Consider the following 228970-nt stretch of genomic DNA (forward strand, 5'->3'; position numbering starts at 1 on the left):
GTTGTAACCGAAGGCGAAGGCGGAGCCGTCGGAGCGCAGCAGCACTGTGTGAAATACACCGGCGGCGACCTGGGTGTAGGTGAGCCCGGCCGGCAACGCCGGGATGTTGAGCTGACCGAGCCCGTTGTCGCCGATGGCGACGGCGATCCCGTCGGAGCGCAACAGCACTGTATGGAAAGCGCCGGCGGCGCCCTGCGTGTAGCTGACCCCGGCCGGTAACGCCGGGATGTTGAGCACCCCATAGCTGTTCGCACCGACGCTGGTTGCATTGTTGGCGGTGCCGATGGTCAAGCTGGTTGTGGCGCTGGCATTCTGAGTGTCGGTGACGGTTATGGTGATCGGCACCTGGGCGCCGGGGTGGGCGCTGGCCCAGGCGGGGTCGGCCACGACTCGGATGGCGCCACCCGGAAGTTGGGTCACCGTGAGCGGGATGGTGGCATCGGCGCTCGTGATCGTGGTCGTCAATGTGTCGCCGTCGACGTCGCTGGCGCTGACCGACACCACCCAGGTATTGCCGACTCCGGGAGCGGACGTTGCCTGTTGGATCAATGGGGGTGCGTCGTTGACCGGGGTGATGGTGATGGTGACGGTGGCTGCGTAGCTGGTGGCGCCGATGTTGTCGTTGACGCGGTAGGTGAAGCTGTCGGTGGTCACCTCTGTCCCGTCGGAAACGTAGGTGACGGTGCCATCGGGGTTGACGGTGACGCTTCCGGCAGTGGGCTGTCCGGTGATGACGACCGTGGCCGCGTCGATGGTGCCGTCGGCGTCGGTGTCGTTGGCGATGACCGTGATGGTGGCGGTGGCGCCTTCGGCGACGGTTGCCGTGTCGTTGGTAGCCACCGGGTGAGCGTTGAAAGGGGTTGCGGTAGTGGAGGAGAACAACATCGTGAGGTCTTGACCGACTGCGACCTTGGTGTACGTGACGCCGTTCGGCAGCGTCGGGATGGCGCCCTGCCCGGCGAAGGCGCTGCCGATGGTCACCGCAGTACCATCGGAGCGCAGCAGAACCGTGTGGTCCTGACCGGCTGCCACTTCGGTGTAGGTGACGCCTGCGGGCAGCGCCGGGATGTTGGTCTGCCCTAATCGGTTGTCGCCGATGGCCACGGCGGTGCCGTCGGAGCGCAATAGCACGGTTTGATCGTTACCGGCCGCCACCTGCTTGTAGGTGACGCCTGCGGGCAGCGCCGGGATGTTGGTCTGGCCGTTCGAGTTGAGGCCGAAGGCGACGGCGATGCCGTCGGAGCGCAGCAACACCGTGTGGTTCAAGCCTGCGTCTGCCTGGATGTAGGTGACCCCGGCGGGTAGCTCGGGGACGTTGTTCTGCCCGTAGGCATTGGCGCCGACGACGACGGCGGTGCCGTCCGAGCGCAGCAAGACCGTATTCCGGGCGCCGGCGACCACCTGCGTGTAGGTCACACCGGGCGGCAGCTCGGGGATGTTGGTCTGCCCGAATTCGTTGTTGCCGAATGCCACCACGGTGCCGTCGGAGCGCAGCAATGCAGTGTAAGTTTGGCCGGCGGCCACCTGCGTGTAGGTGACCCCGTCCGGCAGCGCAGGGATATTGTTCTGCCCGTAGGAATTGAGGCCGACGGCGACGGCGGTGCCGTCCGAGCGCAGCAGCACTGTGTGAACGTACCCGGCGGCGCCCTGAATGTAGGTGACGCCGGCCGGAAGCGCCGGGATGTCGGCCTGCCCGAAATCGTTTCGGCCGACGGCGGTCACGTTGTTGGCGGTGCCGATGATCAAGCTGGTTGTGGCGCTTACGTTTTGAGCGTCGGCGACGGTTACGGTGACCGGCAGCTGGGCTCCGGGGTGGGCGGCTGCCCAGGTGGGGTCGGCCACGACTTGAATGCGGCCGTCGGGGAGTTGAGTCACTATGAGCGGGATGCTGGCATCGGCGCTGGTGACTGTGGTTGTCAATGTGTCGCCGTCGATGTCGTTGCTGCCGTTGACCGACACCACCCACGTGTTGCCGACTCCGGGCGTGGAGGTGACCTGTCCGAGGACCGGGGCATCGTTCACCGGGTTGACACTGATGTTGATGGTGGTGGTGGAGGTGTGGCCGCCGCCGTAGAACAGACCCTCGGTGCCGTGGACGTGCCAGGGGCTGGCTTCATCGGAGACGGTGTAGGTGAACGAATCGGTGCCGGTGTAGTTGGCGGTCGGGGTGTAGGTGAACGCGCCGGTGGTGGGGTTGAGCACCACGGTGCCGTGGGTGGGTTGGGTGTAATCGGTGACGGTGAGCACGTCGCCGCCGGGCAGGCCGGCGACCGCGGTGCTCAGGTCGGGGTCGGTGTCGTTGGCCAGCACCGCGATGTTCACGGGGGTGTCTTCAGAGGTGGTGACCGCGTCGACCACCGCGGTGGGGGATTGGTTGAAGAGGCTGCGTTGCAGTTCGCGTTGTACCCAGCCCAGCACGATGAACAGCATCATCGGCGGGGCGGGGGTGGTCGGGCCGGGGGAGAAAATCGAGTTCAGCAGGGTGGTGATGGCGGTGTTGAAAATATTGCCCAGCACTTCTGAGGCTCCCAGCAGCGCTTCAGAGAGGTTGGCCGGCTGAGCGGTCAGCGGCGCTGGGGCTGGGGTGCCGGGCGCGGCTGCGGCGGCGATGAACATCTGCGGTGTGGCGGCGGGGTCATCGAGGGTCAACGTGGTCATCGTGCGTGCGCTGGGTTGCCCGTCGCTGAACTGTTCGGCGTCGGCGTCGGTGTCGCTGTCCTGGTCGGTGGGGCCGTTGAGGTCGTGGATCAGGGCGGGGGTGGTGGTGTCGGCGGGTGCGAGGTATCCGGTCGGCGGCTCGGTGAGCACCGGCGGGTCGGGTGTCACGACTGTGGTGTCGGTGACTGCGGCCGGTGTGGGGGTCGCGGTCAGCGGCGTGGTGCTCTCTGGCGTGTGCACCACCGGGGTCGGGGTGGTGACATCCTGCTCGGCGCTCTCCTCGTCGAGATCGGAGTCCTCGTCCAGATCGGAGTCCTCGTCGAGATCAGAGTCTTCGTCCTCATCGGAGTCTTCGTCCAGATCGGATAGGTGTGCGCCGCCGATGTTGGCGTCGGCATCTGATTTCGGCGTATCGGTATCGGCTTCGTCGTCGGACGGATTGTCGGCCTCGTCGTCGGACGGCTTGTCGGACGGTTTGTCGGAGTCATCAGAGTTGTCGCCGGTGGTCTGCGAACCCTCCTCGGCCCATGCCACCGCCGGAGTGCCGATGCCGTATCCGGTGGCCGCCGCCGCCCCGACACCTAGCGCCACCGCCAACGCACCCACCCGGCCGATGTGAATCGCATAACCCATGTCTGCATCCCCGATGACCCAGACGTCGCCGCGAAACCGGGGTCGGTGAAGTTTCGGTCGGTGCCAGCCCGATCGCGCCGCTCAAAGAGTGACAGCAAATTGACTGCGCCGTCAAACCCTAGCGGAAACCAGCATGGTATGTGTCTTTTTTTGCGACCGATTCCCGGTGCCGCCGCAATCGCGCCGTCCCTGCTCGGCCGCACGAAGAGCAAACCGAACCTGCCTAGGCGCCGTCCTCATGCTCGCGACAGTGCCAATCAAGGACGGTGCGGCATCATGCCCACAGATAATGGAAAGAAACCGGGCGAGGCCTTGCGTCTGGCCCGCGTCGTTTGTGGAGCTGCCGGGAATCGAACCAGACGCTGAAAACACGATGCTGGGCGAACGCCTCAGATCACCGCCAAACGACGCAAACTGACTCGAAGCTACCTTCGATGACGCAGTTTGTGTTGATGGCATAACACATCCTCGACCCACTCCGGCGCATCAGATATTCAACCTCGTCGCCCGCCCGATCCGGTCACCCGGACAACATCCCGATGACCGGAAGGCGACCGTCGGTGAATGCGTCTCGCCCCTTAGCGTCAAGAGATCACCGCCGCCTCGAGGTGCTACACCACTGCGCGGCTGGAACGCCTCAAGCTAGGAGGAGTGTCGTCATTCCCAGGGAGCTTCGTCTGATCGACGGCCGCCGGCAATCGGTTGAACCGATGACCGACCAGGTGGCAATCAACAGGGAAGCGCTTCCGGCGGTGCCGTCGAAACGGGGACCCCGACGTGAGCGCATCGTCGCCTCGGCACTCGCGCTCGCCGCTGAGGGCTACGACGCCGTCCACATGCGAACGGTTGCCGAACACGCGAAGGTAGCGACCGAAACGGTGTACCAGCACTTCACGTCGAAGGACGACCTGCTGGTTGCGGCGCTCGATCGTTGGCTGACCACCTTCGAACCGGCATCCGAGTCTGGATCGCAAGCAGTCACCGATCCGTCACGTCAGCTGTCCCACGTGCTGGAGGTCCTCACCCGGCGGCTGTGGGGTAACCCGCTCTGCGCGGATGCGTTGATGCGCGCGTACCTGTTGTCCGAAAATTCAGCAGGATCAAACGTGGATCAGGTTCGCGACACCTTGACGCGCATCTTCATCTCGGCCATCAGCCCTCGTCCGACACCGGCGGAACAGACCGAGATCGCCGGCCTGGTTGCCGACGTATGGGTATCGAACATGCTCGCCTTGGTCCAGGGCCGCGCGACGACGGCCGAGGCAAGGCAACGCCTACAACGAATCGCTAGGGCGCTCATCCCATTTGACAACGGCGACGCCTCTCGTCCTAGCCGGTTTCGCCGATAGGTCAGCTAGGTGGTCGCCCGCGCCGCCCAGCACGATGTGATGACAGCGATACGGCCACTCACCCGGTAAGTCACTACGTGCTGGTCATCGAGCATCGAGTCATCGTGGACCGTCGCGCGCACGACGGCAGACACGGCGTCCGCTGACCGGACGTCGCCTACCTCACATCAGCGGCCGATGAAAGGCTTGAGCCATGACCACCGATTTCGAGATCCCTCTTCAGGAAGTGTCGACGCCGACCGGAACGCTGCGCTACTACGACACCGGTGCCGGCTCGCCGCTGTTGTTCTTGCACGGTTCTGGGCCGGGCGTCACCGGTTGGCGCAACTTCCGCGGCGTCCTTCCCGCATTCAGTAGCGACTTTCGTTGCCTCGTACTCGAATTCCCCGGCTTCGGCGTGAGCGATGACCAGGGCGGTCATCCGATGGTCAGCGCACAGGGTGTCGTCGCGCCCTTCCTCGACGCGCTCGGAGTGGACCACGTCGACATCGTGGGCAACTCGATGGGCGGCGGGGTTGGCATCAACTTCGCCATGCACCATCCGGACCGCGTTCGGCGCCTGGTCACGATCGGCGGTATCGGGACGAACGTCTTCAGCCCCGGCCCCAGTGAGGGCATCAGGCTGCTGCAGGAGTTCACCGAGGACCCCACCCGGCAGCGGCTCGTCGACTGGTTGCATTCAATGGTGTACGACCCCGAATTGGTGACCGACGAGCTGATCGAGGAGCGCTGGCAACTGGCGACCGATCCTGACACGCTCGCCGCAGCGCGACGGATGTACGGGAAGGCGGCGTTCGCCCAGATGATGGCATTCATGCGCAGTTCCGATGTGCCGTTGCCGTGGGCGCAGATGCACAAGGTGGCGGCGCCGACGCTGCTGACGTGGGGCCGTGACGACCGGGTCAGCCCACTGGACATGGCGCTGATCCCGATGCGCACCATCCCGAACGCCGAACTGCATGTGTTCCCGAATTGCGGCCACTGGGCGATGATCGAGGCGAAGGCGGCGTTCGAGGCCACGGTCCGGTCGTTCCTGCTGCGCGAATAGCGTTCCGGACGGGAGGCGGACTCAGTTGGACTTCAGCAGAGCGAATCCTTTGTAACCGGCGTCGGCGACCTCCGCGCAGATGTCAAGGTAGACACCGAATCCGCCGATGAACAGCATGAACACCCGCGGCTTGCCGGGCACATTGGCACCCATGTACCAGGAGTTGGCCTTGGTGAACAGCGTCGCCTCGGCGCGGCGCGCCAGCTCTGCGCCCCACTCGTCGACGGCTTCCTTCGTCGCCTCGATGGCCGCGTAGCCGTGATCGTCGAGGTAGCGGATGCAGTCCGCGATCCAGTTCACATGTGCTTCGGCGTGCAAGACCATGTTGGCCAGCACGGCCGGGGCCCCTGGTCCGGAGACGACGAACAGGTTCGGGTAGCCGTCCACTCCGAGCCCGAGGTATGTGCGTGGCCCGTCGCGCCAGTCGTCATTGAGCGTTTCACCGCCGCGCCCGACGATCTGCATCTTTCCCAATGCTCCGGTCATCGCGTCGAAACCGGTTGCCAGCACGATGGTGTCGATGTCGTAGTGCGCGTCGGAGGTGTTGATCCCATCCGCGTCGATCGAGGTGATCGGGGTTCTGCGGACGCTGACCAGCTCCACGTTGGGGCGGTTGAAGGTTCGGAAATAATTGGTATCGGTGCAGATGCGTTTGGTGCCGATCGGGTGATCAGAGGGGATGAGCAGCTCGGCGACGTCGGGGTCGTCGATGACGGCTCTGATCTTCTCCTCGTAGAACTTGCGAGCTTCCTCGTTGGCCCTCGGATCGATCATCTGATCCCGGAACGTCTTGGAGAACAGGACCCCGCCGAGTTGCCAGCGCTTCTCGAACGCGGCCCTGCGCTCTTCGTCGGACGCCTCCATGGTGAGCTTCGGGTGCGCGATGTGCGGAGAGCCGCCGCCGCTCCGCCAGGAGAGCCGGCGCCGTTCGGCGTAGGTGGCCTTGATACGGGCGACGTCCTCGGCGCGGAGCGGGCGATTACCGGCCGGCACGCTGTAGTTGGGCGTCCGCTGGAACACGTAAAGCTGTTCGGCTTGATCGGCGATGATCGGAATCGATTGCACTCCTGATGATCCGGTGCCGATCACCGCCACTCGCCGACCGGTGAAGTCGACGCCTTCGTGCGGCCAGTCGGCGGTGTGGTAGATCCTGCCGCCGAAGGTGTCCAGTCCGTCGAACTGCGGAGTGAGCGCCGCCGACAGCGGGCCGGTGGCCATGAGACAGAACCGGGCGCAGACCACAGCGCCGGTGTCCGTCGTGACCGTCCAGCGCAGCGAGTCCTCGTCGAGGACGGCCGAGGCGACCCTGGTGTTGAACGTGATGCCTCGGCGCAGATCCAGCTTGTCGGCGACCCAGTTGATGTAGCGCAGGATTTCGGCCTGGGTCGCGTACTTCTCGGTCCACGTCCACGCCTGCTGGAGGTCCTCGGAGAACGAGTAGCAGTAGTCGACGCTTTCGACGTCACATCGCGCACCGGGATAGCGGTTGTAATACCAGGTGCCGCCGACGTCGGGCGCCGCCTCGAACACCCGAACGGTCAGACCCTGTTCCCTCAGCTTGTGGAGTGCGTAGAGGCCGGCGAAGCCGGCGCCGACGACCACGGCATCGACGGCTTCGGGCAGCAAGTCAGCGGAGGTGTCCACGAGGCCGAAGGTAGGCGTCCCGCACACGCGGAGGGTGAGCCCGTCCCGGTCACCGGACGTCGCGACCACGGCCTCCCAACCATCGGACTCGGAAGTGCGCGCACCGCGGCAACAGCCAGCACCATCACCATTGTGTCTTCGCCACCCCCGTCCCGCGGCGTCAAGCTCACCGTGACCGATGTCGTCGAAGAGAGCCACGATGCCCGCTCCCTGATCTTCGCCGTCGCGGAACACGAACAGCACCGGCTGAATTACCGGCCCGGCCAATTCCTGACGCTACGGGTACCCGGCCAGGGCAGTGCGTCGGTGGCCCGCTGCTATTCGCTGTCGAGTTCACCGCACACCGATCAGGTGCCCAAGGTGACGATCAAGCGGGTTGACGGCGGTTACGGATCGAATTGGTTGTGCGACAACGTCAATCCAGGGGACGTCATCGAGGCGCTGCCCCCTTCTGGGGTCTTCACGCCGGCGGACCTCGACGCCGATCTGCTGCTGTGGGCGGGCGGCAGCGGTATCACCCCGGTGATCTCGATACTGAAATCGGCGCTGGCTGAGGGCACCGGCCGGGTGACGCTGATCTATGCCAACCGCGACGAGCGTTCGGTCATCTTCGCCGAAGAGTTGGCTGACCTCGCGATCCGCCATACCGACCGGTTGACGGTGGTGCACTGGCTGGAATCCGTGCAGGGGTTGCCGCAGCAGCCGCAACTCACCGGCCTCGCGCGCCGTCTCGGAAACGCCGAGTCCTACATCTGCGGCCCCACGCCGTTCATGGCCGCCGCTGCGGCCGCGCTCACGAACGCCGGTGTCCCGCGCAGCGCCGTGCACACCGAGGTCTTCCAGTCGCTGACCGGCGATCCCTTCGCGATCGAAGAACCACCGGTCGTCGCCCCCGCCGTCGATCGTGAGGCGGTCACCGTCCGGGTCGGCCTCGACGGACAGCAGCACACGTTGCGTTGGCCTGCCAGGTCGACCCTGGTGGAGGCGATGTTGGCAGCGAATATCGATGTGCCGTACTCGTGCCGGGAGGGCCAGTGCGGCTCCTGCGCCGCGACTCTGCTCCGCGGCGAGGTCGACATGCCGGCCAGTGACATCCTCGAGTCCGACGACGTCGAGGCCGGAACCATCCTCGGCTGCCAGGCGCGGCCGGTGTCACACGACATACACGTCGAATTCTGACGCGCCGTCCATTCACCGGGATCAGCCCACACGACGGTGCCCTTCGCGGTAGACCATCCAAGACAGCCTCACGAGAGAAGGACACCTCATGACCGAGCGGGTAATCGACCGGGTGATGGAACTGGCCGACCAGTTCAAAGAGCAGGCCGTCGAGGCCGAGAAGCTCGGCCAGCTGTCGGATGCCACCGTCAAGAACATGAAGGCGGCCGGATCGATCCGCCTGCTCCAGCCGGCCGAACACGCCGGGTTCGAGGTGCACCCCCGCGAGTTCGCCGAGACCGTGATGGCCACCGCGGCGCTCGACCCGGCGGCGGGGTGGGTCAACGGCGTGGTCGGCGTGCACCCCTACCAGCTCGCCTACGCAGATCCTCGGGTCGCACAGGAAGTCTGGGCCACCGATGTCGACACCTGGATCGCCTCACCCTATGCCCCACAGGGGGTGGCCAAGCCGGTCGACGGCGGCTACGTGTTCAACGGCCGCTGGCAGTTCAGCTCCGGCACCGACGCGTGCGACTGGATCATCCTCGGCGCGATGGTCGGTGACGCCGACGGCAAACCGGTGATGCCGCCGCAGATCCTGCACATGATCCTGCCGCGTAGCGACTACGAGATCGTCGACGACTCCTGGGACGTGGTCGGTCTGCGCGGCACGGGGTCGAAGGACGTCATTGTTCGCGATGCGTTCGTACCGGCATACCGCACGATGGACGGCCTGAAGGTGATGGACGGCACCGCGCAGATCGAAGCCGGCATGACGAAGACGCTCTACAAGATGCCGTGGTCGACGATGTTCCCGCTGGGGATCAGTGCCGCCACCATCGGCATCTGCGAGGGTGCGCTGGCGGCGCACCTGGACTACCAGCGCGAACGTGTTGGCGCCAACGGCACCGCGATCAAGGACGACCCCTACGTCATGTTCGCCATCGGCGACGCTGCAGCCGAGATCGAGGCATCCCGCCAGGCGCTGCTGGCCAACGTCGACCGCATCTACGACATGGTCGACGCAGGCAAGGAAGTCAGCTTCGCCGACCGTGCGGCTGTGCGGCGCAGCCAGGTGAAGGCGGTCTGGCGGGCAGTCGCCGCGGTCGACCAGATCTTCTCCCGCTCGGGCGGCAACGCACTGCGGATGGACAAGCCGCTGCAGCGGTACTGGCGCGACGCGCACGCCGGCGTCGCCCATGCCATCCATGTCCCCGGAACCATCTACCACGCCTCGGCGCTGAGCTCCCTCGGGGTCGACCCGCAGGGGCCGCTGCGGGCGATGATCTGACCTGTAGGACACGACATGACAGCACTCAAGAGCCTCGGATACGTCACCGTTCAGACCGCCGACATCGATCGCTGGCGCCACTTCGCCTTCCAGGTGCTGGGTTTCGCAGAAGGACGCGGTTCCAACGAGTCGGCGCTGTATCTGCGGATGGACGAGCGAGCAGCGCGCATCATCGTCACCCCGGGAGACACCGACCGCATCATGACCGTCGGCTGGGAGGTGCGCGACCGCGCCGGCCTGGAGGACGTCAAAGCTGCCCTCGACGGCGCGGGCGTGCCCTTCAAACAGTTGCCGCTGGACGAGGCCGACGCACGCCGCGTCGAAGAGGTCATCGCCTTCGACGACCCGGCCGGCACCGCGATCGAGGTCTTCCACGGACCGGTCCTCGACCACAGTCCGGTGATCACGCCGTTCGGGGCACGGTTCGTCACCGGAGCACAGGGGCTGGGGCATGTGGTCATGCCCGCACTGGACGCCAACGGCCTGTTCGAGTTCTACACCGGTGTACTCGGGTTCCGGTCCCGCGGCGCGTTCCGAGTGCCGGTGCCACCGGAGTACGGGCCGGTGCGTGTGCGCTTCCTCGGCATCAACGAGCGCCACCACAGCCTGGCGATCTGTCCGGCGACAACCCTTCGCGATCCCGGTCTGGTCCACCTCATGGTCGAGGTCGACAGCCTCGACACGGTCGGGCAGGCGCTGGATCGCGTCGGCGCCGACGGGTATCAATTGTCGTCGACGCTCGGCCGGCACACCAACGACAAGATGGTGTCCTTCTATGTCCGGGCACCGGGCGACTGGGACATCGAATTCGGCACCGACGGCATGCGCGTCGACGAAACCTACTACACTGCAGAGGAAATCACCGCTGACAGCTACTGGGGCCACCAGTGGGTGAGCGACCTGCCGGCAGCGATGCGGCCATGACGCCCGACGCCGACGTCAGCCCGGTCTGGGCGTCCACGATCAGCCATTGGGATCATGAGGCGGACGTGGTGATCGCCGGTTTCGGCATCGCCGGCGCCGCCGCAGCGGTTGAGGCCGCCCGAGCGGGCGCGGATGTGCTCGTGCTCGAACGGACCGGCTCCTGGGGCGGGGCGGCCGCCATGGCCGGCGGCTTCATCTACCTCGGTGGCGGGACGGCGCTGCAAAAGGCCTGCGGCTTCGACGATTCCGTCGAGAACATGGCGGCGTTCCTGAACGCGGCGATGGGTCCCGGCGCCGACGGCCGCCGCATCGCCGACTACTGCGAAAGCAGCGTCGCCCACTTCGACTGGCTCGTCGAAAGCGGTGTGCCGTTCAAGGCCGAGTTCTTCGGTGAGCCGGGCTGGGAGCCGATGGGCGACCAGGGTCTGATGTACAGCGGCGGGGAGAACTCCTACCCGTTCAACACCATCGCCACACCGGCACCCCGCGGACACGTCCCACAGATGTCGGACAAGAAGCAGGGCGAGGCCAGCGCCGGCTACATGCTGATGAAGCCGCTGGTCGAGACCGCCACCGCGGCCGGGGCCAGGGCGCTCTACGACGTGCGGGTGCAAACCCTGGTGGTCGAAGCCGACGGCCGGGTTGCTGGAATCCGTGCCCGGCAGTACGGCACCGAGGTGACGATCCGCGCGCGCCGTGGCGTGGTGCTGGCCACTGGCAGCTTCGCCTACAACGACGCGATGGTGGCGCAGTACGCCCCGCGCATCGCCGGACGTCCGGCGGCGTCGATCGAACAGCACGACGGTCAGGCGATCCGGATGGCGCAGGCGCTCGGCGCCGACCTCGCCCACATGGACGCCACCGAGGTCGCGATCTTCATCGACCCGCAGCAGTTGGTCCGCGGTGTCCTCGTCAACGAACGCGGCCAGCGCTACGTCGCCGAGGACACCTACCCGGGCCGGGTGGGCCAACTGACGCTGTACCACCAGAACAACACCGCGTACCTGATCATCGACGGCGACGCCCAGGAAGAGGCGATGGCATCGCTGTCCCCACAGTTGATGATGCGTCCGCCGACGTGGGTGTGCGAGACCGTTGTCCAACTCGAAGCCGAGATCGGGTTGGCGCCCGGATCACTTCAGGCCACGATCGCCGCCTACAACGACGGGGCAGTGCGCGGCGAGGATCCGCTGCTGCACAAGAAGCCGCAGTGGCTGCGCCCGGTCGGCTCGCCGGTCGGGGCGATCGATCTGCGGGAGAGCACCGGCGGATTCACCCTGGGCGGCCTGCAGACTTCGCTGGACGGCGAGGTGCTGCACGTCAGCGGAGAGCCCATCCCCGGCCTGTTAGCCGCCGGGCGCTCGACCGCGGGCCTTGCCGCGTGGGGTTACGCCAGCGGCATCTCGCTGGGCGACGGCAGCTTCTACGGGCGACGCGCCGGCCGTCGCGCTGCCAAAGGCTGACCGCCACCCAGCCGGAATCAACCGTGGCGTCGCCCTCGTGAGCCGGGCAGACGACCGGTTGACCGGCGCTGCCTCCTGATGGCCTCTCTCATATCGACACTCTTTGTGTGACACGGCCCACTCTGATGTGGTACAAACAGGCATATTCCTATTAGGCATATGTGCTTGCACATTCAGCGAGGAGATGTCATGACTGCAGCCCCCGTCACCCAGGAATCCACCACGCCCAGCGCGGTCATCGATCGGGTGTCGTTGGTGCTCGACGCGTTCGACGGCCCGGGCAGACTGACGCTGGCTCAGATCGTCCGTCGCACCGGGTTGCCCCGATCGTCGGCGCACCGCATGCTCGAGCGCCTCGTACAGCTGCGGTGGCTGCGCCGCAGCGGTCGTGACTACGAACTCGGAATGCGGCTGGTCGAACTCGGCTCGCTGGCCGTTCACCAGGACCGGCTGCACCGCGCCGCCGCCCCCCTGCTGCACGACCTGCACCGCGCCACCGGCCTGGTCGTGCACCTGGCGGTGTTGGACGGCGCCGACGTGGTGTACCTCGAGAAGATCGGCGATCGCATGGCCGCCGCACTACCCAGCCGTGTCGGCGGCCGCCAGGCGGCGCACTGCACCGCGATCGGCAAGGCGATGCTGGCGTACAACGCCGACGCAAGCGACGAGGTCGACCTGTCGAATCGGCGCACCCGGTACTCCATCGGAAGCGCCGCCCAACTCGCCGGCGATCTGGCCAAGGTCCGGGCGCACGGGGTCGCCTTCGACCGGGAAGAGGCGCTGAGCGGATTCGGCTGTGTCGCAGCGCCGATCGGGGCCCCCGGTGACGCCGTCGCTGCACTGTCGGTGTGCGGGCCGATGAGCCGAATGGCTTTCGACCAGCGCCTCGCCGCACCGGTGCGGATGACCGCCATGGGCATCTGGCGCAACGTGGAAGGCGGGCCGCAGCGCGTCGCTCCCACGCTGCAGCAGGTGCGCCCGCTGCGCGGCGGGCCTGCGCACCGTCCGCTGCACGAGTCGGCCGCCCTGCAGCTCGCATGACGCTCGACTCGCAAATCGCCGAGATCATCGACACTCTCGACAGCGGATTCCCGGCCGTCGAGACGATGACCGGTGAACAGGCGCGCGCCATCATCCGATCGCGTTTCGTCGCACCGGCCCAACCGGAACCGGTCGGCAGTGCCACGGATCGCATCGTCGACGGTCCAGGTGGCGCCATTGCGGTTCGGGCGTACCACCCGGCCGAAGCCGCGGCCGGATTGCTACCGGGCCTCGTCTACGCCCATGGTGGCGGATTCGTGTTCTGCGACCTCGACAGCCACGACGGGCTGTGCCGCGACCTGGCCAACCGACTCGGCGCGGTGGTGGTGTCGGTCGACTACCGCCTCGCACCCGAGCATCCGTGGCCGGCGGCGGCGGACGACGTCTACGCCGTCACCCGGTGGATCACCGACAACTGCATCGAACTCGGCGTCGATACCGGCCGCATCGCGGTGGGCGGCGACAGCGCCGGCGGCAACCTCGCCACGGTGACCGCCCTGATGTCTCGCGACCGCGGGGGACCTGCACTCTGCGCCCAGCTGCTGATCTATCCGATGATCACGCCCGACTTCACTACGGAGTCCTACCAGCGCTACGGGAGCGGCTTCTACAATCCCGAGTCCGCGCTGCGCTGGTACTGGGACCAGTACGTGCCCGACGAGGCGGACCGCACCGACCCCTACGCCTCCCCGTTGCACGCCGATCTGCACGGGCTGCCGCCGGCGGTGGTCGTGATCGCGGGACACGATCCGCTGCGCGACGAGGGTCTGGCCTACGGCGCAGCGCTCACCGCGGCCGGAGTGCCGACCGTGGTGGAGACGTTCGAAGGCGGCATTCACGGGTTCATGACAATGCCCAGGTTCACGATCGCTCAGACGGCGCGGGCTCGATTGTGCGAGCAGGCAGCGAGTCTCATGGCGGGAGTAGCGGCGCGTGGGTGACGGTGCGGTGTACGTCGTCGACCGCGTGGTCACCCGGCCGGGGTGCGCACGGCGCTTCGTCGACGCCTACCTCGCCGGATATGGACCGGGTGCCCGCAGCCGCGGTATGACGCTGGAGCATGTGTTGGTCAGTCCCCCCATCTGGTTCGAGGACCATCCGAATACGGTCACCGCGACGTGGTCACTGCCCAGCGCGCAGGCGTGGTGGGAGATGACGTGGCAGGGCCGCCCGGATCCGGCGATCGGTGAATGGTGGGAGAGCATCGGCGATCTGATTCTCGAGCGCAGCCGCAGCGTGGCCGCCGCCGCCGCTGACGTGGACGCCCTCTGCGATGTCTAGCGTCATCCGGCTGGTCGAGACAGCCGACGAAACGCAGCGGGACCGGTTGCTCGACCAACTGCGCGGCTGCGCCCGCGGAATCGGCGCCCAACGGGCACTCGTGCAGCCGACGCTGCCGGGTGTGCGGAACGGCGGAGACATCCTCGTCCACCTCAGATTCCCCGGTTCCGACGCCCGCGCGGAGGGAATCGCCGCGATCGACGTACTGCTCGGCGACCCGGCGGTACGGCACTACAACGGCGCCAGCTACGACGGTGTCCCCGTCGCGAGTGCCGATGGAACCGGCACCGTGTACCGCACGCTGCTGCTGCGGGTGCGCCCCGGCACCGACGACATGGTCGTCCAGCAATTCGAAGACGACCTACGCCTGCTCCCACGCTACGTCCGCACCATCCAGTCATGGCAACTCAGCCGCGTCGAGGAGGCCGTTGGAGCCTCGCCGTGGACGCACGTGTTCGAGCAGGAATTCACCGACCTCGACGGCTTGATGGGCCCCTACCTGATGCACCCCGTCCACTGGGCACGTGTCGATCGCTGGTTCGACCCGGAGTGCCCGGAAGCGATTGTCAGGGAACGCGTCTGCCACAGCTTCTGCCGGAACGTCGAGAACTGAATCTATGTGCGGCGCTGTCGCGATCAGACCCCGGCCGGGAGGATGTTCGGATTCGCCGTCGCCGGCGGCTCCAACGGGGGCAGTAGACCCGTCCCGTCGAGGGTGTGCACCGGCAAATGCTGCGACCACGGGTAATGCAGGCTGAATGCGACCAGTCCGGTGCGTTCCGCCGCCGGCAGGTGGCTCATGGCCAGCACCGTCTCCGCCAGGTACTCGACGGGCTCGGTCGGGAAGGTTTCGGGAATGAGGTCGGATGCACCCGGCGTGCGCACGGCCGTCGACGGGCCGACGCAGTTGACGGCGATGTTGTCGTCGACCAGTTCGGCCGCCAGGCCCTGGGCGAAGCGGTGAAGTGCCGCTTTCAGCGAGGCGTACACCACGTCGCCAGAACTCTTGTTGTACTCGCGGAACGGCCGCACCGGCGCCATGCCGGTGACCGAGCCGATGTTGATGATCCACCCGCCACCACGGCGGCGCATGTGCGGAATCGCGGCCTGCGACAGGATGAAGGGCGTGCGAAGGTAGTGCTCGACAGTGCGGTCGAACGTGTCCGTCGCCATCTTCTCGATGACCGAGTAGTCGGCATAGCCGGCATTGTTGACCAGGATGTCGAGTCGACCGGTGTGTTCGATGACGTTCGGTATCAGTGCTTCTCGCTGCACGGTGTCTTCGAGGTCGGCCGCCAAGCCGATGGCCGTGCCACCTGCCGCCTCGATGAGCGCAATCGTCTCGCCGATCGTCCCGGGCAGCGCCGTCGCCCCTCCCCCGCGCACCGAGGGTGACGGCGTGTAGGAACGCGCGGTCACCACGACCGTGGCGCCCTCGGCGGCCAGTCGCTGGGCAATGGCGCGTCCGATCCCGCGGCTGCTGCCCGTGACCAGCGCCGTCTTACCCCGTAGCAGGTGCGCCACCTGATGCTCCTTGTTGACCGTGCAATACGAAATGCTCCTCGATCGGCGCCCGGTGCTGATGCCAGACGTCGACCAGACGCCACGGAGTGGACACGACCACCCGTCCCGAGCCCGACCGGTAGTAGGTGTGCGCGTTAGGGGTGTGGCACCACACTGTGCGCGACATGGCGTCGTCGATCTGCGCCACGTAGTCGTCGTAGGCCTGCTGCGTCACTTCCATCGTCGTCGCGCCGCGCAGGGCCATCAATTGAAGGCACTCCACGATGTAGTGCGCGAGCACCTCCATCGAGAAGTTCGCGCCGGCACCATGGCCCGGGCTGTAGTTGGGCGCCGAGGTGATGAACAGGTTCGGAAAGCCGGGCACGGTGCCGCCGCGGTACGCGCGAGGACTGTCGCCCCACTCGTCACGCAGCGTGCGCCCGTCGCGTCCGCGGATGTCCACTGTCGACAGGAAGTCGAGGTGATAGCCCGTGGCGTAGATGATCACATCGAGGTCGATCTGTCGACCGTCCTGCGTGACGATTCCTTCTGCGTTGACCGCGGCGGGCTCACTGGCCTCCACGTCGACGTGATCGCGAGTCAGCGCGGCATAGTAGCCGCCCGGATCGCGGATGATGCGCTTGCCGTACGGCGCGAAATCCGGCGTGACCTTCTTCGCCAGTTCTGTTCCCTCACCGAACATCCGGTTGATGTACTCCGTGCACATCTGCAACAGCACGTCGTTCGCCGGAGAGATCGACAGATGCTCGGCGGCCCACTCCGGGTCTCGCAGGATCACGGGATGATTGTTGTCCGCGGTACCCCAGTACGACTTCAGGCGATGCCAGTTGGCGTAGTACGGCAGGTGTCGTCCGAGAAAACGACGGAACTCCGGGACGTCGTCGGAGAGCCGTTTGCGCGGTGCCACCCAGTGCGGCTGCCGCTGGAACACGGTCAGATGGTCGACCTGATGGACACAGGCATCGACGATCTGCACCGCTGTGCAACCGGCCCCGATGATCGCCACCCGCTTGCCGGTCAGGTCCAAGGTCGAATCCCACCGCGCGGAGTGCACGCTGACACCGGCGAAACTCTCGCGGCCGGGAAGGTCCGGCCAGCGAGGTCGATTCAGGTAGCCCGCAGCGGTGATGACCACGCGGGCGTGACTCACCTCGCGGTGACCATCGCGAGTCACCGAGTGGATCTCCCACTGCCGGCGGTCCTCGTCCCACCACAGCGCCTCGACTTCGGTACCGAACCGCGTGTGCTCGCGGAGCCCGTGCCGGTCGGCAAGTGATACGAGATAGCCCTGGTATTCCGCGCCCTGCGGGTAGTAGTTCGACCAGTCCGGGTTGACCTCGCGTGACAGCGAGTAGTACGCCGACGGGGTGTCCACCCCGATGCCCGGATAGGTGGTCGTCAACCAGGTACCGCCGACTTCATCGTTGCGGTCGAAGATGTCGTAGGTCACGCCCGCATCCGCGGCGGCGAGCGCGGTCACGATGCCGGCGATACCAGCCCCGATGATGGCGACCGTTGTGGTGGCCGGAATCGGCACATCACGGGGAAGCGTCGGTTGTGACAGCTGGAAGCCGCCCTGCTCGAGCAGCAGCGGCACGAACTCGTCGTCGACTTCCGAACCGAGGGCCAGCGGGAGCAGTCGGGTGAAGAGCACCTCGTCGACGGGCACCGGTGCCGCTTGAGCTTCGACGGCGCTCACCAGAGCCGCCACGATCGCCTCCATGGTGTCGGAGTCGGTGACACCCCTCTTCTCCGGAGGGTCGGGTTCGTGCGAGATCTTCGGCGCGAAGCGGTCGAGCACCGACGCGTCATCGGTCATCTGTGCCAGCACCGCCACCAGTACGCCCGGATCCGCCTGCCGCAGGTGGGTCCTCAGCGCCTCGAGGTCGACCTGGGAGGCGTCGTGCGTCGTCGGGGTTGCGGCGTCAATCGTCACGTCACCGAGTATCGAACCGCTGACCGGTGACGGCACCGGCTGTGCCTACTGAGCGGGACAGCGATCGGTGAGCGGGCGTGATCCGTGTTTGGCTGCCCTCATGCAAGGCGACCCCGACACCGACAGCCTGGTCGCACGGGCTCGCAGCCACGCACTCGGTGACATCCCGCGGCGGTCGGCCCGCCGGCAACCCGACAAGACCGCGATCATCGACGGCGAGGTCACACTGACGTTCGCAGAGTTCGATCGGTTCGTCGACCGCACCGCAGCAGCGCTGCGCGACAACGGTTTCGATGTCGGTGACCGGATTGCGCTACTGTCCCACAACTGCTGGCAGTACGCCGTGCTGACGTTCGCCACCGCACGTGCGGGCGTGGTGCTGGTGCCGGTGAACTTCATGCTCACGGCCGAGGAGATCGCCTACGTGCTCGGCCACAGCCACGTCACCGGCTTCATCGTCGAGGCCGAACTGACGCCCATCGCCGAGGACGCCATGCGGCGCGGCGGCGCGGTCACCACCACGGTGGCGCTGACCCCCGACGGGGCCACCCCGCCGCCGGGATGGCAGGACTTCGCCACGTGGCTCGACACCGACAGCCCGGCCCCGCGCCCGCATATCGACGACGAGCAGCTAATGCGCCTGATGTACACCAGCGGCACCGAATCGCGGCCCAAGGCGGTGATGCACACCAGTCGCAGCCTGATGTGGCAGTACGTCAGCACCATCCTGGCCGGAGCCATGTCCGGTAGCGACGTCGAGATCCACTCCCTGCCGCTGTACCACTGCGCGCAGTTGGACAACTTCCTGGCCACCGACATCTACCTGGGAGCCACCAGCATCATCCTGGCACTCCCTGATCCCGAGACGGTTCTGCGCACCATCGAGCGGTACCGGGTGACGAACTACTTTGCGCCTCCGACGGTGTGGATCAGCCTGCTGCGCTGTCCGGTCTTCGATCAGGTCGACCTGTCCAGTCTGCGCAAGGGCTACTACGGTGCGTCGGCGATGCCGACGGAGATCCTCGCCGAGATGCGGGAACGCCTCCCCGACCTGCGGCTGTGGAACTTCTACGGACAGACCGAGATGGCGCCGCTGGCCTCGGCGCTCGGCCCCGACGAGCAGGACACGCACGCCGGCTCCGCCGGGCGCCCGGTGCTCAACGTGGAGACCACCATCCTCGACGCCGCTGACTCGCCGGTGCCCACCGGCGTCATCGGCGAGATCGCCCACCGCAGCCCCCATCTCATGCTCGGCTATCTCGACGACCCGGCCAAGACGGCGGAAGCCTTCCGTGCCGGCTGGTTCCACTCCGGTGACCTCGGCTACTACGACGAGCACGGGCTTCTCCACGTCGTCGACCGCAAGAAGGACATGATCAAGACGGGCGGGGAGAACGTGGCCAGTCGTGAGGTCGAAGAAGTCCTCTATCGCCATAACGGAATACAAGAGGTTGCGGTCTTCGGGTTGGCTCACCCGGTATGGGTGGAAGCCGTTGTCGCCGCGGTGGTGCTGCGCGAGGGGGCCGACCTCACCGAACACGACGTGATCGCGCACTGCCGAGCGCACCTGGCCGGGTTCAAGGCTCCCAAGCAGGTGTTCTTCGTCGAGGCACTGCCGAAGAACCCCAGCGGCAAGCTGCTCAAGCGCGATCTGCGCCGGCGGTTCAGCCTCGAGCACAGCCGCTGAGAACGATGCCGGATTGTGGAACCTCATCGCCGGCTGATGGTGTTCCGCTCACCGGTCACGCCCCTGTTTCCGATTCCTCGAGGAGGCTTGACTGGTCGGCATGAGCAACGACATCACCCTGGCTGAACTCCAGGACTTCGTCTCCGGCTACTGGTACGCCTACGACGAAGCGCTGTACGACGACATGGCGGCCGCGAAAGCCGACGACATCCGCTTCATCACCCGCAGCGATTCCGGGGCCAGCCCGTTCGAGGAGCTGATGTCGCCCGAGCTGCACGGCCGCGACGCGGTGATGGAGTGGCTCACCGACCATCGCCGCCAGAGCCCCTACCCGCTGCGCCACCACGCCACCAACATCCACCGCACGGGCACCCACGATGGCACCGCCCGTGCCCGCTTCTACATCTTCGTCAACCAGATCACGAATTTCGTGCCGTTCGCGGTGTCCAGCGGCGTCGCCAACGTCGCGGTGCGCCGCGGCGCGAGTGGCCTCGAGTTCACCGAGATGGAAATGGTCCTCGACACGACGAATTCGGTGCTGCTGGCGGAGATGTCCGCCGACGCCAGCGCGGGCGCCTGAGCGGCGTGGACGCCCGCGAGACCTTCTCCGGCGGTGTCGCCGTCATCACCGGCGCCGGTGCCGGCATCGGCGCCGGGCTTGCCCGTCACGCTGCCCAGCTCGGCATGACGGTGGTCCTGGCCGACATCGACGGCGACGCCATCGCCGCGCTGGGCGACGAACTGACCGCGCAGGGCGTACATGCACTTGCTGTCGTCTGCGATGTCACTGATTTCGACGCGGTGCAGGAACTCGCCGACCGGACCTACCGGGACGCCGGGCCGGTCCGTCTGCTTGTCAACAACGCCGGTGTCGAACAGTTCGGATTCCTGTGGGACACCCCGGTCGCCAATTGGCAGCGGCTCGTCGACATCAACATCTCAGGCGTCTTCAACGGCATACGCGCGTTCCTGCCGCACATGATCGCCGCCGGATCTCCGGCGTGGGTGTGGAATCTGTCCTCGATCGGCGGTGTCGCTGTGGTGCCGCTGCAGGCGCCCTACATCATGAGCAAGCACGCGGTGCTGGCCCTCACCGAATGCCTCGCGTTGGAGACGCAATTGGCGGGGCACGATCACATCCACGTACAGGCGGTGTTGCCGGGTGCGGTGGTGTCGAACATCTTCGAGTCCGCCCGCGGCGTCGCCGACGGCGACATCGAGGCTGCCGAAGCACAACGCAGCGCCATGCTCGACATCAAAGCCGCGGCGATGGATGCCGTCGCGGCGGCCGAGGTGGTCTTCGAGCAATCCGCCGAGGGGCGTTTCTATCTGCTCACCCAGCCGGAGTACGTCGGGTCGGCAATGGCCGAGCGCGCCGACGTGCTCACCTCGCAGCGCGCACCGGTACTGAAGACCAAGCAGCGCTTCGACTCCGCGAAGCACTGACGGGATGTCCAAGTACGCCTTGGATCCCGACGCCGCCACGCGCGTCGCGGCGTTCGGAGTGATCCCCCCTATGCGGCAGCGGGGCCTGACCGAGGTACGCCGGACCATCGAGTCGGCGCCACATCCTGATGTGATGCCGGAGATGTCCAGTGTCGAGGACCGGGTCGCGCCGGGTCCGGCTGGGCCCATTCCGCTGAGGATCTACCGCCCCACGGGCGACGCCGACGCTCCCGTGCTCGTCTACTTCCACGGCGGCGGCATGGTGCTCGGCTCCAACCACTCCTTCGAACCTCTCGCTCGGGCCTTGGCCGCGGCCAGTGGGGCGACGGTCGTGTCCGTTGACTACCGACTCGCGCCCGAGGCCCCGGCGCCGGCGCAGTTCGACGACGCCTACGCCGCCACCGCACACGTCGCCGCCAATGCGGAGTCACTACGCGTCGACGCCGATCGGCTCGCCGTGATCGGGGACAGCGCCGGCGGCTCATTGGCGGCGGCGGTGTCGCTGGCCGCACGCGACCGTGACGGGCCATCTATCCGGTGCCAGGTGCTGATGTACCCGGGCCTCGACCGCGACATGATGTGTTCGTCGATCGTGAGCATGCCCGACGCACCGATGTTGACCCGCGATGACATCGACTACATGCACGAGCTCGCCGACAGTGGCGTGACCACGCCGCCTGACCCTTACCGGTTCCCGGCAATTGCCACCGAGCTGGTCGGACTTCCGCCGGCGATTGTGGTGACCGCGGCCTGCGATCCGATTCGGGATTGGGGAGAGCGGTATGCGGTGCGCCTTCGAGATGCAGGTGTGCAGACGACACTGACCCGCTATCCCGGCGTCTATCACGGGTTCCTGATGCGTTCGGACGCCACCGCCAGAGGCCGGCTCGCGATCGCCGAGACTGGAGCTTTGATTCGCGCGAAGTTCGCTCACCCCCTGTCGGTCTGAGCCGGTGTTCACCTCCCGATCACCGGACAGTTGGGCTCACCGGAAGCCGTTACCGCCCCAGTATTGACAGATCGGCGGCAATGCCGAGCGTCCGAAGAACAAGAGGAGACCCGATGCTGACTGATGATCGGCGCATGGATCTGTCCGATGTACTGCGACCCGCTTCGCCGCCGCGGGAGATCGACGACGTCTACTCCGACGACCAGCGGGAGCGTCTGCTCGACGTGGTGCGGACCCAGGGACCGTGGAAGCTGATCATCGCGCAGCATTTCGCGTCGGCCGACGAACTCATGGCCACCATGAGTGGTGCATTCCCGGAGGGTTTCGAGCCGTCACTCGACCTGTTCCTCACCCCGACGTTCCGTGGCTACCTGGCGAACTATGGCGCCGTGCTCTACCCGGAACTGCACGATTGCTTCTACAACGAGACGTTCCTGAACCAGGCCAAGAGCTACTGGAACGCCCAATACGCCAAGCCCGAGCTGATGCTCTTCAACATCAACGGCCCGTGCGCCAACCGCGACCCCGGCCACCTGGACTCCCCCAGCTTTCGCGGTGTGCGCCACGAGAACGCACCGACGTGGCTCTGCAGTGTGATGGGGAAATCTGGTTTGTTCCAGGACTATTTGATCAAGATGGCACAGGTGATCACCTGGTTCTCACTAGACGAGAGCAGCGGGTTCACCTATTGGCCCGACGGTCCACTCAAGGCCCCGCAGCGTCTGCTGCCGCCGGTCTACAACCGTGGAGTGGTCGTGCAGAACGAGATGATGGTGCACCGCGGTGAAGCCAACGGCCCGCTACAGCAGCAGGTCCCGGCCGGTCTCGCATTCGATACGGTCTTCACCGGGGACTCGAACGACCGCGACCAATGGTTGTTGAAGAACGGCGACGATGTGATCGCGCGGCACCACACCGACGAACTACGCTTCCTGGTCCACTGGTCGGCCGAGGTGTTCTCCGACTTCGACGAGCTCAAGAAGAACATGGACCACTCCGACGACCTGACCACCGACCGCGCGATCGGCATGATGGTCGACGACCTGCGCGCCAAGGGCATCAAACTGGACGTGCCCGGTGAGCCGCTGCACGACCCGCAGTTCATCGGTGCGCTGAACGCCGCTTACGACCTCGGTGGACCGGCGATCTATCCCGACGAGGCGCCGCTGTCGGCGTTCCAGATGGCCTGACCGATGGACCGGTTCATGGATCGCCGCGTCATCGTCACCGGTGCGGGATCGGGCATCGGTCAGGCGACCGTCGCTCGTCTGCTCGACGAGGGAGCGACCGTCGTCGCCTTCGACATCTCGGAGTACGGCTTGGCGCAGACAGTGTCTGCCGCCGCCGACGCCGGCACCGACAAACGGCTGACCACTGCGGTTCTCGACATCTCGGACGAGCAGTCAGTGACCTCCTCGGTCGGCTTCGCGATCGACGATCTGGGCGGACTGGACGTCCTCGTCAACGCGGCGGCGATACAACGGTGCGCCCACACCCACGAGCACACGCTCGACGACTGGAACGCCACCTTGGCGGTGAATCTGACCGGCACCTTCCTGATGACCCGCCAGGCACTACCGGCGCTGTGCGAATCCGGCCGAGGCGTGGTCGTGAACTTCACGTCCACCTCGGCATCCTTCGCTCACCCGTATATGGCGGCCTACGCGGCCAGCAAAGGCGGGATCCTGGCGTTCACGCACTGCCTCGCGCTCGAATACGCGAAGCAGGGATTGCGCGCGGTCAACATCCAGCCCGGCGGCGTGTCCACGGCGCTGGCACTGAGCACCCTGGACAAGATGCCCGAGGGCTACGACCTCGGCCTGTGGGCCAAGCAGACACCGATTTTGCCGCAGGACGACGGCGGCATCCTGGGCGAGCCCGCCAAGGTCGCCTCCGTCATCGCGATGGTGGCCTCCGAAGACGGAGCGTTCATCACCGGCACCGAGATCCGCATCGACGGCGGCGCCCACGCCTGAACGTCAGCGGACGATCACCTCGCTCGGTGTCCGGGGCGCTCCCAACATCTCTCGGTGTGACGGCGGAGTTCGTCCTTCCTCGTCCGTCACTCCATAGCGCTGCGCCAGCTCGGCACTGATCAGGGTATGGCCGCTGAGTGCCGCCCGGTCCGGGTCGCGGAAGAGGGCATCGACGACGTAGCCGGTGAACTCCGGTGTTTCCGCATGCTGCGCGAATGCCTGCAGCCCGTCGTCGTTGTCACCGAATGCTTGTCGCATCTTATCGGTCAGTAGGATTCCCATCCAGGCAGACACGACATCGACCGGAGTACCGCGGAAGTCGACTGCCATGTCGGCCGCCATCTTGTCTATCCCGGCTTTCTGGGCGCCGTACGCCGGGCCGTGCATGTAGCAGACGGCGCCCGGAGATGACGTGAACACGACGAGTCCCGCACTGCTGCGCAGCAGCAGCGGCGCTGCACACCACGACGCGACGTACGCCGACCGCAAGCCCACATCGAGAATGTCCCCCAGTTCGATTGGCTTCTCCCAAAACGGCTTCGGGCCTGTCAACGCGTCGTGCACCGCAGCGGCGTTGTTGACCAGCAGGTCGAGCCGGCCGTTTTCCCGCTCGACCCGTGCGAACAGCTGGGCGACCGCGGCGTCGTCACGATGGTCGAGCGGTACCGCGATCACCTCGTCGCCGGTCTCGACCACGGTTCGGCCGGTCGCGTACACCCGCCATCCGCAGTTCGACAGGGCCCGCGCGATTCCACGCCCGGCCCCGCGGCTGGCGCCCGTCACCACTGCGACGGGTGCGTCAGAAGAGTGAGTCACACAGCGAGGTTAAGGCGCGACCGGCGCCTCGTCGACAATCTGCAATCGGCCTCCGCGCACCGCTTCCACGATCGAATGGGTCAGCTCGGAGCAGGAGAGAAATACTGGGGGGCGACCGTGTGCAGCCAGCTCCTCGGCGGCACGGCGCTGCGGACATGTCCGCACCGCCGCGGCGTTCCACTGCACACTCGTCTGCTCCCAGGTGCTCTTGCGCGCCAACACGCCCGCCCCGCAGGCCCGGCAGGTCACCGGAACCATCGGCGCGTCGTCCAGCCGGTTGTCCGGCCGAATGCTCATCCGGCGCTTGACGCCGAGACTCCGGCCGCCAGGTTGTCCTCGACGACCTTCATCCACTCCTCCCGGGGGCGGGTGGTGTCGATCTCGTACTCGAAGCGGTCGACCATGTCCGGGGTGACATCTGCGGCGTCGACATAGAACTGCTCGTACCAACGGCGCAGCTGGTAGACCGGACCGTCCTCTTCGCACAGCAGCGGGTTGTCGATGCGCGCCTTGTTCTTCCAGATGTCGACATCCTGCTCGAAGCCCATCTTCACGAAATCTCCAAGGCCGATCGCGGTCTGCATCGCCAGTTCGTCGGTCAACGCCTCCGACTTCTTCACGATGATGCCGTACTGCAGCACGAACGATTCGGCGTCGATGGGATAGTGGCAGTTGATCAGAACTGTGCGGTGATCGATGTTCTCGTAGTGGTAGGTGAGGTCATCGATCATGAAAGAGGGACCGTAATACCCTGCTACCGAGGTGGTGCCGAGCATCTTCGGCCCCTCGAGTGGCTGCATATCGGGCCGGCCGGCACTGTTCATGTACTGGATCGCCACGTGACCTTCGAACACGTTCTTGAAATGCGTGGGCAGCGATCCGTGGATGTAGAAGAAGTGCGCCATGTCGACCACGTTGTCGATGACTTCACGGCAATTGGTGTCGACCACGGTGGTGTACCAGTGCCAGTCGGTCCACTCGTCGCTGGTGGCTCCTTCGATCCGCGGGATCGTCACGCCCTCCGGCGGCGGTTTGCGCTCAGGATCGTTCCACACGAACAGCATTCCGTCCTGCTCGAGTGTCGTCCACGTCGCCGTGCGCGCCAGTCGCGGAGCCCGTTTGCTGTACGGCACCTTCTTGCAGCGACCGTCGCCACCCCAGCGCCAATCGTGGAAGGGGCAGGCGATCTCGTCGCCCTTGACCTGCCCCTGGCTCAGGTCCCCGCCCATGTGCCGGCAGTACGCATCGAGCACGTTGATCTTGCCGTCACCGCCACGGAACACCACCAACTTGTTACCGAAGGCGCTGACCGAATGGGGTTGGCCATCACCGAATTCAGTCGTCAGACCGAGGCAGTGCCATCCACGGGCGAAGCGTGTCGGCGCCGCGTCGGCTTCGATGTGCCGCACCTCGACATCGGGCTGTAGCGTCATGGATCCGTTCTACCGCGGTTGGAGGCAGCGAGAAACCTGCTGTTCCGCTCATCAGGACAGGCAATGCCCTCCTCCGCCCGAGCCACCTAACGTCGGTTCGTGACCACTGCGCCGCACAGCACCATCCCGACGGGCCTGCCCGTCAACGACACCATCGTCGACCTGTTGGTGGTTGGGTCGGGCACCGGTATGGCTGCGGCCCTGGCCGCAAGGGATCACGGGCTGTCGGTGCTGATCATCGAGAAGTCCGGATACATCGGCGGGTCGACGGCGCGTTCCGGTGGAGCCCTCTGGCTGCCCGCCAGCCAGGTGATCAGCGGCGACGGTGGCGGCGACACCCAGCAGCGGGCGCGGACCTATCTCGACGCCGCGGTGAACGGCACCGCGCCCTCGTCGCGTTCCACCGCATTCCTCGCACACGTCGACTCGACCATCGACCTGCTGCGCCGCACCACACCTATGCGCTTCTTCTGGGCGAAGGACTACTCCGACTATCACCCCGAGCTTCCGGGCGGCAGCGCGGCGGGTCGAACCTGTGAGTGCCGACCGCTGGACACCGCGGTGCTCGGCGAGCATCGCGCGCGACTGCGTCCCGGGGTCATGGAGGTCAAGATCCCCATGCCGACCACCGGTGCGGACTACCGATGGCTGAACTTGATGTCACGGGTTCCGCGCAAAGGTGTGCCGGTGGTGATCAAGCGGCTCGGCCAGGGCCTCGGAGGCCTGCTGTTGGGCCGGCGGTACGCCGCCGGCGGTCAAGCGCTGGCGGCGGGACTGTTCGCCGGGGTGTTGCGGGCCGGCATCCCGGTTTGGACCACGACGTCGCTGCAGCGCCTCACCACCGATGACGGCGGCCAGGTGACGGGTGCGGTGGTCGACCATTGCGGACGGGAAGTCGCCGTGACGGCGCGTCGCGGCGTCGTGCTGGCGGCCGGCGGATTCGACCACCGCATGGACATGCGCTGGAAGTTTCAGTCCGAGTCGCTGGGTGAACATGCCAGCCTAGGCGCGGAGAGCAACACCGGCGATGCGATCCGCGTCGCTCAAGATGTGGGCGCTGCAATCGATCTGATGGACCAGTCATGGTGGTTCCCCGCCGTGGCGGCCTTGCCCGACGCCGATCCGAAGGTGATGCTGGCAGAGCGGTCACTCCCCGGATCACTCATCGTCGACCAGACCGGCAGCCGGTTCGTCAACGAGGCCACCGACTACATGTCCTTCGGACAGTGTGTGCTCGATCGCGAGCGCGCCGGCAATCCGGTCGATTCCATGTGGATCGTATTCGACCAGCAGTACCGCAACAGTTATGTCTTCGCGGCGGAACTGTTTCCTCGCATGGCCGTTCCGCAATCGTGGTACGACGCCGGCATCGCGCACCGCGCGGACGATCTCGGCGAACTCGGCCGCAGGATGGGGGTGCCGTCCGCCGACTTCCTCACCACCATCGCGCGATTCAACGAGATGGCCTGCGCCGGTCAGGATTCAGACTTCGGACGCGGTCGCAGCGCCTATGACCGCTACTACGGAGATCTCACGGTGACGCCCAATCCGAATCTGCGCGCGCTCGACCGCGGGCCGTTCTACGCGGTGAAGATGGTGCTCAGCGACCTCGGCACCTGTGGCGGCCTACGCGCCGACGAACGCGCCCGGGTGCTGCGCGAGGACGGCACCGCGATTCCCGGTCTCTACGCGATCGGCAACACGGCCGCCAACGCGTTCGGGACGACGTACCCGGGCGCAGGCGCGACGATTGCACAAGGACTGGTGTACGGGTACATCGCCGCCCGAGACGCCGCACAACACCAGACGTAGAGCGGCCGATGCATCAGAGACGCACCAGCGTGAACAGGCGGACTACTCCGGCTCTTCGGCCTGCACTCTGCGCTCGATCTCGTACCAGTAGTCGCGCAGCAGGGGCGGCGTCCCGTTGTCGCTAGCGGGTTGCGCCTTCGCGAAGGCTTCCTCGGCCTCGTCGAGGTCCTTGATCACTTTGAGCGCCAGTTCCCGCTCGGCGGCGTAATAGCGCTCGGCCCACTGCAGCGCCACACGTCCGTACGCCCAGGCGGGTTCGACCTCGGCCCACTTCGCCTCGACGGCGGCTTCGCGCTGCATCCGGTCAGCGAACGCCACGTGCTCCTGCATGATCTCTTTGAGTCGGGCCGGATTGGTCAGGTGCCCGAACATCACTCTCAGCAGAGGATTGTGCTTGAGCTGCGGCGGGTCGACAGGCCCTTTTTCGGCCCATTCCCGCAACGCAGCCGACCCCGCTTCGGTGATCTTGTAGAGCCGCTTGCTACGTGCACCGCCGTCGTTCTCGACCCGCGAGGTGAGCAGATCCTGCTCTTCGAGCTTCTTGAGTTCGGTGTAGATCTGGCTGTAGGCCGGGCTACCGTAGAAGAACCGCAAGCTCCACTCGGTCCACTTCTTGATGTCGTAACCCGACAGCTCGTCCTCATACGACAGCACCCCGAGCAGGGCCCAGCCTGTCGCGGTCACCTTCGGCCTGTCGGCACTCGAGGGCATTTGTCCAGGCTAACAACTCCCGGTCGCAGCGGTCGTCGCGTCATCCGCTGATCGGGAGCGCCACTTGCCAGTGCGTTGTGGTCCGCCGACAGTTGAGGTACTCCAAACCCGGCCAGGATGGTGATGACGATCAGCGAGACCACTCAGACGAGCGTCGAGGACTACTCTCCCGATCCCGCGGTGATGCGGCGGGTGGTGAGCCACTTCTGCACCGGCGTCGCCGTGGTGACCGCCCTTCGAGCTCATCCGCAGCGTGACCCCTTGCTGTTCTTCCGGGGCGGCTTCGGCGGGTTCGCAGGACGCGTGGAGGCGGCGGGCTCCGGCGATGCCTGACGACGCCTTCGATGATGAGGTGGATGTCGTCGTCGTGGGGTCGGGCGGCGGGGTCGCGGGCGCATACACCGCGGCGCGCGAAGGCCTGTCGGTCGCCCTGGTCGAGGCGACTGATCAATTCGGCGGCACCACCGCGTATTCCGGCGGTGGGGGCATGTGGTTCCCGGGCAATCCGGTGATCCAGCGAGCAGGCGTCGACGACAGCCCGCAGCAGGCGCTCGATTACTTCCACGCCGTGGTCGGCGATCGAACCCCGTACGCACTGCAGCAGACCTATGTGGTGGGCGGGTCGAGGCTCATCGAATATCTCGAGCGCGACGAGCGTTTTGCGTTCGCCGAACTGCCGTGGCCGGACTACTACGGATCGGTGCCGGGTGCACGCGCCGACGGGCGGCGGCACATCGTGCCGGTACCGGTGTCGGCGTCGGCACTCGGAACTCTGGCCGAGGTCATCCGTGGTCCGCTCGACACCGAACGTCTGGGCCATCCGGCGCCGCCGATGCTCACCGGGGGGCGGGCGCTCATCGGCCGGTTTCTGTGGGCGCTCAGCCGGTTCCCTCAGGCACGAACGCATCTGAATTCGCCCCTCATCGAGTTGATCACCACGGGCTACGGCGCCGTGATCGGGGCCGTCGTGGACCGCGGTGGCGAAGAAGTCAGGATCGGCGCGCGGCGGGGAGTGCTCCTGGCGGCAGGCGGCTTCGAACAGAACCCTCGGTTGCGCCGGTACTGGGGTGTGCCGGGACGCGCCAATGACAGCATGGGGTGTCCCGGCAACACCGGCGCCGCGCATCAGGCGGCGATCCGCATGGGCGCCGACACCGACTTGATGGACCAGGCCTGGTGGTCGCCGGGATTGACCCATCCCGACGGCCGCTCCGCCTTCGCCCTCTGGTTCACCGGCGGCATCTTCGTCGACCGGACCGGTGAGCGATTCGTCAACGAGTCCGCTCCCTATGACCGGCTCGGTCGTGCGGTGCTGGCTCAGATGGATGCTCGGGGCACGGCGTTGCCGTTCTGGATGATCTACGACGACCGTGAGGGCGAGACGCCGCCGGTGAAGGCGACCAACGTCTCGATGGTGGACCCCGCGCACTATCGGTCGGCCGGTTTGTGGCACACAGCCGAGAACCTCGGCGACCTGGCGGCCCTGATCGACGTGCCGGCCGAAGCGCTGTGCGCCACCGTCGCCCGTTACAACGCACTGGTCGCCAGTGGCCGCGACACCGACTTCGGGCGCGGCGACGAGCCCTACGACCGAGCGTTCTCCGGCGGTGAGCTGCCCCTGGTTCCGATCGAGAAGCCGCCCTTCCACGCCGCGGTCTTCGGGCTGTCCGACCTCGGCACCAAGGGCGGTCTGCGGACCGACACCAACGCACGGGTACTCGACACGTCCGGTGCGCCGATCCCCGGGCTCTACGCGGCAGGCAACACCATGGCGGCGGTCAGCGGCACCACCTATCCGGGCGGCGGCAATCCGATCGGCGCGTCGCTGTTGTTCAGCCACCTCGCCGCTCTCGACATGGCCGGCCGGGCATCGCGGTGACAACCAACGGCCAACTCGGCGAACACGACCCGCTGACGGAGTCGGTACGGGTGCTGATCGACAGGGTCATCCGCACCAAGGTCGACACGGCTACGCAAGAGGCCGCCCGAGCGCATGTGGCTGCCGCTGTGAGCCTGCTCGAGGAACGGATGATGCCGGCTTCGTTCGGCGTGCACGCACTAGCGACCCACGGACCCACGACAGCGGGCAATGTGGTGATCGGCGAACGCAATGCCATCGCTCCCCCGCTCATCGTCGAGCGCGACGGCACCGGCCAGGTCAGTGCCGACGTCGACCTGGGTGCCGCGTATGAGGGGCCGGTCGGCCACGTGCACGGCGGTGTCTGCTCACTGCTCCTCGACCACGTGCTCGGCGCCACCGCCCACCGGCGGGGACGTCCCGCCTACACCGGCACGCTGCAACTGCGTTACCTCCGCCCGACTCCGCTGGGTCGGCTCCGGGTGGAGGCGTGGGTCGAGCACGAGCAGGGACGCAAGACCTATGCGCGGGGCCGCATCCTGTGCGATGGCGACGCCACGGTCGACGCGCAGGGCATTTTCATCCGGCCCCGAGACGTCGACGCCGGTTGACGAAGAGCAGCGGCGACGGTTACGACGACGTGACGTCTGTTGGGGCGAAATAGCTACGCAGCGAGGTTATTTCGCCAGAAGCGTTGAATGTCATCGTGTCGATCGGCTGGAGGGACATCCGGGTGTCGCCCACCTTGAAGTTGATGGTGAAGTCGAACGCCGCTTCCTGCCCGACTATCCGTAGCAATCCCAGTTCCGTTTGGCGGTCCATCGCCTCCAGGGCGGAGAAGAACTGGTGGATCTCCTGTCGGCCGGTGCGAACCTCGCTACCGACCGGATCCTCCACTGTCGCGTCTTCGGCGAACAGTTCGAGGAGTTCGTCGGCGCTGCCCGTCGCGAGCAGGCCGACGTAGCGTCGAATCGTACCGGCCATTTCGTTGGTGTCGTTCGATGACAACGTCATTCACTCTTCTCTATCGGTGTCTCCGGCGAAATCACAGAACGGGCAGGCGCGAGAACTCGGCCTTCACCTCTGGTAGCTCGCCATCTCAACTCAACGTGATGACGACCTTGTCGGCCGCGCCTGGCGTGGCAACACACTGCAACGCCCCCTGCAGGTCAGCGAGGTCGAATGTGTGGCTGATGATCACCTGGTACTTCTCCCAGTTGTCGACGATGTCCTTCGTCACCTCGAAGATCTCACTGGGATAGCCCATGGAACCGATGATCGTCAGTTCGTTGGCCATGACGTTCATGAAGTCCATGCTGATGGGCTCTTTGTGGACGGCCACCACTCCGAGCGTGGCTCCGCGCTTCGCCACGGCCAGCGCTGTCTCGACCGCAGCAGGCACCCCGGCGGCGTCCAGGAACACGTCGGTGCCAGACCTGTTGGGCCACATCGACTCGCCTGGGCCGTGCAGATCGATCAGTCGCGCGGTGACGTCCTCCTCCCTGGAGTTGATGACAGCGTCAGCACCGATCTTCAATGCCTTCTCCAGCCGGGACGGCAGGATGTCGGCCACCACCACGTGTTTGACTCCTCGCGCTTTCAAGGCAATCGTGATACCCAGGCCGATGGGGCCGGCCCCCAGAACCAACACCTGGTCGCTCTGCCGAGGCGCTACCTGGTTGACGGCGTGAAGTGCCACCGCCATGGGTTCGTTGAGCGCCGCGACCTCGTACGGAATGTGGTCGGGTACGACCTCGAGGCTCCGGCCGCGCACGGCGTCCTTGATGTGCAGGAAGTCGGCCAATGCACCGGTCGAACCGCCGTTGCCGATGATGTCGTCGGGTATCGCCATTGGATTGATGACGACGCGGTCACCAACAGCTATCCCGCTCACATTCCTGCCGACTTCCACTACCTCACCGGCCGGTTCGTGACCGATCGGCATACACCCTTGTCGCGGAGGCAATCCGCCGATGGCGATGTAGAGCGTGTCGCTGCCGCAGATCCCGCACGCTCGAATCCGCACCAGGACGTCATCCGGTCCCACCGATGGTGTCGGCACCTCTTTCACTTCGGTTTCATCAGGGGCGGTGACAAAGGCTGCTCGCACTGTGGGGATTCCATTTCGTCGATGTCGTTGACTCGGTCTCGCAAGTCAGTGGGGTCAAGCTCAGAGAACGCTGTAGCCGCCGTCGACGACCAGCGTGGAACCCGTGCTGTAGCAGGCGTTTGCACTACAGAGGTACAGGATCGGGCTGGCGATCTCTCCCGGGTCGGCGAACCGACCGAGCGGGATGTGGTCGATTTGTTGCTGCTTGATCTCCGGTACGTAGTCCATCGGCGCTGTCATGGGGGTAGCGACGAGGCCAGGAACGATGGCATTGACGCGGATTCCGTCGGCTGCCCATTTCACGGCGAGGTTCCGAGTCAGGGCGAGCATTCCCGCCTTCCCCGAGCCGTATCCCGGTACCACCGGCACAGCCCTCAACGCCGCCATGGAGCCGAACATGATCACGCTGGCCCCGCCGCGCGCCTTCGACGCCTTCAGCGCACCGTGCAAACGCTCGGTCAGTCGAAACGGCGCCAGCAGATTGACGGCGACCGATGCGGTGAAACCTTCCGCAGTCGACTCGTCGAGACCACCCGGAAAGTTGGCTCCGGCGTTGTTGATGAGTATGTCCAACTCCGTGAACGAATCTGCGAGCGCCTCGACACCGTCGGAGTCGGTCAGCGCCAACTGCCGATACTCCAATCCGGACAGATCGACGTCGTAGTCCTGCGGTCCTGTTCTGGTGCCGGTGATCGTGACTCGTGCGCCGCTGTCACGAAGAAGCGATGCCGTCGCATGGCCGATGCCACTCGTGCCGCCGGTGACCAGGGCGGTCGTATCGGCGAAGTCGAAGAGTACGCGGTTGTTCATGACAGTTCCTTGATCTGCTCGCGAAGCCAGGCGGCTTCCCAGAAGTTGGTGCTGGCCTGCAGCAGATCTTCATGTGCGGTGATCAGAATCTGTTTGGCCTCGTTGTTGCCGGGTTCGGCTCTGTTGACGATCTCGGCCAGCTGGATGGCCCGCACCGGATTCCCGGCGCCCAGGTGCTGGCGCGCCCTTTCGAGAATCGGCTCTGCGCCGGCAAGTTCGAGCAGATCCGCCTCCATCCCGTCCGGGCCTTCGGCGTAGAGCTCGGCGGTGGAGCGGTGGTGGAACCAGCCGGCGTAGTTCTCCCAGATTGCGCGCACGTCCCACCGGACCATGCCGTAGCCCTGGCCGACCTCCAGTTCGGGCGGCAGAACCACCTCGCGCATCAGCGTGTGAACATCCTTGCCGGCGTTCATCCCTTCGACTGTCTGGTCGTGTATTGACATCACGGCGTCGCGCAGTCGGGTCAGCTCCCATTCGATCCGGTCCTTTCCGACGATCGGGCCGAAGTGTCCGGTGAGCAACGTCTCCGCGCCCAGCGCGCGCACCCGGTCGATCGACTCCACCACCGTCAATGCATCCCGGTAGCGGTCGCCGCGCACGGTCACCAAATTGGGAATATGCCCGAACAGCGCTCCGAACACGTTGCCGCACAGGCAGACGCCTTCTTCGGGAAGCCAGACGACCAGGCTGTCGAACGTCTCGCCACCGGGCGTGGCATATAACTCCAAGCGGCGGCCGCCCAGTTCGATGACATGCATGACCTCGACGATGACTGTCGGGGCCGGGACGCTCTGCGGTGGCGGCGGGCCGAATCGTTGCGTCGTTCTCGTGATCGTGTCCATCACCTTGTCGATCCAGGCGAAGGCGGAGTTCCTGGCCCGGAATGCCGCGAGCAGGTCGTTGTCGCGCTGCCATGTCTTCCAGTCCGCCTGGGCCACGATCTGACTGTCGGGGTCGGCGACCGAGCCGATACCGCCGACATGGTCGACGTGGCCCTGCGTCAGGATGACGTAGCGGATCGGCGCAGTGTCTACGGCGTCATAGTTCGCGCGGTGCACCGGACCTTCGAAGCCCATCCCCGTGTTCAGCACGATCCGGCCCTCGCTGGTCGTCAGCATGTACGAGTTCGACAGACCGGGAGACAACCAGATGCCTGGGCTCACCTCCTCCGCGGGCGCACCGGCACCGACGATGTCATCGCCTCCTGGGCGGCTCAGGTAGGCAGGTTCGTAGACGGTCATACTTCCTCCTTCACGTGGAAGCGGTCGAAGTAGAAGCCGAATCGCGATCGGACTTCCTCCGGGGACCGACCGAAGTGGCCCTTCAGGTCATACTGCAGCCGGCCGTGCTTACCGCGCGGGTTGTCGTCGAGGTAGCCGCGGAATGCGGCGAGTGTCTCCGCAGTCAACTCGGTGCCGTTGTAGGCGTACAACGTCTCCAGAATCGACATCTCGTTCCCGTTGAGTTGGTGGAAGGGGATGTCCATGCTGCGGTCGGGCGCCACGAGTTCCCGGTCCCGCACACACGCGCGCAGTAGCCGCTCGACCCGGTCAATCCAGTAATCAACGAGTCCTTCGGGGTCGATTTCTCTGCGGCGGAGTCGATCTCCGTACGCCAGCATGGTGACCGCGGACTGGATGACCGCTACCGGATCCCGGTGGGTGAACGCGACGGTGGCATCGGGGAAGGTTCGCATCAGCGGCCCGAGTTGCTCACAGTGCTGCGGCGACTTGAGCACCCACTGGCGTGGCCCCCGCAGGAACGTCAGCGCCTTGAGCGTCGTGCGCAGATAGGCGTAATGCTCATCCTGGTTCAACCCGAGGTAATAGTCCCGCCATTGCGGCACCCGGGCGTGCCACTCCAGCACATAGCTCGCGAAGTCGAGGTCCAGCACCTCGACCTCTTCCTCGATCGCCTGGGGGAAGCGGTCGTGCATGGCCTGTATCAGCGGCGTCATCGACTTTGACGCTTCGTGCTCGGCGGCACATCGTACGAACCGAGGATCGACGCCGTTGACGTCCGGGCCCTCGCCGTGGAGCGGGAACGGCTCCTGACTCTCCCAGTACGGCAGGGCCCGCCGCCGGGTATCGGATGCGATCAAGTTGACCAGATGCGTTGTGCCCGAACGTGGCAGCCCGACGACGATGATCGGTTTCTCGATTTCGATGTCGTGGATCTCGGGATGGCGACGGAGCAGGTCGGTCAGCAGCAACCGCTGCGACAGCAGGCGCACGATGCGATTGCGCAGGATCAGACGGTTGAGGTTGGTATTGCCGCTGTCGGCTTCGACCGCCCCGGCGTATGCGTCGAGCCGTGCCCGAAAGTCTGCGGTCCCAAAATTCTCCAACCCTGTTTTCTGGACTGCTTGACCGATCAACCCGGCTGGATCCAGGTCGACTGACAGTCGCTCGAGTTGGTCGATGACATCTCTTTGTGTCGCTGTGAGCACCGGGTTCGTCAAGTCCTCGATTGCTAGTGCACCGTCCGGCATGGGGCCCTTCCCGAGGTCATGACGAATATTCGTTGTACCATCCGAATATATGAACGCCAACCTAGGACTGTCCGGGACACCCGGTCAAGACCCGTCGCCGCCGACTCGGCGCGTCGTCGCCGTGGTCGAATTGCTGGCAACGGCCGAGGTGACACCGTTGACGCTGGCCGAAATATGCCGTGAACTGCGAATCAGTCGATCCACCGGGCACGCCATCCTGACCACACTGTGCTCGTGCGACTGGGTGCTGCGTGACCCGGTGAGTGGGAGATACGCGTTGGGTGCCGCCCTCTCGGCGATGTACCGACACGTGCCGACGACGTCACGATTGCTGCGCGAGCCGCTGCGAATGCTGTGTTCTGCGATCGGTGTACCGGCATGCGTCTCCGAGCTCAAGGACGGCGCCATTTCCGTGATCGAGTCAGCCTCACCGAACACCACCCGCCCGCCGGTGCAGGCTGGGGTGACACTGCCCTTCGTTGCCCCGTTCGGACGCGAGTTCGTGGCGTGGGCGCCGACGGCGGACCGAGAGCGCTGGTTGGAAGCCGCGGGCCCCGTCAACGACGTATACCGGGCGCGAATGCCCAAGATCCTCAACGAGATCCACAAGCGTGGCTACGGCATCGAACGGCTCAGCGACCCGCTCCTCAAGGTGTTCGGGGCACTTCTGGCCGTTGAAGACGGCAATGCGCCGGACCCCGTAGCGGTGCGCCTGGCGGGCGCGGTCGCCGATCTGACGATCGTGGACTTCCTGCCCGGCGAGTTGGCTGAGATCGAGGAGTGTCCACTCGCGACGATCTCAGCCCCGATCTTCGATGGTGAGGGCAACGTTGTGATGACGGTCTCCGCGCAGCCATACACGAAGCTCACCCTTCAGGAAGTACGCGGCATCGGTGCGAGCCTCGTCGAGTTCGCCGGGCAGGCCGGTTCCCTGCTCGCACCTGCTGCCTTTCAGTACTTCGATGGGAAGCGCTGACGTCGTGCTGCCAGTTCTCAGATTCAACTTCGCAAACCCCAACGGCGAGCCCGCAACTCAGCGTGAAATGATCCTGGCTGCAATCGAGATGGCAACGTGGGGTGACACGCGGGGCGTGGCCGCAGTGAGCGTTGACGAGCACCACTTGACCAGTCACGCGTGGAGTTCCAACCCGGTCATGGCGGCCGCGTTGTTCCTACAGAACACCACCAACATGATCGTGAGCATCGACTGCGCTCTCGGTCCGCTGTGGAATCCGCTGCGCCTGGCCGAGGACATTCGCTTCGTCGACTCGATGAGCGCCGGAAGGCTGCTCACCACGGTGGGATTGGGATATCGGTCGGTGGAATACCAAGGATTCGGTGTTGACTTCCACCGTCGGGCGGCCCTCATGGACCGCCTACTCGAGAAGATGCTCGCGGCGTGGTCTGCAGATGCCTTCGTCGATGATCGGCAGGGCTCCCGTATCGGCGCCGGCACGTGGTCGCAACCGCATCCGCCCCTGTACGTGGGCGGCGGTGTCCGGGCTACCGCGCGACGCGCGGTGCGCTTCAACTTGGGGCTGAGCCTGCCGGCACATCTGCCCGAGCTGGGACAGTACTACCTGGATCTGTGCCAGCGAGAGGGTCTCGAGCCGAATCTGATCATGCCCACCGCGATCAACCGGGGAATGATCTTCCTACACGAGGAACCAGAGAAGGCGTGGGCCGAACTCGGTGAGCACATCCTCTGGGAGGCGGTGACTTACGGGGGATGGGTCGATGGTGCACCGCTGTCGTCAATGCACCTTCCCGGCGTCCTGACGCTCGACGAGGTAAGGGCCTCTGGCCGGTACCGATTCCTCACACCCGATGAACTTGTCGCCGAGGCGAGAGATTGCCCTGACTATGGCCCGATGGTGTTTCACCCTCTGGTCGGCGGTATGCCGATCGACGAGGCATGGAAGTCGGTGCAGCTGTTCACCGACGTGGTGATCCCGCAGCTCAGATAAACAGGCGCGACGACTGAGGTCTCATCACGCACTGGTTCTCTTGGGTCGCCCCTTACCTCGGGGCAAGCCTCACCTATCCAATTGACTGAAAACTGTGGCTCCCACAGGGATATCAGGCGACACTGCAGCCTTCATACGATCTCCAGCAACCGGCTCACCTTCAGGGCCGAGACAAGGAGAATCCCATGACCTCCACGATCGTGACTCGAATCGGTCTCGGCGTTGCCGCAGCCGCTTTCATGACGGGCATCGCGCTCGGGGCAAGCCCCCTTGCCAGCGCACTTCCCGAGGGCACCATCAAGTCCGAATGCAAGTCCGCGGGAGGCACGTACGGGACGGGCGTCGGACCCGACGGCAACAGGTACTCGGATTGCAGCTACACAGACATCCGTGGCGGGCTGCACGTCGACCATTACAAGAACGGTAAGTACACGGGCACGTCCGAGTAGGGCGAAATCGCGATCAGTCGAACTCCACCGACCGGGCCGATACTCCTACGGTGGGGAAGCTCTCCCTAGGCGAAAGCCCTATCCATGCGAGGTCGAGGAACGTCACGGCAATCCGGCCGCGACTGAGGGGTCGTACCCCGGCACGGACGAGGTGTAGCCGGGCAACTGCTTATACCCCGGCGTCTGGGGGCCATACGCCGGGGTCTGCGCGTAGTACCCCGGCGGCATGTGATCAGTGCCTTGCGGCGGAGACGCATAAACCGGCGCCGGCGAAGCATATGGAGGCGTGGGTCCAAAACCCGTCGGCGGTCCGAAGCCGGATACCGATGGGGCCATCCCAGCCAACAGTTTGGACGCAGCGAAACTCGCGGCCTGCGCGGTGTACGCGGGGACGTAGCCGTCGGTGTGCCCGCTCCATGCGTTGCCCGGGCCTGCGTGACAGATCGGATCGGCTGGGTGGCAGAAGTCGATCGCCTTGCCGGTGAACATTGCGGACTGGGAAGGCAGCTTGGTGGCTGCGCGGTTGGCGACGTTCCCGAAGGTGGCGACCGCCACGATGTTGTCCGCCATCGAAGACGGGAGCGCATCGCCCCATGCGATGCCGACGATGGGATTACCTGCGACGATGTTGACGACGTTCGCGCCCTGCGAATAGCCACCCAACACGATCTTGGTGTCGGGGCACGAGGCCACCACGGACTTGATGTGCTTGATCACGTCCTTGGCGCCGTCGCCGCTGCCCAGCTGCAGCTTGCCCGCGTCATAGTTCACCGCGTAGGTCGTGATGTCCATGCCAACGGCCTGCTCCCGCAGTGAGTCGACGAAGGCATCGCCGACGACGCCGATTCCTTCGGGCTCGTCGGTGCCTCTGGCAAACACGACTTCGGCGTCGGCGCAGTCGGCGGCGGACGCAAGCGGTACGGCGCTCGGACTCCACGCCTGAACGGCGGCGATGACCAGCGCAACCGCGCCACGCCCGACCCAGCGGCCCACCAATCGCGCATTCGTCGCCCGCGAGCTACGCCCGCAACGAGGTGGCATACATGGAATCTACCCTTAGCCAGGAGATACGCAGCATTCGTGCGGGATCGAGGGTTTTCAGCGAATGTGACCGCGGCCCGTCGCGGTGGACAGACGGCGAGAACCTTGACACAAAACCAGGCCAGGGCTTCCGCCCTGGCCTGGTTCCTTGTGGAGCTGCCGGGAATCGAACCCGGGTCCTACGGCACTTCCTCGAGGCTTCTCCGTGCGCAGTTCGCTATGCCTCTACTCGGATCTCCTGATCACGCGAACAAGTCAGGATGACGATCCCAGTCGCTGTTTGATGTCCCCACGGGTTCCGCGACCGAACCCGTGGGTGGGTCCCTCTAGCTGATGCCAGGGTCCGGGCCGAGGGCGCTCCCGGTCTGACAGACACACCGTCGCTTAGGCAGCGAGGGCGTAGTCGCGCTGATTGGTATCGGCGCTTAATTGGTTGCAACGACGCTTACGGTGGTCAATTGCCTGCACCGGCACGCTTCCCTTGATTCGATGCGCGAAGTCGAAACCGTTCAGCCCCTCGCACACCCGCCGAACATCGGCAGGAAAATCAATGGTACGCCCACATCAACGAGCGTTTCCACTCGATTGTTCCGTGTCGCGGCGCGCACCCTCGGCAGTCCGCGAGGGCGCGCAGACGCCGACGATCTACGGCGTGTCGGCCGACAGACCCGCACGCTCGCGGGATGTGATGGAGGAGTCGAGCTCGGCGGTGATCTCGTCGATCAGCATCGCCCGGCCGAACAGATGGCCCTGCGCCATCCGGCAACCCGCCCGGAACACGACGTCGGATTGTCCCTGCGACTCGATGCCCTCGGCGATCACCTGCAGACCGAGCGCGTCGGCCAGCCCGACCACCGAGCGGTACACCGCCAGATTGCCGTCGTGCTCGGCGCCGACGGCGAGGCTGCGGTCGAGCTTGAGGATCTGCACGGGCAGCGCGTGCAGGTAGGTCAGCGAGTTGAACCCCGCGCCGAAGTCGTCGAGGGCCACCCGGACGCCGCTCGCCGTCAACCGCCTGATCGCGGCGGCGCCTGCGGCGAGGTCGACGATCGGAACCGTCTCGGTGATCTCCAGCACCAGGCGGCCGGGCGCCACGCCATGACGGCCGAGCGTGCGGTTCACCTGCTGCTCGAAAGCCCGGTTGCCCAGCCGCGCCGCGCCGATGTTGACATGGATGTCGAGGTCCAGTCCGGCGACCTGGACCTGCCGGCAGGCCAGATCGAGCACCAGGGTGTCGAGCGCGGCGCCCAGCCCGGCGCCCTCGGCCGCCGCGACGAACGTCTCCGGGGGGATCTGCATACCGTTCGGCGCCGCCCATCGAGCGAGGGCCTCGACGGCGACGACTCTGCCGTACGGCAGATCCACCACCGGTTGGTAGGCGAGGCTGAACCCCTTCGGCGAGTCGCCCTTCGCCCGCCGCAGCGCGGTCGGGAAGTCGACGGATACCCCCGATGACGGCTGGTAGACCACGGCGGTGTCCTTGCCGAGCCGCTTGCCCGCGTACATCGAGATGTCCGCCTGCCGGAGCAGGTCGTCCGAGGTCGGACGCGGTTCCTCGGACCCCGGCCGAACCAGTCCCATGCTGGCGCGCACCCGCACCGACGAACCGTGCACGGCGAACGGATCACGCAGCGCCACCCGAAGCCGGTCCGCGACCACCTCCGGCGCCTCGTGTTCGTCGTCGATCAGTATCGCGAACTCGTCGCCGCCGATGCGGGCCAGCGTGTCCGTGTCGCCGACGCACCCCTTGAGGCGTTCGCCGACGGCCCGGAGCAGCTCATCGCCCGCGGCGTGGCCGAACCGGTCGTTGACCTCCTTGAAGTCGTCGAGGTCGACGAAGATCAGCACGAATCCGCCGTCGGTCAACGCCGCGTCGAGCCGCTGCGCGAACAGCACCCGGTTGGGCAATCCCGTCAGCGGGTCGTGGTGCACCTGATGGGCGAGCCGGCGCTGCGCCTCGTACAGGCGACGGGTCAGCTGCCGCTGCGCACGCATCGTCGCCACCTGTCGTGCGGTGACCAGCAGGACGATCACCACTCCGAGACACACCACCGCCGTGCTGAGGTTGCGCCCGATCAGCACGTGGTAGGCCGCGAGCACGACGATCCCCAGGAAGCCGAGGTAGGGCACGACCGCCCGGACCCAGTCCATCGCATCCTGGGCGCGGTCGCTCGACGGTTGCGGCTGCAGATCGAGGACGGCGAACAAGATCGTCAGCGGCCCGAGGATGCCACCGATGCCGCCCCACAGGTCCCAGTTGTCCGCGCCGACGGAGCGGAAATACGCCACTAGTCTGTCCGACGCCGCGATCATCACGACCCCGCCGGCGAGCAGGAGATAGTTTGCGCGGTAGGGACGGTTGCGCTGGAAGGCCATCGCCATCAGGACGGCGAGCACGACCACCACCAGCTCCAGCGCCGAGTACGCGAGCACGATGGCGGCGGTGTGCGACCGGGGGGCTGCGTCGCCGGTCAGCGCACCGCTGCCGGCGATGGTGACGAGAAACGTGAAGGACACTGCCGCGACCAACCCGTCAAGGGCCGCTATGAGCGGCGGATTACCTGCCCGCCCGTCCTTGGCGCTGCGCAGCCCACCGGCACGGGCCAGCATGATCATCGCGGCCAGGGACAGCACGGGCGGCAGGAAATAGGCGACCACCGCGGCCGTCGGCGCGGCCTCACCGCGCTCGTCTGCGCCACTGAACTGCCAGATCAGCTCGCCGACGAGCCAGCTGACCATGGCGCCGATGACCAGCAACCGCCACCAGCGCGCGACGCCGTCGACACGGCGAGCGACCACCACCGCACACACCATTGCACTGGCGCCGACCGCCGATTGGAGCGCGACGCCGACCCAGCGGGCGGCCTGGTCACCGTAGGGAGCGGGCGCGTTCACCGACGCCAGCGCCAGGACGCCGGCGAACAACATGAGGCGAAGATGGTGGGCCCTGACCGCGACCGCCCCCTCCCTGACGCAGGCCACAAAACCTATTCCGCCATGATGGCCTACCTGGCGCGGCGCCGTTCCACAACGCAGCTACCTGAAACGGCGACTGATGGAAATTCTCAGCCGCCGGCGATCATCGCCACCGCGGCGAGTGCCGCCACCATGCCCACTATTTGCCACCGGGTGACCCGTTCCCGCAGCACCACGATGGCCAGCACCATCGTTGCGGCCGGGTACAGCGACATCAACACCCCGGCGAGCGACAGCAGCGAAGCCTGCAGAGCCAACAGCATCGCCACGTTGGCACCGGTGTCGAGCACACCCGCCAGCAACGCCAGCCGCAGCGGAGTGCCGGTCGGAGCCTGCAGGTTGCCGCTCACCACCGCGATCACCAGCACCAGCACCGTCGCCGTCACCCGGGCGAACACCAGCGGCCACAGCCCTGCCTCTGCGGGCGCCTGATCGATCAGCACGAAGTTCAGGCCGAATGCGATGCCGGAGCCGAGTGTCAGCCAGGCGACCTTCGGGGTGAACGGCAGCGCCGCCGCGTCGGGCGAGGCCGACTGCCGGCTGACAAGCACCACGGCCACCAGCGCGAGGCCGACACCCGCGGTCGCGACGAGGCCGGGCCGCTCCCCCAGCGCCAGGCCGACACCGACCGGCACACCCGCGACCACTACCGCCGTCAGCGGTGAGACCACCGAGATCGGGCCCGAACCGAGCGCGGCATAGAACCACCACACCCCGAACGCCTGCGACACCCCGCACAGCGCGCCCCAGATCACCGCGCCGCGGGAGATGTCACCGCCCACGACGAACGCGAGCCCCGCCAACAGGACCATCGCGACGGGGTAGGAAATCAGCACCACCCGTAGTGCCGCGACACGGCGGGAGGCGATGCCGCCGACGAAGTCACTGACCCCGTAGGCGAGACCCGATGCCAGCGCGAAAGACGGACCCTCGAGCGGCCCGCTCAGGGCATGCCCTTGGCGCGCCGGCCCAGTTCGCGCACGACCTCACGGGCGGCGTCGCGCTTGGCGATGTCCTGCCGCTTGTCGTGAGCCTGCTTGCCGCGTGCCAGCGCCAGCTCGACCTTCACCTTGCCCTCGGTGAAGTACAGCGACAGCGGCACCAGCGTGAGATTGCCGTCGCGGATCTTGCCGATCAACGTGTCGATCTGGCTGCGGTGCAACAGCAGCTTGCGGTTGCGCCGCGGCGTGTGGTTGGTCCAGCTGCCGTGGTGATATTCCGGGATGTGCAGGTTGCGCAGCCAGATCTCGCCGTCGTCGACAGTGGCGAACGCGTCGGCCAGCGACGCGGTGCCGTCGCGCAGGCTCTTGACCTCGGTACCCATCAGAGCGACCCCGGCCTCATAGGTCTCCAGGATCGAATAGTTGTGCCGCGCACGCCGGTTCGTGGCGACCACCTTGTTGTTGGATTTCTCCGCCTGCTGAGCCTTTTTGGCCATCGCTACCTCCGCACGTACAGGCGCAGCGTGACGTAGGCGGTGATCCCCGACATGGTCAGGCCGAGGCCCAGCATCCACGGCGCGCAGTAGTAGACGACGTCCTTGAAGTCGACCTTGGCGATGAGATTCGCTTGGTAGAACTGGTCGAGCGCGTCCTCGAGGAACAGCGCGCGCACCAGGATGAGCCCGACGATGGCGAGGACCACGCCGATGAATGCCGCCAGCATGGCCTCCACGAGGAAGGGCAGCTGCGTGTACCAGCGGGTGGCGCCGACCAGTCGCATGATGCCGATCTCGGTGCGCCGCGTGTAGGCGGCGACCTGCACCATGTTCGCGATCAGCAGCACCGCGCCGACGGCCTGCACCAACGCGATCGCGAACGCGGCGTTGCTGATGCCGTCGAGGACGGCGAACAGCCGGTCGATCAGGTCCTTCTGGTTCAGCACGTTGAGCACGCCGGGCTGGCCCACCATCGACTCGTCGAAGCCCTGATGCTCCTCCGGGTTGGCGAGCTTGACGACGAACGACGCGGGGAACGCGTCTCTGCCTGCGACCTCTTTGTACTGCGGGAACTTCTTGATCGCGTCGTCGTAGGCCTGATCGCGGTTGAGGAAGCGCACCGACGCGACGTCGTCGCGCTCCTCGATCTTCGCCCTCAGCGCCCGGCACGGGTCGGCGTCGCAGCTCGGATCGCCCGCCGACACCTCCGGCGTCAGGAACACCTGGCTCTCGACCCGGTCGAGGTAGATCTCCCGGGACTGGTCGGCGAGCCGGATCACCAGCAGGCCGCCGCCGAACAGGCCGATCGAGATCGCCGTGGTGAGGATCATCGCCACCGTCATGGTGACGTTGCGACGCAGGCCGGTGAGGACCTCGTTGATGAGGAAGCCGAAGCGCACTTAGCGGTCCATTCCGTAGACGCCGCGCTCTTCGTCGCGAATCAGGCGGCCGAGTTCGAGCTCGATGACGCGCTGGCGCATCGAGTCGACGATGTGGTGGTCGTGGGTGGCCATCAGCACCGTCGTGCCCGTGCGGTTGATCCGCTCGAGCAGGTCCATGATGTCCTTGCTGGTGTCCGGGTCCAGGTTTCCGGTGGGCTCGTCGGCCAGCAGCACCAGCGGCCGGTTCACGAAAGCGCGGGCGATCGCCACCCGCTGCTGTTCGCCACCGGAGAGCTCGTTGGGAAGCCGATTCGCCTTGCCCGACAACCCGACCATCTCGAGCACATCGGGCACGACACGGTTGATGACGTCGCCGCGCTTGCCGATGACCTCGAGCGCGAACGCCACGTTCTCGAACACCGTCTTCTGCTGCAGCAGCCGGAAGTCCTGGAAGACGCAGCCGAGCACCTGCCGCAACCCGGGGATGTGGCGGCCGGGCAGCTTGTTGACGTGGAACTTCGACACCCGGATGTCACCGGTCGACGGCGACTCCTCGGCGAGCAGCAGCCGCATGAACGTCGACTTGCCCGAACCCGACGGCCCGATCAGGAAGACGAACTCACCCTTGTCGATCTTGAGAGAGACATTGTCCAGAGCCGGACGGGCCGAGGACTTGTACTGCTTGCTCACGCGGTCGAGGGTGATCATCACGGCACGCCAGTGTAGCGGTGCGGCCTGTCCGGCCGGACTACCGCGGCGGCGCAGGCGTCGTCGGCGCCGGTCCCGGCCCCTCCAGCGGTGCGGTCGCCGTCGGCGTGGTGGGCGGGAATGACTGCACGGTCTGCGTCTGCGGGGGCAGCGGCCCGAGGCCGTCGGGGTCGACGACCGTGGTCTGCGGCGTCGTCGAGGTCGGCGTCGTGGTGGTGGCGCTCGGGTCGGTGGTGGTCGTCTCGGTCGGGGCGGTGGTCGTGGTAGTGGTGGTCGTGGTGGTCCGGCGCGTGGTGGTGGGTTCCTGCACCTGGGTGCGCGGTACCCAGGTGTACTCAGGATCGGGTACGAAACCCGGCGGCACGACCGCGGCGGGCGGCGGCGCCGGCTCCGGCTCGAAGCTCTGCTGCACCCAGGTCAGCGCGAAGAACGCGAGCAGCAGGGCTGCTGTCGAGGTGCGCACCCGGCCCCCGAAGAGGTATCCCGGCCAGCCCTGACCGACCTTCCGCGCGGCTGCGCGGGGACGCAGCACCGCGCGGAAGAACTCGGCCGGCTTCACTTCTTCTGCTCCGCGGGGCCCTGGCTCTCTTCGGCACTGCCTGCCGTGGCGGGGTGCACGATCGCGCCGACGGTCGGCGTCGCGCCGCCGTCACCCGGAGTCACGACACCCGCGCGTCGTAGCGCGGCGATCACCAGGACCCGGAGCCGCCTGCCGACCTCGAACTGCTTGCCCGGCAGTGTGCGGGCCACCATCCGCAGGTTCACCGTGTCGAGCTCGATGCTCTCCACCCCCATCAGCTGCGGTGCGTCGAGCACCAACTGGCGCAGACCCTCGTCCTCCATCGCCTTCTGCGCCACCTCGTGCAGCAGGTCGTTGACCTTGTTCAGATCGGCCGACGCCGGCACCGGCACGTCGATCACCGCGCGTGCCCAGTCCTTGGACAGGTTCACCGTCTTGACGATCTGGCCGTTGGGGATGGTGAGCATCTCGCCCTCGGCGGACCGCATCTTCGTGACGCGCAGCGTCACGTCCTCGACGGTGCCCTCGGCAGGCATCGCGATACCGGCGACCGTCAGCGCGACGAGGTCACCGAAGCCGTACTGCTTCTCCGTGATGATGAAGAAGCCGGCCAGCAGATCCTGGACTATCCGCTGGGCGCCGAAACCCAGCGCGGCGCCGAGCACCGCCGCGGGGGCGACCAGAGACCCGACCGGGATCGCCAGCGCATCGGTGATCTCGACCGCGACCACCACGAACAGGATCGCGATGGACACCCAGGAGATCACCGAGGCGACAGCCTGGCGGTGTTTGGCGCTCTCCGAGCGCACCAGCTGGTCGCTCTCCTGATACTCGGCGTCGATGCGCCGGCTGATGCGCTGTGCGACCCAGTTGATGAAGCGCGCGGCCAGCAGTCCTGCTATCAGCAGCAGCGCGATGTGGATGCCGTTGGTGAGGATCCACCGACCGATATCGCCCTGCCAGAAGCCGGACCAGCGTTCTGACATCGACACTGCGAGTAGCGAGTTAATCGTCATCTTTCCTGTTGCGCCAGCGGATTCCCGCCTCCAGGAACCCGTCGATGTCGCCGTCGAGCACGGTGGCCGGATTGCCCACCTCGAAGTCGGTGCGCAGATCCTTCACCATCTGGTACGGGTGCAGCACGTAGGAGCGCATCTGGTTGCCCCACGAACTTCCGCCGTCGCCCTTCAGCGCGTCCATCTCAGCACGTTCCTCGCGGCGTTTGCGTTCCAGCAGTTTCGCCTGGAGCACGCGCATCGCCGAAATCTTGTTCTGCAGCTGCGATTTCTCGTTCTGGCAGGTGACGACGATACCGGTCGGAATGTGGGTGAGTCGAACCGCGGAATCCGTCGTGTTGACCGACTGCCCGCCGGGACCGCTCGAGCGGTAGACGTCGACACGCACGTCGCCTTCCGGGATGTCGATGTGGTCGGTGGTCTCGGTGACGGGCAGCACCTCGACCTCGGCGAAGGACGTCTGACGGCGGCCCTGGTTGTCGAACGGGCTGATCCGCACCAGTCGGTGGGTGCCCTGTTCGACCGACAGCGTCCCGTACGCGAACGGTGCGTGCACGGCGAACGTGGCGCTCTTGATGCCGGCCTCCTCGGCGTAGGAGGTGTCGAACACCTCGACGCCGTAGGAGTGCTGTTCGGCCCAGCGGATGTACATCCGCATCAGCATCTCGGCCCAGTCGGCGGCGTCGACGCCGCCCGCACCGGACCTGATGGTCACCAGGGCCTCACGTTCGTCGTACTCGCCGGACAGCAGCGTGCGGACCTCCATCGCCTCGATGTCCTCGCGCAGCTTGACGCGCTCGGCATCGGCCTCGACCTCGGCCGCGGAACCGGTGGCGCCCGCTTCCTCGGCAGCCAGCTCGTAGAGCACCGGCAGGTCGTCGAGGCGCTGTCGCAGCTCCTCGACCCGGCGCAGTTCGTTCTGGGCGTGTGACAGCTCGCTGGTCACCTGCTGGGCATGGGTCTGGTCGTCCCACAGCGTGGGGTCGGACGCCTCGTTCTCGAGCTTGTCGATCCGGGCACGCAGACCGTCGATGTCGAGCACCCGCTCCACGGTGGTGAGCGTGGTGTCGAGGGCAGCGAGGTCGGCTTGACGGTCGGGATCCACGAAAGTCGAGGGTACCGGTCAGCGGGCCGATTCCCGCCTGCCGCCCGCCGGGTTCCGCCCCGCCGTCCGCCGCACCGGTTCTCCGCGACTTCCCGCGACGCGGCGGGTCACCCGGCTAGCATCGGTGGCGGTTACCAGCCCGGCCGCGCCGTGACAGCCCCTCGCGGGTGACCGGGCAAGCGACAGAAGGCTGCCCATGCAGAAGCGCCCCTATCACGTGGCGATCGTCGGCTCCGGTCCATCCGGTTACTTCGCCGCGGCGTCACTGCTCAAAGCCGCCGACACCGAGGACTCCCCCGATGTGCGGGTCGACATGCTCGAGATGCTGCCGACGCCGTGGGGGCTGGTCCGCTCCGGCGTCGCGCCGGATCACCCGAAGATCAAGTCGATCAGCGCCCAGTTCGACAAGACCTCCGGCGATCCGCGGTTCCGTTTCTTCGGCAACATCGCCGTCGGCGAGCACGTGCAGGCCGCCGAGCTGACCGAGCGTTACGACGCCGTGGTCTACGCCGTCGGCGCCCAGTCCGACCGGTCACTCGGGATTCCCGGTGAGGACATCCCCGGAAGCGTCGCCGCGGTGGATTTCGTCGGCTGGTACAACGCCCACCCGCACTTCGAGCAGATGGGCCCCGACCTGTCGACGGGACGCGCGATCGTCGTGGGCAACGGCAACGTCGCCCTCGACGTGGCCCGCATCCTGGTCACCGACCCCGACGTGCTCGCCAACACCGACATCGCCGACCACGCGCTGGACTCGCTGCACGCACGCGGTGTCGAGGAGGTCGTCGTCATCGGCAGGCGCGGGCCGCTGCAGGCCACGTTCACCACGCTGGAACTGCGCGAGCTCGGCGCGCTCGAGGGTCTCGGCGACGTGGACGTCATCGTCGACCCGGCCGATTTCGCCGGCATCACCGACGAGGACCTCGAAGCCGCGGGCAAGACCGTCAAACAGAACATCAAGGTGCTGCGCGGCTACGCCGAGCGCGAGCCCGCCGGAGCCAAACGACGCATCGTGTTCCGGTTCGCCACCTCCCCGATCGAGATCAAGGGCGGTGAGCACGTCGAGTCGATCGTGCTCGGGAGAAACGAGCTGGTCGAGGAGAACGGCCGCATCGTGGCCAGAGACACCGGTGAGCGCGAGGAACTGCCCGCCCAGCTGGTGGTGCGGGCGGTGGGCTACCGCGGGGTGGCCACCCCGGGCCTGCCGTTCGACGAGAAGACCGGCACCATCCCGCACACCGACGGCCGCGTCGACGGCAGGCGCAACGAGTACGTCGTCGGCTGGATCAAGCGCGGGCCGTCCGGCGTCATCGGCAGCAACAAGAAGGACTCACAGGCGACGGTCGACACGCTGCTCGCCGACCTGTCCGGTGCACAGCTCGCCGACGTCGACGAAGACCACTCCGAGCAACTGGTCGAGTGGCTGCTCTCGCGGCAGCCGAAGCTGGTCACCGACGACCACTGGCGGCTGATCGACGAGCACGAGCGCACGACGGGCGAGTCGGCGGGCCGGCCGCGCAGGAAGCTCACCAGCGTGGCCGAACTGTTGCGCATCGGCCACGGCTGAGCATCAGGAGTAGGTCTGCGGCGGGGGCGGTGGCGGCACCTCGTCCGAGCCGAAGCCCCACTTGTCCGGGTTCTTCGTCGAGTACACCACCGGGATGAGCTGCCCCATGGTGGGCCACTGCTCGACGTCGACCACCATCCGCTGGTAGACGACGTGTTCGTTGACCGTGGGCCCGTTGATCACGCCGGTGATCGTGACGAACTGCTCGCCCGGCACGTCCGGGCGCGGGCTGACACCCGTCACCAGCAGCGTGCCCTGGGCCAATTCACCCTTCATCCCGCGCCGCCGCATGATCATCGGCCCGATCAACAACGCGAGCGCACCGACCATGAGCAACAGGATTCCGAATTCCCACACCCGGCCATGGTAGGACTGCTGCCATGACGGCGGCTCCTCCTGACGATCTGACGCTGGCGCTGCGGCTCGCCGATCAGGCGGACGCGGTGACCGTCGAGCGCTTCGGCGCGATGGATCTGCGCGTCGACACCAAACCGGACCTGACACCGGTGACCGACGCCGACCGCTCCGTGGAGGCGGCCCTGCGCGACACGTTGACCGCCGAGCGGCCGGGTGACGCGGTGCTCGGCGAGGAGTTCGGCGGTTCGGCGGTCTTCGCGGGACGGCAGTGGGTGATCGACCCGATCGACGGCACGAAGAACTTCGTCCGCGGCGTGCCGGTGTGGGCGACGCTGATCGCGCTGCTGCATGACGGTGTGCCGGTCGTCGGCGTGGTGAGCGCACCGGCACTGCAGCGCCGATGGTGGGCGGGCGCGGGCGTCGGCGCCCACGTGTCGGTGGCGGGCGGGCCGGCTCGCCGGTTGTCGGTGTCGTCGGTCGGTGACGTCGAGTCCGCCAGCCTGTCGTTCTCCAGCCTGTCCGGCTGGGCCGACCTCGGTGTGCGCGACCGGTTCATCGCGCTGACCGACGCCGTGTGGCGGGTGCGCGGATACGGCGACTTCTTCTCCTACTGCCTGCTCGCGGAGGGCGCCGTCGACATCGCGGCCGAACCCGAGGTGTCGCTGTGGGATCTGGCCGCCCTCGACGTGCTCGTCCGTGAGGCGGGCGGCGCGTTCACCGGCCTCGACGGCACCGCCGGACCGCATGCGGGAAGTGCGGTGGCCACCAACGGCCTGCTGCACGGCGCGGTGCTGGCGGCGCTGCGCGGCTGACCGTCGCCGAGTGTGCAACGTCGGCGATTTTCGGGCCGGATTCTCGCCGTGGGTTCACACTCGGCGCATTGCTCCGCCGTTCACAGATCGAGCACCACCGGCTCTTCGGGTTGTGCACAGCAGATGAGGATGTTGCCCTCGGCCGCTGGCTCGAGGGGTTCGGGGTCGTAGCGGACCGCTCCGGACAGCAGCGCCGTCTCGCAGTTGTGACACACGCCGGTGCGGCACGACCACCGGGTCGGGACGTCGCACGCTTCGGCGAATTCGAGCAGGCTGGTGCTCGGCGGACCCCACGGCGCTGATACGCCGCTGCGGGCGAACTGGACGGCCGGCCCGGGTCCTGGCGGTCCCGCAGGCACGTGCGGACGACGCGCCGCGGCCGCGGCGATCCCCGGGGTGAGCGCCGCTGTGGCGCCGAATATCTCGGTGTGAACGCGTGCGGATCCGAGGCCGCGGGCGACGAGGTCGGCGCCCAGCTCCGCCATGAAGGTCGCCGGCCCGCAGAGATACGCGTCGGCGTCGTGGGGCAGATCGAGCCGACTGACCGCCTCGGAGGAGAGTCGGCCGTGGACGTCGTAGTCGACGCCGACCCGGTCATCGGATGTGGGGCTGCTGAAGAACACCCGGGACTGACTGCCGGGCAACTGCTCGAGCAATGCGCGGCTCTCCCGCGCGAACGGATGCTCGCTTCCGTTGCGGGCTCCGTGCAACCACCAGACTCGCCGCGTCGACTGTGCGCTCACGAGCGAGTGCAGCATGGAGAGCACCGGGGTGGCGCCCACTCCGGCCGACAGCAGGATCACCGGGCTGGTGCCGCCTGCGAGGACGAAGGTCCCCCGTGGTGCGGCCACGTCCAGCAGATCGCCGGTCGCGACGTGTGCGTGCAGGTGAGCGCTCGCGACGCCGCGCGGCTCGCGTTTGACACTGATCCGGTACTCGGCGGAACCGGGTCGGTTCGACAGTGAGTAGTTGCGGATCACCGGGCCGTCCGGGGTGGACATCCGCACCGTGATCGACTGGCCGGCAGACCATTCCGGTAATGGAGATCCGTCGGGGTCGGCGACCGTGATGGAGCGGACGTGCGTGCTCTCGTCGTGCACCGCCGTGACCTCCAGCGGCCGGAACCCCGCCCACGCCGGTGGCGGATTGCCCCCGGTCGCCGTCAGCCCGGCATTGCCCGCTCCCCCACCCTGTTCGGCCAGGCTCTGCAGGGACGCTTTCCAGCCGGGGCTGAGCGCGGGGATGCGCAGGGCGCGGTGCAGGTCGTCACGAGGATGGCCCGGCAGGTACAGCAGTGCGTCGATCTCGGCCACCGTGAGGCGCTCGGGCCCGGAGCTGATCTTGACGATCTCCTGACCGGCCTCCACTTCACCCTCGGTGATCACCCGGCAGTAGAAGCCAGGCCGGCGGTGTGACACCAGCAGCGCGGCCATCCTCGGCTCGCCGATGCGCAGACCGGCCCGGTAGCAGGTGACCCGCGGTTGGGTGACCTCGAAGACCGCATCGCCGATCCGGTACCGGTCCCCGATACACACCTCGTCGTCGGGCAGCCCGTCGACGGTGAGGTTCTCGCCGAGCGTCCCAGGCGGGAGGTCGTCTCGGTGGAACTCCTCGGCCCAGTGCCGGTACGAATCCCGTTGGTAGACCAGCACTGCCCGGTTCTCGCCGCCGTGCCCGCCGAGGTCCCCCTGGCCGTCCCCGTCGATGTTGAGCCGCCGGACCATGCGCGGACCGGTGACCGGGTGTTTCCAGGCGCCGGTGTACACGGTCCGGTCGTTCCAGGTGATGTTCCTGGGCAGACCGACGTTCACCGATATCAACGTCGCCATGGTGCACACTCTCGGCCATCAACCGCCCCACGTCAGCACAACGCCTTAACATCGGGCGGTGGGGCTGAGGTACATCGATCCGGGCCGCCCGGCGACGCGGCCGATTCGTCTGATGGTTCGCTTCGGCCGATCGCGGCCGGGGCAGCTGTTCGCCCGTCACGTGGCGGCGCGGACGGACGTCGTGCTAGCTCGGGCGTCGCGGGGCCGGCTGAACTCGGGAATGTTCAGCGTGCCGTCGGCGACCCTGACGACGACGGGCGCCAAGACCGGACTGCAGCGCAGGGTGCAGATCGCCTACTTCCACGACGGCGGCGACGTCATCGCCATCGCCTCCAATTTCGGCGGTGATCGCCACCCGGCCTGGTACCGGAATCTCGTCGTGCATCCGCGGTGCACGCTCGGCGGAGAGCGGTTCACCGCCCGTGAGGTGACCGACCCGGAGGAGTACGACCGCCTCTTCGGAGTGGCGGAGCGGTACTACGGCGGTTACGCCGACTACCGGGTCAAGACGGCGCTGACCGGCCGTCGGATTCCGATCCTCCGATTCGAGAGACGAGTCGAGAACGACTGAGCGGCAGCATTTTCAGGAGGCGAGCCTGCCTGCGTGCCGGTGGGTGATGAGGCCGGTCCGATGCAACCAGCGGATCGTATCGGCGAAACTGCACCTGACGTCCCGCAGTGCGAAGCCGGGTGAGCCGATCTTCTCGGCAGCGGTGTCCGGCCACGCCGTCGCGAGTTCCATCGTCTCCGCCGACAGCGGCAGGTGCATCGGCACCCGGTCGGCGGCGCGTCCGAGTGCGCGCAGGAAGGCGCCGTTGAGGCGCAGTCGTCGGACCCGGCGTCCGGTGAGATCGTCGAGGAGCGTGATGAGTTCGGGCCAGCGCAGGAAGTGGCCGTTGACGACGTGGCGTCCCGGCCGGGCGCCGGCAGCCGACGCGCTGATGAGGGCGGCGAGGTCACGGACATCGATCACTTCATAACCCGAGGTGGTGTCGGGCACGAGCTGTGACAGGAAGCCGCGAATCGCACGGTTGCCCTCCGAGAGGCCGGGATCGTCCGGACCGATGACCCCGGGCGGGTACAGGGTCGAAACGGGCGCGCCACCGTCCTGCAGGGTCCGTACGTAGTTGTCACCCGCGGCCTTGGATCGGGTGTAGGCACCGCGCGCCACTGGGGGGACGGATCGCGCGTCGATCGGCGCTCCCGGCGTGAACAGCGCTGTCTGACTGGACAAATACACAACCGCGTCAATACCCCGGTGCACCGCTCCCCCGATGACCAATTCGGTCGAACGCACGTTGACGGTGTGCATCGCCTCGCCCCGGCGGGACCGCGGCGACACATCCGTCGCGACGACGGCCGCACAGTGCACCACCGCATCGACGCCGCTCAGCGCCGCGGCCACGGCGGCCGGGTCGGTGACATCGCCGACGATCAGTTCACCGAAACCGCCTGTGAGGTGGAGTTCCTCGGCCTTCGCGCGGTCGCGGACCAGCAGTCGCACGTCGTGCCCGTCTCCCCGCAGCGCGCGGACGGTGTGCGACCCGACGAATCCCGTGCCGCCGGTCACCAGGCAGAGCATCAGCGGCGCCGGTGCGCTTCGTCGAGGCGGTGCGGCAGGCACGCGGCACAGGGGAACACCTGAGTCGCCGTCACATCGACCATGATGACACCTCACGTCCCACCGGAGTCGTATTCGCCGAATGTGCTTGTCCGTCAATTGATTGGCTCACGTAGGCTGCCGATGCGATGCGTTGCGGTGGCACCGCGGGGATGTGCGGTCGTCTCCGGCCGCCGCTCGATGTGGCTCTACGGGAGGGAACCTCGATGGCTCAGCCGGACGTCGTCTTCGACCCGTTCTCGGCCGACTACTTCGCAGACCCGCACAACGTCTACCGGCGGCTGCGCGACGAGGCGCCGGTGTACTACAGCGCAGAGCACGACTTCTACGCCCTCACCCGGCACAGCGACGTCGCGGCGGCGTATCGGGACTTCCGGACGTTCTCCTCGACCGGGGGCATCGACCTGGCGATGGTGAAATCCGGCGAGCCGCCGCCCAGTTCCATCCTCTTCATGGACCCACCCGAACACCGACGGATGCGGGGGCTGCTCGCCAAGGCATTCACCCCGAGCGCCGTACGGCAGCAGCGCTCGACGGTGACCGACCTGGTCCAGAAGTACCTCGCGGCAGCGGATCCCCGCCACTTCGATGTCGTGCAGGATTTCGCGGCACTGTTCCCCGTCGAGGTGATCACCAGGATCACCGGCGTGCCCGAACAATTCAGCCAGCAGGTGCGGCTGTGGATCGACGAGGCGCTGCACCACGAGCCGGGGCAGCTCGAGCGCACCGAGACGAGCATGGCCGGCTTCGTCAACGTCGCGATGTTCTACCTCAACCTCGTTCAGCAGCGGCGCACGGAACCTCACCGGGACGACATGATCGGCACTCTGATCGCCGCCGAGGTCGAGCGGGACAACGGCGACCTGAGCAGCCTCGACGACCTGGAGATCGCCGGCTTCGTCACTCTGCTGGGCGGGGCGGGTGCGGAGACGGTGACCAAGCTGCTGGGCAACGCCATCGCGGTGTTCGCCGACCATCCGGATCAGTGGCGCATGCTCGCCGAGGACCGGAGCAAGATCGGATCGGCCGTGGAGGAGGTGCTCAGGTACGACGGGCCCGTGCAGCACAACCTCAGACGCACGACGCGGGACACCACCCTGCACGGAGTGACCATTCCGGCGGGAAAGCCGGTACTCCTCTGCGGCGCCTCGGCGAACCGCGACCCGAGGGCGTTCACCGATCCCGACACCTTCGACATCCACCGAGATCACTCCGAGGCGCAGCAACTCGGACTCGGATTCGGCGTGCACATCTGTCTGGGCGCCGCCCTCGCCCGAATGGAGACCACGATCGCGCTGAACCATCTGCTCGACTTCATGCCCCGCTTCGATGTGCGGTGGGACAAGGCCAGTCGCGTCAGCTCACCGAACATGACGGGGTGGTCGCATCTGCCGGTCGCGGTGCATCCCTGACCGTGCAGTGATGTTTCACCACCTCTGACCGCACGCGGGAAGGACTCGATGCTCGACGCCATCGCCCGGGCAGTGATCGCCGCACCCAAGCGGGTGCTCGCGATCGCCGTCGGGCTGATGGCGATCGCCGGCGTCCTCGGCGCGCCTGTCGGCTCGATGCTGTCGGTCGTCGGATTCAGTGACCCCGGCGCGGAATCCAGCCGCGCCAACCGGATACTCGTCGACGAACTCGGCCAGGGTTACGTGCCGCTCTACCTCCTCGTCGAAGCGCCCGGGCCGGTCACGGCACCGCAGGCACGAGCGGTGATCGACGGCATGGCCCACGATCTGCGCGCCGCCGACGAGGTGGCCCGGGTCAATTCGCCCTTCGAGGTGCCCGATCCCGTCGCGGCCGGACTCGTCAGCCGAGACGGACGTTCGGCACTCCTCGTCGCGTTCCTCGAAGGAGACGAAAGCGAAGGACTCGCCAACGCACCGGCCGTCCAGGAGCGGTTCGCCGGGGACCACGGCCCCGGGATCAGCGTGTCGGTGGGCGGACCGGGCGCCGTGTCCGCGCAGATCGCCGAACAGAGCCGCAGCGACCTGACGCTCAGCGAGGCAATCGTGCTGCCCCTGAGCTTCCTGGTGCTGATCTGGGTCTTCGGCGGTGTGATCGCCGCACTGATCCCGCTCGCCGTCGGGGCATTCGCGATCGTCGGAACCACGGCAGTGCTCCGCGGACTGGCCGAGATCACCGAGGTGTCGGTCTTCGCGATGAATCTCGCGGTGGCACTGGGACTCGCGCTCTCCATCGACTACTCCCTGCTCCTGGTGAGCCGCTACCGGGAGGAGATCGCTGCCGGGCTCGAGCCGCCCGACGCTGTCCGGCGAACGTTGCGCACCGCAGGCCGAACCGTCGTCTTCTCCGCGGTCACCGTGGCGCTCGGGCTGGCGACCATGGCCGCATTCCCGATGAGTTTCCTGCGATCGTTCGCCTACGGGGCGGTGTCGGTGGTGGCGCTGGCGGCGGCGGCCGCGCTGGTGTTGGCGCCCGCGGCCATCCTGTTGACCGCCGGCCGGATCGGCAGGGCGGGACGTCGCGCTCCGCTCACCGAGAGCCGTTGGTACTCCTTGGCGCTGGCGGTCATGCGCCGGCCGGTGGTGGCGGCCGCGGCGACGGTGATCCCGTTGATTCTCGTCGGCCTACCGTTTCTCGGCGTCGAGTTCGGCTTCCCCGACGATCGCATCCTGCCGACGTCGACCGAAGCGCGTCAGGTCGGTGACCGGATCCGCGCCGATTTCACCCAGGAGGCCGGAGCGGCGACCGCCATCGTGATCACCGGCGTCGACCGCGTCGAGGCGGGAGCGCTCGACACCTACGCTGCAGAACTGTCCCGGGTGCCGGGCGTCGCCGTGGTGTCGGCACCCAGGGCGATGTATGCCCACGGGTCACCGGTGGCACCACCCCTCGCTGCGGCCGTCGAGCAGGGCGACGTCGCGCTGATCACCGTCAGTGCCCCGGCTCCGCCGTACTCCGCCGAATCGAAGGCGGTGCTGGAGGAGCTGCGGGCGGTGCCCAAGCCGGTGGGACCAGGTGTCCTGTTCACCGGTGCCGAGCAGTCCAACCACGATGCCGTGCAGTCGATCGAGTCGAAGTTGCCGCTCATGCTGGCACTCATCGCTGTGGTGATGTTCGTGCTGTTGTTCGCCCTGAGTGGCAGCCTGGTGATACCGCTGAAGGCGTTGTTGCTCAATGTGTTGTCGTTGTCGGCGACCTTCGGGGCGATGGTGTGGATCTTCCAGGACGGACACCTGGGCGGCCTCGGAACGACGGCAACGGGCACACTCCAAGCCAACATGCCGGTGCTGATGTTCTGCATCACCTTCGGCCTCTCGATGGACTACGAGGTGTTCCTCATCTCCCGTATTCGGGAGTTCTGGCTGGCATCCGATCGATCGGACGCCGCGAACACCGAGGCGGTCGCGCTGGGGCTCGCGAGCACCGGACGTATCGTCACCGCCGCAGCGTTGATCATGGCGATCACGTTCGCCGGCCTCATCGCGTCGAAGGTGGCGATGCTGCGCTTCTTCGGACTGGGACTGACCGTCGCGGTGCTGGTGGACGCCACGGTGATCAGGTCGGTGCTGCTGCCGTCGGTGATGGTGCTCCTCGGCCGGTGGAACTGGTGGGCGCCAGCGCCATTGGCCCGTCTACACGGGAGACTCGCCCAGTCCGGGCAGAATCTCATTCTTCACAGTGACTCGGGGGTTTCGACGTGACCGTTCAACGACTCAGCGGCTTCGACACCAGCCTCTTGCGACTCGAGACCGCCGCCGAGCCCATGACGATCTCGGTGCTCCTGGAGCTGGACACCTCGACCATGCCGCGCGGATACCGCTTCGGCACGTTCCGCGAGGACCTGCTCGGACACATCGGCGCGGTGCCCGAGTTCCGGACGATGCTCTCCGACCGCCGAACGGACCTGGGCAACCCATTGTGGGTGCAGGACCGCGACTTCGACGTCGACCGGCATCTGCACCGCGTCGAACTGCCCGCGCCGGCCGGACGTCACGAATTGTCCGCACTCGTCTCACAGCTCGTCGCCGCACCGCTGGACCGGACCCGGCCACTGTGGGAGATGTGGGTCATCGAGGGCCTTTCGGCCACTGCTCTCGGCACCGACGGGCGCATCGCGGTGCTGACGAAGATCCACCACAGCATGCTGGACGGGTCCGGTAGCCGCGATCTGTTCTCCCGGCTGCTCGGCACGGACCCTGATCCTTCGCCGGCCGCGCCGGTGCCCGACGCGGCTTCCCCGAATCGGAGGGTGATCGCCTGGGACGGCTGGGTGCGGATCGGCCGTCGCCTGCGGCACTTCGTCACGGCGGTGTTGCCGGCGAGTACGACGGCTGCGCTGAAGGTGATCCGCCGGGCCGCAACCGGCCGCGGCACCACCGGCGTACTCAGCGCTCCGCGAACGCCGTTCAACGGCGACATCACCGCCGAGCGCGCCGTCGCCTACACCGGGCTCAGCCTCGATGACGTCAAGACCGTGAAGAACGCGTTCGGGGTGAAGGTCAATGACGTTGTGCTCGCGGTGGTGTCGGGCGCGATCCGCCGCTACCTGCTCGACCGCGACGCCCTTCCCGAGGAGGCACTGGTCGCCATGATCCCGATCGGGGTCGTCGACGAATCGGACCTGTCGGGCGCCAACAACATGTCGGTGATGTTCTCCAGCCTGCACACTCACGTGGATGATCCGGTGCAGCGACTCCTGGCGGTCGCCGGGGCGACCGCCCGGGCCAAAGCAGCCAGCGCCGACATCGTCGGCACCCTGGTGCGGGACTGGGCCGAGTGCGCCCCCGGGCTGATGGGTGCGGTGACGTGGCTCTACGCCCGCTCGGGGCTCAGCGCCCGCAGACCGTGGTTCAATCTGTCGCTGTCGAACGTCATCGGTGCGTTGGAGCAGTCCTACCTTCTCGGGGCGACGGTGCGGCGGATCTACCCGCTCGGGCCGGTGCTGAACGGAGTAGGGCTGAACGTCTCGGTGGGCACCTACTACGGGCACTTCGACGTGGGCCTGGTGGCGTGCGCCGACCTGCTGCCCGACGTCTGGGAACTGGCCGACGGCCTCCCGGTGGCACTCGCGGAATTACTCGACGCCGCAGGGGAATTGACCTTCAAGAGCTCCTAGAGCCGCGGCGCCGTCGAAGTCAGGCCGAAACGGCAGCGCTCGACACGGAACCGGCGCGGGCCTCGGCGAGGATCTCGTCGTAATCCCATCGCGTCGGCTTGGGCATCCCGATCGGGGTCCACTTCGTGAACCACCATCCGTTCGGATGAGCCTCCGCAGCAGGCGCGATGCCCAGCTGTGCCCGCACCTCGTCGAGGGGCTTGTCGAGCAGCTCTTCCCATGGTGCCGCCACGATGAGGTCGGCCCGGCTCCCCCGCTCGAGTGCCTCCCGGTAGACGCGCACCTTGTGTCGCATAGAGGCACCGGGAATGGTGATCGCCATCAGGTAGCCCAGCTTCTTGAGCGGCCCCGCGGGTTCCATCTGGCCGCAGTGCAATCCGATGGTGGCGACCTCGCCGGCCATGTCGGGCCCGTAACCGCCGAGTACGTGGTGGATGTCGTGCAGCGCGGTGGTTCGCACCATCAGGTAGTAGAAATCCTCGGACCAGTTGTACTTCTCGGCCAGCGGACGAATGACCTTGTTCTCCTGGAACACCCCGGCGTCGAGACGGTTGGACCGCAGAAAGGTGCGGTATGCGTGACCCACTGTCCCGGGCGGCAATGACGCGAGGTACTCGTCGTCGCGGAGGACCGCCAGCAGGTCGGGCTTGTCCCGCAGCAGGATCCGGCCGGTGGGGTGCGAGCGCACCTGGTAGTACGACCGCGCGTACTGGGCCGCCTCCATCGCCAGATAGGCGACGTACACCTGGTCGATGTGGTGACCGGTCAGAATGAATCCGCGCCAGCATTTCAGGACGGTCAGCCAGCTCTTCTGATCCGGAACGATCCCGTCGGGATTCGAATACTCGGCCGCTCGCTCCGCGGACTCCGTCGACGACATCGAACACCCCTCCCCACATCGGTGATGTTCACTGACCCTACAGCGATGACCAGTCCCCGCCAAGGTTTTGTCGGCTACGGCCCGAAGCCGTATTTAATAGCCACACTGGTCAATTCGCATTCGGCGAACCGGCGTGGCAGGTCACGCCCACAGCGCGGCATCCGCGGTGGAAAGAGCTTCGGCCGCGTTGTCGGTGACCCGCTCACCCGGGGTGAACACCACCGGGATGCGCCGGTATCCCCGGGTGACCGAATTCCCGTGGAACGTCGCAGTGGCGCCCGGGGCGAGCGAGAGGTCGGGCATCCGCCGCAGCGCCTGCTCGACACCGATGCGGAACTCCAGCCGCGCGAGATTGGAGCCGAGGCAGCGGTGAACGCCTGCGCCGAAGCCGAGGTGCCGGTTCGCGGTCCGGTCCAGCACGCACCGCTGCGGCTCGGGGAAGGCGTCGTCGTCGCGGTTGGCCGACGCGTAGTTCACCACGACCGACTCACCGGGATGGAAGGTGTGCCCGCTGACTTCGACTTCCTTCGCGACGGTCCGGGGGATGCCGTGGATCGAGCCGGCGAATCGGAGGAACTCCTCGATCGCCTTCGGCATCAGGTCGGGTTCACCGATCAGGCGATCGCGATCGTCGGGATGCGTTGCGAGGTAATGGAATGCGAAGGACATCGCGTTGGCCGTCGTCTCCAACCCGGCCTGCACCAGCAACATGGCGTTGGAGACGACGTCCTCGAAACGCAGCCTCTCGCCGTCGATCTCCGCCCGAAGGAGAACGTCGATCATGTCGTCCCTCGGTGACTGCGTGCTGCGCAGCGACACCGCATCGTGGATGTGCTGGTAGAGCCCGCCCCACGCCGTCATGCGGTCCTGCTCGGTCTCACCGTTCAGGGCGCGGTCGGCGAGCTGTATGCACAGCGGGACATCGTCGACGGGCATACCGAGCAGGTATTTGAAGAAAACGATCCCGGGTTGCCGCCAGGCGACCTGCGCCAGGTCGCCCTCTCCCTCCTCGATGAAGCCGTCGATCAGCAGATCGGTTTCGGCGCGGATCTGGGGGCTGAGCGCCTTCATCCGCGCAGGCGAGAAGTAGGGGTTGAGGACCCGGCGGAACTCCTGCTGCCGTGGCGGATCGAGGGTGATGACGAGATCGCCGGCGAGTTGCTCGGCACCCTCCGGGGTCGGATTGCTGGAGAAGTGCTCCCAGTCCTGCAGGATCTGGTGACATTCGCGGTAACGCACGGCGACCCACGCCCCGTCTGGCGACGTGCTGAGGAACGGTGTGTCGGTGTGGACGAACGGGCCGTCGCGTCGCATGACGGCATACACCTCGTAGAGAAATCCGTCATCCTGGAAGTCCTCGTGCCGGAGGTCCCAGTCGGCGGCATGCGATTCGGGCGGCTTCGGCACCTGAGCGACTCCTGCCTGTATCCGTCGGACGACAGTCGTCCGACGCCTTCGGCCGGAACGGCGAGGTCGCGTCCGACTTTCACTGACTATAGTCATCGAGGGCACTGCGGTGGAAGGCCTCGCTCATCAGGCAAGCGATTGCCGCACAGCCATCTCGCCCGCCGTCCGGAACTCACGCGTGATGACCACGGTCAGCGAAGCGCCGGCTCCCGTCGACCTGTGACGTTCGCGACAGAATGCGCGTACCTTACTCTGGAGTAAGATACGGTCCAGATACCGCCCGACGAAGTGAGGCTGTCGCATGACCAACACCCTGCCGTCCAAGCACGGCTCCGAGCCGAAGCGTCCGCGGCGCTCCGGGCGCGAGAGCGCCATCGGCATGCAACGCCCCAAGCGGACGGCGACGTCTGTGGGATTGGCGCTGGTCACACCCCTCGTCGGCCAGGAGTTCCTGGACCGGCACGGGCTTCGCGACCCGCTCAACCGCGGTCTGCGCTACGGCGTGAGGACGGCGTTCTCCGCCCTCGGCGCCTCCACCCGCCAGTTCAACCGCGTGCAGGGTCTCGGTAAACCGCCGACGCGACTGAAGCCGAGCGGCGCCGACTATTTCGACCTGACGCCCGACGACGACCAGAAGATGATCGTCGAGACGGTCGCGGAGTTCGCCGAGGAGATCCTCCGCCCCGCCGCTTACGACGCCGATGCCGCCGCGGCGTACCCGGCAGATCTCATCGCCAGGGCCGCTGAACTCGGCATCACCGCCGTCAATGTGCCCGAGGACTTCGACGGCATCGCCGAGCACCGCAGCACCATCACCAACGCCCTCGTCGCCGAAGCCCTCGCGTACGGCGACATGGGGCTGGCGCTGCCGATCCTGGCCCCCGGTGGCGTCGCGTCGGCTCTGACGCACTGGGGCAGCGCCGACCAGCAGGCCACCTACCTCAAGGAGTTCGCCGGCGAGAAGGTCCCGCAGGCGTGCGTCGCGATCGCCGAGCCGCACGCGCTGTTCGATCCGACCGCGTTGCGGACCACTGCCGTGCGCACTCCGAGCGGCTACCGGTTGACCGGGGTGAAATCCCTGGTCCCTGCCGCGGCCGACTCAGAGCTGTTCGTCATCGGCGCTCAACTCAACGGCAAGCCCGCCCTGTTCCTCGTCGAGTCCGCTTCCGAGGGACTGACCGTCAAGGCCGACCCGAGCATGGGCATCCGCGCCGCCGCACTCGGCCGTGTCGAACTCGACAACGTCGCGGTTCCGCTGAGCAACCGGCTCGGCGAGGACCAGGCCACCGACGCGGACTACTCGGAGGCGATCGCACTGGCCCGACTGGGTTGGGCCGCACTGGCCGTCGGCACGTGTCATGCCGTCCTCGACTACGTCGTGCCCTACGTCAAGGAACGTGAGGCCTTCGGCGAGCCGATCGCGCACCGTCAGTCGGTGGCCTTCATGTGCGCGAACATCGCCATCGAACTCGACGGGCTGCGGCTCATCACCTGGCGCGGCGCCGCGCGCGCGGAACAGGGCCTGTCCTTCGCCCGCGAGGCGGCCCTGGCCAAGAAGTTCGGCACCGACAAGGGAATGCAGATCGGTCTGGACGGCGTCCAGCTGCTGGGCGGTCACGGATTCACCAAGGAGCATCCGGTGGAACGTTGGTACCGCGATCTGCGCGCGCTCGGCGTCGCCGAGGGCGTCGTCGTCCTGTAACGGCAAGCACCTAGAAACCAGGAACGGAAACCCAGTCATGGCAATCAATCTGGAAATGCCGAAGAAGTTGCAGGCCGTGATCGACATGGCGCACGAAGGCGCCGCCGAGATGCTGCGGCCCATCTCACGCAAGTACGACCTCGCCGAGCACGCCTACCCGGTGGAACTGGACACCCTCGCGGATCTGTTCGAGGGGATCTCCGAGGCCAACACCATCTCGTTCGCCGGCGCCGAGGCGTTCCGCGATTCGAGCGGTGGCCCCAAGCAGAACGTCAACGGCGGGAACATGTCCGCCCTGGTGAACGCGCTGGAGGTGAGCTGGGGCGACGTGGCATTACTGCTGTCGGTGCCACGTCAAGGCCTGGGTAACGCCGCCATCTCCTCGGTGGCAACACCCGAACAGCTGGAAAAGCTGGGCAAGGATGTGTGGGCCGCGATGGCGATCACCGAGCCCGGCTTCGGATCCGACTCGGCGGCGGTGACCACCACCGCGGTGCTCGACGGCGACGAGTACGTGATCAACGGCGAGAAGATCTATGTCACCGCGGGATCCCGCGCCACCCACATCGTGGTGTGGGCGACCCTGGACAAGTCGCTGGGCCGGGCGGCGATCAAGTCGTTCATCGTGCCGCGCGAACATCCGGGTGTCACCGTCGAGCGACTCGAGCACAAACTCGGCATCAAGGCTTCCGACACCGCCGCCATCCGTTTCGAGAATGCCCGGGTGCCGAAGGAGAACCTGCTCGGCGACCACGAGATCCACGTCGACAAGGGTTTCGCCGGGGTGATGGAGACCTTCGACAACACCCGCCCGATCGTGGCCGCGATGGCCGTCGGGATCGCCCGCGCCGCCCTGGAGGATCTGCGCAAGATCCTCACCGACGCCGGGATCGAGATCTCCTACGACAAGCCCGCCCACGCGCAAAGCGCAGCGGCCGCCGAGTTCCTGCGGATGGAGGCCGACTGGGAGGCGGGCTACCTGCTGACCGTGCGGTCCGCGTGGCAGGCCGACAACGCCATCCCGAACTCCAAAGAGGCGTCGATGGGCAAGGCCAAGTCCGCCCGGGTAGCCAGCGACATCACCCTCAAGGCCGTCGAGATGGCCGGGACCACCGGCTATTCAGAGGAGACGCTACTTGAGAAGTGGGCCCGCGACAGCAAGATCCTCGACATCTTCGAGGGCACCCAGCAGATCCAGCAGCTGGTCGTGGCGCGCCGGCTGCTCGGGTTGTCCTCCGCCGAGCTCAAGTAGTCGCCGAAGCTCAGAAGCCGCCGGCGACCGCGACGCGGGTGCGCCCGGTGACGCCGCCGCCGACGATGGTGCGCAGCGTCTTCGGCGCGTCGAGAATCGACACATCGGTGGTGATCGCGTCGAGGTGGGCCGGCTTCAGGTCGCCTTCGATCGACCGCCAGAGTTCGCGGCGCCGCTCGATCGGCAGCTGGACCGAGTCGATTCCCGCCAGGGTGACGCCGCGCAGGATGAACGGCAGCACCGTGGTCGGGAGCTCCGGTGACCGCGCGAGACCGGACACCGCCGCCACGCCGCCGTAGTTCAGGACGCTGAGCGCATAGGCCAGGGTGTCCCCGCCGACGCTGTCGACGACGGCGGCGTAGCTGGACCTGCCCAGCGGGCGCACCTTCTCGCCCTCGGCGGGCAGCCGGCCGATCACCTGGTAGGCGCCCAGCCCCATCAGGTAGTCGTGCGCCTCCGCCTTTCCCGTCGAGGCGATCACCTCGTAACCCAGCCCGGCCAGCAGGTCGACACTGATGCTGCCAACGCCTCCGGTGGCGCCTGTCACCAGGATCGGCCCGTCTTGGGGACGGATGCCGTTGATGCGCAAGACGTCCACGCTCATCGCGGCGGTGAACCCGGCGGTGCCGATCGCCGCCGCCTCGGCGGTGCTGAGCGCCTCCAGCTTGACGAGGTAGTCCGCCGGGTGGCGAGCCCGGTCGGCGTAGCCGCCGTGTCGGCCGGTGCCGATGTCGTAGCCGTGCGCGACCACCCGGTCGCCCGGCGCGAAACCGTCGGCCGAGCTCGCCACCACGGTCCCGGCGGCGTCGATGCCGGGAATCAGCGGATAGGAGCGGGCCACGCCGCCCTTGGGGGTGACGGCCAACGCGTCTTTGTAATTCACGCCGGAGTATTCGACGGCGATCGTGACCTCACCGTCGGGCAGGAAGCTTTCGTCGACCACTTCCGGGTTCAGGGTGATCGATCCGTCGGAGTCCTGGTGCGCCACGAGGGCGTTGACTGCGGTCATGTCGCCATCGTAGAGACGCGAAACCCCCGCGACGCGCGAGGCGTGGCGGGGGTTCCGCGATCTCTTCGTTCGGTCAGCCGATCAGCACCCGCTGAAGGTCGGGCTTCATCTGCTGCAGCTGCTGGCCCCAGTACATCCAGGTGTGGGTGCCGCTCGGCGGGAAGTTGAACACGCCGTTCTGGCCGCCCGCGGCGATGTACCGCTCCTGGAAACTGATGTTGGTGCGCAGCGTCAGACTCTCCAGGAATTCCTGCGGCAGGCCGCCGCCGCCCAACTCGCCGGGCTTGCCGCTGCCGCAGTAGACCCAGATGCGGGTGCCGTTCGCGACGATCCTGTCGATGTTGACCGTCGGGTCGTTGCGCCGCCACGCCTCGCTGCCGCCCGGGCCCCACATCGGTTCGGACTTGTAGCCACCGGCGTCGCCCATCGCCAGGCCGACCAGGAACGGCCACTGGCCCTCGGACAGGTTCAGGAAGCCCGACAGCGACGCGGCGTAGATGAACTGCTGCGGGTGGTAGGCCGACAGGATCAGCGAGGCGGATCCCGCCATGGAGAGACCGACCGCGGCACTACCGGTGGGCTTGACGTCCCGGTTGGCCGCCAGCCAGTTCGGCAGCTCGGAGGTCAGGAAGGTCTCCCACTTGTAGGTCTGGCAACCGGCCTTGCCGCACGCCGGCTGGTACCAGTCGGTGTAGAAGCTCGACTGTCCACCCACCGGGAGCACCAGCGACAGACCCGAATCGAGGTACCACTCGAACGCCTGGGTCTCGATGTCCCAGCCGTTGAAGTCTTCGCGGGCGCGCAGTCCGTCGAGCAGATAGACGATGGGCGATCCGGCGCCACCGCTCTGGAACTGCACCTTGATGTCGCGGCCCATCGACGGTGACGGAACCATCAGGTATTCGACGGGCAGGCCCGGACGGGAGAACGCCCCGGCGATCGCCGAGCCGCCCGTGAAGCCGATCACGCCGGGGAGCAGCGCCGCGACGGCGGCGGTCACCGCGAAGCGGCGGGCCCAACGGTTACGAAACTTGTCAACGAAGGTCATAGAGAGGAGTCCATCCATCTACCGGTTACCGCGTCATTCGCCACTAGCCCGCGATCACAGATCGCACAGACGGCACCACAGCGGTTTCTTCACTGCGCTGCCGCGCGCCCGCCCGGGCTGACCGTGAAAACGGCAGCAGAACGGACCGAAGCATTCAGTTGTCGCGCCCTGAGTAAAACATGAGGGTCAAGCTGAGAAAACCCCGTGAACAGGCTGAGCCGTCCTCCGGGCGTCCCGGGCGAGACGCCACCCGCCCGCAGGCAGAGCCGTCCCCGAACCGCCTACCAGGGCGAACACCGGTAAGTCACCGATTCAGCCGTCGCGAAACCATCCCTGCCGCGGATCTCGCACGTCGGCCTTTCCGTTGTGCGGACCCGACGTGCTGTCCGGGCACGTGATCGTCGATCGTCTGACCGAAGTGCTTGTCCCCGCAGAACACGACCCGGCTGCGCCCCTGCAGGCGAGAATGCATCGAGGGCTGTTGAAAATCGATGCACAGCCCTGTGTGCAGTCTCGCCTGCAGGGGCGAGGCACGTCAGTACCAGCAGCGCCCGGTCATCGTGCGCGGCTACCCGCCCGCGACTGCGCGCGGACATCAACCGCCAATGGCAGATGCCGGTATCGTTCGGGCCGCCGTCGACAACGCCGAGTGCATGTCGGCCCACCAGGAGGAGACGACGATGGCCGAATTGCGCGACGGCGTCACCCGCGGGTTCCAGAAATACCTGGCCAATCCGCTGATGCGGCTGGTGCCGATCCAGACGCTGCTCGAGACCACCGGCCGCAGATCCGCCCCGGCGAACCCCGCTGGGCGGCAGGAGAATCGGCGACGCCTTCTGGTTCGTCTCGGAATTCGGCGAGAAGTCGCAGTACATCCGCAACATCCAGGCCGACCCGCGGGTGCGGGTGCGGCTGCGGGGCAGGTGGCACTCGGGCACCGCGCACCTAATGCCGGACGACGACGCCCGCGCCCGGTTGCGTGAGCTCCCGCAGTTCAACAGCTTTGGAGTGCGCACCTTCGGCACCAGCCTGCTCACCGTGCGCGTCGACCTCGACGGGTGAGGATCGCCGGCACGTAGGATCCGGACATGGCGGCCCGAACCAGGACGACCACGGCGACGCAGCGCGAGCACTTCGTGGACTTCATGTTGCGGCCGTGAGCCGCCCGGTCATTCGCGGCGCGCCAATGCGGCCAGATGGTCGAGCGAGTTCTGCAGGTGCTCAATCTTGAACGGCGGGAACTCGATGTGCTCGCGCAGGCTCGGCGGCACCGCGGACCAGTCGTAGGTCAGTGTCACCCGGGTGCGGGCGGCGTGCTCGGCGGCCAGGTCATAGCGCCAGATCCAGCCACCGAACTCGAGATCCCCTCCGTCCGAGAGCTGTTGGCCCGGTTCCCAGGCGATCGCGTGCGGACGGTCGAAGTGCACCACCTTGTTCGCCATCTCGTAGTGACCGTCGGGATGGTTCCCGTGGAACATGGCGATCCGGAAGATCTGGCCGGCCTCGGTGAGCACGCGCCCGTCGAGCGACTCGCGCACCCACCCGGTGCCGTCGATCGCGGCGTGCTGCGCGGGATCGGCCAGGATCGAGAAGACGGTGTCGGCGGAGGCGTCGACGGTCGTGGTGGCGGTCATGACGTCGTTCGGCATGGTTGTGACCCTTTCTCGGCGGCTGTCACGAGAACGACCCGGAACGTGCTCCGAACTCATCGGGGACCCTTGCACCGGACCGAAGATGAAAGTAACGTCAGTTTCAGTTTCATGAACCCCACGTCATCGGAGCCGCTGATGGAATCGTTCGTCCACCTGCACAGAGGCAAGACGCCGCGCCGCCCGCACGCGGACCTCGACGGCCAGAAGGACGACGAACTCGGTCGCGGTGGCTTCACCGGACGCACCGCCAACCTCTATCGACGCAACGATCCCACCGCGTTCCGCGCCGCGGGCCCACTGCGTCCCCTCGACGTCCTCGGCGACCAGCTCAAGCCGTCGGACGCGACCGACGCCGCAGGGGCGCCGCTGCTGATGTTCTCGAACGCCGACTGCCAGGTACTGCTGTCGCGGCGCGCCGAGGAGATGCCCTACTTCGCGCGGTACATCGACGGCGACCTGCTGACCTTCGTGCACAAGGGGTCCGGCCTGCTGGAAACGGAGTTCGGGCCGCTGCGCTACCGCGAAGGCGACTGGGTCTACATCCCGAAGGCGTGCAGCTGGCGCCAGGTCCCCGATCACACAGGGGACGGACCTGCCGAGTCGATGTGGCTGATGATCCAGGCCACCGAGGACTTCCGGGTACCGCCCGCCGGCTCGTTGGGCAGGCACTTCCCGTTCGACCCGTCACTGATCGTCGTTCCCGAACCGGCGCCCATCGAAGACGGTGTCGGCCCCCACACCGACGGCGAGTACGAGGTGCGGCTCTTTCACGAGGGCGGGCCGACCAGCCTGTACTACCGACACCATCCGCTCGACGTCGAAGGGTGGCGGGGTGACAACTTCCCCTTCACCTTCAACATCGCCGACTACAACGTCATCACCTCCGACAGCGTGCACCTGCCCCCGACGGTGCATCTGTTCATGCAGGCGACCGGTGTCTACGTGATGAACTTCCTGCCCAAACCCGCCGAATCCGTGCCCGGCACCGAACGCACCCCCTGGTATCACCGCAACGTCGACTTCGACGAGATCGCGTTCTTCCACAGCGGATCGCTCTACGGCATCCCGATGCCGCGAGGGCTGATCTCCCATGCGCCGCAGGGCGTCCATCACGGCGCCCCGGAGAAGGCTCGTGAACGAGCCCGCAGGAAGTTCGACGAGTACAGCCGGGTCGACTGGTCGGTGATCGCCGTCGACACCAGGCGCAGGCTCGTCCCGTCGGCCGAGATCCTCGCCAACGACCTCGGGCAGCACGCATGAGCGCCGAAGCCGTGGCGCCGGTCAGGCACGAGTACGACCGGGTCCCGTATCTCGTTGCTTACCAGAACACTTCGGGCGTTCGCGATGTCTACGGCGGTGTCGCCGAACTCGTCGTGCTGGAGAGTCATCTACTCCGGCCGAAGACCCCGTCCGATACCGTGCTGGTGTTCATGCACCCCATCGGCGGTGGCGCCTACCTCCCGATGATGAACGCGCTGGCCCGCGCCGGGCACCATGTCATCTACTGCAACAGCCGCTTTCGCGGCACCGACTCCGCGCTGTTGATGGAGAAGGTGGTCGAGGACCTCGGCGAGTGCATCAAGGACGCCAAGAACCGGCTCGGCTACCAGAAGGTGGTGCTGGCCGGCTGGAGCGGTGGCGGCTCCCTGTCGGCGTTCTATCAGCAGCAGGCCCAGCATCCCACCGTGACGGCGAGCCCGTCCGGCGACGGACCCGACCTGACGAAGCTGGGTCTCATCCCGGCCGACGGCATCATGCTGCTGGCCGCCCACATCAGCCGGCACGGCACGCTGACCGAGTGGCTCGACGCCTCGATCCTCGACGAGTCCGACCCGACCAGACGCGACCCCGAACTGGACCTCTACAACCCCGACAACCCGAACCAGCCGCCGTACACGCAGGCGTTCCTGGAGCGCTACCGGCAGGCGCAGATCGACCGCAACCGGCGCATCACGAAGTGGGTCAAGGACAAACTGGCCGATCTGAAGGCCGCAGGCCGCGCGGACGACGAGTTCGCCTTCGTCGTGCACGGCACGATGGCCGACCCCCGTTGGCTCGACCCGGCCGTCGACCCGAACGAACGCGCGGCGGGCACCTGCTACCTGGGCGACCCGCAAGTGGTCAACAACGGCCCGGTCGGGCTGGCCCGGTTCTGCACCCTGCGCAGCTGGCTGTCGCAGTGGAGCTACGACGACGCCAACGGCGACGCGGTCTCCGCCGGGCCGGACATCGCGGTGCCCGCGCTGGTGATCGGCAATCTCGCCGACGACGCCTGCACGCCCAGCCACACCCGCAGGCTCTTCGAGGCGCTCGGGCACCCCGATAAGGAGATGCACGAGATCCCCGGCGCCAACCACTACTACGCCGGTCCCGACCAACGCCCTCAATTGCGCCAGGCGGTGAGTATCGTGACGGACTGGCTGATCCGCCACGAATTCGCGAGGGCGCAATGACACCTACCGGCGGGCGAGAAGCCGATCCGGGGCAGACTCCGACCGGTGCGCTGGACGGCGTCCGCGTCATCGAGGTGGGCACGTTGATCTCCGGTCCGTTCGCCGGCCGGCTGCTCGGCGACATGGGCGCCGAGGTCGTCAAGATCGAACCGCCCGGCGCGCCCGACCCGCTGCGCACCTGGGGACAGGCCGAACTCGACGGCAGGCACTTCTTCTGGACGGTGCACGCCAGGAACAAGAAGGCGATCACCCTCGACCTGCGCACTCCCCGCGGCCGCGAGCTGTTCCTCGACCTCGTCGAGCGCTCCGATGTGATCGTGGAGAACTTCCGCCCCGGGACGCTGGAGAAGTGGGACCTGGGCTACGAGGTGCTGCGCGGGCGCAACAAGGGCATCATCCTGGTCCGGGTCTCCGGCTACGGGCAGACCGGACCCGACGCGCACCGCGCGGGATACGCCTCGGTCGCCGAGGCGGCCAGCGGACTGCGCCATCTCAACGGCTTCCCCGGCGGCCCGCCGCCCCGGCTCGCGCTCTCGATCGGCGACAGTCTCGCCGGCATGTTCGCCGCCCAGGGCGCGCTGGCGGCGCTCTACCGTCGCTCGGTCACCGGCGAAGGCCAGATCGTCGACACCGCGCTCACCGAATCCTGTCTGGCCGTGCAGGAATCGACGATCCCGGACTACGACGTCGGCGGTGTCGTGCGCGGACCTTCGGGCACACGGCTGGAGGGCATCGCGCCGTCGAACATCTACAAGACCGCCGACGGCAGCTGGGTGGTGATCGCGGCCAACCAGGACACCGTCTTCCGGAGGCTGTGCCTGGCGATGGACCGCGCGGAGCTCGCCACCGACGACCGGTTCGCCGACCATGTGGCCCGCGGACGCAACCAGGACGAACTCGACAAGATCATCGGCGACTGGGCGGCGGAGCGGGAACCCGGCGACATCATCGACGTGCTGTCGGTCGCCGGGGTGATCGCCGGGCCCATCAACACTGTCGCCGAGGTGGTCGTCGACCCGCAGTTGCGATCCCGCGGCATGATCGCCGAACACTATGACGAGCGGATCGAGCGCACGGTCCTCGGACCCGGCATCGTGCCGAAGCTCTCCGAATCGCCGGGAAGCATCCGCAGTGCGGGCCCATCGCGACCTGGCCGGCACAACGAGGAGATCTACCAGGATCTGCTCGGCCTGACCGCCGGGCAACTCGACGAACTGCGGGCGGAGGGAGTGCTGTGACCGGGCTGCCGGACAGGGTCGACATCCGGGAGGTGTCGCTGCGTGACGGGCTGCAGATCGAGGCGCCGATCCCGTTGTCGGCCAAACTCGAGCTGCTCGAGGCCGTCGTCGCGACCGGCGTCCGCGAGATCGAGGCGACGGCCTTCGTGTCACCGTCGAAGGTGCCCGCACTGGCCGACGCCGCCGAGCTGGCCGCCGAACTCGACCGGTTCCGGGCCGAGCACGACGTCGAGTTCTCCGCCCTGGTGGCGGGTCCCGGCGGGGCAAAGCGCGCCATCGCCGCGGGCATGGGGTCGATCGAGTACGTCGTGTCCGCGGCCGACGGCCACAGCCAGGCCAACGTGGGGCGGTCGACGGCCGAGTCCACCGACCTGATCGCCGACATCACCCGCATCGCCCACGACGGCGGCGCCACCATCGAGGTGATCATCGCCACCGCGTGGGACTGTCCCTTCGACGGCCCAACCGACACGCGCCGCGTCATCGACATCGCCGCAGCGGCCACCGAACTCGGCGCCGACCGGCTGGCGATCGCCGACACGATCGGCACCACGACACCGAAGCGGGTCGCGGACCTGGTCGCCGCGGTCCGCCCGGCCGCCGGCGACGTTCCTCTGGGCGCGCACTTCCACAACACCCGGGGCGCGGGCCTGGCCAGTGCGTACGCCGCCGTCACCGCCGGGATCACCCGGCTCGACGCCTCGGTCGGAGGGCTGGGCGGCTGCCCGTTCGCCCCTGGCGCCAGCGGCAACATCGCCACCGAGGATCTCGTCTACCTGCTGCGCGACAGCGGTATCGAGGTGGATGTCGACCTGCAGGCGGCCATCGCCGCCGCCGACGTGGCGCGCCGGGTCGTCGGCCACGATCTGCCGAGCGCGCTGCTGCGCGCCGGCGACCGGATCCTGCGCTGACCGTGGCCACCGACTCGCTCACCGCCAAAGGCCGCCAGACGCGTGGGGCGATCGAGACGGCAGCACGGAAGCTGTTCGCCGAACGCGGTTTCCACGGCACCACGCTGGCCGACATCACCGCGGCGGCGGGCAAGTCACCCGCGGTGTTCTACCGCTACTACCGCGATAAGGAAGACCTGCTGGTCGCGCTGGCGGAGTCCTTCCTGCACGACGTCGTGGTGCCGTCCGGGCTCACCGTTCACCTGCCCGAGTCGGCCGACGACACCGCGTTCTTCTCGGCAGTCGTCACCGGCTACTGGAACATGTTCAAGCAGAACATCGGCATCATGATCGCGGTCAATCAGCTCGCCGACACCAGGCCGCGATTCGCCGACGTGCAGAACGAGTTTCGGCGCTTCGGCATCGACATGGTCTCCGCGACCGTGCGACGCGCGCAGGAGCAGGGCTACGCCGCCGACCTGACACCGGATCACACCGGGGCGGCGATCGCGCTGCTGTTCGAGAACTTCACGGCGGTGTTCCTGCGGCCCAACGGCCTCGGGCTGCAGATCGGCGACGCCGAGGCGATCACCACGCTGTCGACGATCTGGAAGAAGACACTGTACGGGTACTGAGCGCACCAGAGAGGAATCAGAGTGGATTTCGCACTGCCGCAACACCTTCCCGCGCTACTGGAGGAGATGGACGCGTTCGTCGAGGCGGAGATCAAACCGCTGGAGCGCGAACACATCCAATACTTCGACCACCGCCGGGAGTACGCGCGCACGGACTGGGACAACGGTGGGATTCCGCGCCGCGAGTGGGAGGACCTGCTCGACGAGATGCGGCGACGCGCCGACGCGGCGGGCTGGCTGCGCTACGGGCTGCCGTCCCGGTTCGGTGGTCGCGACGGCACCAACATCGACATGGCGGTGATCCGGGAACATCTGGCGCACAAGGGCCTCGGTCTGCACAACGACCTGCAGGACGAGTCCTCGATCGTGGGCAACTTCCCCCAGGTCATCATGATGGAACGGTTCGGCACCGAGGCGCAGAAGGCAGACTGGATCGAGGCCATGCTGACCGGTGAGCGGTCGATGGCCTTCGGACTGACCGAGCCCAAGCACGGCTCCGACGCCACCTGGCTGGAGACCCGCGCCGTGCCCGACGGCGACGGCTGGGTGATCAACGGCAACAAGCGGTGGAACACCGGGGTGCACCGCGCCACTCACGACCTGATCTTCGCCCGCACGTCCGGGGAACCCGGCCAGGCCCGCGGCATCACGGCGTTCCTGGTGCCGACCGACTCCCCCGGCTTCACCGTGCCGTACTACTGGTGGACGTTCAACATGCCCACCGACCACGGCGAGGTCGAACTGAAGGACGTCCGCGTGCCTGCCGACGCGGTGCTCGGCGAGGTGGACCGGGGCCTGGAGGTGGGCCAGACGTTCCTGCACGAGAACCGGATCCGGCAGGCCGCGAGCAGCCTCGGCGCCGCACAGCACTGCATCGACCGCGCGGTCGCCTACGCCAACTCCCGCAACGTGTTCGGTAAACCGCTGGCCGTCAACCAGGCCGTGCAGTGGCCACTGGTCGAGCTTCAGACCGAGGCGCAGATGGTGCGGCTGCTGGTGTACTACGCCGCGACCGAACTGGATCGCAGCCACCACATGGAGGTCTCGGACAAGGTGTCGATGGCCAACTACCGGGCGAACCGGCTGGTGTGCGAGGCCGCCGACCGGGCCATGCAGGTGCACGGCGGCGTCGGCTACAGCCGCCACGAGCCGTTCGAGCACATCTACCGCCACCACCGGCGCTACCGCATCACCGAGGGCGCGGAGGAGATCCAGATCCGGCGGGTGGCGCAGCGGCTCTTCGGATTCGGCAAGCGCTGACATGGCGGGCGGCGACGTCACCACCGATCTGGCCGACGCACTCGTCACGGTGCTGCGGCCGGTGCTCGGCGACACGGTGACGGTGCGCGACCTGCACCGCCTCACCGGCGGCGCCAGCCGCACCACCTGGTCGTTCGACGCGGTCACCGACCGGCCGCAGGCGCTGATCCTGCGCACCGGGCCGCCCGACGAGGTACACGCGGGCATGGAACTGGAGGCCAGGGCGCAGCAGCGCGCGGCTGCCGTCGGCGCACCGGTGCCTCACATCCTCGCCGCGGACAATTCGGTTGCCGCGCTGGGCAATCCGTATCTGATCTGCGGGGCCATCGCGGGTGAGACCATCGTGCGGCGGATCTTCCGCGGCCTCGACGACACCGGCCGCGACCGGCTGCTGAGGCAGTGCGCGCAGGCGCTGGCCGCGATCCATCGCGCAGACCCCGACGGCATCGGCCTGACGCCGGCCGACCCGCTGGCCGAATGGCGTGACCGGCTCGACGAGATGGGCGATACCACCGCGACGTTCGAGTGGGCGTTCCGCTGGCTCGAGGCCAACCGGCCGCCGCCGACGCCACCCCGGCTGGTGCACGGCGACTTCCGGATGGGCAACCTGATCGTCGACGACCACGGGCTGGCCGCCGTGCTGGACTGGGAACTCGTCCACATCGGCGAGGTGCACGAGGATATTGCCTGGTTCTGCATCCGGGCCTGGCGGTTCGGCGCGCCGGAGCACCTCGGCGCGGGCGGACTGGGCAGCGTCGAGACGTTCCTGTCGGAGTACGAGGCCGCGGGCGGAGCTCCGATCGACCGGGGGGCCTTCCGGTGGTGGCTGGCGGTGGCGACACTGCGCTGGGGTGTGATCTGCCGCTTCCAGGCCGAGCGGCATCTCAGCGGACAGACCAGGTCGGTCGAACTCGCCGCCATCGGCAGGCGTGTCTGCGAGACGGAGTGGGATCTGCTGGAACTGCTCGAGGGAAGGGGTCCGCGGTGATGCCCGACGCGCCGCTGCACGGCCGACCGACCGCCGCCGAACTCGTCGCCGCCGTCGCGGAATTCCTCGAGCACGACGTGCGCGCGGCCACCGAGGGGCAGGTCAACTTCCACGCCCGGGTGGCGGCGAACGTGCTGCGCACCGTCGAACGCGAACTGCTCGATCCGTCGGCGGCCGACGTCACCGCAGCGGTGCGCGACCTCGGCTACGACGACGAACCGCACCTGGCCGCAGGCATCCGGGCAGGAGAGGTCGACGACCGGCCCGCCGAGCTGCTGGCCGCGCTGCGGGTGCTCGTGCGGCACCGCCTCACCATCGCCCATCCCGGCTACGACGCGACGTGACGCACGGTGGCCAGCCAGGCCGGCTCCTCGACCCGGGTGCCCACCGGCACGCCGTACGCCTCGCTCTGCGCCTGGCCGACCACGCCGTGGTAGGTCGCGGTGTCCAGCGCCTCGAGTGTCCAGCCGCCGGCGAATGCGCCACGGATGTCGACCTCGCTGACCTGCGGCCCGAACCCGCGACCGGCATCCGACAGAGCGAGCACGTGCACCAGCCCGTCGGGACGGCACGCCCGGTGCAACGCGGCGACGTAGCGGGCGCGGTCGGCCACGTCGAACACGTGGAAGAGTGCGCTGTCGACGATGGTGTCGTACTGCTGCCGCCCGTCGAGTTCCAGCGCATCGGCCACCTCGAACCGGGCGCTCACGCCCCTGGCCGCGGCGTTGTCACCGGCCGTACGCACCGCATGGGGCGAGAAGTCGATCCCGATCACGTCGTAGCCGAGGCCGGCCAGCAGGATCGTGTGCTCACCGGCGCCGCACCCGGCGTCGAGGACCTGCCCCCGGATGAGTCCCCGTCGTTCCAGCTCGACGACCGCGGGCTGCGGGCCGTCGATCACCCACGGCGGGGTCCCCGACCGGTAGGCGTCGTCGAACACGGACCTGGTGGGTGTCACGTCGGGCATTGCCTGGCCTCCTCTGATGCGGAATCCTGCTTGTGACTGCAGTGTGAAACCTCAAGAATCATTGAGGTCAAGTCCCCACGACGAGGAGGTCGCCATGGCACCGGCGCCGCTGCGGGCTGCCGCCGACGTGGCCGACCGGCTCTTCACGGCGATCGAAGCCGGGGACGCCGCCGCCGTCGAACGACTCTGGGCCGGCGACGTGCTGGTCTGGCACGCCGGCGACCGGCAGGACAACGACCGGGCGCGCGCGCTGCGGGTGATCGGATGGTTCATCAGCCGGACCACGGAACGCCGCTATGAGATTCTCGACCGCACACTGTTCGACGGCGGCTTCGTCCAGCAGCACCTGCTCCACGCCGCCGGAACGGACGGCGCCACCATCGCGATGCGCGTCTGCATCGTGATCAAAGTGAACGACGGCGGGCTGATCACCCGGATCGACGAGTACTTCGATCCGGCCGAGATGGCGCCGCTGCTCGATCAGCAACCACGGAGGTGATCATGGCCAGCCTGGCAGAACTGCTCGCCAGCCGGCAGGCGGTGGGCGTGTGGACCCTGGAGCCGGACCGGTCCCGGATCGGTTTCAGCAATCGGACGTTCTGGGGCGCCGCGAAGGTGAAGGGATCGTTCAGCGACTTCAGCGGCGACGGGCAGATCACCGAATCGGGCGCGGTGTTCGGCAGGGTCGACGTGCGCGCGGCCTCACTGAGCACCGGTATCGGTAAACGCGACACGCACCTGCGGTCCGACGAGTTCTTCGACGTCGAGGCCCACCCCGAGATCAGCGTGGTCGTGACGGCCGCCGAACCACGCGACACCGACCGTGCCGAACTGCGCGCCGAACTGCGCATCAAGGGGGTCACCCGGCCGATCGAGCTGCCTGCCGTCGTGCGGGTGCTCGACGACGGCGCGATCCGGATCTCCGGTGAGACCACCATCGACCGCACGGAGTTCGGGGTCGACGGCAACCTGATCGGGATGATGGGACCCAAGTCCGGCGTGTCAGCTGATCTGGTGTTCCGCCGAGCCACCGCGTGACGGCCCAAACACGCGGCAACGCTTTCTGATTCGCCGACCCCACTGCCGGCGTCGGCAGAATCGGTAGCATCTCGCGCATGGCTGAGCCGTCCCGCCCGCTGCGGATCCTGGTGTACAGCGACAATCCGCGCACCCGTGAGGCCGTGCAGCTGGCGCTGGGCCGGCGGATCCACCCGGAACTGCCCGAACTGTCCTACGTCGACGTCGCGACCGGGCCCATGGTGATCAAGCACATGGACGCCGGCGGGTTCGACCTGGTGATCCTCGACGGCGAGGCCAGTCCGACCGGCGGCCTGGGCATCGCCAAGCAGCTCAAGGACGAGATCGACGACTGTCCGCCCGTCCTGGTGCTCACCGGGCGTCCGGACGACGCCTGGCTGGCCAACTGGTCGCGGGCCGAGGCCGCGGTCCCCCATCCCATCGACCCGATCCGGCTCGGTGACGCGGTGGTCTCGCTGTTGCGCACACCGGTGCAGTGAACCGCCACCGACCGGACATCAAAAGAATTGGCGCTCTTGGCCCTTGAGCGCGGAGACATGAGCGCTGCGGCGCGCCCACCCATTGGATACCGATACTAACCAAAACGTGTGGCGCGGATCGCAAACATGGCTAGGCTGTGGGTTAGCTCACATCGACAGCCACGAGGGAGCGCTTGCGCGGTATGGATTTGTACACACCGATCCTGGTCTTGGGTGCGATCGCGGCCGCCTTCGCGGTGGTATCGGTGGTGATCTCCATGGTCATCGGCCCGAGCAGGTACAACCGGGCCAAGCTCGAGGCCTATGAGTGCGGCATCGAACCGCTGGCGCCGCCGTTCGAGCCCCGGGACGTCGGCCTGCACAAAGGCGGGTCGCGGTCGGCGACCGTCCAGCGGATCCCGATCAGGTACTACCTGACCGCGATGTTGTTCATCGTCTTCGACATCGAGATCGTGTTCCTCTACCCGTGGGCGGTGGCCTTCGACAGTCTGGGATTGTTCGCGCTGGTCGAGATGCTGCTGTTCATGCTCACCGTCTTCGTGGCCTATGCCTACGTATGGCGGCGGGGAGGCCTGAATTGGGACTAGAAGAACGGCTGCCGGGCGGGATCCTGCTGTCCACCGTCGAGAAGGTCGCCGGCTACGTCCGCAAGGGCTCGCTGTGGCCCGCCACGTTCGGCCTGGCGTGCTGCGCCATCGAGATGATGTCGACCGCCGGCCCGCGGTTCGACATCTCCCGCTTCGGGATGGAACGGTTCTCGGCGACGCCGCGACAGGCCGACCTGATGATCGTCGCGGGCCGGGTCAGCCAGAAGATGGCGCCGGTGCTGCGGCAGATCTACGACCAGATGGCCGAACCCAAGTGGGTGCTGGCCATGGGGGTGTGCGCCTCGTCCGGCGGGATGTTCAACAACTACGCGGTGGTCCAGGGCGTCGACCACGTGGTGCCTGTGGACATCTACCTGCCCGGCTGCCCACCGCGTCCGGAGATGCTGCTGCACGCAATCCTCAAGTTGCACGACAAAATTCAGCAGATGCCGCTCGGCGTCAACCGCGAAGAGGCGATCCGTGCGGCCGAAGAGGCCGCCCTGGCGGTGACTCCGACCATCGAGCTCAAGGGGTTGCTGCGGTGAGCGACGCCAATGGCAACGGGCACGGCAACGGTGCCGCCAATGGTGACGGCGCCGCCACGCCGGAGGTGATCGGCGTGCGCCGAGGCATGTTCGGCGCCAAGGGCACCGGCGACACATCGGGCTACGGACGGCTGGTGCGCCCGGTGGCCCTTCCCGGTGGCAGCCCCCGCCCCTACGGCGGCTACTTCGACGACGTCGTCGACACCCTCACCGCCGTCCTCGGTGAGGACGCGTACGCCGAGGCGGTCGAGCGGGTGGTGGTGTATCGCGACGAGCTGACGCTCGAGGTGCGGCGCGAGCATCTGCCTGCGGTGGCGCGTGCGTTGCGTGACGATGCCGCACTGCGTTTCGAGTTGTGCCTCGGGGTCAGCGGCGTGCACTACCCCGATGACGCCGGGCGCGAACTGCACGCGGTGTATCCGCTGATGTCGATCACCCACAATCGGCGCATCCGGCTGGAGGTGGCCGCCCCCGACGCCGATGCCCACATCCCTTCGCTTTTCGGCACATACCCGACGACCGACTGGCACGAACGCGAGACGTACGACTTCTTCGGCATCGTCTTCGACGGCCACCCCTCGCTGACTCGTATCGAGATGCCCGACGACTGGGTGGGACATCCGCAGCGCAAGGACTATCCGTTGGGCGGTATTCCCGTGGAGTACCACGGCGCCGAGATCCCCCCGCCCGACGAGCGGAGGGCCTACCACTGATGCCCACGACCCCGAACCCGCCCACCGACGGCGGTGGTTCCGCGGCAGGCACCGACACCGTCGTCGTCGTCGGCGGCGAGGACTGGGACCAGGTGGTGGCCGCCGCGGCGAAGGCGCAGTCGGGCGAGCGCATCGTGGTGAACATGGGCCCACAGCATCCGTCCACCCACGGCGTGCTGCGACTCATCCTCGAGATCGAGGGCGAGACGATCATCTCGGCGCGGTGCGGCATCGGCTATCTGCACACCGGGATCGAGAAGAACCTCGAGTACCGCAACTGGACACAGGGCGTCACGTTCGTCACCCGGATGGATTACCTGTCACCGTTCTTCAACGAGACCGCGTACTGCCTGGGTGTCGAGAAGCTGCTCGACGTCACCGATGCGGTGCCCGAGCGCGCCAGCGTGATCCGCGTGATGCTGATGGAGCTCAACCGCATCTCGTCGCACCTGGTGGCGCTGGCCACGGGCGGCATGGAACTTGGTGCGATGAGCGCCATGTTCTACGGCTTCCGGGAGCGCGAACAGATCCTCTCGGTGTTCGAGCTGATCACCGGGCTGCGGATGAACCACGCCTACATCCGGCCGGGCGGGCTGGCGGCCGACCTGCCCGACGACGCCGTGCCCAGGATCCGGGATCTGCTCGACCTGCTGCCCGGACGGCTGCGGGATCTCGAGGACCTGCTCAACGAGAACTACATCTGGAAGGCCCGCACACAGGGCATCGGCTACCTCGACCTGGCCGGCTGCATGGCGCTGGGCATCACCGGGCCGGTACTGCGGTCCACCGGGCTGCCGCACGACCTGCGCAGGGCCCAACCGTACTGCGGTTACGAGAACTACGAATTCGACGTGATCACCGACGACGGCTGCGACGCGTACGGCCGCTACCTGATCCGGGTCAAGGAGATGCGCGAGTCGATCAAGATCGCCGAACAGTGCCTGGACAAGCTGCGGCCGGGTCCGGTGATGATCACCGACAAGAAGCTGGCCTGGCCCGCCGACCTGAAGCTCGGGCCCGACGGGCTGGGCAACTCGCCCGAGCACATCGCGAAGATCATGGGCCACTCGATGGAAGGGCTGATCCACCACTTCAAGCTCGTCACCGAAGGCATCCGGGTACCGGCAGGCCAGGTGTACTCGGCGGTGGAGTCACCGCGGGGCGAGCTCGGGGTGCACATGGTGTCCGACGGCGGAACACGGCCCTACCGGGTGCACTACCGCGATCCGTCGTTCACGAACCTGCAAGCGGTGGCGGCGATGTGCGAGGGCGGCATGGTGGCCGACGCGATCTCGGCCGTCGCCTCGATCGATCCGGTGATGGGCGGTGTGGACAGATGACGGTCTTCCTGGAACTCGGTCAACGTCCCGACGAAGCGGGTCCGCCCATCCACGGAGCCTCGTCCTACCCGCCCGACGTGGCGGAGAGGCTGACCGCGGACGCGACCGCGATCGTCGCGAAGTATCCGCAGTCCCGCTCGGCGCTGCTGCCGCTGCTGCACCTGGTGCAGGCCGAGGACGGCTACCTGACCCCTGCCGGCATCGCGTTCTGCGCGGCGCACATCGGCCTGACCGCCGCCGAGGTCACCGCCGTCGCCACGTTCTACTCGATGTACCGGCGCAATCCCACCGGCGACTTCCTCGTCGGCGTCTGCACCAACACCCTCTGCGCGATCATGGGCGGCGACGCGATCCTGGAGGCGCTGCAGGATCATCTGGACATCCACGCCGGTGAGACCACCGGGGACGGTCGCGTCACCCTGGAGCACATCGAGTGCAACGCGGCCTGCGACTACGCGCCAGTGGTGATGGTCAACTGGGAGTTCTTCGACAACCAGACCCCGTCGTCGGCACGCGACATGGTGGACGGGTTGCGGTCGGGCACACCGCCCGAGCCGACGCGTGGCGCGCCGCTGTGCACATTCCGCGAAACCGCCCGCACGCTCGCCGGACTCGGGGAACCGCGGGCCGCCGCGGGAGCGGCAGGCGCCGCCACCCTCGCCGGTCTGCACGTCGCGCACGAGCACGCCATGACGGCGCCCGCGCCGACCGCCGCCGAGGGCCGGCCACCCACCGGCGCCGCCGGATCCGCCGCGCCGGACTCCGTCGAGACCACCCGCGACGAACCAGCACCCGCGCCGTCGGCCACCGTGCCCGCCGAATCCGGTACCGCCGAAACCACGCCCCGCGCAACGGAGTCCGACGCATGACCGGGCTGACGCCGGTGCTGAGCCGGTTCTGGGACGAGCCGCAGCCGTGGTCGATGGAGACCTACCGCCGCCACGACGGATACCGCGCGCTGGACCGCGCGCTGAGCATGGCGCCCGACGACGTGATCGCGCTGGTGAAGGACTCCGGGCTGCGCGGGCGCGGCGGAGCAGGCTTCCCGACCGGCACCAAGTGGTCGTTCATCCCGCAGGACGACACCGGCGCCGGCGCCAAACCGCACTACCTGGTGATCAACGCCGACGAGTCGGAACCCGGCACGTGCAAAGACATCCCGCTGATGATGACCACGCCGCACTTCCTGGTCGAGGGGGCGATCATCGCCGCCTACGCCATCCGTGCCCACCACGCGTTCATCTACGTACGCGGCGAGGTGGTGCCGGTGCTGCGCCGCCTACAGGCCGCCGTCGCCGAGGCCTACGCCGCCGGATACCTCGGCAGCGACATCGGCGGCTCCGGCTACGACCTCGAACTGATCGTGCACGCCGGCGCGGGCGCCTACATCTGCGGCGAGGAGACCGCGCTGCTGGACTCGCTGGAAGGCCGCCGCGGCCAGCCCCGGTTGCGCCCGCCGTTCCCCGCGGTGGCCGGCCTGTATGCCTGCCCCACGGTGGTCAACAACGTCGAGTCGATCGCCAGCGTCCCGCCGATCCTGCTCAACGGCATCGACTGGTTCCGCTCGATGGGTTCGGAGAAGTCCCCGGGCTTCACGCTGTACTCGCTGTCCGGCCACGTGACCAGGCCCGGACAGTACGAGGCCCCGCTGGGCATCACCCTGCGTGAACTGCTCGACTATGCGGGCGGTGTGCGGGCGGGGCACACGCTCAAGTTCTGGACTCCCGGCGGGTCGTCGACGCCGCTGCTCACCGACGAACACCTCGACGTGCCATTGGATTACGAGGGTGTGGCGAAGGCCGGTTCGATGCTCGGCACCAAGGCGCTGCAGATCTTCGACGAGACCACCTGCGTGGTGCGCGCGGTGCGGCGCTGGACGGAGTTCTACGCCCACGAATCCTGCGGCAAATGTACGCCGTGCCGCGAGGGCACCTACTGGCTGACCCAGATCTACGCCCGGCTGGAGAGCGGGCAGGCGGGTGCCGAGGACGTCGACAAGCTGCTCGACATCTCCGACGCCATCCTCGGGAAGTCGTTCTGCGCGTTGGGGGACGGCGCGGCCAGTCCGATCATCTCGTCCATCAAGTACTTCCGCGACGAGTACCTGGCGCACCTCGACCCGGCCTCACCTGGGTGCCCGTTCGATCCGCACGCCTCCACACTGCTGGCCGCCGAGGGGGTGGGAGTATGACGCAGACCGCCGAACCCGGCACCGAGGTGCCGCCGGTCGAGATGGTCACGCTGACGATCGACGGCGCCGAGGTGAGCGTGCCCAAGGGCACGCTGGTGATCCGGGCGGCCGAGCTGATGGGCATCCAGATCCCGCGATTCTGCGACCACCCACTGCTCGATCCCGTCGGCGCCTGCCGGCAGTGCCTGGTCGAGGTGGAGGGCCAGCGCAAGCCGATGGCGTCGTGCACCACCACGGTGAGTCCGGACATGGTGGTGAGCACGCAGTTCAGTTCCGAGGTCGCCGACAAGGCGCAGCGCGGGGTGATGGAACTGCTGCTGATCAACCACCCGCTGGACTGCCCGGTCTGCGACAAGGGTGGCGAATGCCCGCTGCAGAACCAGGCGATGTCCAACGGCCGCGCCGAGACGCGGTTCACCGACGTCAAACGCACCTTCCCCAAACCCATCAACATCTCCGCCCAGGTGCTGCTGGACCGGGAGCGCTGCGTGCTGTGCGCCCGTTGCACCCGGTTCTCCGAGCAGATCGCCGGCGACCCGTTCATCGACCTGCTGGAACGCGGTGCGCTGCAACAGGTCGGCATCGCTCCCGGCGAACCGTTCGCCTCCTACTTCTCGGGCAACACCGTGCAGATCTGTCCGGTCGGCGCGCTCACCGGCACCGCATACCGGTTCCGGGCACGTCCGTTCGACCTGGTGTCCACGCCGAGCGTATGTGAGCACTGTGCCTCCGGTTGTGCGCAGCGCACCGACCACCGGCGCGGAAAGGTGTTGCGCCGGTTGGCCGGTGACGATCCCGAGGTCAACGAGGAGTGGAACTGCGACAAGGGCAGGTGGGCCTTCACCTACACCGGCCTCGGCGACCGCATCACCACACCGCTGCTCCGCGACCCCGATGGCACGCTGCGGCCTGCGTCATGGTCCGAGGCGCTGGGTGTGGCCGGGGCCGGGTTGGGCCGGGCGACCGGCGCGACGGGCGTGCTCGTCGGCGGCCGCGTCACCGCCGAGGACGCCTACGCCTACACGAAGTTCGCGCGGATGGTGCTCGACACCAACGACATCGACTTCCGCGCCCGGCCGCACAGCGACGAGGAAGCCCGCTTCCTGGCCGCCCACGTGGCCGGGGCGCCGCGCACCGTGCGGTATGCAGACGTCGAGAACGCGCCCGCCGTCCTGCTCGCCGGCCTCGAGCCCGAGGAGGAGTCGCCGATCGTCTACCTGCGGCTGCGCAAGGCGGCTCGCAAGCACGGTCTGCAGGTCCTCTCGATCGCCCCGTACGCGACACGCGCGCTCACCAAGATGTCCGGCCGGCTGATCCGGACCGTCCCGGGTGCCGAGGCCGCCGCCCTCGACGGGTTGACCGACGAACCGCTGCTGCGGATGCCCGGAGCGCTGATCCTGGTCGGCGAGCGCCTGGCGACGGCGCCCGGGGCGCTGTCCGCGGCGACCAGGCTGGCCTCGGCCACCGGGGCGCGGCTGGCGTGGATTCCGCGGCGGGCCGGCGAACGCGGCGCCGTCGAGGCGGGCGCGCTGCCCAACCTGCTCCCCGGCGGGCGTCCGGTCGACGACCCGCAGGCGCGGGCACAGACGGCGGCGGCATGGAACGTCTCGGCACTGCCCGCCGCGACCGGACGCGACACCGCGGCGATCCTCGATGCGGCGGGCGCCGGCGATCTGGGCGCCGTCCTCGTCGGCGGCGTCGAGGTGGCCGACCTGCCCGACCCGGACGCCGCCATGGCGGCTCTGCGCGCCGCACCGTTCGTGGTGAGTCTCGAACTGCGCGAGAGCGCGGTCACCGCGATCGCCGACGTGGTCTTCCCCGTGGCCCCGGTCGTGGAGAAGTCGGGGTCGTTCGTCAACTGGGAAGGGCGGCAACGTCCGTTCCCCGCCGCGCTGCCGACCAACGCGAACGCCGACCGCAGGGTGCTGCACATCCTCGCCGACGAGATGGGTGTGGACCTCGGACTGCCCACGGCGGAGGCCGCCGCGGAAGAGATGGCGCAACTCGGCCTGTGGGCCGGCGCGCGGCCGGCCGGACCGGACGCGACAGCGCTGCCCTCCCCCGCGCCGGAAGCGGGGCAGGCGGTGCTGGCCAGCTGGCGCATGCTGCTCGACGCGGGCCGTCTGCAGGACGGGGAACCGCACCTGGCCGGCACCGCACGCCCAGCAGTGGTCCGGATGTCGGCCGCGACCGCCGCCGAGATCGGCTGCGCCGAGGGCGATCCGGTGCTCGTGGGCACCGACCGCGGCGACGTCGTGCTGCCGCTGGCCGTCACCGACATGGACGACCGGGTGGTGTGGCTGCCGGCGAACTCCCCCGGCGCCGCAATGCATCAGCGCCTCGGAGTCGGCGCCGGTGCCGTGGTGACGATCGGCCGGGCCACCTGATGATCCACCCCGACCCGACCCTGTTCGGCCACGACCCGTGGTGGCTGATCCTCGCCAAGGCGGTCGGCGTCTTCGTCTTCCTCCTGCTGACGGTCCTGGCGGCGATCCTCATCGAACGCAAGGTGCTCGGCCGCATGCAGATGCGCTTCGGGCCCAACCGGGTCGGACCGAAGGGCCTGCTGCAGTCGCTCGCCGACGGCATCAAGCTGGCGCTCAAGGAGGGCCTCACCCCGGCCGGGGTGGACAAGCCCATCTACCTGCTCGCCCCGGTGATCGCGACGGTGCCCGCATTCCTCGCCTTCGCCGTGATCCCGATGGGCGGAGCGGTGTCGGTGTTCGGCCACCGCACCGCCCTGCAACTGACCGACCTGGCCGTCGCGGTGCTCTACATCCTCGCCGTCACCTCGATCGGCGTGTACGGGATCGTGCTGGCCGGCTGGGCATCCGGGTCCACCTACCCGCTTCTGGGCGGACTGCGATCGAGCGCCCAGGTGGTGTCCTACGAGATCGCGATGGCGCTGTCGTTCGCGGCGGTGTTCCTCTACGCGGGCACCATGTCCACCTCCGGCATCGTCGCCGCCCAAAACCGCACCTGGTTCGTGTTCCTGCTGCTGCCTTCGTTTCTCGTCTATGTCACCTCGATGGTCGGCGAGACGAACCGGGCGCCGTTCGACCTGCCCGAGGCCGAGGGCGAACTGGTCGGCGGGTTCCACACCGAGTACTCGTCGCTGAAGTTCGCCATGTTCATGCTCGCCGAGTACGTCAACATGACGACGGTCTCCGCGCTGGCCACCACGATGTTCCTCGGCGGCTGGCACGCCCCGTGGCCGATCAGCATCTGGGACGGCGCCAACACCGGCTGGTGGCCGCTGCTCTGGTTCACCGCCAAGGTGTGGGCCTTCCTGTTCCTCTACATCTGGCTGCGAGGCACGCTGCCGCGACTGCGCTACGACCAGTTCATGGCCATCGGCTGGAAGGTGCTCATCCCGGTGTCGCTGGCCTGGATCATGGTGGTGGCCACGGCTCACAGCCTGCGGGTGCACGGCGAAGGAGCGTGGGCGACGGCCCTGCTCATCGGCGGCACGATCGCCACCCTGCTGCTCGCCAGGGCGCTGTGGCGGGCGCAGCGGCCCGGCACCGAACGATCCGTCGCCGACCCGGTCGCGGGCCCGGATTCGTTCCCGGTGCCGCCGTTGCCCCACGAGCGTGCCGCAGCGACGGTCCAGTCCACACCCAAGGAGAAGACCGATGCCTAAGCTCTGGGACGCCGTCGCCGGATTCGCGGTCACCTTCACCACGATGTTCAAGAAGCCGATCACCGAGGAGTATCCGGAGAAGCCCGGTCCGGTCGCCCCGCGGTACCACGGCCGCCACCAGCTCAACCGGTACACCGACGGCCTCGAGAAGTGCATCGGCTGCGAGCTGTGCGCATGGGCCTGCCCCGCCGACGCCATCTACGTGGAGGGCGCGGACAACACCGAGGCCGAACGGTTCTCGCCGGGTGAGCGGTACGGCCGGGTGTACCAGATCAACTACCTGCGGTGCATCGGGTGCGGCCTGTGCATCGAGGCGTGCCCCACCCGGGCGCTGACGATGACCAACGAGTACGAGATGGCCGACGACAACCGCGCCGATCTGATCTGGGGCAAGGACAAGCTGCTGGCGCCGATGCAGCCCGGGATGACGCCGCCGCCGCACGAGATGGCTCCCGGCGCCACCGACGACGACTACTACCTCGGCCGGATCGCGCCCGTCCCGGAGATCACCACGTGACCGATGCCGTGATGCTGCTCGCCGCTGAGGGCGCCACCCGCACCACCACCACCGAGGCCGTCATGTTCTGGGTGCTCGGCACGATCGCGGTGATCGGCGCGGTCGGGGTGGTGGCCGCACCGAAAGCCGTCTACTCCGCGGTGTCGCTGGCAGGCACGATGATCGTGCTGGCCATGCTCTACATCGCCCAGGACGCGCTGTTCCTCGGTGTCGTGCAGGTGGTGGTCTACACCGGCGCGGTGATGATGCTGTTCCTGTTCGTGCTGATGCTGATCGGCGTCGACCTGTCCGAGTCGCTGGTGGAAACGCTTCGCGGACAACGGGTCGCGGCGATCGCGGTCGGACTCGGCTTCGGCATCCTGCTCATCGCAGGCATCGGCAGCGTGTCAACCACCGGGTTCACCGGACGCACCGACTCGTCGGGCCGATCCGCAGGCTCCTTGGCCGAAGCCAACGCGGGCGGCAACGTCGAGGGGCTGGCCGCCCTCATCTTCACCCGCTACCTGTGGGCCTTCGAACTGACCGGCGCGCTGCTCATCACCGCGGCGCTGGGCGCCATGGTGCTGGCCCACCGCGAGCGCTTCGAGCACCGAAAGACCCAGCGCGAGCTGGCCATCGAACGCTTCCAGACCGGCGGGCACGCGACGCCGATGCCCAACCCCGGCGTCTACGCGCGGCACAACGCCGTCGACATGCCGGGCCGGCTGCCGGACGGCTCGGCCTCCGAATCGTCGGTCAGCGCGATCCTGCAGCGGCGCCCGGTGCCCACGATGGACGACGCACCGGTCGACGGCAACGGCCGGAACGGTCACGCCAACGGCAGGAACGGTCGTCGATGAACCCCGACAACTACCTGTACCTGTCGGCGCTGCTGTTCACGATCGGCGCATCCGGAGTGCTGTTGCGCCGCAACGCCATCGTCATGTTCATGTGCGTGGAGCTGATGCTCAACGCGGCGAACCTCGCGTTCGTCGCGTTCTCCCGGATGCACGGCCACCTCGACGGCCAGGTGGTGGCGTTCTTCACCATGGTGGTCGCGGCCTGTGAGGTGGTGATCGGCCTGGCGATCATCATGACCATCTTCCGCTCCCGCCGCTCGGCCTCGGTCGACGACGCCAGTCTGCTGAAGAACTAGGCCCGACATGACGCTTCCGGTGTGGCTGCTCATCGCCCTCCCGTTGGCGGGCGCCGCGGTCCTGTTGCTGTCCGGCCGACGCACCGACCGGTGGGGACACCTACTGGGTTGCGCGGCGTCGATCGCATCCTTCGCCGTCGGCGCCGTGTTGTTCGCCGACATGGTCGGCCGGGGGGCCGAGGACCGCGCAGTGGTCGAGACGCTGTACTCCTGGGTGCCCGTCGCCGGCCTGCAGGTCGACTTCGGGCTGCAGCTCGATCAGCTGTCGATGTGTTTCGTGCTGCTGATCACCGGCGTCGGCTCGTTGATCCACGTCTACTCCATCGGCTACATGGCCGAGGATCCGCAACGGCGGCGGTTCTTCGCGTACCTGAACCTGTTCCTGGCCGCCATGCTGCTGCTGGTGCTCGCCGACAACTACCTCGGGCTCTACATGGGCTGGGAGGGCGTCGGTCTGGCGTCGTATCTGCTCATCGGATTCTGGTCGCACAAGCCCTCGGCGGCCGCCGCGGCCAAGAAGGCGTTCGTGGTCAACCGGGTCGGCGACATGGGCCTCGCGATCGCGCTGATGATCATGTTCGCCACCGTCGGCTCGGTCTCGTTCGCGACGGTGTTCGCCGGCGCCGAGGAACTCGGTGACGGCGTGCTCACCGCCGTAGGGCTGATGCTGCTGCTCGGCGCGTGCGGCAAGTCCGCCCAGGTGCCGCTGCAGTCGTGGCTCGGTGACGCCATGGAGGGCCCCACCCCGGTGTCGGCGCTGATCCACGCCGCCACCATGGTCACCGCGGGCGTGTACCTGATCGTGCGGTCCGGACCCATCTTCGACCTCGCCCCCACCGCACAACTCGGCGTGGTGATCGTCGGCGCGGTCACCCTGCTCTTCGGCGCGATCATCGGCTGCGCGAAGGACGACATCAAGAAGGCGCTCGCCGCGTCGACGATGAGCCAGATCGGCTACATGGTGCTCGCCGCCGGACTCGGTCCCGCCGGGTACGCGTTCGCGATCATGCATCTGCTCACCCACGGCTTCTTCAAGGCCGGGCTGTTCCTGGGCGCCGGTTCGGTGATGCACGCCATGGACGACGAGGTGGACATGCGCCGCTACGGCGGGCTGCGCACCGCCTTGCCCATCACCTTCGCGACGTTCGGGCTGGGATACCTGGCCATCATCGGGATCCCGCCGCTGGCCGGGTTCTTCTCCAAGGACGGCATCATCGAGGCCGCGCTCGGTGCGGGCGGCGCCAAGGGCATCATCCTGGGTGGCACGGCGATCCTCGGCGCAGGAATCACCGCGTTCTACATGACCCGGGTGATGCTGATGACGTTCTTCGGTGAGCGGCGGTGGGCGGCCCACGTCCATCCGCACGAGGCGCCGAAGGTGATGACGTGGCCGATGATCCTGCTCGCGATCGGTTCGGTGGGCTCCGGCGCACTGTTCGCGATCGGCGGCACGCTCGAACACTGGCTGGAACCCGTCGTGGGCAGCCACGAAATCCATCACGTGGCACCGGTGTGGGTGGTCACCACGATCATCCTCGGCGTGGTGGCCGTCGGTATCGCGGTGGCCGTGCGCGCCTACGGCACCCGGCCGGTGCCCGCGGAAGCGCCTGCCGGATCGGCTCTCACCGTGGCGGCCCGGCGTGATCTCTACGGCGACGCCGTCAACGAGGCGGTGTTCATGCGCGGTGGACAGGTGGTGACCCGGGCGATGGTCGACGTCGACGACAAGGGCGTCGACGGCGCCGCCACCGGATTGGCCGCTGGGGTCGGCAGGACCTCGGATGCACTGCGGCAGTGGCAGACCGGCTTCGCGCGATCGTATGCGCTGTCGATGCTCGCCGGCGCGGCCCTGGTGATCGGCATGATCATGGCGGTGCGGGTCTGGTGAGCGCCTTTCCGTGGCTGAGCGCGCTGTGGGCGGTGCCGATCCTGGGCGCGGGCGCCGTCATGCTGGTGCCTGCTACCCGGCGGACGCTGGCCAAGTGGGTGGCGCTGGCCGTCGCGGTGGCCGTGCTGGTGTTGACCGCCGTGATCGCGGTCCGCTTCGATCCGGCCGGCGCGCAATATCAGTTCGTCGAATCACGCCGGTGGATCCCGTCGTTCGGCACCGGATACATCCTCGGCGTCGACGGCATCGCGCTGGCCCTCGTGGTGCTGACCGCGATCCTGGTGCCGCTGCTGGTCGTCGCCGGGTGGAACGACGCAGGAGTGCAGGGCCGCTCGGTCCACACCTACCTCGCGTTGACCCTGGCCGTCGAGGGCATGGTCGTCATGTCCCTGGTCTCGCTCGACGTACTGCTGTTCTACGTGTTCTTCGAGGCGATGCTGATCCCGATGTACTTCCTGATCGGCGGCTTCGGCGGCGAGAACCGCTCCGGGGCGGCGGTGCGGTTCCTGCTGTACAACCTCTTCGGCGGGCTGATCATGCTGGCCGCGGTGATCGGTCTCTACGTGGCGACGGCGGGCAGCGACGCCTTCGACGCGGGCACGTTCGACTTCCGCGCCATCGTCGCCGCGGTGTCATCCGGTGAATTCGCCCCCAGCCCTGCCGTAGCGAACCTGCTGTTCCTCGGGTTCATGTTCGCGTTCGCCGTCAAGGCGCCCCTGTGGCCGTTGCACCGCTGGTTGCCCGACGCGGCGGTGCAGGCCACGCCGGCCAGTGCGGTGCTGATGATGGCCGTGATGGACAAGGTCGGCACCTTCGGGATGCTGCGCTACTGCCTGCAGTTGTTCCCGGACGCGTCGACGCTGTTCCGGCCCGTGGTGATCACTCTGGCGGTGATCGGCATCGTCTACGGTGCGATCCTGGCGATCGGTCAGACCGACGTCATGCGGTTGATCGCCTACACGTCGATCTCCCACTTCGGCTTCATCATCCTCGGCATCTTCGTGATGACCAGTCAGGGTCAGTCGGGGTCGACGCTGTACATGGTGAACCACGGCATCTCCACCGCGGCGCTGTTCCTCATCGCGGGATTCCTGGTGTCGCGGCGCGGTTCCCGCCTGATCGACGCCTACGGCGGTGTGCAGAAGGTGGCGCCCGTGCTGGCGGGCACCTTCCTGGTGTCCGGGCTGGCCACGCTGTCGCTGCCCGGCCTGGCCCCGTTCATCAGTGAATTCCTGGTACTGATAGGCACGTTCACGCGATATCCGGTGCTCGCGGTGATCGCCGCGACCGCGCTGGTGCTGTCGGCGGTCTACATCCTGTGGATGTACCAGCGGATGATGACCGGTCCGGTGCCCGACGACCTGGCCGACGACGCCCACCGGATCCGCGACCTGGTGCCCCGCGAACTCGTCGTCGTCGCACCTCTGATCGCACTGCTGCTGCTGCTCGGCGTCTACCCGAAACCCGCGCTGGACGTGATCAACCCGGCGGTCGAGCACACGCTGACCACGATCGACCAACGCGATCCGGCTCCGAGCGTCGCCGTCTCGACCGAAGCCGAAGGGGGTCGCTGACATGCCAACGCCGAGCGTCGAATACGGCCTGCTGTCGCCCATGCTGATCGTGCTCGGCGCGGCCGTTCTCGGCGTTCTCCTCGAGGCGTTCCTGCCTCGGCGCAGCCGCTACGGCGCCCAGGTCGCGCTGGCCCTCGGTGCCCTCGTCGCGGCACTCGTCGCGGTGGTCGTGCTGGCGCGCAGGCACACCGAGAGCCGGGCGGTGATGGGCGCCGTCGTGGTGGACGCCCCCGCGCTGTTCCTGCAGGGCACCGTACTGCTGGTGGCCCTGCTGGGCGTCCTGCTCATCGCCGAGCGCCGGATCCCCGGTCGCACCGAAACCGGCGAGGCGACAGGCGGACTCGACTCCTTCACGCCGCAGGCGTCGGCGATCACCGGGAGCGTCGCCGAGCAACTGGCCACCAAGGCGGGGGTGATTCAGACCGAGGTCTTCCCGCTGACGATGTTCGCCGTCGGCGGCATGCTGCTGTTTCCGGCTGCCGACGACCTGCTCACCATGTTCATCGCGCTGGAGGTGCTGTCACTGCCGCTGTACCTGCTGTGCGGACTGGCGCGGCGGCGACGGCAGCTGTCGCAGGAAGCCGCGTTGAAGTACTTCCTGCTGGGCGCCTTCTCCTCGGCGTTCTTCCTCTACGGCGCGGCCATGCTGTACGGCTACGCCGGCACGCTGGAACTGCGCGGCATCGCCACCGTCGTTTCCGAAGGAACCGGACCGACATCGCTCGCGCTGATCGGCACTGGGCTGCTGCTGGTCGGCGTGTTGTTCAAGGTCGGTGCGGTGCCGTTCCACTCGTGGATCCCCGACGTGTACCAGGGCGCGCCGACCCCGGTGACCGCGTTCATGGCGGCGGCCACCAAGATCGCGGCATTCGGGGCGATGCTGCGCATCTTCTACGTCGCACTGCCCGAATTGCGGGACGACTGGCGGCCGGTGCTGTGGGCGATCGCCATCCTCACCATGGTGGTCGGCACGGTCACCGCCGTCACGCAGATCGATGTCAAGAGGATGCTGGCCTACTCGGCCGTCGCGCATTCGGGTTTCATCCTGACCGGCGTGATCGCCGAGAACCGGGCTGGTCTGTCCTCGACGCTGTTCTACCTGTTCGCCTACGGATTCAGCACGCTCGGCGCGTTCGCGGTGGTGGGCCTGGTGCGCGACGCCGACGGTGAGGAGGAGACGGCGATGGCCCGCTGGGCCGGGCTGGGACGGCGGTATCCGCTTGTCGGAGTGGTGTTCTCGCTGTTCCTGCTTGCCTTCGCCGGCATCCCGCTCACCAGTGGATTCGTCAGCAAGTTCGCCGTGTTCAAGGCGGCGGGCGAGGGTGGCGCGATCCCGCTGGTGACCGTCGGCGTGGTCGCCAGCGCCATCGCCGCGTACTTCTACGTCCGGGTCATCGTCTTGATGTTCTTCACCGAACCGCCCGACGACGCACCGGAGGTGGTGGTGCCCAGCGGCCTGACGACGGCGGCGGTGACCGTCACAGCCGCCGTCACCCTCGCCCTCGGCGCACTGCCGCAGCCCCTGCTCGATCTGGCCGACAGCGCCGACCAGTTCCTGCGCTGAGAAGATGGCGCCATGACCGACGTCGACACGCTCGTGCTGGTCCTCGACCATGGCCCGGTCCGGCTGATCACCATGAACCGGCCGCAGGCCCGCAATGCGCTCAGCCGCAATCTGATTCGCCGGCTGTACACGGCGCTGACCGATGCCGACGCCGATCCGTCGGTGCACGCGGTCGTGCTGACCGGCGCCGATCCGGCGTTCTGCGCCGGCGTCGATCTGAAAGAGGCACACCAGATCGGCACTGCCTACTTCGAGGAGTTTGGTGAGCACAGCTGCATCGATGCCACCGGCCGGATGCGGACACCGATCATCGGGGCGGTCAACGGCGCAGTCTTCACCGGCGGCCTGGAGATGGCGCTGGGCTGCGACTTCCTGATCGCCTCGGAGCGCGCGGTGTTCGCCGACACCCACGCCCGCGTCGGCATCCTGCCCGGCGGAGGGATGACCGCCCGACTTCCGCACGTCGTCGGCGCCGCCATGGCGCGTCGGCTGTCGATGACCGGTGAGGTGGTCGACGCCGCCCGCGCCGAACGGATCGGCCTCGTCACCGAGGTCGTCGCGCACGACCGCCTCGTCGAACGAGCCCTCGAACTGGCGCACCAGATCGCGGAGGTACCGGCGCAGACGATGGCCGGGCTCAAGGAGATCTACGCGCGCGGCCAGGAGCCGGTCCTCTCCCCCGCGCTGGCGGCCGAGCAGGAGATCGCGGCTGCGCAGACCCGGGACTTCGCGGACCTCGGTGAGCGGTTCAGCCAGGTGAGCGCGCGCAACAAGGGGCAGATCGCCGGGGAATAGCCCGCCGCCGGCCGCGGTTGTGGCGACGCATGACCACACTTTCGGGCAAGACCGCGCTGGTGACCGGCGCGTCGCGAGGGATCGGGCGCGCGATCGCGCGCCGGCTGGCCGCCGACGGGGCCGTCGTCGCCGTGCATTACGGCAGCAACGACGCCGCGGCCGCGGAGACCGTCGACGCGATCCGCGCCGCAGGTGGCGAGGCTTTCGCCGTCAGAGCAGAACTCGGCGTCGACAACGACGTCGACACCTTGTTCGCCGGTCTCGAGGAGGGACTCGACGGCCGTTCGCTCGACATCCTCGTCAACAACGCCGCCATCGCCACCGCGGACGCCACCATCGACAAGGCGACGCCCGAGCAGTTCGAGCGGGAGTTCGCGATCAACGTCCGCGCGCCGTTCTTCATCACCCAGCGAGCCCTCCCGCTGCTGCGCGACGGCGGCCGGATCATCAACGTCTCCTCCGGCGTCACATGGTTCGCGACGCCGCAGATCGTGTACTCCATGACCAAGGGCGCGCTGAACGTCCTCGGCCGGTCACTGGCCAACACGCTCGGCGAGCGCGGCATCACGGTGAACAACGTGGCACCCGGGGTCACCGACACCGACATGAACTCGTGGCTGCACGAGAGTGACGACGCGCAGCAGGGATTCACGAACATCACGGCGCTCGACCGGATCGGCAAGGCCGAAGAGATCGCCGACGCCGTTGCGTTCTTCGCGTCGCCCGACAGCCGCTGGGTGACGGGCCAGACCCTCGACGTCAACGGCGGGCTGTTCCTCGGCCCGAGGGAGAAGCTGCTGCCGAGCTAGTCGTCAGCGCCCTGGGCGACCACGCCGCGCGCCACGATGGCCGTGGTCTGGTCGACCCAGGTGTCGTCGAGTGGCTGACCGGGAACCAGCAGCAGCCGCAGCATGGTGGCGCCACCGATGATCTCGACGAGCCGGTCGGGATCGACGTCGTCGTGCACCCCTCCGCGGCGCACCGCGTCGGCGAGTCGGATGTGCACCGCGGCGAACACCCCGGCGAACCGTCCCATCACCCGGGCGTTCAGTTCGGCGTCAGCGGACATGTCAGCGATCAGGCCGGGCAGCGCCGCGCGCACTACCGGTGTGGTGAACACGTCGCGGGTGGCTTCGATCATCGCGCGGACGTCGGCGGCGATGTCGCCGGCGGGCGCCGTCAGCGCGGTCGGCGCCGCCGGGAACGCCGCTTCGTGCACCAGTTCGGCCTTGCTGGACCACCGGCGGTAGAGCGCGGTCTTGGTGGTGCCGGCGCGCTGCGCCACCGCTGCCATGGTCAGGTTCGAATAGCCGATTTCCACAAGCAGATCCGCGGTCGCGCGCAGTATGGCAGCGTCAATGCGCGGATCCCGGGGCCGCCCGGCGCCCGGGGTCTTGTCAAGCGAAACAGGGTCTGCTTTCATAACGCTACCCACCGTATCGTAATTGCGGCCACAGGAAGGGTCTCATGCCCACAGAACCGGCTGTCGAAGACGTCGGCCGTCTGCAGCGCTCCGGCCGCGACACAAGCACGCTGCCCGATGTCTTGTCCCAGTGGCTGGCCACCGTGCTGCCCGGCGGGGTCGCGCCACAGGTCACCGTCGAGAGCGGCATCGATGCGAACGGAATGTCCTCGGAGACAATCGTCCTCACTGTCCGACGGGACGACGACGGGTCTGCCGTCGAGGAGCGGTTCGTCGCGCGGGTCGCGCCGTCGGCGGAGGACGTGCCGGTCTTCGACTCCTACCGCCTGGACCACCAGTTCGAGGTGATCCGGTTGGTCGGCGAGTCGACCGACATCCCCGTGCCGCAGGTGCGCTGGCTGGAACCGACGGGGTCGGTGCTCGGCACCCCGTTCTTCCTGATGGACCATGTCGAGGGCATCGTGCCGCCCGACGTGATGCCCTACACGTTCGGCGGGAACTGGTTCTTCGACGCGCCGGCCGAGAAGCAACGCGAACTGCAGAACCGCACCATCGAGGTGCTGGCGAAGCTGCACGCCGTGCCACAGCCGGAACAGACCTTCGGCTTCCTGGCCGAGAAGGCGCCGCAGCGGAATGCGTTGCGCCGCAACCTGGACTGGCTGACGTCGTGGTACGCGTTCGCCGTTCCCGACATCGGCCGCTCCGAGCTGATCGAGCGGGCGCTGGCGTGGCTGGAGGAACACTGGCCGACCGAGGTCGCCGACGCCGACCCGGTGCTGGTGTGGGGGGACGCGCGGATCGGCAACGTCCTCTACGAAGATTTCCGGCCCGTCGCCGTGCTGGACTGGGAGATGGCCACGCTCGGTCCGCGGGAGATGGATCTCGCGTGGATGATATTCGCGCACATGGTGTTCCAGGAGCTCACCGGCCTCGCCGGGCTACCGGGGATGCCGGACTTCATGCGCGAGGCCGACGTCAAGGCCACCTACACCGAGCTGACCGGCGTGCCCGTCGGCGACCTGCAGTGGTTCTACGTGTACTCGGCCGTGATCTGGGCGTGCGTCTTCATGCGGACCAGTGCGCGGCGGGTGCGCTTCGGCGAGATCGAGGCGCCCCAGGATGTGGAATCGCTGTTCTACCACGGCGCCCTGCTGCGCCGGCTGATCGGAGACGACGCCTGATGCTCGGACCCATGGACGAATTCCCGGTTCACCAGATCCCGCAGCCGATCGCCTGGCCGGGCTCGTCGGACCGCAACTTCTACGACCGGTCCTACTTCAACGCCCATGACCGCACCGGCGACATCTTCGTGATCACCGGGATCGGGTATTACCCGAATCTCGGCGTGAAGGACGCCTTCATGTTGGTACGGCGCGGTGACACGCAGACCGCGGTGCACCTGTCCGACGGCGTCGACCAGGACCGGCTGAACCAGCACGTCGGCGGCTACCGGGTGGAGGTCGACGAACCGCTGCAGCGGCTGCGGGTCGTGCTCGACGAGACCGAGGGCATCGCGGCCGACCTGACCTGGAACGGACTGTTCCCCGTCGTACAGGAGCAGCGGCACCTGCTGCGCACCGGCCACCGGGTGACCCTGGACGCGCAGCGGTTCGCGCAGGTCGGCACCTGGAGCGGGCACCTCGTCGTCGATGGCGAGGAGATCCCCGTCGATCCTGCCCGCTGGATCGGGACACGGGACCGGTCGTGGGGCATCCGACCCATCGGCGAGGCAGAGCCTGCGGGCCGGCCGGCTGATCCGCCGTTCGAGGGCATGTGGTGGTTGTACGTGCCGATGGCATTCGAGGACTTCGCGATCGTGCTGATCATCCAGGAGGAACCGACCGGCTTCCGGTCGCTGAACGACTGCACCCGCATCTGGCGCGACGGCAGGGTCGAGCAGCTGGGCTGGCCGCGGGTGAAGATCCACTACACGTCCGGAACCCGGATCCCCTACGGCGCGACGATCGAGGCCACCACCCCTGACGGTGCGCCGGTGGTACTCGAGGTGGAGTCGAAGCTGGCGGTGCCGATCCACATCGGCGGCGGCTACGGCGGCGACTCTGACTGGATCCACGGAATGTGGAAGGGCGACAAGTTCACCGAGCGGCTGACCTATGACATGACCGACCCGGCGGTGTCGGGGCGGGCGATGTTCGGCGTCATCGATCACGTCGGGCGGGCCTCGTGCAGTGCCGGCGGACAGACCGTCGAAGGGTGGGGCCTGTTCGAGCACGGGGCACTCGGCCGGCACGACCCGTCGGGCTTCGCGGACTGGCTGACCCTGGCGCCCTAGCGGAACCGGCGGTGCAGCGACTGCTTCGATACGCCGAGGATCCGGGCGATGTCCCCCCACGAGTAGCCCGCGGTGCGCGCCGCGCGGATTGCTTCGTCGTAGTTCTCGCGCGCGCGGTCGAGGTCGTCGCGAGCTGAATGGAGGCCGCGTCGGCATGCGCCCGACATGATCTCGGCGATGACCGGGTCGGGTTCCTCGATAGCCGGCCGGTCGTCGCGTGCGCCGCATTCGAGTTCCTCGAGGGTGCGGCGGCGCATCTCCTCGAGGTCAGGGTGGTCGGCCCACCATGGTCGGGGCGTCTCCGCGATGCCGCGTCCGTCGGGTGCCATGGGCGCAGTATGCAGATGAGCACCGACAGGTGCGGCGCCGATTTCGACAGGATCCACCGATCCGCGCTCGTCAACAAAAGTTGACGCACGCAGGTGCACACACCACCCGCGGGGGCGCTGATTTCGACAACCCCACCCACCCGCGTCCGTCAACAAAAGTTGACGTGCGCACGTGCACACCCGCCCGCGGGCGGGTGTGCACGTGCGCTCAGGCGGTCTGGCTGACCGGCGCGGACACCTTGCCGAACACCATCGACTCCTCGATGCGGTCGAAGCGGTGGTCGATGACGTCGAGGAAGTAGTTGTGCCGGACGTGCCACGGCCGCCTGGTGCCCGACCGCGGCAATGCGTGCGGGGCCCGCTTGATGTAGCCGGACTGCAGGTCGAACGTCGGCTTCTCCTTCATCTGCTGTCCGCCCAGATGCGGATATGCGTGGGTGTACCCGTGAGAGTCCATGTAGGCCAACAGCTTTGCCACTGCCTTGGCGGTCATGTCGGCGCGCAGCGTCCACGACGCGTTGGTGTAGCCGATGCACCAGGCCATGTTCGGAACGTCCTCGAGCAGGTACTCCTTGTAGACGAACCGGTCGGTCGGTTTGATCTCGTTGCCGTCGATGCTGACCGTGATGCCACCGAGCGCCTGCAGCTGCAGTCCCGTTGCGGTGACGATGATGTCGGCGTCGAGGTGGCCGCCGGACTTCAGCGCGATGCCCGTGGCGTCGATATGGTCGATGTGGTCGGTGACCACCTCGGCGCGCCCGTCGCTGATGTGCTCGAACAGATCGTGGTCGAGCACCAGGCACATCCGTTGATCCCACGGGTTGTAGCGGGGATTGAAGTGCACGTCGACCTCGTAGTCCGGCGGCAGCGCCGCCACCGTGCGGTTGCGGATCAACTTGCGCCCGAACTTCGGCGCCTTGCGGAACATGAAGTAGGTGAGCACGTGGAACACCGCGTTGCGCACCCGGACCACGGGATGAGCCAGCTTCGGGGGCAACAACTTCCGGATGAAGTCCACCATCGGATCGATGCGCGCCATCGACATCATGTACGTCGGTGACCGCTGCAGCATGGTGACGTGCGCGGCGTCCTTGGCCAGTGCCGGAATCAAACTGATCGCGGTGGCGCCACTGCCGATCACCACCACCCGCTTGCCCGAGTAGTCGAGTGTCTCCGGCCAGAACTGCGGGTGCACCACCTCGCCGCCGAACTGCTCGACGCCCGGGAAATCCGGAGCGTAGGGCTCGTCGTAGTTGTAGTAGCCGGTCCCGCAGAACAGGAAGCGGCCCCGGTACTGCCTCTCCTCGCTCCCGTCGGGCCCCTCGTGCACGGCGGTGACCGTCCAGGTGTCGGTGCCGGAGTCCCAGTCGGCCGAGCGGACGTGGGTGTTGAACCGGATGTGCCGGTCGATGCCGTTGTTGCGCGCCGCATCGGTCAGGTAGTCGCGGATGTCGGCGCCCTCGGCGACGTTCTCGGGCCGCCGCCACGGCTCGTAGGGGAAGCTCAGGGTGAAGATGTCACTGTCGGATCGGATACCGGGATAACGGAAGAGGTCCCAGGTGCCGCCGATGCGCGCCCGTCGCTCCAGCACCGTGTACGTCAGCTGGGGATTCTTCTCGTGAATCCGGTAGGCCGCGCCGATCCCGGAGATGCCTGCCCCGATGATGATGACGTCCGAGTATTCGGCCGCGTGTGCCATCCCGATGAACCTCCCTTGGTCCGCTCGGGTACCACGATAGGACTCAGCTCTTGAGCTCGTCGACGATCCGGGCCAACGCGTCGATCTCGATCGGTCCCGGCTGGTAGAGACAGATCCGCTCGGACACCCCCGCCACCCGGCCGCGGATGTGCGCGGCCACCTCGGTCGGCGTGCCGCACGCCGCGATCGTGTGCAGCACCTCGTCGTCGATCAGCGAGCCCATCTCCTGCCAGCGGCCCTGCTTGGACAGCGCATGCAGGTCCGGCTGCAGATCGCCCCAGCCGTGCACCTCGAGCACCGGGCGGTACGCCGGGGTCGACCCGTAGAACGCCAGCAGTCTGCGGGCGGCGGCGTGGTCGGGGTTGTCGTCGCCGAGGACCGACACGATGATCTCGGGCACCACGGCGAACTCGTCGAGTTTGCGGCCAGCGGCCGACAGTCCCTCACGCACGGCCGGCAGCGTGGCCTCCTCGAGGTACCGCCGCGACCCGAACGGCATCACCAGCAGACCGTCGGCGACCTCGGCGGTGGCCCTGGTCAGCCGTGGTCCCAGCGCGCCGACGTAGATGGGCGGTGGTCCAAAGGGGTTGGCGCGCGGGGTGAATGTCGGCGTCATCAAGGTGTGCCGGTAGAACTCCCCGCGGAAGTCCAGCCGCTCCCCCGTCGACCAGGTCTGGAAGATCGCGCGCAGCGCCGCGACCAGTTCGGTCATCCGGGCAACCGGACGGTCGAAGTCGGCGCCGAACCGCTTCTCGATCTGAGTACGGATCTGGGTGCCGAGGCCGAGCGTGAACCGGCCCTCGCTGAGCAACTGGTGATCGATGGCCTGGTGGGCGAGATGGATCGGGTTGCGCGGAAACGCGATCGCCACGTTCGTCATCAACTGCAGGCCGCCGACCGTCGAGGCGAGCGTCAGCGGCGCGAACACGTCGTGCGGCCCCTCGAAGGTGAACACGCCCGCCGCCCCGGCCTCGCGCAGTGCCTGCGCCCGGTCGATCGCGTCCGTCGGGCCGAACAACGCCGTCATGACCTCCACGGCGTGAGAGCCTAGTCCGATGACCATGCCAGCCGAGGCGGATGTCGTCGTGGTGGGCGCGGGTTTCGCCGGATTGTCGGCCGCCCGCGAGTTGACACGGCTCGGGCGCGAGGTGGTGGTGCTCGAGGGTCGCGACCGCGTCGGCGGCCGCTCGTCGACCACCACGATCGCCGGCATCCCGGTGGACCTGGGCGCGACGTTCGTCGGGCCCACCCAGGACGCGGTCACCGCCCTGGCCGCGGAGCTCGGTTGTCCGACGGTACGCACCCACAGTCGCGGCAAGAACCTCATCCGCTGGCGCGGCAAGGTCCGGTCCTATCGGAGCACGGTCCCGCGGCTGTCGATCATCGAACTGGTCGACGTGTCGCGGATCCAGTGGCGATTCGAGCGGTTGTGCCGGCAGGTGAAGGTGGCCGAGCCGTGGGCGTCGCCCGCGGCGCACCACCTCGACGAACAGACCCTCGAGAGCTGGCTGCGCTCAGTGCACGCCAGCGCGTCGACCCGCGACCTGATGGCCATCATGGCGCGGGTGACGTGGGGCTGCGAGCCCGACGAGGTGTCGATGCTGCACGCCGTGCGCTACGTCAAGGCCGCGGGCGGGATCGGGCGGATGCTCGACGTCGAGGGCGGCGCACAACAGGAGCGGTTCCCGGCGGGGACGCAGGAGATCGCGCTGCGGATGGCCGAACAGCTGGGCGCCCGCGTCCTGCTGAGCACGCCGGTGCTACGCATCGACCGCCACGACGACGGCACGGTCAGCGTGCACGCCGGGTCCGGCGCCTCGACGACGGCGAAGGCGGTCGTCGTCGCTGTCGCGCCCGCGCACCGGGACGCCATCACCTTCGAGCCGGCCCTGCCCGAGGGGTATCGCGAGTTGGCCGCGCACTGGCCGCAGGGCCGGTTGAGCAAGGCGTACGCCGCCTACGAGACGCCGTTCTGGCGGGCCGGCGGCTGTTCGGGCGAGGCGCTGTCCGACGAGGGCCCGGTGTTCATCACCTTCGACGTCAGTCCCGGCGACGGGCCAGACGCGGACGGCCCCGGCATCCTGCTGGGCTTCACCGATGCCCGCACCTTCGACGCCCTGCCGCCGCAGGATCGCCGCCAGGAGGCGCTGGACGGTTTCGCGGCACTCTTCGGCGAACCGGCGCTGTCGCCGATCGACTACGTCGACCACTGTTGGGGCGCCGAGGATTTCGCGCCCGGCGGGCCCACCGCTGCCGTGCCGCCGGGGTCGTGGACCGCCTACGGTCCCACGCTGCGCCTGCCGGTCGGGCCGATCCACTGGGCAGGCACCGAGACCGCCGACGAGTGGACCGGCTTCCTCGACGGCGCGGTGCGGTCGGGACTGCGCGCGGCGGCCGAGGTACACGCCGCCCTCGGCTAGGAGGTGGCGCGGCGGTCGGCCGCCGAGGACTCCAACAGCTCGCGCAGGTGGCGGTTGACCTCTTCGGGGCGCTCGAGGATCGCGCAGTGCCCGCCGCTCAGTTCGACGAACGCCGCGAGGTTGGGGGCGTGCTCGGCGATGCGCCGCGACGATGTGATGGGCAGCAGCCGGTCCTTCGCGCTGCCGATGACCAGGGTGGGCACCGTCAGGTTCTGCAGACCGATGTGATCCCGGCCCATCGCGTCGACGAGGATGCGAGCCCAGCCGCCCCGGCCCGCGGGCGGGGTGTTCACGAACAGTTCGTAGATGAAGTCGGCGACCGACGGGTCGGCGTCCCGCCCGACCGCGAGCGTCGAGACGAAACGCCGGCTCGACCGTTCCGCGGCGCGCAGCGCCGGGACCGCACCGAAGGTCTTGAGCAGCGTGCCGCCCGCACGGACCCGCGCCGCCGACAACCGCTCCGGCACCGGCAGGAACTTCACGTCGCGCAGCAGATCGCCGGTCGTGGTGTTGATCAACGCCGCGCCGCGGACACGTTGCGTCACCCGCTGCGGATACCGCTCCGCCCATGACGTGATGGCGATGCCCCCCATCGAGTGGCCGGCGACGACGGCCCGCTCGTCGGCGGACACGGTGGCGGCAAGCACGACGTCGAGGTCGGCGGCCAGATAATCCAGGCTGTAGTTGCCTCGCCGCGCGGGCACACCGCTGCGGCCGTGCCCGCGGTGGTCGAACGCGATCACGCGGTAGTCGCGGGCCAGGTCGGCGATCTGGTACGCCCACACTGGTATGGCGCAGGTGATGCCGTGAGCCAGCACGATCGGCGGCGCGTCGTTCGGGCCGAACACCTCGGTGTGGATGCGGACACCGTCGATCGACCGGACCGGCACGATGCGGCCGGTCGGGAGCGATCTCGCGGCGGCGAATCCTCCACTGCCCCTGCGGTCACGCCGTGCCATGGTTCGCTCCGATCGCCGCCGGCAACGCTGCCGGAACTGCCAGATTAACTCCCGGTGACCAGAACCGGCTTGACGACCCGGCCGGATTTCGCCGCCGCCCAGCCGTCGCCGAAGTCGTCGAACCGGTACCGCGTCACCACCTTCTCCAGCGGGAGCTCACCGCTCCGGACGAGGCCGGCCAGCCGCGGGATGAACGTGTGCGGCTCGCTGTCGCCCTCGACGACGCCGCGCACGGTCAGGCCGCTGCCCATGATCAGCCCGACGGGCAGCGCCGCGGTCGGCGCGCCGAGACCCACGATGGCCAGCGTTCCGCGTGCCCGCAGCGCCGTCAGCGCCCCGGCCAGCACGTCGGGGATCGCGGTGGTGTCCACCGCGGCGTGCGCACCGCCGCCGGTCAGCTCGACGATCTGAGCGGTGGCATCCGCGGACGTGGGGTCGACGGTGGCCGTCGCGCCCAACTCCGCGGCGAGGTCGCGGCGCCCGGCCACCGGGTCCACCGCCACGATCACGCCGCACCCGGCGATCCTGGCGCCCATCACCGCCGACAACCCGACCGCACCGACGCCGTAGACCACGATGGTGTCCCCGCGCTGCGGCGCGATGGTGTTGAGCACGGTGCCCACGCCGGTCTGCACGCTGCAGCCCAGTGGTGCGGCCAGCGCGGGGTCCAGGTCGTCGTCGACCGGCACGGTGTTGCGGCCGGAGGCCAGGGCGTAGGTGGCCAGACTCGACTGGCCGAAGAAGCCGCCGGTGATCGCCTCGTCGCCCAGGTGCAGCGCGTCGCGTCCGCCGCGCATGTTGAGGTCGGTGGAGCGCCTGCAGTACGCCGGACGGCCCTCGACGCAGTTCGGGCACTCGCCGCAACTGGCGAAGGTCAGCACCACCCGGCGGCCGACGGCCACACCGGCGGCGGGCCCGGCCGCCTCGACGGTGCCCGCCCCCTCATGGCCGAAGACCATCGGCAGCCGCCGCTGCGGCCAGCGGGCCGCCACACTGATGTCGGTGTGGCAGATGCCGACGGCGTCGATGCGCACCAGCACCTCGTCCCCGACGGGCGGGCGGATCCGGATCCCGGTCAATTCCGGGTCGGCCCCGGCGTCGAGCAGCACCGCGGCACGGGCATCGATCACCCGGGAAGGTTAAATGTTCTTCGTCGACGACAGGAAGGCGGCCATGCGCGCGATCCAGATAGCCCGGCTCGACGGTCCGCAGGCGGCGGAGGTCGTCGACATCGACGAACCCGGTGCCGACGGCGCGGTCCTCATCGACGTGCATGCCGCCGGGGTGGCGTTTCCCGACGCGCTCCTCAGCCGCGGCCGCTACCAGTACAAGCCCGACCTGCCCTTCGTTCCCGGCGCGGAGATCGCCGGGGTGGTGCGCAGCGCACCGGCCGATTCCGGTGTCGCCGCGGGCGACCGGGTGGCGGGCCTGACCATGCTGTCCGGCGGGATGGCCCAGGTGGTGGCGCTGCCCCCGGAGCGGGTGTTCACCCTGCCCGACAACGTGTCCTTCGAGGCCGGCGCCGGCCTGCTGTTCAACGACCTGACCGTGCACTTCGCCCTGCGCACCCGGGGTCGCCTCGCCGAGGGCGAAACCGTGCTGGTGCACGGCGCCGCAGGCGGCATCGGCACCTCGACGCTGCGGCTGGCGCCGGCGTTGGGCGCGTCCCGCACGATCGCGGTGGTGAGCACCGAGGACAAGGCCGACATCGCCCGCGCGGCCGGGGCGTCGGACGTCGTCCTCGCCGATGGCTTCAAGGACGCGGTCAAAGAGCTCACCGGAGGCCGCGGCGTGGACGTGGTGGTCGATCCGGTCGGCGGCGACCGGTTCACCGACTCCCTGCGCTCGCTGGGGGTGGGCGGCCGGCTGCTGGTGGTCGGCTTCACCGGCGGCGACATCCCGACGGTGAAGGTGAACCGCCTGCTGCTCAACAACGTCGATGTGGTCGGCGCGGGCTGGGGCGCATGGACGTTCTCCCACCCGGACTACATCCGGCAGCAGTGGGCCGAACTGGAGCCGCTGCTGGCGTCGGGCGAGGTCTCCGCGCCTGCACCGGAGGTCTACCCGCTCGAGCGGGCCGCCGACGCCATCGCCGCGCTGGAGAACCGGACCGCGAGGGGCAAGGTCGTCGTCGCGCTGCGCTGAGCGGGCACCGACCTCGCGGGAAAGCCTCGCTCGCTGAACGCCCGCCATACACTCGGAGCACAGCGGCAGTCTGCTCAACGAGGAGCGTAGAACCATGACCCTGATCGACGCGGAGCCGACGGCCCGCACCAGCTTCGATGACGACGTCGAGGCCACCCAGCGGTATTTCGACAGCCCCCGGTTCGAGGGCATCATCCGGCTCTACACGGCGCGGCAGGTGGTCGAACAGCGCGGCACCATCCCGGCCGACTATCCGGTGGCCCGGGAGGCCGCCGCCGCCTTCTACCCGCGGCTGCGCGAACTGTTCTCCGAACACAAGAGCATCACCACCTTCGGCCCCTACTCGCCGGGGCAGGCCGTGACGATGAAGCGGATCGGCATCGAAGGCATCTACCTCGGCGGGTGGGCGACCTCGGCGAAGGGGTCACTGAGTGAGGATCCCGGACCAGACCTGGCGAGCTACCCGCTCAGCCAGGTGCCCGACGAGGCCGCCGGCCTGGTGCGCGCCCTGCTCACCGCCGACCGCAATCAGCAGTACCTGCGCCTGCGAATGAGCGAGGAACAGCGCGCGACGACGCCGGCGGTCGACTACCGGCCGTTCATCATCGCCGACGCCGACACCGGGCACGGCGGTGATCCGCACGTGCGCAACCTGATTCGCCGCTTCGTCGAGTCCGGTGTGCCCGGCTACCACATCGAGGATCAGCGTCCCGGCACCAAGAAGTGCGGCCACCAGGGCGGCAAGGTGCTGGTGCCCTCGGACGAACAGATCAAGCGCCTCAACGCCGCCCGCTTCCAGCTCGACATCATGGGCGTGCCCGGCATCATCGTGGCGCGCACCGACGCCGAGGCGGCCAACCTGATCGACAGCCGCGCCGACGAGCGTGACCAGCCGTTCCTGCTCGGGGTCACCAACGTGAACGTGCCCCCGTACAAGGCGTGCTTCCTCGCGATGATGCGCCACTTCTACGACAGCGGCGTGAAGGAGATCAACGGCCACCTGCTGTACGCCATCGCCGACGGAGAGTATGCGGCTGCGCACGCGTGGCTCGACCGCCAGGGCATCCTCGCCGCGATCGATCAGGCCGCCGCGGATTGGACGGACGGCGACCCCGCCAACGAGAAGCTCTACGACGCCATCGAGTCGAAGCTTGTCGACGCCTGGCAGGTCGATGCCGGCGTGATGACCTACGGCGAGGCGGTCGCCGAGCTCATCCAGTTCCGGGAAGGCGAGGATGACGGGCTGGACATGTCCGTCGCCGACTGGCGCGCATTCGCCGAGCGGGCCTCGCTCTACACGGCCACCGAGAAGGCCCGCGAACTCGGCCTCGTCGCGACGTGGGACCCCGAGCTGGCCAAGACGCCCGAAGGCTACTACCAGATCCGCGGCGGCATCCCCTACGCGATTGCGAAATCGCTTGCCGCGGCGCCCTTCGCCGACATCCTGTGGATGGAGACCAAGACCGCCGACCTCGCCGATGCCAAGAAGTTCGCGGAGGCGATCCACGCCCAGTTCCCCGACAAGATGCTGGCCTACAACCTGTCACCCTCGTTCAACTGGGACACCACCGGCATGAGCGACGACGAGATGCGGGTGTTCCCTGAGGAACTCGGCAAGATGGGGTTCGTCTTCAACTTCATGACCTACGGCGGCCATCAGATCGACGGCGTCGCCGCCGAGGAGTTCGCCACCGCACTCCGCCAGGACGGCATGCTGTCGCTCGCCCGCCTGCAGCGCAAGCTGCGGCTGGTGGAGTCGCCGTACCGTACGCCGCAGACGCTGGTAGGCGGCCCGCGCAGCGACGCCGCGCTCGCCGCCTCCTCGGGCCGCACGGCGACCACGAAGTCGATGGGTGAAGGCTCCACGCAGAGTCAGCATCTGGTGCAGACCGAGGTGCCGAAGAAGCTGCTCGAGGAATGGCTCGCGCTGTGGGGCGAGCACTACAAGCTCGACGAGACCCTGCGCGTCAAACTTCGGCCCCGCCGCGCCGGCGGAGAGGTGCTCGAGCTCGGCATCTACGGCGACGGTGAGGACAAGCTCGCCGACGTGCTCGTCGACCCCATCAAGGATCGGCACGGACGTAGCATCCTGACCATCCGCGACCAGAACACCTACGCCGAGAAGCTGCGGCAGAAGCGCCTGATGACGCTCATCCACCTGTGGCTGGTGCACCGGTTCAAGGCCGACGCCTTCTACTACGTGACGCCGACCGAGGACAACGTGTACCAGACGGAGAAGATGAAGTCGCACGGCATCTTCAGCGACGTGCACGAGGACGTCGGCGAGATCATCGTCGCCGAGGTGAATCACCCGCGCATCGACGAGCTGCTGGCGTCCGACCGCGAGGCACTGCAGCGGCTGATCCGCAAGGAGGACTAGTCCGGCCCCGGTTCAGTCAGCTTCGCAGCCGCGGCCCGGCGAGACGCCGGCATGGATTCCCCCGATGAGCCGGGGAATGAAAGTGCGGCGCCGCTGAGTTGTCCGTGGCAGCGGAGACTGCCGAGGGCGAGGAGGAACAGGTGACGTCAACGCCGCCCGCCCTCGAGAACCTGCAGTTCCTCGCCGTCGACCAGGACGACCCCCTCGCCTCACCGCTGCTCGACGAGCTCAGCGCGGAGTACTTCGGCCGGTACGGCGACGCCCTCGACGCCGAGTACCGCGACCTGCGTGCCTACCCCGCGGCCGAGTTCGCGCCGCCGAACGGCCTGCTCATCGTGGCCGTCGCCGGCGGCGTCGCGGTAGCCGGTGGCGCCTACCGGCGGTTCGACCCATCGACGGCGGAGCTCAAGCGGATCTGGACGGCGTCGACTCACCGTCGGCGCGGTCTGAGCAAGCTCGTGGTGGCGGAGCTGGAACGGCTCGCGACACAGCGCGGATACGCCCGCGTCTACCTCACCACTGGACCGCGACAACCCGAGGCGGTCGCGCTCTACCTCTCGATGGGGTACCGCCCGCTCTACGACGTGTCCCAACCCGCCGACGTCATCGGCATTCATCAGTTCGAGAAGCTGCTGCTCCCGGGACCGCAGCAAATAGGAGTTCTGTCATGACCACCACCACAAGCGCGTCGTTCCGGACTGAGTGGAACGACTGGCACGCCGAACGCGAACACTACTACCGCGATCCGCTCGGCTGGGTGAGCATCACCGGGTTGCACTGGCTCACTGAGGATTTCGAGACCGTGGCCGATCTGCCAGGTCGTTGGCGCGCCGACGCCGACGCAGTGTACGTCGACGGCATCGACGGCACCGAGCGGCTGGAGCCCGTCGAGGGCGCGCCGGGACTGCTGGTCGACGACGGCGACCGGCGCATCGAGGTCATCCGTCGGACCGGATCGGTGGCGCTGCGGGTACACGATCCGCGGTCGCCGCACCTGGCGGAATTCTCCGGGATCCCCGCCTACGAGCCGGACGAACGCTGGCGCGTGACGGGAACCTTCACGCCGTTCCCACATCCGGAGACGGTGACGACGGGCGCGGTGGTGGCGGGACTCGAGCATCATCACTCGGCCGTTGGCACCATTGATTTCGACATCGCCGGGACCGCAGCGCGTTTGATCGCATTCGCCCGCCCGGACGGGTCGCTGCACCTGCTGTTCACCGACGCCACCAGCGGAGTGACCACCTACCCGGGCGCGCGGGCGCTGGCGGTGGCGGCACCGGACGATGCGGGGCAGGTGGTGCTCGACTTCAACCGGGCGGCAAATCTGCCGTGCTCGTTCACCGACTTCGCGACGTGCCCGGTGGCACCGCCGGAAAACAGACTGGCTGTCGCGGTCGAGGCCGGCGAGAAAGACCCGCGGCCCTAGAGGTCAGCCCGGAGCGCTCGATCGCTGGGTTGGCAGCGAAAAAACCTGTGTCACAGTGGTTTCTGCTGTCACACGGCCGGGGAATTCTGTCGGACCCTCGTACTAGTGTTCGAGGCATGGACAGGGAGCAGGTGGTGGCAGCGTTGGAGGCGTGGGATGCCGCGCGTGCCGCGTTCGCCGCCCTGCCCCTCGACAATCTCTCCGCCGCGGACCTTCACGCGGTGTATGAGCACCGCGTACGCGCGCACCGCCAGGACGCGGGCCTCGACCACACGGTGCTGGCCCAACTGAAGCAGCAGTTCCGTCCCGAGGTGTACGGCAACACCAGCCTGCGTGATGTGTTGGCCCAGCGGCTGCATCTGGACACTGCCGATGTGTCGCGACGCCTTGCCGCGGCTGAGACGTTGGGGCCGCGGTGGACGTTCACGGGGGAACGCCTCGACCCGCAGTGGGAGCACACCGCCGCCGCGTTGTGTTCGGGCGCAATCGATCCCGCGCACGTCGAGGTGATCCGTAAATGCCTCAAGAAGATGCCCGGCTGGGTGGACGCGACGACCCGGGCCGATGCCGAACGCGACCTCGCCAGCTGGGCTCAACGGATGCCGCCGCAGGATCTCGAGGTGGCCGCGGACTACCTGCTCAACGCGATCGACCCCGACGGCGCCGAACCCGATCACGATGAGCAGCAGCACCGCCGCAACCTGGTCATCGGTGAGCAACAGCCCAACGGCATGACGCCGATCAAAGGTGACCTCGACCCGGAGACCGCTGCGCTGTTGGACGTGATCATCGCCAAGTACGGCTCCCCTGGTCAGAATCTGCCTGAGGACCCGGGTGCCGGGGAGACAGTCCCGCGGGAGGTCTTCGGGATCGCTGACCCGCGTACCCGCCGGCAGCGCCAACATGACGCGCTGAAGACCGCGTTGCGTGACGTCGCCGCCTCAGGAACGCTGGGTCAGGTCAACGGGGTGCCGGCCACCATCGTGGCCACCATCACCGTCAAGGATCTCGAGTCCCGGGTGGGGTACGCCGATACCGCGAGCGGCCGCAAGCTTCCGATCCGGGATCTGATCGGCCTGGCCGGGCAGTCGCAGCATTATCTGGCGGTGTTCGACGACCACACCGAGGAAGTCCTGTACTTCGGGCGGGCGCGGCGGTGTGCGTCGACGGCGCAGCGGTTGGCGTTGTTCGCCCGCGACAAGGGTTGCACCCGACCCGGCTGTGCCCGCCCGGCGTTCGACTGCCAGGTCCATCACGCTCAACAGGACTGGCGCGAAGGCGGTTTGACGAACACCACCGACATGGCGCTGGCCTGCGCACCGGACAATCACCTCATCGAGAACACCGACTGGACCACCCGCCGGCGTCACGGCCGCACCGAATGGATTCCCCCACCCACCCTCGACACCGGCCAAACCCGCGTCAACAACCACCACCACCCCCGCCGCTACCTCAAAGACCACTCTGACGACAATGGCGAGGCGGACTAGCTGAAATCACTGCCCAGTCGGGTCACACCTCCATCCGCGACCCGACGAGTACCGTGCGATCCCACGGCAATCGGAAGTAGCCCGCGGCATCGGCGGTGATGAGGGACGTGGCGATGAACAGCCGCTTGCGCCACGGCGCCATCGTGGGCTCGTCGCCCGCCGACAGGTCGAGCTTCGACAGGAAGTAAGACGCCCTGTCCAGGTCGATGCGCCCCTCCGTCTGCGACGGATCCAGTAATCGCAGCGCGGCGGGCACGTCGGGTCGTTCCATGTACCCGTACCTTGCCGTGACATGGAGGATTCCGTCGTCGGCGTGCCCGAGGTCGTTGATCACCATGCGGTCGCTGTCCGAGACCCTGGGCACCGGTTGGGTTTCGAGTGCCAGCACCACGACATGTTGGTGCAGGACATGGTTGTGCTCGACGTTCGCACGCAACGCCAGTGGAGCGCTGTCGTCGCCGCGGTTGAGGAACACGGCGGTTCCCGGGATGCGCGACAGCGGCGGTTGCTGATCGGCACACTGGTCGACGAAGTCGCGCAACGGCCCTTCGATCTCGGCTCGCTTCTCGGTGACCAGTCGACGTCCGCGTTGCCAGGTGGTCATCACTGTGAACGCGGCGAAAGCGATGAGCAGCGGCAGCCACGAACCGTGCAACAGCTTCGTCAGATTGGCTGCCAGGAAGAGGAAGTCGACCGTGAGCAGCACTCCGCCACCGATGAGCACCAGCCACAGCGGCACCTTCCACCGCGAGTGTGCGTAGTAGAGGAACAGTGTTGTGACGATGGTGATCGTGCCCGTGACCGCCATGCCGAAGGCGTACGCCAGCGCCGACGAACTCCGGAAGGCGAACACCAGGGTCAGCACCGCCACGAGCAGCAGCGTGTTGATGAAAGGCACGTATACCTGACCGATCACCGACGCGGACGTGTGCGCGATACGCAACCGCGGCAGGTATCCCAGTTGCATCGCCTGCGACGCGACCGAGAACGCGCCGGTGATCACGGCCTGGGAGGCGATGACCGTCGCCATGGTCGCCAGCAACACCAGGGGAAGCAGCGCCCAGGACGGCGTCAGCAGGAAGAACGGTGCACGCACCGCTTCGGGGTCACCTAGCAGCAGCGCACCCTGACCGAGATAGTTCAGAGTGCATGCAGGCAACACGACACCCAGCCAGCCGATGGTGATCGCGCGGCGGCCGAAGTGCCCCATGTCGGCGTAAAGGGCTTCGGCGCCGGTGACGGCCAGGACGATGGCGGCCAGCGAGAAGAAGGCGATGTGGAAGTGGCCCACCAGGAATTCGACCGCATACGTCGGCGACAGCGCCTTCAGGATCTGCGGATGGGTGGCGATGCCGCGGACGCCGCACGCGCCGATCACCGTGAACCACACGATCATCACCGGACCGAAGAACCGGCCGATCGCGGCCGCCCCCCGACTCTGTACGGCGAACAGGCCGATGATGATCACAGCGGTGATCGGCACCACGAAGTCCTCGAAGTCCGGTGTGAGGACCTTGAGACCCTCCACCGCGGACAGCACCGAGATTGCGGGGGTGATCATGCTGTCGCCGAAAAACAGTGAGGCGCCGAATATCCCGAGTGCCGCCAGCATCAGGGCGGTGCGCTTGCCCTGACGCTGGCCCCATTTCCGGAGCAGCGTGATCAGCGCCATGATGCCGCCCTCACCGTGGTTGTCGGCGCGCATCACCAGCGTGATGTAGGTGAGGGTGACGATGAGCATGACCGACCAGAAGATCGTCGAGACGACGCCGTAGACGTTGGTGTCGTCCAGCGGGACCGGATGCGGATCGGTCGGGTCGAAAACCGTCTGCAGCGTGTAGATGGGGCTGGTGCCGATGTCTCCGAACACCACACCCAGTGCGGTCAGCACCACGACCGGTCGCGCCGACGGGCAGTGGGCCGCGTCGTCCTCCGCCACATCGGACAAGCGCTGCGCCATCGTGCGACCCCCTCTGCAGCCCGGCAGCGGCCGCCGGCGAACCCGTCCCGACATTATGTGCGGCGACGGGCGTCCCCCGCCCGTGAACCGAAGGACGGGCCTGGCGGGATGACCCTCGACGTCGAACGTGTGTTCTAATGGCTCGGACCGCGAGCCTGCGCACTGCGGGTGATGACTAGAAGGAGTTCGCCGTGACGTTGACCGTAGACACTCTGGCAGAAGATGCGTTGCCGGCAGCGTCGGACACTCCCGAGGTCCTGGTCGCTGCTGAGACTCCTGCCGGGAAGCCCGAGAAGGCGCCGGCCAAGAAGGCGACGAGGAAATCCAAGACGCTCGAGCTCACCCTCACCGTCACCGGTACCGCCGACGGCGAATGGAGCGCGGAACTCAAGCGGGGCAGCAGCTACCTGGTGCGTGACCTCGCCGTCGCGGCTGCCGCGGTCTCTCGCGCCGCGAGGGAACTGCACGACGATCTCTCCGCCCCGATCGACGAGGTCATCGAGGAGGCGCGTACCCAGCAGGCTGCCAGGGTCGCCGCCCTCGAGGCCGAACTCGAGGCCGCCCGAAAGGTTCTCGCCGACCTGGACTGAGGTGTCGCGGCACCTGCCGGTCGTGATGCAATCGAGTCGGACGCCGGAAGCGCGGCTGTTCTCGTCATACAGGACGCGGCAGTCGCACAGGGATGGAGGACGATGTGGAGACCTGGGATGCGCTGCGTGCCCGACGCAACGTCAGGACCTACCGGCCGGACCCGGTGCCCGAGGAGGCGCTGCGGCGCATCGCCGAGGCCGGGTGGCGGTCACCGTCGGCGAGGAATCGTCAGCCGTGGGAGTTCGTGGTCGTCACCGACCCTGCGACGCTGCAGGAGTTGTCGACGGTGTGGCAGGGTGCGGGTCACATCGCGTCGGCGCCCGCGGCCATCGCGCTCGTCGCTCCGGTGCCGCCGGAGGAGCGTCGCAAGACCCTCGACCAGTACGACCTCGGGCAGGCGACGATGGCGATGATGCTCGCGGCGACCGATCTCGGCATCGGCACCGGACATTCCTCGGTCGGCGATCAAGAGAAAGCCCGCGCCATCCTGGGTGTGCCCGAGGATCGCATCGTCGCGTATCTGCTCGGCATCGGATATCCCGCCGACCGCCCGCTGGCGCCGATCACCACGCCGGACCGCCGCCCCTTCGACGACGTCGTCCGCCACGGCCGCTGGTGACATGCCGGTAGGGAGCCCTTACGCTCCTGCGTACGGACTCAGCCAGAAGTCTCCGCATTCATGGTTGAATTCGGATAGAACCGCCGCAGATGCGGTGACCTGAATCCGACCAGTGGGTGACGCCGTGCCGGCAATGAAGATCAAGGACGCCGCGGTGATCCTCGGCGTCAGCGACGACACCGTCCGCCGCTGGATCGACAGCGGCAGCCTCGCGGCGCACAAGGACGAAGCGGGCCGCAAGGTCATCGACGGCAAGATCCTGGCCGAATTCGCCCGCGAACACGCCACGCCGCCACCGGACCCACTCGGCGTCGGCAGTTCGGCCCGCAACCGGTTCGTCGGACTCGTCACCAAGGTGACCGCCGACCAGGTGATGTCCGAGGTGCAGATGCAGTGCGGGGCGTTCACAGTGGTCTCCTTGATGAGCACCGAGTCGGCCCGACAGCTCGGCCTCGAACCCGGCGTGCTCGCCGTCGCGGTGGTCAAGGCCACCAACGTGATCGTCGAGACTCCCGGCGGTGCCTCGTGAGGTCGATCGTCGGCGCCGCCGCGACCCTGGCCATTGCGGCGCTCGTCGCGGCATGTTCGTCGTCGTCGACCGACTCGTCCTCCACCAGCGACGGCGCAGGCGCGCCGATCACCGTCTTCGCCGCGGCATCGTTGAAGGCGACATTCACCGAGCTCGGCGCACGGTTCGAACAGGACAATCCTGGCGCCACAGTCACATTCAATTTCGCCGGCTCCTCCGACCTGGTCACCCAACTGACGCAGGGCGCGCCCGCCGACGTCTTCGCCTCCGCCGACGTGAACAACATGACCAAAGCGGTCGACGCAGGCCTGGTGGCCGGTGAACCGGTCAACTTCGCCACCAACACCCTGACCATCGTCACACAACCCGGGAATCCCCTGCAGATCAAGACATTCGCCGATCTGGCGAAGCGGGGGACGCAAGTGGTGGTGTGCGCACCGCAGGTGCCCTGCGGCTCGGCCACCGAGAAGGTAGAGCGGGCCACCGGCGTCACCCTGACACCGGCGAGCGAGGAGTCCGCCGTGACCGACGTACTCGGCAAGGTCACCTCCGGCCAGGCCGACGCGGGTCTGGTGTACGTCACCGATGCCGTCGGCGCGCGCGACGACGTCACCGCGATCCCGTTTCCCGAAGCCGGCGACGCACTGAACACCTATCCGATCACCGTCCTCGAAGACTCACCGAATCCGGTTGCGGCACGGGCGTTCGTCGACCTCGTCACGGGCCCGGTGGGCCAGGAAGCCCTGGCGGCAGCGGGCTTCGCCGCACCGTGACCACCCCGCGGCGGACGAGCGGGCTGATCCAGGTCGGCCTGCCGGCCTGGGTCTACCTCCCCGCCGCGGCGGGAGCGCTCTTCGTCATCGTGCCGCTGGTGGCCATCCTGCTGCAGATCGACTGGGCCCACTTCATTCCGCTCATCACGTCGGAATCCTCACGTGCCGCACTCCTGCTGAGCCTGCAGACCGCGATGGCGAGCACCGCCGTGTGCGTGCTGCTCGGCATTCCGATGGCGCTCGTCCTGGCCCGCGGCAACTTCCCGGGACAATCCGTGCTGCGCGCGCTGGTGCTGCTTCCGCTCGTGCTGCCACCCGTGGTGGGCGGCATCGCGCTGTTGTACACGTTCGGTAGGCAGGGGCTGCTCGGCCACCAACTCGACCTGCTGGGCATCCGGATCGCCTTCTCCACCTCCGCGGTGGTGCTCGCCCAGTCGTTCGTCTCACTGCCTTTCCTGGTCGTCAGCCTCGAGGGTGCGCTGCGTTCAGCGGGAACGGGCTATGAACACATCGCCGCCACGCTCGGCGCCCGGCCCACCACGGTGCTGCGGACCGTGACGATGCCGCTCGTGCTGCCCGGGCTGGTGTCGGGTGCCGTGCTCGCCTTCGCGCGTTCGCTCGGCGAGTTCGGCGCCACGCTCACCTTCGCCGGCTCGCTGCAGGGCGTGACCCGGACCCTGCCACTGGAGATCTACCTGCAGCGCGAAACCGACGCCGACGCCGCCGTCGCGCTGTCGCTGCTGCTCATCGTCGTCGCCGCGGTGATCGTCATCGCCTCAGCGGGCCGCCGACTGACGGGCCGGCTGTGAGCAGCGTGCGCGTGGATGCGCGCCTGACACGACGCGGCGTCGACCTCGACCTGGACCTCGACGACGGCGAGGTGCTGGCGGTGCTCGGCCCCAACGGCGTCGGCAAGTCCACCCTGCTGCTGATGATCGCAGGCCTGCTGCGGCCCGACGACGGACGGATCGAGCTGGACGGCACCGTCGTCACCGACACCCGCACAGGCACTTTCGTCCCGGCTCATTCGCGCAACGTCGCGATGCTCACCCAGCAGGCACTGTTGTTCCCGCATCTGAGCGTCGAAGGCAACGTCGCCTACGGGCCGCGTTGCGGCGGGCAGTCCCGGTTGGCGGCGCGGGCCACGGCCCACCGCTGGCTCGACGCCGTCGGCGCCACCGATCTCGCCGCACGCAAACCCGCCCAGCTCTCGGGCGGGCAGGCGCAGCGCGTCGCCATCGCCCGCGCGCTGGCCGCCGAACCACGGCTACTGCTGCTCGACGAACCGCTGGCGGCGCTCGACGTCGCTGCCGCGCCGGCGTTGCGCCGACTGCTGCGCGAGATGCTGCGCGACGCAGGTCGTACCGCGATCATCGTCACCCACGACGTGCTCGACGCGTTGGCCGTCGCCGACAGGATCGTCGTCATCGAGAACGGCCGGGTGGTGGAATCCGGCCCGGCCCGTCGAGTGCTCAGCGCACCCCGCAGCGTCTTCGCGGCCAGGATCGCGGGGATGAACCTCGTCCCGGGCGTCGTCACCGAACCCGGGGTGATCCGCACATCATGGGGCGCCGCCGTGCACGGGACCGGCGACGTCGAACCGGGCGCCGGCGCCATCGCACTCTTCCGGCCCGGTGCGGTCGCCGTCCACCTCGAACCGCCGCACGGCAGCCCGCGCAACGTGATCGCCGTGAAGATCGCCGAAGTCGACATCCACGGCACCACCGTGCGGATCAGAGGCGCCGAACAACCCGACGGAAGCACCGGGCTGGCCGCCGACATCACCGCGGCCGCGGCGACCGATCTCGACGTCGAGCCCGGCAAGACGGTGCACTTCGTGGTCAAAGCACAAGAGGTGCAACTGCATCCGGCGTTACCGCGGCCCTACTCCTCGCCCAGGTAGGCCTTCAGACACCGGTCGGCCAAACCACGCGCCGTCGGGCCGTCCGCACCATTGCCGACGTGCGCGGTGTACCAGTCCCCACTCGACAGCCGCAGGAAGCGGCGGCCGTCGTCAGTGGCCAGCCACTGCTGTCCGAAGGCCGGATCGATGGACTCCCCACTGGCCAGATGCAACGTCAGGCCCAGCAGCATCGAGTCCCAGCCGATACCGACCGCGCCGGGCCCGAATTCACGCCAGTTGTCGTCGTCGGCATCGATGATGTGCTCGAGCACAACCCGAGCCCGGCCGGGGCCGTCACCGGTGACACGGACGTCGATCCAGCTGACGTTGTCGCCGTATTCCCAGGTGGCCGTGAAGTTCTCCGGAGGGTCGCAGGTGAGGATCTTGCCGCCGGCATGACCCTCGAACTGGTAGGTGCCGCCGACGGCTAGGTCGCCGGATATCGGCAGGAACCACCGCGGGATCCGTTCGATGTTCGTCACCGCGTCCCACAGGTCGGCCTGGTCGGTGTCGTAGGACTGGCTGATGGTCAGGATGCGGGCCTCCCCCGCGTCGTGCACTGTGTCACCGACGGTGCGCCGCACGGCACTGATCTGGTGATCGACGTCAATCATGATGTGTTTCCTCGTCGTTGTCGTTTACCTCGTGCGATCTCGGTCGCCAAGGCATCCAGGCGTGGAGCCCAGAATCGCCGGAACGTGTCGAGCCATTCGTCGACGTCGCGCAGCGCTGCGCCGTTCACGGCGTAGAGGCGGCGCTGGCCTTCCGGTCGTACCGTCGTGAAGCCGTTGTCCCGCAGCACTTTCAGGTGCTGCGACACCGCCGGCTGGGTGATGTGGAACTCGCCCCGGATGACCGCACCGATGTCACCCGCCGGCATCTCACCGTCGGCGAGCAGTTCGAGAATGCGGCGACGCACCGGGTCTCCGAGAACGTCGAACGCGTGCACAATCCGACGATAAAGCCGCCGCTTATATAAGTCAAGGCTGAACTAGCGCCGCGCCGACCACCTTGCCGAAGGTCGCCATACGCAATTCGCCCATGGAATGACTTTTGTACTGATTTCGTTATCAAAGTTTGTCCCACTTGTCACATGGGTAACTTCAGTAACAGCGGACGGGACATCTGCTCCGCTGTCAACGGCGAGAAAGAGTCGAATGGATCATCGCGATGAACACAATCCTCTACTTCAGCACCCGCGGCACCGTATTTGAGACCCGTGCCTACACCAGGGCCGACATCGAACGCCTCGTCCACGACCAGGGCCTGCACAGCCTGACCAGTGCCGACCGGCAATTCGACTTCTGGTTCAGTCCGTCGGCGAGCCGGTGCCAGCGCCGCGTCAACCGCAGTGCCACCGAGCTGTTCCTGGCGACCACCGATTTCACGGCCAAGACCGTCCCCCTGCTGCGGGGTTCCGTGGTCGTGGCGACTCACGACGCCGACAGTGACCTCGACGGCCTCAGCTGGGAGCAGCTGGACCTCCTTATCGACCGCAACCGCCACGTGAGCCGGCGCGACGAACGAGTGCTCGGCCGGCGGATACAGCGCGAGCTGCGTGCCGAGCGACGGACCATCGAGACGCCGCAGGTCGCCGGCGTCAGTTGCGCGAGACCGCGCACCCTCGTGCAGCGCTGACGACCTCTCGTCACGCCGTCGCGGCGCGGATGGAAAAGTGGCCACGATGAGCGCGAACAAACCCGACCTGGTGCTCCTGCACGGCGTCACCATGTCCGCCGCGGCCTGGCAGGACGTGACACCGCTGCTCGACGCCGACTTCGAGGTTCACACACCCACCGCCGCCGGCCATCGCGGAGGTCCCGCGGCACGCCGTCGCCCCGCCACCATCGCCGACACCGTCGACGCGGCGGAACGCTACCTCGACGAGCGCGGACTCGACCGCCCGCACATCGCGGGCAATTCGATGGGCGGCTGGATGGCCGTCGAACTCGCGCGCAGAGGGCGGGCGGCGAGTGTGTGCGCCCTCTCGCCGGCAGGCTTCTGGACCGTGGGTCAGCGCTCGCACTCCGCGTCGACCGCACGCGTCCGGCGCACGGTCACGATGAGCCGGATACCGCGGCCACTGTCGTCGGTCACCCTGCGGTCGGGTCTCGCGCGCCGGCTTGCGTTCCGCGACATCGCCTCTCGCGGGGACCGGCTCTCCCACGGGCAAGCCATCGCCGCGATCGAGGACGTGCTCGGCTGCGCGGTCGCGACCGACCTGCTCGGCACCCCGGAAGCCGTCGCGTCCCTCGACCCGCTGCCGTGCCCGGTGACGCTGGCATGGGGCGAACGCGACAAGGTGTTCCCCGTCGACGTCAACGGCGTGATCGCACGGGAACGCCTGCCTCAGGCGAGGTTCGTGGTGCTTCCGGGCGTGGGACACGTGCCGATGATCGACGATCCCGGCCTGGTCGCCGAAACCGTTCGGGCGAGCACAGGTTGAGGCGTTGGCACCGCAACGCAGCGTGACCCCGGAGGCACTGGGGGCATGGGTGATCAAGTGCAATCCGCACAGGACTCCCGTGGAATCCATGCGCGCGTCGGGCCACGCCCACCCGGCCTGGTGCGTGGCCGGCAACTATCGTTCGACACTCATCCGGCCGAATCAGCGCGTGCTGTTCTGGGTGTCGGCGCACCCTCAGCGAGGGATATGGGGCGCCGGCCGGGTCACCGGGGACGTGTCGGCCGAGGATGGGCAACTGCTTGTGCCGGTGCACATTCCGCTGTTCAGCCTGCCGCTCACCGTCGACGAACTGTCCGTGGTGCCCGGCCTGCGCTCGATGGAGGTGTTCCGGTCGCCACAGCAGGCGAACCCGTCCTGGGTGAGCGTGGCAGAACTGGCGCTGCTCGAACCCCTGCTGCGGGCCCGGTGACGAAAAGCTCAGACCCGCTCGAGTTTCAGCGATCCGCCCCGCCGTGACCCGAACGCACGAGTGCGTCGCCGGGCCGTAGGAAGCCGGGCTGCTGCAACGTGCGGATCGCACGCACCGTCCCCATCGGGATGACCCGCTTGAAGAAGGCGCCGGCGTCGAACGTGCCGCGAACCTCCTTCACATACGTCCTCGGCAGACCGAACCGGATGAGGCCCTGGCTGACGTCGATGAGATCGGCGCGGCGGACGGCCTCGACGAGCGGCGCGTGCGGCCGCGGTGGGCCGTACGGCCGCACCCGGTGGTGCTCGGCCACGATCACCGCCAGTTCGTCGGACCACGGTTCACGGCCGGTCCGGTGCAGCCACGCGTCCTGCGCCTCGATCGAGGGCACCAGGTAGGCCAGGGTGTCGAATGCGGCGAGGTCATGGAATGCCGCGGCGATCGCCAGCTTGTCGTCGCGGTCGTTCTCATCGGGGGTCAGCGCTCGGGCGAAGTTGATCACGCGGTAGACGTGCGCCTTGTAGGCGTCGAAGCCCTCGTCGTCACCGCGTGCGACGTGGCGGTGCGACTCGAGGATCTCCTCGGCCAGCGGGGAACTGCGGAGGATGTCCGGGGCCGTCATTGCAGTTCCTTGGCGCCGGCATCGGCCTGCCGCCGCAGCAACAGCATCGAGGTGACGCTGATGACGGCGAGCACGTCGATGTAGCCGGCCACCGACCAACTGGTATGGGTGGCCGCGAGCAGCGACGCCGTCACGAACGGAGCGAGGCCACCGCCGAACACGGTCCCCACCTGGTACCCCAGCGATGCCCCGGAGTAGCGCACCTCGGTCGGGAACAACTCCGAGTAGAGCGCCACCTGCGGCCCGAACATCATCGAGTGCCCGACGAAACACACGACGAGCGCGAACAGCAACAGCCACAGGTTGGCCGTGTCGATGAGGGCGAACATCGGCCACGCCCAGATCGCGACTCCGAGCGCTCCGATGAGGAAAAGCCGTGGCCTGCCGTACCGATCGCTGAGGTGGGCGAAGTACGGGATGAAGAACAGCGGGCAGGCGCACGCGGCGAGGATGACGCCCAGTACAGCTTCCCGGCGGAGTTCAAGTGTCTGGACGCCATAGTTCAGCATGCCGGACACGATGATGAACACGACGGCGTTCGGCAGGACGAACGCTCCGCCGGCGAGCAAGATCGTTCGCCAGTGGTCCCTCACGACGCTGACGACAGGCGCGGAGTCGGGGCGAGTCGCGGCGGCCGGGCGGACGGCACGCTCGGCCTCGAGACGGCGGAACATCGGGGTGTCCTCGATCGCGCGGTGGATGTAGAGGCCGATCCCCACCATGACGATGCCACTCAGGAAGGGAATGCGCCATCCCCACGACATCATCTGCTGGTCTGTGAAGGCAAGCGACAGAACGAAATAGCTCGACAGTCCGCCGATGAGTCCCAGTTGAGCCCCGATTTGCACGAAGCTGCCGAAGAACCCCCGACGTCCGGCAGGAGAACCCTCCGTCAGCAACAGGGACGCACCGCCCCACTGGCCGCCGAGTGCGAAGCCCTGCAGGATCCGCATGGCGACCAGAACCGCCGGTGCCGCCCAGCCGATCGCGGCCGCGGTGGGCAGCAGGCCGATGACGAACGTGCTCACGCCCATCAGGAGGTTCGACGCGACGAGAACGGGTTTGCGGCCATACCGGTCGCCGAAGTGCCCGGCGACCGCACCGCCGAGAGGACGGGCCACGAAGCCGACGGCGAAGGTCGCGAATGAGGCGAGAGTGCCTGCCGTACCGCTCAATTCCGAGAAGAACAGCGGGCCGAGAAAGATCGCCGAGGCCGTCGCGAAGACGAAGAAGTCGAAATACTCGACGGCCTGGGCGAGCACGGCGACCGTGATCACCCGCCGCGGCGGCCCGGAGCTTTCGCTGCGCGCGGCGCGAGCCGGGTCCGGATCCGCCTGCGCTGTATCGGTCATCTTCGTCAGCCGCCGCTAGGTTTCCACCGGTGTGGGTTCAGGCTTCTTGCGAATCGCGACGATCCCGCCGCCGATCACCAGAACCATGCCGAGGACGACGAACACCGTCGGCGCCCGGTCCCACAGCACCCAGTCGATCAGTGCCGTGAACACGATGACCGTGTAGATGAACGGACCCACTTTCACCGCCGAGGCGTAGCGGTAGGCCAGCACGATGAACACCTGGCCGACGAGCAAGGTCAACCCGATACCGATCAGGTAAATCGACGCCTTCGCCCCGAAAGGTTCCCAGTCGCCCAGCGCGAACGGCGCCACCAGCAGGGTGGAGAACAGGAAGTAGTAGAACAGGATCCTGGGCGCCGGCTCGGTCGTCCCCAGCCAGCCGACGGTCATCAGCGCGACCGCGAGGAAGAACGCACCGGCCAGCGCGTAGACGACGCCGACGTTGAAATCCTGGTGATGGGGCTGCAATACGAACACCACGCCGACGAAGCCGATCGCGGCACCGACCCATGTCGCCCTCGACACGCGTTGGCGCCGAACAGCCCAGGCGATCACCGGCATCCACAGTGGCGCACTGAAGGTGAGCAGGATCGCGTTCGTCAGGGGCATCAGCGTGATGGCGACGAAGAGCGCGTACCAGGCTGCCGTTCCGGTCACCGCGCGGAGCACGTGCAGGCCGATCTTGCGGGTGCGCAGCGAGGCCCAGCCGCGACGGAGGGTGACCGGGACGATGAACAGGAGACAGATCAGGTTCTGGAAAAGCAGGATCACGGCGGTCGAGGTGAGATCCTCGGTGGCTCTCACCAGAGCGCTCATCACCGCAGTGCAGAAGAACGACAGTGAGCTCAGCGCGGCCCCGAATGCCAGGTTCTCCGGCATGCTTCCTGCGCCGGTACCGGACACCTGGGCCGACGTCATGCCATCATCACGCCGACGAGGTGGCCGATGCCGAACGTGATGGCCATAGCCAACCCGCCGCCCACGGTCACGCGCAGTATCGGGCGCAACGGCTTCGCGCCGCCGAGCCGGGCCGCCACCCAGCCGGTGGCCGCCAGCGCCAGCAGCACCACGACGGCGGTGACGGGGACACGGGCCGTTGGTGGCGGAATGAGGATGGCGAGAAACGGCAGCAGGGCGCCGACGGTGAACGACGCCGCGGACGAGAACGCCGCCAGCCACGGATTGGTCAAGTTCTCCGGATCGATGCGCAACTCGACCTCCGCGTGCGCGGCGAGCGGGTCGAAGGCGGTCAGCTCGGCGGCGGCCTGACGCGCCGTCTGCGGGGACAGCCCCCGTGCCTCGTACAGCCCGACCAGTTCGTCCATTTCGGCGTCCGGCTGCTGTTGCAGTTCCTGTTCTTCACGGTCGAGCATCGCCTGTTCGGTGTCGCGGGCAGTGCTGACAGACACGTACTCGCCGACCGCCATCGACAGCGCCCCGGCCACCAGCCCGGCAAGGCCTGCGGTGAACAGCGGTCCGCGGTCGGCGGAGGCCGCGGCGACCCCGACGACGATCCCCGCCGTCGAGACGATGCCGTCGTTGGCCCCCAGGACTGCCGCGCGCAGCCAGTTGAGCTTGTCCGCGACCGACCCGTGATGCGGCTTCGCCTTGCCCGGCGTGGGGGCGCGCCCCGCCCCGTCAGCTGTCATAGGTTGAGGCTAATCCGGCCGTTGACGCTGACGACGATTTCCCGCAAAGCGACTTCACGCTCCGACAGGGAGGTTTAACCTCCGAGCTAACCACCCAAGGATCACATGTCGCGGATATTTCTCAGCCATTCGAGTCTCGACGCGCGCGAGGCATTGGCTCTGAAGCGCTGGCTGGTGGGCCAGGAGCCTCCGCTGGCGACCGACATCTTCCTCGACATCGACCCTGAAGTGGGGCTGCGGCCGGGAGAGCGGTGGAAGGACAGACTGCAGCAGGCCAGCGCCAGATGTGAGGCCGTGGTCTGCCTGCTGTCCGCCAATTGGGAAGCGTCCCACGAGTGCAAGACCGAGTACCGCGTCGCGGAGAATCTGAACAAGCAGATCCTGTGTGCCCGGATCGAGCCTTCGGTCGGGGACGACCTCACCTCGGAGTGGCAGCGGTGCGACCTCTTCGGCGAGAGCGACATGACCTCCATCGACGTCGGCAGCGGACCGCCGGTGTTGTTCGCCACCAATGGCCTGTACCGGTTGCGCGACGCCATCCGCGGGACCGGCATCAGCGCGAATTCCTTCGTATGGCCTCCACCTGATGACGTGAACCGGGCCCCGTACCGCGGCTGGGAGCCGTTCGAACAGGTCGACGCGGCGGTGTTCTTCGGCCGCGATGCGCCGATCGTGAGGGGGCTCGACGAGCTCCGCGGCATGAGGCTGGCCGAAACCAAGTCGCTGTTCGTGATTCTGGGGCCCTCCGGTGCGGGCAAATCCTCGTTCCTGCGCGCGGGTCTGCTGCCGCGCCTGGCACGCGAGGACCGTCGTTTCACTCTGCTCGGCACCGTGCGGCCCGGTCGGAAGGCGCTCACCGGGGCCACCGGACTGGCAGCGGCCATCTGGCACGCCCGGGACAGGATGGGCATGTCGACACCCAGTCTCGGCGACATCAAGACCGCGTGCACCGACGACATCGAGCGCCTCCGAGAATTGCTGCTCGACATCCAGCAGGCAGCGGCCGACCGGTTGCCCGATCCGGTTCGTGGCGACGAAAGGGCGGCCGCTCCGACATTGATCCTGCCCCTGGACCAGGCCGAGGAGTTGTTCTCCGCTGACGCCGGAGCGCAGGGTGCAGAGCTGCTGGGGCTGATCAGGCGCCTGACGACTCGGACCGACATTCGGCCCCTGAGCCTGATCGTGGTGGCGACCATCCGGACCGACCGGTTCGAGGTCATGCAGACCCACCCTGAATTGGCCGGTTTCGAGTCGAGGGTCTTCGACGACCTGAAGCCGATGCCGCCCACCCAGTTCAAGGAAGTGATCACGGGTCCGGCTGCGCGCGCTCGCGAAGGAGGACGCCGCCTCGCGATCTCGCCCGCCCTGGTGGAGACGCTTCTCGTCGATGCCGCCGAGGGTGCCGACACTCTGCCGATGCTGTCGTTGACGCTGGCGCGCCTGTACGCCGACTACGGCTCGACCGGCGAACTGACGGTCGAACAGTACGAGGCGATGGGCGGGATGCGCCGCGTCGTCCAGACCGAGATCGACGAGGTGCTGGCCACCGATCCCGACGAACGGACCAGGCAACTCGGTTGTCTGCGGAACGCTTTCATTCCCTGGCTGGCCACGGTGAACCCGAAGAACGACCAGCCGCTGCGGCGGATGGCCCGCTACGACGACCTACCGGAGGACAGCAGACCACTGATCGACCGGCTGGTCGCCAAACGTCTGCTGGTCAAGGACCGGCGCGAAGGCCAAGCGGTGGTGGAGGTCGCCTTGGAAAGCCTTCTGCGCCAGTGGGACGAGCTGGCGGAGTGGCTTCGCGAGCAGCGGCACGAACTGCAGGTCGCCGACGACGTCGAGCGTGCCGACACAGCGTGGAAGGCCAACAACAGGGATGCGGCGTGGCTCCTCGCCGGAAGCCGTCTCACAGATGCCGAAACCGTGGTGAGTTCCCCCACCTTCACGCAACGCATGCAGCCGGTGCGCGAGTACCTCGACGCTTCCCGTCAGAGCGAGAACGAACGGGTGGCCGCGGAGGAGGAACGCCGACACGCCGAACTGCGTAATGCGCAGGAACGGCAAGCGGAAGCCGAGGCGCACACGAACGATCTCCGCAAGCGATCGCGCATCCTTCGTGCCGTTCTCGTCATGACAGTGGTGGTCGCCGTGGTCGCCGCCGGCGGGCTCGTCTACGCCATGGCCGCCCGGAGCGAGGCCCAGGACCGGTTCCGACAGGCCACCGGCGTTCGGCTGGCCGCCGAGGCGGACGGCATGTTCGAGGGCAGCAGGCCGGGTGGTGACGCCAGGGCGCTGTACGAGATACTCGCCGCGAATGCGATCTCCCCGAACATGTTCCAGCAGGAGATGTATTCGGCCGAGGTCAAGACCTTCGACACCCTCAAGATCATCGAGACATCGGGCGGCTCCAATGTCGCATCCAGTCACGGCGCCGCCTTCAGCCCATCCGGCCAGCGCTTCGTCTCGGCCGGCGAAAGCGGAACCCTGCGCCTGTGGGACGTCCAGACCGGACAGCAGGTGGGAGCCGACCTGACCGGACACAGCAAGTGGGTCAAAGACGCTGTGTTCAGTCCCGACGGCCGTCGGCTCGTGTCGGTGAGTGACGATCACACTGTCCGGGTCTGGAACGCGGAGACCGGACAGCCGATCGGCCGGCCGATAACGGGCCATGAAAAGGAAGTGTGGGCGGTGGCGTTCAGCCCCGACGGACTCGTCATCGCCTCCGGCAGCGCCGACAACACCGTGCGGTTGTGGAACGCGAACACCGGGCAGCCGATCGGCCAGATACTGCGTCACCCGGCCGAGATCCTGTGTGTGGAGTTCAGCCCCGACGGACGGCGGATCGTCACCGGTGGTTACGACGGGACCGTACGGATGTGGGATGTCGACACCGGCCGGCAGATCGGTTCGGCGCAGAAAGTCCACGAGGACGACGTGTCGGAGATCATGGATGTGGCCTTCAGCCCCGACGGGCGCCGAATCGCCTCGGCGGCTGCCGACGGCGATGTGCAGATCTGGAATGCCGACACGATGCGACCGATCGGCGGCCCTCTGATCGGGCACGGGACCCGCGTGGTCAGCGTGGCTTTCAGTCCTGACGGCCGGCGGCTCGCGGACGGAGGTGCTGACGGTGCGGTGCGGCTGTGGGACCTCGACAGCGGGCGGGTGCTGGGCGCTCCGATGCTCGGCCACAAGAGCGCGGTGTGGACACTCTCCTTCAACCCCGAGGGAACACGCCTGCTGTCCGGATCGCAGGACGGGACGATACGGCTGTGGGATGTCGGCATCCGGCGGCCGCTCATCGGCCATGTCGGACCTGTGACGAGCGTGGCGGTGAGCCCCGACGGGCTGCGCATCGCTTCGACCGGGGATGACGGCACGTTGCGATTGTGGGACGCCAAGAACGGCCATGCGGTCGGCGAACCGCGAAGGGCCGGCGCAGAGGCGTTGACCACCGTCGTCTATCGCCCTGATGGGCGCCGCCTGGCCACCGCCGGCGTCGACGGCATGGTGCGGATGTGGGACGCCGGCGCAGGGGCGCCCGTCGGCGCGCCGATCGATCCGAGGCAGGGGCCACTGACCACCCTCGCGTTCAGTCCGGATGGGCGCCGGCTGGTCGTCGGCGGCGGAGACAGCATCCGGCTGTGGGACGTCGAATCCAACAAGCCCATCGGTGAGCCGTGGGCACACGGCGACGTGGTGCACAGCGTCGCATTCAGCCCGGATGGAAAGCGGGTCGCCTCCGGCGGTCTGGGCACCGGGTATGACGGCGCGGTGCAGCTGTGGGACGTCGACACCGGCCGACCGACAGGCACGACCCCGATCGGCGGCGAGGACGTCGTCGTGTGGGCGGTCGCCTACCGCCCTGACGGACGCCGCCTCGCGGCCGGGGGTGCCGACGGCGTCATCCAGAGGTTGGATGCCGGCACGCTCGACAAGGTCGGCGAGCCACTCCAGGCCCATGAGGACACCGTCGTCGCATTGGCGTACAGCCCGGACGGTCGCACGCTGGCATCCGCCAGTCGCGACGAGACGATCCGCCTGTGGGACGTCGAGTCGGGTGAGCAGACAGCCGATGCGTTGACCGGCCACACCGATGATGTGAACAGCCTGACGTACACCCCCGACGGCCGGATGATCGTCTCGGGCAGCACGGACGGGACAGTGCGGGTCTGGCCGGCGACGTCGACTCCGAACAGCCTGTGCACCATGCTCAGTGAGAACATGAGCCGAAAGCAGTGGGACGAGTGGGTGTCGCCGGACATCGACTACGTCCAGGTCTGCCCGGACCTGCCGGTCCCGGCCGACTAGGGAGCTACCGGCCGTCGCTGACCAGCGTCGGCTGCACGACATGCTCCGGGCAGTCGGCGGACCGGACGGCCTTGAGATCGACCAGAGCGAGTGCGTCAGGAATCTGACGCACCGCATCGCGGTCGAGATCGGCGATGTCATCCGGGAGTTCGTCGAAGGGTACGAGATACGGCGTGGTCTTCTGCTCGACGTCTTTGGGGCCCGGACGCCAGCCCGACTCCAGGCGCTCGGTGACCCAGCGCTTGTGCTCCGCGACCGCGAGCATCTCGAACTCCGCCTCGGTGAATTCGAATGCCGGGGCGCCCATGTCATGCAGCGGTGCGATGCTGCATCCGATGCTGCGCAACTTGACCGGCATGTCGCGGGCTTGAGCCCGGTTGGACTCCCTGCGCGACTCGTCGAGCGCCGACCAGGGCGGCGCGTCCTTGCCTGCGGCGAGTTGCCCGGTGCGCCAACGATCGTGAATGGCGATGGCGACCCGCTCGTACGACCCGCCTGCGACGAACTCGGCCGTGCACGTTCGCTCCAGCGCGGGGAACACATTGACGTGCGTCAACTCGCCACTGGCGGTGGCATCGGTGATCAGTCGGGCCACTCCGTCCGTGCGTGACAACACGACGATCATCGGAACCGTCGGACCGACGTCATGGCGCAGCCTCAGCATGGCCTCGATCGCGTCTTCGTCTCGGTAGGCGCTCACGTAGGCACGCGTGACAGGGGGTGCGCCGGCCTCGGCACGCATCGCGTCGAGTCGGTCCAGATCACGCACCGACATCGTCGATTCGATGAACCGGCACGTCGATTCGAGTGCGGGATACCGGTCGAGCAGCCCCTGAATGCGGTCCCGGGCCTGATCGTCGACGACCGTGACCCACAGCGGCGTGTCGTCCTTGCGGTCCGAATACCAGCTCCACGCGGCGTGTTTCACCAGCCACGTGCCCACCGCGTCGAGGCGGCTGACGAGGATGTGCGGCCGGTCGCACTCCCCCACTGCGATCGGGAACTCGTCGAGGCACAGCTGCGCGCTGATCTCTTCGAGGTTGAAGAAGTCGAGCGACGACGGCGAACCGGCGGACAGGTTCGCCTCCTGTACGCGCAACAACCGGCACAGCTCGGGATTGTCGATCCTCGCCAGGCATCGCAGTGGACCCCGCCGTCGACCCGTGACGAGTCGCCGCGCGACGGCGACGATCTCGGTGTTCACCGAGTCGTCCGGGCAGACCGCGAGAAGGCGGGCCGCGCGCTCCACCCCGGCCTCGCGCAACGTGGCTTCCAGTCGCGCGTCGCCCAGGATGACGGGGCTGCGCCAGCTCCGGGAAACCTCCAGCTGCGGATTCGCCGGGTCCAGCTCGACGACGACGACCCGATAGCCGGCCCGCCGCAGGCGGTCCACGAACAGAGTGCCGACATAGCCCTGTCCGCAGACGACGACGTGGCCCCGCATCAGCGGGATGCGGAGCTGTTGCACTCGGTCGCGGAACAGCAGGGCCAGCCCGCTCAGTGCGGCGTACCCGGACACGAGCGGCGCGAGGATCCGGGCGATCTCGAGCGTCACCGGTAACGCCGTCGCGCCGGGCGATCCCCCGAGGAAGAGCTTGAAGGTGTTGTAGGCGATGTCGGTTGCCACGGGAGGATGCTTGGCGGACCCCTCGACGTACAGTTCGGTGAGGTGGTCCGAGTAACCCACCCAGCCGAGCACGAACGCCACGAGCGCAGCGAATCCCAGCCAGGCCCAGCGGAAGTCGGCGAAGACGCGTTTGACCGAGCGCGGGCGGACCATGCAGGGATCCCTACGCCGACGTCACGTCGTCAATGCGCGATCCACTTCGGGGCGACGCCATTGGGCGAGCGTATCCGACCACCTGTCGTCGCCATGGGCAATCGCCGAGCATCGGTGCGATCGACGGCGGACTCGAGGCGCTACGGCTCGCTGCGGAGCAGGACGATCGCGTTGTGGACGCCCGATTCGAGTAATTCGTCCGAGAGCTTCCTGTCGGAGACGGCGCGTGCGAGTTGCATGGTGGCGACGAGGATGGTGAGCAGACCCAACGCCTTGGTCCGCGCCGCGGTCGGGTCGCCAGGAGACAGGTGCGCCGCCATCACGTCGACGATGGATTGCATGCCCGTGGTGTAGGACTCGCGCACGGTGTCGCCGCAGCGGCCGATCTCCTCCAGCAGGGCCGCGTTCGGACAGCCGGTGGCGGGGTCGTCGCGGTGTTGCGGCGACAGGTATTGACGGACGAACTCCTCCACTGCCGCGCCGCCCTCTGGCAATGCTGCGAGGACAGCACGTTGGGCCGCCAGCTGGTCGCCGATCACGGTGCCGACGAGGTCGTCCTTGGACTCGAAGTGTGCGTAGAACGCACCGTTGGTCAGCCCCGCGTCGGCCATCAGCGCCGCGACGCCAGAGCCGTCGATGCCGTCCTGCTTGAAGCGGCGGCCCGCGGTGTCGATGATCCGCCGACGGGTGCGCGTCTTGTGCTCGCTGTCGTATCTGGCCACCCCAGCCACCTCCATCGTCACATGTGCGCTGTTTGCACATCCTACCCCATTGGCTTACAGTCATAATATTACAGTCATAAGCCAACGGAACCGGTGACGGGAAGACGATCGATGAACGCTCCGCGCGACCCACAGGCCCTGCACACGACGACGTCGTGGAGGGAGACGCCCAATCGGACCGTGGACGTCGGCGGCGTCCGATTCGCGTACCGCGAACTGGGCACGGGCTCGGAAATTCCGGTGGTGTTCCTGCACCATCTGACCGCTGTCCTCGACGACTGGGACCCGCGCGTCATCGACGGCATCGCCGCCCATCACCGCGTCATCGCCTTCGACAATCGCGGAGTCGGCGCCACCGAGGGGTCGGTGCCCCCGAGCGTCGAGCAGATGGCCGCCGACGCGATCGCCTTCATCCGCGCCCTGGGTCTGGAGAAGGTCGACCTGTTCGGCTTCTCACTCGGCGGCGGCGTCGCTCAGATGGTCGCCCTGCAGGCGCCCGAACTCGTCCGCCGGATGATCCTGGCCGGCACCGGACCGCGCGGCGGCGGCGGAATCGACAAGATGGCCACGATCGTCGGCGGCGCCTACCTGAAGGCAGCGCTCACCCGAAGCGACCCGAGGAACTTCCTGTTCTTCCCGCGCACGTCCGAGGGCAGGCGCGCCGCATCGGAGTACCTGGGCCGGCTCGGAGAACGGACGACGAACCGCGACGAGAAGATATCGATGCAGGCCCGCCTCGCACAGATCCAGGCGATCCGGCGTGCAGGCCAGAGCGCACCGGACGACCTGTCCCTCATCACGCATCCCGTTCTGGTCGCCAACGGTGACGACGACCTCATGGTGGCAAGCAGCCACTCGGCCGACATGGCACGACGACTTCCCAACGCGCAACTGAAGATCTATCCCCGATCCGGACACGGTGGAGTGTTCCAACACCACCAGACCTTCGTCGCGGACGCACTGCAATTCCTCGCCGACTGACCACCACTCGACATCATCAGGAGAATCGCATGACATCACTGAAGGACCAGACCGTGCTCGTCACCGGCGCCAACCGCGGCATGGGGCGCGAATACGTCACGCAGCTACTCGAGCGAGGTGTCGCCAAGGTGTACGCCGCCGCGCGCAACCCGGGGCAGATCGACATCACCGACCCGCGCGTGATCGCGCTGCGACTGGACGTCACCGACCCGGCCTCCGTCGCCGCGGCGGCCGACGCTGCGCCCGATGTGAGCGTCCTGATCAACAACGCCGGCATCGTGCGCGGCGCTTCGGTGCTGGCGCACGACAACGCCGATCTGCGAGATGAGTTGGAGACGAACCTGTTCGGACCCCTCGCCATGGCGTCCGCATTCGCCGATCGCATCGCGGAAAGGGGTGGAGCCATCGTGAACGTCGCGTCGGTCCTCGCGTGGCTGCCCGTCGGAGCGAGCTACGGAGTGTCGAAGGCAGCATTGGCGAGCGCAACGGACGCGATGCGTATCGAGCTCACGTCGCGCGGCGTGCAGGTGCTCGGCGTGTACGTCGGCCTGGTGGACACCGACATGGCGTCCTTCTCCGACAGTCCGAAATCGGAACCGGCCGACGTGGTCCGCCAGGTGCTCGACGGCATCGAGTCCGGCGCCGCCGAAGTGCTCGCCGACGAATTGAGCCGCCAGGTGCGTTCCCAATTGCACCTGCCGGTTCTCGACCGCGCCGTGGGTTGAGAAGGACGGCCACCTCGAGGAAGCGAACAGAGATGAAGGCATTCGTCGTCACCAGGTACGGCCCGGATGGCCTGCGCCTCGGTGAGGTGACCCACCCGCAGGTGGGTCCCCGCGACGTGCTGGTGAAAGTGAGTGCGGCCGGCGTCAATCCGCTCGACAAGATGGTGCGTGAAGGCGAATTCAAGCAGCTCCTCCGTTACAAGACCCCGTTCGTCCTCGGCCACGACCTCGCCGGGTCCGTGGTCGAGGTCGGCGCGGATGTAAGAGGTTTCGCGGTCGGTGACGAGGTGTACGCGCGGCCACGCGATCTGCGGATCGGGGGCTTCGCCGAGTACATCTCGACCGACCAGGATGACGTCGCCCACAAGCCGACGTCGCTGAGCCTGCACGAGGCGGCGGCTGTCCCGTTGGTGGCGTTGGCCGCCTGGCAGATCCTGGTGGACACCGCGCGCATCCGGCCCGGACAGAAGGTGCTCGTCCACGCCGGCGCCGGAGGGCTCGGCTCCACCGTCATCCAGCTCGCGAAGCATCTCGGGGCGCACGTCGCCACGACCGCAAGCCCCAAGAACGAAGAACTCGTTCGTGGACTGGGCGCCGACGTCGTCGTCGACTACACCAGGCAGGACTTCGCCGAGGTCCTCTCCGGATACGACCTCGTGGTGGACTCACTCGGCGGAGAGAACCTCTTGAAGTCGCTGACTGTCCTCAAGCCGGGCGGTGTCGCGATCGGCGTCACCGGCCCACCGGACGCCGGCTTCGCGCGCCAGCTCGGCGCCCCGAAACCCGTCGAGTGGCTGATGTCGTGGCTCAGCCGCAAGGTGCGCAAGGCCGCGAAAGACCGCGGCGTGCGGTACCACTTCTTCTTCATGCATGCCAGCGGTGGCCAGCTCGCCACCCTGGCCAAGCTCTATGACGAAGGCCATCTGCGGCCGGTCATCGATCGGACGTTCCCGTTCGAGCAGACCGTCGAGGCGCTCTCGTACGTCGAAGCCGGAAAGGTCAAGGCCGGCAAAGTGATCGTGACGCTGGACTGAGGGCCGCTAGCGGTCGCGGCTGGAAGCGGCCGCGATCTGAGACGGCATCTTCAGGTCGGACTGTCCGCCGTCGACGAACAGTTCGGTGCCGGTGATGAAGCTGCTCTGGTCTGAGGCCAGGAAGAGCACTGCGGCGGCGAGTTCCTCGGGTCGGCCCACGCGGCCCATCGGGATCCTGGCCGCTTCGCCGTCGAGAAGCTGCTGTCCCTGTCCGGCCGGAGCCAGTCCCGTGAGTCCGGGGGTTTCGATCGGGCCGGGAATGACGGTGTTGACCCGGATACCGCGGGGGATCAGTTCAGTTGCCCAGGTCCGCCCGAACGAGCGGATCGCTGCCTTGGTCGCGGCATAGATGCTGAATGCCGGTGTTCCGTTGTACGCCGCGGTGGATCCGGTCAGCACGATCGATGCACCTGGGTTGAGCAGCGGCAGCATCGCTTGCACCGTGAACAGGGTCCCACCCACGTTGGTGAGGAACACCGAGCTGAACTGCTCGACGGAGATCTCCCCGAGCGGGGTGAACTCTCCACCGCCCGCGTTGGCGAACAGAACGTCGAGGCCGCGTCCACGAGCCGCAATGGCTTCGGCGACCGTGGCCAGGTCGTCGACGCTGGACACGTCGGCGCGGATGCCCGTTGCGCCGTCACCGATGGTCGCTACCGCGGCGTTGATCGTCTCCTGATTGCGGCCGGTGAGAAAAACATGGGCGCCCTCGGCCGCCAGGCGCTGAGCGGTGGCCAGCCCGATGCCGGAGTTTCCTCCGGTCACCAGAGCCGTCTTCCCTTCGAGCTGACGCCCCGTGGAAGTTGTCGCTGGCTGCGGGGTCACAGGTGCGGAGCTGGTCATGGCGACTCTCTTTCGATGGGGACGCCCGAGTTGGGGCGTCGAACTCATCGTGCGGGGCGCGTACCGGCCAATAAAGGGCCGGTCCGCCAACACACTGATCGACCAGGGCGATCAATGCGCTGCTGACCCGACCAGCACGCATTACCCTCTGGACGCATGGAGCTGCGGCAGCTCGAAGCGTTCGTCGCAGTGGCCACCGAGCTTCACTTCGGGCGTGCGGCCGAGCGACTGCGCATGGGTCAACCGACGCTCAGTGACCTGATCCGCCGGCTGGAACGCGAACTCGGCGCTCCGCTGCTGACTCGTACCACCCGCAAGGTCGCCTTGACGGGCGCCGGACAGGAACTTCTCGGCAGGGCCAAGGTCATCCTCGACGAAGTCGCCGCCGCCGCGGCCGCAGTACGGCGCACCGCCCAGGGCGACAGCGGCACGGTCCGGGTGGCGATCACTCCCCCGGTTGCGCCAGTGCTGGCCCCGCACCTGCTCGGTGCCGCAGGTGAGCACCTGCCCGACGTCACTGTGGCCGTGCAACGGATGTGGCTGCCCGATCTCACCAGGGCAATCGCCGAGGGCACCACCGACGTGGCGATCACCTGCGCCCGACTACCCGACGCACCAGGAGTGGTGAACACGGTCTTCTGCAGTGAGCCCCTCCTGGTGGGCTTGCGCCCGGACCACCACCTCGCCGGCAGGGCCGAGGTGACGCTCGACGATCTGGCACAGAAGCGACTCGCGATGCCCAGTGACAGCCTGTTCCCCGCGCTGGCCCTGGCCCTGCGTCAAGCCCTGGACTCGGCGGGTGTGTCCCCGCCGGTGGTGACCCTCGAGGCCACCGACCTGTCGGCATCAGGCTGGGCGAACCAGCCCGAGGCGACGTGGGTACTGCTCCCCGCGTCGTTGGGCACGCCGCCGGAAACCATAGTCCGCCCGGTGATTCCGGCACTGCGGGTTCCCTACACGCTGCAGTGGAGCCCGGAACGAACCCAGACCGCCGCGGTCGCCCGCTTCGTCCGACTGGCCCTGGCGATGGCCGTTCCACCGGGATGGCACCTCGAGTCCGGGCATCTGCGCCACCGCGGCTGACGTGCCCGCAGGCCGCCTTCGCCCGCAAGCGCTCGTGTTGATTCGCGGCCGTCATTGATCGGCCCAGCCGATCAGTGCCTGAACGGATTGGCCCTTTTTCCGCACCGGCACAGGGCGCACGCTTCGAAGCGACATCCTCACCAGTGCGCAGGAGAACCTCGTGACCACGGCTTCGATGACCCGCACGGCCCCCTCGGACGCCGCTGCCGTCCGAACCGCGTGGGCCGCCCTGATCCTCACCGGTGCGGTCGGCGGGGTGCTCTCGGGGTTGTTCGCGGTCGGCGGCGCCATCGTGATGGTGCCGCTGTTGGTGTGGCGGGCGGGTATGGATCAACGCCGAGCCGCCGCCACCTCGCTGGTGGCGATCATCCCCACGGCGGTGGTCAGTTCGGCGACCTACTTGGTCCATGTCGACGTCGACATCGCCGCCGTGGCGTTGATCTCGCTGGGCGCCATCGGCGGCGCCGTCATCGGTAGCCGCCTCCTGCGCCGGCTGCCGTTGACATGGCTGCGATGGATGTTCATCGCGTTCCTCCTCCTCGTCGCTGCCCGCATGCTGATCGCCGACCCCGAACCCGCTCACGCACTGGCTTTTTCGCCTCTGGTCGCCATCGGCTATCTGGGTCTCGGCATCCTCACCGGCATCGCATCAGGCTTGTTCGGCATCGGTGGCGCCATCATCTCCGTGCCCGTGCTGGGATCGGTGTTCGCTCTGGGCGACGCAGTCGCCAAGGGCACTGCGCTGCTGGTCAGTATTCCGACCAGCCTCGCCGGCACCATCAGCAACCGCAGCGGCAGCGATTCCGTCGACGTCCGCGCCGGGCTGATCCTCGGTGTGACCGCGGCTGCGACATCGGTGCCCGCGGTGTACGTGGCTGTCGCACTCCCTCCCGGAGTATCTGCGGTGTCGTTCGCCGTGCTGCTGATCGCGATCGCCATCCAACTCGGCATCAAGGCCGCCCACGCCGATCGCACCGGTTCACGTACTCGGCTCCCCGCCTGACGTCCAGCCTCTCTCACTCACCGACCGCAAAAAGGAATGTTCACATGAGAATTCACCACAGCGACACCGCGGTCGTCATCATCGACCCGCAGAACGATGTCCTGAGCCCACACGGAAAGAACTGGGACAGCTTGGGGGCCAGCGTCACCGAGAACAACACCGTGCAGCACCTGCTGGACATTCTCGACGCGGCCAAGACTTCCGACTTCGGCGTGTTCATCTCCCCGCACTACTTCTATCCCACAGACAGCACCTGGCTGTTCAACGGACCGCTGGAGGCAGATGAGTTCGACAGCAACACATTCGCCCGCGCTGGCGCACTCACCCTGGACGGATTCACGGGGTCCGGAGCGGATTGGCTCGACGACTTCAAACCGTATATCGAGGACGGGAAGACCATCGTCGCCAGCCCTCACAAAGTGTGGAGCCCGGCAAGCAACGACCTCGTCCTGCAGCTCCGCAAACGAGCCGTCTCCAAGGTCATCTTGTGCGGCATGCTCGCGAACATCTGCGTGGAATCCCATCTTCGGGAGCTCCTCGAGAACGGCTTCGAGGTCGCCGTGGTGCGCGACGCCACCGCCGGCCCCCGGCACCCCACTCGCGGCGACGGCTATCAAGCGGCCCTGATCAATTACGGGTTCCTCGCCCACGCCGTCGTCACGACCGAGGAAATAGTCCATCTCATGTCGGGCCACCCCACGACCTCGGACTGATCCGAGAGCACTCGTCAATCTCGTCTACCAAGAAAGAAGCACCCATGCCCACGATCACCACCTCCGACGGCGTCGAGATCTTCTACAAGGATTGGGGGTCGGGCCGGCCCATCGTGTTCAGCCACGGCTGGCCGCTTTCCTCCGATGACTGGGACAACCAGATGCTGTTCTTCCTGGCCCAGGGCTACCGCGTGATCGCTGCAGACCGCCGTGGACACGGCCGCTCGAGCCAGGGCGCCGACGGCCACGACGCAGACCACTACGCCGACGACCTGCTCGCCGTCGTCGAGCACCTCGACCTGCACGACGTCTTCCACGTCGGACACTCCACCGGCGGGGGCGAAGTCACCCGCTTCCTGGGCCGCCACGGCGAGTCCCGCGCATCCAAAGCCGCACTCATCTCCGCAGTACCCCCTCTGATGGTGCGAACCGACGCCAACCCCGACGGCCTACCCAAATCCGTGTTCGACGACCTGCAAGCACAATTGGCCGCCAACCGGTCCACCTTCTACCGCGACCTGGCCTCCGGGCCCTTCTACGGGTTCAACCGCGACGGTGTGGAACCCATCGAAGCCGTCATCGCGAACTGGTGGCGTCAAGGCATGATGGGCGGCGCCAAATCCCACTACGACGGTATCGTCGCCTTCTCCCAAACCGACTTCACCGAGGACCTGAAGAAGATCACCATCCCCACCCTGGTGATCCACAGCAGAGACGACCAGATCGTGCCCTACGTCGCTGCAGGTCCGAAATCCGCAGAGCTTCTCAAGAACGCCACCCTGATCACCTACGAGGACTTCCCCCACGGCATGCCCACCACCCACGCCGACACCATCAACGCCGACCTGCTCGCGTTCGTCGAATCCTGAGCCGCAACAGCTTCGAGTGACCTGCTGCGCGAGGGGCAGAGCCTGGGATTCACACCGACGGGCAACCGCGAAGACCGGTCGATCCGACATTCGGCCAAGGCACATCCGGTGAGCGATCGATGCGGCATCATCTGGGTAACGCGACGGACGGAAACCATTGAAAGGTCCCATGCCCGGCACAGAGTCCCAGGACCACAACGACGTCGAGAGACTTGCCGATGCACTCCTGGCAGCAATCGAGGAGGGCGCCGAGGCGGACACCAGCGCCGCGGACACCCCCAGTGACCTGATCAGCGGTGCGGCCTTCGCCTTCCGGCGCATCGCCATCGAGTTCGTCCGTCGATACAACCGCCTCGAGGTGACCTCCGAGGCGACGACTCCAGACGACCCCGTTCTCTTCGTGGCGAATCACGGGTTCGGCGGGATCTTCGACCTCAACGTCTTTGCGGTGGCAGCCACGCTGGAACAGCTGGCACTGGAGCGCGAGGTCACCATTCTCACTCACCAGTTGGCCTGGACGCTGAGAGTCGGCAGCCTGATAGAACCTCTCGGGGCGCGGCCCGCCGACAAGCAATCCGCGCAAGAGGCATTTGCGCGGGGTGACCACGTCGCCGTATTCCCCGGCGGCGACATCGACTCTGCCAAGTCGTGGGACGACCGTAACGTCATCAAGTTCGACGGTCGTGCCGGGTTCGCCCGGTTGGCCATCGAAGCGGGTGTTCCCATAGTCCCCATCGTCACCGCAGGCGCCGGCGAGTCTCTGTTCGTGATCTCCAGCGGGGAACGCCTGGCTCGGGCGCTCCGGCTCGACAAGCTCCTTCGTCTGAAGTCGGCCCCGATCAGCGTCTCACTTCCCTGGGGCATCAACGTCGGCGCCGTCGGCTTGCTGCCCTATCTTCCGCTGCCCACCAAGCTGGTCACTCGCGTGCTACCCGCGATGTCGGCATCCGAGAGCGAGGATGCCGACGAGTACGCAGGCCGCGTCCAAGCAGCGATGCAAGACGCGCTCACCGACATGACCGCGACCCGGACCCCCCTCATCGGATGACTCACACTCGCAGCGGCGGCCATTAGGCGTCTGACTGGCCATCATCGGTCCGTGGGTGGGCTCGCCCGCTGAAGTCGATCACAGGACAACGCGCGGGCGTCGTGTCAGACCACGCGCCCCCGCGAGAGTGTCGCGGTTACTGGATGCCCATGCCGACGTGCAGGCGTTGACGGCGTTCGCCGTCCGGGTCGGGGTGATCGCGGGCATGGCTAGTGTCGAGGTCGACCCAGTGCACGCGGCCGGTGAAGCGGTCACCCCCGGGTGGGTAATCGTCGGTGACTGGCGATCCGGCGTCGCGGCCCAGATCGCAGGTTTCATCAGCGGCGAACATGATGGGCTCGGTTTGTTCGATCCGGCCTGCGCCGACCTCCGCGCCGTCGACGAGAAGGGTGAGTTGACCGCCCTTGGCCAGCCCGCCGCCGTCGTAGGCGAAGTCGGCAACGACGTCGTGCTCGCCGGCGGTCAGCGTGGTGTCGGCGGTGACGTAGGAGCGGTGCAGGTTGTAGAAGTTGTAGCAGTACTTGAGGATGCCGTCGCGGGCGTAGAGGCTCCAGCCGCCCACCATGCCGCCCTGGGCGATGATGACGCCGTTGGCGCCGGCCTCAGGGACCTCGATATGAGCGGTGATCGTGTGCGACTTGTTCTTCAGGCTGATGACGGAGTTCTCGTTGAGCCGGCCCATGCCCTCGTAGAGCCGCTGCCGGGTGCCGATGACCAGCTGTGGGCGTCCGGCAATGTCGGGATTGGCGCGTTCGGCGAACCGGTCGTCCAGCGGTAGGGCGTTGTGCTTGGCCGCCTCGATGAGCCACAACCGCTGCAGAGCATGCAGTCTGTCGGGGTGCTGATCGGCGATGTCATGGGCTTGCGTCCAGTCGGTGCTGGTGTCGTAGAGTTCCCACACATCGTCGTCGAAGGCCGGCAGTGGCGCGTCCCCGGTCTCCCAGGGTGTCCGGTGTTTGGTGACCGCGGTCCACCCGTTGTGGTAGATGCCGCGGTTGCCGACCATCTCGAAGTACTGCGTCTGATGTCGTTCGGCCGCGTCGCCGTCGGCGAAGCTGTAGAGCATGCTGGTGCCCTCCAGCGGAAGTTGTTGCACACCATGCACCGTCATCGGTTCTGGTAATCCGGCGGCTTCGAGCACGGTGGCGGCGATATCGATGACATGGGTGAACTGGTGGCGGTCTTCCCCCGCTGCGTTGATACCGGCCGGCCAGGACACGATGGCGCCGTTTCGGGTGCCGCCCCAGTGCGAGGCGACCTGCTTGGTCCACTGATACGGCGTGTTCATCGCATGCGCCCAGCCGACCGCGTAGTGGTTGTAGGCCTGCGGGGTGCCGAACTGTTCGACGTGAGACGCCATGAACTCCGGGGTCTCGAGTGCACCGAAGCCGGTGAGGGTGACCATCTCGTTGAACGTGCCCTGCAGCGAGCCTTCCGCGGAAGCACCGTTGTCGCCGATGATGTAGTACACCAGCGTGTTCTCGGTGATCTCCAACTCGTCGAGGGTGTCCAGGACGCGGCCGATGTGATGGTCGGTGTGTTCCAGGAATCCGGCGTAGATCTCCATCTGACGGGCCAGCACCGGCTTGAGGGCGTCATCGATGTCGGCCCACGCCGGGATGCCTTCGTTGCGCGCGGTGAGGTCCGCATCCGCGGGCACGACGCCCAACTCCTTCTGCCTTTCGATTGTTCGCTCTCGCAGCGCATCCCATCCGTCGTCGAATGCGCCGGCGTACCTGTCGGACCACTCAGTGGGCACGTGGTGCGGTGCGTGCGTCGCACCGGGAGCGAAGTAGACGAAGAACGGCTTGTCCGGTGTCAACGACCTCTGCTGGCGCATGTAGCCGATGGCACTGTCCGCCAGATCTTCGGTCAGGTGGTAGCCCTGCTCGGGAGTCTTCGGCGGATCGACCGCAGTGGTGCCGTCGTAGAGGGCCGGGAAGTACTGGTTGGTCTCACCGCCGATGAAGCCGTAGAAGTGCTCAAATCCGCCACCGGGGGTCGGCCAGTGATCGAACGGACCCGACGGGCTGGTCTCCCACACCGGGACTTCGTGGCACTTGCCGAACTGGGCGGTCGAATAGCCGTTGAGCCGCAACACTTCCGGCAACGGAGCGCACGTATTGGGACGCACCGAGTTCTGACCCGGCGCGGCGGTAGCTGCCTCGGTGATCCCACCCATGCCCACAGTGTGGTGGTTGCGGCCCGACAACAGTGCCGCGCGGGTCGGGGAACACAGCGCGGTGGTGTGGAAGCGCGTGTACCGCAGCCCGCGCTCGGCCAGTCGTTCGGCGTTCGGTGTGCGGCATGGACCGCCGAAGGCACTGGATGCACCGAAGCCGGTGTCGTCCGTCATGATCACCACCACGTTCGGCGCCCCGACCGGTGGACGGATCTGTTGGATCGGCGGGTAACTGGTGTCAGGGTCCTTCGCGTCATAGGTCGTGACGCCGGGCGGCACCCGATCCGGGACGGGTAGCTGAGTCCGGTGATTCATGTCCGCTGCGCTCGCCATCAGTGCTCCTCGATGGGTGTCGTCACCCTGTGTGCTCGTGGGGCTGTCCACCGGCCGTCGAGCGCTTCGGGCTGGGGCCAGTAGAGCCGAAGGATGATGCGGAACGGCCCCTTGGGGGTGGGCAGCCAGTTCGCCTGTTCGGTGTCCCTGGGCGGGGTGTGCCGAAGGTGCAGCGTGTAACCGCCGTCGGCGTCTGCGACGAGCTCCGGCAGCATCGGCGAGTTGATCAGGTACCGGTCGATGGGATTGTCGACGAGCAGGCTCGTGGTGGCGTCGTACATGGTCAGCGACCAGAACGCGTTGACCGGTGGTAGCCGTCCCGGCGCGAAGCGGTAGGTGTAGACGTTCGTGCCGATCAGCGACGCGCCGGTGTCGTCGGTGACGAAGCCGGGGTAGATCGCCTCGGCCTTGCTGTTGCCGTAGATGCCCAGGGCGGCCCCGGCCATCCGGTAGAGGTAGTTGGTGCCCATCTCCTGCGGGGTGCCGAACAGGTCAGCCGAGGTGACGCGGCCGGTATCGAGTTCGGTCTCGATGAACGACGCCAGTTCTGCTCGAGCGTCGGCCATGCCGTCCTGAAAGGCCCGCTGTTCCTCGTGTTCCAGCGTATCGGGGCTGAACAGAACGTCGCCGGTGATGCCGACACCCGCCATCCGGTCTCGCACGTCGCCGTCGGCGGGCAGGACGGGTGCATGGGACAGGACGAAGGACAGCACAGTGAAGAAGTGGAGCGACGTCGCCTCCTGGGCGACGCTGGGCGGTGCCGGGAAATCGACGGGTGGCGGTTGCCGCGGGCCCGGCTGATGAAGGTAGGACGACAACGGCTGCGCGGAGTAGCCGGCCTGGATGTCGGTGACGTTGCCGAGGTCGTCGGGCCCGAACAGCTGCGTCCGGTAGAAGACGAACATGAAGTCAGTGTCGGAGCGGATCACCTTGCTGATGCCGGCGGGAGTGTCACCGGTCCAGCCGGGGCCGGTAAGGAGGTAGCGGCCACCGTCGTTGCCGGTGGTGCGGGTGCCGACGTAGTCGACGTTGAAGGTGTAGGCGTCGATGAACTGCAGGCTGTAATAGCGACCGGCATCGATCGGCGGCACGGTGAGTACTAGCGGCTCGGCTCGAAGGTCCGCTCCCAGTTGCGAGTACGGGGTGTCGGAGTTGGGGGTCTGCACCGCCTTGTCCGCCGGGGTGTAGACCCGCGCGGTGCTGTGCACTTGATTCCACGGTCCCTTGTACTCGGGACCATCGACGTCGACGAAATACGAGTGCTGGATGCGGTAGTTGTCCACCAGCGGGAAGCCGTAGACATAGGCCTCAGCGGCGATCCGGCGAGTCTGTTCAGGCGACACGGCAGCCGCCATTCTTCGAGGATCTGCGCACGCCGTCCACGCTAACCGTGTGATCCACGAGTCGTCTGGGAACGGATCTGTCCGTCATCTTTCCGCGGCCGATGACACCATCGCTGTGCGCGGACAGCCCTCGGGACACGAACCGCCGCCTTTCCGGTCTCGGTGAGGCGCGGTTCCCGAAACAAGGTGCAGCGGTGACGGCGGCATCAATAATGATGCCGAGGAAGTCGGGACGAACACGGTGGGGTGTGGTGTGGCTGAATTCGCAGGTCGGATCGAGCAGGACGTGCGGGATTCGACGCCGGATTGGGGCCCCTTCGTTGAGCCCCAAGCGCCCGACGGCGCACCGAACGTACTGTTCATCGTCTGGGATGACATGGGCTATGGATCGTGGGACTCGTTCGGCGGGCTGATCGAGATGCCGAACATGAAGCGCATCGCCGACGCCGGGATTCAATTCACGCAGTTCCACACGACGGCGCTGTGCTCGCCGACCCGATCGTGCGTCCTCACGGGCCGCAATGCCGGCACCAACGGCATGTCGACGATCGGTGAGATATCCGACGGGTTCCCGAACTCGTCGTGCTACATCCCTCCGGAGAACGGCTTCATCTCTGAAGTGCTTCGTGAGCGCGGCTACAACACCATGGCGATCGGCAAGTGGCACCTGTCGCCTGCGACCGAGATGTCGATGGGAGCCGCCAAACGCACCTGGCCGGTGCAACGCGGCTTCGACCGCTTCTACGGGTTCCTGGGTGGATTGACCGACCAGTGGTATCCCGACCTCTGGTACGACAACCACCAGATCGATCCGCCCGCAACTCCGGCACAGGGCTACCACCTGTCGAAAGATCTGGCAGACAAGGCCATTGAGTTCCTCGCCGATTCGGCAGCCACTGCGCCCGGCAAACCATGGCTGATGTACTTCTGCCCCGGGGCCTGCCACGCACCCCATCACGTCTTCACCGAATGGTCGGACAAGTACCGCGGAGTCTTCGACGACGGCTACGAGCACTATCGAGAGAACGTGCTGGCTCGCCAGAAAGAACTGGGGTTGATCCCCGAGCACGTCACGCTGCCCGACATCAACCCGCTGCTCGAGGAGACCAGCGCCGACGGCAAGCCGTGGCCGGCCTCCGACCTGGTGACCGCCTGGGACGACCTCAGCGACGACGAGCGACGCCTGTTCATCCGGCAGGCCGAGGTCTACGCGGGCTTCGCCAGTTATACCGACCACCAAGTGGGACGCATCCTCGACTATCTCGAACAGACCGGCCAGACCGACAACACGATCATCGTGGCGCTGTCAGACAATGGCGCCTCGGCCGAAGGAGGGCCACAGGGCTCCGTCAATGAAAACCGTTGGTACAACGGGATACCAGAAGATATCGCCGCCAACTTGGCGCTGCTCGACGAGCTCGGTACCGAGTCCACCCACCCCCACTACTCCAACGGGTGGGCCATGGCGTTCAACACTCCCTTCAAGCTCTACAAGATCCACGCTTCCTGGGAGGGCGGAACCGCCGACCCCCTTGTGATGTCCTGGCCGGCGGGTCTGCCCGCACGGGGATCGTTGTGCGAGAACTACCTTCATGCCACCGACCTGGTACCCACCCTGTATGACCTCATGGGCATCACCCCTCCAGAGACGGTCCGCTACGTGCCTCAGAAGCCGCTCGAGGGCGTGTCCGTGGCCACCGTGCTGCGCGACCCCGACGCAGCCTCGCCCAAGCACAGCCAGTTCTACTCCATGATGGGCACCCGGGGCATCTGGCGAGACGGCTGGCAGGCCAACACCGCGCACGCACCCGGACCAGCCGGATGGGGACACTTCGATCACGACCGCTGGCGGCTCTATCACCTCGAACACGACCGCAACCAGATGGTCGACCTGGCCGACGAGCAGCCCGACCGTCTCGCCGAACTCGTCGAGCTGTGGCACCAGCAGGCGACCCTCTACAACGGCTACCCGCTCGATGACCGCAGCCAGATGGACCTCGGCAACGTGGAGCGCCCCTCGGTGGCCGACACCTCCGGGCAGATCACACTCTTCCCCGGGGGATCGGAAATTCCCGAACGGTCATTCGTCATGATCGGTCGGTCCTTCGCCATCTCGGCTGCCCTCACGATCGACGACCCCGCCTGCGAGGGCGTCATCTTCGCCAGCGGCAGCCGCTTCGGCGGCCACTCGCTCTACCTCAAAGCCGGCCGACTGCACTACGTCTACAACTGGCTCGGCGAACGCGAACAACACCTCACCGGCACCCAACTCCCCGTCGGCCGCGTCGTCGTCGGCGTCGACTTCACCAAAGAGGGCACCGACGGGCCCTCACCCACCGGGACGGCACACCTGTACACCGACAGCAGTACCGTCGCCACCGCCGACCTGACAATCCAACCGCTCTTCTTCTCGCTGGGTGGCGAGGGCGCCAACCTCGGACGCGACCGCGGCCAACCCGTCACCACCGACTACGAATCGCCATTCCCCCTCATCGGCGCCACCATCGACCACGTCACCATCGATGTCGGTGACGACATCTCAGTCGATCTGCAACGCGAAACTCAAGCAGCATTCCGGCGCGATTAGCGGTCTACTTGCCTCAGAGCCCACTGCGGCAGTCACCCGTCACCTCGGATGCTCCGTGCGAAAGCCGTTCTGACTGCGAGAATGACGCGTAGCGTCGCTGTCGGCGGGGTGACGGAGGATGAAGATGACGACGACGGATCCCGACTGGACCAAGCCCGCGGCGATGGCGATCCCGAAAGAGGGATATTTCGAAGAAGAGCGGGGGCGGTACGGGCCCGTTTTTCCGCGCACTCCTGCGTGTTACGGCTTCACGATCATCGCGAAGGTCATAGCGGGCCGCGAAGAGGCGATCCGCGAACACGGGAGAACCATCCAGGCAGCGGTCGAGAAGGATCCCGACGTTCTGGATCCGCTGAAGCTGCACTATCTGCGGTGGCAGCTCTTCAATATCGGCGACGACCTGTATTTCCAATATCAGGGCATCTTCGACACCGACTTCGACAAGTACACCGAGGATGCGGTGATGTTGTTCAGCCAGTCGGGCATCGCGACCACCTTTGAGAACCTCGAAGGTTTCCCCGAGGACTGGCGAGAACGTCCCGAGGGGTTCGTGACGTTCGTTCGTGAGCATCACGTACCGAGCTTCCTGGAGTACGGCGAGTATCCCTATGTGACGGCTGCTGAAGTCAAGAAGGCGCTCACGCTCAAGGCAGCCTTCTCGACCATGCTCGACCAGATGCAGTGACCGCGACCCGTGCTTGAACTCGACGACACTCAACACTTCTTGCTGACCCGCTCACCGGCCGCCACGGGACGCCACGAGTTCCCGAGCTTCGACACCCCAGACGGCGGGCGGGCTTGGTGCTCGCGCCGGACTCACGGCGCAGGATTGCGGCCACGTCGACGGTAGCCGTCGACGACGATGCGTCTTCGGCGATTTCACCGACGGGGGCGTGAACGCCGGGTGCGGCTTGGGGCCGGCAGGTCATGAGCACGGCGGCATGGGCGTCGAAGTGGTACTCATCGACGAGACGTCGTTCTCAACAGAATGAAAACGGCCCCCGGAGTCATCTCCGGGGGCCGTTTTACCTGGTAGCGGGGACAGGATTCGAACCTGCGACCTCTGGGTTATGAGCCCAGCGAGCTACCGAGCTGCTCCACCCCGCGTTGGGTGAACGCAAGGTTACCTATGCCGAGGGCGCAGCTCCAAATCGCGTGGTCGCCGGCCGTCGCCGCACGCTCACAGCGCGTCGAGCGTGCGCAAAGTGCTGCTCATCACCGGCGTGTCAGCGGCAGACACGCACGCTCGCGGAGAAGAGGCAAGGGTGTGGCGCTGGTCACGCCCGCACCACCTGACCGTTTCGGAAGACGCCGGCCGGGTCGTAGCGCTCGGCGAGCGCCGCCAGCCAGTGCCTGGTGTCCTCGCCGTACACCCGCGCCGCGCGCCCAGGATCGGTCGACGGCGCGAAGTTGGGCAGCTGACCACCGGTCGACCACGGCGCCAGCGCGGCGAGCACGGCAGCCGCATGCGCGGGCACCGCCTCGGCGAGTTCGGGGATCAGCGCGCCGATGGTCGCGAGCGTGAAGGCCGCGTCCCGGTGCCCAAGCGCGCTGCGGTGCCGCGGTTCGCGGGCGAACGCACCGCCGAGCATCCGCAGCTCCACGATCGCCTGCACCGACCCCGAGCCCGGACCCGCCACCGACAGCAGGGCGTCGGCCGCCTCCGGCGTGAACGACCCCAGCAGGGTGTGTTCCTCGTGCACCGGCATCGGATCCGTCGGGTCGGCGTGCACCGCGCCGATCGCCGCGTAGGGCAGCATCCCTACGGTGTCGAGCAGTGGGACCGCAGCCGCGCGCATCGGCGCCAGCAGCCGTTCGGCCTCGCCGAAGTCGCCCAGCGCGGCGTACCGCACCGCCACCGTCAGACGGCCGGCCAGCGGTTCGGGGACACCGGGTAACGGCGGCAACTGCTGCAGCGCCAGCGAGGTGTTCACCGTCTCGGGAAGCTCGGCGCACCACCGCTGCCACGTGTGCAGCATCACCCCCGCGTCGGCGCCGTCGAAAAAGACTGCGCCGCCGTAGAACTCGGTGACCGGTTTCAGGTCGATCTCGACCTCGGTGACGATGCCGAGCGTGGCCTTGCCGCCGCGCAACCCCCAGAACAGGTCGGCGTGGTCCTCCGGCGTCACCCTCAACAGGTCCCCCTCCCCCGTCACCAGCTCAAAGGACCGCACGTGGTCCGAGGACGCCCCGAAGGTGCGCACCAGCGGGCCGATCCCGCCGCCGGTGAGGAAGCCGACCACCCCGACGCCGGGCGCCGAGCCGCACAGCGGCGCCAGCCCGAACGGCGCAGCGGCGTCGAGCACCCGCTGCCAGCTGGCGCCCGCACCCACCCGCGCCGACCGGCTCATCGGATCGACCGTCACCGCGGCCATGCCGGTGGTCGAAACCAGGATCGTGTCGGAGGCGACACCCAACGCGCCGTGGCCGGTGGCCTGCACCGTCACCTGCAGGCCGCGCTTCGCGGCGAAGCGCACGGTCTCGGCGACGTGGTGCGGTGCGCCGGCCAGCACCACCGCGCCGGGCGTCACTGCCGCGGCGACGTTCCATGGCGCGCAGCGCTCGTAGCCGGCCTCGCCGGGCAGGGCCACCGGCGCGGACACCTCGCGTCGCAGGGCGAGCAGCGCATCGTCGAGTCCGTCGCGGGCGACATCGGTCACGGTCATCGAAATCCCTTCAGGTCTGATGTGTGACCAGCATCGGGGACCGCGCTTGGCGTCGGCTTGGCGCGCACACCAAGTGCCCACCAAGGAATTCGGTCAGGCCGTGGCCTGGGGGTTGGGGGTGCAGACGGCGGCGAAGTCCTTGCCGTCCCTGCCGGCCACGCCGGCAGGGGTCAGCCAGCCCACGCCGTCGAACCAGTAGGTGTCCGGCGGGTGATCGGGCGAGCCGTCGACGATCTCGGAGACCCTCGACCCGGAACCGAAGTTGACGCCCGTGCCGTCGACCTGCAGCACCAATTGGTCGGCGCGGCGCCAATCCGTGTCGGCCGGCCACGACTCGGTGACCGTGAAGCCGGGGTATGGCCCGCCGAGGGTCAGGTACTCGACGTCGGCGCCTTCGGGACGGATCGATGCCAAGCGCAGCTCAGGTCCGCCCATGTTGTAGCCGAGCGAGAGTGTGGTGATCCCGGTGCACGGCGCGCCGGTCCAGATCTGGAGCTTGCCATCGGTTTCGCGAGCGCCCCAGACGGGCAGGAGGCTCGGCGCGCCGGGCGGCGGACGGTAGCCCTTCTCGCTTTCGCACGCGCTCGAGGAAACGAGCGCCGCAACGGCCATGGCAACGGCGAACCAACGACGGATCACCGCCGGTACCCCCCGTCGTGCAGCCCGGCGTCTTCCTCCAGTGGATTCGTCATGCCGTGCTGGTCCATGTAATAGCCCGTGCCGTAATCGATCCCCATCACGATGGTGCCCTTCTCGGCCCACTGCTGGGAATGCCGCTCCTCGTGGTGCAGGAGTCGATCGAGGTCCAGGCCGCCCTGGACGGCGGATCCGGGAGTGGTACCCGCGTACCACATGTCGCCGGACTCGATGATCTTGGTGAGCTGCCCAGCAGGATCCGCAACGTTGTTGATGTTGACCGCGAAGATGTCCCCGTAGGTGGAGCCACCCTGGAAGGCCGCGTAGTCGGTCGGTTTGCCGCCCAGCGACATCAGCATCCCGTTGGGTGTCGTGGCGACCGCCGCGCCGGTGTAGGGCAGTCCGGCGGCGACGAGATAACTCCTGTCGTTCTCGTTCTGCCGGTCGATGATGCGCTGGATCTCGTCGGCCGAGTACGGAACTTCCTCGAAGTCGTTCTGCACGTCGTCCGAGGTGCCCGCGATCCCGTCGTCACCGGCTGCCGCCTTGCCGTAGTCGGTACCGGCATTGAGCACATAGGTCATCATGGTCGCCTTCTTGATGTCCGCCGGGCTGGTGCCGGGCGGGATGATGAAGAACGACTTGCCGTCGGCATCCTTGACCTCCTGCATGCCCTCGAACACGTCGAAGTCCTGCGGGTCGATGTCGTGGGTGCGGGCGATGTCGACGATGGTCTCGGGTGGCACCCCGTTCTCGGCGGCGTTCAGCAGCCACTGCTCGTACTTGGACCCCTTCTCCACCGGACCGGTCAGCAGTCCGGCGTCACGCAGCGCCTGCTCGTACGCCGGAAGCTTCTGTTCGGGCGTCGCATTGGGGTCCTCGGCCGGGGGTTCCTCCGGTCCGGCGAAGTCGATGTTCTCGGCCGCTTCGATGTCGCCGTCCTGGTACTTGCTCGCCGCCAGATAGAGCTTGTCGGAGAAGTCGGAGACGTCGTTGCCCAGCGATTTCGCCTGACCGGTCAGCGATTCCCCGACCTCGGTGAGCGCAGACGCGGTCGCGAAGCCCGACATCCCTCCCGCCGCCGCCGAGACTTCTCCGCCGGCGTGGTCGAACCAGAGCCACTTCGCGATCGTGGCGAGTCCACTCGCGCTGTCGCGCATGCCGTCGATGCTGACTTCCAGGGCTTCCGGCGCCACGTCAGCTCCGGTTCGCCGTGCGGATGGCCCCTGCCGCGGCCTTGTCGGCGGCGTCGAACTTGTCGAGCGCGGTCTGGATCTTCGTCTGCAACTGCAGCCGCCTGATGTTGACCTCCATGGCGTTTCGCGGGGACAGCGCGCCCCACGCCAGGAGCCGCCAGCCGGGCGTCACGGTCCCGTCGTCGGAGATGTCGAAATACCCCGCCTCGCCGCTGGTGACGAGGTCGGACAGCTCCTTGCGGATGTCGCGCAGGCTCGCCCCGTAGTGGTTCAGCTGCTTCTCCAGGGCCGACAGCTTGTCGCGGTAGATCACCTGGTCGCCGATCATCTCTTCGCCGCTGACCTGAGCCGCCTCGGCGGCGGTGCCGGTCCACTTGGTGTCCAGATCAGCGAACTGGGTGCGTCCGCTGGCGATCTGGACGTCGACGTTCGACACCGACTCGACGACCTGACCGGCAGCGGTGATCAGCGCCTCGGGCTTCGAGCCGAGGACCGCTGCGATTCCCGGAGACACCGTGCCGATCCCCTGTCTGCGTGGCCAGTGTCTCCATTGTGCGTGCCGGACCCCAGGGTCGGACGCACCAATATCGCGGTCAGGCCAGTCGGTCGGCCGCCTCGGCGACCGCACCCATTCCGAGCCGTCGCGCCTGCTCGGCCACCTCGCGAGCGGCGGCACTGCGCTGCGGCCCGGACTCGTCGAGCTCGCATTCAAGCAGCCTGCAGCGCACAAGGGAGGGCGTCCCGCCCGTGCGGGTGGCGATGTCGCGCGCACGGGCCACATCGGCCAGCGCCCGACCCCGATCGCCGAGCAGCGCATGCAGCCGTGCCGTCGCCAGGGCCACCGGCCCGGCGCAGCCGACCTGGCCGATCACCGCGATGCGATCGGCGAACGGGTCGAGTGCCGCCAACAGCGGCACGGCGAACTCGTCGAGACGGTGGTCGGCCGCAAGGTGGGCCAGCAGGGTCTGATGACCGAGCGCCGTCCAGACGTGTGCCCGGCTGCCCGCCGACCGCCACTCCTGCAGCCGGGCAAGGGCGGCAGTGCGCGACTCGGGCCGGTGATCGACGGTGAGTAGCGCGGTGTGGACGAGCCCCACCATTCCCTGCCCGCCCGTCTCCGGACTCGCACGCAGTCCCGGCCACTCGCCGAGTACCGGACCGCCCTTCTCGCGCAGCAGCGACACCGCCGCCACCAGGCCGCTGCCCGCCTCGTAGAGCTCGGTCTGCTCGTGGACGTGTGCGGCGATGCCGTGATGACGTTCGGCCTCGGCGAAGTCGCCCCGCCACACCGCGATCACCGCTTCCATCCAGCGCAGCTGCGCCCGCAGAACCGGCAGTTGCAGCTGCTCGCTGCCCTCGATGCCGGCCCGCAGATGTGCCGCGGCGCCGTCCACGTCGGCCAGGTTCATCGCCGCCATCGTCGCCACCGAGTGTGCGATCACGTTGTCCTCGTGAGACCGGTTGTGCCGCAGACTGTTCAACTGCGTCACCCAGTCCAGCGTCTGTCGGCTCAGCGGCGCGACGCCGGAGTAGGTGATCAGCCGGCCCATCAGCACGTCGGCCACCACCTCCGGATCGCCGGTGCGGTCGGCCAGCTCCTGCGCCCGGTCGAGGTGGCCCGCGGCCACCGCGGTGTCCGGGTGATAGCAGTGCCCCACCGCCAACGCGGCCAGCACCCGGGCCCCCGCCGCGGGCGTGGACTGCGCGATGGCCGCCGCCCGCTCGAGCAGCGCCAGCAGCGCTCCGGGATCGTGACCTGGAGCCAGCCACGGCCATCCCCCACTGGCACGCAGCAGGGCGCTGGCCACCCGGCCCGCCGTCACGGCGTTGCCCGCCCGCACCGCCTCCGTCAGGTTGCGTTCCACGGTGTCCAGCACCAGCCGGCCGCGACCGGCACGCGAATGTGCTTCCAGCAGTGCGACGGTCAGCGCGTCGCGCTCATCATCGGTGCGTGCCGACGTCGGCAACCGGTCGTAGGCGTCCAGCGCCGACTGCCACCAGCCGGCGGCGATGTCCGAACTCCACCGCGCGGTGGCCTCTTCGGCGGCCCGCCGGCACGCCTGCACCACCTCGGCGGGTTCGACCAACGGCTGGGCGGCCACCAGGTGCCGGGCCCGGCGCGTCACTGCGTCACCGGATATGCTGCCGCGCAACACCTTCGCGATCTGCGCGTGCAGACGCTGCCTGCGCAGCGCGGGCATGTCGGCCAGCAGTTGCTCGCGGAGCAGGCCGTGGGCGAAGGTGTACCCGTCGCCGCTGTGCGCGGTGACGATGATCCGCTCGTCGGCGGCGGCGTCCAAATGGTCGGCGAGCGTGTCCATGTCGAGACCGGTGGCCTCGGCGAGCACCCGCACCGCATCGATGTCGAGGACGTCGCCGATCACCGCCGCGGCGCGCAGCACGGCGATCACCGCCGGGTCCAGCGCGGCGAATCGCCGGTGCAGCACCGATTTCACCGCCACCGGGATCTCGGTGCCCACCCGCTCCGCACGGGGCAGCCTCGCGTACTCGCAGACGAAGAACGGGTTTCCCCCGGTCCGGTCGGCCAGCACGGCGGCCTCGGCGTCGCTCACCGTGTCGTCTGCCACCTGGTTGGCCAGATCCACCACGTCGCGCGCCGACAACGCGGACACCGTGATGTGACGGTTACGGTCGCCGCGCGCCACCGTCGCCAGCAGTCGTGCCACTTCGGCGGAGTGATCGCCGTCGCGGACCGTGACGATCACCGCCACCGGGTGGTCACGCAGCGCACCGGCGACATAGGCCAGGCAGGCCGCCGACGTCGAATCCGCCCACTGCACATCGTCGATCACGACGGCCAGGGTCCGCGACACGCCCTCGAGCAGCGTCTGCACCCGCTCGTAGACCCTGAACCGCGCGGTGTCCGGGTCGGCGTCCGGCGGCACCTCGAGCACCTCGTCAGCATCGGCGCCGAGCGCGCGCACCAACTGGCGCATCGGCCACCACGGCGGAGTGGTCCGTTCGTCGGGACAACCGACCCACACCACGTCGCCACCCGCTCCGTCGATCTGTGCGGCGAGCTCCTCGGCCAGCCGGGTCTTTCCGATGCCCGGCGGCCCCGACAGCACCAGCCAGCGCGCGGCTCCGGCCGACACATCGGCGAGCACGCTTGCCGCAGTGGTCATCTCGCGCGCACGGCCGACCAGTTGTCCGCGCGACGGCGCCGCCGCGGGCCCGTCCAACACCACGTGTGCCGCGACCGGGGTCGCCACCTCGCCCGCACCGGTCCACTCCGGATGGCGGGGCCACGCCGCCAGCTCCGGCGCCTGCCGCAGGATCGCCGTCTGCAGATCTCGCAGTTCGGCACCCGGCCGCAGGCCGAGCTCGGTGTCGAGCCGCCGGGCGTAGCCGCCGTAGGCATCCAGCGCATCGGGCGCACGGCCGGACCGGTACAGCGCCAGCATCTGCAGCCAACAGCCGCGCTCGGCCAACGGGTCGGCGGCACGCAGCTCGGACACCGCGGTCAGGGCCTGCGGCACCCGGCCCAGCGCGAGCAGCGCGGTGATGCGCTTGTCCAGACAGTCCGCCCGCATCACCTCCACCGCCGCCGCGTCCTGCGCCACCCACGGCTGATCGCTCAGATCGTCGAGGAACGGCCCGCGCCACAGCGCCATCGCCGCGTCGGCGACGTCCAGCGCCGCCGACCAGTCACCGGCCTCGACGGCGGCGGCCACCTCCGTGCACCGCCTCGCGAACAGCGCTAGGTCCACACTGTCGGCGTCGATGTCGAGGAGGTAGCCGGGTGCCCGGCGCACGATCGGCGATGCCTGCGCGTCGTCACGCAACGCGCGCCGCAGGTTGGAGATGTAGGCCTGCAGACCGGCCGTCGCACTGCCCGGCGCGTCGTCGCCCCAGACCGCGTCGACGAGCCGGTCCACCGACACCACCCGGCCGTGGGCGAGCAGCAGCACCGCCAGCACGGCGCGTTGTTTGGGTGGGCCGAGGTCGACCGGCACACCGGCACGGACCACCTGCAGGGGTCCGAGCAGGCGATAGTGCACCGGTCGAGCTTAAAGGGGCTGTGCGCGCCGGTCAGCGCGCGTTGTTGTACTCGGTCATCGCGTCGTTGAGGCGTTGCAGTGCCTCGCCGTACTGGGCGAAGTCACCACTGCGCTGCGCGTCCTGGGCGGCGGTGAGAGCGGTCTCGACCTCCCGCAGTGCCTGCGCCTTGGCCGCCGACAACTGTTGCGGCCCAGCAGGACCCGGCGGTACCGCACCGGCGGGCGCCGGTGTCTCCGGGGCCCGGCCGGCCTGGTTGGACGGCGGCGGCGCCGCAGGCTGTCCGTCAGGTGTCGCCGCGGCCGGACGCCCGTTGGGCGGGGCGGTGGGCGCCGGACCCTGCGCGGTCGCGTCCGCGCCGGGACCGAACAGGTCGGTGAGCGCGTCGCGCACTGTCGGCCCGTAGCCGACCTTGTCGTTGTAGAACATCGCCACGCGGATCAACCGCGGGTATGACGACGCCGCGTCGCTGGCCCCGGGCGAGGCGTACACCGGTTCGACGTAGAGCAGCCCGCCGTTGCCCACGGGCAGCGTCAGCAGGTTGCCCCACCGGATGCGGTTCTGATTGTCGCGGCCGATCACACCGAGATCCTGCGAGACGGCGGTGTCGGTGGTGATCGCGTTGTTCGCCAGCTTGGGGCCGTTGACCTGCCCGGGGATCGTCAGCACCGTCAGCTTGCCGTACGTGTCCGGGTCGGAACTGGCGCTGATGTAGGCCGCCAGGAAGTCACGCCGGAACCTGTTCATCGCGCTCGTCAACTGGAACGACGACGAGTTGTCATCGCGGGCCAGATCTTTGGCGACGATGTAGTACGGCGGCTGGAAGCTGCTCGCGGTCGGGTTGGGATCGAGCGGCACGTCCCAGAAGTCCGATGTCGAGAAGAACGTCACCGGATCGTCGACGTGGTACTTGGCCAGCAGGGCGCGCTGCACCTTGAACAGGTCCTCGGGGTAGCGCAGATGTGCCTGCAGTTCGGGCGAGATCTCACTCTTGGGCTTGATGGTGTCCGGGAACACCTTCATCCACGCCTGCAGCACCGGGTCCTGTTCGTCCTGCGCGTACAGGGTGACGGTGCCGTCGTAGGCGTCGACCGTGGCCTTCACCGAGTTGCGGATGTAGGACACCTGCTTGTCCGGGGCGAGCCGGTTGACGGCCACCTCGTTCGAATCAGCGGTCGCCGAGGACAACGTGGTCAGTTCCGAGTACGGGTAGTTGTCCAGCGTGGTGTAGCCGTCGATGATCCACACCATCCGCTTGTTCACGATGGCCGGGTACACGCTGGTGTCGGTGGTCAACCACGGCGCCACCGCCTCCACCCGCTCGGCCGGATCGCGATTGAACAGGATCTTGCTGTTCTCGCCGATCACGTTGGAGAACAGGAAGTTCCGCTCGGCGTACTTGGCGGCGAAGACACTGCGCGTCAGCCAGTTGCCGATCTCGACGCCGCCGCTGCCGGTGTAGGTGTAGTTCTTGGTCTCGACGTTGTTCTCGTAGTCGTATTCGCGGGGTGTGCCGTTCTCGCCGACGATCGCGTAGTCCGCGGGGGTGTTGGCGATGACCGGCCCGAAGTAGACGCGCGGCTGGTCCAGCGGTGCCGGGCCGGGCCGGTCGACGGTGCCGTTGGGACCCACGACGCTGGCCAGGAACTCCGGGTACCCGCCGTTCTGGTTCGGGTCCTCCGCGACCCCGCGCACCACGTTGGCCGGCGAGGCGATGAAGCCGTTGCCGTGAGTGAAGACGGTGTGCCGGTTGATCCAGTCGCGCTGGTTGTCGATCAGCCGGTCGGGGTTGAGCTCGCGGGCGGCGACCACGTAGTCACGCAGATTGCCGTCACGAGCGACGTAGCGGTCGATCGACAGCTGGTCGGGGAAGTAGTAGAAGTTCTTGCCCTGCTGGAACTGCGTGAACGCCGGGGCGACGATGTTCGGGTCGAGCAGCCGGATGTTCGACGTGGTGGCGCGGTCGGACGCCACCTGCTGAGCGGTCGCGGCGACGTTGCCCGGGTAGTCGCGGTAGCTGACCACGTCGTCGGTCAGCCCGTAAGCCTCCCTGGTCGCCGCGATACTGCGGCCGATGTATTCGCTCTCCTTCTGCGCCGCATTGGGTTTGACGCTGAACTGCTCGACCACCAGGGGCCAGCCTGCGCCGACCACCAGCGATGAAAGCAGCAGCAGCACCACGCCGATCGCCGGGATGCGCAGGTCGCGCAGCACGATCGCGGAGAACACCGCGGCCGCACAGATCAGCGCGATCGCCAGCAGGATCAGCTTGGCAGGCAGCACCGCGTTGATGTCGGTGTAACCGGCGCCGGTGAACGGCTTGCCGCCGCGGGTGTGCACCAGCAGCTCATAACGGTCCAGCCAGTAGGCCGCCGCCTTGAGCAGGATCAGCACACCCACCAGCGTCACCAGCTGGATGCGTGCCGACCGGCTCAGCGCACCGCTGCGCCCGGCCAGCCGGATACCGCCGAACAGGTAGTGGCCCAGCAGGTTGGCGACGAACGCCAGGAAGACGGCGACGAACAAGAAGCTCAGCACCAGACGGTAGAACGGCAGGTCGAAGGCGTAGAAGCCCAGATCCAGACCGAACTGCGGGTCGGTGACGCCGAAGCTGCCGCCGTGCAGGAACAGCTGGATGCGCACCCAGTAGCTCTGGGCGACGAAGCCGGACAGGATGCCGATGAAGGCGGGGATGCCGAGGCCGAACAGCCGCAGCCGGCTCATCACCGTGGTGCGGTAGCGCGCGACCGGGTCGTTGGGTCCGATGGTCGGCACGAACACCGGGCGGCTGCGGTAGGCCAGCGCCAGACCGGCGAAGACGATGGCGCCGATCACCAGCGTCACCACCAGGAAGATCAGCACCCGGGTCAGCAGGACCGTGGTGAACACCGAGCGGTAGCCGAGTTCGCCGAACCACAGCCAGTTGACATAGCCGTCGATCAGGCGGGGCCCGATCAGCAACAGCACGACCACCGCGAGTGCGGTCCCGATCAGGAAACGGCTACGTCGCGTCAGCTTCGGCATCCTCGCCGCGGGCCGCATACCCACTCGTCACTCCAGTTCTGGGGAAGTCCATCGAAGGCACGTCTGTCGACGTGGCACCAACTCTACGCACCCGACGGGGTGCCGCGACCTAGCAGCGGGGCGGTTCGCCACCAGCGGAAAGCGTCTTCAGCGCGTCGACCGTCTGCGTGAGATTCTCCGCCTTGACCAACTCGAGGCCGTCCTGCGGATCGGTCTTCGCCTCGGCGCAGTTGTCGGCGGGCACCAGGAACACCGAGGCGCCGGCCTCCTTGGCCGCCAGCATCTTGTGCGTGATGCCACCGATCGAGCCGACCTCGCCGTCCGCGGTGATGGTGCCGGTACCGGCGACGAACCTGCCGTCGTTGAGGTCGCCGGTGGTCAGCTTGTCGACCACGGCCAGGCTGAACATCAGGCCCGCCGACGGCCCGCCGATGTTCGCCAGGTTGAAGTCGATGGTGAAGTCGGCCCACGGCGCGTCCAGCACACCGACGCCGAGGAAGCCCTGCCCGCCGTCGGGGTGCTTGCCCAGCGTGATCGTGGTCTCGCCGTCGTCGGCGTTCTTGCGGCGGAAGTCCACGGTGATGGCGTCACCGGGCCGGGTGGCCTTCACGATCGCCTGGAACTCGTCGAGGGTGGCGACGGGTTTGCCGTTGACCGCGTCGATGGCGTCGCCGGCCTGCAGCCTGCCCGCCGACGGCCCGGGGTCGGTGACCGACTCGACGGTGACGGCCTTGGGGTACTTCAAGTAGGCCAGTGCCGCGTACTCGGCGTTGTCCTCGGAGCGCCGGAAGTCGGTGCTGTTGGCCTCGTCGATCTCGTCCTTGGACTTGTCGGGCGGGTAGACCAGGTCGCGGGGCACCAGCTGCTCGCGGCCCGACGTCCACAGCGCCAGCGCCTGGCCCAGGGTCAGGCCGTCGCGCTGCGACACGGTGGTCATGTTCAGGTGCCCGGAGGTCGGGTGCACGTCGGCGCCTGGGCCCTCGATGTCGACGACCTGCTTGCCGTCCACCTCACCGAGGGTGTCGAACGTCGGCCCGGGGCCCAGCGACACATACGGCACCGTCGTCACCGACAGCAGCACCCCGAACACCACGATCGGCACGAGCGCCACCAGCAGCGTCAAAACCCGCCTGTTCACGCCGCCCACAGTAGAGGCCGGGGGGCGGTTCACTCTCAGCGTGACCCGCGCACCCGCACAGGCCGCCCATGGTGAGTACCGTTGACGGCATGGCTGACCTGCCCTTCGGGTTCAACTCTGGAGACGACCCCGAACGTGACCGCAAGAAGGACCCCGACCCGGGTTCCGGTGCGGGCGGGCCATCGAATCCGTTCGGCGCGGGCGGGGCCGGCTTCGACATGTCCGATCTCGGCCAGATCTTCACCAAGCTCGGTGAGATGTTCAGCGGCGCCAGCGCCATGACCCCGGGCGGGCAGGCCGGACCGGTCAACTACGACCTGGCCCGCCAGATCGCGTCGAGTTCGATCGGCTTCGTCGCACCGGTACCGGAGTCGACCAGTTCGGCCATCGCCGACGCGGTCCGGCTGGCCGAGACCTGGCTCGACGGCGTCACCCCGCTGCCCGCGGGCACCACCCGGGCGGTGGCCTGGACACCGTCGGACTGGCTCGACAACACCCTGCAGACCTGGAAGCGGCTGTGCGACCCGGTGGCCGAACAGATCTCCACGGTGTGGGCGTCGGCACTGCCCGAAGAGGCCAAGAGCATGGCCGGCCCGCTGCTGGCGATGATGTCGCAGATGGGCGGCATGGCCTTCGGCTCGCAACTCGGCCAGGCGCTGGGCACGTTGTCGCGAGAAGTGTTGACCTCCACCGACATCGGGCTCCCGCTCGGCCCCAAGGGAGTGGCCGCCCTGATGCCGGAGGCGGTCGAACAGCTGTCGGAGGGGCTCGAACTGCCCCGCAGCGAGATCCTGACGTTCCTCGCCGCGCGGGAGGCGGCCCACCACCGGCTGTTCAGCCACGTGCCGTGGCTGTCGTCGCAGCTGCTCGGCGCCGTCGAGGCCTTCGCCCGCGGCATGAAGATCGACATGAGCGGCATCGAAGACCTGGCGCGCGGCTTCAACCCCGCCTCGCTCGGCGACCCCTCGGAGATGGAACAGCTGCTCAACCAGGGCATCTTCGAGCCGAAGGCCACCCCCGAACAGGTCGCCGCGCTGGAACGGCTGGAGACGCTGCTCGCCCTGGTCGAGGGCTGGGTGCAGACCGTCGTCATCGCCGCACTCGGGGACCGCATCCCCGGCACCTCGGCGCTGTCGGAGACGCTGCGCCGACGCCGCGCCACGGGCGGACCCGCCGAGCAGACCTTCGCCACCCTCGTCGGGCTGGAACTGCGGCCGCGCAAGCTGCGCGAGGCCGCCCTGCTGTGGGAGCGGCTCACCGACGCCGTCGGCGCCGATGCACGCGACGGGGTGTGGCAGCACCCCGACCTGCTGCCGGACTCGTCCGACCTGGACGAACCGGCCGGCTTCATCGACCGTGTGCTGGGCGGCGACACCAGCGGCATCGAGGACGTCATCGCCGAGTTCGAGAAGAACGACAAGAAGGACGACGACAAGGGCGGGGCCAACTAGGCCGTCCTCGCGTCGCCGTCAGAGCCCTGTGGATAACCCGTGGCGGGGTCTGGCGACCGTGGCACAGTCATCGCATGACGCGCTATGCGCTCGACCCGTCGATGCCGGTGCTGCTGCGGCCCGACGGTCAGGTGCAGATCGGGTGGAATCCCCGGCGCGCACTACTGATTCGCCCGCCGGACGGCGTCACCCCCACCGCTCTGACCGGCCTGCTGCGCATGATGCATGGCGGCGTCACCCTCGACGGCCTGCGCGCCGCCGCCACCGACGCCGGCCTGTCCGATGCCGCCGCACTGGACGACCTGCTGGCCGCGCTGGTCGACGCCGGCATCGTCACGGTGACGCGCACGTCGGCACGCACGCACCGGACCCGCACCGCGTCGGTCCGCATCCACGGGCGCGGCCCGCTGTCGGACCTGCTGGCCGGCGGCCTGCGGTGCTCCGGCGCCCGGGTCTTCCAGAGCAGGCTGTCGCACGCCGAGGTCACCGCGGAATCGACGGATCTGGTGGTGCTGTCCGACTACCTGGTGACCGAACCGCGCGTCGTGCAGCAGCTGCACGACGCGGCGATGCCACACCTTCCGGTACACATCCGCGACGGCGCAGGCGTGATCGGACCGCTGGTGATCCCCGGCCGCACCAGCTGCCTGGAGTGTGCCGACCTGCATCGCAGCGACCGTGATTCGGCCTGGCCCGCGGTGGCGGCGCAACTGCGCGGCACCGTCGGCTCCGCGAACCGGGCGACGCTGCTGGCCACCGCCGCGCTCGCCCTCGACCAGGTCGACCGGGTGATCAGGGCGGTCCGCGAATCCGGGGACGCACGCCGGCCCGCCGATCCGCCGCCGACGCTGGACACCACCCTCGAATTCGACGTCCGCAGGCACTCCATCGTGGCCCGGCACTGGTCGCGTCATCCCCGCTGCAGCTGCTGAAAACGATTGTTGCCAGTTGGTGACGGGCCGTTCAGCCGAGTCGTGGATGATGGACTGGTGGCTGACATCAAACGCGGGCGCGCCGCCCGTAATGCGAAGCTCGCGAGCCTGCCCGTCGGCATGGCTGGCCGTGCCGCACTCGGCTTCGGCAAGCGGCTGACCGGCAAGTCACGCGACGAGGTCAACGCCGAACTGATGGACAAAGCCGCCCAGCAGCTGTTCACCGTGCTGGGTGACCTCAAGGGCGGAGCGATGAAGGTCGGCCAGGCGCTGTCGGTGATGGAGGCCGCCATCCCCGAGCAGTACGGCAAGCCCTACCGCGAGGCGCTGACCAAGCTGCAACGCGAGGCCCCGCCGCTGCCCGCGGCCAAGGTGCACCGGGTGCTCGACGGCCAGCTCGGCACCAAGTGGCGCCAGCGATTCACCTCGTTCGAGGACCAGCCCGTCGCCTCGGCCAGCATCGGCCAGGTGCACAGGGCGGTATGGGCCGACGGCCGCGAGGTCGCCGTGAAGATCCAGTACCCGGGCGCCGACGAGGCACTGCGCGCCGACCTCAAGACGATGCAGCGCATGACGAATGTGCTCAAGCAGCTCGCCCCCGGCGCCGACGTCGACGGCGTGGTCGACGAGCTCATCGAGCGCACCGAGATGGAACTGGACTACCGGCTCGAAGCCGACAACCAGCGCGCCTTCGCGAAGGCCTACGAGGACGACCCGAAGTTCGTCATCCCCCGCATCGTCGCCAGCGCGCCCAAGGTGCTGATCGCCGAATGGATCGACGGCATCCCGATGTCGCAGATCATCCGCGAGGGCAGCCCCGAAGAACGCGACCTGATGGGCACCCGGCTGGCCGAACTGACCTACAGCGCGCCGCGCCGGCTGGACATGATGCACGGCGACGCCCACCCCGGGAACTTCATGCTGATGCCGAACGGACGGATGGGCGTCATCGACTTCGGCGCGGTCGCTCCCCTGCCGGGCGGGCTCCCCGTCGAACTCGGCCGGATCATGCGTTACGCACTGGAAGACGACTACGACAACCTGATCGCCACCATGGAGAAGATCGGGTTCATCCAGCCCGGCGAGAAGGTGTCGGTGCAGGACGTCGACGACATGCTGCGGCAGTACGTGGAGCCGCTTCAGGCCGGAACCTTCCACTTCACCCGCAAGTGGCTGCAGAAGATGACCGCCGTGCAGCTGGACAAATCGGTCGCCCAGATCAAGACGGCCAGGCAGATGGACATCCCGGCCAAGCTCGCCATCCCGATGCGGGTGATCGCCTCGTCGGTGGCGATCTCGTGTCAGCTCGACGCGCACGTGCCCGTCAAAGCCATTGCGCTGGAACTGGTTCCGGGATTCGCCGACGCCGCATGACCGTCCGGGAAACCCGGCGGCGACACTAGGCCGCCGCCGGATTCCCCTCGGTGTTCTTGCGCGGACGCCCGCGCGGACGCTTGCGTGCCACGACGGTGCCACGGTCGAGGATCTCCCCGCCCCACACCCCCCACGGCTCCTGCCGTTCCAGCGCGGCGTTGAGGCACTCACGCCGGATCGGGCAGTCGGCGCACAGTGCCTTGGCCCGTTCGAGGTCGGCCGGACTCTCGGCGAACCACATGTCGGGGTCGTTGAGGTGACACGGCACTGCCGGCAGCTTCCGCTCGAGGCACATACCCTGCGACATCAGTTGATTCCTGCTTCCTGGTCGTTGTTTCCTCGGCCATCTGATTTCTGATGGATCTGGGACCAGGTGCTCGGATCATCTCCGAAAAAACTCTGGCCACGGATCCGGTGACTGCGGGTCCGTGGCCATGTGGCGTGTCGAAGGCGTACCTAGGTGGTGCCCCGAATCACGGACGGACGAGTCGCGGTGGCGGCGCGGCGCTTGCGCGGCGCCGGAATGGCGGCGGCAGGCCACGCCGCAATAGCGGCGGCGGCAGCCGCGGACGCGTGATACACCGCGACGGCGGAGGTGCCGGCGACGACGTGGAGGGTCCGCGACATACCGGCAACGCCTACACCGACAAACGCGTTCGTGTTGCTGATCATGATCCGGGCACCCTCCTTCCGACTCGTCGCCCAACGTGTGATTCGAGGCTAAGCCTAACAGCGCAGCCGCACAACCTATTTTCTACCTGCGCTTTTGGCGGAATCTTTGCGATTCCTGGCCGCCTTCAGCCCCTCTCGCGCACCAGGGCCAGGACATCGGGCCCGTACTGCTCGAGCTTGCGCGCACCGATGCCCGGAATCGCCACCAGCGCGGCGTCGTCGGTGGGCAGCGTCTCGGCGATGGCGATCAGCGTGTTGTCGGTGAAGACCACGTACGCGGGCACTTTCAGCTCCTTGGACGTCTGCAGCCGCCACTCCTTGAGCCGCCCGAGCAGTTCCTCGTCGAGGTCGGACGGGCAGGACTCGCAGCGCCGCAACATGATCGCCGGCGGAGTGGTCAACGCGCCGTTGCAGACCCGGCAGCGCGGGGTGGCGCCCTTCTGGCGACGGGGCCGACCGGGGCCGGTGTCCGACGAGGCCTGCGGTGCGAGGCCGTTGAGGAAGCGCGACGGCCGCCTGCCCTGCCTGCCGCCGGGCGCGCGGGCCAGCGCCCAGCTCAGTGCCAGGTGCACGCGCGCCCGGGTGATGCCCACGTAGAGCAGCCGGCGTTCCTCCTCGACGGGTTCACTGTCGGGGCCGTGGGTCAGGGCGTGTGAGATCGGCAGCGTGCCGTCGGCGAGCCCGACCAGGAAGACCGCGTCCCACTCGAGACCCTTGGCGGCGTGCAGCGACGCCAGCGTGACGCCCTGCACGACCGGTGGATGGCGGGAGTCGGCGCGCTGACGCAGCTCGACCACGAGGGCGCGCAGGTCGAGATGCGGCCGCAGCGCCACCTCTTCGTCGACGAGTTCGGCCAGCGCGGCGAGCGCCTCCCAGCGTTCGCGGGCCCGCACGCCCGCGGGCGCCTCGGCCGTCAGCCCGAGCGGCTCGAGCAGGCCGCGCACCACCTCACCGAGTGCGGCCCCGGCCCCGTCGTCCTCGGCCCGCTCCGCGGCGCGCTGCAGGGCGAGCAGAGCCTGACGGATCTCCTGGCGGCTGAAGAAGCCCTCGCCGCCGCGCACCTGAAAGGCCACCCCGGCTTCGGTGAGCGCCTCCTCGTAGACCTCCGACTGGGCGTTGATGCGGTACAGCACAGCGATCTCGGCCGGGGAGGTGCCCGACTCGATGAGCCGGGCGATCGCCTTGGCGACGGACGCCGCCTCGGCGACCTCGTCGGGATGCTCGGAGAACGTCGGCTCGGGGCCCGGTGCAAGCTGCCCCACCAGGTGCAGCTTGCTGCCTGCGATGCGCCCGCGCGCGGCGGCGATCACCCGGTTGGCCAGCGACACCACCTGCGGCGTGGACCGGTAGTCGCGTTCGAGGCGCACCACCGCGGCCTCGGGGTGCCGCCGGGAGAAGTCGAGCAGGTAGCGGGGCGTCGCGCCGGTGAAGGAGTAGATGGTCTGGTTCGCGTCGCCGACCACGGTGACGTCGTCGCGGGAACCGAGCCAGGCGTCGAGCACCCGCTGCTGCAGCGGCGTGACGTCCTGGTACTCGTCGACGACGAAACAGCGGTAGCGGTCCCGGAACTCCTGCGCGACCGCGGCGTCGTTCTCGATCGCCGCGGCGGTGTGCAGCAGCAGATCGTCGAAGTCGAGCAGCGCGGCGTCGTCGTTGCGGGCCTTGAGCGCCTCGTAACCGGCGTACACCGCGGCGATACGGGCGGCGTCGAACGGGATGTCGCGGCCGATCTCGGCGACCGCGGCGGCGTAGCCCTCAGGGCTGATCAGCGACGCCTTCGCCCATTCGATCTCACCGGCGAGATCGCGCACGTCGTCGGTGGAGGACTGCATCCCGGCCCGGTTCGCCGACTGCGCCACCACCGAGAACTTGCTGTCGAGCAGCCGCCAGCCGGTGTCGCCGACGACCCGCGGCCAGAAGTACTGCAGCTGGCGGCGCGCCGCGGCGTGGAACGTCATCGCCTGCACCGATGCCGTGCTGGCGTCGGAGTCCTGGTCCAGCGCACGCAACCGGGCGCGCATCTCACCGGCCGCCCGTGAGGTGAACGTGACGGCGAGCACCTGGCCCGGCGCCACGTGCCCGGCGGCGACGAGGTGGGCGATGCGCCGGGTGATGGTCCTGGTCTTGCCGGTGCCTGCGCCCGCCAGCACGCACACCGGCCCGCGGGGAGCCAGCACGGCTTCGCGCTGTTCGTCGTCGAGGTCGGTGAGCAGCGGCTCGAGCGACGAGCGGGCCTCTACCGACATGCGGTCCATCTTGACAGGGCGGTGTGACAAACGCCCGCCGCAGTGCCGGGCATGTTCGGCCCATCGGTTAGGTTGAATCCGTTATGACTGCTTCCGATACCGCCACCTTGACCATGTACACCACCTCGTGGTGTGGGTACTGCTCGCGGCTCAAGACCGCCCTGAGGTCCGAGGGGATCTCCTGGAGCGAGGTCGACATCGAGGCCGACCCGGCCGCCGCCGAGTTCGTCGGGTCGGTGAACGGCGGCAATCACGTCGTGCCGACCGTGAAGTTCCCGGACGGTTCGACGCTGACGAACCCGAGCATCAAGGACGTCAAGGCCAAACTCGCCGGATAACCGACGGCGACGTCAGTCCTGGGCCGCCCACGACTCGATGATCTCCCTGGCGATCGAGATCGATCCGGGCAGCAGCAGCCGCGACGGCGAGCGGCTGTTCCAGTCCCCGTGCTCGAGTGCGTCGCGGATCTCCGCCCGGGTGAACCAGCCCGCCTCGGCGATCTCCCCGTCGTTGTAGGAGAACTCCTGCTCGGGGTCACCGATCGCGTGGAAGCCGACCATCAGCGAGCGCGGGAACGGCCACGGCTGGCTGCCCAGGTACTCGACGTCGGTCACCGTGAGCCCGACCTCCTCGGCGATCTCGCGGACCACGCACGCCTCGAACGATTCGCCCGCCTCGACGAAGCCCGCGAGGATCGAGAACAGCCGTTCGGGCCACACCGTCTGGCGGGCCAGCACCGCGCGGTCGTGGCCGTCGTGCACCAGGCAGATCACCGCCGGGTCGATGCGCGGGAACTCCTCGTGGCCCGTCAGCGGGTTCGACCGGCCCCAGCCGGCCTTGATCGGTCGGGTCGGGGCGCCGTCGACCGGGCTGAACCGGGCGCTGTCGTGCCAGTTGAGCAGTGCCGTGGCGGTCGAGACGAGCTGGGCGCTGACGTCGTCGAAGATGTGCCCCGCCCGACGCAGGTCGAGCACCTCCACCGGTTCGGGATCCTCGGGCGGCTCCAACTCGCCGCGCACCGCCCAGACGTGCCTGCCGTCGTCGAGGCGGCCCAGGAAGACAGCGTGGTCGGGGGGCGCGTCACCGAGCGCGGCGGCCGGTCCGAGCACCACCCGTCCACCGCCGATCAGTACCTGGTTGCGCCGGTCCACCCGCAGCAGCAGGGCGTCGGCCCAGCCCGCGACCGCGGCGTCGACGTCGGTGCGCAGCGTGTCGGCCCGGTCGGCGCCGACCCTGGACAGCAGCGGGACGTTGCGCAGGCTGAGCCTGGTCCCCCGTCGCTCCGGCACGCCGGAGGTCATCGCTCCGCGTCCGCGCTGCGGATGTGCAGCAGCCGGTCACCGGGTTCGAGCGCATCGACCTTCGGATCGTCGACGCGCAGCAGCTTCCCGTCGCGCACCACGCCGAGCACGATGTCGGACAGGTGCCGGGGTGAGCCGGCCACCTCCTTGGGCGTGACCTCCCGCTCGGCGATGGCGAAGCCGGCGTCCGGGGTCAGCAGGTCCTCCATCATCTCCACCACGCTCGGTGTCTGCACCGCGATCCCGAGCAGCCGGCCCGCGGTCTCCGAGGTGACCACCGTGGAGTCGGCCCCGGACTGCTGCAGCAGGTGCTGGTTCTCGGCCTCGCGGACCGCGGCGATGATCTTGGCGTTGGGGGCGAGTTCGCGGGCGGTCAGCGTCACCAGCACGGCGGTGTCGTCGCGGTTGGTCGCGACGATGATCGACTTCGCGTGCTGGGCGCTGGCCAGCCGGAGCACCTCCGAGTCGGTGGCGCTGCCGCGCACCGTGACCAGGCCCGCACTCTTGGCGCGTTCGAGGGCGGTGGGGTTCTCGTCGACGACCACGATGTCGGCCGGGGCGACCTCGTCGCCGATCATCGCCGCCACGGCGGTGCGGCCCTTCGTGCCGTAGCCGATGACGACGGTGTGGTTGCGCACTTTGTTCCTCCATCGCTGGATCTTCAACGCCTGGCGCGACTGCGTGGTGAGGGTTTCGACCGTGGTGCCGATCAGCACGATCAGGAAGGCGACCCGCAGCGGGGTGATCACCAGCACGTTGACCAGGCGGGCCGAATCGGTCACCGGCGTGATGTCGCCGTAGCCGGTCGTCGAGAGCGACACCGTGGCGTAGTACAGACAGTCCAGGAACGACAACGGGTTGTCGGCGTCCGGGGCGCTCTCGATGTCGCGGTAGCCGTGCCGGTCGAGGTAGACGATCAGGACCGCGGCGAACAGCGCGGACAACGCGTAGATCATCCGCATGACGATCCGGCGGGCCGGGCTGACGAACGGCTCCGGAATCGAGAGGACGTCGACCAGGTCGGCGTCCGGCCGGTTGGTCAGATCCTGGTCTACCGCGGCGAGCCGACGTCGCAACCTACCTTTGGCCACGGGGACCGTTCATCGTTCGCCCGGCGATGCGCACGTCACAATGTAACCATGACCTCTCTCCCACCAGAACTGCAGCGGATCGCCGGCTCGTCACGCGGAGCCAAGATGGGCGCGATGCTCGTCGGCATGGGGGTGCTGCACTTCGTGGCGCCCAAACCGTTCGACGGGATCATCCCCGCCGAACTGCCGGGCACCGCGCGGTTCTACACCTACGCCTCAGGGGTCGCTGAACTCGCGGCGGGCGGGTTGCTGATCGCGCCTCAGACCCGCAAGGTGGGCGCGCTGGCGGCGGTGGCGCTGTACCTCGCGGTCTTACCCGGCAACGTCAACATGGTCCGGCTGTGGTGGGACAAGCCGTGGCCGATGCGGGTGGTCGCGATCGCCCGCCTCCCCCTGCAGATCCCGATGATCACCCAGGCGCTCAAGGTCTACCGCGAGGCCTAGGACGCCGCACCGGTCAGGCCGCCTCCTGGTTCAGTAGCGCGGCCAGTTCGTCGACGCCGGGCAGGACGGCCGGACGCACGGTCTCGCCGGTGCGCACGTAGTGGAACGCCGCGCGCACCGAGGACACCGGACAGTCCTGCAGCGCGGCCCAGGCCAGGCGGTACACCGCCAACTGCACGGCGGCCTGGGTGCGCGCCCGGTCGGTGTCGGGCGGCTCGCCGGTCTTCCAGTCCACCACCGTGACGCCGCCGTCGTCGTCGGCGAACACCGCGTCGATGCGCCCGCGCACGACGGTGTCGTCGATCACCATGTCGAACGGCACCTCCACGTCGATCGGGATGCGCGCCGCCCAGGGCGACACCATGAACGCGGCCTCCAGTTCGGCCAAGGCCTCGGCCTCGCCGCGGCGCAGGTCGCTGTCCACCGCACCGGGCAGGTCGTCGAGGTCGAACAACCGCTCGGCGCCGTAGAAGCGCTGCACCCAGTCGTGAAAAGCCGTGCCCAGCAGTGCATGTGGGTCCGGTCGCATCGGCAGCCTGCGGGCCAGCCGCTGCGTGGCCGCCGCCGGATCCCTGCCGAGGTCGACCAGTGTGCTCACCGAGACCTGTACGGGCAGAACGACCTGCGCGGACCGCCCGGTGCGCTCCCGCTCGGCCAGCAGCGCGTCGACGTCGGCCCGCCAACCGTCGACATCGGCGTCCTGCTGGAGTTCGCCGGCCATCGCCCGCGTCACCAGCGCGGCGCCGCGATCGAGGTCGGCCCGCCGTCCACCCGCCGGATCCGGTGGCCAGACAGCTTCGACGACGTTCTCGCGCAACGGGTTCGGCTCACCGTCGGCCGGGGCGGGAGCCCAGTGTTCGACGACTCCGCACGGGTCGCCGTCGGCCACCGACCGGTCGATGATGTCCTTGAGCTCGCAGAGGAAGTCCGACGGCCCCCGCGGTTTGGACTCCGCGGCGCCCCAGTGATGACCCGAGAGCAGCAGTGTGTCCTCGGCGCGGGTGAGCGCGACGTAGAGCAGCCGGCGCTCCTCGTCGACACGGCGCTGTTCCAGACGACTCTTGTGCTCGTGGATGCGGTCCGACAGCATCTTGCGGTCGTTGACGTCGGAGGTGTCCAGCACCGGGACCCCGTGGTCGGCCGCCGTCGCGCGGTCGCCGCGCAGCAGCGGTGGGAGGTCCGCGGGATCGGTGAGCCACGTCCGCGGCTGGGCGGTGGACGGGAACACCCGTGCACTCAGGTGCGGTACGGCGACCACCTGCCACTCCAGCCCCTTGGCGGCGTGCACGGTGAGGATCTGCACCCGGTTGGCCGACACCGAGACCTCGGCGGGCGCCAGCCCGTTCTCCACCACCATGGCGGCGTCCAGGTAGGCCAGCAGTCCGCTCACGGTGGCGCCCGGCCGGGCCGCGAAATCCGCGACCACGTCGGCGAACGTGTCCAGATGCTCGGCACCTGCCCAGCCTGCGCCGACGGGTTGGGCCGCACGGGCCTCGGCGTCGATACCCAGTACCCGTCGCACGTCGGCGATCAGCTCGGGCAGCGGGAAACCCAGATGCGCGCGCAGGGCGGTCAGCTCACGGCCCAGCGCGACGATCCGGCGATGGCCCTCGGGCGAATACCGTTCCGCCGCGCCGGGATCACAGACGGCGTCGGCGAGGCAGGCGGCGTCGGCGTCGGGTGCGGTACGGGCCACGATCTCCTCGGTGGACGCTGATCCTGCCGGCGCCGCGGTGTCATCGAGTTCGACGGCGCGCCGCCACAGCGCGGCGACGTCCTTGGCGCCGAGGCGCCACCTCGGACCGGTGAGCACTCGCATCGCGGCCGCACCGGCCGTGGGATCGGCCAGCAGCCGCAGCATCGCCACCACGTCGGCCACCTCGGGGATGGAGAGCAACCCGGCCAGGCCGACCACCTCGACCGGGACACCGCGCGCGGTCAGCGCATCGGCCATGGGCGCGGCATCGGCGTTGCGGCGCAACAGGACCGCGGCCGTGGGCACGTCGTCGCCCGCACCGTGGTAGAGCGCGGCCACCTGGTCGGCCACCCATTCCCGTTCGGCTGCCAGGTCGTTCAGCAGCGCGCAGCGGATGGTGCCTGGCTCGGCCCCGGGGCGGGGCAGCAGCTCGCGCACGGCCACCGACCGGCGGCGGGCCTCCGCCGACACCTCGTTGGCCAGCCGCAGCGCCCGCGGCGGATTCCGCCAGCTGGTGCGCAGTTCGAGCGTGGGCGCCGGGGTGCCGTCCGCATGCGGGAAGTCGGTGGCGAACCGGGGCAGGTTGGTGGCCGATGCGCCGCGCCAGCCGTAGATCGACTGGATCGGGTCGCCGACCGCGGTGAGCGCGAGACCGTCGTCCACCCCGCCGCCGAACAGCGACGACAACGCGATCCGCTGGGCGTGGCCGGTGTCCTGGTACTCGTCGAGCAGCACCACCCGGTAGCGCTGCCGCACCTGGGCGCCGACCTGCGGGAACTCGGCAGCCAGCCGGGCGGCGGCCGCCATCTGCATGCCGAAGTCCATCACCTTGTCAGCCCGCATCCGGCGGTGCAGCGCGTCGATCAGCGGCACGAGTTCGGTTCGCTCGGTCTGCGTCGCGAGCAGCCGCAGCAGCCACTGACTGGGACCGCGGTCACGCTGGTACGGGGCCGCGGGCAGGGTGTGCACCAGCCGCTCCAGCTCGATGTGGGTGTCGCGCAACTGATCGGTGTCGACCAGGTGCTCGGCCAGCTGTCCGGCCAGTCGCAGCACCATCGCCGTCACCGCGGCCGGGGTCTTGTCGACCTGCAGCTCACCGGGATGCTCACACACCACCCGGAAGGCCAACTGCCACAGCTCCGTCTCGCTGATCAGCCGGGTGTCCGGCTCGACCGGCAGCAGCAGCCCGTAGTCGCGCAACAGCGTGCCCGCGAAGGCGTGATAGGTGCTGACCGTCGCCGGGTCGGCGTCGTCGCCGCCGGGCAACAGCCCCACGCCCGCCAGCCGGGACAGCCGGCTGCGCACCCGGCGCAGGAGCTGGCCGGCGGCCTTACGGGTGAAGGTCAGGCCGAGCACCTCGCCGGGCGTGGCGTAGCCGTTGGCCACCAGCCACACCACCCGTGCGGCCATGGTCTCGGTCTTGCCCGCACCCGCGCCTGCGATCACCACGAGCGGACCCGGCGGTGCGGCGATGACGGCGGCCTGCTCCTCGGTGGGCGCGAAAACACCCAGCGCCGAGGCGAGTTCGGCAGGGCTGTAGCGGGGTGTCATCACCTCTCTTCTCCAGCTGACTGGGCGGGGCAGCTGCCACGGACGGGGCAGTGGGTGCAGCTGTCGTTGATCCGGGCGACGAACTGCGGACCCTGCGTCGCCGCCGCGGCCCGGCTGACCTGCTGCCGCCACTGCTGCTGCGCCTCGGGGGTGAGCGCATCCTGCTCGCGCTCGGCGGGGCCGCCTGCGGTGGCCCTACCGAGGTACACCAGCCGACCGCCGCCGGGCTGGTCACCGTCGGACAGCAGGCCGGCCGCGACGGCCAGCTGGTACATGGCCAGCTGGGCGTGGCGCTGCGCGTCGTCCTTGGTGACCGGGCTCTTGCCGGTCTTCAGATCCACCACGACCAGCCGGCCGGCGTCGTCACGTTCGAGCCGGTCCAGCCGTCCGCGGACACGCACCCCCGGCGCACCGTCGGCGCCGGGCTCGGCGATCAGCCCGTCGACGTCGACCTCGGTGCCCACCTCGGTGAGGTCGCGGCGGGTCTGCTCGCGCCACTGCGCGAAACCCGCGAGCATGGCGCGGTGCCGCGTCAACTCGTTGTCGGCGTGCCACGGGGCCTCGAACGGCAGCTGCCGCCAGACTGTTTCGAGCTCGTTGACCAACTGGCTCTCCGTGCGGCCGGGGTCGGCGAGCAGGGCGTGCACGAGCGACCCGACCGCCGACCGCACGTCGCGGGCGTCACTGCCGCCGTGGCGCTCCAGCAGCCAGCGCAGCGGGCAGTCGGTCAGCGTCTGCAGCGTCGACGGCGACAGCGTGACGGTGTGATCGGTACCCGACCACAGCGGCTCGGCGCTCGACACCAGCGTCATGCCGTACCACTGCGCGGGGTCGGCGCCCGGGATACCCACCGCGGCCATCCGCGCCAATTGCGTTGCGGCGCACTCGCGGGCGATGCCGTCGGAACCGTCTCCCGGCGCACAGGCCACCGCGCGCAACCGGCCGACCAGCACGGCGGGGGCGAGTACCCGTGGGGCGCGGGCGGGGAGATCGGGCTCCGGCCGGGGATCGGTGGCCAGCGCTGCCAGTTCGTGGCAGAACGGCGAGGGCAGCGCGGCCTCGTCGCCGGATTCACTGTCGACGGCGGTGGCCAGCACCCGGGTGCGGGCCCGGCCGAGTGCGGCGATCAGCAGGCGGCGTTCCTCGGCCAGCAGGGGCGCGCGGCTGGACAGCTCACGGTCGGTGGCGGCGGCGACGCCGTCCAGCACGTCGACGAGGTGCTGTGTGCCGAGCACCCCGCCGCGTGGAACCGTGTTGGGCCACAATCCTTCCTGCAGCCCTGCGATCACCACGAACTCCCACTCCCGGTCGAGTGCGGCGTGTGCGCTCAGCACCGCGACCGCGTCGGGTGCGGGCCGCTGGTCGCGCGGCGGTGGCGGCGGCCCGAGCGCGGCGACATGGTCGATCAGACCTCGCAGCGAGGCGCCGGCCGTGCGGCCCACGTACTGCTCGGCGACATCGAAGAGCGCGGTGACCGCGTCGAGGTCGCGGTCGGCCTGCGCGCCGGCCGGGCCACCGCGTTCGCTCGCCGACAACCAGCGTCGCTGCAGACCCGAGCGATGCCAGGCCTGCCAGAGCGTGTCCCGCGGGTCGGCCCCCGCGGCGGCACTGCGGCGTGCCGCGGTCAGCACGGTGTGGATGCGACGCAGCGGGCGCTGCTGCTCCGGGGACAGGCCCGACGGCCCGTCTTCCAGCGCCGCGACGAGCAGGTCGGCGAAGTCGCGCGGCGGCCGGCTGCCGTCGGCCCGGCGCAGCGCCCGGCGCAGCTGCCGCAGTGACACCGGATCGACTCGGCCGATCGGCCCGGTGAGCAGCTCGTGGGCCCGCGCGCCGTCGAGGCCGTCGGCGGTGGCTTCGAGCACTGTCAGCAGCGCGCGGACCGCCGGGAGATCGGCGAGTGGCGCGGGGGTGGCTGGCACGTCGACCGGTACGCCGGCGGCCGACAGTGCCCGCGCCAGAGCCGAACCGGTGCGCGGCATCGACCGGACGAGGACCGCCATCTGCGACCACGGCACGTCGTCGACCAGATGCGCGCGGCGCAGCGCGTCGGCGATGACCGCGGCCTCGGCGTGCGGCGACGCCGCCACCCGCACCCCGACCGTTCCGGTGCGGGTGGTGTCGCCGGTGAGGTGGCGCACGGCCGACGCGGCGGGCAGCCTGCGGGCGAGCCCGGTGATGGCGTCGACGACGGCGGACGCACAGCGGTGCGACGCCGTGAGCGTGACGACCGCGCCGTCCCCGTCGCCGCGCAGCAGTGCCGGGTCGGCGCCGCGGTAGCCGAACACCGCCTGGTCGGGATCGCCCGCGATGACCGTCAATTCGGCGCCGGCGGCCAGTACCCGGACCAGCCGGGCGGCCTGCGGATCGAGCTGCTGGGCGTCGTCGACGAGCAGCACGCGCAGCCGGGCGCGTTCGGCGGCGAGCAGGTCGGGGTCGCTGCCGAGGGCCTCCAACGCGGCGCCGACCAGTTCGGCCGCGCCCAGCGCCGGAACGGTGGCCTGCGGCGCCGCCGCGCCGACCGCCGCACGCAGCAGCATGATCTGCTCGTAGGCCTGAGCAAACCGTCCGGCCGCCAGCCACTCCGGCCGCCCCGACAACCGGCCGAGGCGTTGCAGGGCAAGAGGATCGACACCCCGCTCGGCGCAGCGCGCCATCAGGTCGCGGATCTCGTTGGCGAAACCCACGGTGGCGAGGGCGGGGCGGAGGGCGGCGGGCCAACCGGTCGCCGAGCGGTCACCGTCCTCGAGGTCGCCGGCGAGCATCTCCCGGATGATGCCGTCCTGTTCGGCGCCGGTGATCAGCCGCGGCGGCGGATCGCCGTTGCGCTGCGCGGCCATCCGCAGGACGGCGAACGCATACGAGTGCACCGTCCGCACCAGCGGTTCGCGCACCACCGTGCGGGTGCCGTCCCGCAACATGCGACGGGTGATCACCGCACGGGCCTGCGCGCCGAGCCGGGCCGAACCCGTGAGCAGCAGAACGGATTCCGGATCGGTTCCGGCGGCGATGTGGGCGGCGGCGGTCTCGACCAGCAGGGCCGTCTTGCCCGTCCCCGGGCCGCCGAGCACACGCACGACGCCGCTGCGGCCGGGGCCGGTGAGCGAGGTCGGTGCCGGCTCGGTGCGTGACGCGGTCATGAGGGCATGACACCACGGGGGTCCGACATGTCGGTCCGCGTCGCCCTCCGGGACGGTCGGTCGGGCCGTCCGCTGGGATGGAGTCCTACCATCGACGCGTGACCTCGCGACTGCACGTGCACCGGTACGGGCCCGCGCGGCCCGCGCAGATCCTCGCCGTCCACGGTCTGACCGGGCACGGTCAGCGGTGGCAGACCCTCGCTGACCACCATCTGTCCGGATACGCGGTGGCCGCACCCGATCTGATCGGGCACGGGCGGTCGTCGTGGGACGCACCGTGGACGCTGTCGGAGAACACCACGGCGCTGGCGGCACTGCTCGACGCCGACGCCGGCGGTCCCGTCGTTGTGGTGGGGCACTCGTTCGGCGGCGCGGTGGCGCTCGACCTCGCCTGCGCTCGCCCGGATCTGGTCGCGGGCCTGGTGCTGCTCGATCCCGCGGTGGGGCTGGACGGCGCATGGATGCGCGAGATCGCCGACGACATGTTCGCCTCTCCCGACTACACTGACCGGGCCGAGGCGCGCGCCGAGAAGGCCAGCGGGTCATGGGGTGAGGTCGATCCGGCCGAGCTGGACCGAGACCTCGACGAGCACCTGGTCGAGCTGCCCAACGGGCGCAGCGGATGGCGGATCAGCATCCCGGCGATGATGTCGTACTGGAGCGAGCTGGCGCGGCCGGTGGCACTCCCCCGCGACGGCACCCGCACCACGCTGGTGCGAGCCCTGCGCACGCAGCCGCCCTACGCCTCCGACGAGCTGATCGCCGCACTGGATGCGACGCTGGGCTCGGATCTCGAGGTGCTGCAGTGGGATTGCGATCACATGGTGCCCCATGCCCGGCCTGCCGAGACGGCGACGCTCATCCGGGCCCACCTCGAACGTCACTGACATGGCACCCATCACCGACGAGCAGGTCGAAGCCGTCCGTGCGCTGGTCGCCAGGATCCCGGCGGGCCGGGTGTCGACCTACGGCGACATCGCCGACGCCGCCGGGCTTTCCAGCCCGCGCATCGTCGGCTGGATCATGCGCACCGATTCGTCGGATCTGCCCTGGCACCGCGTCATCACCGCATCAGGCAGGCCGGCCGCCCACCTGGCCACCCGCCAGCTCGAACTGCTGCGCGCCGAGGGTGTGCTCGCCGACGACGGCCGCGTCCGGTTGAGTGAGGCCCGGCACGCGTTCTGACGCGGCCTACAGGACCAGCCGGACCAGCGCAGCCGTACGGGCCAGCCCCGGGAACGCCGCGGCGGTCGAACGTGGATGCAGCGCGTGCACGGCGAGCCGAAACATCAACGCCCGCAACAACATCTGCGGCCACTCCGGCAGCGAGGCCCACCGCTCGATGAGGCCGTCGTCGGATTCACCCCAGGCCAGCGCGTCGACGACCACCACACCGGCCGCCCACGACGCCGGCCGCCAGTACGGGGTGATGTCGGTGATGCCGGGCGCGGCGGCCCCGGCGAACAACACCGTGCCGTATAGGTCGCCGTGCACCAGCTGGCTGGGGCTCTTGGTGGGTTTGCGCAGCCCCGCCAGCTGACCGATGAGTTCGACCGAACGCTGCCCGTCGGCCGATCCGGGCGACACCCGCGCGCCGGGCGGCAGCTTCTGCAGCGGCCGTTCCTCCCAGGCCGCGCGGTCGGCGGCGATGAAGACGTCCACGTCGGCCCACGGCGCGACGGGCGGCTGGGTGAGGAATCGGGGTCGTTCGAGTTTGGCGGTGGCCTCGTGCAGCCGCACCGCGGCCGAGACGACCTCGTCGTGGCGGGGCTCCGGTGTCCCGGCGACGAAGGTGTCGGCCCGCCACCCGGCGACCACGTACCGGCCGTCGGTCGACCGGACCGGCCGGGCCAGCCGGACACCGTCGACGAACAGCGTCTCGCGGACCTTGGCCGACCAGGCGGCCCGCGCGTGGTCGGCGATCAGCGAGAGCACCACCTCGCCGCAGCGCCAGCCGCCCTCCCACGTCGACCCGAGCGCCACCGGCCGCTGGCCGGTCAGCCCGAACGCCGCCAGCACGTGCTCCGGCGGACGAGGGTCAGTCACACGGCACAGGCTACCGGCGACAAGTCGCAGGTCGGTGCGCCGTGCAGCCTTGTGTCGGCGTCGTGTCGCGACCGTGACCGTCGGGTCAGTACATCACCATGTCGGGTTCGAGCTGCCTGCCCCAGGCGACGATGCCGCCCTGGACGTGCATCGCGTCGGAGAATCCGGCCTTCTTCGCGATCGCCAGCACCTCGGCCGAACGCACACCCGTCTTGCAGTAGAACACCGGCGTGCGGTCCACCTGCAGCTTCGACAGCGCCTCGCCGGTCTCGAACGCACCCTTGGGGATCAGCTCGGCGCCCTCGATGCGGTTGATGTCCCACTCGACCTGCTCCCGCACGTCGATCAGTGCCAGCGGCTTACCCGAGTCGAGCAGTTCGCGCAGCTCACGGGGGGTGATGGTGGAGTCGGCGGCGGCCTCGGCGGCCGCGTCGGACACCACGCCGCAGAACGCCTCGTAGTCGATCAGCTCGGTGATCTTCGGGGTCTCCGGGTCCTTGCGGATCTTGATCGTCCGGTACGTCATGTCCAGCGCGTCGTAGACCATCAGCCGGCCGAGCAGCGGGTCACCGATGCCGGTGATCAACTTGATCGCCTCGGTCCCCATCACCGATGCGATGGACGCGCACAGGATGCCGAGCACGCCACCTTCGGCGCAGGACGGCACCATCCCGGGCGGCGGCGGCTCCGGGTAGAGGTCCCGGTAGTTCAGGCCGAGGCCGTTCGGGGCGTCCTCCCAGAACACCGACACCTGGCCCTCGAAGCGGTAGATCGAGCCCCATACGTAGGGCTTGCCCGCCAGCACGGCCGCGTCGTTGACCAGGTAGCGGGTCGCGAAGTTGTCGGTGCCGTCGAGGATCAGGTCGTACTGCTCGAACAGCTCGAGCGCGTTGTCGGGTTCCAGCCGCACCTCGTGCAGCCGGACGTCGACGAGCGGGTTGATCTCCTTGATGGAGTCGCGAGCGCTCTGCGCCTTGGACCGCCCGATGTCGGACTGGCCGTGAATGACCTGGCGCTGCAGGTTGGACTCGTCGACCACGTCGAACTCGACGATGCCGATCGTGCCGACGCCGGCCGCGGCGAGGTACAGCAGCGTCGGCGAGCCGAGTCCGCCTGCGCCGATCACCAGCACCTTCGCGTTCTTGAGGCGCTTCTGACCGTCGACACCCAGGTCGGGGATGATCAGGTGGCGGCTGTAGCGCGCGACCTCTTCGCGGGTCAGTTCGGCCGCTGGTTCGACCAGCGGCGGCAACGGTGACGACACCGATATCTCCTCAGTTCCTGCGGGCTGCAGACGTGGGCGTACCCCATCACAATAGGCACTTTCCACAACCGTGAACGCCCCGCATTGCTTCCCGTCCCGACGGTCGCGGGAATCAGGCGATCGGGTACGGCCAGGGGTTGAACCGGCAGGTCTTGCCGTCGGCGCGCACGGTTTCGGGGTCGAACTTGGCCGCGTCGTTGTTGTTGGTCGAGAACGTCTGCTGCATCATGATCGGCGCCAGCGCGCCGTTCTCCGCGCACTGCTCGTGCCGCTGGTACCCGATGGCGTGGCCGACCTCGTGATTGATGAGGTACTGCCGGTAGGAGCCGATGTCGCCCTGGAACGGCACGGCGCCGCGCACCCACCGGGCCTCGTTGAGCAACACCCGCGGCTGTTCGCCCGCGTAGGCCGGGTTGTAGCAGGACGCCTCGAGCTGGATGTCGTAGCCGCAGCCCTCCCGGACGGTCATCGGCGAGGTCAGCGAGACCCGGAAGTCCGGTTCGACGCCGGACGCGGCGTCGACGCGGGTGAACGCGAACTGCGGATTGTGCGTCCAGCTCTTGGGGTTGGCCAGCGTCTCGCTGACCATCCGGGCGAAGCCCTCGTCGCCGCCGATGGTCGTGGTGTCCACCCCGTCCTCCACCTCGACGGTGTAGGTGAACACCTTGGTGGTGCCCTGGCCGGCCTGTGGTGTGGCGCCGGGGACGACGTGCCACGTCCTCGCACCGGCCGCGGTGAACGGGCCGCCCTCGGGCAGGATCCCGGTCGGCAGGCTGGCGTCGAACTGCGTCAGCCCCTTCGGCGGTGCGCCGACGATGGCGGTGCTCGACACCCCGAGCGTCGGCGGTCCCTGGACCGGTCCCTGCTCGTCGTCGGCGGCCTGCGGCGCGCTGGTGCCGGTGATGGTCTGATAGATCACCACGGCGGTGAGCACCATCAGCACGGGCAGCGCGTAGGCGCGCCAGCCGTAGGTGGAGACGAACCGCCCGAGCCAGGTCTGCTTGCGCCAGCGCTTGTGCTCGTCGCGATTGCTGCGGACCCGCCCCGAGTCGACGGCCAGCGGATCACGCTGTGCGCGCAGTGGCTCCCGCCATTCGTTGCGCAGCGCCGGGGCACGACCGGGCCCGCGACGCCCCGGGTCGTAGGTCACCGAAACAGGATGGCACAGAGGTGGGCACTTGCACCTCCGCCGCGCCACCGCGGAGGCAGCGGAGGTCGTCCTCGCGCACACCGCCGAAGATCGGTAGTAGTGTCGTTTCGATGAGCGGCTTGGGTGAAACACACCCAAGAGCGCCACTGGAATCCAGATTGAGGACTTGATGAGCGATCTCGCCAACACCGCCGAGAGGAGAGGTGCCAAGAGCGGCGACACCGCGCCGTCCTCGGGTAGCGGCCGCCGCGGCAACCGGCTCCCTCGCGACGAGCGGCGCAGCCAGCTACTGGTTGCGGCCAGCGAGATCTTCGTCGACCGCGGCTACCACGCCGCAGGCATGGACGAGATCGCCGATCGCGCGGGCGTCAGCAAACCTGTTCTCTACCAACACTTCTCATCGAAGCTCGAGCTGTACCTCGCGGTTCTGCAGCGCCATGTCGACAACCTGGTCTCCGGAGTCCGTCAGGCACTGCGCACCACCACCGACAACCGGCAGCGGCTCCGCGCGGCGATCCACGCGTTCTTCGACTTCATCGAGCACGACAGCCAGGGCTACCGGCTGATCTTCGAGAACGACTACACCACCGAGCCGCAGGTCGCCTCGCAGGTCAAAGTCGCCACCGAGGCGTGCACCGACGCGGTGTTCGACCTGATCAGCCGGGATTCCGGCCTCGAGGCACACCGCGCCCGGATGATTGCGGTGGGTCTGGTCGGCATCAGCGTCGACTGTGCGCGCTACTGGCTCGACAGCGAGCGCCCCATCTCCAAGGACGCCGCGGTCGAAGGCACCGTGCAGTTCGCCTGGGGCGGCCTGTCACACGTGCCGCTCACCCGTTCTTGACGGCCTCGGCCCCCACCACACCGACACCGAACCCGACCCGGCGCACGTCTGCGGCGCCGATCTCGACGTAGGCGATCCGGCCGCTCTGCACGAGGTAGCGGCGGCCCTTCACGTCGGTCAGCGAAAGCACGCCGGACTCCCCGCTCAATGCCGCGGAGACCGCCTCCTCCACCTCGGCGGGAGTCTGCACGCTGTTGAACGACAACTCGCGCGGGCTGTCCGTGACACCGATCTTGACCTCCACGTTGAACCCTTTCTCGCCTCGGCACCGTCGAGAGTCGACCTGATGCGCTCTCCTGCTGAGCAGGCTAGTGGACGGTACGGCACCCGCGCCGCCGTGGGCGGTTCGCGCTGAGCGAAGCCTGTTCCGGAGCGCGATCGAACCGAGTCCCGACCGTGACCAACACACGGGCTGACACACCTCATCCGTCACTTCCGCCCCGATAGCATCGGGGCCGGTAGTGGACGAGACGATGGGGAAAACCCGATGGACAGGCGATATTCGGCGAACTCGCCGTACACGACGGCGCCCACCGAGCGGTTCGACGCAGCGACGACCCGGATCGCCGACGGCGGCGTCGGCTATGCCGAGCCCACCTCGCGCGTGGAGGACTATCCGGCGTACGAGGACTACCCGTACGGCGCCGGCTACGACTCGCTGCGCGACACCGGATACGACACCGACTACCGCAGCGCCGACGACTCCGAAGATTCCGGCGACTCCGACGAAGAATTCGACGACGAGCCGCTGCTCGACCCCCGGTGGAAGTTCATCGCAGGCGTCGCGGGCGCGGTGCTGCTCGTCGCCGTGATCTGCACGGTGGTGATCCTGGGCGGCGGCGACAGCGGTTCGGTGACCGCGACGATGGTGCCCCCGACACAGACCAGCCAACCGGCCACCACCGCGGCGCCACCGCCGGCCGCCACGTCCGCCCCGACCTCGCTGCCCGCGGAGACCGTGACCACCGTGACACCGTCGCCGAGCGCGACCGCCGCTGCACCCGTACCCCCACCGGCCGCGGCCGCACCGCCGCCGCCTGCGCCGAGTCCGCGCACCATCACCTACCAGGTGACCGGCAACCGGCCGCTGCTCGACCTGGTCACGGTGATCTACACCGACCACCAGGGCGCCCTGCAGAGTGAGGTCAACGTGGCATTGCCGTGGACGAGGACCGTGGTGCTCGACCCCGGCGTCGAGTTGAAGTCGGTGACCGCGACCAGCGTCACCGGTCAGCTCAACTGCGCGATCACCGACGCCGCGGGGGCGACCCTGGCGTCGCAGGCGGCCAACACGATGATCGCCACCTGCACCCAGTGACCCTCAGGCCAGGCCGAGCTCCTGCATCCGCGCGCTGTGGGTGTTCTGCAACCGGTCGAAGAACTCGGTGAGCTGGGTCAGTCCCTCACCGCTGGAGACCACCAGGTCGACGAGTGCGTCGTGTTCGGCCAGCACGTACTGGGCCTGGGTGATGGCCTCGCCGAGCAGCCGCCGGGACCACAGCGCGAGGCGGTGGCGCTGCTTGTCGCTGGCGGTGACGGCGGCGCGCACCTCGGCGACCACGAACTGCGAGTGGCCGGTCTCGGCGAGCACGCCGCGCACCACGTCGGACACCTCGGCGGGCAGCGAGTCGGCGATCTCCAGGTAGAAGTCGGCGGCCAGTGCGTCACCGATGTAGGTCTTCACCAACGCCTCCAGCCAGGTGCTCGGAGTGGTCAGCCGGTGATAGTTCTCCAGCGCGGAGGCGAACTTCGTCATCGCGGGGATCACGTCGACTCCCCTGCGCTGCAACGCATCCCGTAGCAACTCGTAATGGCCCATCTCGGCTGCGGCCATGCTCGCCATGTTGATCCGGCCACGCAGATTGGGCGCCATCCGCGCCTCTTCGGTCAGCCGGTAGAACGCGGCGACCTCGCCGTAGGCCAGCAGTGCGAACAGCTCGTCGACCCCTCGGTGGGCGGCCGAGACGCCCGACGTCGCCGGGTTGACCGTCTGCTCGGGCGTGGCCGCGGCCGGGGTCGAATTCATGACCCAACTCTAGACGCCGGCCCGCGCAGCAACCCGTTGAGAGCGCGACCAGCTATCATGGGGGCGGATACCGGCGTAAAGCTCTGCTGAGCCGGGACCGAGAAATGTGCGTGCACGCCATGGGCCCGATACCTCGCTGTGCCCAGCGGATCGCCAACGCCCCGCCTTCGGGGCGATGAGACCGCGTCTTTCGTTTCACTCGTGCGCGCGTGACGCAAACGAGGAATGACCACGAAAGGCTCTGTCTACTCCGTATGACTCCACTGCCACCTCTCACCAAGTCCTTCGCCGAACTCGGTGTGCGCGACGAGATCGTCCGCGCCCTCGCCGAGGAGGGCATCGAGCACCCGTTCGCCATCCAGGAGCTCACGCTGCCGATGGCGCTGGCCGGCGACGACCTGATCGGTCAGGCCCGCACCGGCATGGGCAAGACCTACGCGTTCGGCGTTCCGCTGCTGCAGCGCGTCACCACCGACACCGAGAAGGAGCTGACGGGGATCCCCCGCGCCCTGATCGTGGTGCCGACCCGTGAGCTGTGCCTGCAGGTATACAACGACCTCGCGCTGGCCTCGAAGCATCTGCGGGCCGGCGATCGCAAGTTCTCCGTGGTGTCCATCTACGGCGGACGGCCCTACGAGCCGCAGATCGAGTCGCTGCGCAGCGGCGCCGACGTCGTCGTCGGCACCCCGGGCCGGCTGCTCGACCTCGCCCAGCAGGGCCACCTGCAGCTGGGCGGCCTGTCGGTGCTGGTGCTCGACGAGGCCGACGAGATGCTCGACCTGGGTTTCCTGCCCGACATCGAGCGGATTTTGCGGCTGACGCCGGACACCCGCCAGGCGATGTTGTTCTCGGCGACGATGCCGGACCCGATCATCACGCTGGCCCGCACCTTCATGAACCAGCCGACCCACATCAGGGCCGAGGCGCCGCAGTCGTCGCAGACCCACGACACCACCGTGCAGTTCGCCTACCGCGCGCACGCGCTGGACAAGGTCGAGATGGTGGCCCGCATCCTGCAGGCCGAGGGCCGCGGCGCGACGATGATCTTCACCCGCACCAAGCGCACCGCGCAGAAGGTCGCCGACGAGCTGGCCGAGCGCGGCTTCAAGGTCGGCGCCGTGCACGGTGACCTCGGCCAGAGCGCCCGCGAGAAGGCCCTCAAGTCCTTCCGCACCGGCGAGGTCGACGTGCTGGTGGCCACCGACGTGGCGGCCCGCGGCATCGACATCGACGACATCACCCACGTCATCAACTTCCAGATTCCCGAGGACGAGCAGGCCTACGTGCACCGCATCGGGCGCACCGGCCGGGCCGGCAAGACCGGCATCGCCGTCACGCTGGTGGACTGGGACGAGCTGCCCCGCTGGACGATGATCGACAAGGCGCTCGGCCTGAACACCCCCGATCCCGCAGAGACGTACTCCAACTCGCCGCACCTCTACGAGGAGCTCGGCATCCCGGCCGAGTCCGGCGGCTCCGTCGGCAGAGCCACCCGCACCTCGGACAAGCCCAAGCGCGAACCCCGCGACCGTGACCGCGACCGCGACCGCGATGCCAAGCCGGCCCGCACCCGCAACCGCAGGAGGACCCGCGCGGGCGAGACTTCCACCGAGCACAACGCCGCGACCGACACCGACGCACCGGCCCAGAGCGCCGACGGAGAATCGCCGGACGGGTCCCCGGCCAAGCGGCGCCGTCGCCGTCGTCCCCGCAAGACCGCGGCCGCAGGCGCCAGCTAGCGGTCCCGCGACCGGCAGATGGTCACACCCGAGCGCCGCACCCGCGGCGACATCGTGGCGGCGCTCGTCATCGCTGCGGTGGTCGTGGTGACGGCGGGCCTGATCTGGTGGACCAGTGATGCGCGGGCGACGATCAGCCGCCCCGCCGCCACCCCGGTGCCCACCCTGCAGACGCCCCGCGAGATCCCGGCGTCCCTGCAGCAGCGCTGGACGGTGCCCAGCCCCAAGACCACGACTCCGCTGGTGGTCGCGGGCGCGGTGGTGACGGGCAACGGCCGCGACGTCGAGGGCCGCGATCCGGCGACCGGCGCCACGCTGTGGAGCTACGCGCGCGACGTCGACCTGTGCGGCGTCACCTACGTCTACTACGACGTGGTGGCGGTGTATCCCGACGCCCGCGGCTGCGGCCAGGTGAGCACCATCGACGGCAAGACCGGCCGCCGCGGACCGGCCCGCACCGCCTACGCCGATCCCGAGGTGACGTTGTCGGCGGACGGCACCACGGTGCTGTCGGCCGGGGACAGCAGGCTCGAACTGTGGCGCTCGGACATGGTCCGGATGCTCAGCTACGGCGCCCTGGACGCCCGGATCAAGCCCGGTGTCCCGCCGTCGCCGGTGTGCCGGCTGGTGTCGGCCGCCGCCAGCTCGACGGCGGTGTCGGTGCTCGAGGGTTGTCCGCACGAAGCCGACCTGCGGTTGACGCTGCTGCGGCCGTCGGACGAGGAGGACACCCCGGAGACCCAGTTCGTGCCGCAACCGGGCGTGTCCGACGACTCCGGCGCCCGGGTGATCGCGGTGTCCGACGTCACGACCGCGGTGTACGTGCCGACCCCGAAGCCCGTGGTGAACATCGTCGACGAGACCGGCGCCACGGTCGCCACCACGCCCCTGCCGGGACCGGTGTCGCCGCAGGCCGCCATGTCACGCGCCGGCGACCTCATCACCTGGTGGACGGGCAACGCGGTGATGGTCTTCGACAGCGACGAACTGCGCTACAAGTACACGATCAGCCCGTCCGGCGGCGCCGCCGCGGTCGGGCCGGCCACCGCGCTCGCGGGACGGCTGCTGGTACCGGTCACCACCGGCTACGACGTCTTCGACGCCGCGACCGGCGCCGGGCAGCGGCACATCCCGCTGCAGCGGCCCCCGTCGACGGCGCCCGTCGTCCCCGCGGTGGCGGGCTCGATGCTGGTCGAGCAGCGCGGTGAGCAAGTGGTCGCGCTCGGCTGACCACGGCCGCGGCCGTCAGGCCAGGTCGATCACCACTACCGTGACGTTGTCGGAGCCACCCGCGCCGTTGGCCAGCGCGACGAGTCCACGCGCCGCCTCGTCGGGATCCACCGGCGCCGCGGTGGTCAGGATCTCGTCGTCGTGCACCTGGCCGAACAGCCCGTCGGAACTGATCAGCAGCCGATCCCCCGGGCGGCAGTCCACGTCGACCACCCGCGGGTCCACCGTCGGTGAGATACCGAGCGCCCGGGTCAGCAGGTGCCGCTTCGGGTGCCAGCGCGCCTCGTCCTCGGTCAGCTCACCGGCGCGCACCAGATGGGCCACGACGCTGTCGTCCTCCGTCAGCCGGTCCAGTGCGCCGTCGCGGATCCGGTACAGCCGCGAATCGCCGATGGTCATCGCGACGGGGCCGCCGTCGGCGTCCGACAGCATCGCCAGCGCGACGAGCGTGGTGCCCATGGTCTCGTTGCCGGTCAGGGTGGCGGCGTGGTCCCAGATGCGGGTGTTGGCGTCACCGACCGCACGGAACAGCCCGGCCCGGTCCGGCGCGGCGGCGAACACCGTGCTCAGCGCCTCGACCGCCAGCCGGCTGGCGATGTCGCCGTAGGTGCCGAACCCGTCGGCGACCACGTAGAGCGGATCCTCGACCAGCGCGCTGTCCTGGTTGGTCGGCCGCACCGGACCCTTGTCGGTGGCGGTCGCAGCGGTCGAGACGGTGGCCATCGGGGCGGCTCACACCTCCGGGGTGAAGGTGGCCATCGCCTTGCCGGTCTTCCAGTGCTTGAGCAGGGCCGCTGCCAGTTCGCGGTAGGCCTGGGCGCCCTTGTTCTTGCGCCCCGCCAGCACCGACGCGCCCGATGCGCTGGCCTCGGCGAACCGCACGGTGCGCGGGATCGGCGGCGCCAGGACGGGCAGACCGTAGCGGTCGGCGACGTCGAGCAGCACGTCGCGGCTGTGGGTGGTGCGCGAGTCGTACAGCGTGGGCAGCGCGCCGAGGAGCGCCAGGTCCGGATTGGTGATCTGCTGGACGTCGGAGATCGTGCGCAGGAATTGCCCGACGCCCCGGTGGGCCAGCGTCTCGCACTGCAGGGGCACGATCGCCTCGGTGGCGGCGGTGAGCCCGTTGAGGGTGAGCACCCCCAGCGACGGCGGGCAGTCGATGATCACGATGTCGAACCGGTCCTTGGCCCGGCCCGACTTCCCGGTGTCCACCGGTCCGGTGATCTTGGCCAGTGCGCGCTTGAGCGCATACTCGCGGCCGGCCCGCATCAGCAGCATCGCCTCGGCGCCTGCCAGGTCGATGTTGGCCGGCAGCAACGTCATTCCCTCGGGCGTCTCGACGAGCGCCGCGTCGGGTTCGACGTCGCCGAGCAGCACCTCGTGCACCGACACCGGCAGCTTGTCCGGGTCGTGGCCCAGCGAGAACGTCAGTGACCCCTGTGGGTCGAGGTCGACGAGCAGCACCCGCCTGCCCTGCTCGGTCAGCGCCGCGCCCAACGATGCCACCGTCGTCGTCTTGGCGACCCCACCCTTTTGATTGGCTATCGCGAGTACCCCCGTCACGGTGTTCATCCTCACATGCGCACCGACCCGGTCGTTGGACGTGCGGCAGAATCGGTGGGCGTGAGTGTTCTGCAGCACCGACTGTTCCTCCTGCGGCACGGCGAGACCGAGTGGTCTCGATCCGGCCGGCACACGAGTCACACCGACCTGGACCTGACCGAGCTGGGCCGCGAGCGTGCCGAGCAAGCGGCGGAGGCAATCGCCGAGTTGGAGCTGGACGACCCGTTCGTGATCAGCAGCCCCATGGTGCGGGCGGTGCGGACCGCCGAACTCGCCGGCCTGCGGGTCGACGAGGTCTCGCCGCTTCTGCAGGAGTGGGATTACGGCGACTACGAAGGACTGACCACGCCGCAGATCCGGGAGTCGGTGCCCGATTGGCTGATCTGGACTCATGGCGCGCTGGGCGGCGAGAGTGTCGCCGCGGTCACCGAACGTGCCGACGGCGCGGTGGACCTCGCGCTGCAGTACATGGCGTCACGCGATGTGGTGTTCGTCGGCCACGCGCACTTCTCCCGCTCGGTGATCTCCCGGTGGGTCGAATTGCCGGTGCCGAAGGGCATCCGCTTCGCGATGGCGCCGGCGTCGATCGCCGTCCTCGGATTCGAGCACGGTGTCCGCCAGATCATCGCGCAGGGGCTCACAGGACACACGGATTCGTGTAAACCGCGGTGAACGCGCCCTTCGTCCTCGCCGGCCCGGACGGCGTGGTGGTCGCCGCCGGAACCCGCACCGGTTACCGGCGGCTGGCCGACGCGCAGGCGGCGCTCTCCGCCGGTGACGCGTCGATCGTCGTGGGCGCGCTGCCTTTCGACGTGTCGCAGCCGACGGCGCTGATGGCGCCCGAGGCGGTGCGCTTCACCGGCGCGCTGCCGGACTGGCCGGTCCGCTCGCTGCCTGCCGTGCGCGTCGCACGGGCGATGCCCGAGCCCGCCGAGCACCGGGCCCGGGTCGCGGCCGCCGTGCGCCGCCTCAACGACCCGGCGGCCGGACTGCACAAGGTGGTGCTGGCCCGCTCGCTGCAGTTGGTCGCCGACGGGCGGGTCGACGCGTGGACCGTGTTGACCCGGTTGGTGGCCGACGATCCCTCCGCCACCGGGTATCTGGTCGACCTCAGCCCGGCAGGAGGCGTCCACACCGGCACCGTGCTGGTCGGGGCGACGCCCGAACTGCTGGTGGCGCGCCGAGGCGATGTGGTGACCTGCCGGCCGTTCGCGGGCTCCGCGCCGCGCTCCGCCGACCCGGACATCGATCGGGCGAACGCGGCGGCGCTGGCCGACTCCGCGAAGAACCGCCATGAGCACCAGCTCGTCGTGGACGCGATGCGCAAGGCACTCGACCCGCTGTGCGTCGATCTGCAGATCGCGCCGACGCCCGCGCTGAGCAGCACCGCGGCGGTGTGGCACCTGAACACGCCGATCACCGCCCGCCTTCGCGAAAGGTCAACCACAGCATTGGATCTGGCGGTCGCGCTGCACCCGACGCCCGCCGTCGGCGGTGTGCCCGCGGATACGGCCGCCGCGCTGATCACCGAACTCGAGGGTGACCGCGGCTTCTATGCCGGCGCCGTCGGCTGGTGCGATGCGCGCGGCGACGGCAGCTGGGTGGTGTCCATCCGCGGCGCGCAGCTGTCCGCCGACCGGCGCAGCGCCGACGCCAGGGCAGGCGGCGGCATCGTCGCCGAATCCGACCCGGACGACGAAGTCGACGAGACCACGACGAAGTTCAGGACCATCCTGTCCGGTTTGGGGGTGCAGACATGAGCGGGACCACGATCCGGCCGGTGCGGCGGGGCGACGAGGCCGAACTCGCCGCGATGATCCACGAGCTCGCCGACTTCGAGCGCGCCGCCGCGGAGTGCACGGTGACCGAGAGTCAGCTCGCGACAGCGCTTTTCGGTGACCGCCCGGTGGTGTTCGGACACATCGCGGAAGTCGACGGCGCGCCCGCCGCAGCGGCGCTGTGGTTCTACAACTTCTCGACCTGGGACGGTGTCGCCGGCATCTACCTCGAGGACCTGTTCGTCCGCCCGCAGTTCCGCCGCCGCGGCCTGGCCCGTGCGCTGCTCTCGACCCTCGCCCGCGAGTGCGTCGAGCACGGCTACTCGCGGCTGAGCTGGGCGGTGCTGGACTGGAACGCCGACGCGATCGCCACCTACGACGCGCTGGGCGGTAAACCGCAGACCGACTGGATCACCTACCGGGTGTCGGGCCCCGAGTTGTCGGCGCTGGCAGCCCCGCCGGCGTCCTGATCGTCGGGCGCGGCCAGCCACTGCAGCGTCGCCGGACTGAACAACAGCACCAGCACCACCAGCGCGGTCAGCGCCAGCGGGATGCCGTAGGCCCACTGGTGTGATCCGACACCGACGTACCAGGACACCCCAAGCAGGAGCAGCTGGGCGAACACCGCCACCCCGCGGCCCCACCGGCGGCCGGTCCACAGCGCCCAGCCCGCCGCTGCGACGGCGCCGCCGATGATCGCGAACCAACCTGCGGTCCCGTAGAAGTTCAGGCCCGGCTCACGCTCACCGGACAGCCCGCTCACCACGTAGAACACCGCCGCCGCCAGTCCGGCCGCACCCTGCAGCAGCACCAGTACCGCCGCCATCCGCACGGTCGACGGCGCGGGCACCGTCACCGGGCCCGCCGATCGGTCAGGCCGGTGTCCGGCTGGTGGCGCTGCGCACGTCTTTCGGTCACCGTCACACGGTAGCGACGTGCGAACCGCGCTGTGCCGCCAGTCGTACCGGGGCGTTGTCGGCGCCGTAGCCGTCGTAGTGGCCGCGGCGCTGCACGAACTCGAAGAACACCGTGCCCACGGTGCGGGTGTAGAAGTGCACGAACTCGCCGCCGTCGGGATCGCGGTCGTACAGCAGGTCGAGCTCGTTGAGTTCCTCGACCACCGCGGCGTCCAGGCCGAACCGGCCGGCCAGGTAGTCGTAGTAGTTGTCGGGCACCGGCAGGAACCGGGCGCCGCGGCTGCGCGCGGCCCTGGCCACGGCGAAGATGTCCGCGCAGGCGAACGCGACGTGCTGGGGCATCGTCACGTCGTCGAGCACCTGCGGTGCGACATTCAGCGGTATCCGCACCGCACCGTCGACGGTCCGCAGCACCTGGCTGCGCACCAGGCCGGTGGGGCCCGGCACTTCGGCGGGCGTGCCGGCCGACAGGCCGAAGACGCTGGTGAGGAACAGCACGGCGTCCTCCGCGGTGTGCCACGGTTGCGACAGGTTGACGTGGTCGATGGCGCGGACGGCCGTCGGCGTCGGCGGGCGCCCGCCGTCGAACTCGTGCACCCAGGCCGGCTCCGATCCACCGGCGGGTTCGGTCACCCAGAACAGCTCGGTGCCGTCCGGAGCGACGGCCGACCCGAGGGCCTGCTCCGCGGCATAGGTCCGGCGGTAGGCCACGGGAGCCATCAATTCTCGTGCGCGCCTAGTGGTTTCGCTACCATCAGGGACCTGGAAGCCGACAGCCGCGACGTGTGGCGCCTGGTCGCGGGCCTGTTGCTCGTTGAGCACCACCCTGGCGTCGCCCGCGACCCACAGCGAGACCGGCTTCGTGCGGTGGCGTCCCGCCGAGGTGAAGCCGAACTGCTCGAGGAGCACCTCGACGTGGGTGGTCTCCTCCGCCTTGATCTCGACGAAGTCGAACGCCGTGGGCGGCTTGGCGGGCGTCAGCGCCACCACGTCGCGGCGCCACCCCTCCGGTTTCCGGTGCGCGGTCTTGTCCTGCAGCCAGAGCAGCGACCGAAGCGCGTGCACCGCGGTGCGCTCGGGGTCGGTCTGCCGGAAGGTGTCGTTGAAGACCTCGAGTGACAGCGGCCCGTCGTACCCGGTGGCCAGCACCCGGGACAGGAATCCGGGCAGATCGAATGCGCCCTCGCCCGGGAACAGGCGGTGATGGCGGCTCCAGGACAGCACGTCCATGGTGAGCGCGGGCGCGTCGGCGAGCTGCAGGAAGAAGATCTTCTCGCGCGGGATCCGCTCGATGTCGGCCGGATCGTGGCCACGGGACAGCACGTGGAAGCTGTCCAGGCACGTGCCGACCGCGGGGTGGTCGGCGAGTTCGACGACGCGCCAGGCCCGCCGGTAGTCGTCGATGAAGCGGCCCCACGCCAGTGCCTCGAAGGCGACCCTGATGCCGTACTCGGCGGCGAGATCGCCCAGCCTGCGGAGTTGGCCGGCCGAGACCTCGTCGGAGTCGACGGTGGCCGTCGCGACGTTGCTGCACACCAGGATGGTGTCGATGCCGAGCCGTGCGGCCGTGGCGAAGGTGGCACCCGCGCGACGCAGGTTCTCCGCGAACGTCGCCTCGTCGACACCCTCGATGTCGCGCAGCGGTTGGTACAGGTCGAGCGACAGACCGAGCCGCCGCGCCAGGCTGCGGATCTCCTCGGGACTGCGGTCGTTGGCGATGAGATCCGGCTCGAAGACCTCGACCCCGTCGAATCCGGCGGCGGCGCAGGCGTGCAGTTTCTCGGTCAGCGAGCCACTCAGTGAGACGGTGGCGATGGAAGTCCTCATGGGCCGTCCTCCAATCGCCACTAATGTACGAAATAGTTAGTTAAGCCACAAGGGCCTCCTGCCGCGGCGACCCGGCTAGGCTCGGCGAAGTGACCACCGAGTCCCGCCCCGAGCTGCAGCGCGACGCGGAACGCACGCGGTCGGAGCTACTCGAGGTGGCGACCGCGGTGTTCGCCGAATCCGGGTATTCGGGCGCGCGGGTCGACGAGATCGCCGAACGCACCCGCACCACCAAGCGGATGATCTACTACTACTTCGGCGGCAAAGAGCAGCTGTACATGGCCGTGCTGGAGAAGGCCTATCTAGGCATTCGCGAGGCCGAGCAGCGCCTGGCGGTCGATCACGTGGATCCGGTGGACGCGTTGCGCGCACTGGCCGGGCTGACCTTCGACCACCACATCGCCCATCAGGAGTTCATCCGCCTGGTGTCGATCGAGAACATCCACCGCGGCGAGTTCATCGGCCGGCTCGAATCATTGCGCACGCTGTCGAGACCGGCCACGACGCTGCTCGACGAGATCCTGCAGAACGGCAGGCGCGCGGGCGTCTTCCGGCAGGACGCCGACGCGCTGGACGTGCACATCGTGATCAGCTCGTTCTGCGTGTTCCAGGTCGCCAACCGGTACACGTTCGGCTACCTGTTCGGCATCGACTTCACCGAGCCCTCGCGGCGCGCCCACCTGCGCAAGATGATCGGCGACGTGGTCGTCGGCTGGCTCACCTCCGCACCCTGACCGGCACCTGACCGCGGAGACCCACTTCACAACACGGGGTTGACGTGAGCGCGGTCACTGTGTTCTCCTCGACGTACGTACTAGTTAGTACATTGAGGAGACGGCATGAGCCATGACGCCTACCTGGTCGGTCTGGTCGGGACCGGCGTCGGCCCGTCGCTGACGCCGAAGCTGCACATGCGCGAAGCCCACGAGCAGGGCATCGACTATCTGTACCGCATCATCGACCTGAACACGGCCGGCATCGCGGCGGAGCGGATCGGCGAGGTCCTCACCTGGGCGCGCGCCATGGGCTACAACGCGCTCAACATCACCCACCCCTGCAAGCGGCTGGTGATGGAGCACCTCGACCACGTCGACGAGCTGGCGGCCTCCGTGGCCGCGGTGAACACCGTGGTCTTCGCCGAGCACGGCGACATCGGTTACAACACCGACACCACCGGCTTCGCGATCGGATTCGACGAAGGCCTGCCGGAGGCGCCGAGGGCCTCGGTGGTGATGATCGGCGGGGGCGGGGCGGGCGCGGCCGTCGGTGACGCACTGCTGCGACTCGGCGCCGAGCACCTCGCGGTGGTCGACGCCGACCTCGACCGCGCGACCGCCCTCGCACATCAGCTCGGCGCCCGCCACGCCGACGCCCGCGTGGACGCCTCGACCCCGGACAAGCTGTCGGTGCTGCTGCCCGCCGCCGACGGCCTGGTGCACTGCACGCCCACCGGTATGGCCGAACACCCGGGACTGCCCTTGGCCGCCGACCTGCTGCACCCGCGACTCTGGGTCGCCGACATCGTGTACCGGCCGCTGGACACCGAGCTGCTCGCCGCCGCCCGACAGGCGGGCTGCCCCACCCTCGACGGCGGCCACATGGCCGTGCACCAGGCCACCGAGGCCTTCGCCCTGATCACCGGCGTCACCCCCGACGCCGACCGGATGTCCCGACACTTCCGCAGCCTCGTCGGCTGACCAACCACCGCCCGACCGAACAGGAGAAGTCATGAGCCGCACGACCATCGCCGAATCCGACAGCGGCGGAGCCGCGTCACCACGACGAACGCCCGGCCGCGCCGCCGTCGCCAGCTTCATGGGCAGCGCCGTCGAGTACTACGACTTCTTCGTCTTCGGCACCGCCGCCGCGCTGATCTTCCCGAAGGTGTTCTTCCCGTCGGGCGACGACGCCGCCCTGGTGCTGTCGTTCGCGACCTTCGGCGTCGCCTACGTCGCACGGCCGGTGGGCGCCTTCGTCCTCGGCCACTTCGGCGACCGCCTCGGCCGACGCAACGTGCTGATGTTCACCCTCGTGCTGATGGGGGTGTCCACCTTCGCGATCGGCTGCCTGCCCACCTTCGCCATGGCCGGGTGGCTCGCGCCGGGACTGCTCGTGCTGTGCCGGCTGCTCCAGGGCTTCTCCGCGGCAGGCGAACAGGCGGGCGCGAGCTCGCTGACCCTGGAACACTCCCCCGACAACCGGCGGGCGTTCTTCACCTCGTGGACGCTCACCGGAACCCAGGGCGGGCTCATCCTCGCTCAGCTCGTGATGCTGCCGTTCGTCTCCCTGCCCGACGACGCCGAGATGTCGTGGGGCTGGCGGGTTCCGTTCTGGCTCAGCGCGATCGTCGTGGTGGTGGCCTACTTCATCCGCCGCCGGCTGCACGAGACCCCGGAGTTCGACGAAGCGAAGGCCACCGGCGCCATCGCCCGGATGCCGCTCAAGCCGCTGATGCAGAACCACTGGAGAGACGTCATCCGGGTGGTGCTCTGCGCGTTCATCGCCGCCGTGTCGACGGTGTTCGGCACCCTGGCCATCGCCTACGGCAATAAGGTGGGCCTCGAAGCCGGCATCACACTGTGGCTGGTCGTCGTCGCCAACGTAGTCGCGCTGTTCACCCAGCCGCTGTTCGGCATGCTCGCCGACCGGATCGGCCGCAAGCCGGTCTTCATCTACGGCGCACTGTCGTCGGCCGCACTGATGCCCTTCTACATGCTGTCGATGAGCAACGACAACACGGTGCTGACCTTCGCCCTGGCGGTGGCCACGTTCTCGTTCGGGTACGCCGCCGCGAACGCCGTGTGGCCGTCGTTCTACGGCGAGATGTTCAGCACCCAGGTCCGCTTCTCCGGCATGGCGATCGGCACCCAGATCGGTTTCCTGCTGGCGGGATTCGCCCCGACCATCGTCACCGCGCTCGGCGGTGTCCGGGAGGGCGGCTGGGTGGTCATCAGCATCTTCACCGCCGTCGTCTGCCTCATCGCCGCGGTGTCTGCGACGACCGCACGCGAGACGAAGGACGTGCCGACCGAACTGCTGGGCACCGGGGCGCCCCACTCGCCCAAGACCCTGGTCAACGGCTGAGCGCGGGAAGGTGACCGTGGAGAACGCCATCGCCGTCAGTGATCTCGCGCCGGACAGCGCACTGCGCAGCCAGCACGAGATCAGTGCCGACATCGCCTCGATCGCCGGCGAATACGACCGCGCGGGTGTGGAGGAGTACCAGCCCCGGCTGACCTACCCGCCGTACCGCAGCAGCCGGCTGCGGCATCCGCACGGTTCGCTGCACACCGCCGACCCGGAGGCGGTCGAGTTGAGCGGCCCCTGCTTCGGGAATCGCGACGTCCATCCACTGGAGGCGGACCTGACGATCCAGCACGCCGGCCAACCGATCGGCGAGCGGGCAGTGGTCACCGGCCGCGTCGTCGACGGCGAGGGCAGACCGGTCCGGCACCAACTCGTCGAGATCTGGCAGGCCAACGCCGCAGGCCGGTACCTGCACAAGCGCGACCAGCACCCCGCGCCGCTGGATCCGAATTTCACCGGCGTCGGACGCTGCCTGACCGACGGCGACGGCTGGTACCGCTTCACCACCATCAAGCCCGGCCCGTACCCGTGGCGTAACCACCACAATGCGTGGCGGCCCGCGCACATCCACTTTTCGTTGTTCGGAACACAATTCACCCAGCGGATGATCACCCAGATGTACTTCCCCGGCGATCCGCTGTTCGCGTTGGACCCGATTTACCAGTCGATCACCGACCGGAAGGCCCGCGACCGTCTTGTCGCTGCCTACGACCACGACGTGACCACACACGAATGGGCGACCGGCTACCGGTGGGACATCGTCCTGACCGGCACCGCACTGACGCCGGTGGAAGGGAACGGCAGCCGATGACCGTGGCACCGACGCCGGGGCAGACGATCGGCCCGTTCTTCGGCTACGCGCTGCCCTACCCCGGCTCCGACGAACTGGTGCGGCCGGGTACGCCGGGCGCGATCCGGCTGCACGGGCAGGTCACCGACGGCGCAGGAGACCCGGTACCGGACGCGCTGCTCGAGATCTGGCAGGCCGGCGCCGACGGAGTGGTCCCCTCGGCCACCGGCTCGCTGCACCGCGACGGCTGGACCTTCACCGGCTGGGGACGGGCGAGCACCGACGACGAAGGTCACTACTCCTTCACCACGGTGGAACCCGGTGCGCCACAACCGGACACAGCCGCCTTCTTCGCCGTCGCGGTGTTCGCACGCGGACTGCTGAACCGGCTGTTCACCAGGATCTACGTACCCGGGCCGGCATTGGCCGGCGACCGGCTGCTGGCCTCGCTGGACGCGCAGCGGCGGCAGACACTCGTCGCCCGCCGGGACGCCGAGGGGCTGCGCTTCGACATCCGGCTACAGGGCGGCGCGGACGAGACGGTGTTCCTGCGCTTCCCGGGGCACCAACCATGAGTGACCTGCTGTCGCCCGGCGACGGCCGCGCCGGTGAGCTGTTCGGTGACCGGGTGTTCCTGGCCGCGATGATCGCCGTGGAAGGGGCCTGGCTCGATGCTCTCGTCGACACCGCGGTGGCCCCCGCCGCCGCGCGCGCCGACCTCGGCGCGGCGGTGTCCCCCACCGACATCGACACCCTCGCCGAGGGCGCCGAGCGCGACGGCAATCCGGTGACCGGCCTGGTCGCCATGCTGCGTGAGCGCACCGGCGACCAGACTGCCCGGTGGCTGCACCGCGGGCTCACCAGTCAGGACGTCGTCGACACCGCGCTGATGCTGTGCGCACGCGCCACGCTGGCTGCCGTCGACGACGAGATGTGCATGCAGATCGCGCAACTCACGCGCCTGACCGAGACGCACCGCCACACGCCGATGCTCGCCCGCACGCTCACCCAGGCGGCGCTGCCCAGCACGATCGGCATGAAGACGGCCCACTGGCTCGGCGGAGTGCTGGACGCTGCGGACACTCTCGGCGGCCTACCCCCGCTACCGGTGCAGGCCGGAGGCGCCGTCGGGACCATGGCCGCGGCAACCGAACTCACCGGATCGGCCGACGCCGCGCTCGGCCTGTCGAACGCGATGGCCGAGGCGCTCGGCCTGGCGCCGGCCATGCCGTGGCACACCACCCGGTCGATCGTCACCCGCATCGGTGACGCCCTGGTGACCTGTTGCGACGCGTGGGGACACATCGCCGCCGACGTCGCGACCGGCAGCCGCCCCGAGATCGGTGAGTTCACCGAGGGGCAGGCGGGCGGCTCGTCGACCATGCCGCACAAGCGCAACCCGGTGATGTCGGTGCTCATCCGCAGCACGGCACTGACCGCGCCGTCCCTGGCCGCCGCACTGCACGTCGCGTCGGCCTCGAGTGTCGACGAACGGGCCGACGGGGCCTGGCACGCGGAGTGGGGCACCCTGCGCACCCTCAGCAGGCGCACCGCGACCGCCGCGAGCCAGACCACCGCGCTGCTGACCGGACTACAGGTCGACACCGACCGGGCTGCGGCAAATCTCACTGCGGTCGAGGGTCTCTCGGCCGAGCAGCGGTCGATGGCGGATCTGACCGGCCGCTCCGTCGCCGCGCAGTACACCGGTGCGGCCGACCTGCTGATCGAGTCGGTGCTGGCGCGGGCCCGGCGGCACCTCGAGGCACCGTCATGACCGGCCCGCGTCTGGTCGCCACCGACTTCGGTGGACCGGCGGCCGGCCCGGTACTGGTCCTCGGGCCGTCACTCGGCACGTCCGCACAATCCCTCTGGGGACCGGCCGCTCGACACCTCACCGACCACTTCCGGGTGGTGGCATGGGATCTGCCCGGCCACGGCCACAGCCCGGCGGCCTCGCCGTTCGACGTCGGCGACCTCGCCGCGGCGGTGCTCACGCTCGCCGACGAGTTCTCCGCGGCGGGCCGGTTCCACTACGCCGGCGACTCACTCGGCGGTGCGGTCGGCCTGCAGCTGCTGCTGGCAGCGCCCGACCGGGTGGCCTCGGCGACGCTGATCTGCACCGGCGCCGTGATCGGCACGGTCGCGGGGTGGCGTGAGCGCGCCGCCACGGTCCGCGCGTCGGGAGTCGACGCGGTGGTCGACGCCGCGTCCCAGCGCTGGTTCGCCCGTGGCTTCCTCGACCGGCATCCCGATATCGGCGCGCCACTGCTGAACGCGCTGCGGGCCACCGATGCCGAATCGTATGCGCTCGCGTGCGAGGCGCTGGCCGCGTTCGACGTGAGCGCGCGCCTCGCGGAGATCACCGCGCCGGTCCTCGCGATCGCGGGCAGCGACGACGTGCCGACGCCGCCGCAGGATCTGCGACGGATCGCCGACGGCGTCGCCGACGGCCGACTCGTGGTGCTGCCCGGCGTCGGTCACCTCGCACCCGCCGAAGCCCCGCAACGGGTCGCCGAACTCGTCGTCGAGCACGCCCACCGGCACCGGCCCGAAATCACCCGCCACGACGCCGGGATGGCCGTCCGGCGGCAGGTGCTCGGTGACGACCACGTCGACCGCGCGCAGGCGCAGACCACCCCGTTCAGCGCTGACTTCCAGACGCTGATCACCGAATACGCCTGGGGCAGCATCTGGACCCGTCGGGGCCTCGACCGGCGCAGCCGTTCACTGATCACGCTCACCGCACTCGTCGCCCGTGGTCATCACGAGGAGTTGGCCATGCACCTGCGGGCCGCCCGGCGCAACGGCCTGAGCGACGACGAGATCAAGGAACTGCTGCTGCAGACGGCCATCTACTGCGGGGTGCCCGACGCGAACACAGCGTTCCGCATCGCCGGCCGGGTGCTCGCCGAGGACGTCCGAGACCACCCCGCCCGAGACTCCGAGGAGGACCCGTCGTGAGCCGCACCCAGATCCACACCACTGCCGAGCAGGCGGTCGCCGGGATCGCCGACGGGGCAACGGTGCTCGTCGGTGGATTCGGCATGGCCGGCATGCCGACCACCTTGATCGACGCGCTGATCGACCAGCGCGCCGGTGACCTGACGATCGTCAGCAACAACGCAGGCAACGGCGACACCGGCCTGGCCGCACTGCTGGCGGCGGGCAGGGTACGAAAGGTCATCTGCTCGTTCCCCCGCCAGGCGGACTCCTACGTCTTCGACCGCCTGTACCGCGCCGGCGAGGTCGACCTCGAAGTGGTGCCGCAGGGCAATCTCGCCGAACGCATCCGTGCCGCGGGCGCCGGGATCGGCGCGTTCTTCTGCCCGACCGGGGTCGGCACACCGCTGACCGAGGGTAAGGAGGCGCGCACCATCGACGGTCGCGACTACGTCCTGGAATACCCGATCCGGGGTGACGTCGCCCTCATCGCCGCGCATGTCGGCGACCGCGCCGGAAATCTGGTGTACCGCAAGACCGCGCGAAATTTCGGCCCGGTGATGGCCACCGCCGCCGAGATGACCGTCGTGGAGGTGTCCCGGGTGGTGGAGGCCGGTGAACTCGACCCCGAATGTGTGGTCACCCCCGGCATCTTCGTCGACCGCATCCTCGATCTGTCAGCAGCACAGCATGATTCGGAGGTGGCGGTGTGACGACCATCCGCAGTGACACCGTCGAGCGCCTCGACCGCGACCCGCTCGACCGCGACGAGATCGCCGCCCTGATCGCCCGCGACATCCCCGCCGAGTCCTACGTCAACCTCGGGATCGGGCTGCCCACCCGGGTGGCCGAGCACCTGTCACCGGCGGACGGCGTGGTGCTGCACACCGAGAACGGGATGCTCGGCATGGGCGGCGTCGCGGTCGGCGACGCCGTCGACCCCGACCTGACCAACGCCGGGAAGATCCCGGTCACCGAGACCCCGGGGGCGTCCTACTTCCACCACGCCGATTCGTTCGCGATGATGCGCGGCGGCCATCTGGACGTCTGCGTGCTGGGCGCCTACCAGGTCAGCCACCACGGCGACCTGGCGAATTGGCACACCGGCGCACCCGACGCGATCCCGGCGGTCGGCGGAGCCATGGACCTCGCCATCGGCGCCAAGCAGATCTTCGTGATGATGAATCTCTTCACCAAGGAGGGCGCGGCCAAACTCGTGCCGGCGTGTGCCTACCCGCTCACCGGCAGGCGCTGCGTGAACCGGGTCTACACCGACCTCGCGATCTTCGAACTGGACCGCACCGGGGAGCGCCCGGTGCGGGTGGTCGAGACGTTCGGCATCAGCGTGGCGGACCTGGGCGAGCGGCTGGGTGTCCGTCTGCGCTGACCGATCCGTACCGGCGGCGCAGCCATGCCGCTCTTGGCTAGGCTTTGGCCTCGTGCGCGCCGTGCTGATCGTCAACCCCAATGCGACGTCGACCACCCCCGCCGCGCGTGACCTGCTCGCCCACGCGGTGGAGAGCCGGGTCGAGCTGGTGGTCGTGCACACCGACCACCGCGGCCACGCGATCGAGATCGCCCGCGACGCGGCTCGCGACGAGGTCGACGTGCTGATCGTGCACGGCGGTGACGGCACGGTGAACGAGGTGGTCAACGGCGTGCTGTCGGAACGCGGTCCCGGCCTCCCGGCCCCCGCGGTCGGCGTGGTGCCCGGCGGGTCGGCCAATGTCTTCGCCCGGGCGCTCGGCATCAGCCCCGACCCCACCGAGGCCACCAATCAACTCGTCGACCTGCTCGGCGACTACCGCCGCGACGGCCGCTGGCGGCGCATCGGGGTGATGGACTGCGGCGAACGCTGGGCGGTGTTCACCGCGGGCATGGGGGTGGACGGCGACGTCGTGGCCGCCGTCGAGGCGCAGCGGGCCAAGGGACGTGCGGTGACCGCCTCGCGCTACATCCGCGTCGCGGTGCGCGAGATGCTGGCCAGCGCCCGCAGGGAACCCTCGCTGACACTGCACCTGCCCGACGCCGAACCGGTGTCGGGCGTGCACTTCGCCTTCGTGTCGAACTCCAGCCCGTGGACCTATGCCAACACCCGCCCGGTGTGGACCAACCCGGACACCTCGTTCGAGACCGGGCTCGGCGTCTTCGCCGTCACCAGCATGAACGTGTGGGCCAATCTGCGGCTGGTGCGGCGGATGCTGTCCCGCACGCCCCGTATCGAGGCACGCCATCTGCTGCGCGACGACGATGTGGCGTGGTTGCGGGTGACCGCCGACGTCCCGGTGGCGTGCCAGATCGACGGAGATTACGCCGGACTGCGCGAAACGATGACGTTCACGTCGGTCCCGGACGCTCTTGCCGTGGTGGCACCACCCGTCACAACGCTCTGACCTGGGAATATGGTGCCCGCCCGAAGAATTCAGGGCGCAGCTGGATTGAGTGTAGTACACATGGGTAAGCGCTCCGGTAACACAGTGCCGGAGTGAGATAGCACACGTGTTAACGCAGTTCTCTTGACATCTGTTCAGCCTGTGAAAACATCGGATGCAACAGTGCAGAAACATTTCGTGTGCACGCGTTAACAGCCGAAGAAAAGCTCGTGCGTTTTGCTGCGCATACAAGCTAGTGACTGATGAGGAGTTAGAACTATGGATTGGCGCCACAAGGCGGTCTGTCGCGACGAGGATCCCGAGCTGTTCTTCCCCGTGGGGAACAGTGGTCCCGCGCTTGCTCAGATCGCTGACGCGAAGCTGGTCTGCAACCGCTGCCCCGTCACCACCGATTGCCTGACCTGGGCATTGGATTCCGGCCAGGACGCCGGTGTGTGGGGCGGGATGAGCGAGGACGAGCGTCGCGCGCTCAAGCGGCGCAATGCCCGCACCAAGGCCCGCAGCGGAGTCTGACGACCGGTCAGAACCGCGCGAGCGACGGCCCCGACGACAACGTCGGGGCCGTCACTTTTTCCAAGGACTTTCCTGTCAATTCGCTGAGCGAATTTCGTTTTCTGGCTGTGACGTCCGTTACTGCGGGAGCCGCGTACGGCGCCCCAGCGGCACCCGCAGCACCACGTCGGTGCCGCCGGTGGCGACGTCGTGCATCCCCAGCGACCCGTCCAGTTCGGCCGACACCAGCGTGCGCACGATCTGCAGACCGAGCCGGTCGGACTTCTCCAGGCTGAACCCGTCGGGCAGGCCGCGCCCGTCGTCGTGCACCACCACGTCGAGCCAGCGCGCCGAGCGCTCGGCGCGGATCGTCACGCAGCCGTGGGCGGTGCCGTCGTCGAAGGCGTGCTCGATGGCGTTCTGCACCAGCTCGGTGATCACCATGATCAGCGCGGTGGCCCGGTCCGCGTCGAGCACGCCGAGATCGCCGACGCGGTTGATGCGGATCGGGGTGTCCACGGTGGCCACGTCGTTCATGATCGGCAGGATCCGGTCGACGACCTCGTCGAGGTTCACCTCCTCGTCCACCGACATCGACAACGCGTCGTGCACCAGGGCGATCGACGACACCCGTCGCACCGACTCCAGCAGCGCCTCGCGGCCCTCGGCGTTGTTGGTGCGCCTGGCCTGCAGCCGCAGCAGCGCCGCGACCGTCTGCAGGTTGTTCTTGACGCGGTGGTGGATCTCCCGGATGGTCGCGTCCTTGGACAGCAGCGCCCGGTCGCGGCGTTTGACCTCGGTGACGTCCCGGATCAGCACCGCGGCGCCGACGGCCTCGCCGTGCGCCACCAGCGGCAGGGTGCGCAGCAGGACCGCCGCCCCACCCGCGTCGACCTCCATGCGCATGCTGGAGCCGCCGGCGAGCGAGTCGCGGATGTGGTCGGCCAGTTCCTGGGCCTCGAACGGGTCGGAGATGAGCGGGCGGGTGATCGCCACCAGGTTCTGTCCCTCGAGTTCCGACGTCAGCGCCATCCGGTGATACGCCGAGATCGCGTTGGGGCTGGCGAACACCACGGTGCCCGCGCCGTCCAGCCTGATGAAGCCGTCGCCCACCCGCGGGCTGGAACGCGACATCGCGAGGTCACCGACGTTCGGGAAAGTGCCTTCGGAGAGCATGTGCAGCAGGTCCGCGGCGCAGTCGAGGTACGCGCTCTCCAGTGGGCTCGCCGTGCGCCTCGCGGCCAGCGCGGTCTGGTGGGTCAGCACCGCGACCACCTTGCCGTCCCAGCGCACCGGAACCGCCTCGACGTTCAGGCCGGGTGAGTCCTGTTGCGTTGCTTCGTCTTCCGTGACGATGACACCGGTGTCGAACGCGGAGCGCACCACCGGTAGCCGCTGGTCGTCCGAGAGCGTGCCCACCGCGTCGGCGAGCAGCACCGTGGGCGCGGTGTTGGGCCGCACCTGTGCGACGCACACCAGGACGCCGTCGTCGCGGCCCACCCACATGAGGTAGTCGGCGAAGGACAGGTCCGCCAGCAGCTGCCACTCGCCGACCAGGGCGTGCAGGTGGTCGACGGCATTGCCGGGCAGCATGGTGTGCTCGGCGAGCAGGTCACCGAGGGTGGACATCGAGCATCATGTCGGGCGGTCGAGTACCGGGGAGTGGCTAGCCGATGACCGCGATGAGATGACCGGCCTGGATGACGTCGCCTTCGCTGACATTGACCTTGGTGACGGTGCCTGCGACCTCGGCGAGCACCGGGATCTCCATCTTCATCGACTCCAGCAGCACCAGGGTGTCGCCCTCGCCGATCTGATCACCTTCGTGGACCACGACCTCGAGCACACTGGCCACGATTTCAGCGCGAACGTCCTCGGCCATCTTCACCCCACTCACTCTCGGTTTCGCGCCTCTATCGAACCACAACACCGCGTGGCCGGAGCATTCGCCGGGCCGTGAGACAATGGCGTGGTGCCGCCCGTGGGACGCGGGCTGGAAAGTACCGAAGACCGTACGGAGGAACAGCCATGGCCAAGCGTGGCCGCAAGAAGCGCGACCGGAAGCACACGAAGGCGAATCACGGGAAGCGACCCAACGCCGGTTCGAAGTCGGTGCGCTAGCCCCACCGTCGACCGAAACGCCCGCCCGTCCTGCAGGACGGGCGGGCGTTCGTCGTGAGTGGGCAGGCGCCGGTCAGCCGCCGCGGATGATCGTGGTGCGGCTGATCTCGATCCGCAACCGCTCGCGCAGCCGGTCGGGCGCCTTCTCGCCGCTGCACTTGGTCGCGATCAAGTGCTTCACCCGCTGCTCCACGCCGTAATGGCGCAGGCAGGCGGGGCACTCCTCGAGGTGGTGCTGGAGCTTGTCGCGGGTCTCCGCGGTGCATTCACCATCGAGCAGCGTCCACACCTCGGCGATCACCGCCGCACACTCGGGGTGTTCGGGGTCGACGGGGCCTACCGGCGGGGTCCAGCGTTCGTCGTCGCGTGGCTGGTCGGTCATGACGGCACCTCCTCGGGCGCCTGCTCGGCCCGGATGAATCCGCGGTCTCGGGCGACATCGCCCAGCAGGTCACGCAGTTGCTTGCGGCCCCGGTGCAACCGGGACATCACGGTGCCGATCGGCGTATTCATGATCTCGGCGATCTCCTTGTACGGGAATCCCTCGACGTCGGCGTAGTACACCGCCATCCGGAAATCCTCCGGCAACGCCTGCAGTGCCGCTTTGATCTCGGTGTCGGGCAGCGCCTCGAGCGCCTCCACCTCGGCCGACCGCAGCCCCGTCGACGAGTGCTCGGCGTTGGCCGCCAGCTGCCAGTCGGTGATCTCCTCCGTCGGGTACTCCGCCGGCTGACGCTGCTTCTTGCGGTAGCTGTTGATGTAGGTGTTGGTGAGGATGCGGTAGAGCCACGCCTTGAGATTGGTGCCCTCGCGGAACGACCGGAAGCCGGAGTACGCCTTGACCATGGTCTCCTGGAGCAGGTCCTCGGCGTCGGCGGGATTGCGGGTCATCCGCAGCGCACCGCCGTAGAGCTGGTCGAGCAGGGGGATCGCGTCCCTCTCGAACCGGGCGGTCAGCTCGGCATCGGTCTCGGTCGATCTCTCGGGCGCTGAGCCGTCGACGTCGGTCATCAGGGTCGACACCGTCCCTTCTGTCGCGGCGCCGCCGAACAAGCCCGGCAGATCCACCGGACGTTCCAGGCAAACCGTTGGCACCGTAAGTCCCCTCCTTCGGAGATCCTAGTGGCTGCTCCCGACAACCGACTGACCGCTGCATCAGCAGGCGGAACTGCAGTCAACAACAGCAGACCCGATGAGACTTGTTCCCCGACCGCCGGCACTACCCTGGGCCGGTGGCACGAGCGGCGACCCCGGCGATCGCGGCGCTGCTCGCCGCGGGCGTCCCGCACGAGGTGTTGCGCTACGCCCACGACGCCCGCGCCGAGTCCTTCGGTGAGGAGGCGGTCGCCGCGCTGGCCTCGGACACGGGCGTGCAGCCCGACCAGGTGCTCAAGACGCTGATCGTGGCGGCGCCCGCCGGCCTGGCGGTCGCGGTGCTGCCGGTGCCGGCCAAGCTCTCGCTCAAGGCGGCGGCCGCGGCGCTCGGCGTCCCCAAGGTGGCGATGGCCGAGCGCGCGGCGGCCGAACGGTCGACCGGATACGTGCTGGGCGGCATCTCACCGTTCGGGCAGCGCAGACCGTTGCCGACGGTGGTCGACGCCTCGGCGCTGCGCTGGGACCGGGTGCTGTGCAGCGCGGGCAAGCGCGGGTGGGACGTCGCGGTGGCGCCTGCCGATCTGGTGCGGCTCACCGATGCGGTCACCGCCGACATCAGAGCCTGACGCCCGGCATATGGTGACCCCATGGCAGCCACGCCCCTCTCCGGGAAGACCATGTTCATCTCCGGCGCCAGCCGCGGTATCGGTCTGGCGATCGCCAAGCGCGCCGCCGCCGACGGCGCGAACGTGGCGCTGATCGCCAAGACCGCCGAACCGCATCCCAAGCTCGAGGGCACGGTGTACACCGCAGCCAAGGAGATCGAGGACGCCGGCGGGCAGGCACTGCCGATCGTCGGCGACATCCGTGACGGCGACTCGGTGGCCGCGGCGGTGGCGCAGGCCGTCGAACGGTTCGGCGGGATCGACATCTGTGTCAACAACGCCTCGGCGATCAATCTGGGCTCGGTCGAGGAGGTGCCACTCAAGCGATTCGACCTGATGAACGGCATCCAGGTGCGCGGCACCTATGCGGTGTCGCAGGCCTGCATCCCGCACATGAAGGGCCGGGAGAACCCGCACATCCTCACGCTGTCACCGCCGATCAGGCTGGAGCAGCAGTGGCTCACCCCCACCGCCTACATGATGGCGAAGTTCGGGATGACGTTGTGCGCGTTGGGGATCGCCGAGGAGTTGCGCGACGAGGGCATCGCGTCCAACACCCTGTGGCCCCGCACCATGGTGGCCACGGCCGCGGTGCAGAACCTGCTCGGCGGTGACGAGGCGATGGCAAGGGCCCGCAAGCCCGAGGTCTACTCCGATGCGGCGTACGCGATCCTGACCAGGCCCGCGCGGGAGTTCACCGGCCAGAGCCTGCTGTGCGAAGACGTGCTGCTCGACTCCGGGGTCACCGATCTGTCGGTGTACGACTGCGTGCCCGGCTCCGACCTGGGCGTCGACCTGTGGGTGGACACCCCCAACCCACCCGGGTACTCGGCGCCCTAGGAACCGGGCTCAGGTCACCCGGGTCGGCCGCCCGAACCGGGCGTGCACCCCGGCCGAGTACAGCGCACGCAGCGGCTCACCCGCAGTCGTGACGCCCGCGGCGGACACCAGGTCGTCGTCGAGTGTGACGACGTCCGCGTCGTGCAGGGGCCAGGTCACATGTTCGTTGGGGAACCACCACGTCCGGCCCGCCTTGCGGGTGTGCGCGCCCCAGCGGGCGGTCAGCCAGACCTCGAGCGGCGTCGGCTCCACCTTGCCGCCGATGTCGACCGTCAACGCGCTGCGCAGACCGCGGCGGGGCCACCTGCGCACGCTCGAATAGGCCAGGCGACGGCCGGACCGGACGACGCGCATCTTCGCCCACGTGTAGGGCACGCCGAGACCGATCCGCGTCACCGGCACCACCGCGGCGCGCTGCGTCTCCAGTGAGCGGAACAGCACTCCGTGGCGGCCCGCGTCGTCGACGGAGTAGAGCCGGACGTTGGTCTCGGCGAACGTCCCGAAGTACCCGAGCGGCACCGCGGCGCCCACCCTGGTGTGGCGCATCACGAACGGCACCAGCCCCACATAGGTGAGGCCGTCGTCGAACACGTCCGGGCGGGTGCCCGCGGGGTAGAGGTGCGCGACGGTGCGCGGGTCGACCGGCCAGTGCACGAAGGTGAGTTCCGACCAGAACTGGTCGAAGAACACCGGGCGCGGCAACGCCGGCGCCGACACCGGGAAGGTCACGGCGCACCTTCCGCTGGCCGGCGAGCGGAGCGACTGTCCACGCTGTCATCGTGGCACGCTGGTGCAGTGTCTTCGCCGACGATGTGGTCTGCCGGCCGCTACGAAGCTGTTGCCCGACGGATCGCCCACATCGCCGGGGAGGTGGTCGACGCCGTCGAACGGCGACGCCCACTGGCCGGGACCGCGCTGCTCGACCTGGCCTGCGGCACCGGCAACGCGGCGCTGAGGGCCGCCGCCCGCGGCGCGCGGGTGACCGGTGTCGACATCACCCCCGATCTCATCGCCATCGCCACCCGGCACGACGGCGCCGCCGCCGTGGACTGGCGGACCGGCGACGCCTCCGACACGGGACTGCCCGCCGCGTCGTTCGACGCCGTGGTGTCCAACATGGGGATCATCTTCGTCGAGCCCGATCGCCAGGTCGCCGAGGTCGACCGGCTGCTCCGCGGCGGCGGCGTGTTCGCGTTCTCGTCGTGGGTGCGCGATACGCACAATCCACTGTTCGATCCGGTGATCGAGGTGCTCGGACCGCCCGCGCGGTCGGGATTCTCGCCCGATCAATGGGGCGACGCGGACACCATCACTGACCGCCTCGCACCCGGCTACGACGCCATCGACATCCGGCGATCACGGCACACCTGGGAATTCGAGTCACTCAGCGCAGCAATGCATTTCCTGCGTGAGGAGTCGCCGATGCACGTCGAGACGTTCCGGCGTGTCGACGGCGCGCAGACCGAGCAGCTGGCCGCGGCGTTCGAGGCAGCGCTGCGCGGGCACGTGGACGCCTCGGGCACGGTGACGTTCACCTCGCCCTACGTCGTGGTGAGCGCCCTGCGGCGGGCGTGACCGCCGGGGCTCAGCCGAACTCGATGACGCCGCGGATGATCCGGCCGTTCCGCAGGTCGGTGTACGCCTCGTTGACCTGATCGAGCCGGTATCGCCGCGTAACGAGTTCGTCCAGCTTGAGGTGTCCGCTGCGGTACATCGACAACAGCATCGGCGTACTCGCCCGGGGGTTCATCCCGCCGAAGATCAGTCCTTTGAGCGTCTTACAGCTCGACAGCATGTCGGCCAGCATCAGCGGGACGAGGTCGACATCGACCTTGGGCACCGCGGTCATCACGCAGGTGCCGCCCTTTCGGGTGAGCATCAGCGCCGGCAGGAGCATTTCGGGCCGCAGGACGCTTGGCGTGAGGACCACCCGGTCGGCCATGACGCCCCTGGTGATCTCCTGCACGAGCGGGAATGCCTCCTCCATCGACGGGCTGGTGTCCGTGGCGCCGAAGAATTTCGCCGAATCTCTCTTGAATTCAACAGGATCGATGGCGACGACGGATTGCGCGCCGGCCGCACGGGCGCCCTGCACGGCGTTGATGCCCACGCCGCCGTTTCCGACGATCACCACGGTGTCACCGGGAAGCGTGCCGACCCCTGTGGTTCCCGAACCCCACCCGGTGGTCACGCCGCACGACACCAGCGACGCCGCCTCGAGTGGCACCGACTCGTCCAGCTTGATCACCGATTCCTCGGCAAGCACCGCGTATTCGGCGAAAGTGCCCAACTGTGTCATCGCGCTGAGGTCTTGATCGCCGAGGTGTCTGCGTGCCGTGCCGTCGGTGATCATGCAGGTGTCGAAGAGCATCGCCCCGTTGTCGCACAGGTATGTCATGCCCGAAACGCAGAACCGGCACGTTCCGCAGGCCGGCATGAACGACATCGCGACGTGGTCGCCGGGTTGCACCGACCGCACACCGGGTCCCACCTCGGCCACCACCCCGGCGCCCTCATGGCCGCCGAGGAACGGGAAGAACTCCGTCGGCGGTGCGCCGGCCGCTGCCATGATCGCCGCGACCTGTGGGCTCGGCACCATGTCCCCGGTCCTTAGGTGGTCGTCGGAGTGGCAGACACCGGCCGCCGCCATCTTGACGAGCACCTCACCGGCACGCGGCGGGTCGAGGTCGATCTCGCAGACGTCCCAGTCCTCGCCGACGCCGTGCAGGACGGCGCCCTGGCACTTCACAGGTCCGACCTCGGTGCCGCGAATCCGAACCGTCGCCTGCCGCGGGCGGCCGCGGCGCGGACCATGCCGAAGGCGAAGCGGCTCCGTCGCCGGGAGACCGGATACCAGATCAGCTCCTTCTTCGGCGTCGGCATCCGCGGTGTCGTGATCGCCTGTGGGCGGCAGTATTTGAGCACACCGGCAGCGCCGCCGTAGCGGGCACCGACGCCGGAGTTCTTCCATCCGCCCATCGGCACCGCATAGGAGAAGACGTTGGACAGCGCGTCGTTGATGTTGACCGCTCCGGCGTCGAGGCGGCGGGCGATGCGTTCACCGCGCTCGAGGTCGGCGGTCCACACCGTCGCCGACAGCCCGTAGGGCGAGTCGTTGGCGAGCCGGACGGCCTCCTCCTCGTCGGCGACCTTCATCACCGGCAGGGTCGGTCCGAACGTCTCCTCGGTCATGCACGCCATCGAGTGGTCGACGTCCACCAGCACGGTCGGCTCGAAGAAGGTGCCGATACCGGTCGGCTTGCCGCCGGTGAGCACCCGCGCGCCGGCGGCGACCGCGGAGTCGACGTGGCGCGCCACGATGTCGCGCTGCGCCTCGGTGGCCAGGGCGCCCACGTCGAAGCGGTATCCGCGGTCGTCCTCACCCTGACGCAGGCCGCTCACCGTCTGCGCGAGCCGGGAGACGAAGGCGTCGTACACCGGCGCCTCGACGTAGACGCGCTCGACCGAGACGCACACCTGCCCGGAGTTGAACAGGCCGCCCCAGGCGATGCCGTTGGCCGCCCGCTCGAGGTCCGCGTCGGCCAGCACCACGGCGGGGTCCTTGCCGCCCAGCTCGAGACTGAAGGGCAGCAGGCGCTCGGCGCACGCGACGGCGACCTTGCGTCCCGTCGCGGTCGAGCCGGTGAACTGGAGATAGTCGACGTTGTCGATCAGCGCGGCACCGGTCTCACCGAGTCCGGTGCACACGGCGAGCACCGGCGGCGCGCCGACCTCGGCCCAGCCGCGGGCGAACTCGACGGCGGACAGCGGCGTCACCTCCGACGGCTTGAGCAGCACGGCGGCCCCTGCGGCCAGCGCGGGTATCACGTCCATCCCAGGCATCACGAACGGGAAGTTCCACGGCGTGATGACGCCGACGACCGGATACGGGCGGTACACGGTCGTCAGCTTCTTGGTGATGGTCAACGGGTTCAGCGACGCCGGCCGCTCGTCGGCGAGGAACCGCTCGGCATGACCGCTCCAGTAGTTCAGCGAGTCGGCCACACACGTCGGCTCGGCGCTCGCGTCCGCACGGGTCTTCCCGGTCTCGGACTGCAGCACGTCGGCGAGTCGCTCGGCGTTGTCGAGGACCCACTCCTGGAAAGCGAGCAGCCAGCGCCTGCGCCCGCGCGGACCCATCGCCTCCCATTCGGGTTGCGCTGCGCGGAGTTCGCGAGCCCGGGCGGCGACGGACTCGGCGGAGTGGATCGGCACCGTGCCGACGGTCCGGCCGTTGGCCGGGTTGCGTACGTCGATGACGTCGACATCGGGCCTCGAAGCAAGATCAGTCATGTGAAGAGCATCACACCGGCGCCCAGCCGGGGACAGCCCGGCGGCTACGTCATTTTCGGTGTTCTTGCCTGTGCAATCACTCAGCGTGCCTGATGGAGGATTCCGCGGCCGATCGCCTCCCGCACCACCGGTAGCGCGGCCGTCGCGAGGGCATCGGCGTCGACGCCGTGGAAGGCGGCGAGCAGCTCGATCAACGTGCCGAGCGGCACCTCGCCGCGGCAGCCCGCCAAAAGCGCCCGGGACACCTCGTCGACCCCGATCACCGCGGCAGGCCCACCGGGTCGGCGCACCGCGGCGCCGACCACCTGCCAGCCGTCCGGACCGGGCAGCGAATGCTCCTCGAGAAGCACCGGCGCGGTCGACAGCCGGGCCGCCAGCAGCTGTTCGTCGGTGGTGTCGTGCAGGTACTCGCGGCGGGCGAAGAACGCCTCCACCTCGGGGCCGGTCAGCGCCTCGTCGGCGCCGGTGATCTCCTCGAGCACGTGGTCGGGCGGGCGGCGCTCACCGGACCGCGGCGCCCGCAGCGTGATCATGCCCATGCCGATTCCCGCGATGCCCTCGTCGGCGAACCAGTCCAGCCACTGCCCGCCGCGGCGTGCGGCGTCCTCGGGCGGTTCGCCGGCATCCGACGTCCAGAGCGACACGTAGCTGACCGGGTCGGCGAATTCGCGCTGCACCACCCAGGCGTGCAGGCCGGTGCCGGCCAGCCAACCGCGCACCCGGTCGCGCCATGCGCCGTCCGCGCCACCGTGTCGCACGATCCAGTTGGCCATGATCTGGGCGGTGCCGCCGGGCTCGAGGTGATCGCCGGCCTGTTCGACGAGGGTGCGGCACAATGCGTCACCGGCCATCCCGGAATCGCGGTACTGGTAATCGAGCGCCCCCGCGCCCACCACGAACGGCGGATTGGACACGATCAGGTCGAAGCGCTCCCCGTCCACCGGTTCGAACATGCTGCCGTGCCGCAGATCCCAGGACATGCCGTTGAGGCGGGCGGTCGCCGCGGCCACGGCGAGCGCCCGCGCATTGGTGTCGGTGGCGACGATGGCATCACAGTGCGCGTCGAGGTGCAGCGCCTGGATGCCGCACCCGGTGCCGAGATCGAGAGCCCGTCGCACAGGTGCGCGGATCACCGCGTGCGCCAGGGACACCGACGCACCGCCGATGCCGAGGACATGGTCGTGCCGCACCGGCCCTGGGCGCAGCGCCGCGTCCAGGTCGGAGACCACCAGGAAATCTCGGACGCCGTCACCGTGCGGGCGGATGTCCAGCGCGGACCGCAGCGATCCGTGCGGCGTGAACTCGAGCACACCGTCGTCGACCAGCGCATCCACGCCCGCGTTGGGCAGCGCGAACGCGACGCGGTCGACGGGTTCGTCGGCGCCGAGCAGGAACAGCCGCACCAGCACGGCGAGCCGACGCCGGTCCGGCGCGGCACGGTCGGTGGCGCGCAGCGCGGACCACCACAGTCCCCGGCTGAACGCCGCGCCGGCGTCGCCGCCGAGCAGGTCGGTCACCCCGTCGGTGGTGTAGCCCGCGGCACGCATGTCGGCCGCGAGGGCGTCGACGACGGCGGTGTGGCGCAGTGGGCCTGCGGACCCCGTCAAAGCAGCGTCGCCTGCTCGGGTTCCGGCTTGGCGGGTTCGATCAGCTCCGGGCCGTTGTTGCGGACGCTGTTGACCAGACGGGACACCTCCCGGATCTCGATGCGGTCGAGGTCGCCGTGGCCGCGCAACAGCCCCTCATCGATCGGAGCGTCCGGGTCGAGCCAGCGGTCCCAGTCGGCACGGCTGATGGTCAGCGGCATCCGATCGTGGATCTCGGCCAGCGGGCCTGCCGCGTCGGTGGTGATGATGGTGCAGCTGAGCAGGGGCGGTGCGTCCTTGGGCGCCTCCTTCGGCCGCCAGGTGGACCACAGCCCCGCCATGTACAGTAGCTCGCCGTCACCGCCGTACATGTAGAACGGCGTCTTCGCGCCCTTCTCCCCCCGCCACTCGTACCAGCCGTCCATCGGCACCAGACAGCGCTTGCTCTTCGCCGAGTTCCGGAACGCCGGCGAACTGCTCACCTTCTCCGACCGCGCGTTGATCAGCAGCGGGCCCTTGTTGTCGGGGGCGCCGTCCTCGGTGGTCTTCACCCAGGGCGGGATCAGGCCCCAGCGCATCAGACGCACCCGCCGCGTCGACTCGTCCTCGGGTTCGGTGTGCCGCTTGACGACGGTGCTGATGGTGGTGGTCGGCGCCACGTTGAAGTTCGGGCCGACCGAGTCCTTGGCGGCTGTCGTCGCCTCGTCGATCGCCTCGATCTTCTGGGCCAGCAGCGCGGGATCGGTGGTCACGGCGAATCGTCCACACATGCCATCGATAGTGGCAGAAGACGCCGACAGCAGGGTCGGGAGAAGGGGATCCGAGCCGCAGTGGTCCGGGCGGGCCTTTGGCCGCCGGTCCCTGACAGGGCAGGATGGTGAGTCGTGAGCAACTGGCCGGCACCGTCGACGCCCAGCCCGGTCCATGCGACGGTCACCGTCCCGGGCTCGAAGTCGCTGACCAACCGCGCCCTGCTGCTGGCGGCGCTGGCCACCCCGCAGGGTTCGTCGACGATCAGCGGCGCGCTGCGCAGCCGCGACACCGACCTGATGATCGGCGCGCTGCAGGCTCTCGGCGTCTCGGTGGAGGCCGTCGGCGGTGACGACACAGAACTCACCGTCGGCGGACGGATCGCGCCCGCCCCGGGAGCGCGCGTGGACTGCGGCCTGGCCGGCACCGTGTTGCGCTTCGTGCCTCCGGTCGCCGCGCTGGGCACGGAGACGGTCACGTTCGACGGCGACGAGCAGGCCCGCGCCCGGCCGATCGCACCGCTGCTCGACGGATTGCGTGCCCTCGGTGTCGACGTCGACGGTGACGGCCTGCCGTTCCGGGTGTCGGGCGGCGGATCGGTGGCCGGCGGCACCGTGGAGATCGACGCGTCGGCGTCGTCGCAGTTCGTCTCCGGGCTGCTGCTGTCGGGCGCGGCGTTCACCGACGGGCTGACCGTCGTGCACACCGGTGAGTCGCTGCCGTCGGCGCCGCACATCGGCATGACGGTGGCGATGCTGCGCGACGCCGGCGTCCAGGTCGACGACAGCCAGCGGTTGCGCTGGCGGGTGCGGCCGGGCCCGGTCGCACCGCGGCGGTGGGTCATCGAGCCGGACCTGTCGAACGCGGTGCCGTTCCTGTCGGCCGCGGTGGTCAGCGGCGGCGCCGTGCGCGTGACGGGGTGGCCGCCGCGCAGCATCCAGCCGGCAGGGGCCATCCTGGCCATCCTGGAGAAGCTCGGGGCGAAGGTCCGCCACGGCGACGCCTATCTCGAGGTGCAGGGTGGCGGCCTGTTCGGCGGGTTCGAGGTGGACCTGCAGGACGTCGGCGAACTCACCCCCACCATGGCCGCGCTGGCGGCGCTGGCCACCCCCGATTCGGTGTCGCGGCTTCGCGGTGTCGCCCACCTGCGCGGCCACGAGACCGACCGGTTGGCCGCGCTGTCGAACGAGATCAACGGTCTCGGCGGTCGGTGCGAGGAGACCGACGACGGCCTGGTGATCACGGCCGTGCCGTTGCACGGCGGCACCTGGCACTCCTACGCCGACCACCGGATGGCGATGGCCGGCGCGATCGTCGGCCTGCGCACACCGGGCGTGGAGGTCGAGGACATCGCCACCACCGCCAAGACGCTGCCGGAGTTCCCGCAGCTGTGGGCCGACATGCTGGCCGGACAGACCATCGGGCCCGAGGCAGGTAGTTGAGCCCTCGCGAGTACGACGAGTCCGACGTCCGGATCAGACCGGGTCGGGGCTCGCGACCGCGGACCAAGACCCGCCCCGGCCACGCCGACGCGCTGAACGCGATGGTGGTGACGGTCGATCGCGGCAGGTGGGGCTGCGCGCTCGGCGGCGATCCGGATCAGGTCGTCACCGCGATGCGGGCACGCGAACTGGGCCGGACCCCGATCGTGGTCGGTGACGACGTGGACGTGGTGGGCGACCTGAGTGGGCGGCCCGACACCCTGGCCCGCATCGTCCGTCGCAGCGAACGCCGAACAGTGTTGCGCCGCACCGCCGATGACACCGATCCGACCGAACGGGTGGTGGTCGCCAACGCCGACCAGCTGCTCGTGGTGGTGGCGTTGGCGGATCCGCCGCCGCGCACCGGTTTCGTCGAGCGGTCGCTGATCGCCGCGTACGCCGGTGGCCTGCGTCCGATCCTCTGCCTCACCAAGTCCGACCTCGCGCCGCCCGAGCCGTTCGCCGCCCAGTTCGCCGGCCTGGACCTGACCGTCGTCACGGCCGGTCGTGACGACCCGCTCGACGTCGTCGCTCCCCTGCTGATCGGTTCGGTCACCGTGCTGCTCGGCCACTCCGGGGTCGGCAAGTCGACTCTGGTGAATCGGCTGGTGCCGGACGCACACCGGGCGATCGGCGTGGTGTCCGGCGTCGGGAAGGGCAGACACACGTCCACGCAGTCGATCGCGTTGCCGCTGGCCGACTCCGGCTGGGTGGTCGACACGCCCGGGGTGCGCTCGTTCGGCCTGGCGCACATCGCGCCCGAGGACGTGCTGTTGGCGTTCGCCGACCTGGCCGAGGCCATCGCCGACTGCCCGCGAGGCTGCCGCCACATGGGGCCGCCTGCCGACCCGGGGTGCGCACTCGACGCCCTGACCGGCGCGGCCGCCGACCGGGTCACCGCGGCGCGCCGACTGCTCGCCGCCCTCAAGGACGCGTGATCCCGCAGGAGATGGGCAGCGTCCTGACCGGCCGACGACGGACGCCTCGGCAGGGTGTGCGGGGTTGTCTTAGTGGGCACCCCGTCAGCAGACCTTGATCCGACCCGAGGAGATCCTCCTGTGAGCACTGTTCCCACCATCTCGTTGAACAACGGCACGCACATCCCGCAGCTCGGCTTCGGCGTGTACCAGATCGACCCGGACGAGACCGCAGGCGCGGTCCGCACCGCGCTGGAGATCGGCTACCGGCACATCGACACCGCGGAGATGTACCAGAACGAGCGGGGCGTCGGGCAGGGCATCCGCGACGCCGGCATCGACCGCGGCGAGGTGTACGTCACCAGCAAGCTGAACAACGGCTTCCACCGGCCCGATGACGCCCGCCGCGCCTTCGATGCCACGCTGGAGGAGCTCGGCTTCGACTACGTCGACCTGTTCCTCATCCACTGGCCGTTGCCGACGCTCTACGACGGCGACTACGTGTCGACCTGGCAGACGCTCGAGGAGTTCAAGAAGGACGGTCGGGCCCGCAGCATCGGGGTGTCGAACTTCCAGGTCGAGCATCTCGAAAGGCTTGCGCGCGAGACCGATACGACTCCCGTGGTCAACCAGATCGAGGTGCATCCGTACTTCACCAACGACACGGTGCGGGCCTATGGCGCCGAGCACCACATCGCGACCGAGGCGTGGTCGCCCATCGCCCAGGGCAAGGTGCTCGACGATTCAGTGGTGACGCGGATCGCCGAGGCGGCGGGTAGGACCCCCGCCCAGGTGGTGCTGCGCTGGCACATCCAGCGCGGTGACATCGTGTTCCCGAAATCGGTGACACCCGAGCGCATCAAGGAGAACTTCGCGCTGTTCGACTTCGAGCTGGGTGAGTCGGATGTCGATGCGCTCACCGCGCTGGACAAGGGCGAGGACGGCCGCACGGGCGCGAACCCGGACACGTTCGACTACGTGCCGGACTGACCGATCACAGGGCGCCGACCACGCCGGCGAACCGCAGCAGGTCGACGATGCCGAACTCGCCGTCCGCAGGCAGCGTCGGCGTCCACTCCGGGTCCTGCCTGAGATAGGACAGCGGGTCACCCTGCAGCAGGCCGAGGAACACTTCGGCCACGATCCGGCCGCCGACCGGCCCGAGCCGCTTGCCGTCCTCGCGGACGTCGGCCTCGCGCAGCACGTAGAACCACAGCGGTGTCCGCTCCTGCAGCTTGAAGTCGGTGAGGTCTTTTAGGTCGGCGGGCGGGAGCGGGTCGATCTGCATGGCCCGTGCCACCCGTTGACCCGATGGCACACCGAAGGTCAGGTGCCGCAGCAGGTTCCGCTGTGCCAGTGACTGCGGCTCGGCACTCGGGATACCGGGCAGGTCGAACAGCACCGACGACAGCGTGGTGTCGATTCGCTTGTTCCCCCGGGCACGCCCGTCACCGAAGTCGAAGAACGTCTGCCAGTCGATGAAGCGGCGTGCCGCCCGCTTGCCCCCGCGCAGGTCGGCGGGGTCACCGGAGTCGGCCTGGGTGTCGTCGAAGATGAGCGCGAAGAACTCCTGACCATCTGCGGGTCCGAAGTTGGCACGGTAGCTCGGGCGCACCTGGGAGTGCCCGAACCGGTATGCGGCGACCGAGAATTCGACCGGGATGTACGGCGCGTTACGCCATTCGTAGAACCTGCGGCCGTTCGTCAACACGTCGTCCACCACCGCCGCTCCCACGGTCTTGGGCAGGAACTCGTGGACGATGATCCACTGGTAGTGCCACCGCACCAGGCGCTGCGCTTCGGCGAAGACCTCGTGCGGGCTGGTGAGACCCAACTCGGCCTTGACCCACTCGACGACGGCGTTGTGAAACTTGAGCATGGCGACGTGCAGTTGCGAGACGATCAGGTTCTCGTCGTTGCGAGGGTCACCGATCAGCGCGATGTTCTGACTGTTCCGCGGCAGGTCGAACCGCGGGCTCCCGTCCCGGGTCCGCGCCTCCGACCCCGGAATCTGCTCGACGAGGAAGGTCGTCAGGCCACCGTCGACCGTGTGGTCGTAGAGGTGCGGTGCAGCGCCCGGGCCCGGACCGTAGAGGTTGTCGAGTTCGAGGACGGGCGTGCGGAAGTTCGCGATCGCCTCCGGATCCTGCTGCCGCTCGAGGCTCGACGTGGTGTCGAACGTCATGTCGTGGTCCAGGAACTGCCCGAGGAACGTCATCCCGGCAGTCAGGTCCGGGTTGTCCCGGTTGTGAACGCTCAGTTGCGGATTCGTGATCAGCGCGACAGGATCGGCGAGCTGGTCCTTGGCGTCCATCAGCTCACCGGCCCTGCCGATGTCTCGTAGCGCCTCACGCACAGAAGGGTTGTCGGCGGAGAACGGCGGCAGTGCAGGGAAGAGCCGGCCGAACTTGCCGTGGTCGTAGTGCGTCGAATGCGGTGGGTTCTCCCCCTGGTTGAACGTTCGCCCATGCATCATCGCTCGTGCTGAATGTGTGCAGCCCGACATCGTCGTCCCCCGTCCCCCGTCGGCGATCCGCCCGGTCTGCGAGTGCAGGAGCGGCCGCCGCCCTGCCGCGATGATGGCACGCGGCGGACGCCGTCCAGAAGAGCTGTCGGATGACGAGATCGACTGAGGTAGTCGGCTACTCAGCCACACACCAGAGAACGAAACTGCGGGGAGGTCGACGATTCACTCGGAATCGAGATCTCCCCGCAGTTTCGCAGTGACGTGTGGTTGGGTCAGGCGGCCAGTCGGGCCTCGACCGCGCCGGCCTTCGCCGCCCGCCTGTCGCGTCGCCACGCCCGCACGGTCGCGATCGCGGTCTTGAGCCCGCGACGGCGCCCGGTCTCGGGATCCGTTCCGGCGAAGCCGGATTCGAGCTCCGTGAACATCCGCTCGCTGCGGGTCTCGGGAGCGTTGTCGGCGGTCGCGCGCAGGTACTTGTCGGGCAGCGACAACTTGGCGATCGTGCGCCACGTCTTGCCGTACTGCACCAGGAACGAGCCCGTGGTGTAGGGCAGGTCGTACTTGTCGCAGATCTCCTTCACGCGGATCGAGATCTCGTGCAACCGGTTGCTCGGCAGGTCCGGGTACAGGTGGTGCTCGATCTGGTGGCAGAGGTTGCCGCTCATGAAGCGCAGCACCGGGCCGTTCTCGAAGTTGGCACTGCCCAGCATCTGGCGCAGGTACCACTGGCCCTTGCTCTCACCGACCATGTCGGTCTTGGTGAACTTCTCTGCGCCGTCGGGGAAGTGGCCGCAGAAGATCACGGCATTCGACCAGACGTTGCGGATCACGTTCGCGACCGCATTGGCCGTCAGCGTCGACCGGTAGGTCGCGCCGGGCGACAGCGACGTCAGCGCCGGGTAGGCGACGTAGTCCTTGGCCAGCTGGGCGCCCGCCTTGACGGCGAACTCCCGCGCCCGGATCTTGCTCTCGTCCCGGTCGTCGCGGCCCTTGTAGATCTTGCCGAGCTCGACGTGCTGCAGACCGACGCCCCACTCGAAGCCGAGCGCGAGGATGGTGTTGTACAGCAGGTTGCCGAGGTTGAACGGCTTCCACTTGGCATCCCGGGTCACGCGCAGCAGGCCGTAGCCCACGTCGTCGTCCATGCCGAGGATGTTGGTGTACTTGTGATGCATGAAGTTGTGGGTGAACCGCCAGTGCTTGGAGGCCCCGCCCATGTCCCACTCCCACGTCGACGAGTGGATCTCCGGATCGTTCATCCAGTCCCACTGGCCGTGCATGACGTTGTGGCCGATCTCCATGTTCTCGACGATCTTGGCCACGCCCAGGGCGGCGGTGCCGGCCCACCAGGCGGAACGCTTCGAACTCGCGGCCAGCGTCAGGCGTGCGGCCACTTCGAGGGCGCGTTGCGCGGCGATGGTGCGGCGGATGTAGCGCGAGTCGCGCTCACCCCGGGAGTCCTCGATGTCCTGTCGGATCGTGTCGAGCTCGAGAGCCAGATTGTCGATGTCGGCTTCGGTCAGGTGCGCGAATGCCGGTACGTCCGTGATTGCCATCGTGTGCCTCCTTTCGTGGTACCTACGCTAGCGTAACCTACGACCCCGTAGGTTACCAGCCAGTAACGACTAAACGTCCAGTGTGCAGTCTCCGGATGCCGCGGAGATACAGGTCTGTACCCGGGTACCCGGTTCGTGCTCGACCCCCGTGCGCAGGTCGCGGACATATCCGTCGACCAGGCCGACGACACAGGACTGACAGATGCCCATCCGGCAGCCGAACGGCATCTGGATCCCGGCCTGCTCGCCCGCATCCATCAGCGACGTCGCGGCGTCCACCCGGACGGTCTTCCCGCTGCGCGCGAAGGCGACCGATCCGCCGTCCCCGTGCACCGCGGTACGGACCGCCGCGAACCGCTCCAGGTGCAGTCGCTCCTCGACGCCCGCGGCCTTCCACATCTTCTCGGCCTCGCTGAGCATGCCTTCGGGCCCGCATGCCCAGGCCTGCCGGTCACGCCAGTCGGGCACCTGGTCGGACAGCCGGGCCAGGTCCAGCCGGCCCTGCGTGCGCGTGGTGCGCACGGTCAGGCGATACCCCGGGTGGCTGCGATGGAGCTCTTCCAGTTCCGCGCCGAACAACACGTCGGCCTCGGTGGGGGCGGAATGCAGATGGACGACGTCGGTGATCTGATCGCGGCGGGCCAGCGTGCGCAGCATCGACATCACCGGGGTGATGCCGGAACCGCCGGTGAGGAACAGCACCGACGCCGGCGCCGGGTCGGGCATCACGAAGTTGCCCTGCGGCGCGGCCAGTCGCACGATCGTGCCCGGCGCCACTCCACCGACGAGGTGGGTGGACAGAAACCCCTCGGGCATGGCCTTGACGGTGATGGTGATCGTCTTCCCGGCGCGGCCGGCGATCGCCGGCCGCCCGGCACCGGTCACCGGGCTCGACGTCAGCGAGTACGACCGCCACCGCCAGCGGCCGTCGACGAGCAGGCCGATGCCGATGTACTGGCCGGGCTGGTAGTCGAAGGAGAAGCCCCACCCGGGCTTGATGACCAGCGTGGCGGAGTCCTCGGTCTCGCGACGGACCTCGAGCACTCGGCCGCGCAGCTCGCGCGCCGACCACAGCGGGTTGGCCAATTGCAGGTAGTCGTCCGGCAGCAGCGGCGTGGTGATGCGTCCGACGACCGTGCGCAACGCGTGCAGTCCGGGATGTTTGTGGGCACCCGCGACCTCGGGGCGCACCGTGTCGGCGCCTTTGGCCGCGACCTTGATGGTGTTCTTGGCCATGAAACCTACGGTACCGTAACTTACGCTTCCGTATCCAGTGTGATCTTCAGCTCTGAACCACCTCAGAGCAGGTCGAGGAGGAACGGCAGCTCCTGCGGCGCGTACCACGCGAGGTCGTGATCCTGGGCGTCGCCGACGGTCAGTTCGGCGTCCTCGTCACCCAGGTCGGCCGCGTCCACCACGCCGACCGCCTGCCGCACCGCCGCCTCGGCGTCCGCATTGTCGATGTAGGCGGCGATCACGTCGCTGAGCGCCACCGGACCCGCGAGCCGCACCACCGCGTCGTCGAGGTCGGGACGGGCGGTGGCCTCCTGGACGTCCGCGACCAGGACCGCGCGCCGCGGCAGACCCGACGCGCCGTCCGGGCCGGACAGCAGCCGTAGTGATGCCAGCGCCGCCTCGCGCAGCGCCACCTCCGCCAGCTCGTCGTCGTCGCCCTCGGCGTAGGCCTCGCGCAGCGTCGGGGTCACCGCGAAGGCCGTGCCGCTGCGGGCGTGCACCGACCCGTCGGCGACGAGCTGTTGCAGCAGGGCCAGGGTCGACGGAATGTAGACACGCATTCCGCCGACACTAGCTATGTCTTCGTCGGATCCCGCTCGACGGAGATGATGAAGTCGTCGCCGTGTTCGGTGACGCCGTGCACGACGGCCTCCTCGACGGCCTCCTCGGCGTACTGCTTGCGCACCATCATCGGGTCCCGGCGCAGGTCCTTGACCAGTGCGATACACAGCATGACCATCACCACCACGAACGGCACAGCCGCAATGATCGTGATCGTCTGCAACCCGGTGAGCGCGTCCGAACCGCCCAGGATGAGCATCACCGCCGCCACCGCGCCGGTGGCCACACCCCAGAACACCACGATCTTGCGCGACGGTTCGATGCAGCCGCGCTCGGACAGCGAGCCCATCACGATCGACGCGGCGTCGGCGCCGGAGACGAAGAAGATGGCGACCAGGATCATCACCAGCACACTGGCGACGGTGGCCAGCGGGTATTGCTCGAGCAGTCCGAACAGCTGGCTCTCCGAGCTGCCGTCGCCGACCACGTCGACGCCCTGCTGCTGTTCCCGGATCGCCGCGCCGCCGAAGATGCAGAACCAGACGAGCGACACCACGCTGGGCACCAACAGCACCCCGGCCACGAACTGGCGGATGGTCCGCCCGCGCGAGATGCGGGCGATGAACATGCCGACGAAAGGTGTCCAGGACAGCCACCACGCCCAATAGAACACCGTCCACGAGCCCAGCCAGGCGTTCACCTCGCCACCCTCGGCGCCGGTGCGCGCCGACATCATCGCCAGCTCCTGGAAGTAGCTGCCGACCGACGTGGGGATGAGGTTGAGGATGAACACCGTCGGGCCGACGATGAACACGAACAGCGCCAGCACCACGGCGAGCACCATGTTGATGTTGGACAGCCACTGGATGCCCTTGGCCACGCCCGACACCGCCGACAGCACGAACGCCACGGTCAGCACGGCGATGATGCCGATGAGCACGGCGTTGCCGGTTTCGCCGATGCCCGCGACGATCTGCAGACCCTTGCTGATCTGTAGCGCGCCCAGGCCCAGTGAGGCGGCCGAGCCGAACAGCGTGGCGAAGATCGCCAGCATGTCGATGACCTTGCCCCAGCCGCCGTTGGCGCGGGATCCGATCAACGGCTCGAACGCGGCGCTGATGAGCTGGAACCGGCCCTTGCGGTACACGCCGTAGGCGATCGCGAGGCCGACGACGGCATAGATGGCCCACGGGTGCAGCGTCCAGTGGAACAGGGTGGTGGCCATCGCGATCTGCGCGGCCTCCTGGTTGCCCGGCGGGCCCGTTCCGGGAGGCGGGGTGACGAAGTGCGTCAGCGGTTCGGCGACGCCGTAGAACATCAGCCCGATGCCCATGCCGGCGCTGAACATCATGGCGATCCACGACACCGTCCGGAATTCCGGTTCCTCGTCGTCGCGGCCGAGCGGGATGTTGCCGAAGCGGCTGACCGCCAGCCACAGCACGAACAGCACGAATCCCGACGCGGTCAGGACGAAGAACCAACCGATGTTGGTCAGCACCCAGTTCAGCGCACCGCCGGAGGCGTCGGCCAGCGTCGACGTGCTGACCCCGCCCCAGACCAGGAACCCGATGGCCAGCGCAGCGGTGACGCCGAACACCACCCAGTCGATTCCGATCCGCCTGGCCTGCGCCTCCTCGTCGATCGCCACGTCGAGGATCGGGTGCGGAATGGCACCGCCGGTGGGCGACCGCAGCGCGTGGTCGACCGTCCGCCGGGCGCGATCGGACTTCTTCTTCTCGGGGCTGATTGTCATGGTGAATTCATCAGAACCTCTCGGCTCCACCACGTCAACTCCCCTGCAGGCTACGAACTGGTTACCTCGCGGCTCCCAACAGTTCGTCGAGGGACTCCTGCAGCAGGCCGGGGAGCACGTCGACGTCGCTCATCGCGTCCCGGTCGGCGTTGATGCCGAAGTAGAGCATGCCGTTGTAGGAGGTCACCCCGATCGACAGCGTCTGGTTGTGCAGCAGCGGCGGAACGGCATAGGTCTCGAGCAGCTTGGTGCCCGCCACGTACATCTGTTTCTGCGCTCCCGGCACGTTGGTGATGAGTAGGTTGAACTGCCGCGCCGAGAACGTCGTCGCAACGCGGATCCCCATGGCGTGCAGCGTGGGTGGCGCGAACCCCGACAGGGTGACGATGGTGCGGGCGTCGACCAGGCTGGCCGCCGTCGGATGCGACTCGGTGGCGTGCGAGATCTGGGACAGCCGCACCACGGCGTTGCCCTCGCCGACGGGGAGGTCGACCAGGAACGGGGCCACCTCGCTGATCGCCTGCCCGGGGCCCGCGGAGTCGATCTCGGCGTCGGGATAGACCGACATGGGGGCCATCGCACGCACCGTCGTGGTGGGCGTGACCGGTTCGCCGCGGGACAGCAGCCAGTTCCGCAGTGCGCCTGCGACCACCGCGAGCAGGATGTCGTTGATGTTGCACTCGTACCTGGCCCGCATCCGCCGGTAGTCCTCCAGCGGGTGGCTGGCCACCGTGAAGCGGCGGTTGCGGGAGACCCGGGTGTTCAGCGGACTGTTCGGCGCGGTGCCGCGGGCGACGGTGCGCGCCACGTCGGCGAACCGGCGGCCCATCTCGACGAGCTGCCCGGCGTTGGTGGCCACGTCGGTCACCGCGTCGCGCACCGCACCCAGCTGTGCTGTCGGCCGGGTCACCCATTCCCCCACGGCGCCGAGCAGGAGCTGGCGGTCGCTCGGTTCGCGGGCCGGGATCCAGATGTCCTCGCCGAACTCGGGCGCCTTCTGCGTCCGGTCGACGATGACGTGACCGATCTCCAGTGCGGTCATCCCGTTCACCAGGGCCTGGTGGGACTTCGTGTAGATCGCGACGCGGTTCTTGGTGAGCCCCTCGACCAGGTACATCTCCCACAGCGGCCGCGACTTGTCGAGCGGACGTGAACCCAGCCGCGCGACCAGGTCGTGCAGCTGGGCGTCGCTGCCCGGCGACGGCAGCGCAGAGCGCCTGATGTGGTAGGTGATGTCGAAGTCCGGATCGTCGACCCAGACCGGCCGGGCCAGCCCGAGGGTGACCTCGCGGACCTTCTGCCGGTACCGCGGGATCTGCGGCAGCCGCTGTTCGACGGTGGCCAGCAGAGTCTCGTAGCTCAGCCCGTTGCGTGGCCTGCGCAGGATCGACAGCGAGCCGACGTACATCGGGGTGGCCGTGTTCTCCAGATGGAAGAATGTCGCGTCGGGCGCCGACAGCCTCGTCACCATACGGCGCTATCCCCCTCTTCGGCCGTCGCTGCTCGGTCCCCGCCACCGTATCCGGCCGATCTGTGACCCCGCAGCACGGGTGCATCGAGCCCGGTGCGAACCGTGCGACGATGGACAGGTCTGCGACTCTCCAGCAGATGCCGATCAGTACGCCGAGCATCAGGAGAGTTCGTCATGCCCCCGCACGCCACCCATTCCGCGGCCGGTCGCCGCTCGCTCACCTCACCGGTCATCGACTACGAGCCGGCGCCCACCCCCGTCACCGGGCCGTGCCCGCAACCATCGCCGGCCGCCCTGCACCGGCGCACACCCCGGCCGCTGCGGCCCGCGCCGGCTGCCGTACCCGCTGCGCCGCGGCCCGCGGCCGTGTTCGCCGACGCAGCGCTGCGCCGCGTGCTCGAGGTGATCGACCGACGCCGCCCGGCCGCCCAGCTGCGGCCACTGCTGGCGCCGCCGCTGCTCGCCACGGTGGTCATCCACGCCCGGCTGCGGCACGCGGCGCCGGCACGGCTGCGCCGGGTCGGCCTGCGCGCGGCGGGATCCGGGTCGACGGCCGCCGAGGTGTTCGCCACCTACAGCCGCGCCGAGCGGGTGCGCGCGATCGCCGCGCGCGTCGAACTCGTCGCGCCGGACCGCTGGCAGCTGGTGGCGCTGCAGATCGGTTGAACGCTCAGCCGCGACGGCGTGACCGCGGGGCCTTTGCGCCCTTGGCCTGCTGACGGGCCGCCTCGCGGCGTTCCCGTCGGGTACCGCCTGCGCCGCCGGCACCCTGCGCGGCGGGCCGCGGGCCGCCATTGGACCGCTTCACCTCGGCCGAGCCGTCCTCCGCCGGACCGACATACGTCAGCGGTGGCGCCTCGTTGTCGATTCCCTTGGCGCGCAACGACGGTGCGGCCGGCCGCTCCTTGGTGGCCACGCCGCCCTCGCCTGCGCCGCGTTCCTGCGCCTGCGCCGCGGCGGCCTTGGCGAACTCGGCGAGACCGCTCGGCGCGGACACGGGCGCCACCGCAGGCGCGGGGGCGGCTTCGACGGTGACGTTGAACAGGAAGCCGACCGACTCCTCCTTCAGCGCGTCGAGCATGCCCCTGAACATGTCGTAGCCCTCGCGCTGGTACTCGACCACCGGGTCACGCTGGGCCATCGCACGCAGGCCGATGCCCTCACGCAGGTAGTCCATCTCGTAGAGGTGTTCGCGCCACTTGCGGTCGATGACGTTGAGCAGCACGTTGCGCTCCAGCTGACGCATCGCGCCCTCGCCGGCCATTTCCTCGAGCTGGCGCTCCCGATCGGCGTAGGCGCGTTCGGCGTCGGCCACGAGTGCGTCGAGCAGTTCCTCGCGGGTCAGCTCGCCGGGCTCACCGACGGCGTCGGAGTCCACCAGGTCGTGGTGGTCGATGCCGACCGGGTAAAGCGTCTTGAGCGCCTCCCACAGCTTCTCCAGGTCCCAATCCTCGGCGTAGCCCTCGGCGGTGGCGCCGTTGACGTATGCCGTGATGACGTCGACGAGCATCTGGTGCGCCTGGTCCTGCAGGTTCTCGCCCTCCAGGATGAGGCGGCGTTCCCGGTAGATGACCTTGCGCTGCTGGTTCATCACCTCGTCGTACTTGAGGACGTTCTTGCGGACCTCGAAGTTCTGCTGCTCGACCTGCGTCTGGGCGCTCTTGATGGCGCGGCTGACCATCTTGGCCTCGATCGGCACGTCGTCGGGCAGGTTCAGCCGGTTGAGCAGCGCCTCGAGCGTCTCACCGTTGAACCGCCGCATCAGCTCGTCGCCCAGCGACAGGTAGAACCGGGACTCGCCCGGGTCGCCCTGACGGCCGGAGCGGCCGCGCAGCTGGTTGTCGATGCGACGGGACTCGTGGCGCTCGGTGCCCAGCACGTACAGCCCGCCGACGGCGATGACGTCCTTCGACTCCTCGACGTGCTCTTCCTTGACCTGCTGCAGCACCGCCTCCCACGCCGCTTCGTACTCGTCGGGCGTCTCGACGGGGTCCAGCCCCTGTTCCCGCAGCCGCTTGTCGGCGAGGAAATCGACGTTGCCGCCGAGCACGATGTCGGTGCCGCGACCGGCCATGTTGGTGGCGACGGTGATCGCGCCCAGCCGGCCGGCCTCGGCGATGATGCCGGCCTCCTGCTCGTGGTACTTGGCGTTCAGCACGTTGTGCGGGATCTTGCGCTTGGTGAACTGGCGCGACAGGTACTCGGAGCGCTCGACGCTGGTGGTGCCGATCAGGACCGGCTGGCCCTTCTCGAATCGCTCGGAGACGTCGTCGACGACGGCGATGTACTTCGCCTCTTCGGTCTTGTAGATCAGATCCGACTGGTCCTGGCGGACCATCTGGCGGTTCGTCGGGATCGAGACCACACCCAACTTGTAGATCTCGTGCAGCTCGGCGGCCTCGGTCTGGGCGGTGCCGGTCATGCCTGAGAGCTTGTCGTAGAGCCGGAAGTAGTTCTGCAGCGTGATCGTGGCCAGCGTCTGGTTCTCGGCCTTGATCTCGACGTGCTCCTTGGCCTCGATCGCCTGGTGCATGCCCTCGTTGTAGCGGCGGCCGAGCAGCACGCGGCCGGTGAACTCGTCGACGATGAGCACCTCGCCGTTGCGGACGATGTAGTCCTTGTCGCGCTGGAACAGCTCCTTGGCCTTCAGCGCGTTGTTGAGGTAGCTGACCAGCGGCGAGTTGGCGGCCTCGTAGAGGTTCTCGATACCCAGCTGGTCCTCGACGAACTCGACCCCGACCTCGTGCACGCCGACCGTGCGTTTGCGCAGGTCGACCTCGTAGTGGACGTCCTTCTCCATCAGCGGGGTCAGGCGGGCGAACTCGCTGTACCAGTTCGACGCACCGTCGGCCGGGCCGGAGATGATCAGCGGGGTGCGGGCCTCGTCGATCAGGATGGAGTCGACCTCGTCGACCACCGCGAAGTTGTGACCGCGCTGCACCAGGTCCTCGAGCGAGTGCGCCATGTTGTCGCGCAGGTAGTCGAAGCCGAACTCGTTGTTGGTGCCGTAGGTGATGTCGGCGGCGTAGGCGGCGCGCCGTTCGTCAGGGGTCAGGCCGGACAGGATGACGCCGACGTCGAGCCCGAGGAAGCGGTGCACCCGGCCCATCCACTCGGCGTCACGTTTGGCCAGGTAGTCGTTCACCGTGACGACGTGCACACCCTTGCCGGACAGCGCGTTGAGGTAGGCGGGCAGTACACAGGTCAGGGTCTTTCCCTCACCGGTCTTCATCTCGGCGACGTTGCCGAAGTGCAGCGCTGCGCCACCCATCACCTGCACGTCGAAGTGCCGCTGGCTGAGCACCCGCCACGCCGCCTCGCGCGCGACGGCGAACGCCTCGGGCAGCAGGTCGTCGAGGTCCTCGCCGTCGGCGATGCGCTTCCTGAACTCGTCGGTCTTGGCCCGCAGCTCGGCGTCAGACAGCTTCTCGACGTCGTCGGACAGGGTGTTGACATAGTCAGCCACCTTCTTCAGGCGCTTGACCATGCGGCCTTCACCGAGACGGAGCAACTTATCGAGCACGGATTTCCCCTGTGGGTTGACGTATCAGACGGAGTCCATGGTAGAGGTCGCCGCTGGGAGCCCGGCCCTCCGCGGACCCCTGGGCGTGGGACCGATGCCGAAAACCCCGCGACACCGTGGGTGTCGCGGGGTTCCTGGCGATCGGACCGTGCCGGGTCAGGACAGCCGGATCAGCCCGTAGTCGTAGGCGTGCCTGCGGTAGACGACGCACGCGCGGTCGCTCTCCTTGTCGTGGAACAGGAAGAAGTCGTGGCCGACGAGTTCCATCTCATAGAGCGCGTCATCGACGGTCATCGGCTTGGCGGGGTGTTCCTTGGTGCGCACGATGCGGCCCGGTTCATGATCGTCGGGTGCGGCGCCATCGGACATCGGTTCGGCGGTGGACTGGGGCGCGTCCATGGCAGCGGCGAGCGCGGTGGCCTCGGCCACCGACACCGGGCGCTTGTCCCCGTAGTGGATCTTGCGGCGGTCCTTGCTGCGGCGCAGGCGGTTCTCGAGCTTGCTCACGGCGCCTTCGAAGGCGGCGTAGAAGCTGTCCGCGCACGCCTCACCGCGCACCACAGGCCCACGGCCGCGGGCGGTGATCTCCACGTGCTGGCAGTTCTTTCGCTGACGGCGGTTCTTCTCATGGTCGAGTTCGACGTCGAAGAGGTAGATGCTGCGGTCGAATCGCTCCAGTCGCTCGAGTTTCTCGGCGACGTAGACGCGGAAGTGATCGGGGATCTCGACGTTGCGGCCGGTGAGGTTGACGTCCGCCTTCGGCTCGGTTGCCGGCTGGCCCTCCTCGACCACCATCGTTCGGTCTGATTCCACGGATTGAATTGACATACTTGGCAACTCGTTTCTCTCGCGCGTCGCACGCAGTGCGTGCCGGGTGGGTCACGATTCGCGCCGCAGGAGAGGAGATTGCAGATGTTTCTTCCGCGACCAGCGGCGCAAGGTGTCGACTACTCACCTCCTACCGTGGTGCGGCGAAGTGGCGCTGACTGCTGAGCGCCGCCGTGAAGGTGTTCACGGGTGGTTGTTTGCGACGGTAGTCGTTGTTCACCCGGTCGTGCCAGTGATTTCGCGGACGTGTTTTCAGTTCTTCACGCGGGGTTGACCCAGGGGTGATCCGGCGCTCCCGTCAGGCGTGCGCCAGGGCGAGGACGGCGAGCACGTGCGCGCCCGCCGCCTGCAGGACGCGGGTGGACTCGGCCGCCGTGGCGCCGGTGGTCACGATGTCGTCGACGAGGATGACGGGTCCGTCGACGGGCCGCCGCAGGCGCACCCGCCCGGCGACGTTGCGCGCCCGGGCGGGACCGGACAGTCCGACCGAGTCCCTGGTCCATGCCGTGAGCCGCAGCGCCTGCACCAGCCCGACACCGGAATGGCCGGTCACCGCGACCTGACCGATCCGGGTGACCGGGTCGCCGCCGCGGCGGCGCGCGGCAAGTCTCCGGGTCGGCGCAGGCACGACGGTGATCGGCGCCTCGACGATGCCCCATCGCAGCAGCTGCGCCAGCCCTGCCGACAGGGCACCAGCCAGTGGCCGGACGAGGTCGGCGCGCCCACGCTCCTTCACCGCCACCACGGCATGCCTGCGGGTGCCCGCGTAGCGGCCCAACGAGAACACCGGGACGCCCGGGTCCACCCGCGGCGTGATGAGGTGCGGGGCGTCGGGTGGCACCCGCAGGTCGACGGCACACCGCGCACACCACCGGGTGGACGGGGCGGCACAGCCACCGCACTCGAGCGGAAGGATCAGGTCGAGCATGGCGGCAGTGTCGCGCCCGGGTCCGACAGCCCCGGGCCTCCTAACCTGCGGTGACCGCGCCCGCGAGCGCGGCCAGCTTCGCGTCGAGCACCTCGGCGGCCGCGAGCAGTTCCGGGTTGGGTTCGACGACCATGAGCGACGACGGGACGACGTACGTCAGCGCGCTGCCGCCGCCGGGCTCTCCGGTGAGCAGGAGTTCGACCGGCGCGAACAGGCCGGCGGTCACGTCGTGTCGCAGCATCGTGATCGCGATCAGTGGATTGCCGATCACCACCCGCAGCACCGCCCGGTCGATGCCCGCCTTCGGGAGCCATCCGCCGTGGTCGAAGGAACCGAACAGCATGAAGCCGCTGGGGCCGACGTACGCGCCGACAGCGCGCTCATAGGACTCCCAGCTGTCGGAGCCGGCCGCGACGGCG

At 68.5% G+C, this 228970-nt stretch carries 210 protein-coding genes, 1 tRNA gene, 1 other RNA gene and 1 pseudogene (2 of these 213 cut by a window edge); 120 read left to right on the forward strand and 93 right to left on the reverse strand.

Annotation, left to right across the window (positions count from 1 at the left end; genetic code table 11):
• Nucleotides 1-3291: the 5' portion of a tandem-95 repeat protein gene (locus tag ACPCHZ_RS10715; RefSeq protein ID WP_423484755.1), read on the reverse strand. The gene continues 2637 nt to the left of window position 1, outside the view; the window shows 3291 of its 5928 coding nt (coding positions 1-3291); it begins with the start codon at nt 3289-3291; its stop codon lies off the left edge, out of view.
• A 710-nt stretch (nt 3292-4001) separates the two neighbouring features.
• Between ACPCHZ_RS10715 and ACPCHZ_RS10720 the strand changes: the two genes are divergently transcribed.
• Entirely contained in the window at nt 4002-4640 is a 639-nt protein-coding gene (locus ACPCHZ_RS10720; protein WP_423484756.1) for a TetR/AcrR family transcriptional regulator, read from the forward strand.
• Nucleotides 4641-4833: 193 nt separating this feature from the next.
• On the forward strand, nt 4834-5688 hold the full coding sequence (locus ACPCHZ_RS10725; RefSeq protein WP_423484757.1) for an alpha/beta fold hydrolase: 855 nt from the start codon (nt 4834-4836) through the stop codon (nt 5686-5688).
• 21 nt (nt 5689-5709) lie between these two features.
• Here the strand turns inward: ACPCHZ_RS10725 and ACPCHZ_RS10730 are convergent, their stop codons facing one another.
• The gene (locus ACPCHZ_RS10730; RefSeq protein WP_423484758.1) at nt 5710-7332 is read right to left on the reverse strand and encodes a flavin-containing monooxygenase; all 1623 of its coding nucleotides are present in this window, start codon (nt 7330-7332) and stop codon (nt 5710-5712) included.
• 123 nt (nt 7333-7455) lie between these two features.
• On the opposite strand from ACPCHZ_RS10730, the gene ACPCHZ_RS10735 reads away from it, so the two are divergent.
• From ACPCHZ_RS10735 to ACPCHZ_RS10770, 8 genes are all read left to right on the forward strand, one after another.
• Nucleotides 7456-8511, forward strand: a complete 1056-nt coding sequence (locus ACPCHZ_RS10735) for a 2Fe-2S iron-sulfur cluster-binding protein (RefSeq protein WP_423485341.1) — start codon at nt 7456-7458, stop codon at nt 8509-8511.
• An 88-nt stretch (nt 8512-8599) separates the two neighbouring features.
• Nucleotides 8600-9781, forward strand: a complete 1182-nt coding sequence (locus ACPCHZ_RS10740) for an acyl-CoA dehydrogenase family protein (protein WP_423484759.1) — start codon at nt 8600-8602, stop codon at nt 9779-9781.
• A 15-nt stretch (nt 9782-9796) separates the two neighbouring features.
• A complete protein-coding gene (locus ACPCHZ_RS10745; RefSeq protein WP_423484760.1) occupies nt 9797-10705 on the forward strand; it encodes a VOC family protein in 909 nt (302 codons plus the stop codon).
• Entirely contained in the window at nt 10702-12168 is a 1467-nt protein-coding gene (locus ACPCHZ_RS10750) for an FAD-dependent oxidoreductase (RefSeq protein ID WP_423484761.1), read from the forward strand. The genes ACPCHZ_RS10745 and ACPCHZ_RS10750 overlap by 4 nt, the downstream gene beginning before the upstream one ends.
• Nucleotides 12169-12357: 189 nt before the next feature.
• A complete protein-coding gene (locus ACPCHZ_RS10755; RefSeq protein WP_264012179.1) occupies nt 12358-13209 on the forward strand; it encodes an IclR family transcriptional regulator in 852 nt (283 codons plus the stop codon).
• On the forward strand, nt 13206-14150 hold the full coding sequence (locus ACPCHZ_RS10760) for an alpha/beta hydrolase (RefSeq protein ID WP_423484762.1): 945 nt from the start codon (nt 13206-13208) through the stop codon (nt 14148-14150). The genes ACPCHZ_RS10755 and ACPCHZ_RS10760 overlap by 4 nt, the downstream gene beginning before the upstream one ends.
• Nucleotides 14143-14490, forward strand: coding sequence for a hypothetical protein (locus ACPCHZ_RS10765; RefSeq protein WP_423484763.1), 348 nt, complete (start codon nt 14143-14145; stop codon nt 14488-14490). The genes ACPCHZ_RS10760 and ACPCHZ_RS10765 overlap by 8 nt, the downstream gene beginning before the upstream one ends.
• A complete protein-coding gene (locus ACPCHZ_RS10770) occupies nt 14483-15103 on the forward strand; it encodes a Dabb family protein (RefSeq protein ID WP_423484764.1) in 621 nt (206 codons plus the stop codon). The genes ACPCHZ_RS10765 and ACPCHZ_RS10770 overlap by 8 nt, the downstream gene beginning before the upstream one ends.
• Before the next feature lie 23 nt (nt 15104-15126).
• Here ACPCHZ_RS10770 and ACPCHZ_RS10775 read toward each other — a convergent pair whose 3' ends face one another.
• Both ACPCHZ_RS10775 and ACPCHZ_RS10780 read right to left on the reverse strand, forming a co-directional pair.
• Nucleotides 15127-16014: an SDR family NAD(P)-dependent oxidoreductase gene (locus ACPCHZ_RS10775; RefSeq protein WP_423484765.1), complete on the reverse strand. Its 888-nt coding sequence runs from the start codon at nt 16012-16014 to the stop codon at nt 15127-15129.
• A complete protein-coding gene (locus tag ACPCHZ_RS10780; RefSeq protein WP_423485342.1) occupies nt 15992-17833 on the reverse strand; it encodes a flavin-containing monooxygenase in 1842 nt (613 codons plus the stop codon). The genes ACPCHZ_RS10775 and ACPCHZ_RS10780 overlap by 23 nt, the downstream gene beginning before the upstream one ends.
• Nucleotides 17834-18050: 217 nt before the next feature.
• Here ACPCHZ_RS10780 and ACPCHZ_RS10785 point away from each other — a divergent pair, with 217 nt between their 5' ends.
• From ACPCHZ_RS10785 to ACPCHZ_RS10810, 6 genes are all read left to right on the forward strand, one after another.
• The gene (locus ACPCHZ_RS10785; protein WP_423484766.1) at nt 18051-19637 is read left to right on the forward strand and encodes an acyl-CoA synthetase; all 1587 of its coding nucleotides are present in this window, start codon (nt 18051-18053) and stop codon (nt 19635-19637) included.
• Between the two features lie 100 nt (nt 19638-19737).
• A complete protein-coding gene (locus ACPCHZ_RS10790) occupies nt 19738-20217 on the forward strand; it encodes a nuclear transport factor 2 family protein (RefSeq protein ID WP_423484767.1) in 480 nt (159 codons plus the stop codon).
• A 5-nt stretch (nt 20218-20222) separates the two neighbouring features.
• Entirely contained in the window at nt 20223-21083 is an 861-nt protein-coding gene (locus tag ACPCHZ_RS10795) for an SDR family NAD(P)-dependent oxidoreductase (protein ID WP_423484768.1), read from the forward strand.
• Nucleotides 21084-21087: 4 nt separating this feature from the next.
• Nucleotides 21088-22032 (forward strand): alpha/beta hydrolase, encoded by a 945-nt coding sequence (locus tag ACPCHZ_RS10800; protein ID WP_423484769.1) that lies wholly within the window; start codon nt 21088-21090, stop codon nt 22030-22032.
• A 113-nt stretch (nt 22033-22145) separates the two neighbouring features.
• Nucleotides 22146-23222 (forward strand): hypothetical protein, encoded by a 1077-nt coding sequence (locus ACPCHZ_RS10805; RefSeq protein ID WP_423484770.1) that lies wholly within the window; start codon nt 22146-22148, stop codon nt 23220-23222.
• Nucleotides 23223-23225: 3 nt separating this feature from the next.
• Nucleotides 23226-24008, forward strand: a complete 783-nt coding sequence (locus tag ACPCHZ_RS10810; protein WP_423484771.1) for an SDR family NAD(P)-dependent oxidoreductase — start codon at nt 23226-23228, stop codon at nt 24006-24008.
• Between the two features lie 3 nt (nt 24009-24011).
• On the opposite strand, the gene ACPCHZ_RS10815 is transcribed toward ACPCHZ_RS10810, so the two are convergent.
• The 3 genes from ACPCHZ_RS10815 to ACPCHZ_RS10825 are packed head-to-tail and all read right to left on the reverse strand — an operon-like array spanning nt 24012 to nt 26257.
• A complete protein-coding gene (locus ACPCHZ_RS10815) occupies nt 24012-24824 on the reverse strand; it encodes an SDR family NAD(P)-dependent oxidoreductase (RefSeq protein WP_423484772.1) in 813 nt (270 codons plus the stop codon).
• A gap of 9 nt (nt 24825-24833) precedes the next feature.
• Nucleotides 24834-25121: a ferredoxin gene (locus ACPCHZ_RS10820; protein WP_423484773.1), complete on the reverse strand. Its 288-nt coding sequence runs from the start codon at nt 25119-25121 to the stop codon at nt 24834-24836.
• A complete protein-coding gene (locus tag ACPCHZ_RS10825) occupies nt 25118-26257 on the reverse strand; it encodes a Rieske 2Fe-2S domain-containing protein (protein ID WP_423484774.1) in 1140 nt (379 codons plus the stop codon). Before ACPCHZ_RS10825 ends, ACPCHZ_RS10820 begins: the two co-directional genes overlap by 4 nt.
• Nucleotides 26258-26356: 99 nt before the next feature.
• Here ACPCHZ_RS10825 and ACPCHZ_RS10830 point away from each other — a divergent pair, with 99 nt between their 5' ends.
• Complete coding sequence (locus ACPCHZ_RS10830; RefSeq protein ID WP_423484775.1) at nt 26357-28069, forward strand: 3-ketosteroid-delta-1-dehydrogenase; 1713 nt, start codon at nt 26357-26359, stop codon at nt 28067-28069.
• Nucleotides 28070-28111: 42 nt separating this feature from the next.
• Here the strand turns inward: ACPCHZ_RS10830 and ACPCHZ_RS10835 are convergent, their stop codons facing one another.
• Nucleotides 28112-28780, reverse strand: coding sequence for a PadR family transcriptional regulator (locus tag ACPCHZ_RS10835; RefSeq protein ID WP_423484776.1), 669 nt, complete (start codon nt 28778-28780; stop codon nt 28112-28114).
• A gap of 123 nt (nt 28781-28903) precedes the next feature.
• Between ACPCHZ_RS10835 and ACPCHZ_RS10840 the strand changes: the two genes are divergently transcribed.
• Genes ACPCHZ_RS10840 through ACPCHZ_RS10850 form a run of 3 tightly spaced genes read left to right on the forward strand, consistent with a single transcriptional unit; the run spans nt 28904 to nt 31249 of the window.
• Complete coding sequence (locus tag ACPCHZ_RS10840; protein WP_423484777.1) at nt 28904-29113, forward strand: hypothetical protein; 210 nt, start codon at nt 28904-28906, stop codon at nt 29111-29113.
• A complete protein-coding gene (locus ACPCHZ_RS10845; protein ID WP_423484778.1) occupies nt 29106-30659 on the forward strand; it encodes an FAD-binding protein in 1554 nt (517 codons plus the stop codon). Before ACPCHZ_RS10840 ends, ACPCHZ_RS10845 begins: the two co-directional genes overlap by 8 nt.
• Nucleotides 30656-31249 carry a PaaI family thioesterase gene (locus ACPCHZ_RS10850; protein WP_423484779.1) on the forward strand — a complete coding sequence of 198 codons (594 nt, stop codon included), beginning with the start codon at nt 30656-30658 and terminating at the stop codon, nt 31247-31249. The genes ACPCHZ_RS10845 and ACPCHZ_RS10850 overlap by 4 nt, the downstream gene beginning before the upstream one ends.
• Before the next feature lie 19 nt (nt 31250-31268).
• Here ACPCHZ_RS10850 and ACPCHZ_RS10855 read toward each other — a convergent pair whose 3' ends face one another.
• From ACPCHZ_RS10855 to ACPCHZ_RS10875, 5 genes are all read right to left on the reverse strand, one after another.
• The gene (locus ACPCHZ_RS10855; protein WP_423484780.1) at nt 31269-31652 is read right to left on the reverse strand and encodes a nuclear transport factor 2 family protein; all 384 of its coding nucleotides are present in this window, start codon (nt 31650-31652) and stop codon (nt 31269-31271) included.
• 85 nt (nt 31653-31737) lie between these two features.
• The gene (locus ACPCHZ_RS10860; protein WP_423484781.1) at nt 31738-32748 is read right to left on the reverse strand and encodes a zinc-dependent alcohol dehydrogenase; all 1011 of its coding nucleotides are present in this window, start codon (nt 32746-32748) and stop codon (nt 31738-31740) included.
• Nucleotides 32749-32808: 60 nt separating this feature from the next.
• Nucleotides 32809-33558 (reverse strand): SDR family NAD(P)-dependent oxidoreductase, encoded by a 750-nt coding sequence (locus tag ACPCHZ_RS10865; protein ID WP_423484782.1) that lies wholly within the window; start codon nt 33556-33558, stop codon nt 32809-32811.
• Nucleotides 33555-34799, reverse strand: coding sequence for an alkyl sulfatase dimerization domain-containing protein (locus tag ACPCHZ_RS10870; protein ID WP_423484783.1), 1245 nt, complete (start codon nt 34797-34799; stop codon nt 33555-33557). The genes ACPCHZ_RS10865 and ACPCHZ_RS10870 overlap by 4 nt, the downstream gene beginning before the upstream one ends.
• Nucleotides 34796-36049, reverse strand: coding sequence for a sulfotransferase family protein (locus ACPCHZ_RS10875; RefSeq protein WP_423484784.1), 1254 nt, complete (start codon nt 36047-36049; stop codon nt 34796-34798). Before ACPCHZ_RS10875 ends, ACPCHZ_RS10870 begins: the two co-directional genes overlap by 4 nt.
• Before the next feature lie 121 nt (nt 36050-36170).
• On the opposite strand from ACPCHZ_RS10875, the gene ACPCHZ_RS10880 reads away from it, so the two are divergent.
• The 3 genes from ACPCHZ_RS10880 (at nt 36171) to ACPCHZ_RS10890 (ending at nt 38465) form a co-directional block, all read left to right on the forward strand.
• Nucleotides 36171-37025: a helix-turn-helix domain-containing protein gene (locus ACPCHZ_RS10880; RefSeq protein ID WP_423484785.1), complete on the forward strand. Its 855-nt coding sequence runs from the start codon at nt 36171-36173 to the stop codon at nt 37023-37025.
• Nucleotides 37012-38016, forward strand: coding sequence for an LLM class flavin-dependent oxidoreductase (locus ACPCHZ_RS10885; protein ID WP_423484786.1), 1005 nt, complete (start codon nt 37012-37014; stop codon nt 38014-38016). Before ACPCHZ_RS10880 ends, ACPCHZ_RS10885 begins: the two co-directional genes overlap by 14 nt.
• A 185-nt stretch (nt 38017-38201) precedes the next feature.
• Entirely contained in the window at nt 38202-38465 is a 264-nt protein-coding gene (locus ACPCHZ_RS10890) for a hypothetical protein (RefSeq protein WP_423484787.1), read from the forward strand.
• Between the two features lie 102 nt (nt 38466-38567).
• On the opposite strand, the gene ACPCHZ_RS10895 is transcribed toward ACPCHZ_RS10890, so the two are convergent.
• The 10 genes from ACPCHZ_RS10895 to prfB form a co-directional block, all read right to left on the reverse strand.
• Nucleotides 38568-39506, reverse strand: coding sequence for a cutinase family protein (locus ACPCHZ_RS10895; RefSeq protein ID WP_423484788.1), 939 nt, complete (start codon nt 39504-39506; stop codon nt 38568-38570).
• 148 nt (nt 39507-39654) lie between these two features.
• Nucleotides 39655-40023: a transfer-messenger RNA gene (gene ssrA / locus ACPCHZ_RS10900) on the reverse strand.
• Nucleotides 40024-40151: 128 nt separating this feature from the next.
• Nucleotides 40152-42434: a putative bifunctional diguanylate cyclase/phosphodiesterase gene (locus ACPCHZ_RS10905; RefSeq protein WP_423484789.1), complete on the reverse strand. Its 2283-nt coding sequence runs from the start codon at nt 42432-42434 to the stop codon at nt 40152-40154.
• Nucleotides 42435-42571: 137 nt separating this feature from the next.
• Complete coding sequence (locus ACPCHZ_RS10910; protein ID WP_423485343.1) at nt 42572-43429, reverse strand: EamA family transporter; 858 nt, start codon at nt 43427-43429, stop codon at nt 42572-42574.
• Nucleotides 43426-43920, reverse strand: a complete 495-nt coding sequence (gene smpB / locus ACPCHZ_RS10915; RefSeq protein WP_423484790.1) for an SsrA-binding protein SmpB — start codon at nt 43918-43920, stop codon at nt 43426-43428. The genes ACPCHZ_RS10910 and smpB overlap by 4 nt, the downstream gene beginning before the upstream one ends.
• A 2-nt stretch (nt 43921-43922) precedes the next feature.
• Nucleotides 43923-44819 (reverse strand): permease-like cell division protein FtsX, encoded by an 897-nt coding sequence (gene ftsX / locus ACPCHZ_RS10920; RefSeq protein ID WP_423484791.1) that lies wholly within the window; start codon nt 44817-44819, stop codon nt 43923-43925.
• Nucleotides 44820-45509 (reverse strand): cell division ATP-binding protein FtsE, encoded by a 690-nt coding sequence (gene ftsE, locus ACPCHZ_RS10925; RefSeq protein ID WP_423485344.1) that lies wholly within the window; start codon nt 45507-45509, stop codon nt 44820-44822.
• Between the two features lie 40 nt (nt 45510-45549).
• The gene (locus ACPCHZ_RS10930; protein ID WP_423485345.1) at nt 45550-46038 is read right to left on the reverse strand and encodes a hypothetical protein; all 489 of its coding nucleotides are present in this window, start codon (nt 46036-46038) and stop codon (nt 45550-45552) included.
• Nucleotides 46039-46064: 26 nt separating this feature from the next.
• A complete protein-coding gene (locus tag ACPCHZ_RS10935; protein ID WP_423484792.1) occupies nt 46065-47045 on the reverse strand; it encodes a mechanosensitive ion channel family protein in 981 nt (326 codons plus the stop codon).
• Complete coding sequence (prfB, locus tag ACPCHZ_RS10940) at nt 47035-48150, reverse strand: peptide chain release factor 2 (protein WP_364971700.1); 1116 nt, start codon at nt 48148-48150, stop codon at nt 47035-47037. The genes ACPCHZ_RS10935 and prfB overlap by 11 nt, the downstream gene beginning before the upstream one ends.
• A gap of 196 nt (nt 48151-48346) precedes the next feature.
• Between prfB and ACPCHZ_RS10945 the strand changes: the two genes are divergently transcribed.
• A complete protein-coding gene (locus ACPCHZ_RS10945) occupies nt 48347-49717 on the forward strand; it encodes an FAD-dependent oxidoreductase (RefSeq protein WP_423484793.1) in 1371 nt (456 codons plus the stop codon).
• Between the two features lie 3 nt (nt 49718-49720).
• On the opposite strand, the gene ACPCHZ_RS10950 is transcribed toward ACPCHZ_RS10945, so the two are convergent.
• On the reverse strand, nt 49721-50074 hold the full coding sequence (locus ACPCHZ_RS10950) for a hypothetical protein (protein WP_364971704.1): 354 nt from the start codon (nt 50072-50074) through the stop codon (nt 49721-49723).
• Between the two features lie 23 nt (nt 50075-50097).
• Here ACPCHZ_RS10950 and hisN point away from each other — a divergent pair, with 23 nt between their 5' ends.
• Nucleotides 50098-50886, forward strand: a complete 789-nt coding sequence (hisN, locus tag ACPCHZ_RS10955) for a histidinol-phosphatase (RefSeq protein ID WP_423484794.1) — start codon at nt 50098-50100, stop codon at nt 50884-50886.
• A gap of 80 nt (nt 50887-50966) precedes the next feature.
• Here the strand turns inward: hisN and ACPCHZ_RS10960 are convergent, their stop codons facing one another.
• Nucleotides 50967-52715, reverse strand: a complete 1749-nt coding sequence (locus ACPCHZ_RS10960) for an MOSC domain-containing protein (protein ID WP_423484795.1) — start codon at nt 52713-52715, stop codon at nt 50967-50969.
• A gap of 58 nt (nt 52716-52773) precedes the next feature.
• Between ACPCHZ_RS10960 and ACPCHZ_RS10965 the strand changes: the two genes are divergently transcribed.
• Complete coding sequence (locus tag ACPCHZ_RS10965) at nt 52774-53286, forward strand: nitroreductase/quinone reductase family protein (RefSeq protein WP_423484796.1); 513 nt, start codon at nt 52774-52776, stop codon at nt 53284-53286.
• A 12-nt stretch (nt 53287-53298) separates the two neighbouring features.
• Here the strand turns inward: ACPCHZ_RS10965 and ACPCHZ_RS10970 are convergent, their stop codons facing one another.
• A complete protein-coding gene (locus ACPCHZ_RS10970; protein ID WP_423484797.1) occupies nt 53299-54339 on the reverse strand; it encodes an NAD-dependent epimerase/dehydratase family protein in 1041 nt (346 codons plus the stop codon).
• Between the two features lie 203 nt (nt 54340-54542).
• Between ACPCHZ_RS10970 and ACPCHZ_RS10975 the strand changes: the two genes are divergently transcribed.
• From ACPCHZ_RS10975 to ACPCHZ_RS10985, 3 genes are read left to right on the forward strand one after another with little or no spacing between them, the layout of a single operon-like run.
• The gene (locus ACPCHZ_RS10975; RefSeq protein WP_423484798.1) at nt 54543-55748 is read left to right on the forward strand and encodes a cytochrome P450; all 1206 of its coding nucleotides are present in this window, start codon (nt 54543-54545) and stop codon (nt 55746-55748) included.
• 48 nt (nt 55749-55796) lie between these two features.
• Nucleotides 55797-58007 carry an MMPL family transporter gene (locus tag ACPCHZ_RS10980; protein WP_423484799.1) on the forward strand — a complete coding sequence of 737 codons (2211 nt, stop codon included), beginning with the start codon at nt 55797-55799 and terminating at the stop codon, nt 58005-58007.
• Entirely contained in the window at nt 58004-59422 is a 1419-nt protein-coding gene (locus ACPCHZ_RS10985; RefSeq protein WP_423484800.1) for a WS/DGAT/MGAT family O-acyltransferase, read from the forward strand. The genes ACPCHZ_RS10980 and ACPCHZ_RS10985 overlap by 4 nt, the downstream gene beginning before the upstream one ends.
• Nucleotides 59423-59441: 19 nt before the next feature.
• Here ACPCHZ_RS10985 and ACPCHZ_RS10990 read toward each other — a convergent pair whose 3' ends face one another.
• Both ACPCHZ_RS10990 and ACPCHZ_RS10995 read right to left on the reverse strand, forming a co-directional pair.
• Complete coding sequence (locus ACPCHZ_RS10990) at nt 59442-60302, reverse strand: Coq4 family protein (RefSeq protein WP_423484801.1); 861 nt, start codon at nt 60300-60302, stop codon at nt 59442-59444.
• A gap of 141 nt (nt 60303-60443) precedes the next feature.
• Entirely contained in the window at nt 60444-61709 is a 1266-nt protein-coding gene (locus ACPCHZ_RS10995) for a cytochrome P450 (protein WP_423484802.1), read from the reverse strand.
• 301 nt (nt 61710-62010) lie between these two features.
• Here ACPCHZ_RS10995 and ACPCHZ_RS11000 point away from each other — a divergent pair, with 301 nt between their 5' ends.
• Both ACPCHZ_RS11000 and ACPCHZ_RS11005 read left to right on the forward strand, forming a co-directional pair.
• Nucleotides 62011-63411 carry an acyl-CoA dehydrogenase family protein gene (locus ACPCHZ_RS11000; RefSeq protein WP_423484803.1) on the forward strand — a complete coding sequence of 467 codons (1401 nt, stop codon included), beginning with the start codon at nt 62011-62013 and terminating at the stop codon, nt 63409-63411.
• Between the two features lie 37 nt (nt 63412-63448).
• Entirely contained in the window at nt 63449-64663 is a 1215-nt protein-coding gene (locus ACPCHZ_RS11005) for an acyl-CoA dehydrogenase family protein (RefSeq protein WP_423484804.1), read from the forward strand.
• Nucleotides 64664-64673: 10 nt separating this feature from the next.
• On the opposite strand, the gene ACPCHZ_RS11010 is transcribed toward ACPCHZ_RS11005, so the two are convergent.
• Nucleotides 64674-65672, reverse strand: coding sequence for an acryloyl-CoA reductase (locus ACPCHZ_RS11010; RefSeq protein WP_423484805.1), 999 nt, complete (start codon nt 65670-65672; stop codon nt 64674-64676).
• Nucleotides 65673-65745: 73 nt separating this feature from the next.
• Entirely contained in the window at nt 65746-66720 is a 975-nt protein-coding gene (locus tag ACPCHZ_RS11015) for an esterase family protein (protein WP_423484806.1), read from the reverse strand.
• Between the two features lie 680 nt (nt 66721-67400).
• On the opposite strand from ACPCHZ_RS11015, the pseudogene ACPCHZ_RS11020 reads away from it, so the two are divergent.
• A pseudogene (locus ACPCHZ_RS11020) lies at nt 67401-67782 on the forward strand (nitroreductase/quinone reductase family protein).
• A 107-nt stretch (nt 67783-67889) separates the two neighbouring features.
• Here the strand turns inward: ACPCHZ_RS11020 and ACPCHZ_RS11025 are convergent.
• A complete protein-coding gene (locus ACPCHZ_RS11025; RefSeq protein WP_423484807.1) occupies nt 67890-68369 on the reverse strand; it encodes an SRPBCC family protein in 480 nt (159 codons plus the stop codon).
• Nucleotides 68370-68507: 138 nt separating this feature from the next.
• On the opposite strand from ACPCHZ_RS11025, the gene ACPCHZ_RS11030 reads away from it, so the two are divergent.
• The 8 genes from ACPCHZ_RS11030 to ACPCHZ_RS11065 are packed head-to-tail and all read left to right on the forward strand — an operon-like array spanning nt 68508 to nt 76180.
• Complete coding sequence (locus tag ACPCHZ_RS11030; protein WP_423485346.1) at nt 68508-69632, forward strand: homogentisate 1,2-dioxygenase; 1125 nt, start codon at nt 68508-68510, stop codon at nt 69630-69632.
• Entirely contained in the window at nt 69629-70825 is a 1197-nt protein-coding gene (locus tag ACPCHZ_RS11035) for an alpha/beta fold hydrolase (protein ID WP_423484808.1), read from the forward strand. Before ACPCHZ_RS11030 ends, ACPCHZ_RS11035 begins: the two co-directional genes overlap by 4 nt.
• Complete coding sequence (locus tag ACPCHZ_RS11040; RefSeq protein ID WP_423484809.1) at nt 70822-72063, forward strand: CaiB/BaiF CoA transferase family protein; 1242 nt, start codon at nt 70822-70824, stop codon at nt 72061-72063. The genes ACPCHZ_RS11035 and ACPCHZ_RS11040 overlap by 4 nt, the downstream gene beginning before the upstream one ends.
• Nucleotides 72060-72974, forward strand: coding sequence for a hydroxymethylglutaryl-CoA lyase (locus ACPCHZ_RS11045; protein WP_423484810.1), 915 nt, complete (start codon nt 72060-72062; stop codon nt 72972-72974). Before ACPCHZ_RS11040 ends, ACPCHZ_RS11045 begins: the two co-directional genes overlap by 4 nt.
• Nucleotides 72975-72976: 2 nt before the next feature.
• Entirely contained in the window at nt 72977-73588 is a 612-nt protein-coding gene (locus ACPCHZ_RS11050) for a TetR/AcrR family transcriptional regulator (RefSeq protein WP_423484811.1), read from the forward strand.
• Between the two features lie 21 nt (nt 73589-73609).
• Entirely contained in the window at nt 73610-74848 is a 1239-nt protein-coding gene (locus ACPCHZ_RS11055; RefSeq protein ID WP_423484812.1) for an acyl-CoA dehydrogenase family protein, read from the forward strand.
• A gap of 1 nt (nt 74849) precedes the next feature.
• On the forward strand, nt 74850-75836 hold the full coding sequence (locus tag ACPCHZ_RS11060; protein ID WP_423484813.1) for a phosphotransferase family protein: 987 nt from the start codon (nt 74850-74852) through the stop codon (nt 75834-75836).
• On the forward strand, nt 75836-76180 hold the full coding sequence (locus tag ACPCHZ_RS11065) for a DUF6285 domain-containing protein (RefSeq protein WP_423484814.1): 345 nt from the start codon (nt 75836-75838) through the stop codon (nt 76178-76180). The genes ACPCHZ_RS11060 and ACPCHZ_RS11065 overlap by 1 nt, the downstream gene beginning before the upstream one ends.
• On the opposite strand, the gene ACPCHZ_RS11070 is transcribed toward ACPCHZ_RS11065, so the two are convergent.
• Nucleotides 76165-76803, reverse strand: coding sequence for a class I SAM-dependent methyltransferase (locus ACPCHZ_RS11070; protein WP_423484815.1), 639 nt, complete (start codon nt 76801-76803; stop codon nt 76165-76167). The genes ACPCHZ_RS11065 and ACPCHZ_RS11070 overlap by 16 nt on opposite strands.
• Nucleotides 76804-76897: 94 nt before the next feature.
• Between ACPCHZ_RS11070 and ACPCHZ_RS11075 the strand changes: the two genes are divergently transcribed.
• The 19 genes from ACPCHZ_RS11075 (at nt 76898) to ACPCHZ_RS11165 (ending at nt 95621) form a co-directional block, all read left to right on the forward strand.
• Entirely contained in the window at nt 76898-77302 is a 405-nt protein-coding gene (locus ACPCHZ_RS11075) for a nuclear transport factor 2 family protein (protein WP_423484816.1), read from the forward strand.
• 2 nt (nt 77303-77304) lie between these two features.
• The gene (locus ACPCHZ_RS11080; RefSeq protein WP_423484817.1) at nt 77305-77841 is read left to right on the forward strand and encodes a YceI family protein; all 537 of its coding nucleotides are present in this window, start codon (nt 77305-77307) and stop codon (nt 77839-77841) included.
• A 77-nt stretch (nt 77842-77918) separates the two neighbouring features.
• Complete coding sequence (locus tag ACPCHZ_RS11085; RefSeq protein ID WP_264012235.1) at nt 77919-78320, forward strand: hypothetical protein; 402 nt, start codon at nt 77919-77921, stop codon at nt 78318-78320.
• A gap of 182 nt (nt 78321-78502) precedes the next feature.
• Nucleotides 78503-78907, forward strand: a complete 405-nt coding sequence (locus tag ACPCHZ_RS11090; RefSeq protein ID WP_423484818.1) for an NADH-quinone oxidoreductase subunit A — start codon at nt 78503-78505, stop codon at nt 78905-78907.
• Nucleotides 78898-79452 (forward strand): NuoB/complex I 20 kDa subunit family protein, encoded by a 555-nt coding sequence (locus ACPCHZ_RS11095; protein WP_264012237.1) that lies wholly within the window; start codon nt 78898-78900, stop codon nt 79450-79452. The genes ACPCHZ_RS11090 and ACPCHZ_RS11095 overlap by 10 nt, the downstream gene beginning before the upstream one ends.
• Nucleotides 79449-80165 carry an NADH-quinone oxidoreductase subunit C gene (locus tag ACPCHZ_RS11100; protein WP_423484819.1) on the forward strand — a complete coding sequence of 239 codons (717 nt, stop codon included), beginning with the start codon at nt 79449-79451 and terminating at the stop codon, nt 80163-80165. The genes ACPCHZ_RS11095 and ACPCHZ_RS11100 overlap by 4 nt, the downstream gene beginning before the upstream one ends.
• Nucleotides 80165-81505 carry an NADH dehydrogenase (quinone) subunit D gene (gene nuoD / locus ACPCHZ_RS11105; RefSeq protein ID WP_423484820.1) on the forward strand — a complete coding sequence of 447 codons (1341 nt, stop codon included), beginning with the start codon at nt 80165-80167 and terminating at the stop codon, nt 81503-81505. Before ACPCHZ_RS11100 ends, nuoD begins: the two co-directional genes overlap by 1 nt.
• Nucleotides 81502-82374: an NADH-quinone oxidoreductase subunit NuoE gene (nuoE, locus tag ACPCHZ_RS11110; RefSeq protein WP_423484821.1), complete on the forward strand. Its 873-nt coding sequence runs from the start codon at nt 81502-81504 to the stop codon at nt 82372-82374. The genes nuoD and nuoE overlap by 4 nt, the downstream gene beginning before the upstream one ends.
• Nucleotides 82371-83696 (forward strand): NADH-quinone oxidoreductase subunit NuoF, encoded by a 1326-nt coding sequence (gene nuoF, locus ACPCHZ_RS11115; RefSeq protein ID WP_423484822.1) that lies wholly within the window; start codon nt 82371-82373, stop codon nt 83694-83696. The genes nuoE and nuoF overlap by 4 nt, the downstream gene beginning before the upstream one ends.
• Entirely contained in the window at nt 83693-86083 is a 2391-nt protein-coding gene (locus tag ACPCHZ_RS11120; RefSeq protein ID WP_423484823.1) for an NADH-quinone oxidoreductase subunit G, read from the forward strand. Before nuoF ends, ACPCHZ_RS11120 begins: the two co-directional genes overlap by 4 nt.
• Nucleotides 86083-87339, forward strand: a complete 1257-nt coding sequence (nuoH, locus tag ACPCHZ_RS11125) for an NADH-quinone oxidoreductase subunit NuoH (RefSeq protein ID WP_423484824.1) — start codon at nt 86083-86085, stop codon at nt 87337-87339. The genes ACPCHZ_RS11120 and nuoH overlap by 1 nt, the downstream gene beginning before the upstream one ends.
• Entirely contained in the window at nt 87332-87856 is a 525-nt protein-coding gene (nuoI, locus tag ACPCHZ_RS11130; RefSeq protein WP_423484825.1) for an NADH-quinone oxidoreductase subunit NuoI, read from the forward strand. The genes nuoH and nuoI overlap by 8 nt, the downstream gene beginning before the upstream one ends.
• Nucleotides 87857-87867: 11 nt before the next feature.
• Nucleotides 87868-88695 (forward strand): NADH-quinone oxidoreductase subunit J, encoded by an 828-nt coding sequence (locus ACPCHZ_RS11135; protein WP_423485347.1) that lies wholly within the window; start codon nt 87868-87870, stop codon nt 88693-88695.
• Nucleotides 88692-88991 carry an NADH-quinone oxidoreductase subunit NuoK gene (nuoK, locus tag ACPCHZ_RS11140; protein WP_364971735.1) on the forward strand — a complete coding sequence of 100 codons (300 nt, stop codon included), beginning with the start codon at nt 88692-88694 and terminating at the stop codon, nt 88989-88991. The genes ACPCHZ_RS11135 and nuoK overlap by 4 nt, the downstream gene beginning before the upstream one ends.
• A gap of 7 nt (nt 88992-88998) precedes the next feature.
• The gene (gene nuoL, locus ACPCHZ_RS11145; RefSeq protein WP_423484826.1) at nt 88999-90879 is read left to right on the forward strand and encodes an NADH-quinone oxidoreductase subunit L; all 1881 of its coding nucleotides are present in this window, start codon (nt 88999-89001) and stop codon (nt 90877-90879) included.
• Nucleotides 90873-92453, forward strand: a complete 1581-nt coding sequence (locus ACPCHZ_RS11150) for an NADH-quinone oxidoreductase subunit M (protein WP_423485348.1) — start codon at nt 90873-90875, stop codon at nt 92451-92453. Before nuoL ends, ACPCHZ_RS11150 begins: the two co-directional genes overlap by 7 nt.
• Before the next feature lies 1 nt (nt 92454).
• Nucleotides 92455-94017: an NADH-quinone oxidoreductase subunit NuoN gene (gene nuoN / locus ACPCHZ_RS11155; protein WP_423484827.1), complete on the forward strand. Its 1563-nt coding sequence runs from the start codon at nt 92455-92457 to the stop codon at nt 94015-94017.
• A gap of 12 nt (nt 94018-94029) precedes the next feature.
• Nucleotides 94030-94812: an enoyl-CoA hydratase gene (locus ACPCHZ_RS11160; RefSeq protein WP_423484828.1), complete on the forward strand. Its 783-nt coding sequence runs from the start codon at nt 94030-94032 to the stop codon at nt 94810-94812.
• A gap of 29 nt (nt 94813-94841) precedes the next feature.
• On the forward strand, nt 94842-95621 hold the full coding sequence (locus tag ACPCHZ_RS11165) for an SDR family NAD(P)-dependent oxidoreductase (RefSeq protein WP_423484829.1): 780 nt from the start codon (nt 94842-94844) through the stop codon (nt 95619-95621).
• On the opposite strand, the gene ACPCHZ_RS11170 is transcribed toward ACPCHZ_RS11165, so the two are convergent.
• Nucleotides 95618-96235 carry a TetR/AcrR family transcriptional regulator gene (locus ACPCHZ_RS11170; protein WP_423484830.1) on the reverse strand — a complete coding sequence of 206 codons (618 nt, stop codon included), beginning with the start codon at nt 96233-96235 and terminating at the stop codon, nt 95618-95620. The genes ACPCHZ_RS11165 and ACPCHZ_RS11170 overlap by 4 nt on opposite strands.
• A 44-nt stretch (nt 96236-96279) precedes the next feature.
• On the opposite strand from ACPCHZ_RS11170, the gene ACPCHZ_RS11175 reads away from it, so the two are divergent.
• Entirely contained in the window at nt 96280-97416 is a 1137-nt protein-coding gene (locus ACPCHZ_RS11175; protein ID WP_423484831.1) for a phosphotransferase family protein, read from the forward strand.
• Nucleotides 97416-98528 carry a hypothetical protein gene (locus tag ACPCHZ_RS11180; protein ID WP_423484832.1) on the forward strand — a complete coding sequence of 371 codons (1113 nt, stop codon included), beginning with the start codon at nt 97416-97418 and terminating at the stop codon, nt 98526-98528. Before ACPCHZ_RS11175 ends, ACPCHZ_RS11180 begins: the two co-directional genes overlap by 1 nt.
• Here the strand turns inward: ACPCHZ_RS11180 and ACPCHZ_RS11185 are convergent.
• From ACPCHZ_RS11185 to ACPCHZ_RS11195, 3 genes are all read right to left on the reverse strand, one after another.
• The gene (locus tag ACPCHZ_RS11185) at nt 98525-98857 is read right to left on the reverse strand and encodes a hypothetical protein (RefSeq protein WP_423484833.1); all 333 of its coding nucleotides are present in this window, start codon (nt 98855-98857) and stop codon (nt 98525-98527) included. The genes ACPCHZ_RS11180 and ACPCHZ_RS11185 overlap by 4 nt on opposite strands.
• 208 nt (nt 98858-99065) lie before the next feature.
• Entirely contained in the window at nt 99066-100556 is a 1491-nt protein-coding gene (locus tag ACPCHZ_RS11190) for a flavin-containing monooxygenase (RefSeq protein ID WP_423484834.1), read from the reverse strand.
• 43 nt (nt 100557-100599) lie between these two features.
• The gene (locus ACPCHZ_RS11195) at nt 100600-101583 is read right to left on the reverse strand and encodes a TIGR03617 family F420-dependent LLM class oxidoreductase (RefSeq protein WP_423485349.1); all 984 of its coding nucleotides are present in this window, start codon (nt 101581-101583) and stop codon (nt 100600-100602) included.
• A 28-nt stretch (nt 101584-101611) separates the two neighbouring features.
• Between ACPCHZ_RS11195 and ACPCHZ_RS11200 the strand changes: the two genes are divergently transcribed.
• A complete protein-coding gene (locus ACPCHZ_RS11200; RefSeq protein WP_423484835.1) occupies nt 101612-102976 on the forward strand; it encodes a flavin monoamine oxidase family protein in 1365 nt (454 codons plus the stop codon).
• Here ACPCHZ_RS11200 and ACPCHZ_RS11205 read toward each other — a convergent pair.
• Both ACPCHZ_RS11205 and ACPCHZ_RS11210 read right to left on the reverse strand, forming a co-directional pair.
• Nucleotides 102973-103935 carry an alpha/beta fold hydrolase gene (locus tag ACPCHZ_RS11205; protein ID WP_423484836.1) on the reverse strand — a complete coding sequence of 321 codons (963 nt, stop codon included), beginning with the start codon at nt 103933-103935 and terminating at the stop codon, nt 102973-102975. The genes ACPCHZ_RS11200 and ACPCHZ_RS11205 overlap by 4 nt on opposite strands.
• 44 nt (nt 103936-103979) lie before the next feature.
• Complete coding sequence (locus tag ACPCHZ_RS11210) at nt 103980-105065, reverse strand: NAD(P)-dependent alcohol dehydrogenase (RefSeq protein WP_423484837.1); 1086 nt, start codon at nt 105063-105065, stop codon at nt 103980-103982.
• Between the two features lie 43 nt (nt 105066-105108).
• On the opposite strand from ACPCHZ_RS11210, the gene ACPCHZ_RS11215 reads away from it, so the two are divergent.
• From ACPCHZ_RS11215 to ACPCHZ_RS11235, 5 genes are all read left to right on the forward strand, one after another.
• On the forward strand, nt 105109-106080 hold the full coding sequence (locus ACPCHZ_RS11215) for an NADPH:quinone oxidoreductase family protein (RefSeq protein WP_423485350.1): 972 nt from the start codon (nt 105109-105111) through the stop codon (nt 106078-106080).
• A 94-nt stretch (nt 106081-106174) separates the two neighbouring features.
• Nucleotides 106175-108460, forward strand: a complete 2286-nt coding sequence (gene aceA, locus ACPCHZ_RS11220; RefSeq protein ID WP_423484838.1) for an isocitrate lyase ICL2 — start codon at nt 106175-106177, stop codon at nt 108458-108460.
• A 140-nt stretch (nt 108461-108600) separates the two neighbouring features.
• Nucleotides 108601-109131, forward strand: coding sequence for a GNAT family N-acetyltransferase (locus ACPCHZ_RS11225; RefSeq protein WP_423485351.1), 531 nt, complete (start codon nt 108601-108603; stop codon nt 109129-109131).
• Complete coding sequence (locus ACPCHZ_RS11230) at nt 109128-109889, forward strand: DUF1684 domain-containing protein (protein ID WP_423484839.1); 762 nt, start codon at nt 109128-109130, stop codon at nt 109887-109889. Before ACPCHZ_RS11225 ends, ACPCHZ_RS11230 begins: the two co-directional genes overlap by 4 nt.
• A 116-nt stretch (nt 109890-110005) precedes the next feature.
• The gene (locus ACPCHZ_RS11235) at nt 110006-111379 is read left to right on the forward strand and encodes a DUF222 domain-containing protein (protein WP_423484840.1); all 1374 of its coding nucleotides are present in this window, start codon (nt 110006-110008) and stop codon (nt 111377-111379) included.
• Nucleotides 111380-111401: 22 nt separating this feature from the next.
• Here ACPCHZ_RS11235 and ACPCHZ_RS11240 read toward each other — a convergent pair whose 3' ends face one another.
• Nucleotides 111402-113339, reverse strand: a complete 1938-nt coding sequence (locus ACPCHZ_RS11240) for a potassium transporter Kup (RefSeq protein WP_423484841.1) — start codon at nt 113337-113339, stop codon at nt 111402-111404.
• Between the two features lie 191 nt (nt 113340-113530).
• Between ACPCHZ_RS11240 and ACPCHZ_RS11245 the strand changes: the two genes are divergently transcribed.
• The 6 genes from ACPCHZ_RS11245 to ACPCHZ_RS11270 all read left to right on the forward strand — a co-directional run bounded on the left by ACPCHZ_RS11245 (nt 113531) and on the right by ACPCHZ_RS11270 (nt 117754).
• Entirely contained in the window at nt 113531-113929 is a 399-nt protein-coding gene (locus tag ACPCHZ_RS11245; protein WP_423484842.1) for a DUF6319 family protein, read from the forward strand.
• 104 nt (nt 113930-114033) lie between these two features.
• Nucleotides 114034-114549: a nitroreductase family protein gene (locus ACPCHZ_RS11250; protein ID WP_423484843.1), complete on the forward strand. Its 516-nt coding sequence runs from the start codon at nt 114034-114036 to the stop codon at nt 114547-114549.
• 133 nt (nt 114550-114682) lie between these two features.
• Nucleotides 114683-115078, forward strand: coding sequence for a TOBE domain-containing protein (locus ACPCHZ_RS11255; RefSeq protein WP_423485352.1), 396 nt, complete (start codon nt 114683-114685; stop codon nt 115076-115078).
• Nucleotides 115075-115851: a molybdate ABC transporter substrate-binding protein gene (gene modA, locus ACPCHZ_RS11260; protein WP_423484844.1), complete on the forward strand. Its 777-nt coding sequence runs from the start codon at nt 115075-115077 to the stop codon at nt 115849-115851. The genes ACPCHZ_RS11255 and modA overlap by 4 nt, the downstream gene beginning before the upstream one ends.
• Nucleotides 115848-116660 (forward strand): ABC transporter permease, encoded by an 813-nt coding sequence (locus ACPCHZ_RS11265; protein ID WP_423484845.1) that lies wholly within the window; start codon nt 115848-115850, stop codon nt 116658-116660. Before modA ends, ACPCHZ_RS11265 begins: the two co-directional genes overlap by 4 nt.
• The gene (locus tag ACPCHZ_RS11270) at nt 116657-117754 is read left to right on the forward strand and encodes a sulfate/molybdate ABC transporter ATP-binding protein (protein ID WP_423484846.1); all 1098 of its coding nucleotides are present in this window, start codon (nt 116657-116659) and stop codon (nt 117752-117754) included. Before ACPCHZ_RS11265 ends, ACPCHZ_RS11270 begins: the two co-directional genes overlap by 4 nt.
• Here ACPCHZ_RS11270 and ACPCHZ_RS11275 read toward each other — a convergent pair.
• A complete protein-coding gene (locus ACPCHZ_RS11275; RefSeq protein ID WP_423484847.1) occupies nt 117736-118368 on the reverse strand; it encodes an SRPBCC family protein in 633 nt (210 codons plus the stop codon). The genes ACPCHZ_RS11270 and ACPCHZ_RS11275 overlap by 19 nt on opposite strands.
• Complete coding sequence (locus ACPCHZ_RS11280) at nt 118365-118703, reverse strand: ArsR/SmtB family transcription factor (protein WP_423484848.1); 339 nt, start codon at nt 118701-118703, stop codon at nt 118365-118367. The genes ACPCHZ_RS11275 and ACPCHZ_RS11280 overlap by 4 nt, the downstream gene beginning before the upstream one ends.
• Before the next feature lie 221 nt (nt 118704-118924).
• Between ACPCHZ_RS11280 and ACPCHZ_RS11285 the strand changes: the two genes are divergently transcribed.
• From ACPCHZ_RS11285 to ACPCHZ_RS11295, 3 genes are all read left to right on the forward strand, one after another.
• The gene (locus tag ACPCHZ_RS11285; protein ID WP_423484849.1) at nt 118925-119392 is read left to right on the forward strand and encodes a hypothetical protein; all 468 of its coding nucleotides are present in this window, start codon (nt 118925-118927) and stop codon (nt 119390-119392) included.
• A 46-nt stretch (nt 119393-119438) separates the two neighbouring features.
• Nucleotides 119439-120200, forward strand: coding sequence for an alpha/beta fold hydrolase (locus ACPCHZ_RS11290; RefSeq protein ID WP_423484850.1), 762 nt, complete (start codon nt 119439-119441; stop codon nt 120198-120200).
• Between the two features lie 88 nt (nt 120201-120288).
• Nucleotides 120289-120630 carry a hypothetical protein gene (locus ACPCHZ_RS11295; RefSeq protein WP_423484851.1) on the forward strand — a complete coding sequence of 114 codons (342 nt, stop codon included), beginning with the start codon at nt 120289-120291 and terminating at the stop codon, nt 120628-120630.
• Between the two features lie 25 nt (nt 120631-120655).
• Here the strand turns inward: ACPCHZ_RS11295 and ACPCHZ_RS11300 are convergent, their stop codons facing one another.
• Genes ACPCHZ_RS11300 through ACPCHZ_RS11315 form a run of 4 tightly spaced genes read right to left on the reverse strand, consistent with a single transcriptional unit; the run spans nt 120656 to nt 124256 of the window.
• Nucleotides 120656-121252, reverse strand: a complete 597-nt coding sequence (locus ACPCHZ_RS11300; RefSeq protein WP_423484852.1) for an HD domain-containing protein — start codon at nt 121250-121252, stop codon at nt 120656-120658.
• Nucleotides 121249-122604 (reverse strand): MFS transporter, encoded by a 1356-nt coding sequence (locus ACPCHZ_RS11305; RefSeq protein ID WP_423484853.1) that lies wholly within the window; start codon nt 122602-122604, stop codon nt 121249-121251. The genes ACPCHZ_RS11300 and ACPCHZ_RS11305 overlap by 4 nt, the downstream gene beginning before the upstream one ends.
• Nucleotides 122605-122619: 15 nt before the next feature.
• A complete protein-coding gene (locus tag ACPCHZ_RS11310; RefSeq protein WP_423484854.1) occupies nt 122620-123525 on the reverse strand; it encodes a DMT family transporter in 906 nt (301 codons plus the stop codon).
• On the reverse strand, nt 123522-124256 hold the full coding sequence (locus tag ACPCHZ_RS11315; protein WP_423484855.1) for a VIT1/CCC1 transporter family protein: 735 nt from the start codon (nt 124254-124256) through the stop codon (nt 123522-123524). Before ACPCHZ_RS11315 ends, ACPCHZ_RS11310 begins: the two co-directional genes overlap by 4 nt.
• A 105-nt stretch (nt 124257-124361) precedes the next feature.
• Here ACPCHZ_RS11315 and ACPCHZ_RS11320 point away from each other — a divergent pair, with 105 nt between their 5' ends.
• The gene (locus ACPCHZ_RS11320; RefSeq protein ID WP_423484856.1) at nt 124362-128573 is read left to right on the forward strand and encodes an eIF2A-related protein; all 4212 of its coding nucleotides are present in this window, start codon (nt 124362-124364) and stop codon (nt 128571-128573) included.
• Between the two features lie 4 nt (nt 128574-128577).
• Here the strand turns inward: ACPCHZ_RS11320 and ACPCHZ_RS11325 are convergent, their stop codons facing one another.
• Together ACPCHZ_RS11325 and ACPCHZ_RS11330 are read right to left on the reverse strand one after the other, a co-directional pair.
• Nucleotides 128578-130353: a potassium channel family protein gene (locus ACPCHZ_RS11325; protein WP_423484857.1), complete on the reverse strand. Its 1776-nt coding sequence runs from the start codon at nt 130351-130353 to the stop codon at nt 128578-128580.
• A gap of 140 nt (nt 130354-130493) precedes the next feature.
• Entirely contained in the window at nt 130494-131075 is a 582-nt protein-coding gene (locus ACPCHZ_RS11330; protein ID WP_423484858.1) for a TetR/AcrR family transcriptional regulator, read from the reverse strand.
• Nucleotides 131076-131186: 111 nt separating this feature from the next.
• On the opposite strand from ACPCHZ_RS11330, the gene ACPCHZ_RS11335 reads away from it, so the two are divergent.
• The 3 genes from ACPCHZ_RS11335 to ACPCHZ_RS11345 are packed head-to-tail and all read left to right on the forward strand — an operon-like array spanning nt 131187 to nt 133815.
• Nucleotides 131187-132056 carry an alpha/beta fold hydrolase gene (locus tag ACPCHZ_RS11335; RefSeq protein WP_423484859.1) on the forward strand — a complete coding sequence of 290 codons (870 nt, stop codon included), beginning with the start codon at nt 131187-131189 and terminating at the stop codon, nt 132054-132056.
• A gap of 29 nt (nt 132057-132085) precedes the next feature.
• Entirely contained in the window at nt 132086-132781 is a 696-nt protein-coding gene (locus tag ACPCHZ_RS11340) for an SDR family oxidoreductase (protein ID WP_423484860.1), read from the forward strand.
• A gap of 32 nt (nt 132782-132813) precedes the next feature.
• Nucleotides 132814-133815: an NADP-dependent oxidoreductase gene (locus ACPCHZ_RS11345; RefSeq protein WP_423484861.1), complete on the forward strand. Its 1002-nt coding sequence runs from the start codon at nt 132814-132816 to the stop codon at nt 133813-133815.
• Nucleotides 133816-133821: 6 nt separating this feature from the next.
• On the opposite strand, the gene ACPCHZ_RS11350 is transcribed toward ACPCHZ_RS11345, so the two are convergent.
• On the reverse strand, nt 133822-134658 hold the full coding sequence (locus tag ACPCHZ_RS11350) for an SDR family oxidoreductase (protein WP_423485353.1): 837 nt from the start codon (nt 134656-134658) through the stop codon (nt 133822-133824).
• 156 nt (nt 134659-134814) lie between these two features.
• Here ACPCHZ_RS11350 and ACPCHZ_RS11355 point away from each other — a divergent pair, with 156 nt between their 5' ends.
• The 5 genes from ACPCHZ_RS11355 (at nt 134815) to ACPCHZ_RS11375 (ending at nt 139374) form a co-directional block, all read left to right on the forward strand.
• Nucleotides 134815-135741: a LysR family transcriptional regulator gene (locus tag ACPCHZ_RS11355; protein ID WP_423484862.1), complete on the forward strand. Its 927-nt coding sequence runs from the start codon at nt 134815-134817 to the stop codon at nt 135739-135741.
• A gap of 160 nt (nt 135742-135901) precedes the next feature.
• On the forward strand, nt 135902-136744 hold the full coding sequence (locus tag ACPCHZ_RS11360; RefSeq protein WP_423484863.1) for a sulfite exporter TauE/SafE family protein: 843 nt from the start codon (nt 135902-135904) through the stop codon (nt 136742-136744).
• A gap of 44 nt (nt 136745-136788) precedes the next feature.
• Nucleotides 136789-137457, forward strand: a complete 669-nt coding sequence (locus ACPCHZ_RS11365) for a cysteine hydrolase (protein WP_423484864.1) — start codon at nt 136789-136791, stop codon at nt 137455-137457.
• A gap of 44 nt (nt 137458-137501) precedes the next feature.
• Entirely contained in the window at nt 137502-138326 is an 825-nt protein-coding gene (locus ACPCHZ_RS11370) for an alpha/beta fold hydrolase (RefSeq protein ID WP_423484865.1), read from the forward strand.
• A gap of 169 nt (nt 138327-138495) precedes the next feature.
• On the forward strand, nt 138496-139374 hold the full coding sequence (locus ACPCHZ_RS11375; protein ID WP_423484866.1) for a 1-acyl-sn-glycerol-3-phosphate acyltransferase: 879 nt from the start codon (nt 138496-138498) through the stop codon (nt 139372-139374).
• Between the two features lie 136 nt (nt 139375-139510).
• Here the strand turns inward: ACPCHZ_RS11375 and ACPCHZ_RS11380 are convergent, their stop codons facing one another.
• Nucleotides 139511-141889 carry an arylsulfatase gene (locus ACPCHZ_RS11380; RefSeq protein ID WP_423484867.1) on the reverse strand — a complete coding sequence of 793 codons (2379 nt, stop codon included), beginning with the start codon at nt 141887-141889 and terminating at the stop codon, nt 139511-139513.
• Nucleotides 141889-143244 carry a DUF1254 domain-containing protein gene (locus ACPCHZ_RS11385; protein ID WP_423484868.1) on the reverse strand — a complete coding sequence of 452 codons (1356 nt, stop codon included), beginning with the start codon at nt 143242-143244 and terminating at the stop codon, nt 141889-141891. Before ACPCHZ_RS11385 ends, ACPCHZ_RS11380 begins: the two co-directional genes overlap by 1 nt.
• Nucleotides 143245-143485: 241 nt before the next feature.
• On the opposite strand from ACPCHZ_RS11385, the gene ACPCHZ_RS11390 reads away from it, so the two are divergent.
• Both ACPCHZ_RS11390 and ACPCHZ_RS11395 read left to right on the forward strand, forming a co-directional pair.
• Nucleotides 143486-145819, forward strand: a complete 2334-nt coding sequence (locus ACPCHZ_RS11390) for an arylsulfatase (protein WP_423484869.1) — start codon at nt 143486-143488, stop codon at nt 145817-145819.
• 124 nt (nt 145820-145943) lie between these two features.
• A complete protein-coding gene (locus tag ACPCHZ_RS11395; protein ID WP_423485354.1) occupies nt 145944-146504 on the forward strand; it encodes a hypothetical protein in 561 nt (186 codons plus the stop codon).
• 345 nt (nt 146505-146849) lie between these two features.
• Here ACPCHZ_RS11395 and ACPCHZ_RS11400 read toward each other — a convergent pair.
• The 8 genes from ACPCHZ_RS11400 to ACPCHZ_RS11435 all read right to left on the reverse strand — a co-directional run bounded on the left by ACPCHZ_RS11400 (nt 146850) and on the right by ACPCHZ_RS11435 (nt 158499).
• Nucleotides 146850-146926 (reverse strand) — tRNA-Met (locus ACPCHZ_RS11400).
• A gap of 170 nt (nt 146927-147096) precedes the next feature.
• Nucleotides 147097-148485: an FAD-binding oxidoreductase gene (locus ACPCHZ_RS11405; protein WP_423484870.1), complete on the reverse strand. Its 1389-nt coding sequence runs from the start codon at nt 148483-148485 to the stop codon at nt 147097-147099.
• A 93-nt stretch (nt 148486-148578) separates the two neighbouring features.
• Nucleotides 148579-149124, reverse strand: a complete 546-nt coding sequence (locus ACPCHZ_RS11410; protein ID WP_423484871.1) for a hypothetical protein — start codon at nt 149122-149124, stop codon at nt 148579-148581.
• Nucleotides 149121-150317, reverse strand: coding sequence for a type VII secretion target (locus tag ACPCHZ_RS11415; RefSeq protein WP_423484872.1), 1197 nt, complete (start codon nt 150315-150317; stop codon nt 149121-149123). Before ACPCHZ_RS11415 ends, ACPCHZ_RS11410 begins: the two co-directional genes overlap by 4 nt.
• 1 nt (nt 150318) lies before the next feature.
• Nucleotides 150319-150831 carry a WXG100 family type VII secretion target gene (locus ACPCHZ_RS11420; protein ID WP_423484873.1) on the reverse strand — a complete coding sequence of 171 codons (513 nt, stop codon included), beginning with the start codon at nt 150829-150831 and terminating at the stop codon, nt 150319-150321.
• 79 nt (nt 150832-150910) lie between these two features.
• Nucleotides 150911-154339 (reverse strand): BTAD domain-containing putative transcriptional regulator, encoded by a 3429-nt coding sequence (locus tag ACPCHZ_RS11425; RefSeq protein WP_423484874.1) that lies wholly within the window; start codon nt 154337-154339, stop codon nt 150911-150913.
• A gap of 31 nt (nt 154340-154370) precedes the next feature.
• A complete protein-coding gene (locus ACPCHZ_RS11430; protein ID WP_423484875.1) occupies nt 154371-157385 on the reverse strand; it encodes a UPF0182 family protein in 3015 nt (1004 codons plus the stop codon).
• Between the two features lie 85 nt (nt 157386-157470).
• Nucleotides 157471-158499, reverse strand: coding sequence for a YlbL family protein (locus ACPCHZ_RS11435; protein WP_423484876.1), 1029 nt, complete (start codon nt 158497-158499; stop codon nt 157471-157473).
• 71 nt (nt 158500-158570) lie between these two features.
• Here ACPCHZ_RS11435 and ACPCHZ_RS11440 point away from each other — a divergent pair, with 71 nt between their 5' ends.
• The 3 genes from ACPCHZ_RS11440 (at nt 158571) to ACPCHZ_RS11450 (ending at nt 162256) form a co-directional block, all read left to right on the forward strand.
• The gene (locus ACPCHZ_RS11440) at nt 158571-159950 is read left to right on the forward strand and encodes a zinc-dependent metalloprotease (RefSeq protein WP_423485355.1); all 1380 of its coding nucleotides are present in this window, start codon (nt 158571-158573) and stop codon (nt 159948-159950) included.
• A 74-nt stretch (nt 159951-160024) separates the two neighbouring features.
• Nucleotides 160025-160882 (forward strand): cyclodehydratase, encoded by an 858-nt coding sequence (locus ACPCHZ_RS11445; RefSeq protein WP_423484877.1) that lies wholly within the window; start codon nt 160025-160027, stop codon nt 160880-160882.
• A 42-nt stretch (nt 160883-160924) separates the two neighbouring features.
• On the forward strand, nt 160925-162256 hold the full coding sequence (locus tag ACPCHZ_RS11450) for an ABC1 kinase family protein (RefSeq protein ID WP_423484878.1): 1332 nt from the start codon (nt 160925-160927) through the stop codon (nt 162254-162256).
• Nucleotides 162257-162281: 25 nt separating this feature from the next.
• On the opposite strand, the gene ACPCHZ_RS11455 is transcribed toward ACPCHZ_RS11450, so the two are convergent.
• From ACPCHZ_RS11455 to ACPCHZ_RS11465, 3 genes are all read right to left on the reverse strand, one after another.
• Nucleotides 162282-162563: a WhiB family transcriptional regulator gene (locus ACPCHZ_RS11455; protein ID WP_264013562.1), complete on the reverse strand. Its 282-nt coding sequence runs from the start codon at nt 162561-162563 to the stop codon at nt 162282-162284.
• Nucleotides 162564-162712: 149 nt separating this feature from the next.
• Nucleotides 162713-162928: a hypothetical protein gene (locus ACPCHZ_RS11460; protein WP_423484879.1), complete on the reverse strand. Its 216-nt coding sequence runs from the start codon at nt 162926-162928 to the stop codon at nt 162713-162715.
• A 125-nt stretch (nt 162929-163053) separates the two neighbouring features.
• Complete coding sequence (locus ACPCHZ_RS11465) at nt 163054-165174, reverse strand: ATP-dependent DNA helicase UvrD2 (RefSeq protein ID WP_423484880.1); 2121 nt, start codon at nt 165172-165174, stop codon at nt 163054-163056.
• Nucleotides 165175-165257: 83 nt separating this feature from the next.
• Between ACPCHZ_RS11465 and mrx1 the strand changes: the two genes are divergently transcribed.
• Nucleotides 165258-165512 carry a mycoredoxin Mrx1 gene (gene mrx1 / locus ACPCHZ_RS11470; RefSeq protein ID WP_364971811.1) on the forward strand — a complete coding sequence of 85 codons (255 nt, stop codon included), beginning with the start codon at nt 165258-165260 and terminating at the stop codon, nt 165510-165512.
• 12 nt (nt 165513-165524) lie between these two features.
• Here mrx1 and nudC read toward each other — a convergent pair whose 3' ends face one another.
• Nucleotides 165525-166475, reverse strand: coding sequence for an NAD(+) diphosphatase (gene nudC, locus ACPCHZ_RS11475; protein WP_423484881.1), 951 nt, complete (start codon nt 166473-166475; stop codon nt 165525-165527).
• Complete coding sequence (locus ACPCHZ_RS11480; protein ID WP_364971814.1) at nt 166472-167566, reverse strand: potassium channel family protein; 1095 nt, start codon at nt 167564-167566, stop codon at nt 166472-166474. Before ACPCHZ_RS11480 ends, nudC begins: the two co-directional genes overlap by 4 nt.
• 48 nt (nt 167567-167614) lie before the next feature.
• On the opposite strand from ACPCHZ_RS11480, the gene ACPCHZ_RS11485 reads away from it, so the two are divergent.
• The gene (locus tag ACPCHZ_RS11485) at nt 167615-168010 is read left to right on the forward strand and encodes a DoxX family protein (protein WP_423484882.1); all 396 of its coding nucleotides are present in this window, start codon (nt 167615-167617) and stop codon (nt 168008-168010) included.
• A gap of 13 nt (nt 168011-168023) precedes the next feature.
• Here ACPCHZ_RS11485 and ACPCHZ_RS11490 read toward each other — a convergent pair whose 3' ends face one another.
• The gene (locus ACPCHZ_RS11490) at nt 168024-171257 is read right to left on the reverse strand and encodes an ATP-dependent helicase (protein WP_423484883.1); all 3234 of its coding nucleotides are present in this window, start codon (nt 171255-171257) and stop codon (nt 168024-168026) included.
• Complete coding sequence (locus ACPCHZ_RS11495; protein ID WP_423484884.1) at nt 171257-174394, reverse strand: ATP-dependent helicase; 3138 nt, start codon at nt 174392-174394, stop codon at nt 171257-171259. Before ACPCHZ_RS11495 ends, ACPCHZ_RS11490 begins: the two co-directional genes overlap by 1 nt.
• A gap of 77 nt (nt 174395-174471) precedes the next feature.
• On the opposite strand from ACPCHZ_RS11495, the gene ACPCHZ_RS11500 reads away from it, so the two are divergent.
• Together ACPCHZ_RS11500 and ACPCHZ_RS11505 are read left to right on the forward strand one after the other, a co-directional pair.
• Entirely contained in the window at nt 174472-175281 is an 810-nt protein-coding gene (locus ACPCHZ_RS11500; RefSeq protein ID WP_423484885.1) for an alpha/beta fold hydrolase, read from the forward strand.
• A gap of 1 nt (nt 175282) precedes the next feature.
• Nucleotides 175283-175579 (forward strand): MGMT family protein, encoded by a 297-nt coding sequence (locus ACPCHZ_RS11505; RefSeq protein WP_364971821.1) that lies wholly within the window; start codon nt 175283-175285, stop codon nt 175577-175579.
• Nucleotides 175580-175585: 6 nt separating this feature from the next.
• On the opposite strand, the gene ACPCHZ_RS11510 is transcribed toward ACPCHZ_RS11505, so the two are convergent.
• From ACPCHZ_RS11510 to ACPCHZ_RS11520, 3 genes are all read right to left on the reverse strand, one after another.
• Nucleotides 175586-176440 carry a TIGR02569 family protein gene (locus ACPCHZ_RS11510; RefSeq protein WP_264010867.1) on the reverse strand — a complete coding sequence of 285 codons (855 nt, stop codon included), beginning with the start codon at nt 176438-176440 and terminating at the stop codon, nt 175586-175588.
• An 85-nt stretch (nt 176441-176525) separates the two neighbouring features.
• The gene (moeZ, locus tag ACPCHZ_RS11515; RefSeq protein ID WP_423484886.1) at nt 176526-177704 is read right to left on the reverse strand and encodes an adenylyltransferase/sulfurtransferase MoeZ; all 1179 of its coding nucleotides are present in this window, start codon (nt 177702-177704) and stop codon (nt 176526-176528) included.
• Between the two features lie 112 nt (nt 177705-177816).
• Nucleotides 177817-178854, reverse strand: a complete 1038-nt coding sequence (locus ACPCHZ_RS11520) for a DUF3152 domain-containing protein (RefSeq protein WP_423484887.1) — start codon at nt 178852-178854, stop codon at nt 177817-177819.
• A gap of 169 nt (nt 178855-179023) precedes the next feature.
• On the opposite strand from ACPCHZ_RS11520, the gene ACPCHZ_RS11525 reads away from it, so the two are divergent.
• Nucleotides 179024-179698 (forward strand): TetR/AcrR family transcriptional regulator, encoded by a 675-nt coding sequence (locus ACPCHZ_RS11525; RefSeq protein WP_364971827.1) that lies wholly within the window; start codon nt 179024-179026, stop codon nt 179696-179698.
• Here ACPCHZ_RS11525 and ACPCHZ_RS11530 read toward each other — a convergent pair.
• Nucleotides 179685-179942 carry a DUF3107 domain-containing protein gene (locus ACPCHZ_RS11530; protein ID WP_364971828.1) on the reverse strand — a complete coding sequence of 86 codons (258 nt, stop codon included), beginning with the start codon at nt 179940-179942 and terminating at the stop codon, nt 179685-179687. The two genes, ACPCHZ_RS11525 and ACPCHZ_RS11530, sit on opposite strands and share 14 nt — an antisense overlap.
• A 243-nt stretch (nt 179943-180185) precedes the next feature.
• Here ACPCHZ_RS11530 and ACPCHZ_RS11535 point away from each other — a divergent pair, with 243 nt between their 5' ends.
• Nucleotides 180186-181016, forward strand: a complete 831-nt coding sequence (locus ACPCHZ_RS11535) for a hypothetical protein (protein WP_423484888.1) — start codon at nt 180186-180188, stop codon at nt 181014-181016.
• A 3-nt stretch (nt 181017-181019) separates the two neighbouring features.
• Here ACPCHZ_RS11535 and ACPCHZ_RS11540 read toward each other — a convergent pair whose 3' ends face one another.
• On the reverse strand, nt 181020-181724 hold the full coding sequence (locus ACPCHZ_RS11540) for a ferritin-like fold-containing protein (RefSeq protein WP_364971832.1): 705 nt from the start codon (nt 181722-181724) through the stop codon (nt 181020-181022).
• Between the two features lie 254 nt (nt 181725-181978).
• Here ACPCHZ_RS11540 and ACPCHZ_RS11545 point away from each other — a divergent pair, with 254 nt between their 5' ends.
• Together ACPCHZ_RS11545 and ACPCHZ_RS11550 are read left to right on the forward strand one after the other, a co-directional pair.
• Complete coding sequence (locus tag ACPCHZ_RS11545; RefSeq protein WP_423484889.1) at nt 181979-183463, forward strand: DEAD/DEAH box helicase; 1485 nt, start codon at nt 181979-181981, stop codon at nt 183461-183463.
• An 18-nt stretch (nt 183464-183481) separates the two neighbouring features.
• Nucleotides 183482-184693 carry a hypothetical protein gene (locus ACPCHZ_RS11550; protein ID WP_423484890.1) on the forward strand — a complete coding sequence of 404 codons (1212 nt, stop codon included), beginning with the start codon at nt 183482-183484 and terminating at the stop codon, nt 184691-184693.
• Nucleotides 184694-184708: 15 nt separating this feature from the next.
• Here ACPCHZ_RS11550 and ACPCHZ_RS11555 read toward each other — a convergent pair whose 3' ends face one another.
• Nucleotides 184709-185416 (reverse strand): PP2C family protein-serine/threonine phosphatase, encoded by a 708-nt coding sequence (locus ACPCHZ_RS11555; RefSeq protein ID WP_423484891.1) that lies wholly within the window; start codon nt 185414-185416, stop codon nt 184709-184711.
• A gap of 9 nt (nt 185417-185425) precedes the next feature.
• A complete protein-coding gene (locus ACPCHZ_RS11560; protein ID WP_423484892.1) occupies nt 185426-186265 on the reverse strand; it encodes a ParA family protein in 840 nt (279 codons plus the stop codon).
• Between the two features lie 51 nt (nt 186266-186316).
• Here ACPCHZ_RS11560 and ACPCHZ_RS11565 point away from each other — a divergent pair, with 51 nt between their 5' ends.
• The 3 genes from ACPCHZ_RS11565 to ACPCHZ_RS11575 are packed head-to-tail and all read left to right on the forward strand — an operon-like array spanning nt 186317 to nt 188504.
• On the forward strand, nt 186317-186928 hold the full coding sequence (locus ACPCHZ_RS11565) for an acid phosphatase (protein ID WP_364971840.1): 612 nt from the start codon (nt 186317-186319) through the stop codon (nt 186926-186928).
• On the forward strand, nt 186925-188016 hold the full coding sequence (locus ACPCHZ_RS11570) for an isochorismate synthase (protein ID WP_423484893.1): 1092 nt from the start codon (nt 186925-186927) through the stop codon (nt 188014-188016). The genes ACPCHZ_RS11565 and ACPCHZ_RS11570 overlap by 4 nt, the downstream gene beginning before the upstream one ends.
• Nucleotides 188013-188504 (forward strand): GNAT family N-acetyltransferase, encoded by a 492-nt coding sequence (locus ACPCHZ_RS11575; protein WP_423484894.1) that lies wholly within the window; start codon nt 188013-188015, stop codon nt 188502-188504. The genes ACPCHZ_RS11570 and ACPCHZ_RS11575 overlap by 4 nt, the downstream gene beginning before the upstream one ends.
• Here the strand turns inward: ACPCHZ_RS11575 and ACPCHZ_RS11580 are convergent.
• Both ACPCHZ_RS11580 and ACPCHZ_RS11585 read right to left on the reverse strand, forming a co-directional pair.
• Nucleotides 188450-188890 (reverse strand): hypothetical protein, encoded by a 441-nt coding sequence (locus ACPCHZ_RS11580; RefSeq protein ID WP_423484895.1) that lies wholly within the window; start codon nt 188888-188890, stop codon nt 188450-188452. The two genes, ACPCHZ_RS11575 and ACPCHZ_RS11580, sit on opposite strands and share 55 nt — an antisense overlap.
• Before the next feature lie 64 nt (nt 188891-188954).
• Nucleotides 188955-190778, reverse strand: a complete 1824-nt coding sequence (locus ACPCHZ_RS11585) for a bifunctional sugar phosphate isomerase/epimerase/4-hydroxyphenylpyruvate dioxygenase family protein (protein ID WP_423484896.1) — start codon at nt 190776-190778, stop codon at nt 188955-188957.
• Nucleotides 190779-190867: 89 nt separating this feature from the next.
• Between ACPCHZ_RS11585 and ACPCHZ_RS11590 the strand changes: the two genes are divergently transcribed.
• From ACPCHZ_RS11590 to ACPCHZ_RS11640, 11 genes are all read left to right on the forward strand, one after another.
• Nucleotides 190868-191512 carry a TetR/AcrR family transcriptional regulator gene (locus ACPCHZ_RS11590; protein ID WP_423484897.1) on the forward strand — a complete coding sequence of 215 codons (645 nt, stop codon included), beginning with the start codon at nt 190868-190870 and terminating at the stop codon, nt 191510-191512.
• A gap of 105 nt (nt 191513-191617) precedes the next feature.
• A complete protein-coding gene (locus ACPCHZ_RS11595; RefSeq protein ID WP_423484898.1) occupies nt 191618-192475 on the forward strand; it encodes a shikimate dehydrogenase in 858 nt (285 codons plus the stop codon).
• A gap of 31 nt (nt 192476-192506) precedes the next feature.
• A complete protein-coding gene (locus ACPCHZ_RS11600; protein WP_423484899.1) occupies nt 192507-193862 on the forward strand; it encodes an MFS transporter in 1356 nt (451 codons plus the stop codon).
• Between the two features lie 16 nt (nt 193863-193878).
• Nucleotides 193879-194676: a protocatechuate 3,4-dioxygenase subunit beta gene (gene pcaH / locus ACPCHZ_RS11605; protein ID WP_423484900.1), complete on the forward strand. Its 798-nt coding sequence runs from the start codon at nt 193879-193881 to the stop codon at nt 194674-194676.
• Nucleotides 194673-195230 (forward strand): protocatechuate 3,4-dioxygenase subunit alpha, encoded by a 558-nt coding sequence (gene pcaG, locus ACPCHZ_RS11610; RefSeq protein WP_423484901.1) that lies wholly within the window; start codon nt 194673-194675, stop codon nt 195228-195230. Before pcaH ends, pcaG begins: the two co-directional genes overlap by 4 nt.
• Nucleotides 195227-196429: a lyase family protein gene (locus tag ACPCHZ_RS11615; protein ID WP_423484902.1), complete on the forward strand. Its 1203-nt coding sequence runs from the start codon at nt 195227-195229 to the stop codon at nt 196427-196429. Before pcaG ends, ACPCHZ_RS11615 begins: the two co-directional genes overlap by 4 nt.
• On the forward strand, nt 196426-197616 hold the full coding sequence (pcaC, locus tag ACPCHZ_RS11620) for a 4-carboxymuconolactone decarboxylase (RefSeq protein WP_423484903.1): 1191 nt from the start codon (nt 196426-196428) through the stop codon (nt 197614-197616). Before ACPCHZ_RS11615 ends, pcaC begins: the two co-directional genes overlap by 4 nt.
• Nucleotides 197613-198308: a 3-oxoacid CoA-transferase subunit A gene (locus ACPCHZ_RS11625; protein ID WP_423484904.1), complete on the forward strand. Its 696-nt coding sequence runs from the start codon at nt 197613-197615 to the stop codon at nt 198306-198308. The genes pcaC and ACPCHZ_RS11625 overlap by 4 nt, the downstream gene beginning before the upstream one ends.
• 5 nt (nt 198309-198313) lie before the next feature.
• Nucleotides 198314-198982, forward strand: a complete 669-nt coding sequence (locus ACPCHZ_RS11630; protein ID WP_423485356.1) for a 3-oxoacid CoA-transferase subunit B — start codon at nt 198314-198316, stop codon at nt 198980-198982.
• Nucleotides 198983-199034: 52 nt separating this feature from the next.
• Nucleotides 199035-199988, forward strand: coding sequence for a diacylglycerol/lipid kinase family protein (locus ACPCHZ_RS11635; protein ID WP_423484905.1), 954 nt, complete (start codon nt 199035-199037; stop codon nt 199986-199988).
• Between the two features lie 258 nt (nt 199989-200246).
• The gene (locus ACPCHZ_RS11640; RefSeq protein WP_110319505.1) at nt 200247-200501 is read left to right on the forward strand and encodes a WhiB family transcriptional regulator; all 255 of its coding nucleotides are present in this window, start codon (nt 200247-200249) and stop codon (nt 200499-200501) included.
• A gap of 117 nt (nt 200502-200618) precedes the next feature.
• Here the strand turns inward: ACPCHZ_RS11640 and ACPCHZ_RS11645 are convergent, their stop codons facing one another.
• The gene (locus ACPCHZ_RS11645; protein ID WP_423484906.1) at nt 200619-202109 is read right to left on the reverse strand and encodes a sensor histidine kinase; all 1491 of its coding nucleotides are present in this window, start codon (nt 202107-202109) and stop codon (nt 200619-200621) included.
• A gap of 37 nt (nt 202110-202146) precedes the next feature.
• The gene (locus ACPCHZ_RS11650; protein ID WP_264010909.1) at nt 202147-202362 is read right to left on the reverse strand and encodes a biotin/lipoyl-binding carrier protein; all 216 of its coding nucleotides are present in this window, start codon (nt 202360-202362) and stop codon (nt 202147-202149) included.
• Between the two features lie 146 nt (nt 202363-202508).
• Between ACPCHZ_RS11650 and ACPCHZ_RS11655 the strand changes: the two genes are divergently transcribed.
• Nucleotides 202509-202601, forward strand: a complete 93-nt coding sequence (locus ACPCHZ_RS11655; RefSeq protein WP_090355725.1) for a 50S ribosomal protein bL37 — start codon at nt 202509-202511, stop codon at nt 202599-202601.
• Nucleotides 202602-202674: 73 nt separating this feature from the next.
• Here ACPCHZ_RS11655 and rsrA read toward each other — a convergent pair whose 3' ends face one another.
• Together rsrA and ACPCHZ_RS11665 are read right to left on the reverse strand one after the other, a co-directional pair.
• Nucleotides 202675-202983 carry a mycothiol system anti-sigma-R factor gene (gene rsrA / locus ACPCHZ_RS11660; protein WP_423484907.1) on the reverse strand — a complete coding sequence of 103 codons (309 nt, stop codon included), beginning with the start codon at nt 202981-202983 and terminating at the stop codon, nt 202675-202677.
• Nucleotides 202980-203612 carry a sigma-70 family RNA polymerase sigma factor gene (locus ACPCHZ_RS11665; RefSeq protein WP_423484908.1) on the reverse strand — a complete coding sequence of 211 codons (633 nt, stop codon included), beginning with the start codon at nt 203610-203612 and terminating at the stop codon, nt 202980-202982. Before ACPCHZ_RS11665 ends, rsrA begins: the two co-directional genes overlap by 4 nt.
• Before the next feature lie 221 nt (nt 203613-203833).
• Here ACPCHZ_RS11665 and ACPCHZ_RS11670 point away from each other — a divergent pair, with 221 nt between their 5' ends.
• Complete coding sequence (locus tag ACPCHZ_RS11670) at nt 203834-204322, forward strand: YbaK/EbsC family protein (protein ID WP_423484909.1); 489 nt, start codon at nt 203834-203836, stop codon at nt 204320-204322.
• A gap of 21 nt (nt 204323-204343) precedes the next feature.
• Nucleotides 204344-205201 carry an SDR family oxidoreductase gene (locus ACPCHZ_RS11675; RefSeq protein WP_423484910.1) on the forward strand — a complete coding sequence of 286 codons (858 nt, stop codon included), beginning with the start codon at nt 204344-204346 and terminating at the stop codon, nt 205199-205201.
• Nucleotides 205202-205210: 9 nt separating this feature from the next.
• Here the strand turns inward: ACPCHZ_RS11675 and ACPCHZ_RS11680 are convergent, their stop codons facing one another.
• Nucleotides 205211-205930 carry a YqjF family protein gene (locus ACPCHZ_RS11680; protein WP_423484911.1) on the reverse strand — a complete coding sequence of 240 codons (720 nt, stop codon included), beginning with the start codon at nt 205928-205930 and terminating at the stop codon, nt 205211-205213.
• Between the two features lie 66 nt (nt 205931-205996).
• Between ACPCHZ_RS11680 and ACPCHZ_RS11685 the strand changes: the two genes are divergently transcribed.
• A complete protein-coding gene (locus ACPCHZ_RS11685) occupies nt 205997-206776 on the forward strand; it encodes a class I SAM-dependent methyltransferase (protein ID WP_423484912.1) in 780 nt (259 codons plus the stop codon).
• Nucleotides 206777-206786: 10 nt separating this feature from the next.
• Here ACPCHZ_RS11685 and ACPCHZ_RS11690 read toward each other — a convergent pair whose 3' ends face one another.
• From ACPCHZ_RS11690 to ACPCHZ_RS11705, 4 genes are all read right to left on the reverse strand, one after another.
• Entirely contained in the window at nt 206787-207950 is a 1164-nt protein-coding gene (locus tag ACPCHZ_RS11690; RefSeq protein WP_423484913.1) for an NDMA-dependent alcohol dehydrogenase, read from the reverse strand.
• Complete coding sequence (locus ACPCHZ_RS11695) at nt 207947-209494, reverse strand: aldehyde dehydrogenase family protein (RefSeq protein ID WP_423484914.1); 1548 nt, start codon at nt 209492-209494, stop codon at nt 207947-207949. The genes ACPCHZ_RS11690 and ACPCHZ_RS11695 overlap by 4 nt, the downstream gene beginning before the upstream one ends.
• A gap of 80 nt (nt 209495-209574) precedes the next feature.
• Nucleotides 209575-211041: a DUF7059 domain-containing protein gene (locus ACPCHZ_RS11700; protein WP_423485357.1), complete on the reverse strand. Its 1467-nt coding sequence runs from the start codon at nt 211039-211041 to the stop codon at nt 209575-209577.
• Between the two features lie 56 nt (nt 211042-211097).
• Entirely contained in the window at nt 211098-211850 is a 753-nt protein-coding gene (locus ACPCHZ_RS11705; RefSeq protein WP_423484915.1) for an SOS response-associated peptidase, read from the reverse strand.
• 114 nt (nt 211851-211964) lie between these two features.
• Between ACPCHZ_RS11705 and aroA the strand changes: the two genes are divergently transcribed.
• The 3 genes from aroA (at nt 211965) to ACPCHZ_RS11720 (ending at nt 215218) form a co-directional block, all read left to right on the forward strand.
• Nucleotides 211965-213272 (forward strand): 3-phosphoshikimate 1-carboxyvinyltransferase, encoded by a 1308-nt coding sequence (aroA, locus tag ACPCHZ_RS11710; RefSeq protein ID WP_423484916.1) that lies wholly within the window; start codon nt 211965-211967, stop codon nt 213270-213272.
• Entirely contained in the window at nt 213269-214249 is a 981-nt protein-coding gene (gene rsgA, locus ACPCHZ_RS11715; RefSeq protein ID WP_423484917.1) for a ribosome small subunit-dependent GTPase A, read from the forward strand. Before aroA ends, rsgA begins: the two co-directional genes overlap by 4 nt.
• Nucleotides 214250-214369: 120 nt before the next feature.
• Nucleotides 214370-215218, forward strand: a complete 849-nt coding sequence (locus tag ACPCHZ_RS11720; RefSeq protein ID WP_423484918.1) for an aldo/keto reductase — start codon at nt 214370-214372, stop codon at nt 215216-215218.
• A 4-nt stretch (nt 215219-215222) separates the two neighbouring features.
• Here ACPCHZ_RS11720 and ACPCHZ_RS11725 read toward each other — a convergent pair whose 3' ends face one another.
• From ACPCHZ_RS11725 to ACPCHZ_RS11750, 6 genes are all read right to left on the reverse strand, one after another.
• On the reverse strand, nt 215223-216704 hold the full coding sequence (locus ACPCHZ_RS11725) for a peroxidase family protein (protein WP_423484919.1): 1482 nt from the start codon (nt 216702-216704) through the stop codon (nt 215223-215225).
• Between the two features lie 263 nt (nt 216705-216967).
• Nucleotides 216968-218251, reverse strand: a complete 1284-nt coding sequence (locus ACPCHZ_RS11730; RefSeq protein WP_423484920.1) for a fatty acid desaturase family protein — start codon at nt 218249-218251, stop codon at nt 216968-216970.
• Between the two features lie 69 nt (nt 218252-218320).
• The gene (locus ACPCHZ_RS11735; protein WP_423484921.1) at nt 218321-219487 is read right to left on the reverse strand and encodes a ferredoxin reductase; all 1167 of its coding nucleotides are present in this window, start codon (nt 219485-219487) and stop codon (nt 218321-218323) included.
• Nucleotides 219488-219549: 62 nt separating this feature from the next.
• The gene (locus ACPCHZ_RS11740) at nt 219550-220047 is read right to left on the reverse strand and encodes a DUF6912 family protein (protein WP_423484922.1); all 498 of its coding nucleotides are present in this window, start codon (nt 220045-220047) and stop codon (nt 219550-219552) included.
• 14 nt (nt 220048-220061) lie between these two features.
• Nucleotides 220062-221801, reverse strand: coding sequence for a BCCT family transporter (locus ACPCHZ_RS11745; RefSeq protein ID WP_423484923.1), 1740 nt, complete (start codon nt 221799-221801; stop codon nt 220062-220064).
• A 61-nt stretch (nt 221802-221862) separates the two neighbouring features.
• A complete protein-coding gene (locus ACPCHZ_RS11750; RefSeq protein ID WP_423484924.1) occupies nt 221863-223272 on the reverse strand; it encodes a WS/DGAT/MGAT family O-acyltransferase in 1410 nt (469 codons plus the stop codon).
• 174 nt (nt 223273-223446) lie between these two features.
• On the opposite strand from ACPCHZ_RS11750, the gene ACPCHZ_RS11755 reads away from it, so the two are divergent.
• A complete protein-coding gene (locus tag ACPCHZ_RS11755) occupies nt 223447-223938 on the forward strand; it encodes an Rv3235 family protein (RefSeq protein WP_423484925.1) in 492 nt (163 codons plus the stop codon).
• A 4-nt stretch (nt 223939-223942) separates the two neighbouring features.
• Here ACPCHZ_RS11755 and secA read toward each other — a convergent pair whose 3' ends face one another.
• The 4 genes from secA to ACPCHZ_RS11775 all read right to left on the reverse strand — a co-directional run.
• Nucleotides 223943-226795, reverse strand: coding sequence for a preprotein translocase subunit SecA (gene secA, locus ACPCHZ_RS11760; protein WP_423484926.1), 2853 nt, complete (start codon nt 226793-226795; stop codon nt 223943-223945).
• A 156-nt stretch (nt 226796-226951) separates the two neighbouring features.
• Nucleotides 226952-227590 carry a ribosome hibernation-promoting factor, HPF/YfiA family gene (hpf, locus tag ACPCHZ_RS11765; protein ID WP_423485358.1) on the reverse strand — a complete coding sequence of 213 codons (639 nt, stop codon included), beginning with the start codon at nt 227588-227590 and terminating at the stop codon, nt 226952-226954.
• Nucleotides 227591-227921: 331 nt separating this feature from the next.
• Nucleotides 227922-228551, reverse strand: a complete 630-nt coding sequence (locus ACPCHZ_RS11770) for a ComF family protein (protein WP_423484927.1) — start codon at nt 228549-228551, stop codon at nt 227922-227924.
• 40 nt (nt 228552-228591) lie between these two features.
• Nucleotides 228592-228970, reverse strand: partial view of a DUF302 domain-containing protein gene (locus ACPCHZ_RS11775; protein ID WP_423484928.1) — the 3' portion only. The gene runs 119 nt beyond the window's last position; 379 of the gene's 498 nt are visible here — the last part of the coding sequence; the start codon falls outside the window, past its right edge; the stop codon is at nt 228592-228594.

Source organism: Mycobacterium sp. NPDC050041, from assembly GCF_049541695.1.
GTDB lineage: Bacteria > Actinomycetota > Actinomycetes > Mycobacteriales > Mycobacteriaceae > Mycobacterium.

Excerpts from the sequence above, each read along its gene's own strand:
- ACPCHZ_RS10720 (WP_423484756.1), top strand. The coding sequence starts at position 4,002 with ATGACCGACCAGGTGGCAATCAACAGGGAAGCGCTTCCGGCGGTGCCG.
- ACPCHZ_RS10725 (WP_423484757.1), top strand. The coding sequence starts at position 4,834 with ATGACCACCGATTTCGAGATCCCTCTTCAGGAAGTGTCGACGCCGACC.
- ACPCHZ_RS10740 (WP_423484759.1), top strand. The coding sequence starts at position 8,600 with ATGACCGAGCGGGTAATCGACCGGGTGATGGAACTGGCCGACCAGTTC.
- ACPCHZ_RS10745 (WP_423484760.1), top strand. The coding sequence starts at position 9,797 with ATGACAGCACTCAAGAGCCTCGGATACGTCACCGTTCAGACCGCCGAC.
- ACPCHZ_RS10750 (WP_423484761.1), top strand. The coding sequence starts at position 10,702 with ATGACGCCCGACGCCGACGTCAGCCCGGTCTGGGCGTCCACGATCAGC.
- ACPCHZ_RS10755 (WP_264012179.1), top strand. The coding sequence starts at position 12,358 with ATGACTGCAGCCCCCGTCACCCAGGAATCCACCACGCCCAGCGCGGTC.
- ACPCHZ_RS10760 (WP_423484762.1), top strand. The coding sequence starts at position 13,206 with ATGACGCTCGACTCGCAAATCGCCGAGATCATCGACACTCTCGACAGC.
- ACPCHZ_RS10770 (WP_423484764.1), top strand. The coding sequence starts at position 14,483 with ATGTCTAGCGTCATCCGGCTGGTCGAGACAGCCGACGAAACGCAGCGG.
- ACPCHZ_RS10780 (WP_423485342.1), bottom strand. The coding sequence starts at position 17,833 with ATGACCGATGACGCGTCGGTGCTCGACCGCTTCGCGCCGAAGATCTCG.
- ACPCHZ_RS10785 (WP_423484766.1), top strand. The coding sequence starts at position 18,051 with ATGCAAGGCGACCCCGACACCGACAGCCTGGTCGCACGGGCTCGCAGC.
- ACPCHZ_RS10790 (WP_423484767.1), top strand. The coding sequence starts at position 19,738 with ATGAGCAACGACATCACCCTGGCTGAACTCCAGGACTTCGTCTCCGGC.
- ACPCHZ_RS10800 (WP_423484769.1), top strand. The coding sequence starts at position 21,088 with ATGTCCAAGTACGCCTTGGATCCCGACGCCGCCACGCGCGTCGCGGCG.
- ACPCHZ_RS10805 (WP_423484770.1), top strand. The coding sequence starts at position 22,146 with ATGCTGACTGATGATCGGCGCATGGATCTGTCCGATGTACTGCGACCC.
- ACPCHZ_RS10810 (WP_423484771.1), top strand. The coding sequence starts at position 23,226 with ATGGACCGGTTCATGGATCGCCGCGTCATCGTCACCGGTGCGGGATCG.
- ACPCHZ_RS10820 (WP_423484773.1), bottom strand. The coding sequence starts at position 25,121 with ATGAGCATTCGGCCGGACAACCGGCTGGACGACGCGCCGATGGTTCCG.
- ACPCHZ_RS10825 (WP_423484774.1), bottom strand. The coding sequence starts at position 26,257 with ATGACGCTACAGCCCGATGTCGAGGTGCGGCACATCGAAGCCGACGCG.
- ACPCHZ_RS10835 (WP_423484776.1), bottom strand. The coding sequence starts at position 28,780 with ATGCCCTCGAGTGCCGACAGGCCGAAGGTGACCGCGACAGGCTGGGCC.
- ACPCHZ_RS10840 (WP_423484777.1), top strand. The coding sequence starts at position 28,904 with ATGACGATCAGCGAGACCACTCAGACGAGCGTCGAGGACTACTCTCCC.
- ACPCHZ_RS10845 (WP_423484778.1), top strand. The coding sequence starts at position 29,106 with ATGCCTGACGACGCCTTCGATGATGAGGTGGATGTCGTCGTCGTGGGG.
- ACPCHZ_RS10855 (WP_423484780.1), bottom strand. The coding sequence starts at position 31,652 with ATGACGTTGTCATCGAACGACACCAACGAAATGGCCGGTACGATTCGA.
- ACPCHZ_RS10865 (WP_423484782.1), bottom strand. The coding sequence starts at position 33,558 with ATGAACAACCGCGTACTCTTCGACTTCGCCGATACGACCGCCCTGGTC.
- ACPCHZ_RS10870 (WP_423484783.1), bottom strand. The coding sequence starts at position 34,799 with ATGACCGTCTACGAACCTGCCTACCTGAGCCGCCCAGGAGGCGATGAC.
- ACPCHZ_RS10875 (WP_423484784.1), bottom strand. The coding sequence starts at position 36,049 with ATGCCGGACGGTGCACTAGCAATCGAGGACTTGACGAACCCGGTGCTC.
- ACPCHZ_RS10885 (WP_423484786.1), top strand. The coding sequence starts at position 37,012 with ATGGGAAGCGCTGACGTCGTGCTGCCAGTTCTCAGATTCAACTTCGCA.
- ACPCHZ_RS10890 (WP_423484787.1), top strand. The coding sequence starts at position 38,202 with ATGACCTCCACGATCGTGACTCGAATCGGTCTCGGCGTTGCCGCAGCC.
- ACPCHZ_RS10895 (WP_423484788.1), bottom strand. The coding sequence starts at position 39,506 with ATGCCACCTCGTTGCGGGCGTAGCTCGCGGGCGACGAATGCGCGATTG.
- ACPCHZ_RS10905 (WP_423484789.1), bottom strand. The coding sequence starts at position 42,434 with ATGTTGTTCGCCGGCGTCCTGGCGCTGGCGTCGGTGAACGCGCCCGCT.
- smpB (WP_423484790.1), bottom strand. The coding sequence starts at position 43,920 with ATGGCCAAAAAGGCTCAGCAGGCGGAGAAATCCAACAACAAGGTGGTC.
- ftsE (WP_423485344.1), bottom strand. The coding sequence starts at position 45,509 with ATGATCACCCTCGACCGCGTGAGCAAGCAGTACAAGTCCTCGGCCCGT.
- ACPCHZ_RS10935 (WP_423484792.1), bottom strand. The coding sequence starts at position 47,045 with ATGACGATTAACTCGCTACTCGCAGTGTCGATGTCAGAACGCTGGTCC.
- ACPCHZ_RS10945 (WP_423484793.1), top strand. The coding sequence starts at position 48,347 with ATGCAGAAGCGCCCCTATCACGTGGCGATCGTCGGCTCCGGTCCATCC.
- hisN (WP_423484794.1), top strand. The coding sequence starts at position 50,098 with ATGACGGCGGCTCCTCCTGACGATCTGACGCTGGCGCTGCGGCTCGCC.
- ACPCHZ_RS10960 (WP_423484795.1), bottom strand. The coding sequence starts at position 52,715 with ATGGCGACGTTGATATCGGTGAACGTCGGTCTGCCCAGGAACATCACC.
- ACPCHZ_RS10975 (WP_423484798.1), top strand. The coding sequence starts at position 54,543 with ATGGCTCAGCCGGACGTCGTCTTCGACCCGTTCTCGGCCGACTACTTC.
- ACPCHZ_RS10980 (WP_423484799.1), top strand. The coding sequence starts at position 55,797 with ATGCTCGACGCCATCGCCCGGGCAGTGATCGCCGCACCCAAGCGGGTG.
- ACPCHZ_RS10990 (WP_423484801.1), bottom strand. The coding sequence starts at position 60,302 with ATGTCGTCGACGGAGTCCGCGGAGCGAGCGGCCGAGTATTCGAATCCC.
- ACPCHZ_RS11000 (WP_423484803.1), top strand. The coding sequence starts at position 62,011 with ATGACCAACACCCTGCCGTCCAAGCACGGCTCCGAGCCGAAGCGTCCG.
- ACPCHZ_RS11005 (WP_423484804.1), top strand. The coding sequence starts at position 63,449 with ATGGCAATCAATCTGGAAATGCCGAAGAAGTTGCAGGCCGTGATCGAC.
- ACPCHZ_RS11010 (WP_423484805.1), bottom strand. The coding sequence starts at position 65,672 with ATGACCGCAGTCAACGCCCTCGTGGCGCACCAGGACTCCGACGGATCG.
- ACPCHZ_RS11015 (WP_423484806.1), bottom strand. The coding sequence starts at position 66,720 with ATGACCTTCGTTGACAAGTTTCGTAACCGTTGGGCCCGCCGCTTCGCG.
- ACPCHZ_RS11025 (WP_423484807.1), bottom strand. The coding sequence starts at position 68,369 with ATGCCGAACGACGTCATGACCGCCACCACGACCGTCGACGCCTCCGCC.
- ACPCHZ_RS11030 (WP_423485346.1), top strand. The coding sequence starts at position 68,508 with ATGGAATCGTTCGTCCACCTGCACAGAGGCAAGACGCCGCGCCGCCCG.
- ACPCHZ_RS11035 (WP_423484808.1), top strand. The coding sequence starts at position 69,629 with ATGAGCGCCGAAGCCGTGGCGCCGGTCAGGCACGAGTACGACCGGGTC.
- ACPCHZ_RS11040 (WP_423484809.1), top strand. The coding sequence starts at position 70,822 with ATGACACCTACCGGCGGGCGAGAAGCCGATCCGGGGCAGACTCCGACC.
- ACPCHZ_RS11060 (WP_423484813.1), top strand. The coding sequence starts at position 74,850 with ATGGCGGGCGGCGACGTCACCACCGATCTGGCCGACGCACTCGTCACG.
- ACPCHZ_RS11065 (WP_423484814.1), top strand. The coding sequence starts at position 75,836 with ATGCCCGACGCGCCGCTGCACGGCCGACCGACCGCCGCCGAACTCGTC.
- ACPCHZ_RS11070 (WP_423484815.1), bottom strand. The coding sequence starts at position 76,803 with ATGCCCGACGTGACACCCACCAGGTCCGTGTTCGACGACGCCTACCGG.
- ACPCHZ_RS11075 (WP_423484816.1), top strand. The coding sequence starts at position 76,898 with ATGGCACCGGCGCCGCTGCGGGCTGCCGCCGACGTGGCCGACCGGCTC.
- ACPCHZ_RS11080 (WP_423484817.1), top strand. The coding sequence starts at position 77,305 with ATGGCCAGCCTGGCAGAACTGCTCGCCAGCCGGCAGGCGGTGGGCGTG.
- ACPCHZ_RS11085 (WP_264012235.1), top strand. The coding sequence starts at position 77,919 with ATGGCTGAGCCGTCCCGCCCGCTGCGGATCCTGGTGTACAGCGACAAT.
- ACPCHZ_RS11090 (WP_423484818.1), top strand. The coding sequence starts at position 78,503 with ATGGATTTGTACACACCGATCCTGGTCTTGGGTGCGATCGCGGCCGCC.
- nuoD (WP_423484820.1), top strand. The coding sequence starts at position 80,165 with ATGCCCACGACCCCGAACCCGCCCACCGACGGCGGTGGTTCCGCGGCA.
- nuoE (WP_423484821.1), top strand. The coding sequence starts at position 81,502 with ATGACGGTCTTCCTGGAACTCGGTCAACGTCCCGACGAAGCGGGTCCG.
- nuoF (WP_423484822.1), top strand. The coding sequence starts at position 82,371 with ATGACCGGGCTGACGCCGGTGCTGAGCCGGTTCTGGGACGAGCCGCAG.
- ACPCHZ_RS11120 (WP_423484823.1), top strand. The coding sequence starts at position 83,693 with ATGACGCAGACCGCCGAACCCGGCACCGAGGTGCCGCCGGTCGAGATG.
- nuoH (WP_423484824.1), top strand. The coding sequence starts at position 86,083 with ATGATCCACCCCGACCCGACCCTGTTCGGCCACGACCCGTGGTGGCTG.
- nuoI (WP_423484825.1), top strand. The coding sequence starts at position 87,332 with ATGCCTAAGCTCTGGGACGCCGTCGCCGGATTCGCGGTCACCTTCACC.
- ACPCHZ_RS11135 (WP_423485347.1), top strand. The coding sequence starts at position 87,868 with ATGCTGCTCGCCGCTGAGGGCGCCACCCGCACCACCACCACCGAGGCC.
- nuoK (WP_364971735.1), top strand. The coding sequence starts at position 88,692 with ATGAACCCCGACAACTACCTGTACCTGTCGGCGCTGCTGTTCACGATC.
- nuoL (WP_423484826.1), top strand. The coding sequence starts at position 88,999 with ATGACGCTTCCGGTGTGGCTGCTCATCGCCCTCCCGTTGGCGGGCGCC.
- nuoN (WP_423484827.1), top strand. The coding sequence starts at position 92,455 with ATGCCAACGCCGAGCGTCGAATACGGCCTGCTGTCGCCCATGCTGATC.
- ACPCHZ_RS11160 (WP_423484828.1), top strand. The coding sequence starts at position 94,030 with ATGACCGACGTCGACACGCTCGTGCTGGTCCTCGACCATGGCCCGGTC.
- ACPCHZ_RS11165 (WP_423484829.1), top strand. The coding sequence starts at position 94,842 with ATGACCACACTTTCGGGCAAGACCGCGCTGGTGACCGGCGCGTCGCGA.
- ACPCHZ_RS11170 (WP_423484830.1), bottom strand. The coding sequence starts at position 96,235 with ATGAAAGCAGACCCTGTTTCGCTTGACAAGACCCCGGGCGCCGGGCGG.
- ACPCHZ_RS11175 (WP_423484831.1), top strand. The coding sequence starts at position 96,280 with ATGCCCACAGAACCGGCTGTCGAAGACGTCGGCCGTCTGCAGCGCTCC.
- ACPCHZ_RS11180 (WP_423484832.1), top strand. The coding sequence starts at position 97,416 with ATGCTCGGACCCATGGACGAATTCCCGGTTCACCAGATCCCGCAGCCG.
- ACPCHZ_RS11185 (WP_423484833.1), bottom strand. The coding sequence starts at position 98,857 with ATGGCACCCGACGGACGCGGCATCGCGGAGACGCCCCGACCATGGTGG.
- ACPCHZ_RS11190 (WP_423484834.1), bottom strand. The coding sequence starts at position 100,556 with ATGGCACACGCGGCCGAATACTCGGACGTCATCATCATCGGGGCAGGC.
- ACPCHZ_RS11195 (WP_423485349.1), bottom strand. The coding sequence starts at position 101,583 with ATGACGGCGTTGTTCGGCCCGACGGACGCGATCGACCGGGCGCAGGCA.
- ACPCHZ_RS11200 (WP_423484835.1), top strand. The coding sequence starts at position 101,612 with ATGACCATGCCAGCCGAGGCGGATGTCGTCGTGGTGGGCGCGGGTTTC.
- ACPCHZ_RS11205 (WP_423484836.1), bottom strand. The coding sequence starts at position 103,935 with ATGGCACGGCGTGACCGCAGGGGCAGTGGAGGATTCGCCGCCGCGAGA.
- ACPCHZ_RS11215 (WP_423485350.1), top strand. The coding sequence starts at position 105,109 with ATGCGCGCGATCCAGATAGCCCGGCTCGACGGTCCGCAGGCGGCGGAG.
- aceA (WP_423484838.1), top strand. The coding sequence starts at position 106,175 with ATGACCCTGATCGACGCGGAGCCGACGGCCCGCACCAGCTTCGATGAC.
- ACPCHZ_RS11230 (WP_423484839.1), top strand. The coding sequence starts at position 109,128 with ATGACCACCACCACAAGCGCGTCGTTCCGGACTGAGTGGAACGACTGG.
- ACPCHZ_RS11235 (WP_423484840.1), top strand. The coding sequence starts at position 110,006 with ATGGACAGGGAGCAGGTGGTGGCAGCGTTGGAGGCGTGGGATGCCGCG.
- ACPCHZ_RS11240 (WP_423484841.1), bottom strand. The coding sequence starts at position 113,339 with ATGGCGCAGCGCTTGTCCGATGTGGCGGAGGACGACGCGGCCCACTGC.
- ACPCHZ_RS11255 (WP_423485352.1), top strand. The coding sequence starts at position 114,683 with ATGAAGATCAAGGACGCCGCGGTGATCCTCGGCGTCAGCGACGACACC.
- ACPCHZ_RS11275 (WP_423484847.1), bottom strand. The coding sequence starts at position 118,368 with ATGATTGACGTCGATCACCAGATCAGTGCCGTGCGGCGCACCGTCGGT.
- ACPCHZ_RS11285 (WP_423484849.1), top strand. The coding sequence starts at position 118,925 with ATGAACACAATCCTCTACTTCAGCACCCGCGGCACCGTATTTGAGACC.
- ACPCHZ_RS11290 (WP_423484850.1), top strand. The coding sequence starts at position 119,439 with ATGAGCGCGAACAAACCCGACCTGGTGCTCCTGCACGGCGTCACCATG.
- ACPCHZ_RS11295 (WP_423484851.1), top strand. The coding sequence starts at position 120,289 with ATGCGCGCGTCGGGCCACGCCCACCCGGCCTGGTGCGTGGCCGGCAAC.
- ACPCHZ_RS11300 (WP_423484852.1), bottom strand. The coding sequence starts at position 121,252 with ATGACGGCCCCGGACATCCTCCGCAGTTCCCCGCTGGCCGAGGAGATC.
- ACPCHZ_RS11305 (WP_423484853.1), bottom strand. The coding sequence starts at position 122,604 with ATGACCGATACAGCGCAGGCGGATCCGGACCCGGCTCGCGCCGCGCGC.
- ACPCHZ_RS11310 (WP_423484854.1), bottom strand. The coding sequence starts at position 123,525 with ATGACGTCGGCCCAGGTGTCCGGTACCGGCGCAGGAAGCATGCCGGAG.
- ACPCHZ_RS11315 (WP_423484855.1), bottom strand. The coding sequence starts at position 124,256 with ATGACAGCTGACGGGGCGGGGCGCGCCCCCACGCCGGGCAAGGCGAAG.
- ACPCHZ_RS11320 (WP_423484856.1), top strand. The coding sequence starts at position 124,362 with ATGTCGCGGATATTTCTCAGCCATTCGAGTCTCGACGCGCGCGAGGCA.
- ACPCHZ_RS11325 (WP_423484857.1), bottom strand. The coding sequence starts at position 130,353 with ATGGTCCGCCCGCGCTCGGTCAAACGCGTCTTCGCCGACTTCCGCTGG.
- ACPCHZ_RS11335 (WP_423484859.1), top strand. The coding sequence starts at position 131,187 with ATGAACGCTCCGCGCGACCCACAGGCCCTGCACACGACGACGTCGTGG.
- ACPCHZ_RS11340 (WP_423484860.1), top strand. The coding sequence starts at position 132,086 with ATGACATCACTGAAGGACCAGACCGTGCTCGTCACCGGCGCCAACCGC.
- ACPCHZ_RS11345 (WP_423484861.1), top strand. The coding sequence starts at position 132,814 with ATGAAGGCATTCGTCGTCACCAGGTACGGCCCGGATGGCCTGCGCCTC.
- ACPCHZ_RS11350 (WP_423485353.1), bottom strand. The coding sequence starts at position 134,658 with ATGACCAGCTCCGCACCTGTGACCCCGCAGCCAGCGACAACTTCCACG.
- ACPCHZ_RS11355 (WP_423484862.1), top strand. The coding sequence starts at position 134,815 with ATGGAGCTGCGGCAGCTCGAAGCGTTCGTCGCAGTGGCCACCGAGCTT.
- ACPCHZ_RS11365 (WP_423484864.1), top strand. The coding sequence starts at position 136,789 with ATGAGAATTCACCACAGCGACACCGCGGTCGTCATCATCGACCCGCAG.
- ACPCHZ_RS11370 (WP_423484865.1), top strand. The coding sequence starts at position 137,502 with ATGCCCACGATCACCACCTCCGACGGCGTCGAGATCTTCTACAAGGAT.
- ACPCHZ_RS11375 (WP_423484866.1), top strand. The coding sequence starts at position 138,496 with ATGCCCGGCACAGAGTCCCAGGACCACAACGACGTCGAGAGACTTGCC.
- ACPCHZ_RS11380 (WP_423484867.1), bottom strand. The coding sequence starts at position 141,889 with ATGGCGAGCGCAGCGGACATGAATCACCGGACTCAGCTACCCGTCCCG.
- ACPCHZ_RS11385 (WP_423484868.1), bottom strand. The coding sequence starts at position 143,244 with ATGGCGGCTGCCGTGTCGCCTGAACAGACTCGCCGGATCGCCGCTGAG.
- ACPCHZ_RS11395 (WP_423485354.1), top strand. The coding sequence starts at position 145,944 with ATGACGACGACGGATCCCGACTGGACCAAGCCCGCGGCGATGGCGATC.
- ACPCHZ_RS11405 (WP_423484870.1), bottom strand. The coding sequence starts at position 148,485 with ATGACCGTGACCGATGTCGCCCGCGACGGACTCGACGATGCGCTGCTC.
- ACPCHZ_RS11445 (WP_423484877.1), top strand. The coding sequence starts at position 160,025 with ATGACGCGCTATGCGCTCGACCCGTCGATGCCGGTGCTGCTGCGGCCC.
- ACPCHZ_RS11455 (WP_264013562.1), bottom strand. The coding sequence starts at position 162,563 with ATGTCGCAGGGTATGTGCCTCGAGCGGAAGCTGCCGGCAGTGCCGTGT.
- ACPCHZ_RS11460 (WP_423484879.1), bottom strand. The coding sequence starts at position 162,928 with ATGATCAGCAACACGAACGCGTTTGTCGGTGTAGGCGTTGCCGGTATG.
- ACPCHZ_RS11465 (WP_423484880.1), bottom strand. The coding sequence starts at position 165,174 with ATGTCGGTAGAGGCCCGCTCGTCGCTCGAGCCGCTGCTCACCGACCTC.
- mrx1 (WP_364971811.1), top strand. The coding sequence starts at position 165,258 with ATGACTGCTTCCGATACCGCCACCTTGACCATGTACACCACCTCGTGG.
- nudC (WP_423484881.1), bottom strand. The coding sequence starts at position 166,475 with ATGACCTCCGGCGTGCCGGAGCGACGGGGGACCAGGCTCAGCCTGCGC.
- ACPCHZ_RS11485 (WP_423484882.1), top strand. The coding sequence starts at position 167,615 with ATGACCTCTCTCCCACCAGAACTGCAGCGGATCGCCGGCTCGTCACGC.
- ACPCHZ_RS11490 (WP_423484883.1), bottom strand. The coding sequence starts at position 171,257 with ATGACACCCCGCTACAGCCCTGCCGAACTCGCCTCGGCGCTGGGTGTT.
- ACPCHZ_RS11495 (WP_423484884.1), bottom strand. The coding sequence starts at position 174,394 with ATGACCGCGTCACGCACCGAGCCGGCACCGACCTCGCTCACCGGCCCC.
- ACPCHZ_RS11500 (WP_423484885.1), top strand. The coding sequence starts at position 174,472 with ATGGAGTCCTACCATCGACGCGTGACCTCGCGACTGCACGTGCACCGG.
- ACPCHZ_RS11505 (WP_364971821.1), top strand. The coding sequence starts at position 175,283 with ATGGCACCCATCACCGACGAGCAGGTCGAAGCCGTCCGTGCGCTGGTC.
- ACPCHZ_RS11525 (WP_364971827.1), top strand. The coding sequence starts at position 179,024 with ATGAGCGATCTCGCCAACACCGCCGAGAGGAGAGGTGCCAAGAGCGGC.
- ACPCHZ_RS11535 (WP_423484888.1), top strand. The coding sequence starts at position 180,186 with ATGGACAGGCGATATTCGGCGAACTCGCCGTACACGACGGCGCCCACC.
- ACPCHZ_RS11540 (WP_364971832.1), bottom strand. The coding sequence starts at position 181,724 with ATGAATTCGACCCCGGCCGCGGCCACGCCCGAGCAGACGGTCAACCCG.
- ACPCHZ_RS11545 (WP_423484889.1), top strand. The coding sequence starts at position 181,979 with ATGACTCCACTGCCACCTCTCACCAAGTCCTTCGCCGAACTCGGTGTG.
- ACPCHZ_RS11550 (WP_423484890.1), top strand. The coding sequence starts at position 183,482 with ATGGTCACACCCGAGCGCCGCACCCGCGGCGACATCGTGGCGGCGCTC.
- ACPCHZ_RS11555 (WP_423484891.1), bottom strand. The coding sequence starts at position 185,416 with ATGGCCACCGTCTCGACCGCTGCGACCGCCACCGACAAGGGTCCGGTG.
- ACPCHZ_RS11560 (WP_423484892.1), bottom strand. The coding sequence starts at position 186,265 with ATGAACACCGTGACGGGGGTACTCGCGATAGCCAATCAAAAGGGTGGG.
- ACPCHZ_RS11575 (WP_423484894.1), top strand. The coding sequence starts at position 188,013 with ATGAGCGGGACCACGATCCGGCCGGTGCGGCGGGGCGACGAGGCCGAA.
- ACPCHZ_RS11585 (WP_423484896.1), bottom strand. The coding sequence starts at position 190,778 with ATGAGGACTTCCATCGCCACCGTCTCACTGAGTGGCTCGCTGACCGAG.
- ACPCHZ_RS11595 (WP_423484898.1), top strand. The coding sequence starts at position 191,618 with ATGAGCCATGACGCCTACCTGGTCGGTCTGGTCGGGACCGGCGTCGGC.
- ACPCHZ_RS11600 (WP_423484899.1), top strand. The coding sequence starts at position 192,507 with ATGAGCCGCACGACCATCGCCGAATCCGACAGCGGCGGAGCCGCGTCA.
- pcaG (WP_423484901.1), top strand. The coding sequence starts at position 194,673 with ATGACCGTGGCACCGACGCCGGGGCAGACGATCGGCCCGTTCTTCGGC.
- ACPCHZ_RS11615 (WP_423484902.1), top strand. The coding sequence starts at position 195,227 with ATGAGTGACCTGCTGTCGCCCGGCGACGGCCGCGCCGGTGAGCTGTTC.
- pcaC (WP_423484903.1), top strand. The coding sequence starts at position 196,426 with ATGACCGGCCCGCGTCTGGTCGCCACCGACTTCGGTGGACCGGCGGCC.
- ACPCHZ_RS11640 (WP_110319505.1), top strand. The coding sequence starts at position 200,247 with ATGGATTGGCGCCACAAGGCGGTCTGTCGCGACGAGGATCCCGAGCTG.
- ACPCHZ_RS11645 (WP_423484906.1), bottom strand. The coding sequence starts at position 202,109 with ATGTCCACCCTCGGTGACCTGCTCGCCGAGCACACCATGCTGCCCGGC.
- ACPCHZ_RS11650 (WP_264010909.1), bottom strand. The coding sequence starts at position 202,362 with ATGGCCGAGGACGTTCGCGCTGAAATCGTGGCCAGTGTGCTCGAGGTC.
- ACPCHZ_RS11655 (WP_090355725.1), top strand. The coding sequence starts at position 202,509 with ATGGCCAAGCGTGGCCGCAAGAAGCGCGACCGGAAGCACACGAAGGCG.
- rsrA (WP_423484907.1), bottom strand. The coding sequence starts at position 202,983 with ATGACCGACCAGCCACGCGACGACGAACGCTGGACCCCGCCGGTAGGC.
- ACPCHZ_RS11665 (WP_423484908.1), bottom strand. The coding sequence starts at position 203,612 with ATGACCGACGTCGACGGCTCAGCGCCCGAGAGATCGACCGAGACCGAT.
- ACPCHZ_RS11675 (WP_423484910.1), top strand. The coding sequence starts at position 204,344 with ATGGCAGCCACGCCCCTCTCCGGGAAGACCATGTTCATCTCCGGCGCC.
- ACPCHZ_RS11695 (WP_423484914.1), bottom strand. The coding sequence starts at position 209,494 with ATGACTGATCTTGCTTCGAGGCCCGATGTCGACGTCATCGACGTACGC.
- ACPCHZ_RS11700 (WP_423485357.1), bottom strand. The coding sequence starts at position 211,041 with ATGCGTGCCGCGGGCTACACCACCGACGGGGTGACCGACCTGCTCGGC.
- ACPCHZ_RS11705 (WP_423484915.1), bottom strand. The coding sequence starts at position 211,850 with ATGTGTGGACGATTCGCCGTGACCACCGATCCCGCGCTGCTGGCCCAG.
- ACPCHZ_RS11725 (WP_423484919.1), bottom strand. The coding sequence starts at position 216,704 with ATGATGCATGGGCGAACGTTCAACCAGGGGGAGAACCCACCGCATTCG.
- ACPCHZ_RS11730 (WP_423484920.1), bottom strand. The coding sequence starts at position 218,251 with ATGGCAATCACGGACGTACCGGCATTCGCGCACCTGACCGAAGCCGAC.
- ACPCHZ_RS11735 (WP_423484921.1), bottom strand. The coding sequence starts at position 219,487 with ATGGCCAAGAACACCATCAAGGTCGCGGCCAAAGGCGCCGACACGGTG.
- ACPCHZ_RS11740 (WP_423484922.1), bottom strand. The coding sequence starts at position 220,047 with ATGCGTGTCTACATTCCGTCGACCCTGGCCCTGCTGCAACAGCTCGTC.
- ACPCHZ_RS11745 (WP_423484923.1), bottom strand. The coding sequence starts at position 221,801 with ATGACAATCAGCCCCGAGAAGAAGAAGTCCGATCGCGCCCGGCGGACG.
- ACPCHZ_RS11750 (WP_423484924.1), bottom strand. The coding sequence starts at position 223,272 with ATGGTGACGAGGCTGTCGGCGCCCGACGCGACATTCTTCCATCTGGAG.
- ACPCHZ_RS11755 (WP_423484925.1), top strand. The coding sequence starts at position 223,447 with ATGCCCCCGCACGCCACCCATTCCGCGGCCGGTCGCCGCTCGCTCACC.
- hpf (WP_423485358.1), bottom strand. The coding sequence starts at position 227,590 with ATGGTGGTCGAGGAGGGCCAGCCGGCAACCGAGCCGAAGGCGGACGTC.
- ACPCHZ_RS11770 (WP_423484927.1), bottom strand. The coding sequence starts at position 228,551 with ATGCTCGACCTGATCCTTCCGCTCGAGTGCGGTGGCTGTGCCGCCCCG.